Genomic DNA, 226,898 nt, shown 5'->3' on the forward strand with positions numbered 1-226,898 from the left:
GTGCACGGCCACCCGCGCACCGGAGGCCACCACCTCGACGATCTTGTAGCGCAGGTCCGGGAAGGACGCCCGGCGGTCCCGGTGCCAGGCCAGGGCGGCCGCCGGCCCGGTCCCGCCCAGCCCCGGGCAGTCCTCGGCGACCAACTCGTACGCGGTCTCCTCGCGGGTCGCGTTCCACACGTCGGCGATGAAGCGCCGGGCCACGGCCTCCACATCGGTCACCGCGGCAGCCTAGCCCCCGCGTCCGGCGGCGGGCCTGCCGCACGGGGCGGGAACGACCATGATGGGACAAAGAGACAGCGACAGGAGGCGGCGTGACTCAGAGCGGCGACGAGATCCTGAACCGGACCGGCGGGAAGTACGTCGAGCCGGGCGGCGAGTTCACCCGGGACCAGCGTTACATCGCCACCCGGATCACCGCGGACGGGCGGGACGGCTGGCCGGTGGAGTCCGGCCGTTACCGGCTCGCGGTGAGCCGGGCCTGCCCGTGGGCGAACCGGCTGATCATCGTCCGCCGGCTGCTCGGGCTGGAGGACGCGATCTCGATGGCGGTGGCCGGGCCGACCCACGACGCCCGGAGCTGGACCTTCGACCTGGACCCGGGCGGGGTGGACCCCGTGCTCGGCATTCCGCGGCTGGCCGAGGCGTACTTCAAGCGCTTCCCCGGCTACGAGCGGGGCATCACCGTGCCGGCGATCGTGGACGTGCCGACCGGGCAGGTGGTCACCAACGACTACGCCCAGATGAGCCTGGACCTGTCCACCGAGTGGACCGCCTACCACCGCGAGGGCGCGCCGGAGCTGTACCCGGAGCGGCTGCGGGACGAGATCGACGAGGTCAACGCTGTGGTGTTCAAGGACGTGAACAACGGCGTCTACCGGTGCGGCTTCGCCGGCAGCCAGGAGGCGTACGAGACCGCGTACCGCCGGCTCTTCGACCGGCTCGACTGGCTGAGCGAGCGGCTGAGCGGGCAGCGCTACCTCGTCGGCGACACCATCACCGAGGCGGACGTGCGGCTGTTCACGACCCTGGTCCGCTTCGACCCGGTCTACCACGGCCACTTCAAGTGCAACCGGCAGAAGCTGACCGAGATGCCGGTGCTCTGGGCATACACCCGGGACCTGTTCCAGACCCCCGGCTTCGGCGACACCGTCGACTTCGACCACATCAAGCGGCACTACTACGAGGTGCACCGGGACATCAACCCGACCGGGATCGTGCCGCTCGGCCCGGACCTGTCGGGCTGGCTCACCCCGCACGGCCGGGAGGCCCTGGGCGGTCGCCCCTTCGGCGACGGCACCCCGCCCCCGCCGCCGGCCGAGCCGGTCGACCCCGCCCACACCCCGCTGCGGGTCGGCTGACCGTCGAAGGGCCGTCCGTCACGCGGGGGCCCTTCCTCACATGACCAGCCGGACGGCCGCGGTCAGGACGAGCTGGGCGAGGGCCAGCGGGACGAGCACCAGCCAGCAGAGCCGCTGGAGCTGGTCCTCGCGCAGCCGCGGGTACGACACCCGGAGCCAGATGATCACGAACGCCACGGCGAAGACCTTGAGCAGGGTCCACAACCAGCCCAACTGGGCGTCCGCGAACGGGCCCTGCCAGCCGCCGAGGAAAAGCACGGTGGTCAGCGCGGCGATCACCACGATGCCGACGTACTCGGCGAGCAGGAAGAACGCGAAGCGCAGGCCCGTGTATTCGGTCATGTAGCCGAAGACCAGCTCGGAGTCGGCCACCGGCATGTCGAACGGCGGCCGCCGGATCTCCGCCAGCCCGGCGACGAAGAAGATCACCATCGCCGGCGCCTGCCAGAGCAGCCACCACGGCCGCCACGCCTCGACGATCCCGGGCAGGCTGAGCGTCCCCGCCGCCATCGCCACCGACGCGGCGGCCAGCACCAGCGGCAGCTCGTAGCCGAGCAGTTGGGCGGCGCCGCGCAGCCCGCCGAGCAGGCTGTACTTGTTGGCCGAGGCCCAGGCCGACATCAGCACCGCGAGCACGCCGATGCCGACCACGGCCAGCACGAAGAACAGGCCGATGTCCAGCGGCTGCCCGACCAGGTCGCCCGGGCCGAGCGGGATCACCAGCAGGGCGAGCAGGTACGGCACCAGGGCCACCGCCGGGGCCAGCCGGAACACCGGCCGGTCCGCGTCGCGCGGGGTGACGTCCTCCTTCTGCACGAACTTGATGCCGTCGGCGACGAGCTGCGCCCAGCCGTGGAAGCCGCCCGCGTACATCGGGCCGAGCCGGCCCTGCATGTGCGCCATGACCTTGTGCTCGGCCTGCCCGACGATCAGCGGCAGGGTGAGGAAGGCGACCAGCACGCCAGCCACCCGGATGACCAGCTCCAGCCAGGCGGGCATCAGGCGTCCCCCTCCTCGGGCGCGGGCTCGGCGGCCGGCTCCTGCCGGGCCGGGCCCGTCGGCCGCTCCCCGGGCGTCGGCCGGCCGGACGGCCCGGACTCGGCCGCTGGCAGGTCTGCCGGCTCCTGCCGGGCCGGGCCGGTCGGCCGCTCGCCTGGTGTCGGCCGGGCCGGACCCGCCGGTCGCTCCGCGGTGGTGGGCCGGGCCGGGCGCTCGCCCGGGGCGGGGCGGGGCGGGCGTTCCCGGGCCGGGCGGGCGGGCGTACCCCCGCGCGGGCCCTCGCCCATCCCGGCCGCGCCGGCGGGCGTGGGCGTCGTCCCCCACTCGCCCGGCGCCGGTACGCCCGGCGGGCGAATCGGCCGGCGACCGCCGCCCGCCTCCGACTCCCCCGGTTCCTTGGCGCCCGGCCAGGGCTTGGCGACCCGGGAGGCGAGCACGAACTCCTTGCGCAGCGGATGCCCCTCGAACTCCGGCGGCAGCAGCAGCGGCTTGAGGTCCGGATGCCCGTCGAACCGGATGCCGAACATCTCGTGCGTCTCCCGCTCGTGCCAGGAGGCGCCGGGGAAGATGCCCACGACCGAGGCGAGCCGCGGCTCCGCTCGCGGCACCCGCGTCCGCAGCAGCACGCCGTGCCGGCGGCTCGTCGACCACAGGTGGGCGACCACGTCGAAGCCGTCGGCCAGCTCGTCCACAGCCGAGAGCCAGTCGAAGTAGTCACAGGCCAACTCGGCGTCGTCGCGGACGGCCCGCACCGCGTCCTGCCAGGCGTCCGGCGGTACGTCGACCGTCGCACGGGCGTGCGCCTCGCCACCCGAGCGCCCCACGGTCACCGCGTCCTCGGCCAATCCGGCCGCCCGCAGGAGCACGCTGCGCGCCCGGTCACCGACCTCTTCCGGCGTCATGCCCGCGATCCTACGGGCCACCGGCGTGGACGGACCGCCTCAGGCCGGGCAGCTGACAGGCTGCACTGCCGCTCCCCGCCGCCCGATCCCGGCGTGGCCGGGTCCCCGCCCGCCACCAACCACGCGCCCGAGCACCCGGCGGCTCGTCCGGCCGCACCGGGCCGGGCTTGGCGGTTTCGACACCGGGGCCACGCCCGCAGGAAAGAATTGAGCGGTGCGTGCTGTGACTGTGACTCCCGGCGTCCCGAACTCGCTGCAGCTGACCGAGGACTGGCCCGAGCCCGCCCCCGAGGAGGGCGCGATCCTGGTCGAGGCGCTGGCCGTGGGCATCTGCGGCACCGACCACGAGATCATCTCCGGCGCATACGGGGAGGCGCCGCCCGGACAGGAGCGGCTGGTGCTCGGCCACGAGGCGCTGGGTCGGGTCCTGGAGGATCCCACCGGCACCCTCCAGCCCGGCGACCTGGTGGCCGGCATCGTCCGGCGCCCCGACCCGGTGCCCTGCCCGAACTGCGCGGTGGACGAGTGGGACATGTGCCGCAACGGGCAGTACACCGAGCACGGCATCAAGGGACTCTCCGGGTACGCCCGGGACCGGTGGCGGGTGCAGCCGAAGTTCGCCGTCGGCCTGGACCCCTGCCTCGCCTCAGTGGGGATGCTGCTGGAACCGACCAGCGTGGTGGCGAAGGCCTGGGACCACATCGAGCGGATCGGCCGCCGCGCCGAGTGGAAGCCGCAGACCGTGCTGGTGACCGGGGCCGGGCCGATCGGTCTGCTGGCCGCGCTGCTCGCCACCCAGCGCGAGCTGTCGGTGCACGTGCTGGACCGGGCCACCACCGGGCCGAAGCCGGACCTGGTCCGCTCGCTCGGCGCGACCTACCACACCTCCAAGGTGACCGAGCTGGACTTCGAGCCGGACGTGGTGGTGGAGTGCACCGGCGCGCCGGTGGTGGTGCTGGACGCGATGTTCCAGGCCGGGCCGACCGGCATCGTCTGCCTGACCGGGGTGTCCAGCGGCGGCCGGACCATCGACCTCGACGCGGGAGCCCTCAACCGCGACCTGGTGCTGGAGAACAACGTGGTCTTCGGCTCGGTGAACGCCAACCGGCGGCACTGGGAACTGGCCGCCGAGGCCCTCACCCGGGCCGACCAGGGCTGGCTGAACTCGCTGATCAGCCGCCGGGTGCCGGTGGAGGCGTACGCCGACGCGTACACCTCCGGACCGGACGACATCAAGGTGGTGGTGGACTTCACGACCTGAGCCGGCGGCCGGCGGGCGGGTCAGCTGCCGGGCAGCCGGCCGTTGCGGAACAGGTCCACGAAGAGCTGGTGGTCCTCGCGGGCTCGGATCCCGTACGCCTGCGCGAAGTCGACCAGGTATTGGACGAAGCCCGGCGCGTCGGCGTCGACCGCGGCGACGATCGCCTCCTCGGTGGAGTAGTCGACCAGATCGTGGCTGGACTCGTCGTCGGCGACCGAGTGCATCCGGGCCACCGCCCGGCCGAGGTCGGTGAGCACCCCGGCGAGTTCCTCAGGCTCGTTGACGTCGGCCCAGTCCAGGTCGGCCGCGTACGGGGAGACCTCGGCGACGAGCTGGCCGACCCCGTCCAGCTCGGTGAACCCCACCCAGGGGTCGGCGTACGCCTGGAGCGCCCGCTGCGACTCGGCGGTCCGGTGCCCCTGGTGTCGGAAGTAGGACCGGACCCGCTCGTCGTCGATGTGCCGCGCCACCGCAGGCACCTGGGCCTGCTTCAGATAGATGACGACGTCGTTCTCCAGCGCCTGGGTGTGCCCCTCCAGCAACAGGTTGTAGGAGGGCAGCCCGGCCGAGCCGATGCCGACGCCCTTGCGCAGCACCACGTCCTTGATGTTGGCGGCGACCGGGCGGAGCCGGGCGGTCGCCGCCGGCAGGGTGGCCAGGTAGTCGTGGAACGCGGCACAGACCTTCTCCCGGGTCGCGGCGTCGACCTCGAAGACGCCGTCGCCGAGGGAGAACCGGCGGTCGTAGTTGTCGATGGTGGTCTGCTCGGCGAGCAGGTCCACCCGGGTGTTCAGTCGGGCCTGCTGGAGCACCCGGCGCAGCACGCCGTCGGCGTTCTCCAGGGTGATCGAGCCGATCGCGTCGTCCCCGCCGGCCGCGATGGCCCGCAGCTCGGTCAGGTACGACCGGGCGAAGCCGGTGACCAGGTCGCCGATCACCCGGTCGGAGAGCGCCTTCGCGTAGCCGAGCAGGGCCACACTGGCCGCGAAGCGCTTCAGGTCCCAGGAGAACGGCCCGACGTACGCCTCGTCGAAGTCGTTGACGTTGAACACCAGCTGCCCGGAGGCGTTCATGTAGGTGCCGAAGTTCTCGGCGTGCAGGTCGCCGTGGATCCACACCCGGCTGGTCCGGTCGTCGAGGTAGCGGTCGCTGGCGAAGTCGCCGCGCTGGTCGGCGTAGAAGAGTGAGGCACTGCCCCGGTAGAAGGCGAACGGCGAGGCGGCCATCTTGCGGAACTTGCGGCGGAACGCGGCCGGGTCGAGCGCTATCGACGCGCCGAACTCCTCGGTCAGCACGTCGACGATGAAGGCGGAGCGCTGGTCCGCGGACTGGGTCATGGCCCGCAGGCTAGACCGACCCCGCCACCTCAGCCGGCTGGCGGGCGGACCGGCGGCGCGGTGAGGGACTCCACCGGGCGCGGCGTGCTCTCCGCGGGCCGCGGGTCGACCGGCGGGGCGAGCCGGTCGGGGCGGGCCACCCCGCCGACGCCGGACTCCTCGGCGGCGATCTTCTCCTGCAGCCGGAGGATGCCGTGCAGCAGCGCCTCCGGACGCGGCGGGCAGCCGGGCACGTAGACGTCGACCGGGATGAGCTGGTCGACCCCCTTGGTCACCGAGTAGGAGTCCCAGTACGGCCCGCCGCAGTTGGAGCAGGCACCGAACGAGATGACGTACTTCGGCTCGGGCATCTGGTCGTAGAGCCGCTTCACCGCCGGGGCCATCTTGTCGGTGACCGTGCCGGAGACCACCATGAGGTCGGCCTGCCGGGGGCCGTGGGCGAACGGGATGACGCCGAGCCGCATGAAGTCGTGCCGGCCCATGCTGGTGGCGATGAACTCGATGGCGCAGCAGGCCAGCCCGAAGTTGAACACCCAGAGCGAGTAGCGGCGGCCCCAGTTCAGCACGAACCGGATCGGCTCGCCGAGCACCGCGGGAACCTGCACCTCGAGCCTCCCTCACCTGTCCTTGATGTGACAGTCAACCACAGGGCCGGAGGTGGAAACCTGTGCAACCAGTGCCCCGTCCGCGGCGTGTGACCGACGTGGAACGCACGGACGGTGATGCCGCACGGGGAGGATCAGATGACGGTGACGCGGGAGCCACGGCTGGGCGAGCCGCCACCCGACGGGACAGCGGACCGACCGGAGCGCCCGGCCCGGCCCGAGCGGATCGACTTCGACGGGTTCTACCACGCGCACTTCCGACCGCTGACGCTGCAGCTCGCCGCGTACTGCGGCGACCTGTCGCAGGCGCAGGACCTGGTCCAGGAGGCATTCTGCCGGGCGTTCGCCCGCTGGTCGCGGGTGTCCCGGTACGACGACCCGGTGGCCTGGGTACGCCGGGTCGCCTGGAACCTCGCCACCAGCCGCTGGCGACGGCTACGGACCGCCCAGTCCTGGCTGCGGCGGCAGCGGGAGGAGCACGCGCCCGGCCCGGATCCGGATCGCGTCGCGTTGACCGTGGCCCTGGCACAGCTGCCGGCCAACCAGCGCCGCGCGGTGGTGCTGCACTACCTGGCGGATCTCCCCGTCACGCAGATCGCGCAGCAGGAGGGCGTGCCGGACGGCACGGTCAAGTCCTGGCTGCACCGGGGCCGAGCGGCGCTGGCGGTCCAGCTGGCGGGTACGAGGGAGGTGACCAACCATGACTGAGTTCGAGGACATTCTGGTCGGCGGCGAGTTCGCCGCGTTCCGCGAGGCGTACGCCCCGGCGGTGCGACCGGCGGGAACGGATGCCGTACGGGAGACGGTGCGGCGTCGCCGCCGCCGTACCGCGGTCGCCGCCGCCACGGCCGTGGTGCTCGCTGTGGTGATCCCGGTGGGCGCGAATGCGGCCCTGGTCCGGCGTTCCGACCCCCCACCCGCACCGGCCCAGACCGGCGAGCCGACGCCGACGGAAACGCCGTCGCCCGCGCCGACCCCGAGTGTGGCCAGCAGCTCGCCGACCCCACCGGACGGCCGGATCAGCCGCAGCGACCTGCTTGCCGCCCGGGTCGACCTGCCGTCCTGGCCGTCCTACGTGCCGGAGACCTGCACCACCTCGGGCGTGACGCTGCGCCCGGGACCGATCGGGGAGTACCGGCCGGTACTCCTCGGGGACCCGGAGTACGGCGACCTGGACGGTGACGGCGCGGCCGACACCGTCGCCCTGCTGGGCTGCCGGATCGGCGAGGCGCAGGTGAAGCAGGTGGTGGCCTTCGACCGGGACACGGACGGGCGGATCACCACGATGGGCCAGATCGTCGGCACCCACGACGAGCTGGGCGACATCACCGACCTCACCATCGAGGACGCCGGGGCGGTCCGGGTGCGGGTGGCCGATCGGCAACCCTGCTGCGGCGAGTCGCCTGACCAGGTCCGGACCCAGTGGCGGACCTACGCCTGGGCCGGGGGGCGGTTCCGGCAGACCGCGGGGCCGGTCACCTTTCCGAGCAACGCTCCGACCAGCCCCGGGCCCGCCACCAGCAAGCCCGTCACAATCACGTTCACGATCACCGCCACCGAGTTGGTGTACGGGCCGCCGGACGCCGACGGCATGCGCCGCGGCACCAACACCGTGACGATCGTCAACACCGGCAACGGCACGGCCGAGTACCCGTTGATCATCTTCCCGCGGAACGGACGGGACGACCCGGTACACGGCGAGTGGGGGAAGGAGTGCCCCCGCGCGGAGGGCACGTCGAAGGGGGTCGCCTGCGTCAGCACCCCGCTGCGCGCCGGCGAGCGGCGCACCATCACCTTCCCGTTCCTCACCACGTCGAGCGGGCCCCCGGGGGAAGCCACCGTCCAGGTGGCGGCCGGCACGGGTCTGGGTGTGACGCTGCTGCCCGGCACCACCCCGACGACGGCGACCTTCTCCGTCTCGTTCAGCTGAAACAAAAGGACGCACGCGCCCTCCGGCCTGGCCCGACCCACCATCGACCGTCCGTCGGTCCACGGTGGAACGGCAGGGCCGGGCGGGCGCGTGCACGCACATCGTCCGGCGGCGGTTCCGGGGACCCTACGGGGCGAAAAGTCGCCGAAAAACCCGCTGCGGGCGCCGCAACCGGGTGGCGACCGAGCGCGTGTGACCGTTGCCAGGCCCACGGGGGCACGGGGAACAGGGAGGAACCTGATGACAAACGTACGGACGACCCGAGTCGCGCTGGCGCTCGGCGCCGCCTTCAGCCTGCTCGGCGCTGCGGGGGCGGTCGCGGCTGCGCCCGCATCGGCATCGGCGAAGACCACAGTGGTCACCCAGGGCACGGCGACCGCCACGGTCGGACCGCTGGTGCTGGAGCCGACCGAGCGCGGCTACCTCGGCCAGCAGGCCGTCACCGTGCGCAACACCGGCACCGCCGCCGGATACTTCCGGCTGCTGTTCCGCGAGCCGGTCGCCGGCTCCTTCGAGGTCTCCGACCCCGACCAGTTCTGCCAGTTCAACCGGGCTCACACCGCCGGACTCCAGGCCACCTACGAGTGCCAGCTCAACAGGATCGAGCCCGGTGCCGAGCTGACCTTCCAGCTGCGCTTCCGGGCGCTCACCGGCACCCGGCCGTACGCCATGCGGACGGAGGCCGGCCGCGTCGCCATCTCGGACGACTTCCGGTACGACGCGCCGTTCAGCGGCTACGGCCGCTTCGACGCCCTGTTCCGCTCGGCCAACGGGTCACTCCTGGGTGCCCGGCCGTACGCGCAGAACACGACGACGGACACGTCGGTCCGCCTGCACGGCGACGAGGTGGTGCTGACCCGCCAACCGGACGGCTGGTACCGGGGCCGGTTGACCGCGACCGTGCGATACGGCACGGACGCCCCGCTCAACTGGCTGACGGTGGAGACCGCCGTGCCGGACGACCTGGCGATCCTCACGGCAACGGACCCGACGGGTGGGCCGTGCTGGCGCTCCTGTGAGGTGCCCGGCGACGGGTTCATGCCAGGCGAGGAACGGACGTTCGACCTCCTCTTCGAGGCGGCGCCGGACAGCCGGCCGGGCGCGGTCGCGCAGGCGACCGGCATGCTCACCGCGAGCTGGTACCAGGCCCTGCCGGAGACCGACCCGGCGGACAACGCGGTGGCCTTCGGGGTGCACATCTCCGACGCCGGCTAGCCGACTCCGGACACCGCGGCCGCGTGTTCCGGGATGAGGTCCGCGACCACGGCACCGACAGCGAGCGGGGATGGCCCGGCCGGCACACCGGCCGGGCCATCCCCTGTGGCACCACCGGCGATGGGGCCTACCAGGTCGGACGTTGCAGCAGGCCGACGAACTCCAGCAGCAGCCGCTCCCGCAGCCCGGCCGGCGCGGCGTCGAGCAGGGTGTGTATCGCGGCCATCCGGTCCGGCGCGGCCCCGCCGCCCCGCTCCGCCGTACCCGGCCCACCGGCCGCCGCACCAGCGGGGGCGAGGCCCATTCCGGCGGCGAGGCCGGCGACCAGCTCCGGGGTGAGCGCCTCCGGCGCCAGGCTCCCGACGAGCGCGCGCAGCTCCGGCGGCAGCGCGACCGGACCGGCCGCCCGTGCGGCCGTCGCCGCGTCGGCCAGCGCCGGGCCGAACTCGACCACCCGCGGGGCCACCGCCGCGGTCACCGTGAGGTGGACGCTGGCCGGCAGGCCGGCGTACGCGAGTTGGGGCTGGGTGTGCCAGCCGCGCGCGGTCAGCTCGTCGACCAGCACGAACAGGTCGAGTCCCGGGTCGTCGCTGGTGAAGCAGACCACGGTGGACTCCGGCTCGGCCAGCAGCCGGAGCCCGTCGACCACGCGTACCGCGTCGGCCAGCCCGGACACCGCCGCCCGGGTCAGCGCCGCCAGCCGCAGGTAGCCGGCCTCGCCCAGGTGGCGCAGGGTGGCGTAGGCGGCGGCGATCGGGCCGCCCGACCGGGTCGAGGCGATCACCGGGTTGACCATCGTGTACCCGGGCCAGTCCGCGTACCCGAAGTACTGCGGCGCCCGCAGCGCGGCATCCCGATGCAGCAGCACCGACACCCCCTTCGGGGCGTACGCGTACTTGTGCAGGTCGACGGAGATCGAGGTGACCCCGTCGACGGCGAAGTCGAACGCCGGCACCGGCTCGCCGAGCCGCCGTAGCCAGGGCAGCGTCCAGCCGCCGAAGCAGGCGTCCACGTGGCAGCGCACCCCGGCGGCCGCCGCCACCGCCGCGATCTCCGCGACCGGGTCGACCACGCCGTGCGCGTACGCGGGAGCGGAGCAGGCGACCAGCACGGTCTCCGGCCGGATCGCGGCGGCCACGTCGGCCACCGCCGGCCGCAGCGTGACCGGGTCCACGGGCACGGTGTCGAGGGCCACCCGCAGGTAGTGGGCCGCCTTGGCGAACGCGGCGTGCCCGCTGGCCGGCACCACGAGCCGTGGCTCGGCGAGATCCGGCCGGGCGTCCCGGGCCGCCTTGACGGCCAGGATCAGTGACTCGGTACCGCCGCCGGTGACGCTGCCGACCACGTCCGGGGCGCTCGTGCCCGGCCCGCCGCCGAGCAGCCGGGCGGCCGCCCCGACCAGGGCGTTCTCCATCGCCAGCAGGGACGGGAAGGCGGTCGGGTCAAGCCCGTTGACGTGGGCACTCTCCGCGTATGCGGCTCGGGCCAGCTCGTCCAGCCCGGCCACCCCGGGGTCGTAGACGTACGCGAACAGCCGCCCGCCGTGGGTCGGCCGGTCGGCCGCGCGCAGGGCCCGGATCTCCGCCAGCACCCGCTCTGCGGGCACCCCCTCGACGGGCAGCGCGCCCGCCCCTTCCTCGGTCATCGATGGCCCCCTTCCTCGTGAGCGGTTCGGCGGCTCATGCGCCCGCGGTCGCGGCAGGCTGCCGTCGCGGGCCGGCGGCGAGCTGGGCGGGGGTCAGCGTGTAGGCGCGCAGCAGCAGCACCGGGACGGCGACCAGCAGGGCCGGGAGGATGGTGAAACCGAGCAGCACGCCGAGGCGGGCGCCGGCGGGCTGGTCGGCGGCGACCCCGGTCGACGACGACACGTACCCGGAGAGCTGGAGGACCAGGCCGTAGATGCCCGGGCCGAGGGCCAGACCGAACGTCTCCCCGGCCGTCCACAGCCCGGTGAACACGCCGGCCTGCCGCCGGCCGGTGCGCGCGGTGTCGTAGGCGATGCAGTCCGGCAGCATGGCGAGGGCGAAGACCTGCTGGCCCGCGTACCCGACGCCGATCACCGCGACCACGGCGTAGACCCCGGTGGCCGGCAGCGCGGGCGCGGCGACGAGGGCCAGCGCGCCGGCCGCGAAGAGCAGCGACGCGACAACCAGCGCGGCCCGCTTGCCGACCCGCGCGCCCACCCGGGTCCAGAGCGGCATGACCAGCAGCGCCGGCCCGACGAAGCAGGCGAAGAGCAGGGTCGGCCCGGTCTCCGGGGCGCGGAGCACCTGGCCGGCGAAGTAGCTCACCGCGGCCAGCACGGTCGCCACCCCGGCGGACTGCATCACGAAGCAGACCAGCAGGGCCCGGAACGGCCGGTTCCGGCCGGCGACCGCGAGCTGGGCGCGCAGGCTCGGTTCGCTCTCCCCCACCGTGCCGGTGGGCGTGGACCGGGTGCCGAGGAACGCGCCGACCGCGCCGGCCACGATCAGCGCGGCGACGAACAGGCCCATCCAGCGGTGTCCCGGCACCCCGTCGCCGCCGGCGGTCACCACGGCCGGGGCCACCGCGCCGGCGACCAGGATGGCCAGCGCCAGCACGGCGATCCGCCAGCTCATCAGCCGGGTACGCTCCGCCGGGTCGCCGGTCAGCTCGGCCGGCATCGCCACGTACGGCACCTGGAAGAAGGCGAAGGCGGTCGCGGTGGCCAGGAACGCCACCGCCACGTACGCCCCGGCGGCCGGGCCGGCCCCGAACGGCGCGGCGAAGATCGCGGCGAAGAGGACGGCCAGCGCCAGCCCGCCGCCGAGCAGGTACGGCCGGCGGGCACCCCAGCGGGACCGGGTGCGGTCGGAGATCCGCCCGGCCACCGGGTTGACCAGCACGTCCCACGCCTTGGGCAGGAGCACCAGCAGGGCGGCCGCCCCGGCCGCGACGCCCAGCGTGTCGGTGAGGTACGGCAGCAGGAGCAGCCCGGGCACGGTCCCGAACGCCCCGGTGACCAGCGAGCCCAGCGCGTACCCGAGGTGCACCCGGCGGGGCAGCCGATCGCTCGGCTGCGACCCCGTCCCGTCCATGGTCCCGAATGCTACTCATGTTATGGCGTGGATCACATCCCCTCCTCCGGCGACCAGGCCGCCGCCATGTCCACCCCCGACGGGCGCAGCGGACAGCCCTCGGCCCGCAGCCGGGCCCGCGCCTCCACCTCGTGCCCGGGTGGCAGCCGCCCGGCCGAGTTCACCACCCGGTGCCACGGCACTCCGCCCCCGTGCCGGGCCATGATCGAGCCGACCAGCCGGGCCGAGGCCCGCCCCGAGCGCTCGGCGAGCGCGTCGGCCACCGCCCCGTACGACATCACCCGGCCCGGCGGGATCCGCTCGACCAGGTCGAGCACCGCCTCGACGTATTCCTCAGGCGTCATGACCGGCCACGATATGGGAACGCGTCCGGGCCCGGGGGACCCGGACGCGCAGAATGGTCGGGTGCGCGAAGCAGTCACCTCGGCCCGCCGGATCGTCGTCAAGATCGGATCGTCCTCGCTGACCACGGCGGCGGGCGGCCTGGACGACACCCAGGTCGACGCCCTGGTCGACACCCTCGGCGCACTGGCCGGCGCCGGCCGCGAGGTGGTGCTGGTCTCCTCCGGCGCGATCGCCGCCGGTCTCGCCCCGCTCGGCCTGCCCCGACGCCCGCGCGACCTGGCCACCCAGCAGGCCGCCGCCAGCGTCGGGCAGGGCCTGCTCATCGGCCGGTACGCGGCCAGCTTCGCGCGGCACGGGCGCACCGTCGGCCAGGTGCTGCTCACCGTGGACGACGTGACCCGGCGGGCGCACTACCGCAACGCGTACCGGACCCTGCGCAAGCTGCTCGACCTGCGGGCGGTGCCGATCGTCAACGAGAACGACACGGTGGCCACCGAGGAGATCCGGTTCGGCGACAACGACCGGCTGGCCGCCCTGGTCGCCGCCCTGGTCGACGCCGACCTGCTGGTGCTGCTCTCGGACGTGGACGCGCTCTGGACCGGCGACCCGACCCGACCCGGCAGCACCCGGATCACCGAGGTGCACGGCGAGGGCGACCTGGCCGGCATCGACGTCGGGGGCGCCGGCCGGGCCGGGGTCGGCACCGGGGGCATGGTGACCAAGGTCGAGGCGGCCCGGATCGCCACCGGCTTCGGCATCCCGGTGGTGCTCACCGCCGCGCCGCTGGCCACCGCGGCGCTCGCCGGCGAGCCGGTCGGCACGTTCTTCCACCCGAGCAGCCGCCGCCCGGCCGCCCGGCTGTTCTGGCTGGCGCACGCCACCGCGCCCCGGGGCCGGCTGCACCTCGACCCGGGTGCGGTGCAGGCGGTGGTCGGCCGGCGCAAGTCCCTCCTGCCGGCCGGGATCACCGCCGTGGACGGCGCGTTCACCGCCGGCGACCCGGTCGACCTGGTGGACGCCGCGGGCGCGCCGGTGGCCCGGGGGCTGGTCAACTACGACGCGGTGGAGCTGCCCGGGCTGCTGGGCCGCTCGACCTCGGAACTCGCCGCGGCCCTCGGCCCGGCGTACGAACGGGAGGTCGTCCACCGCGACGACCTGGTGCTGCTGTGAATCCGGGACGGGTGGTCGTCCCACTGACGCCTGAGGAGTGCAGGATGAGCGTCGTCGAGCAGGCCCGGCGGGCCCGGGACGCGGCGGAGGCCCTCGCGGTCGCCACGCGTACGGTCAAGGACGCCGCGCTTCACGCGATGGCCGACGCGCTGGTGGCGCGTACCCCGGAGCTCCTGGCCGCGAACGCGACGGACCTGGCGGCCGGGCGCGAGGCCGGGCTGACCACGGCGGTGCTGGACCGGCTGGCGCTCGACGCCGACCGGGTGGCCGGCATCGCCGACGCGCTGCGCCAGATGGCCGCGCTGCCCGACCCGGTCGGCGAGGTGGTCCGCGGCTCGACCCTGCCGAACGGGCTGGAGCTGCGACAGGTCCGGGTGCCGTTCGGGGTGGTCGGCATCATCTACGAGGCCCGGCCGAACGTGACCGTGGACGCGGCCGGGATCTGCCTGAAGTCCGGCAACGCGGCGCTGCTGCGCGGCTCCTCCTCGGCGGCCCACTCCAACGCCGCACTGGTCGCCGTGCTCCGGGACGCGATCGCGGCGGCCGGCCTGCCGGCGGACGCGGTGCAGCTCCTCGACGCCACCTCGCGGGACTCGGTGAAGGAGCTGATGCGCGCGCGGGGCCTGGTCGACGTGCTGATCCCGCGCGGCGGGGCGTCGCTGATCCGGACCGTGGTCGAGGAGTCGACCGTGCCGGTGATCGAGACCGGGGTGGGCAACTGCCACGTCTACGTGGACGCCGCCGCCGACATCGCCAAGGCCGTGGCGGTCGCCCTCAACGCCAAGACCCAGCGCCTCTCCACCTGCAACACCGCCGAGTCGCTGCTGGTCCACGCGAAGGTCGCGGACGCCTTCCTGCCGGCGATGCTGGCCGCCTTCGCCGACGCCGGGGTCACCGTGCACGGCGACGCCCGGGTCGCCGCCCACTCCGCCGCGGTGCTCCCGGCCACCGAGGAGGACTTCGCCACCGAGTACCTCTCTGCCGACATCTCGGTCGCCGTCGTCGACTCGCTCGACGCGGCGGTCCGGCACATCCGGCGGTACGGCACCGGCCACACCGAGGCGATCGTCACCGACTCCCAGTCCGCAGCCCGGGAGTTCGTGGCCCGGGTGGACGCGGCGGCGGTGATGGTGAACGCGTCCACCCGGTTCACCGACGGCGGCGAGTTCGGCTTCGGCGCCGAGATCGGCATCTCCACACAGAAGCTGCACGCCCGGGGCCCGATGGGGCTGCCCGAGCTGACCAGCACCAAGTACGTGGTCACCGGGGACGGCCACCTGCGCTGACCCGCCTGGGCGCCGACCCGCTCAGACAGTCGGTGCGGCCGGCTCGGGCGGCGCGGGCGGCCCCGCCGGCTCCGGCCCGGACAGCGGCACGACGGGCGGCGGCACCAGCGCGCCGGCGGCCGGCGACGGGTCGGCGGACCACGGCGGCGTGCCGGGCGGCGGTACGAACGGCCGGGCCAGCGGGGCGGACGGCGCCACGACGTCCGAGGGCAGCTCGATGACCGGCGCGACCGGCGGCCGGGGAGCCGGCGACAGCACGGCGTCCGCCGGGGGCGCCGGGCGCGGTGCCGGCATCGCGGGCGGGCTCGGCAGCGCGGCCGGCTGCGGCGGCACGAACGGACTGCCGGACAACCGGGCCTCGGGGGCGCTCGGCCGGCAGGCCCGGATCGCGCGCAGCGTGGTGTGCACGTCGAACTGGTGGCCGTCGTCGCTGTCCCAGCCGCCGTCACTGCGCTGGGTCTCGGCGAGCCGCTGGCGCGCCGCCACCATCAGCCACTGCTCCTCGCCCACCTCGACCCGGCGCAGCGTGGCGGCCAGCCAGGCCACGTCGGCCGGGGACAGCTGCGGGATCCGCTCGGCCAGCACCGCCTGAATCCGCGCCGACTCGTAGTACATCTGCTGGCGGTGCAGCACGGCCGCGGCCAGCCAGCCGGCGGAAAGGAAGGACGGCCAGCTCCCGTCGGGGGCGAGCTGCGCGGCGAGCGCCTGCGCCGCCGCCTGCACCACCCCGGCGTACGCCCCACCGACCCGGTGGTCGAGCGGGCCGGCGGCGCGGGCGTCCAGCCCGGCGACGGTCAGCCAGAACCCGGCGTTGGCGGTCAGGTACAGCTGCGCCTCCGGGTCACCCGGGGTGGCCCACTCGGGGGCGAACCCGGCCAGTGACGGGTCCTCGTCCCAGCCGCCGTCCGGCAGCTGCCGGGCGGCCAGCCAGTCCAGGGCGTGCCGGGAGGCGGGGCGGCTCAGCCCCCCGAGGTCGTCCAGCTCGGACAGCCGGAAGCAGGTCGCGTCGACCGAGGCGACCTCGCCGTCGAGCAGGGCGGGCCAACCACCGCCGGGTGCCTGCCCGGCCTCGGCCGCGTCGAGCAGTTCGGCCGGCACCGGGGCACCGGTGCGCAGCCGCGAGAGGCGGGCGCGGTCCACCGCGTCCCCATGCGCCACGACGAAGCCGATGGCGGCGTCCAGATCGACCACGACGGAGACGCTACCTGCGGGAACGTGCTCCCGCCTCGGTTTCTCGGCTGAGGAGGGCCCGGCTCACCGGCGGGTACGAGCGGGCCCTACCGGCATCGCGGAAGGGCCCGCTCGGTCCGACTCAGTAGGTGGGCAGCGACGGGTCGATCTGCTTGATCCAGGAGAGCACGCCACCCTGGACGTGCACGGCGTCCTTGAAGCCGGCGGCCTTCAGCGCGGCGAGCGCCTCGGCGGAGCGGACGCCGGACTTGCAGTGCAGCACGATCTGCCGGTCCTGCGGGAGCTTGGCGAGCGCCTCGCCGGAGATGATCTCGCCCTTGGGGATGAGGGTCGCGCCGGGGATCCGGACGATCTCGTACTCGGCGGGCTCCCGGACGTCGACCAGGAAGACGTCCTTGCCCGCGTCCTGCCACTCCTTCAGCTCCAGCGCGGTGATGGTCGAGTCGACCACCGCCTCCTGCGCCTCGACGGAGACCGCGCCGCAGAAGTCCTCGTAGTCCTCCAGCAGGTCGGTGACCGTGGGGTTCTCGCCGCAGAGCACGCAGTTGGGGTCCTTGCGGACCTTGATCTTGCGGTAGCTCATCTCCAGGGCGTCGTAGACCATCAGCCGGCCGACCAGCGGCTCGCCGATGCCGGCGAGCAGCTTGATCGCCTCGTTGACCTGGATCGACCCGATGGACGCGCAGAGCACGCCCAGCACACCGCCCTCGGCGCAGGACGGGACCATGCCGGGCGGCGGCGGCTCCGGGTAGAGGCAGCGGTAGCAGGGGCCGTGCTCGGCCCAGAACACCGACGCCTGGCCGTCGAACCGGTAGATCGAACCCCAGACGTACGGCTTGCCGAGCAGCACCGCCGCATCGTTGACCATGTAGCGGGTGGCGAAGTTGTCGGTGCCGTCGACGATCAGATCGTACTGGGAGAAGATCTCCCTGACGTTGTCCCGGTCCAGCGCGGTGTTGTGGATCTCCACGGTGACCAGCGGGTTGATCTCGCGGATCGACGCGGCGGCGGACTCGGCCTTCGACCGGCCGACGTCGGAGACGCCGTGGATGACCTGCCGCTGGAGGTTCGACTCGTCGACGGTGTCGAAGTCGATGATGCCGAGGGTGCCGACGCCGGCGGCGGCGAGGTACAGCAGGGCCGGCGAGCCGAGACCGCCGGCACCGACGCAGAGCACCCGGGCGTTCTTCAGCCGCTTCTGCCCCTCGACCCCGACGTCCGGGATGATCAGGTGGCGCGAGTAGCGACGGATCTCGTCTACGGTCAGCTCGGCGGCGGGTTCGACGAGCGGGGGCAGCGACACGGTGGACTCCCCGGGATCGGCGGCGGGACCGGGTAATTGTCACTCGCCGCGGTAGGGATCGGCCATGATGAGCGACACGTAGCCCGACATGCGGGAGCGGGAATAGTTCAGACCCCCTCGGTCAACTCCCCCTCGTAGCGAACCCCGTCGACGTACGGCCAGGCGTTGGGCAGGCAGCCGTCCAGTCCGTACGTCTGCTGCTGCATCACCGGGGCCGGCTCGCCCGGCCTCGGGCAGGCCTGGTGCAGCTCGCCGAACTCGTGCCCGACCTCATGGTTGATCACGTACGTCCGGTAGACCTCGAGCGGCGCACCGTAGTCCGGCACCGCCTCCATCCAGCGCGCCAGGTTGATGACGACCCGGCCGGGCAGCCGGCAGGAGGTGTACCGCTGGGTGCTCAGGCCTCCGTCGGCGCACATCCGCTCCGAGGTGGCCGGGGTGGCCAGGTAGATGGTGAAGTCGGCGGCGGACGCCTCGGCCACCCGCTGCACCCGCAGTTCCCGGGAGGCGATCCAGCTCCGGGAGTCGCCGAGCACCGCGTCCACCGTGGCGGCGAACTCGTCCGCGTCCTGCCCGGTGTCCTGCTCCACCTCGACCCGGTAGCGGCGCAGCGGCCCCGCGTACCCCCGCACCGGTGAGCGGCCGTCGGCCGCGGCGAAGCTGCCGGGGCCGACGGTCGGGTAGCCGCTCGGCGCCACCCGCGGTTCGTCGCGCCCGCCGTTCGCCGACCGCTGGTTCGAGGTGGCCACCGGGGGCCGGTCGGCGGACCGGTGGACCAGGACCGGCAGACCGGCCACGCTGCCGCCCGCCGCCAACACGGCGATCAGGAGCAGGGCGGTACGACGGCGCCGCCACCACAGCCGGCGCGGCCCGGGCGGGACCGGGGCGATGGTCCCCGGATGGGCCGACGGGCGGTCGAAGTCGAGCCGGGCCGGACCGCCGGGCGGCGGTTGACCGGGCTCGGCATTCGGGCCGGAAGGGGACAGCAAGGTCATACGGCCAGCGTGTCATGCGATTCGGGTGATCGGCCGCCTTTGTCGCAAGGTAACGCGAATGGTTCTCATCATGCCGTCGGGGCGCGTCAGAGCGCCGGGCCGGTGTACCGCTTGCCGTTCAGGTAGGGCCACGGGTTCGGCCGGCAGCCGTTGAGGAAGAGGGTCTGCTGCTGCATCACCGGTGCCGCCTTCCCCGCCCCCGGGCACCCCTCGTGATGGTGCCCCAACTGGTGGCCGACCTCGTGGTTGATCACGTAGAGCCGGTACGTGTCCAGCGGCACCGTCGCCGCGACCAGATGCGGCGCCGAGGTACGCCAGCGGTCCAGGTTGATGACCACCTTGCCGGGCACCCGGCACGACGTGTACGGGCGCCCGCCCACCCGGATGTCGATTCCGCCGGCGAGACACAGCCGGCCGGCGGTGTCCCGGGTGGCCAGGTAGACGGTGAAGTCGTACCGCTCGCCGGGGGCCACCCGCTGCAACCGGAGCCGGCCACTGTCCACCCAGCTCCCGGGCCCGGCCAGGGCTCGCTGCACGGCGTCGCCGAAGGCGGGCACCTCCTCGCCGGAGCCGTCCTCCACCGCCACCCGGAAGCGCCGCAGCACTCCTGCCCGGCCCAGCACCTCGCCCGACCGGTCGTCGTACGCGAAGCTGCCCCGCCCGTGCGCGGGCACCGGACCGGGCAGGCTCAGCACCGGCTCCGGGTTGGCCGGGCTCGGCGTCGACGACGGGCTCACCGGCGCGGACGGCGTGTGCACCGGACTCGTCGGGGCGGACGGCGCCGACCCGGTGCTCGACGGCGCCGGCGGCTGGATCAGCCCCTCGTCGCCGACCAGCACCTCGGCCCAGGCCGACGGCCGTTGGACCGTGGCGGCCACGGCGATCCCGGCCGCGCTCAGGAACGCGAGCAGTACGATCGCGGACCGCCAGCGGGCTGCCGGGCGACGGGCGGCAACCGGCGCGGCGGCGCGGCGCGGACGGGGGGCGGAGGACATCGCGCTCAGCCTGCCATGTCCCGGCGGAGGGCGCTGTCCTCCGTTCCGGCGAGCAGGCCGTCCCGGGGGTCGGCGGGCGCCACGCCACCCCGGGCCTCGGCGGGCCCTCCGCTGCCCCGCGGCTCGGCGGGCACCGCTCCGGCCCGCGACCCGGCCGCCGCCGCGTCGGCCCGGGTCTCGGCGAGCAGCGCCAGGACGGCCCGCGCCACGGTCCGGGGCACCTCCAACTGAGCCACGTGCCCGACCCCGTCCAGCATCAGCAGGCGGCTGTCCGGGATCACCCGGGCGGCCTGCGGCGCCACCCGGACGTCCACCAGCCGGTCCTGCCGTCCCCCGACCACCAGGGTGGGCGCGCGCACCGCCGCCGCCAGCCGCCACAGCGAACCGGTGCCCGGCAGGTAAGACCGCAGGAAGCTGGCGACCAGGCCCCGGAACGTCCGGACGTAAACGGCGGCGTAGTGGTCCGCCTCGTAGCGGATCCGGATCTCCTCGATCGCCTCCTGCCGGCGCTGGTCACAGATCCGCGTCAGGTCGGCGATGCACGCCTCCATCACCTCCTGGGCCAGCATCTCGGGGGCGAGCCGGGTCAGCCGCCAGGCGGCCACCCGTTCCCCTCGGGGGATCGCCAGCAGCGGCAGCATCCGCCCCTGCAACGAGCGGCGGAAGTCCAGGAACGGCAGCGCCGGGGAGACCAGGGTCAGCGTCCGGACCAGGTCCGGCCGCAGCGCCGCCACCCGTACCGAGACGGCCCCGCCGAGCGAGTTGCCGAACAGGTGCACCGGGCCCCGGCCGCTGTGCTCGATCCAGCGGATCACCCGGTCCGCGAAGGCCGGCACGGTGTATCGCCGGCCGGGCTCGCTGCGGCCGAAGCCGGGCAGGTCGATCGCCTGCCCGTCGAGCCGGTCGGCGAGCAGACCGGCCAGGTCCGTCCAGTTCTGTGACGAGCCGCCCAGGCCGTGCACGTAGAGCGCCGGCTCGGCGCCCGGGCCGCTGGCCGGGGTCTCCCGGACGTACGTCACCGTGCCGTCGAGGCGTACGCCCCGGCCCGGCCAGGGCGGCGGGACATGGTGCGCGGGCAGGAGATGATCCGGCCAGAGGGCGGCGCGTTTCATGGCTCCAGTGTTCCCGCGCCCCGGCCGCCCGACTCCGGCCTTCGGCTCAGGCGAGCAGCGCTTCCAGCCGGCGGTTCACCGCCGCCAGGGTCGCCCGGACCGCCGCCTGCCGGGGATCGCCGGCCACCAGCGCCGAACCGGCCAACTGCTCCACCCAGCCGGCGCAGACCAGCAGCACCACCACGGTCGCCACCTCGCAGTTGCCGAACGGCACCACCGCCGCGTGCTCGACGAAGCAGCGTCCCCGCTCCCCGGTCGAGGCCGCGCGGCCGAGCAGCTCGTCCACCGCCGCCGCGGCGGCCACCGCGCAGAGCCGCAGCACGTAGCCGTCGACGGCCGGCCCGGTGGCGTGCCCCTCCGCCGTCCGGTCCCCGGCGATCAGGCGTACCTCCACGGTGGCGTCGAGGCCGAAGGTGCTCATCTGGACGTGGTCGATCAGCACCCGGGGCCCCGGCGCGCCGCCGGTGTCCAGCGGTCGGGAGGGTGCGGTCTCCGTCGTGGTCATCTGTCCGCCCGAGTACGACGTACCGAGCGTGACCGGGCTTCCGGTGGCCGCGCCGGCCGGGGCGGCGGCGAGCGACGACTCCTCCACCGCGGCCCGGCCCCGGTGGGTCGCGGCCTGCCGGCGCCGGCGGGGCGGCTCGGCTGCCGACTCGGCGCCCTCGGCCGGCAGCTCCGCGGGCCGGCCGGCCCGCGCCTCAGGCGCGCCGAACCGGCCCTCCGCCGACCGACTCGGGACCGGTCGGGGCGCGCCCGGTCGGTCCTCGGCCACCCGCGGCTCGCCGGTGGCCCGCTCCGGGCGGGTATGCGCCGACCGGCGACGGACCGGGGGCGGTGCGGCGGCAGGAGCGCCGGGCAGGTTCTGCGGGGCCGCGGCCAGCCCCATCCGCTCCTGGAGCAGGCGGGCCACCATCCGGCTCACCTCCGCCGGGTCGGCGCCGTCGGCGAGGTCGAGCCGGAGGCTGTGCGCCCCGGCCGGGGTACGGCGCAGCGCCGCGTCCCGGACGCCGGCCACCTCCCGGACGGCGTCGAGGATGGCGTTGACGTCGAAGCCCTCGGGCCGCTCGCGCAGCGGCGCGGGCTCGTCGTCACGGCGCAGGTGGGTGGCGATGCGGGCGAGTTCCGGGGTTTCGGCGGACGGTTCCACAGCTGGCGGCTCCGGCACGACGGGCACGTCCGGTTCGGCGGGGACGCGCTGCGGCAGCACCGCCGCAGCCGGGTCCGCCGGCCGGGTCTCGGCGGCCGGCTCGGCCGTCGGCACCGGTTCGGGGGCGGACCGGCGGGCCGCGTAGGGGGGCGCGCTCGTCGGGGCGGGCGCGGGGGTGCGGTCGACGCGGGACCCACCGCTGGCGACGGGGCCCGGCGTCTCGTCGGTGCGTGGCCGGTACGACGCGCCCTCGCGCTCCTCCGCACCGGCCGGCGGGCCGTACCCGGCGGGCGGGGCGCTGGCCGGGGCCTCGCGGGGCACCGGCGGGGCGCTGGTCGGAGCGGCGTGCGGCGGCGCGCTGAACGGCGTCACCGGCACCGGCGGCCCGGCCCAGGAGGGCCGTTCGCGGCTCTCCCGCGCCGCCGGCTCGTACGCCGGGCGGGACTCGGGGTCGCTCCGGGACACCTCGTACGGCCGGGCCGGCTCGGGGCGCGGTGGGCCGTATCCGGACGACGGCTCGGCCCGGACCGGCTCGTGCGGGCGGGTCGGCTCGCCGCGCGGCGGCTCGTAGGGCGTGGGCGGCTCGGCCGGCTCGGGTGCCCACTCGGCGGCGCGCTCGTCGCGGGCGCGGCGGCCGACCGGCTCCTCCTCGCGGGCGCGGCGGCCCGTTGTCTCGTCCTCCCAGGCCCGGCGGCCGGCCGGTTCCGCCTCGCGCGACCACGCCGGCGCCCAGCCGCCGCCCCAGCCGGGCTCGGACCACTCCGGCTCCTCGGCCGGCGACGGCCGGTGTTCGTCGGCCGGCGCGCGCGGGTCGTCGGCCGCCGGGGTGCGCGGCTCCTCGGGCGGGTCCGCGGCCGGTCCGGCCGGCGGCGCCGACGAGGGGCGCTCGGCCCAGCCCCGGGAGAGCGACGGCGGCTCGGCCGGCGAGTCGGCCGGGGCCCAGCCGCGCGACAGCGACGGCGGCTCGCCCGGCCCCCGGTCGGCCCAGCCCCGGGACCCGGCCGGTGACTCCGGCGGGCGCTGGTCGGCCCAGTCCCCGGACGCGGTCGGCGGCTCGGCCGACGATTCGGGCGGGCGCGGGTCGGCCCAGCCCCGGGAGAGTGACGGGGGCGGCTCGGCGGCGGCCCGCTCGGCGGCCGGGGCGTGGAAGCCGGGCGGGACCTCGAAGCCGGAGGCGGCCGCGCCGACCGGCGGCACCTGGAGGGCCGGCGGCGCGGAGGTGGGGCCCCTGCCCTCCGCCCGGCGCGACACACGGCCGGGCAGCGCTTCGTCCGATGAATGCCGGGCCGGCGGCGGCTCCGCCTCGGCGGACGGCTGCTCCACCGCGGGGGCGGGCCGCTGGGCCGGGACGACCAGGCGGTCGGCGTCGGTCTCCCGGCGTGGCCCGTCGACGGGCGGGGCACTCACCGGCGCCTGGCGGGTCACGGGCGACTCCTCCCCGGCGTGGTCCACGCCGTTGACGTGGCGGCCGTTGACCCGGCCCGACGGTTCCTCGGCGGGCAGCCCCGGCAGCGGGGCGGGGAGGTCGCCGTGGCGGGGCGACGAGGCGCCCCAACCGGTGAGATCGGCGCGGGGCCAGGCGGCCGGCGACTCCGCGCCCCGGGCCCAGCCGGACGCCGGGGGCGCCCACCCGCCGCCGGTGCGGGCCAGGTCGTCGTGCTGACCCGTCCCGTCGCCGTGCTCTCCCGGGGTGGCGGCTCCGGGTTGCCCTGAATCACTCACCGCGCGCTCCTTGGTCGCCCCCGCTGAGGCTACCGTGTGGCGACAGTGGCGATAAGTTACAGCGGCGGGCCAATTCCGCGACGGGTTCACGAGCCCCGACCGGTTCGGGTGATAAGTGCCGGCTCGTACGATGAAACTCGGAGGTTCCCATGACCGCTGTGGGGAACGGTGCACAGACCGCCGGCCGGCCCACCCGCCTGCCCCGCTCGGCGCGCCGCAAGCAACTGCTCGCCGCCGCCCAGGAGGTGTTCGTCGCGCAGGGCTACCACGCTGCCGCGATGGACGACATCGCCGAGCGGGCGGGAGTCTCCAAGCCCGTGCTCTACCAGCACTTCCCGGGCAAGATGGAGCTCTACCTCGCGCTGCTGGACACGCACTGCGACGCCATCGTGGCGAAGGTGCGCGACGCGATGCGCGGCACCAACGACAACAAGGAGCGGGTCAGCGCGTCGGTGCGCGCCTACTTCGACTTCGTCGATCACGAGAGCGAGGCGTTCCGCCTGGTTTTCGAGTCGGACCTGCGCAACGACCCGGCCGTCCGGCAGCGGGTGGAACGGGTCGAGCAGGGCTGCATCGCCGCGATAACCGACACCATCATCTCGGACACCGGCGTGAGCCGGGCGCACGCCGAACTGCTCGCCTCCGGCCTGGTCGGCGCCGCCGAGACGGCCGCCCAGTTCTGGCTGGCCAGCGGCCGGCAGGTGCCCAAGGCGGAGGCCGAGGCGCTGGTCGCCGCCCTCTCCTGGCGGGGCATCGCCAGCTTCCCGCTGCAAGGCGAGTCAGCCTGAACATCGGTACGCCAGATCGGATAGCCTTCTCACGGCGGCTTTTTCGCCCCAGTTGAGGAGGCACCGTGGAGGTCAAGATCGGCGTGCAGTACGCGCCGCGTGAGCTGGTCCTGGAGAGCGGGCAGTCGCCGGCCGAGGTCGAGCAGATCGTGACCGACGCGATCGCCAAGGGGGAGGGCACGCTCTCCCTGACCGACGAGAAGGGCCGGCGGGTCATCGTGCCGGTCGGCAAGGTCGCCTACGTCGAGATCGCCGAGGCCGCACCCCGCGCGGTCGGGTTCACCGTCCGCTGATTTCCTGCCGGAGTCGCCGCGGCGGGCACCCCGCCACGGCGGCTCCGGGCGTCAGTTGTTCAACCCCGCGGCGGTCATCCGCGCGGTGTGCGCGTCGGTCAGCCGGCGGAACAGCGCCGACACGTCCACCCCCGCCCGGCGCGCGATCAACGCGGTGAGCGCGCCCCGGTCCGCGGCGGCGACCCGGCCGGCCTGGGACAACGCCTCCCCGACCAGCCGCCGCGCCCACATGGAGAGCCGGTTGGCCACCCGGGGGTCGGCCTCGATGGCCGCCCGGATCTCGGTGGCGGCGAACTCGGCGTACCGCGAGTCGTGCAGCACGTCGAGGATGAGCTGCCGGTCCGGTGCGTCGAGCCCGTCGGCGATCTCCCGCAGGAAGTCGTCGCTGACGGCGTCCCCGACGTACGCCTTGGTCACCGCCTCCAGCCAGTCCCTCGGCTCGGTCGAGTCGTGGTACGCCTGCAACGCCTCGACGTACGGGGCCATCGCCTCGTCGGGCCGTACGCCCAGCGCCGTGATCCGGTCGGCGATCCACCGGTAGTGCGCGATCTCGGCGGCGGCCATCTCGCTGAGCGCGGCCCGCCGGGGCAGGTCGGGGGCGAGGCGGGCGTCGGCGGCCAGCCGGTCGAAGGCGAGCAGTTCGCCGTACGCCACGAGGCCGAGCAGGTCGACCAGGGCCGGATCGGAGGCGGACACGAGCGCAGGCTACCGCCCGGGTGGCATCGCCGCTGACCCCGTCGATCTGTGGCCCAGGTCACGCCCGCTGCCAGGGAACAGCAGCCCAGCAGCGGAATCAGGACGACCCAGGGGCTGTTCAGGTAGTATGGAACAGTTGCCGTGGGCACCGACCGATCAGCAGAGGACATCAACCGAGCTGATCACTGTCCGGCCCCCGGCGCGCGTGCGGCCCGGTCCGGCTCGGCGTACCGCCCCCGACCGTGTGGCCCGCGCCAAACCGACCGCGCCCTGAGGACATGAGGGGCGCACCACGAGAGGGCACCCCCAAATCCATATGAGCGAGCAGATTCAAGGCCAGGAACTGGCCCCCACCGCTCCGGTTCGTCCGGAAGCTCCCACTTTCGCCGAGCTCGGCGCCCGCCAGGAGACCGTCGAGGCCCTCGCGGCCGCCGGCATCACCCGCGCGTTCGCCATCCAGGAGTACGCGCTGCCGATCGCGCTGCGCGGCGTTGACCTGATCGGCCAGGCGCCGACCGGCACCGGCAAGACCCTCGGCTTCGGCATCCCGCTGCTGGAGCGGGTGTTCGCCCCATCCGAGGGCAGCGACGGCCTGCCGCAGGCGCTGGTCGTCGTACCCACCCGCGAGCTGGGCATCCAGGTCGCCAGGGACCTCGACGCCGCCGGCCGCACCCGGGGCGTCCGGGTGCTGCCGATCTACGGCGGCGTGGCCTACGAGCCCCAGATCGAGGCGCTGCGCAAGGGCGTCGAGATCCTGGTCGGCACCCCGGGCCGGCTGCTGGACCTGGCCAAGCAGAAGCACCTGCGGCTCGACCGAGTGCACGCGCTGGTGCTCGACGAGGCCGACCGGATGCTCGACCTGGGCTTCCTCGACGACGTCGAGAAGATCCTCGCGATGCTGCCGGAGGACCGGCAGACCATGCTCTTCTCGGCCACCATGCCGGACCCGATCGTCGCCCTGTCCCGGCGCTTCCTGCGCCGGCCGGTCACGATCCACGCCGGGCACACCGCCGAGACCGGTCCGTCGCCGCAGACCCAGCAGCTGGCCTACCGCACCCACTCGATGAACAAGGTCGAGATCGTCGCCCGCATCCTCCAGGCCGAGGGCCGAGGCCTGACCATGATCTTCACCCGCACCAAGCGGGCCGCCGACCGGGTCGCCGAGGACCTGGACTTCCGCGGCTTCGCGGTGGCCGCCGTGCACGGCGACCTGGGCCAGGGCGCCCGGGAACGGGCGCTGCGGGCGTTCCGCGCCGGCAAGATCGACACGCTGGTCGCCACCGACGTGGCGGCCCGGGGCATCGACGTCACCGGCGTCACCCACGTGATCAACTACGACTGCCCCGAGGACCAGGACACCTACACCCACCGGATCGGCCGTACCGGCCGGGCCGGGGCGACCGGCGTCGCGGTGACCTTCGTCGACTGGGACGACATGCCGCGCTGGCGGATCATCGACAAGACCCTCGGGCTCGACATGCCCGAGCCGCCGGAGACGTACCACACCTCCGCGCACCTCTACACCGACCTGGACATCTCCCGCGAGATCACCGGCACGCTGCCGACCGCCGAGCGCACCCGCGCCGGGCTGTCGGCGGAGGTCGAGGAGGACCTGGGCGGTGGCCGGTCGCGGCGCGGCGAGCGCGGTGCGCGGCGCGGCGAGGGCCGGGGCCGGGAACGTCGACGGGGTCGGGGCGGCGACGCCGCCGCGATGCCCGCCGAGGGTGACAGCGGCGCCGAGTCGGCCGCCGAGGAGGGCACCCGCACGCCGCGCCGCCGCCGGCGCCGCCGGGCCGGTGAGACGGTCGCCGGCGAGCCCACCGCGGCGGTCACCGCCGAGGGCGGGGCCGAGCCGGCTGTGGCCGCAGCCGCCGAGGGCGAGACGCCGACCAAGCCGCGCCGCCGCCGGCGCCGCCGCAGTGGTGGTGCGGGCAGCGGTACGCCGGCCGAGGCGACCGCCGACTGACAGCGACGGGCGACGGCCCTCGGACCGGTCCCGGTCCGAGGGCCGTCCCCGCTTACGAGGAAAATGAGGCCATGCCGGAACCGCTGGACGCCGCCCTGACCGAGGTACGGGCGCTGCTGCTCGACCCTGCCCTGACCCGGGCGGTCGCCGCCGGGCGGCGCCGCGGCGAGCGTCCCTCGGTGGTTCGCGCCGAGCTGCGCCCGGTCACCCTGAAGGCCGGCCTGCGGCTGCAGATCGCCACCTCGGACGGCGCCCGGCCGTACACCCGCAACGTGGCGCCGGGCGCGGAGGCCGGCGCGGCGGTCGACGCGCTGCTCGCCGAGCCCTTCGGCAACTGGCACGTGGAGACGGCCGACACCACGCTCCAGCTCCGGGTGACCAAGTCGGGCGAGGCGCAGGTGCACCGGGCGGCGGCGAGCCGACCGGCACCGGAGCCGGGCAGCCACGACCGGGCCAAGGACTACCTGCTCGACCCGGGCGACCCGATCTTCGCCGAGATCGGCGGCTCGGCGGCCAAGCGCCGCCAGGTGGACGCGTTCCTGCGCGCGCTGGCGGCCACCCTGCCCGACGACCTGACCGGGCCGTTGCGCGTGGTCGACCTCGGCTGCGGCAACGCGTACCTGACGTTCGCGGCATACCGCTATCTGATCCGGCGCGGGCTGAACGTGACGCTGGTCGGGGTGGACGTCCGCGAGGACCAGCGCCGCCGCAACACCGAGCTGGCCGAGCGGCTGGGCTGGGCCGACCGGGTGAGCTTCGTGGCCGGCACCATCGCCGAGGCGGTGGTCGAGCCGGCACCCGACCTGGTGCTGGCGCTGCACGCCTGCGACACCGCCACCGACGAGGCGCTGGCCCGCGCCGTCCGGTGGAATGCCCGGTGGGTGCTCGCCGCCCCCTGCTGCCACCACGACGTGGCGGCCCAGCTCCGCGCCCGTCCGACCCCGGGGCCGTACGAGCTGCTCACCCGGCAGGGCATCCTGCGCGAGCGGTTCGCGGACGTGCTGACCGACGCGCTGCGGGCCGGCCTGCTCCGGCTGCACGGCTACCGGGCCGACGTGGTGGAGTTCGTCGACTCCCGGCACACCCCGCGCAACCTGCTGATCCGGGCCCGGCACACCGGGCACACGCCGACCGCCGACCAGCGGGCGGAGTATCGGGAGCTGGTCGACCAGTGGGCCGTGGCACCCCGGCTGGAGACCCTGCTGGCCGGATCGCCGACCTGACGGCGACCGGTCGCGGTAGTTGATTCCGGACAACCGATCTGCCGTCCCGGCCGTCCCGCCACCCGACCGATCAGTCAGTTACTTCGACCCTCGTTCGTACTACCCTGTCGGAGGCCGCACCGTCCGGTGCTCGCGCCGGAGAGGGAAGACCCGGAGGGATGGGTTCCGCAGAGGTTTCGCCGCAGATGGCGTTCGCCCGCTTCGTGCGGCGCGCCATCGACGATGCCCGCGAGGAGCGCGGCTGGACGGTGACCGAGCTGGCCACGCACACGGGTGTGGGGCGGTCCACGGTGTTCCGCTGGCTGGCCGGTGACTGGCAGGACTACCCGGAGCTGGCCAAGGTGCGCGGCTTCTGTGCCGCACTCGACCTGCCGGTGGCGGCCGCCTTCCGCGCTCTCGGCCTGCCCGACGCCGGCCAGCTTCCCCGCCGCCGCGCCGAGGACGCCCCGGTGGAGGCGGACGTCCGGGTGATCCTGGCGCGGCTGGCCGATCCCAACGTCCCGGCCGAGGAGAAGCACCACATCCGGGACCTGCTCCGCTACCTGGCGCGCCGCCCGGTCCGCCGGGCCGGCTGACGCCTCAACCGACCGTCACGGTGAACGCGGCGGTACGCACCACGCCGCCGACCTGGAAGTCGAAGAACATCCGGTAGCGGCCCGGCCCGGGCGCGCTGAGCGAGAACGTGACCGGGTCGCCGTCCCGCCGGGTCTCCGGGTGCACGTGCACGTAGCCGAGGTCGCCCTCGCGGAGCGCGACCAGGTGGCCGTACGCGCCGAGGTAGGGCTCCAGCGCCGCGGCCGGGCCGCCGGGGGTGAGCACCTGGAACCGCAGCGGGGTCGCCGCCCCCGCCGTCGGGGTGCCCTCGTATCCGACGGTGAACCCGTCGACCGTGGTCGAGGTGGCCGGGGCCGGCAGCGGCCGGGGCGCGTACCCGCCGGGCGCGGCCAGGTCGGTGCCGAGGGTCACGGCGGTCTGCCGGCCGTCGTCGGCGACCGCGGTGAAGTCGGCGTACGCCCGCCAGACCCCCGCCTCGGGCAGGGTCAGCGGCACCGACCAGGTGCCGTCCGCCGCCATCGTCGGGTGCAGGTGCTGATAGCCGGTGAGGTCGCGGCGCACCACGATGAGGTGCATCGGCTTGTCGTGCACGACGGCGAACCGGGTGACCGGTCGCCGCCGCTCGTCCCGGATCTGGAACCGCAGCTCACCGGCCCGGCCGGGGATGAACTCCACCGTCAGGGGGGTGAGCGTGTAGCCGGCCGAGCTGAGCGAGAGCCCGACCGCGTCCGCGCCGTCGCCCTGGGTGACCGTGGCCCCGCCGTGCGAGTGCGCGCCGGTGCCCGGCGCGTGGCTGTGCGCCGCGGTCGCCGGGGCGGCGCCGGACGCGGTGGTCGGCGGCGGGTTCAGCCGTCCGAGGCCGAAGCCGAGCAGCACGGCGAGCACCAGCCCGCCCACCGTCAGGGCGAGCCGCAACGTGGCCCGGTCCACCATGCCGGGGCCCGCCCCGACCGGCAGGTCGCGGTCGAGCACGGCCGGCGACGCGTCGGGACCGGCCGCGGCCGGTGCCTCGGGACGGGTGACGGACGGCGACTCAGGCAACGCCGCCGGCCAGTTCGTAGCCCGCCTCGTCGACGGCGGCCCGGACGGTCTCGACCGGCAGCGCATCGCTGCTGGTGACGGTGGCCGTACCCGCGGCGAGATCGACCCGGACCTCCTCGACGCCGGGCAGGGCGGACAGCTCCTCGGCCACCGCCCGCACGCAGTGCTCGCAGGTCATCCCGCTGACGGCGTACGTCTGGGTGACGGGTCGCTGCTCGGTCATGCGCCCACGGTACCGCCAACCGGGGTGCCGCCCGGGGCACCGTCGCTGACGGTGGCGACGCTCGCAATCCGGCCGGCCCGGGAACTTACCCCGGCCGTTGGACGACTACCTCAGATCGAGGGCGCGACCGGAAGCCGTCGACGGATCAGCCGGCGATCGCGAGGGCCAGCGGGAGCACCTCCGGGGCGCCGGCCCGGCGCAGCAGCCGAGCCACCATGGTCATGGTCCAGCCGGAGTCCACCAGGTCGTCGACGAGCAGCACCGGCCCGTCCAGCCCGGCCAGGGCGTCGGCCAGCTCGTCGGGCAGCGCGAAGGCGTCGTGCAGGGCGCGTACCCGCTGGGCGCTGTTGCCGCGCGGCCCGCCGGCCCCCGACGGGCCGGTCCGGGCGACCCGGCCGAGCAGCGGCAGCCGGCCCACGGTGGCGATCCGCTCGGCGAGCGAGCCGACCAGCGCCGGACGGGTGCGGGAGCCGACCGCCACCACGCCGACCGGCCGGCGCGGCCACGGGTCGTCGCCGTGCGCCCACGCCTTCAGCACCTCGACCACGGCCGCCGCGACGTCGTCGGGGACCGCGCCGTCCGCCGCGTCCGGCCCCACCAGGCCGCGCAGCCGCCCACCCCAGCCCAGGTCGGAGAGGCGACCCACGGCTCGGCCGGGCAGCGCCTGCTCCGCCGGGGGGATGCGCCCCTTCAGGGGTACGCCCACCGCGTCGAGGCCGGTCGGCCAGAGCTTCTTCGGCGGGATCGCCACGCCGGGGCGGCCGAGGAAGGTCTGCGCGGCGGTGAGCGCGGCGTCGCTGACCTCGGCGCCGACCACCGGGCCCGCGCAGTTGTCGCAGCGGGCGCAGTCGGCCGCCCCGTCGTCGTCCAGGCATTCCCGCAGGTGGCGCATCCGGCAGCCGGTCGTGCTCGCGTACCGGAGCATGGCCTGCTGCTCGGCGGCGCGCGCCTGGGCGACGCGCCGCAACCGGGGCTCGTCATAGACCCAGGGCTCGCCGGTGGCGAGCCAGCCGCCGCGCACCCGGCGGACCGCGCCGTCCACGTCGAGCACCTTGAGCATCAGCTCCAGCCGGGCCCGGCGCAGGTCGACGATCGGTTCGAGGGCCTGGGTGGAGCTGGGCCGGTCCGGGTGCAGCGCGGCGAGCACCGCGCGCACCTGCTGCTCGGGCGGGAAGGCGAGGGAGGCGAAGTACCGCCAGATCGCCGCGTCCTCGGCGCCGGGGAGGAGCAGCACCTCCGCGTGCTCCACGGCCCGGCCGGCGCGGCCGACCTGCTGGTAGTAGGCGATGGGCGACGGCGGCGCGCCGAGGTGCACGACGAAGCCGAGGTCCGGCTTGTCGAAGCCCATGCCGAGCGCGCTGGTGGCCACCAACGCCTTGATCTTGTTGTCCAGCAGGTCCTGCTCGGCGGCGCGGCGGTCGGCGTCGTCGGCCTGGCCGGTGTACGCGGCCACCTGCCAGCCCCGGGCGCGAAGGAACTCCGCCGTCTCGCCGGCCGCCGCGACGGTGAGCGTGTAGATGATCCCGGAACCGGGAAGCCCGTCGAGGTGGTCGGCGAGCCAGGCCAGCCGGTGGGCCGGGCTCGGCAGGTCGACCACGCCCAGCCGCAACGACTCCCGGTCGAGGGTGCCGCGCAGCACCAGGACGTCCGGTCGCTGCGCGGCCGGAGCGGTCAGCTCGGTACCGAGCTGCTCGGCGACGTCCTCGGTGACCCGGGCGTTGGCGGTGGCGGTGGTGGCGAGCACCGGGGTCCGCTCGGGCAGGTTGCCGAGGAAGGTCCGCAGCCGGCGGTAGTCCGGCCGGAAGTCGTGCCCCCAGTCGGAGACGCAGTGCGCCTCGTCCACCACCAGCAGCCCGGTGGTGGCGGCCAGCTTCGGCAGCACCCCGTCCCGGAAGTCCGGGTTGTTGAGGCGTTCCGGGCTGATCAGCAGCACGTCCACCGTCCCGGCGTGGATCTCGGCGGTGATCTCGTCCCACTCGTCGAGGTTGGCCGAGTTGATGGTGCGGGCCCGGATGCCGGCCCGGGCCGCCGAATCGACCTGGTTGCGCATCAGCGCCAGCAGCGGCGAGACGATCACGGTCGGGCCGGCTGCCTCGCCTCCCACGCCGGCGGCGGGCCCGGCGGCGCCGGCCTGGCGGAGCAGCGCGGTGGCCACGAAGTAGACCGCCGACTTGCCCCAGCCGGTGCGCTGCACGCAGAGCACCCGCCGGCGGTCCACCACCAGCGCCTCGATGGCCCGCCACTGGTCCTCACGGAGCCGGGCGTGCTCCCCCGCCAACCGCCGCAGCACCGCCTCGGCCCGCTCCCGTACGGCCACCCGATCCTGGCTCATCCGGCATTTCTACCAGGCACCCGGGCGGCGTCCGGGATCACGAGGGCAAGTTGGCCGGCGGGGGCGGTAGGAAGAGCAGCACCTCACGGAGCGGGTCGCTCACGGCGGGCGGCAGGAGGCACCGCGCGGCCAACTCCTCCATCGAGGCGTACGCGCCGCGCACGCGCCGGTCCAGCACCAGGTGCTGCGCCTGCGCCGGGCTCAGCCCGGGCAGCCCGATGATCACCTGGTCCGCCACCGCGTTGATGTCGACGAGACCACCGTCGTCGTACGCCCGGGGCAGGTCGGGGCGGCCGATGCGCAGTTCCCCACGCGCCGTCGGATAGTGGTAGAGCAGGTAGCGGGCATGCTCTCGGCGCAGCCGGCGGTCGTCCGCCGACGGCCGGCGGCCCCAGTGGGCGCGGAACCAGCCGAGCAGCCGACCGTTGAGCAGCACGACGTGCACCGCGCCCGCCAGCCCGGTGATCAGCCAGATAGTGATCAGGAAGCCCTCGAAGTCGGTGACCTCGTCGGTCTCGCTGCCGCCGACGCCGGCCAGGAAGGACACGGCCACTGCCAGGTAGTAGGCCGCTGCGAGCCCGTTGCGCCAGCTCCGTCGCCAGATCGCGTACAGGAGCACCACCAGCCAGGTGAGGAGGCCGAAGGAGGCCAGGGCGGTGAGCGCGGACACGATGGTGGCGCCGATGCTCAGCCAGCGTGGCACGGCGCGGCGCGCGACCGCGGGCATCGGCACCGGCGGCGGGCCGCCGGCGGGCCAGCCGGCGGTGTCGGGCGGTAGCCAGCCGACGGGCGGCGGAGGGACTGGTCCGGCAGCCGGGACCGACGGCGGCGCCGATGCGGGCGGTGCGGCCGGGTGCTCAGGTGCGACCGGTGCGACAGGCGCGGCCGGGTGCTCGGGTGCGGCGGGCGCGGCCGGTTGCTCGGATGCGGCCGGCGCGGCCGGCGCGGCGGGTGCGGCCGGCGCGGCGGGTGCGGCCGGCGCGGCGGGTGCGGCGGGTGCGGCGGGTGCGGCGGTGAGCCTCTCGGCCGGGCGCGCCGACTGGGCCGGCACGGCCGGGGTCGGGGCCGGTGCGGTGAGCGCGCGCTGCGGAGGCGTGAGCAGCAGCGTGCCGTCCGAGCGCAGCATCCGTCCGTGCAGCTCCTGTAGCACCTCGCCGGGCTCGATGCCGTACTCCTCGCGGAGCAGGACGGCGAACTCCCGGTACGCGGCGAGCGCCTCCGCCTGCCGGCCGCTGCGGTACAGCGCCAGCATGAGCTGGTACCGCAGCCGTTCCCGGACCGGGAACTCGGCCACCAGCTCCACCAGTTCGCCGACCAGCTCGCGGTGCCGCCCGCTGTCCAGTTCCAGCTCGGCGCGGGTCTCCAGGGCGACGGCCCGCAGCTCCACGAGGCGGTGCCGCGCGGTGTCGAAGTACAGCCCCGGGAACCCGGTGAACGGGTCACCCTGCCACAGGTCCAGGGCGGCGGTCAGCTCCGCCAGCGCCTCGGCGGTACACCCGGCCGCGTGCTGCTGCCGGGCGCGGTGCACACCGCGCTCGAAACGGACCGCGTCGACCGACTCCGGCGGAACCCGCAGCAAGTAGCCGGCGTCGGTGAGGGTCAGCACCCGCCCCGGCGTACGCGGGGACCGGTCCGGTTCCAGCACCCGGCGCAGCCCGGCGACATACTTCTGCACGACGTTGGGGCCGTTCGCGGGCGGGTCCTCCGGCCAGACCGCCTCGACGACCTGCCCGGTGGAGACCGGGCGGCCGGCGGAGAGCAGCAGCACGGCGAGTACCGCCCGCTGCTTGCCGGCGCCGAGATCGAGTGGGCGGTCCGCGTACCAGGCCCGCTGCGACCCGAGGATCTCGAAGCGCAAGACCTGTGACATGCGAGTTTTCGCTCCTACACCCCGCCCCGTACGCCGACGGCGGCCCGCGGCAGTCGGACCGCAGCATATCGGCAGCGGAACGGCCGTGCTGACCTGCCAAGATCTCCCGGCAACAGCCCCTTGGGAAAGTGAGTCAACGAAATGACGCAGCGTATCGGCACCGCCGCGACGATCCGGCGGGTCGCGGGCATCGCGACGGCCGTGCTGGCCGCCACCGCCCTGTCCGCTGGGTGCGGCACGATCAAGGACGGCGCCTCCACCGGCGCCGGATCCACCCCTGCGGCGTCCCCGTCCGTCGACCCGAAGCAGGCGCTCCTCGCAACAGTCCCGGACGAGGCCACGAGCGCGTTCCGGTTCACCGGCAAGGACGCCTCCACCAGTCTGAGCGGGCGGATCGACCCGGCGTCGAAGGCGCTGGAGATGAACATGGTGATGCCACCCGAGGACGGGATCACCGTGAAGATGTCCTTCCTGGTCATCGAGGACAAGGTCTGGATGAAGGCGAAGTTCAGCGGTAAGCCGGGCCTGCCGAAGCTCCCGGAGAAGTGGATGGCGCTGGACAAGGCCAAGCTGACCGACGCCAGCGGCGTGCCGAGCTACGACGGCGCGGACCAGGGCAACGCCGGCCCGCTGCTCGACGCGGCGACCTCCGTCGAGCAGCAGGGCGCCGGGAAGTACGCCGGGTTCATCGACGTGACCGGCGGCGAGGCGGCCAAGGCGCTGGACGACGGCGAGGCGGCGGCGCTCGGCGAGGCCGGCAAGCACGTGCCGTTCACCGCGCAGGTGGGGCCGGACGGGCACCTCACCTCGCTGGTGCTGGAGATGCCCGCGGCCGGTAAGCAGAAGGCGTACCAGTACGTCGTCGCCTACACCGACTTCGACAGCACGGAGAAGATCACCGCGCCGACCGGGAGCGCGGTGACGAAGGCACCTTCGCTGGCGTACGAGCTGTTGAACGGCTGACCCACGACGGGAGGGGGCGGCGGCCACACGGGGGGCCGCCGCCCCCGCGTCGTTGCCGGGTCAGCGGCGGCGGAGGGCGGCCAGCACGGGGGTTAGGCGGGATCGGAGGCTGGCCAGGCCGCCGGGGAAGAAGTAGACGGCCAGGATGAAGACGGTGCCGAGGACGAAGAGCGGCTGGGACAGCGGGTGGCTGAGGAACGCCGGGAGGCTGTTCACCGCGTCGCTGGTGCCGAAGGCGGTCAGCCGGTGGTCCAGGTACATGTAGAGGATGCCGCCCAGCACCGGACCCCACCGGGTGCCCGGACCGCCGAGCACCACCATGACCAGCAGCGACAGGGTCAGCTCGGACGACGTGACGTGCGGGCTCGCACCGCCCACGATCAGGCAGTAGACCACCCCGCCCGCCGTCGCCAGCCCGCCGGCCAGGGTGAACGCGACCAGCTTGAAGCGGTACGGGTCGAGCCCCAGCACCCCGATCCGGCGCTCGTCGTCGCGCAGCCCGGCCAGCACCCGGCCGGTGGGCGAGCCGCTCACCCGGTGCACCACGAAGACCACGAGGGTCAGGTACGCCAGCGCCAGCCAGTAGAGGTTCACCGTGTTGGCGACCCCGACCAGGGCGGACGGCAGCCCGGACACGTCCAGCGGCAGCCCCTCCTCGCCGCCGGTGAGGCCACCGAAGTCGCGAGCCACCAGGATCGCCCCGACCTGGGCGAAGGCCAGCGTCACCATGGCGAACGCGATCCCCACGGTGCGCAGCGCGACGGCGCCGAGCAGCGCGGCGAGGATCGCCCCGCCGACGACGGTGAACAGCGCGGCCTGCCACAGCGGCAGCCCGAACCGGGTGATCAGGATGTCGGTGCCGTACACGCCGGCGGCGAAGTAGAGGGCGTGCCCGAAGGAGAGCATGCCGGTCCGCCCGAAGAGCAGGTCGTAGCCGGCCGCGAGGCCGCCGAACACCAGGCAGATGGCGAGCAGTTGCAGGGCGCCCGGCGAGTTCAACGGCCCCTCGAAGATGCCCGGCAGGTTCAGCGTCGAGTACGGCAGGATCGCCGCCACCACCAGGGCGGCCACCGGCGCGTACGGGCGCAGCCCGAGCCAGCGGGAGTGCCCGGGGGTCAGCTCGTCGGGCACCGCCGCGGGCGGCGCCGCGACCTCGGGACTCTTCACCTCGGTCATGCGTGTGCCACCTTCCCGGCCAGGCCCTGCGGACGCAGCAGCAGCACCACGGCGAGCAGCCCGACGACACAGAGGTCACCCAGCCCCGACGTGCCGTAGTAGTTGACGAACTGTTGCAGCAGCCCGACCGCGACCGCCGCGTACGCGGACCCGACCACCGAGCCCATCCCGCCGATGACCACCACGATGAACGCGAAGATCAGCAGCGAGCCGCCCTGCCCGGGCGAGACGGTGCCGAAGTAGACCCCGCCGAGCGCGCCGGCCAGCGCGGCGGCCGCCCCGCCGATCGCGAAGACCAGGGTGAACGCCTTGCGTACGTCGATGCCGAGCGCGGTCACCATCTCCCGGTTCTCCACGCCGGCCCGGATGATCAGGCCGTACCTGGTGAACCGGAGGAAGGCGAGCAGCCCGCCGAGCACCAGCACCGCGGCGATGATCAGCAGCAGCCCGGCGTTCGGCACGTTCGCGCCGAGGATCGAGGTCACCTCGCGGGTCCACGCGGGGCGCGGGAACGGCCGCGGGTCGGCGCCCCAGGTGGCCTGGAGCAGTGCCACCCCGGCCAGCGACAGGCCGACGGTGACCAGCACCTGCTCGATGGTGCGGGAGTAGAGCGGCCGGATCAGCACCAGCTCGACCAGCACCGCCACCAGCGCCCCGGCGAGCACGCCGAAGGCGACCGCCACCACGAACCCGAAGCCGCCCGGCCCGGCGCCGGGCAGGTTGCCCGCCGCCCACCAGGTCGCGTACGCCCCGACGCCGAGGAACAGGCCGTGCGCGAAGTTGAGCACGTCGGCCAGGCCGAAGACCAGGGAAAGGCCGGAGGCCACCAGGAAGTAGAGCGCCGCCAGGCCGAGCCCGGTCAGCGCCAGCAGGATCACCGTGCTCACGCGATGCCATCCTTCGTTCGCGACTGCGCGGCTCGCGGACCCGGCTCGCTCCTCGTGCTCACCGTCACCTCCGAGCCGACGCCCAGCAGCGACTTGGTCAGCGCGGTCTCCAGCAGCAGTTCCTGCGCGTCGCCGGTCCAGGCCACCTTGCCGGTGGAGAGCACCACCGCGTCCCTGGCAAGCCGCCGGACCACCGCCAGGTTCTGCTCGACCAGCAGCACCGGCACGGATTCCGCCACCCGTTCCAGCACCTCGGCCACCTCGGTCACCACCTTCGGCGCCAACCCCTTGGTCGGCTCGTCGATCAGCAGCAGCCGGTTGTCGTTGAGCAGCACCCGACCGATGGCGAGCATCTGCTGCTGCCCGCCGGAGAGCGAGCCGGCCCGTTGCCGTCCGCGCCGGTCCAGCTCGGGGAAGAGCGCGAAGACCTTGTCGTACGCCGGGGTGGTGCCCCGCCGTTCGGCGAGCCGCAGGTTCTCCGCGACGGTGAGGCCGGCGAAGACGCAGCGGTCCTCCGGCACGTAGCCGAGGCCGTCCCGGACCAGCCGGTGGGTGGGGCGGGCGAGCAGGCTGCGCGCCCCCATCCGGATCGTGCCGCGCACCTCGCCGGTGCGGGGCGTCAGCCCGACGATCGCGCGCAACGTGGTCGTCTTGCCGACCCCGTTGCGGCCGAGCAGCACGGTCACCCCGGTCGGCGCGACCTCGAACGACACCCCCTGGAGGATGTGCAGCCCGGCGATCCGCACCGACAGGTTCTCGACGCTGAGGACGGATTCACTCATAGCGATTCCCCCAGGTACGCCTCCTGCACGGTGGCGTTGGCCATCACCGTGTCCGGGGTGTCGCAGGCCAGCAGCGCCCCGTGGTGCATCACGGCGATCCGGTCGGCCAGTTCCAGGATCACGTCCATGTGGTGCTCCACCATGAGCACCGACCGCCCGCTGTCGCCGGTCAACGACTTGATGACGGCGACCAGTTCGGGCACGTCCTCGGCGCTGACCCCGGCCATCGGCTCGTCGAGCAGCATCACCCGGGGCTCCCCGGCGAGCAGCAGGGCGATCTCCAGCTTGCGCTTCTCGCCGTGGGCCAGGGCGCCGGCGAGCGCCGTACCCCGGTGGGCGAGGCCGACCCGGTCGAGCGCCGCGTCGGCGGCGGCGGCCACCTCCCGGTCGGCCGCCGCCCGCCGCCACAGCTTCATCGAGCCACCCCGGTGCGCCTGTACGGCGAGCCGGACGTTCTCCCGCACCGTAAGCGAGCCGAACACCGAGGACGCCTGGAAGGTGCGCCCCAGCCCGAGGCGCGCCCGCCGGTGCGGCGGGAGGGCGGTGACGTCCTCCCCGTCCAGCAGGATCCGCCCCTCGGTGGGTCGGCGCAGGCCGGTGATCAGGTTGAACAGGGAGGTCTTGCCGGCGCCGTTCGGCCCGATCACGCCGAGGAACTCGCCGGGCGCGAGGTCGAGGTGGACGCTGTCGACAATGGCGACCTCACCGATCCGCCAGGTCAGACCGCGGGTGGCGAGCACGGATCAGCCCTTCATCTGAGTGACCGGCGGCGCGGTCTCGTCACCGGTCAGGGTCTTCTGCGCGGTCGCCGTGTAGGCGGTGCCGCTGCCCGACAGCTTGGCCTGGTACATCGGCTGGAGCAGCGCGTGGTCCTCGGGCCGGATGGTCATCTGGCCCTTGACGCTGTCGAACTGCCAGCCCTCCAGCGCCTTGATCATCTTGTCGACGTCGTCGCCACCCTCCTGCGCGGCGCGGACCACCATCTGGGCGGCGGCGAAGCCGTCCGGGTGGAACAGGTCGAGGGTGCCGCCCGGGATCTTGGCCTTGGCCGCCTTGGCCGCCTCGGTGTCGCTGGCCCCGTCGAAGTAGTGCGACAGGAAGGAGATCTTGCTGCCGGCCGCGCCGAAGGTCGGCCAGGAGGCGCGGATGTCCAGGCCGGTGACGACCGTGGTGGCGGCGAGTACGCCCTGCTGGTCGAGCGTCTGCCACATGGCGGGGGCGGTCGTGCCGGCCCACGCGACGAAGAGCAGGTCCGGCTTGGCGGCCTTGATCTGGCTGGCGAACGGGGTGAACTCGGTGGCGCTCGCCGGGGCCCGGACGCTGCTCACGGTCGCGCCGGCACCGCCGATCACCGCCTTGACGGCGGCCTCGTTCGCGTCACCGAAGGCGCCGTCCTGGGCGAACACGACCACCTTCTTGCCGGTGGCGTCGCCGATGAAGGACTTGGCGGTCACCACGTCCTGGTAGGACTGCCGGCCCGACCGGAACGTGTACTTGTTCGCCCCGGTCACCGCGTCGGTGGCGGCCGGCCCGGAGATGAAGAGCACCTTGTTCTGCGCGGCGATCGGGGCGACCTGGAGGGCCACGCCGGAGGAGGTGGAGCCAGCGATGATCTTCGCACCCTTGCCGATCAGGTCCTTGGCCGCGGAGACCGCCTTCGCCGGGTCGCCCGCGTCGTCGACCTCGGTGAGTTCGATCTTCCGGTCGCCGACCTTGCCGGTGCCCTTGGTGGCGAAGTCGAGGCCGGCCTTGAAACCCTCGATGTACTGCTTGCCGTAGCTGGCGAGCGGCCCGGACTGGGAATACACCAGCCCGACCTTGACCGGGGCGGTTTCGCCGCCGCCGGAGGCGGTGTCCTGCGGGCTGCCACACGCCGTGACGGCCACCGCGGCCGCCATCATCGTGGCGGCGGAAAGGAACACCCGTCGCGTGTGCCGGATCGTCATTGCGACTCCAGGTGAGGACAGGGGGGAACGTCAGTTGTCGGCTCACGCTAGAAGTGACGTCACCCACGAGCTATGTGGTCGAAACACACAAGTGATCGGGGTGGGATGGCCCCGCGTAACAACCCCCGACATCCTCACGTAACCCCGTCGACTCCGGATGGCCGCCGCCGCCATCGATGCGCCGGCCGGTGTGTCGCACCCCGCCATCGCGGAGCCGTACCCGAGAGCGGCCGCCCGCCCCCTATCCGGGCACGCCCGACCCGCACTCGCCGTCGTGGTCGGCCGGGCGCGGGCAGCGCCGGCCGCCGTCGAGCAACCGGTCGCAGTAGACCCAGTGGCGTACGGACTGCGCGTCCTCCGTCGACACGGTCGCCCCGGCCCGGTCCACGTCGGCGAGGAAGCCCAGGGCGCGGCAGATGGATCGGGCGAACCGCCGCGCGCCGTCGAGGTCGGTCGCCAGCACCGGCAGGTGCACCACGAAGCGCTCCCGGTTCACCGGAGCACTCCCGGGCTGAAGCGGGACTGCCAGCTCCGGAGCGCCCGCTTGATCCGGACGTTCTCCTCCTGGATCAGGGCCAGTTCCCGCCGGGCGGCGGCCAGGTCGCCAGCGACCCGGTGCAGAAACGCGTGCACCTCGGCCGGGTCGAGCCCACGCCGGACGTTGCGGAACTGCCGCGCGCGGATCTGCCCCACGGTCAGCGGCCGACACGTTTCGGAGCGGTACCAGCCGCCGTTCGGCGGCCGGCTCGGACGCTTCCTCGCTGGCCGGAACAGGTTCAGCACGTTTCGCATGACCACCCTCCTCGCCTGGTCGCGCGGTGGAGGCGGGCCGGCCCACGGACAGGGGACGGGGCCGACCCGCCGGCCCCGCGACCGCAGCCCAGTCGGCGGTACGACCCCGGAGCCCACTTCTGGTCCGAACCCCAGGGTTTGCCGAACCAACCGGAGCCGGACACGGATGAGGCTACACAAGATGCTTGTGTAGGTCGACCCCTCACCGTGACGGCACGACAGCTTGTTGCAGTTACTGGTGTAGGCCGGGCATGATCGAGGACGCCGAACCAACCGGAGTCCTCACCATGCCCACAGCCGAACCGCCATACCGCACAATCGCGAACGACCTCACCGCAAAGATCAAGAGCGGCGAGCTGAAGCCGGGCGACAAGCTGCCGTCCACCCGGGAACTGGCCGAGGCTTACGGCGTCCACATGAACACCGCCTCGCGGGCCCTCTCGCTGCTGCACGATCGGGAGCTGATCATCGGCCAACCGGGCCGTGGCACCTACGTCGCCGAGCGCCCGGGGCAGTAGGGTCCGCACTCCCTACAGACCTGATGTCGTAAAGGATTCAGACATGCCCGGCGGAGCTTGAATCGTTTGCGCCATCAGCTCCAAAGGCGCCAACAAGGACATCCGCCACCCAGGCAGGGCGATCCATTCACGTCATCAAGTTCGCAGCGGCACGATGGAGTCCTCTGGACCGCAGCCGACGTCCCGCACGGCCGGGCCTTCCTCGTCTAGATCCACTCCAAATACGCGACGTTGCGGTGTCAGCGCAATCCCGACACCGCCACATCGCCGACACGGAGGCGAGCCAGAACGTCACGTGGGGTGCCCGGACACCGCCGAGCACCCCACGTCGCCGGAGTGCCGCGCCGGGGCCCCGAGCGCCCGGCGCGGACACCGTCTACCGGCCGGCTCGGGCCGCCACGGCGGTGTCCGGCTGGTCGGCGAAGGCGCCGTCCAGGCCGAGGCCGAAGAACAGCTCGTACTCGGACGTGATGTCGCCGCGGGCGTTCGGGTCGGTGCCGATCCGGTAGTCGACCGGGAGGAACTGGTTCTCCGCGCGGAACGTCCAGGCGTGCACCAGCAGCTTCACCCGGTGCGCGTCCCGGATCACCGTGGTCGGGGCGAGCAGCTTGCCGGCGCCGTCCCGGGGCACGATCAGGTTCTTGTGCAGGCCGACGCCGTCGGCATACCGGGCCACCCACGCCAGGCCCGAAGCCGAGGCCAGGTCGGCGTAGCTGCGCGGGTCGCCGGCGACGGTGAAGTCGTACGGGCGGCCGGCCGCGTCCATCAGCTGGACCAGCCGTACGTCGATCATGCGGTCCAGCTTGCGCAGGTTGGCCGTCTCGAAGCTCTGGATGAAGACCGGATCGTTGCGGTTGGTCAGCTTGTTGGCTTCGAGCACCGCGACCAGCGGCTCCTCCAGCGGAAGCCCGATCGAGGTGAAGTAGCTGGGGTGCTTGGTCTCCGGGTAGACGCCGACGGTCCGGCCCCGGGCCTTCGACTCGGCCCGGGCCAGGTCGATGACCTCCTGGAAGGTCGGCACCTCGAACTTCCCGTCGAACGCCGTGTTGGCCACCCGCACCTGGGGCAGCCGCTCCTTGGCCCGCAGCGTCTTCAGCTCGGCGAGGGTGAAGTCCTCGGTGAACCAGCCGGTGACCTGCACCCCGTCGATGGTCTTCGTCGCCCTGCGGGCGGCGAACTCGGGGTGGGCGGCCACGTCGGTCGTACCGGAGATCTCGTTCTCGTGCCGGGCGACCAGCACGCCGTCCTTCGTCGAGACCAGATCGGGCTCGATGTAGTCGGCGCCCATCCGGATGGCCAGCCGGTAGGCCTCCAGGGTGTGCTCGGGCCGGTAGCCGCTCGCGCCGCGGTGGGCGATCACGATGGGGCGGTGGGCCGTGCGGGACTGGTCGGCGGCGGCCTCGGGCCGGGCCTGGGCGGCCACGGCCGGCACCGCCACGACCGCCGCGAGCAGCGCGCCGGCCACGCCGAGGGCGGAAAGGGTACGTCGCAACACCGTCTCCTGTCGTCGATGGGTACGCACAGCAGACCGGTCGCGGTTGGCCGGCAGTTGGTCGTTTCCTGACCTGCCGGTGAATGTCCGGACGGAAGATGACCTGGTGCGCCGTCTGCTCCGTAACCCCGTGCGGCTGGTGCCGTTCGGGTTCCTGGCGGCGATCCTGTTCGGCACCGGCCTGCTCATGCTGCCCTGGGCCACCAGCCAGCACCGGTACACCCCGTTCGTCACCGCGCTGTTCACCGCCACCTCGGCCGTCTCGGTCACCGGCATGGCCGTCACCGACACCCCGAACTACTGGAACCCCTTCGGACTGGCGATCATCACCTTGCTCACCCAGCTCGGCGGCCTGGGCATCCTGACCGGCGCGGCGCTGGTGATCCTCGCGGTTTCCCGGCAGCTCGGCCTGCGCAACCGGCTGCTGGTGCAGGCCGAGACCGCCGAGTTCGGCATAGGCGACGTCCGCTGGCTGCTGGTGCGGATCGTCGCGACGGTCTTCGCCACCGAGGCGGTGATGACGGCGGTGATCACCGGCCGGCTCTGGCTGACCTACGGCTACCCCCCGTGGCGGGCCCTCTGGTTCGCCGCCTTCGACTCGATCCAGGCGTTCAACAACGGCGGCTTCACCCTCTACTCCGACGGCCTGGTCGCCTTCTCCCGCGACCCCTGGGTGGCGCTGCCGCTGGGCCTGGGCGCGATCATCGGCGGGCTGGGCTTCCCGGCGCTCTTCGAGGCGGTACGGGAGTGGCGGCGGCCGCGGGGCTGGGCGATCGCCACCAAGCTGACGATCTGGGGCAGCATCGTCCTGATCGTGCTCGGCTTCGGCGCCCTGCTGTTCGCCGAGTGGTCCAACCCCGCCACCATCGGCACCTACGACGCCCCGGGGAAGGTGCTGGGCGCGTTCACCCAGATCGCGCTGAGCCGCACCGGCGGCTTCGACGTGATCAACATCGACAAGCTCACCGAGGAGAGCTACCCGCTGCTGATCGTCCTCATGTTCATCGGCGGCGGCAGCGCCAGCACCGCCGGCGGGATCAAGGTGTCCACCTTCTTCCTGCTCGCCTTCGTCATCTGGGCCGAGCTGCGCGGCGAACCGGACGTGGCGGTGGGCGGCCGGCGGGTCGCCACGGTCAGCCAGCGGCAGGCGTTGACCGTGGCGCTGCTCAGCGTGGCGGTGGTCGTCGCCGGCACCGTCACGGTGATCGTGCTGACCAGGCACGTCCGCTACTACACCGCGCTCTTCGAGGTCACGTCCGCGTTCAGCACCACCGGCCTGAGCACCGGGCTCGCCGCGGAGCTGAAGGCACCCGGCCAGTACCTGCTGACCGCGCTCATGTACATCGGCCGGGTCGGCCCGCTCACCCTCGGGTCCGCGATCGCGTTGAACACCCGGCGACGCCTGTACCGCTATCCGGAGGAGCAACCCATTGTCGGCTAGGAGGACGGACGACAGCGGCATCGTGGTGATCGGCCTCGGCCGGTTCGGCTCGCGGCTGGCCGGCTCGCTGGCGCACCTCGATCACGACGTGCTGGCCATCGACCGCAACCCCGACCGGGTACAGCACTGGTCGGCGCGGCTGGACCGGGTGGTGCAGGCGGACTCCACCGAGGAGAACGTGCTGCGCCAGATCGGCGTGGCGGACTTCCGGCGGGTGGTGGTCGCCATCGGCGCCTCGGTGGAGGCGAGCGTGCTGACCGTGCTGGCCCTGGCCGAGCTGGGCATCCCGCAGATCTGGGGCCGGGCCACCTCCGAGAAGCACGCGAAGATCCTCAGCTCGGTGGGAGCGCATCACGTGATCTTTCCGGAGGCGGAGACCGGCGAGCGGGTCGCGCACCTGATCGTCAGCAAGATGCTGGACTTCGTCGAGTTCGGCGACGACTTCGCGATCGCCAAGGTACGCGTACCGCGGACGATGGTGGGGCGACGGCTGCGGGAGTTGACCCCGGCGGACCGGTACGGGGTGATGGTGGTCGGCGCGAAACTGCCCGGCGAGCCGTTCCGCTACGCCGGCCCGGACACGGTGCTGCAAGCGGACAGCGTGCTCGTCGTGGAGGGCAGCATCAGTCAGGTGCAGCGCTTCGCCGCGCTCGGCTGAGCATCACTACTGCTTGGCCTTGACCTTGCCCCGGTCCTTGTCCTTGCCGCCGTGGTCCCCCTTTCCCTCGGTCAGTCGCCTTTTCCCTTGCCGTCCCCCTTGCCCTTGCCATGCTTCTCGGGATTGGTCCGGCTGCCGCTACTCTTCGCCGTACTCGCTTTCGGGGGCGGTTTCGGGGCCGTCGTGCGGGCCGGGGCGGTGGTCGGCACCGAGCCGGCCACCCCGGAGACCTGCACGCCGCAGGTGCTGTCGCCGACCTTGAACTCCACCGGCAGCAGGTTGCCGCCCGTGTAGCGACCGGTCAGCGAGATCTTCCGGGACGCGCCCGGCGCCAGCGCCGGGTCGGTGGCCGGCGCCTGGAGCTGCACGGTCCGCCCCTGCTGGTGGACCGCCGGCTGGGCGCTCGTCACGGTCTGCCGGCCCGGGAAGGTGAAGCTCATCGTCCAGCCGCGCAGTTCCCGGTTACCGGTGTTGGTCAGGGTCAGCTCCGCGGTGAAGTCCTTTCCGGAGTCCCGCCGCAGCGTGTAGTCGACCGCGCAGGGGATCGGCTGCGGCAGGTCCATCCGGGCCTGGGCCGGCTCGACGCCGCCGCTGGCCGAGCTCTTCGAGGTAATCCCCCACATGGTGGCGGTGACCGCGACCAGGCCGGCGGCGACCACCCCGGCCTCCACCCTGCGCCTGCGCGTGGCGGCCCGGGTACGGGTGCGGACGGCGGAGAAGGGCAGCGCGTCGGTCTCCGCCGACCAGGGCAGGATGGTGGTCCCGGCGTTCTCCACCAGCGTCGGATCGACCTGGCCGACCGCCGGGGAGACCGGCACGATCGCCGCGACGCCGGCCGCCTCGGCGAGCGTACGGGCCACCTCGGCGGTCGCCGGCCGATCCGCGCAGCGCTTGGCGAGGCACTGCCGGACCAGCTGCGCCACCTCGTCGGGGAGTCCCAGCACCGGCGGCATCGGCTCCGGATCGTGGTACATGTGCGCCCGGAGCATCTGGGTGGTGGTGCTGGCCTGCCAGGGCAGCCGGCCGGTGAGCATCCGGTACAGCAGCAGGCCGACCGCGTACACATCGGTGGCCGGGGAGACCTGGCCGTTGTTCAGCCGCTCGGGAGCCAGATAGGCGGGCGTGCCGAGCAGGGCGCCGTCCGGGCCCTGCTCGCTCTCCCCGGCCAGCGCCGAGATGCCGAAGTCGACGACCTTCACCCCGGTCGAGGTGAGCATGACGTTGCCGGGGGTCACGTCCCGGTGGACCACGCCCCGGGCGTGCGCGGTGGCCAGCGCCGACGCCACCTCCGCGCCGATGGTCACCGCCTCCCGCCAGGGCAGCTGCCCGCCGCGGCCGAGCCGGGCGCTGAGCGAGCCGCCGTCGACCAGTTCCATCACCACGTACGGCACGGTCAGCCCGGCCTGATCCGACTCGCCGTAGTCGTACACGTTGGTGATGTTGGGGTGGCAGAGCCGGGCGGCGGCCTGCGCCTCGATCCGGATCCGGTGCCGGAACGCCTTGTCGCTGGCGAGCCGGGAGGCGAGCACCTTGACCGCGACCTGACGACCGAGCACCTCGTCGTAGCCGCGCCAGACCACCGACATGCCTCCCGCACCGAGCTGCTCGACCAGCCGGTACCGCTCACCCAGCAGCTGCGCGCCGCCCCTCACCGCTGCACCCATGGTCGGTCCTGTTGCCCGGAGCGGACCGCCGTACACCTGAAGGGTCGGAATCGGTCAGGAAAGTCACCCGTTCAGGCGGTCGCCAGGAGCTGGTCCACCGGGGCGTAGTCGTCGGTCAGCACCAGCGCGTCGCCGACGTACCCGGTCAGCTCGTCCCCGGACAGCAGGCTGGCCGGCTCGGGCAGCATGCCCAGCCGGGACAGGGCGCCGGCCAGCGGCAGCGGCCCGTCCGAGGCGACGATGAGGAAGTTCGCACCGGACCGCCCCTCGATGCCCCAGGGCGGGGCGATCAGCGCGACGTGCCGGAACTCGGCCCGGACGGTGGCCAGCTCGGCCCGGATGAACCGGCCCGGCGGCATGTCGATGACGTTCTGCACGTAGATCCCGCCGGGTCGGAGCACCCGGCGGACCTCCGCGGCCATCTCCCGGGTGGCCAGGTGCCAGGGCACGACCAGGTGCCCGAAGGCATCGCCCACGATGAAGTCGCGGCTGTCGGTGCGCTCGGCGCCGAGCAGCACCCGGGCGTCCCCGACCCGGGCCTGCAATTGCGGTCCGGTGCGCACGCCCAGCTCCCGCCGGTCCAGGTCGACCAGCCCGCCGTCGATCTCGAAGACCAGGTTGTCGGTGCCCGGCCGGGTCGCGGCGAGGTAACGCGGCATGGTGAAGCCGCCGCCGCCGAGGTGCAGGGCGTCGAGCCGCTGCCCGGCCGGCCCGGCCAGGTCGGCAACCAGGCCGATCCACTGGGTGTACGCGTACTTCAGGTGGGTCGGGTCGGCCAGGTCCACGTACGAGTGCTCGGCCGAGTTGAGGTAGAGGGTGCGCCCCTGCGTCCACTGCGAGTCGGTCTCCACCTTCGCGCAGTGGTATGCCGTCTCCACGTCGCACGGGTTCGGGGCGACCGCGGAGAGGCCCGCCGCGGCCAGGCCGAGCACCGCCAGGGTGGCCTTGACCCGGGTCGGGGCGGGCAGCCCGGTCCCGGCCCGCCGGCGCAGGTACGCCCCGAGCGCCAGCCCGGTCGCCCCCAGCACCGCCGCCAGCCCGAGCACGATCACCGTGCTGGACAGCGCCGCCACCAGCACGAAGCCGGTGACCAGGGTGGCGGTGATCCCGCCCAGCGTGCCGATGCCGGAGAGCCGGCCGACCACCTGCCCGGTCCGTCGCAGGTCGGCGAGCTGGAGCTTGACCACCAGCGGGGTCACCCCGGCCAGCAGCGCGGCCGGCACCAGCACCGCCAGCGCGGTCAGCAGGAGCACCCCGCTCGCCGCGCCACCGCGCAGCGCCTCGCCGGCGTAGCGGACGACGGGGAGGGTGACCGCGGTGGCGATGCCCGCCAGCACCAGCGCCGGAGCGAGCAGGGTGCGCGGGTCCCGCCGGTCGGCCAGCCACCCGCCCATCCACGCCCCGTACGCGATGGCGCCCAGCGCCATGCCGATGACCGAGCTGGTCACCTGGAGGGTCACCCCGACGTACGGGCCGACCAGGCGCAGCGAGACGGTCTCCAGGACCAGCACGGCCCCGCTGGAGAGGAAGACGAGGAACGCGGCGAGCCCGTTCGGCAGGGCCCGGGGCGGGACCGGCGCGCTCGGGGCCGGCTCCGCCTCGACGTCGGACGATGTGCTGCTCACCGTGGCGATGCTACGCAGCGTTCCGGGCAACCAGGGTCAGTACATCGAGACATGAACATGGTTTGTGTGGTCGGCGGCCGGACTGCCCCCGCCGCTGTACGACCGCCAACCGGTGTTCGGCATCCAGATCTGCCGGTACCAGATCACGTACATGACGCCGAGCTTGCTCGCGTTGTTCTTGAGGTAGCTGGCGAGGCTGTCCCCGTACGCCTTGTCGCCGCCGGTGGCCGAGACGTTCTCGAAGCCGCCGCTGGCGGCGGAGAAGTCGCACGCCCGCCCCTTCGGGTGCTCGCCCCCGCCACCACTGCGGTGGCAGGAGACGTACCGCTTGTAGCCGGCCGCCTTGGCCTGCTGGAGCATGTGCAACGTGCGTGGGGTGATGCAGCCGTCGGCCGGCGTCGGGTCGTTCACCGAGCAGGACTCTGCCGGCCACGAGCCGTCGGGGTTGCGCGGGGCGGGCTTGGCCGACCCGGAGCCGCCGCTGAACCCGCGGCTGCCGCCGGAGCTGACCTTGGCCAGCGCGATCTCGGCGTCCCGCTTCTTCTTCGCCAGGATCGCCAGCTGCTTCTGCTGCTCGCGGACCTCGGCGTCGAGGGCCAGCTTGGCCCGGGTGGCCTCGGCCTGCGCCTCGTGCAGGTCCCGCAGCCGCCGGCTGTCCCGCTGGGCCATCACGTCCAGCTCGGCGGCGCGCTGCAGGAACGAGTCCGGATCGGTGCTGGCCAGCAGCGCCGACACCGGGGTCAGCCGGCCCACCCGGTACGAATGCGCGGCCACCTCACCCACCTGCGCCTTCAACTCGACCAGGCGTAGCTCGATCTGCTTGAGCTGCCCATTCAGCGCGACCTGCCGGCGCTTGGAGTTGTCGAGGCGGGCCTGGGCCTCGATGTGACCCTTCGCCGCCGCCTCCAGGGCTGCCCGGAGCTGCTTGCTGCCGCCCTCGTCGGGCGCGCTCGGGCTGGGCGCGGCAGCGGCGGGCCCAGCCGGGGCGAGGCCGGCGCCGAGCAGCAGGGCCGCCGCGGCGAGCAGGGCGAGCAACGCCCGGCGGGCGCGCCGCCGGATGAGCCTGGTCCTGGGCACGAGAGCGTCCTTCCGTCGGCCGCCGGTTGACCGCTGCGCGGCGGCGGCTCCGCCGGCCACGGACGGCGGCCTGCTGGCGGAGGCCGCCGGTCACGATACCGGACCGCGCGCGCCACGCCAGGCCCCCGACCTCGGGCGACACGGATCGTCGACGCATGGTGCCGACCCTGTCGCGGACCGCGACAGAACGGGGGTCAGCCACCCAGCAGCGCCACCCGGACCTCGTCCCAGATCTCCTCGCTGGCCGCGACCAGCAGGCCCCGGCCGCCGTCCGCCGGGTGGTAGTCGGTCCCGTCGAAGCGGCGGGCCACCCCGCCGGCCTCGCGTACCAGCAGGGTGCCGGGCGCGTGGTCCCAGGGCAGGGTGCGCCAGAAGAGGACGAAGTGCTGCGCGCCGGTGAGCATGTCGAGGTATTCCCGCCCGGCGCAGTGCTGCCCGGGCAGCAGCTCACCCAACCGCTCGCCGCCCGCCTCCACGGTCCGCCGGGCCTTTGGCGGCAGGAAGCGGGTCATGGCGGTGCCCCGCAGGGCACCGACCTCCGGTGCCGACCGGCTGATCCGGACCGGCGTGCCGTCCAGCCGGGTGCCCGCGCCGGCCCGGCCGGCCGCCAGCGTGCCGGCCAGCGGGTCGTACACCCAGGACGCCGCCGGCAGGCCGTCGGTCAGCAGCGCCACCATCAGGGCGAACGGGCGCCGGCCGGCGGCGAAGTTGGCGGTGCCGTCGATCGGGTCGACCACCCAGACATCGTCGGCGCCGCGCAGGTGCCGCAGCAGGTCCGGGTCCTCAGCGACGGCCTCCTCGCCGACCACCACCGAGCCGGGGCGCAGCCGCCGCAGCCCGGCGGAGATCAGCTCCTCCGCCTGGCGGTCGGCGACGGTGACCACCTCGCCCGGCGCCTTCTCGGAGATGTCGGCGTCGTCGAGCCGGCGGAACATCGGCACCACGACCTCGGCCGCGGCCTTCCGCAGCAGGTCGCCGACGTCCTCCAGCAGCGGCTCACCCACGCGGCGGCAGCTTGACCACGGTGACGAAGAACTCGTCGATCTGGCGGACCACCGAGATGAAGCGCTCGAAGTCCACCGGCTTGGTCACGTAGGCGTTGGCATGCAGCTGGTAGCTGCGCAGGATGTCCTCGTCGGCCTGAGAGGTGGTGAGCACCACGACCGGGATCCGGCAGAGCTGCTCGTCCTTCTTGATCTCCGCCAGCACCTCCCGGCCGTCCCGGCGGGGCAGGTTGAGGTCGAGCAGGATCAGATCGGGGGTCACCGCGTCCGCGTACTGGCCCTCGCGGCGCAGGTAGGCGAGCGCCTCGGCGCCGTCCGAGACCACGGTGAGGCGGTTGCGGAGCTTGTGCTCCTCGAACGCCTCCTGGGTCATCAGCACGTCACCCGGGTCGTCCTCGACCAGCAGGACCTCGACCGGGCTCCTGCCGTCTGCCGGCGCCGTCATCCCACCGTCTCCTTCATGCCACCCGTTGTACCCTCCCGAACCTCGCCCTGGGTCGTCTCCCCCGGTCCCGCGTCCGGCTGCCGGCCGACGGCCGCCTCCGCACCGTCCCCGGTCACCGCCGGGTCCCCGGTCGACTCCTCACCGGCCGCCGGCTCGTCCCCGTCCGTCGCCGGCGCCGCCTCGACGTCGGCCGGCGGCGCGGGCAGGGTGAACCGGATCGCGGTGCCCTCCTCGGCGCCGGTGTCCACCCAGACCCGGCCGCCGTGGTACTCCGCGATCTTCTTGACGATGGCCAGGCCGATGCCGGTGCCCGGGTACGCGTCCTTGGAGTGCAGCCGCTGGAAGATGACGAAGATCTTGTCGGCGAACTCCGGCTCGATCCCGATGCCGTTGTCCTGGCAGTTGATCTCCCACTCGTCGCCGACCAGCCGGGCCGACACGTGCACCTTCGGCGGCGCATCCGGGCGGCGGAACTTGATCGAGTTGCTGACCAGGTTGGCCAGCAGGTTGGTCAGCAACGGCTCCTCGCCGCGGATCACCGGCAGCTCGTCCCAGGTCAGCTCGGCGTCGGCGAACTGGCGGGCGGCCTCGGTCTGGGCGGCCACGTCGCCCATCACCTTGTTCAGGTCGACCTCGGTGAAGCCGGTGGTGAGGCGGCCGATCCGGGAGAACGCGAGCAGGTCGTTGATCAGCCGCTGCATCCGCTGCGCGCCGTCGACGGCGAACGCGATGTACTGGTCGGCGCGCTCGTCGAGCTGGCCCGCGTAGCGCCGCTGGAGGAGCTGGCAGAAGCTGGCCACCTTGCGCAGCGGCTCCTGCAGGTCGTGCGAGGCGACGTACGCGAACTGCTCCAGGTCACGGTTGGACCGGGTCAGCTCCTCGGCCTGCTTCTGGAGCTGGCTGTTGACCCACTCGATACGCTCCCGGGCCTCGCGTACCTCGTCCAGCTCCCGGGCGATCTTCTGCCGCATGCCGTCGACGTCCTCGGCGAGGCGGCGGAACTCCGGCGGCCCGGACCCCTCGATGTGATGCCGGTAGTCGCCGGCGGCGACCTCGCGTACCTGGCCCGCCAGGGCGGCCAGTGGCCGGATCAGGATCCGGTCGAGCGAGAGCAGCAGCAGTGCACCGGCCACCGCCACCACCAGGGCCGCGGCGATCAGCAGCACGACCAGCAAGTTGCTGGTGCTGCTGACCCGCTCGGCGGTCTGCTGCCGGACCAGGCCGATCTCGGCCTGGAGCTGGTCGACCGCGGCCCGGACGCCGTCGAACTGCTGCCGGGTCTGGTCGGTGACCAGCGCCTGCCCGGCCTCCGGGCCGCTGCGCTCGATCGTGCTGATCACCGGCTCGGCGACGTCCGCCCGCCACCGCGCCGCCCGCTGCTCGACCACCGCCAGCTCGCGCCGCACGTCCGGGTAGTCGGTGGCCAACCGCTCCATCGAGGCGACGGTGTCGCGTTCCCGCTTCCGGCCCGAGTCGTACGGGGCGAGGTCCTTGCGGTCGCCGTTCACCGCGTATCCGCGGACAGCTGCCTCCTGGTCGAGCAGGGCGCTCATCAGCTCCTGACTCTGCAACTGGAGCGGAGCGGTCTTGACCAGGACGGCGTCGATGTTCTGCCGGTTCTTCTCGGCGACCAGCGCCTCCGCCGCGGCCAGTCCGAGCAGCAACAGCAGGACCACGCCGAGCAGCGCGACCACCCGGCGCCGCAGGGTCCAGCCCTCCCGGTACGCCGTCACCGGCCATCGCCCCGGGTGACCAGCAGCATGGCGACGTCGTCGGCGAGGGGACCGCCGTTGAGCTGCTCGGCCCGGCCGACCAGCCATCCGGGCAACTCGGGCAGGGACACCGCCTGGTTGGCGGGGTCGGCGAGCAGGTCGGTGAGGCCGGGCACGTCGAGTCGATCGTCGCCGGCGCCCACCCGGCCCTCGATGAGGCCGTCGGTGTACATCAGCAGGGACCAGTCTTCGGTGTCGAACTCCAGGTCGAAGGCCACGGGCGGGCGCGGTCGTACCCCGAGCAGCAGGCCGCCCCGGGCCGGCACGGGAGCGACCTTGCCCCCGCTGAGCAGCAGCGGCGGCGGATGTCCGGCGAGCCGCACGGTGGCCAGGTCGGCCGCCAGGTCGAGCCGGGTGGTCGCCACCGTGGCGAAGATCTCCTGGAGCCGGCGCTCGCTCATCAACACCTGCTCCAGGGCGGGCAGCACCTCGTCGTCCGGCACCCCGGCCAGCACGAGGGCCCGCCAGGCCACCCGGAGCTCGACGCCGAGGGCGGCCTCGTCCACGCCGTGGCCGCAGACGTCGCCGACGATCAGGTCGATCCGGTCCGGCCGGGTCTGCACCACGTCGTAGAAGTCGCCGCCGATCAGCGCGGCGTGCCGGCCGGGACGGTAGAAGGTGTGCACCGACACCTGGTCGGTGGTCATCAGCGGCTGCGGCAGCAGACCCCGCTCCAGGCGGGCGGACTCGGCCTGGCGCAGCTCCACCTCGCGCAGCCGGCGGGCGTTCTCGTCGGCCCGCTTGCGTTCCACCGCGTAGCGCAGGGCGCGGGCCAGCAGCACCCCGTCCACCTGGCCCTTGACCAGATAGTCCTGGGCGCCCTCGGCGACCGCCACGATCCCCAGGTGCTCGTCGGAGCGGCCGGTGAGCACGCAGACCGCCGCTCCGCTGGCCATCTCCACCACCCGGCGCAGCCCGTCCAGGCCCTGCGCGTCGGGGAGGCCGAGGTCGAGCAGCACGCAGTCCACCCCGGTCATCCGCTGCCGGGCCTCGCTGAGGCTGGCGGCGACCAGCAGGTCGATGTTTGCGTTGGTCTCGGCGAGCAGCTCGCCGACCAGGAACGCGTCGCCCTCGTCGTCCTCGACCAGCAACACCCGCAGCCGCTCGCCGGGCGGCACGTTGGCGTGATGCCCGAAACCACCCTGCGGCACGGCCCGGGGCGCGACGGAGGCCCCGGGCAGGCCGGGCCCCCGGTGCGGCCGGGTCACCGCCGCGAGACGCGGAAGTTCGCTGGTGATGTCGGACTCCTTCCGAGTGCCCTGCTGATCCTGTCTCAGACCACGGTCGCACACAACACGACCGGAGCGCCCACCGGCGGCGGCCCAGGTGGGGAGTGTCGCCACGGTCCGCCGGGGGGCAGGATGATCCCACCCCGACCACCCCGAGGAGTTCCCGTGGGCGTACCCCCCACCCGGGCGGCCGACCGGGCGCTGGCCCGGCCGCGCCGCCGGCTGCTCGCCGCCGCCGCGGCGCTCGCGGCATTGCTGACCGTCGGCGCGGGCGTCCTCGTCGACCTGGCCACCCCGGCGCCCCGCCCCGCCACCGCACCGGCGGACCAGTTCAGCGCCGACCGGGCGTACGAGCACGTCAAGGTCGTCGCGGCCCGGCCGCACGTGGCCGGGAGCCCGGCCAACGACCAGGTCCGCGAGCACCTGGTGGGGGTCCTGCGCGGCCTCGGCCTGGAGACCACGGTGCAGGACACCGTCGCCCCGGAGGCCGGGCAGCTCAGCGGCGCCGCCGGCGGGGCGACCGTGGCCCGGGTGCGCAACGTGGTGGCCCGGCTGCCCGGCACCGCCGCCACCGGGCGGGTGTTCCTGGTGGCCCACTACGACTCGGTGCAGTCCGGCCCGGGCGGCAACGACGACGCCGCCGGCACCGCCAGCATCCTGGAGGTGGCCCGGGCGCTGACCGCCGGCCCGCGCCCACGCAACGACATCGTGTTCGTGCTCACCGACGCGGAGGAGGCGTGCCTCTGCGGCGCCTCCGCGTTCGCCGGCAGCCATCCGCTGGCCGCCGACGGCGGGGTGGTGCTCAACCTGGAGGCGCGCGGCTCCACCGGTCCGGTGATCATGTTCGAGACGTCCCGGGACAACGCGAAGCTGGTGGACGTCTTCGGCCGGGCCGCCCCGCACCCGGTGGGCACCTCCTTCGCCGTGGAGATCTACCGGGCGCTGCCGAACGACACCGACTTCACCGCCTTCCTCGACCACGACTTCGTCGGGCTGAACTCGGCGTACATCGACGGCGGCGCGATCTACCACACGCCGCTGGACGTCCCAGCGGTGCTGGACCGGGGCAGCCTCCAGCAGCACGGCGACAACGCGCTCGGGCTGGCCCGCGAGTTCGGCCGGACCGACCTGACGAAACTGGGCTCCGACCACGACGCCACCTACTTCCCGGTGCCGGGCGGCCTGGTCCGCTACCCCGGCTGGCTCACCCTGCCACTGGCGCTGCTCGCCCTGGTCGCGGTCGGCCTGCTCGGCTGGCTGCTGCGCCGGCGCGGCCGGGCCACCACCGGCCGGCTCGCCGCCGGCGTCGGGCTGGCCCTCGTGCCCGTCGTCGTGGCCCCGCTGGGCGCGTGGCTGCTCTGGGCCGCGATCACCAAGATCCGCCCCGGTTACCTCGAACTGCTCGACCCGTACCGGCCGGTCTGGTACCGGCTCGCCGTGGTGGCGCTCGCCGCGGCGGTCCTGCTCACCTGGTACGCGCTGACCCGCCGGTGGGCCGGTCCGGCCGCCCTCGCGTTCGGCGGGCTGACCTGGCTGGCCCTGTTCGGGGTGCTGCTCGCCGTGCTGGTTCCGGGTGGCGCGTACCTCGCCACCCTGCCCGCGCTGGCCGGCGCGCTCGCCGGGCTGGCGGCGCTGGCCACCCGGCTGGACGGTCCCGGGCCGGTGGTCGCGGTGACCCTGGCCGGCGCGGTGGCCGTGGTGATCCTGCTCCCCACCGTGGTGCTGCTCTTCCCGGCGCTCGGCATGGCGATGGGCGGGGTGGCGGCGCTGTTCGCGGTGCTGCTCGGCCTGGCCGCGCTGCCGGTGGTCGACCTGCTGCACCCGCATGCCGGCGGCCAGCGCGGCCTGCTGGCGCTGCGGGCCCGCCGGCTCGCCCCGCTGCCGGCGGCCGCCGCCGGGCTCGCCGCCGTCGTGCTCGCCGGGGTCGGCCTGGCCGTGGACCGCTTCGACGCCGCCCACCCCGTGCCCACCCACCTGATGTACGCCCTGGACGCCGGTACCGGCGAGGCCCGGTGGCTCAGCCGCGAGGACGAGCCGCAGCCCTGGACCGCCGGGTACCTCGACGGGACGGCTTCCGCGGCCGACGACTTCCCCGCGCTGGGCGACGCCAGGCTCCGCAGCGGCCCGGCGCAGGCGGCGGATCTGCCCGCGCCCAAGCTGGAGGTGCTCGCCGACGCCGCGCTCATCGGGCAGCGCACCCTGCGGGTCCGGGTGACCCCCCAGCGGCCGGTCCGCCTGCTCTCGCTGCACGTGGACGGCTTGACCGTGGTGGAGTCGTCGACCGTCAACGGGGTCGCGACGGGCGGCGGCCGGGTCACCGACGGCCGGCCGTGGGGCTTCGGCATCGTCTTCCATGCGCCGCCACCGGAGGGCGTGGAGATCACCCTGGTGGTGGCGCCCGGGCACCGGCCGCTGCTGCGGGTCATGGACGCCAGCGACGGCCTGGCCGCTGTCCCCGGCTTCCGCCCCCGCCCGCCCGACGTGGGCGTGGTCGGCTCGCACAGCTCCGAGATGCTGGCGGTGGCCCGCACGTATCCCCCTGTGACCCGGGCCGGGCGGCCGGGACCCGGACGCGCGCCGCCCGGGCTCCGGCCGTCCGCCGACGAACGGCGGGTACGGGCCGCCTCGGCTGGCCCCGATCCGATCAGGAATCAAGAAGCGCCAGGCTGTCGTCGTGCCTAGCCTTCCTTATGGCCGGCATCGCGCCGAGCCTTGAGCGTCGAAAGGCAGCCCGAAAATGCCCACGAAGAACTCCCAGACCGAGCCCGCCGGCTTCAGCGCCGAGGAGCGCGCCGCGATGAAGGAGCGCGCCGCCGAGCTGCGCGCCGAGGGCAAGAAGGGCGCCAAGAAGGCCGACGATCTCCAGGCCGCCCTCGACAGCATCGCGAAGATGGCGCCGGAGGATCGTGAGCTCGCCGAGCGCGTGCACATGGCGGTGACCACCGCCGCCCCGGAGCTGTCGCCAAAGACCTGGTACGGGATGCCCGCCTACGCGAACGCGGACGGCAAGGTCGTCGTCGCCTTCAAGAACTCGGGCAAGTTCAACACTCGGTACTCGACCCTGGAATTCCAGGACGCGGCCAACCTTGACGACGGGGACATGTGGCCGGTGTCGTACGCGCTCCAGAAGTGGAGCCCCGTGGTGGAGCAGAAGATCGTCGAGCTGATGAAGGCCGCGGTCTCCTGACTGTCACAGCCCGACCTGACCCGCAGCTCCCTCGACCCACGCGTCGCTCCCTCTCGGCACCCGGACCCGACGGGCGTGGCAACTGGCGTCGGACGGAGACACCTGACAATGTGAACCGATGCTGAATCAGGTGGCCGACGGCGTCTGGGTCCGGCAGAGCGAGTGGGTCTGGAGCAACGCCATCGTGGTGCGCGGCGAGGATGGTTTGGTCCTGGTCGATCCCGGCATCGACGGTTCCGATCTGAATGAGCTCGCCGATGACGTGGACCGGCTCGGCATTCCGGTGGTCGCCGGGTTCTCCACCCATCCCCACTGGGACCACCTGCTCTGGCATCCCCGGTTCGGCGACGTGCCGCGCTACGCCACCCCCGCCGGCGCCCAGGCTGCCAGTGAAGCCCGAGAGCGGGCGCAGAAGATGGCGGCGGAGAGCGCATCGGGCATCCCGCTCGAGGTGATCGGGCTCCTCACCCCGCTGCCCGCGGACGGGGGACCCGTGCCGGGCGAGATCGTCGAGCATCAGGCGCACGCTGTCGGCCACGCCGCGATCCTCCTCGCGGACCGTGGCGTCCTGATCGCCGGCGACATGCTCTCTGACGTCCTGATCCCGCTCCTCGACCCGCGCCGCCCCGATCAGGTGGACGCCTACGAGACGGCACTCGACCGGCTGGGTGAGGCGGCCAGCCACATCGAAGTCCTGATCCCCGGCCACGGGGCCGTTGCCGAGGGTCCCGAGGTCGCGGCCCGCCTCGCCGCCGATCATGCCTACATCGACGCGCTGCGGCGAGGCAAGGAACCGGTCGACGCGCGTCTGGGTCAAGACTGGCTGTCCGGCCCCCACCAGTCGAACCTGGAGCAGGCCCGCCGCTCATCCGGATGAACTTCGGCGTCATCGCGCTCATGGTCACCACCCGATGAGCCGCCGATCGGCGGCCACACGGCACAGAGCGCATGTCGTCGTTACTTCCAGCGGAAGTGCACGAAGAGGCGGCCGAAGTTCTTCGAATCCTTCTCGACCCGGTGGTAGAGCTGCTTGACGTCCTTCTGGTCGAGGAAGCGCAGCACCCGCTTCTTGAGCTGGCCGGAGCCCTTGCCGGGGATGATCTCCACCAGGGTGGCCTTCTTCGCCACCGCCTCGTCCATGATCCCGCGCAGCGCGCGGTCGATGTCGTGCCCCTTGTTGAAGATGTCGTGGAGATCGAGCTTGAGCTTCACCAGCCCATCGTAGGCACGCCGGGCCGCCGGGCCCGACGACGGCGAAGGGCAGCCCGCCCGGGCTGCCCTTCGCCGTCTCGTACTGGTGGCGGTCAGCGACCGCCGCTGACCCGGCTCTCCACCCGGCGCAGCGCCTCGGCGTAGTCGGCGTTGGTCGAATGCATGGCCGCCGCGATGCGCAGGTGCCGCAGGGCGTCGACGGGCCGGTTCAGCCGTTCCAGGGTCCGGCCCAGCACGTGGTGGGCGTAGTGGTCGCTCGGGTCCCGGTCGACCAGCTCCCGGAGCTGCTCCTCGGCCCGGTTGAGCTGGGCCGACTGGAAGTACGCCCGGGCCAGCAGCTGCCGCACCGAGGAGTTGCCGGGCTCCGCCTCGACGATCGGCTCGAGTAGCCGGGCCGCTCCGGTCGGGTCACCCGCTTCGAAGAACATGGTCGCCCGCCGGTACTCCGCCAGAAGATCCACTCGACCCACCTCCTCGTGTCGCACCGCCCTTTGTCCGACGCTGGCACAACATCAGCCGGACCGCGAGTGTTCCCCCGGTCGAAGTTGCGCCTCAGGCCGTCGGGTCGTACCGGTCGCCGACCAGTTCCCAGGCCCGGACACCACCGACGATCCCGGCTGTGTTCGGGACGACCACCACGTCGTCGCCCATCCGGGTGAGTTGTTCCGGCCGGATCAGCCGCGAGTTGCCCCCGCCGAGATAGAGCCGGTCCCAGCGGAAGACCGGCCGCAGCCCCTCCACCACCTGCCGGATCCGCCGCGACCAGAACGCGTCGCCCAGGCGCCGGCGTTCCGGCTCCCCGATGTACGTGTCGTAGGTGGTGTTCCAGCGCACCGGGGCGTGCGACAGCTCCAGGTGCGGGGCGAGCACCCCGCCGTCGAAGAGCGCGCTGCCCAGCCCGGTGCCGAGGGTCAGCACCAGCTCGCAGCCGGTCCCGGCGACCACGCCCGCGCCGTGCACCTCGGCGTCGTTGAGCACCAGCGCCGGGATGCCGAACGCCTCGGCCAGTGCGCTGCGCGCGTCGTATCCGGACCAGTCGGCCACCAGCGCCGGGTCGATCTTGCTGCGCGGCCCGGACCGGGTGACGTAGTGCGGGGTGGCCACCACCACGCCGTGCCGGATCATGCCGGGCATCCCGACCGTGAGCCGGTCCGCCGCCGGCAGGCTGCCGGCCAGGTCCAGCAGCGTCTTGACGAAGAGCGACGGCGGCAACGGGTACGGCGTCGGCACCCGTACCGGGCGGGCCCGCATGGTCCCGGCGGCGTCCAGCACGGACGCCTTGATGCCGCCACCGCCACAGTCGATCGCCAGAGTGGTCACCACGGCAGTGAGTCTCCCTCAGCTCGGTCACGTTCCGAGCCCCGGTCATCCTGATCGGCCGCGGAGTGCCGCGCCGGTAGGCTCGATCTCCTCATGAGCGCCACGTTGATCGCCAAGGACCTCACCGCCGGGCACGGTGACCGCCTGCTCTTCGCCGACCTGGACCTGGTCGTCGCCCCCGGCGACGTGGTCGGGCTGGTCGGGGTGAACGGCGCCGGCAAGTCCACGCTGTTGCGTACCCTCGCCGGGCTCCAGCCACGCGAGCACGGCTCGGTGGCGTTGAACCCGCCCACCGCCACGGTCGGCTATCTGCCCCAGGAGCCGGAGCGTCGGCCGGGCGAAACGGTCCGGCACTTCCTGGCCCGGCGTACCGGGGTGGCGGCGGCACAGGCCGCGCTGGACGCGGCCACCGAGGCGCTCACCGCCGGGGCCGAGGGCGCCGACAACACGTACGCCGAGGCGCTGGAGCGCTGGCTCGACCTCGGCGGCGCGGACCTGGACGAGCGGGCCGAGCAGGTGGCCGCCGAGCTGGGCCTGGCGGTCGACCTGGACCATCCGATGACCGCCCTCTCCGGCGGCCAGGCGGCCCGGGCCGGGCTGGCCTCCCTGCTGCTCAGCCGGTACGACGTCTTCCTGCTCGACGAGCCCACCAACGACCTGGACCTGGCCGGGCTGGAGCGGCTGGAGCGGTTCGTCACCGGGCTGCGGGCCGGGACCGTGCTGGTCAGCCACGACCGGGAGTTCCTCACCCGGACGGTGACCCGGGTGGTGGAGCTGGACCTGCACCAGCGGCAGGTCCGGCACTACGGGGGCGGCTACGCAGCCTACCTGGAGGAGCGGGAGGTGGCCCGCCGGCACGCCCGGGAGGAGTACGAGGAGTACGCCGATACCCGAGCCGATCTGGAGGCACGGGCCCGGATGCAACGCGCCTGGATGGAGAAGGGCGTGAAGAACGCCCGGCGCAAGGCCACCGACAACGACAAGATCGGCCGCAAGTTCCGCACCGAGTCCACCGAGAAGCAGGCGGCGAAGGCCAAGCAGACGGCGCGGCTGATCGAGCGGCTGGAGGTGATCGAGGAGCCGCGCAAGGAGTGGGAGCTGCGGATGGAGATCGCCGCCGCGCCCCGCGCCGGTGCCGTGGTGGCCTCGCTCCGGGGCGCCGTCGTACGCCGGGGCGGCTTCGCGCTGGGCCCGGTGAACCTCCAGATCGACTGGGCCGACCGGGTGGCGATCACCGGGGCGAACGGCTCTGGCAAGAGCACCCTGCTCGCCGCGCTGCTGGGCCGGCTGCCGCTCGACGAGGGCCACGCCGCGCTCGGCCCCGGGGTGGTGGTGGGCGAGGTCGACCAGGCCCGGGGGCTGTTCCTCGGCGACCAGCCCCTGGTGGACGCCTTCGGCGCCGCCGTACCGGAGTTGAACCCGGCGGACGTGCGGACCCTGCTGGCGAAGTTCGGCCTGCGCGCGGACCATGTGCTGCGGTCGGCGGCGACTCTCTCCCCCGGCGAGCGGACCCGGGCCGCGCTGGCCCTGCTTCAGGGGCGCGGGGTGAACCTGCTGGTGCTGGACGAGCCGACCAACCATCTCGACCTGCCGGCGATCGAGCAGCTCGAGTCGGCCCTGGCCACGTACCCGGGGACGCTGCTGCTGGTGACCCACGACCGGCGGATGCTGGACGCGGTGAGCGTCAACCGGCGGCTGCGGGTCGACGCCGGACGGATCGCCGAGGACTGATCCGTGCCGACCCGGTCGCGCCGGGTGACAATGACCCCATGCTCAAGTGGGAGTACGCGCTACTGGTCCGCCGCCGCCAGGCGGCCACCAGCGACGCCGGCTGGGAGATCGTGTTCGTCTGGTACGGCCCGGACGGCTCGATGGTCGACGTCACCCCGTACGGTGACACCGCGCTGGCCCACCTCAACCGGGCCGGTGACCAGGGCTGGGAACTGGTCGCGATGAGCGAGGACCCCTCGCTGCCGGGCAACAACGAGCTGCACCGCTACCACCTCAAGCGGCCCAAGCCGGCCGTGGCGCCGCCCCGCCAGCGGATCCGGGGCGCCAACCGGGGCCGCCGCAGCCTCTCCGGCTGACCCGGCGCCCGGCCGTCGCCGGCTCGCTCGGCGGTTGCCGGCCGGCGGTCGCCGCTGTTTGGGCCGCTCCCGCGGGTGTCGGCCGGCGATCCGAGGCATACCGGGCGGCGATGCGGGTATCGCGCGCCCGGAGGTGGCGCATGGTCACGATGGCGCAGTCCCCACCCTCGGCCCAGCGGCTGCGGATGATCGACGGGTTCCTCGTCGAGGCGTGGGCCGATCTGACACGCCACGATGAGCGGCTGCGCCCGCTCACCGTGGAGGTGCGCTTCGACCGGGGCGTCGCGCACCTGAGCGGCGAGGTGGCCGACCCGGCCGAGCTGCGCCTGGTCCGGGACATGGTGGGCCGCCTCGCCGGGGTGCTCGGCGTCTGGTGCCGGGTGGCCGTCGCCGGCCGGGCGCCGGTGGTGGTGGACCTGGGCTGCGGCGCGACCAAGCAGTGGCCGGGCAACCTGGGGCTGGACATCTACCCGGCGCCGGGGGTGGACGCGGTGGCCGACCTCGGCGGCTCGCTGCCGCTCGCCGACGACTCGGTGGACGTGTTCTTCGCGGTGCACATCATGGAGCATCTGATCGACTTCCTGCCGCTGTTCGACGAGTGCCACCGGGCGCTGCGGCCGGGAGGCGTGCTGCACGTGATGAGCCCCTGGTGGCGGCACGTGAACGCGGTCGCCGACCCGACCCACGTACGACTGCTGGACGTGCAGACCTTCAAGGGCATCTGCGGTCAGCGCCCGCCCGGCACCCCGCGCTGGTACCCGCTGCACGTCGGCTGCGACGGCGCCTCCATCTTCGCCGACCTCACCCCCCTCGCCCCCGACGACCCACCCCCACCCCCCTACCACCTGGCCCGCTTCTTCGACTGACCCACCCGCTCCCACCCCACCCGTCTCACGGGTTGATCATGAGGTTGACGGCGGACCGATCCAGAACGCCGCCAACCTCATGATCAACGCAGGAAGTGCGGGCGGCGGGAGCGGCCGGGGCAGGCGTCAGGGGGCGCTTTCGCGGAGGGCCAGGCGGTGGGGAGCCACCAGCTCCCGGGGCGGCGCGCCGCGGTCGGCGGCGAGGCGGTCGGCGAGCAGGTCGACGGCGAGGCGGGCGATCCGCTCCTTGTCCGGGGCGACGGTGCTGAGGGTGGGGATCGAGAAGCGCCCGTCCTCGATGTCGTCGAACCCGGCCACCGCCACGTCCTCGGGCACCCGCAGCCCGGCCTCGTGCAGCGCGCGCAGGGCGCCGAGGGCGAGGGTGTCGTTGAAGCAGAAGACCCCGTCGGGGCGTACGCCGGAATCCAGCAGGGCGCGCATGGCGGCCGCGCCGTCGGCCCGGTGCCAGGCGGCCGCGGGGGCCACCAGGCGCTCGTCGTACCCGAGGCCGGCGTCGGCCAGCGCGGCAGCGTAGCCGGCCAGGCGGAGCCGGGCGCTGGCACCCTCGGGGGTGCGTTGGGCGCCGATCGCGGCGATCCGGCGGCGGCCGAGGCCGACCAGATGCGCGGTGATCTGCCGGGCGGCGGTCACGTTGTCGATCACCACGTGGTCGGCCGGGCCGTGGTCCACCCGCTCGCCGAGCAGCACCATGGGCAGGCCGTCGAGGCCGGCGAGGTCGGCGGCGGTGAGTGCGAGCGGGCTGAAGATCAGCCCGTCGATCAGATGGTCGCCGATCCCGCGGGCCGCCTTCCGTTCCTGCTCGGGGCCGCCGCCGGTCTGGTCGATCAGCACCGTCCAGCCGTGCTCGGCGGCGGCGGTGACCACGTGCCGGGCCAGCTCGGCGAAGTAGGGGATGTCCAGCTCCGGCACGGCCAGGGCGATCACCCCGGTCCGCCCCTTCCGCAGGCTGCGGGCCGACAGGTTGGGGCGGTAGTTGAGCTCGGCGATAGCCTGCTCGACCCGGGCCCGGGTGTCCGGCCGTACGTGCTGGTAGCCGTTCACCACGTTGGACACCGTCTTCACCGACACGCCGGCCCGTTCGGCGACGTCCTTGAGCCTGTGTCGCACTGGCCCGTCCTCCCCTTCGGCTCTGCCGGCACTGTATCGCGCCGAGACCTCTTTACAACGTTGATTACAACGTTGTAGAAAGCTGAGGTACGGGGTGACCGAGGTCACCCCGACCGGTACGAGGAAAGGTGGCACCCGTGCGGAGCGCCCAGCTGACGATCGACCCGTCGTTCACCATCGGAGCGGCCGACCGCCGTCTCTTCGGTTCCTTCGTCGAGCACATGGGGCGCTGCGTCTACGGCGGTGTCTACGAGCCGGGCCACGCCACCGCCGACGCCGGCGGCTTCCGCCGGGACGTCCTGGACCTCACCCGGGAACTGGGCGTCTCCGTGGTGCGCTACCCCGGCGGCAACTTCGTCTCCGGCTACCGTTGGGAGGACGGCGTCGGCCCGGTCGGCGACCGGCCGCGCCGGCTCGACCTGGCCTGGAAGACCATCGAGACCAACGCGTTCGGGCTGGGCGAGTTCATGGCCTGGGCGGCGGAGGCCCGCGTCGAGCCGATGATGGCGGTCAACCTCGGCACCCGGGGTGTGCAAGAGGCCTGCGACCTACTCGAATACGCCAACCACCCGGGCGGCACCCAGCTGTCGGACCTGCGCCGCAAGCACGGCGCCGAGGAGCCGTACGGGGTGCGGCTCTGGTGCCTCGGCAACGAGCTCGACGGGCCCTGGCAGGTGGGCCACAAGACCGCCGACGAGTACGGCCGGCTCGCGGCCGAGACCGCCCGTGCCATGAAGAAGATCGACCCGTCGATCAGTCTGGTCGCCTGCGGCAGCTCCAACCGGCGGATGCCCACCTTCGCCTCCTGGGAGGCGACCGTCCTGGAGCACACCTACGAGCACGTCGACTACATCTCCGCCCACACCTACTACGACCCGTCCGACGGCGACCGGGCCAGCCTGCTGGCCTCCGCGGTGGACATGGACAACTTCATCCGCGACGTGGTGGCCACCGCCGACCATGTGGCCGCCCGGCTGCGCCAGCGGCGGAAGCTGAAGATCTCCTTCGACGAGTGGAACGTCTGGTACGAGTCCCGCCTGCAGGCCGACCTGGACCGGCGCGGCTGGGTCGAGGCGCCGGCGCTGATCGAGGACGACTTCACCGCGGTCGACGCGGTGGTGGTGGGAGACCTGCTCATCACCCTGCTCCGGCACGCCGACCGCGTCGGGGTGGCCTGCCAGGCACAGCTGGCCAACGTCATCGCCCCGATCCGTACCCGCACCGGCGGGCCGGCCTGGCGGCAGAGCATCTTCCACCCGTTCGCCCTCACCGCCCGCCACGCCCGCGGCACGGTGCTGCGTACCGAGCCGGTCTCCCCCACCTACCCCACCGGGAAGTACGGCGACGTGCCGGTGCTGGACACCGTCGCGGTGCACGACGAGGAGACCGGCGAGCTGGCCGTCTTCGCGGTCAACCGCGACCAGGACGACCTCGTCGTCGACCTGGACCTGCGCGCGCTGCCCGGCCTGCGCGCCCGGGAACACCGCGCGCTCGCCGCCGGGATCGACCCGACGGCCACCAACACCGAGACCGAGCCCGAGCGGGTGACGACCCGCGGGCTCCCCACCCCCACCCTCGACGGCGGCCGGTGCTCCGTGGTGCTGCCCGCCTGCTCCTGGAACCTGCTGCGCTTCGCACCCCAGCCGTGACCAGGAAATACCGCATCCCGTCCCCCAAGGAGTACCCATGATCCAGAACGAGATGAGCCGGCGGCGCCTGCTCAGCCTCGGCGTCGGGCTCGGCGCCGCGGCCACCCTGACCCTGGCCGGCTGCGGCGGCAGCAGCATCTCCGACAAGCCGAGTGCCGCCGGCAACGGCGGCAAGGACTACACCGGTCCCAAGGTCGACCTGAAGCTGTGGAACGGTTTCACCGGCGGCGACGGCGAGATCTTCAAGCAGTTGGTCACCCAGTTCAACGGCGAACACCAGAACATCGCGGTCAGCGTGGTCACCTACGAGTGGCAGGACTACTACAGCAAGCTGCCCGGTGCCGTCTCGAGCGGCAACGGCCCCGACATCGCCGTCATGCACATGGACCAGCTCGCCACCTTCGCCGCCCGCGGGGTGATCATGGAGCTGGACGACGTGGCGAAAACGCTGGAACTCAGCGAGGGGGATTTCGCACCGACGGTCTGGAAGGGCGGTCTCTACCACGACAAGCGGTACGGCATCCCGCTCGACATGCACCCGCTGGGCCTCTACTACAACAAGGCGGCCATGCAGCGGGCCGGCCTCGACCCGAACAAGCCGCCGACCACCAAGGACGAGTACACGGCGGCGCTGACCGAGCTGAAGAAGGCGGGGATCCAGGGTTTCTGGGTCAGCCCGTTCCAGTTCACCGGCGGAATGACCTACTACTCGCTGCTGCACCAGTGGGGCGGCACCCTGTTCGACGGGGACGTCGCCAAGGCCACCTTCAACTCCGATCCCGCGGTCGAGGCGTGCACCTGGCTGGTGGACATGATCAAGCAAGGGTTCTCGCCGGCCAACGTGGGCCAGGACGCCGACTACCTGGCACTCAAGAGCGGCAAGAACGCCTTCAACTGGAACGGCATCTGGCAGATCAACGACCTGAAGAAGAGCCCGGACGTGCAGTGGGGCGTCGCGCCGCTGCCGCAGATCGGCAGCCAGCAGGCGGCCTGGGCCAACTCGCACAACTTCACCATCGTCAAGCAGCGCAGCGCCGACAACAACAAGGTCGCCGGCGCGAAGGTCTTCATCAACTGGCTCAGCCAGCACTCGCTGGACTGGGCCAAGGGCGGCCAGGTGCCCGCCCGCAAGGCGGTCCGGGAGAGCGCCGAGTTCAAGGCGCTGCCGGAGATCAGCTCGCTCGCGCCGGAGCTGGCGTACGCCGCGTTCCCGCCGGCCGCTCCCGGCCTGGGTGAGGTGATGACCACCTTCTACAACGCCTTCAACGAGGCCGCGCTGGGCAAGAAGTCTCCGAAGCAGGCGCTGGACGACGGCGTGGCCAAGGCGAACAAGCAGCTCGAGGATAACCGCAAGAAGTACGGGAGCTGATCCGCCGTGGCGGACGTGATCGAGGTCGGGGCGGCGCGCGGAGACGCGCCGCCTCCGGCGGGCGGAACGCGCCGTCCGGGCGGCGTCACCGCGCGGGGGCACCGGGCCACCCCCTACCTCTTCCTCGCGCCGTACCTGGTCCTGTTCCTGGTGTTCGGGCTGCTGCCGATCCTCTTCGGGGTCTGGATCAGCCTGCACCAGTGGGACCTTCAGCTGCCCCACCGGCCCTTCATCGGGCTGGACAACTACCGGGACCTCTTCTCCAGCGACTCGGCGATCTACGGCGACTGGTGGTCCAGCCTCCGGGCCACCGCGATCTTCACCGTGCTGTCGGTACCGCTGCTGGTGGTCGTACCCCTGGGGCTGGCCCTGCTGCTCAACCGTTCCTTCCCCGGGCGGACCTTCTTCCGGGCCGCCTTCTTCGCCCCGTACGTCCTCGGCGTCGCGGTGATCGGCCTGCTCTGGCGCTTCCTGCTCGACGCCAACCTGGGTCTGGTCAACCGGCTGCTCGGGGTGCTCGGCCTGCCCTCCGACACGCCCTGGGTGACCGACGTGCCGTGGGCCTGGGTGTCGCTGGTCGGAGTGACGGTGTGGTGGACCTGCGGCTTCAACGCGGTGATCTACCTGGCCGGGCTGCAGGACATTCCGGCGGAGCTGTACGAGGCGGCCCGGGTGGACGGGGCGAACGTCTGGGACCGGTTCCGGCACGTCACGCTTCCCGGCCTGCGCCCGGTGCTGCTCTTCGTGCTGACCACCACGATCCTCGCCTCGGCGAACGTCTTCGGGCAGTCCTTCCTGATCACCCAGGGTGCGCCGGGCGAGGAGACCCGGACGGTGGTCTGGCGGATCGTGGACGAGGGGCTGCGGGACTACGACGCCGGCCGTGCGGCCGCGATGAGCGTGCTCTTCGCGCTGATGCTCGCCGTGGTCAGCGTCCTGAACTTCCGGCTGTTCCGCTACCGGGAAGACTGAGGGGGCGACGATGACGAGTCTGCGTGGGGCCGTGCGCTACGCCGTCCTGTTGCTGATCACCGCGGTCTTCGTGACCCCGCTGGTCTGGATGGCCCTCACGTCGGTGAAGACCTACGCCGACGCGCAGCAGGACCCACCGAGCTGGCTGCCGAACCCGTTCTCCACCTACGGGTACGACCAGATCATCAACAACACCGCCAACCCGGTGCTGCGCTGGTTCGTCAACAGCATGCTGGCGGCCAGCCTGCACACCCTGCTGGTGCTGGCCACCGCCACCATGGCCGCGTACGCCCTGGCGCGGATGCGGTTCCGCGGCCGGGCGCTGAGCTTCGCGCTGATCGTGGGGACGCTCTTCCTCCCGCCGACCTCGCTGATCATCCCGAACTTCGTGATCGCCGATCGGCTGGGCTGGCTCGACACGCTGACCGTGGTGGTGGTTCCGGGCGCGGCCAGCGCGTTCGGGGTCTTCTTCCTCCGGCAGTTCTTCCTCTCGATCCCCCGCGAGCTGGAGGAGGCCGCCGTGCTGGACGGGGCGAACCACTGGCAGGTCTTCACCCGGGTGCTGCTGCCGCTGTCGAAGCCGGCGCTGGCCACCCTGGCGGTGCTGTCGTTCCTCACCAACTGGAACGACTTCCTCTGGCCGGTCTACGTGCTGTTCAGCCCGGAGCGGCTCACCCTCCCCGCGGGCCTCGGCCTGCTCCAGGGCGCCTACGTCACCGACTACCCGGTGATCATGGCGGGGGCGGTGCTGGCCAGCGTGCCGGTGCTGATCCTCTTCGTCACCGCCCAACGACACATCATCCAGGGTGTCTCGCGCAGCGGCCTGAAGGGATGATCGGCCGGCGGACCCGACGCAGCGGCGCGGCCCTGGCCGCCGCGCTGCTCGTCGCCGGTTGCGGCAGCGAACCAATGTCGAGCACGCCGGAGGAGGCGCGTGTGTTCACCAACCCGGTCGTCCGGACCGACGCCCCCGACCCGCAGGCGATCCGGGTCGGCGAGACCTGGTACCTGTTCCACACCAACAGCGGCGGCCGGAACGTCCCGGTGCTCACCTCCCCGGACCTGGTCGACTGGATCCCCGCCGGGGACGCCCTGCCCGAGCTGCCCGACTGGGCCCAGGCCGGGAAGACCTGGGCGCCGGAGGCGATCCAGCTCGGCCCCGACCGGTTCGTCCTCTACTACACCGTCGCGGACCGGGCCTCCGGGCGGCAGTGCGTGGGCCGCGCGGTGGCGGCCACGCCCCTCGGGCCGTACCGGGACGACTCGTCCGGGCCGCTGATCTGCCAGGCCGACCTGGGCGGCTCGATCGACGCCAGCCCCTACCGGGACGCCGACGGCAGCCTCTGGCTGCTGTGGAAGAACGACGGCAACGCGATCGGCGTGGACACCTGGCTCTGGTCGCAGCGCCTCTCCCCGGACGGGCTGCGGCTGACGGGCAGGCCGACCAGGTTGCTGAAGCAGACCGAGGCGTGGGAGGGCGCGCTGGTGGAAGGGCCGTTCCTGCACCGGCACGACGGCCGGCTCTACCTCTTCTTCGCCGCCAACGCCTACGACCGGGACACGTACGCCGAGGGCTACGCGGTCTGCGAGAGCCCAGCCGGGCCGTGCGTAAAGGCCCCGGAGAACCCGATCCTGAAGTCCAACGCGGTCGCCTCCGGCCCCGGGCACGCCTCGTTGGTGGCGCAGGACGGCCGCACCTGGCTGCTCTATCACGCCTGGCCGCCGGGGCAGGAGGGCAGCGTCGACCCCGGCCGCCAGGTCTGGCTGGACGAACTCGTCTGGCAGGACGGCAGACCGGTTCTCCATGGCCCCACCGCCGAGCCCCAGCCGAGGCCCTGACCGCGCGACCCTGAGCCTCGCGGGGCGCGGCTCAGCGGAGGGCGGGGACGCTCCACCCCGGCACCGGGAGCGGTAACCCGACACCAGCCGTGTCGGAGAGGCCACGATCCGCAGTGTGCGGCGGGTCACCCTCGGGCGTTCGGTCCCACCTGGGCATCGATCCGCCGGGAAGTCTTGCGCCGCCTGGCGATTGATGAAATTTTCCTACCGGCGGCGAATGCTCTGCGGCGAATCTTTCCGGATGCGCCCCGGTGCCCGTCGCCACCCGACACCTCCCGGAGCCCAACGAAGGGAACCGCACCGCATGAAGGCAACTCGGCTCAGCGCCGCCGGGCTGGCCGTGGCGCTGCTCGGCGCACTCGTCGCCGGCACCCCCGCGCGCGCCGCGGACACCGACGCCACGACCACCTCCTCGACCACCTGCACCACCGACCCGGCCACCCCGAAGCGGCAGTTCCGCGCCATGTGGATCGCCTCGGTGACCAACATCGACTGGCCCAGCAAGGCCTCCTGGACCGCGCCGGACCAGGTCGCCAAGCAGAAGGCGGAGTACCTGGGCTGGCTCGACCTGGCCCAGCAGCTCAACCACAACGCCGTCGTCGTCCAGGTCCGCCCGACGGCGGACGCGTTCTGGCCGTCGCCGGTGGAGCCCTGGTCGGAGTACCTGACCGGGGTACGCGGCCAGGACCCGGGCTGGGACCCGCTGGCCTTCCTCGTCGAGGAGTCGCACAAGCGGAACCTGGAGTTCCACGCCTGGTTCAACCCGTACCGGGTCTCCATGCCGGCCCCGGGCGGCGCCGGCGCCGACCTGTCGAAGCTCGCCCCGAACTCGCCGGCCCGGCAGCACCCCGACTGGGTGTTCGCCTACCCGCCGGCCGGGGTCGCCGGCAGCCGGCTCTACTACAACCCCGGCATCCCCGAGGTCCGCGAGTTCGTCCAGACCGCGATGATGGACGCGGTCAACCGGTACGACATCGACGGCGTGCACTTCGACGACTACTTCTACCCGTACCCGAGCGGCACGTACCAGTACCCGGACGACGCCACCTTCGCGCAGTACAACCGGGGCTTCACCAACCAGGCCGACTGGCGGCGGGACAACATCAACCTGCTGATCCAGGAGATGAACGCCAAGATCAAGGCGGTCAAGCCGTGGGTGAAGTTCGGCGTCAGCCCGTTCGGCATCTGGCGCAACAAGTCGGCCGACCCGAACGGCTCGGACACCACCGGCTCGCAGTCGTACGACATCATCTCCGCCGACACCCGTAAGTGGATCAAGGAGGAGTGGATCGACTACGTGGTGCCGCAGCTCTACTGGTACATCGGCCAGTACCCGGCCGCCGACTACGCCCGGCTGGTGCCGTGGTGGGCCGAGCAGGTGCGCGGCACCAAGGTGCAGCTCTACATCGGCCAGGCCGACTACAAGAGCGGTGAACCCGCGTACGGGTCGTTCTGGATGAACCCGAACGAGCTGTCGAACCACCTGACGCTCAACCGGTCGTACCCGGAGGTGCTCGGCAACGTGCACTTCTCGGCGGTGCAGGTGAAGGCCAACCGGCTCGGCGCCACCGACAACTACGCCGCCGAGCACTACTCCCGTCCGGCGCTGGTGCCGGCGATGGCGCACCTGCCGGCCAAGCCGCTGCTCTTCCCGGTGATCACCGGGGCCGACCGGCAGGCCGACGGGGTGCACCTGACCTGGCGGCAGCCGGCGGACGGCAACGGCCCGTTCGGCACCGCCACCTCGTACGCCGTCTACCGGTTCGACGGCACCGGGAAGGCCGAGGCGTGCGCCTTCGCCGACGCGTCCCACCTGGTGGCGACCGTCCGGGGCACCGACGGTGACGTGCAGTCCTGGGTGGACGCCGACGCGGCGGCCGGCCAGAGCTACACGTACTACGTGACCGCGCTCGACCGGGTCTGGAACGAGGGCCCGGCCAGCCCGGCGCGCGTCGTGCGCTGACCCACCTCGAATGCCCCCGGCCGCCCCGGCGACCGGGGGCATTCGTCTGTTTCGACGTATGTCACCAAACCGTAGCCTGGCCGCCGTTGCCCATCCATCGATGAAAGTCGACACTTGGTGATCACCCGTGCTCCTTGTCCCGAGCCCCGACCCGCGGAGGATCCCGTGTCCCGACGCCTCGCCACCGTCCTCACTTCCGGCGCGTTCGCGCTGCTCACCGCCCTCGGTGTCGCCTCGCCCGCGCAGGCCGCCGTGAGCCGTGAGCAGAAGCTCAGCGTGCTGTCGAGCTGGACCCAGACCAGCGCCACCAGCTACAACGCCTGGAACGCCGGCCGGCTGAACAAGGCCGCCTGGTCCGAGTACGCCTTCGACTGGTCGACCGACTACTGCTCGTCCAGCCCGGACAACCCGCTCGGCTTCAACTTCGAGCTTTCCTGCTACCGGCACGACTTCGGCTACCGCAACCACAAGGCGATGGGCATCTTCTCGGCCAACAAGGCGCGCCTCGACAGCGCCTTCTACGAGGACCTGAAGCGGGTCTGCGCCACCTACAACTCGGTGGTCCGCCCGGCCTGCACCAGCCTCGCCTGGACGTACTACCAGGCGGTCAAGAACTTCGGCTCCGTCGCCGCAGTCAAGCAGGCCGACCTCGACCGCGCCGCCCGCATCAAGGCCGACGCCGAGCGCCGCGCCGCCCTCCGCTCCTGACCGCCTGGCCCCGCCCCGACCCGGCTGATCAAGAAGTTCGCGTCGCCGCCCGCCGGGCATCCCGACACGAACTTCTTGATCAACCCGCGGTGGAGCGGCGCGGCGACGGGGCGGATGAGCGGGTGCGGGCGATGAAGCGGGGGGAGTCGGGGGCGAGGTCGGGGTGGTCGACGCCGAGGGCCAGGGCGGCCGCCTCCTCCAGGGCCAGCTCGCCGCCCGCGCCGTACGCGGTGTCGAACGCCGCGTCGCCGAGCGCCCGGCGCAGCTCCGCCTGCCGGGCCAGCCAGTACGGCCCGTAGATGCCGGGGGTGGCCCGCAGGTTCGCCCGGGTGGCCTGGGCCGCGCCGAAAAGCCGGGCCGCGGTCACCGGGTCCCCGCCCAGCGCGCAGCGCACCGCGATCGCGTTCACCGTGTCGCAGGCCCGGCCCAGGTAGCCGTGGTTCATCCGGGAACGGAGCGCCACCAGCAGGTGCTCGTGCGCGGCGACCAGGTCGCCCCGGGCCAGCGCCACCATGCCGAGGAGCATGTCCACCGAGCGGCGCCCCCGCTCGACCGGGCGGGCCGCCTCGACCGGGCGGGCCGCGCCGAGCAACTCGGCCGCCTCGTCCAGCGCGCCCCGGCACCAGAGTAGTTCGGCGAGGTTGTAGATGGCGTGCAGCGCGTCGGAGACCACGTCCTGCGCGTACGCCCAGTCGATCACCTCGCGGCAGACCCGTTCCGCCTCCACGAACTGTCCCATGTCGACCAGCGGCGCGGCCCGGCCCGCCAGCACCCGGGCGAGCAGCCCCAGGTCACCGGCCTGCCGGGCGGCCGCCTCGGCCCGCTGCGAGTAGCGCAGCTCCTCGGCGAACTCACCGTCCGCGCCGGCGTGCAGCGAGTGCATGTGGTAGGCCGCGGCCAGCTCCGCCTCCGGGATCACCTCGCCGGTCTCGGCGATCCGGCCGTACAGCCGGAACAGCCAGAGCCGCCCCTCCCGGGCCAGCCCCCGCTCCCGCCACCACTGGTCCAGCATGCCGGCGAGCCGCAGCCCGGTGCGGGCGCTGCCGCCGGTGGCGCACCAGCGCAGCGCGGCCCGCAGCTCTGCGGCGAGCGGGTCTAGCGCGTACAGGGAGAGGGTGACCGGGTGGCCGTCCGAACCCAGGTGGGCGCGTTGCAGGGTGTGGCTGCACCAGGCGACGTGCCGTTCTCGGGCGGTCTGCTCCTCGCCGGCCTCCACCAGCCGCCGGGCCGCGTACGCCCGGATCGGGTCGAGCATCCGGTAGGTGCTGCCCGAGGCGTGCGGTTCGGCCAGCACCATGGATTTGTCCACCAGCACCGAGAGCGGGTCGAGCGGATCCTCGTCGAGCAGCCACTGCACGGTCGGCAGGTCCACCCGGCCGGCGAAGACCGCCAGCCAGCGCAGCAACCGGGCCGAGCGCGCCCCGAGCGTCCGGTACGACCAGGTGACCGTGGCCTGCATCGTCAGGTGCCGTTCGGCGGCCGAGCGGTGCACCGCGCCGGTCGCCGGGGCGGGCGGACCGCCCCCGGCCGCCACCGGGTCGACCGGGTCCTGGTTGCCGCTCCAGCCGGGCTCCCCCGCCGGGGGCGGCTCCGGCTTCTCCCGCCCGGCGTCCAACGTGGCCAGCATGTCGTCGAGACGCTCGGCGAGCTGCCCGGCGGAGAGCACCCGCAGCCGCGCCGCCGCCAGCTCGATGGCGAGCGGCAGCCCGTCCAGCCGGCGTACCACCCGGCGCAGGTCGACCTGCTCGGTGGGATCCGGCGCACGGCCGCCCCGGGCCGCCGCCGTCCGATCCAGCAACAGGGCCACCCCGTCGCTCTCCCCGCCGTCCGGGCGGGGCTCCACCGAGAGCGGCGGGATCCGCCACACCGCCTCACCGGGGAGGCCGAACGACTCCCGGCTGGTGGCGAGCACCCGGACGTCCCGGGCGCCGGCCAGCAGTCGGGAGATCACCGCGGCCGAGGCCGCCGGCTGGGCGTCGCAGGTGTCCAGCACGACCAGCATCCGGCGAGCGGCCGCGTACTCCACCAGGGTGTCCACCATCGGGCGGCCGGGCTCCGGGCGGAGCCCGAGCACCGCGGCGATCTCGAACGCGACGAGGCCCGGGTCGGTCACCGCGGCGATGTCGACGAACCACACCCCGTCCGGGTAGGCCTCGACGACCCCGCCGGCCAACTCCACCGCCAGCCGCGTCTTGCCGGCACCGCCCGCGCCCAGCACGGTCACCAGGCGGTACGTCTCGACCAGCCGCTTCAGCTCGCCCCGTTCCACCTCCCGCCCGACGAACGAGGTGACCTGGGTGGGCAGGTTGTGCGCCACCGCGTCGGCGGTACGCGGCCGGGGGAAACTCCGTTCCAGGCCGGGCGCGACCAGCTGAAACAGCCGCTCCCGGTCGTCGAAGCCGCGCAGCCGGTGCAGCCCGAGGTCCAACAGGGACGCTCCGGCCGGCAGCGGATCGGCGTGCCGGGCGGTCACCCCCGAGCAGAGGACCTGTCCACCGTGGGCGGCGGCGGCCACCCGGGCGGCCCGGTGCACCTCCGGGCTGGCGTACTCGCCGTCGCGGGGTTCCACGTATCCGGTGTGCAGGCCCATCCGGACCCGGGGCGCGGCCTCCGGGGTGGGCCAGTCGTGGCCGGCCAGGGCCAGTTGCGCGGCCAGGCAGGCGGTGACCGCCGCGGCCGCGTCCGGGAAGGCGAGGAAGAACGAGTCCCCCTCGGTCAGCAGCTCCGCCCCGTCGGCCAGCGTGTGGCGCAGCAGCCGGCGGTGTTCCCGCAGCACCGCGGGGTAGCCCGGACCGAGCAGCTGGGCCAGCCGGGTGGAGCCCTCGATGTCGGTGAACACGAAGGTCACCCATCCGCTCGGGAGGTCGATCCGTGGCGACATGCGTGGAACCTCCGCCCCGTGACGTCGGGCTCCATGCTGCCCTATGATCGGGCGATCACGCATCGTGAGAACGGCCGGGCAGCACCCGACCAAGGTCCCACCGGGCGGCCCCGGCAGCACGAACGGATCGACCGGCGAGACGAGGTCGCCGGAGGTCAGCAGCCGCAGGCGCCGCCGCAGCAGCCTCCACCGGCCGGGGCGGACGCCCCGCCGACCGGGCCGGCGCCACCGCGGCCGGTGACCGCGACGGTCGACAGCAGCTTCACGGTGTCGGCGTGTCCCTGCGGGCAGGATGCCGGCTGGCCGGCCTCGGCCATCGGCCGGTTGACCTCGAAGGTGTCGCCGCAGGCGCGGCAGCGGAACTCGTACCGGGGCATGCCACCAGCGTACGACCGGGTCTGACGTCACGGCGGGCATGGGTGATACTCGACGGGTGGTGGACGGCGAGGAGCGATCGAAGGTCCGACCCCTGCGACCGGCCGTACCGCCCGACGGGGCGGCCGGGCCGGTTCCCGTGCCCCGCCCCCGGCCGGCCACGGAGCCGGTTTCCACCGGCACCGCCGCCGGGAGCACCCGCCAGCCGGAGTCGCCCCCGGCCGACGCCCCGGACACGAAGCCACAGTCGACGGCCGACACCGCGGCCGGCACGAAGGTCGGGCCCACCCCGGCGGACGCCTCCGACGTCAAGCCGCAGCCGACCCCGACGGGCGAGAAGACGGAGCCGGCCCCGGCCGATACCCCCGCCACGAAGGCGGAGGCAACCTCGCCCGACGCCAGCGCCACGAAGGCGGAGGCGACCTCGCCCGACGCCACCGCTACGAAGGCGGAGCCGGCTCCGGCCGACGCCACCACCGCGGGCGGTCCCGAATCGAAGACCGGCGGTCGGCGGCGGCGGATGCCGTTCGCGCACGCGGTCCGGATGCCGCCCCGGCGAATCGCCGTCGGCGCGGCCCGGGCCACCCGGGACTGGTTGCGCCGCCCCGGCGGGCGCACCACGGTGCTCGGTGTCTTCCTGCTCGTCCTGGTCGCGGGCACCGCGGCGGCCGGCGCGCTGCTGGTGCCCGCGGCCGTACGCAAACCGCAGCCGGTCGCCGTCGATGCCACCGCGACCGCGCCGGCCGGCGGCGTACCCCAGGGCGGCGTGGCGCCCGGCGGGGTCGGTCTGCCCTCGGGGCTGCCCGGCGCGACCGGCCAGCCGACCGGCGTCGGGCAGCCGACCGGGCCGGCACTGACCGGCCGCCCGGCCGACGCGCTGGCTGCCTGGGCCCAGCGGGTGAGCCGGACGACCGGCATCCCGGTGGTCGCGTTGCAGGCGTACGGCTACGCCCAGCTGGTGCTCGAACAGACCCACCGGAGCTGCCAGCTCAGCTGGACCACGCTGGCCGCGATCGGATACGTCGAGTCCCGGCACGGTGCGGCCAACGGCGCCACTCTGCAGCCGGACGGGGTCGCCTCGCCCAACATCCTCGGCGACCTGCTCGACGGGCAGGGCGGGCGGTCCCGGATCACCGACACCGACCGGGGCGTCCTCGACGGCAACACCGTCTACGACCGGGCGCTCGGCCCGATGCAGTTCATCCCGAGCACCTGGCAGGAGGTCGGCGCGGACGCCGACAACGACGGCGTCAAGAACCCGCACGACATCGATGACGCCGCCCTGGCCGCCGGCCAGTACCTGTGCAAGGGCGGCCGGAACATGACCATCCCGGGCGACTGGTGGAACGCCATCCTCTCCTACAACGACGTGCGCCGTTACGCCCAGGACGTCTTCGACAAGGCGAACGAGTACGGACGGCTGAGCGGTACGTGACGTAACCGGTTGCGTACATTTCGAGAACTGGACCCTTCCCCCGAGCAGCCGTTCCCGGCAAGCTAGACGGGTGATGGTGCGCGAGTGGGACCCTCGAACCGCGTCGTCCGCCGAGATCGCGTCGCTGCTGGACACGCTGAACGCGGTCCTGGCGGCCGACCTGCCGCAGGATCCGCCCTGGCGGGAGAGCTCCCTGCGGGAATACCTCTCCGAGGTCATGCCCGGTGAGCGGCGGATCTCCTGGGTCGCTCAGGCCGAACCGGCCCCGGACGGCACCCCGAGCCCGATGCTGGGGCACGTCAACGTGCTGCTGCTCGGTGGTATCGGGGTGCTGGAGGTGCTGGTGCACCCGGTCGTCCGGCGCACCGGGCTGGGCCGCGAGCTGGTGCGGGTGGCCGGCCGCCGGGTCTGGGATGAGGGCTTCCAGTCGATTGGCGTGGAGGTGGTCGGCGACACCCCGGCCCTGGGGTTCTACGAGTCGCTCGGCTTCACCCGCGAATACGTCGAGACCCGCAGCGTGCTCGACCTGCGCACGGTGGACTGGCCGGCGCTGGCCGAGATGGCCACCGGCGTCGGCGCCGGCTACCACCTCGAGTTCTGCCCGGGCGGCCCGCCGGACGACCTGATCGAGGCGTACGCCCGGGCCAAGGCCGAGGTGCGCGATGTGGACGACGGTGAGCTCCGGCCCAGCTCGTACGACCCGCAGCGGCTGCGGGACAGCCTGGACACGCTGCACCGGCGGGGCATGAAGCCGTACATCGTGCTCGCCCTGCACGAGCAGACCGGCGAGGTGGCCGGGCTGACCGAGGTGGTGGTGCCGGCGCAGCACCCGACCCGGGCCGACCAGTACGACACCATCGTCGTCCGGGACCACCGCGGCTACGGCATCGACCGGGCCATCAAGGCGCGGATGCTGCTGGAGCTGCGCTCGGCCGAGCCGGAGCTGGCCGAGGTGCAGACCTGGAACGCGCAGGCCAACGAGGCGATGTTGAAGGTCAACGCGGAGCTGGGCTACCGCCCGGATCGCGAGTGGTGTGAATACAGCGTGGACGTCGCCGAGCTGGTGCACCGGCTCGACAGCCAGCGCTGACGGAAGTTCACCAACAGGCCACCCGGGGGATGGACGTCGGACCGGGTCGACTCTTAACGTTCGTTAGTTCCCGCCCACTCACGTGGAGGCCCCATGCGCCCGCGCCGCATCTTCGCCGCGCTCGCGACGACCGCCGCCGTCACCGCGACGGCCATCGGCGTCGCGCCCCCAGCGGCCAGCGCCGCGCCCACCGACCTGTTCATCTCCGAGTACGTCGAGGGCCTGTCCAACAACAAGGCCATCGAGCTCTACAACGGCACCGGCGCCCCGGTCGACCTGGCCGCCGGCGGCTACCAGCTCCAGTTCTTCTTCAACGGCGCCAGCACGTCGACGAACGTCGCGCTGAGCGGCACCGTCGCCCCCGGCGACGTCTTCGTCTTCGCCGCCGCCACGGCCGCGCCCGCGATCCTCGCCCAGGCCGACCAGACGTACGGCGGTTCGCTCTACAACGGCGACGACGCGATCGTGCTGCGCAAGGGCGGCACCGTGCTCGACTCGATCGGGCAGGTCGGCGTCGACCCGGGCACCGAGTGGGGCACCGGGCTCATCAGCACGGCCGACAACACCCTGCGCCGGCTGCCGTCGGTCACCTCCGGCGACACCGACCCGTCGGACCCGTTCGACCCGGCTGTGCAGTGGGCCGGCTTCCCCACCGACACCTTCGACGGGCTGGGCAGCCACACCATCGACGACGGTGGCCCGGTCGACCAGCCGGCCACGCTGAGCTGCGGCGGCACGCTGACCGTCGAGTTGGGCGCCACGGCGACCCGCCAGGTCACCGCCAGCGACGTCGACGACACCGTCACCGATCTGGCGGTCACCGGGGTCAGCCCTGCGCCGGCGAGCGGCTCGATCAGCCGTACCGCCTTCAGCCCGGCCAACGGGGTCGGCGGCACGGCCACCGCGACGGTGACCGCGACCGGCCTCCCGGCCGGCTCGTACGCGGTCACCGTGACCTCGACCGACGCCGACGGCGGCACCGCCACCTGCACCCTCACCGTGCAGGCCACCGCCCTGCTGTCGGTCGGCGAGGTGCAGGGCCAGACCCGCGACGACGAGGATGGCAGCGCCGACCGGTCACCGCTCGCCCCGGCCAGCGGCAACGGCACCAGCTCCGCTCTCCACGACGTGCGCGGCGTGATCACCCAGAAGTCGCTCACCCGCAGCTCCGCCGGGGCCGACCAGTACGGCTTCTACCTGCAGAGCCGCACGGGCACCGAGGACGGCGACCCGCTCACCTCGGACGGCGTCTTCGTCTTCATGGGCTCGTTCACCACGTTGATCGGCGGCTACGCGCCGACCGTCGGCGACGAGGTGGTGCTGCGCGCCCGGGTCTCGGAGTTCTTCAACCAGACCCAGCTCTCCAGCGCCTCGCTGGTCCGCAAGCTCGACTCAGGGCTGGACGTGGACAGCGTCGTGCAGGTCGATGACGCCCAGCCGCCGGCCGACGCGGCCGCCGCCGCCCGGTACTGGGAGCGGCACGAGGGCACCCGGATGCGGGTCCGCTCCGGCAGCGGCGTGTCCGCGCCGCGGCACATCTTCGCCTCCACCGCGGACTCGGAGATCTACGTGGTGGACCGCGAGGACCCGATCATGCAGCGGACCGATCCGTACGCCCGCCGGGTGTTCCGGGACGCGCACCCGCTGGACGACATCCCGGGCACGCTCTTCGACAACGGCAACAACCAGCGCATCCTGCTGGGCGCCGGCGGCGTGAAGGCGACCGCCGGGGACTCCACCGCGCTGCTGCCCGAGGCCCGCACGTACGACACGCTCACCGAGGACGCCTACGGGGCCATCTCGTACGCGTTCAGCAAGTACAGCGTGCAGCCGGAGCAGCTGACGCTGACCGGTGGGGCGGATCCGGCGAAGAACAACCCGCCGCAGCCGGCGGACCGGCACGCCGAGGTCGCGGTCGCCACCTACAACCTGGAGAACCTGTACGACTACCGGGACGACCCGTTCGACGGCTGCGACTTCGCCGGCAACGCGGGCTGCACCGGGGTCAACCCGCCGTTCGACTACGTGCCGGCCAGCGAGGCGGAGTACGCCGCCCGGCTGAACGTGGAGGCCCGGCAGATCGTCAACGCGCTGCACAGCCCGGATCTGGTCATGGTGCAGGAGGCGGAGGACCAGGACATCTGCGCGGTGGCCGACGGCAAGCTGGTCTGCGGCGACACGAACAACGCCGACGGCGCGCCGGACACCGTCCAGGAGCTGGCGCTGGCCATCGCGGCCAACGGTGGTCCCGCCTACGCGGCGGCGTACGACCGGACCGGCTCGGACGCCCGGGGCATCACCTCGGCGTTCCTCTACCGCACGGACCGGCTGACCCTGGCCTCGGCGTCCGCGACCGACCCGCTGCTGGGCACCGCCCCGACGGTGCAGTACCGCTCGGCGGGGCTGCCGTCCAACGCGGACGTGCAGAACCCGAAGGCGTTCAACGCGGTGCTGCCGGCCGACGTGGACCGCTCCACCGGCGTGGACGGCGCCAACGTCTACACCCGGGCGGCGCAGCTGGCCAAGTTCACCGTGGCGGCGGCGCCGGGCTCGGCCGAGCACTACCCGCTCTACGCGATCAGCAACCACTACTCGTCCGGGCCGGACACCCGGGTCGGGCAGCGGCGGGAGCAGGCCGCGTACGGGGCCGCGCTGGTGCGGGCCATCGAGGCCAGCGACCCGGACGCCCGGGTCATCTACGGCGGTGACCTGAACGTCTTCCCGCGGCCGGACGACCCGATCGCGACCGGGGAGAACCCGACCCCGTCGGACCAGCTCGCCCCGCTCTACCAGGCCGGGATGCACAACCTCTGGGACGACCTGGCGGCGGACGTGCCGGCGGCGGCCTACTCGTACACCTTCAACGGGCAGGCGCAGACACTGGACAACCTGTTCGCCAACGGCAAGCTCCACGACGACCTGGTGCAGATCCGCGCGGCGCACATCAACGCCGACTACCCGACCGACGCCGAGGGCCTCGGTGACCGGGGCGCCAGCGACCACGACCCGCAGGTGGCCCGGTTCCGCTCCCGGGCGTCGCTGAGCGTGGCCGACGCCTCGGTGGTCGAGGGCAACAAGGGCACCAGCACCCTGGCGTTCACGGTGACCGTGTCCCGGCCGCTGTCCGAGCCGGTCCTGATCTGCGCCGCCACCTACGGCACCACCGCGCAGGCCGGGTCGGACTACGACCCGTACGTGGGCTGCCTGACGCTGGCCGCCGGCCAGACCTCGCTCGCCTTCCCGGTGACCGTCCGCGGTGACAAGAAGCGCGAGGCGGACGAGCAGCTCACCCTGTACGTGGCGGGCGTGCCGGGGCTCCGGCTCGCCGACCCGGTCGCCGTCGGCACCATCCTGAACGACGACTGACGGTCCGTTCCGCGTAGCGGCCCGCCGTCCGGCTCACCAGCCGGACGGCGGGCCGATCTCGTGGGTGCCCCGTCGCGGCCGGGGCGGGGCGGTACGCCCCGGTACTTGGCCACCCGCACCTCCCACTGGCTGCGCCGGCGCAGGGCGTCCCGGACCGCCCGGTCGCGATAGAAGGTCTCCGGTGGCCGGGCGAGGCCGTACCGGTCGGCCCACCACTCCCCCGGCTCGGGATCGGTGACGACGTCGAGGTGGGACGGATACCTTCGCTCCGCCCCGTCCCGCAGGTCGGCGCGGTCGCGCATGGGCTTGAGCACCCGACCCGAGTCGTCGACCACGGCGAGGCGGAACCCCGCCACGCTGATGATCCGGCGCAGCATGGCGATGCTCGGCGTAAGAGAGCCCGCCTCGACCCGGCCGATGGTCGTCGGATGCACCCCGGCGAATCGGGCCAGCTCCCGCTGGCTGGCGTCGGCCCGGCGGCGGACCGCCCGGACGATCCCGGCCGCGGGCCATGGGGCGTCGAAAGGCTCGGTGAGCATCGTGGGCGGTTCCCCGGCCTCCTCGGTCAGGCCGGGTTGTTCGGGAGTGTCGGGCTCGGTCACACCGCCACGCTCCCGCCGTGGGCGGCACCGCGACAACCCCGACCCGCTCGGCTGTGGACAACCAAGGTGCCTGTGGACAACCCCGCGACCGCGTCGGTGGCTTGTGCTGATGCGCCGGCCGAGCCGGCCCGACGGGCCGATGGGCCAATGGGCCAATGGGTGACGGGCCGACGGGCCGACTAGTCGTCACTCCACGTGAACATGACGCTGGGTGACACCACCAAGGCCGCCAGAGGCCTGAACCACCTCAGCCGATGCCCGCAGAAACCCCCAATCGGACAAATAGCCCCGCCGGGGCGCCCGACCCGAGCCACCCCCATCCCCCTTTGCTCTGCAGCCACATACGCATCGGACACGGTGCGTTGCTGCTGCGTGGATGGCTGCAGAGCAAAGTGAGCGAGTAGGGGGTCAGGTAGCACGGAGGCCAGCACTGAGGGTGACGAGCCGCTCAGCCGCAGCACCCGTCCACTTTCCAGGCCGATTCGCCGAGCCGACCGTGCTCGTGCCACAGACGCGCTGGCCCCGGAGACGCCGCCTCGGGGCCCCAGTGACGCCGCCAGAGCGGCGGCGCAGGCACCACCCGGAGCGGCGGCGCAGGCACCGCGCCCGGCCGCCCGGTTGTACCGCCTCGTAACAGCCTGGGAACGAACCCGGTCGCCGTTCAGTAGCGCTCGCGGAGCAGCTTGGCCGCCTCGACGGCCCAGTAGGTGAGGATGATCTGCGCGCCGGCCCGACGGATCGAGGTGAGCGTCTCCAGCATCACCCGCTCCCGGTCGACCCAGCCGTTCACGGCGGCCGCCTCGACCATCGCGTACTCGCCGGAGACCTGGTAGGCGGCGACCGGGACGTCCACCGCGGCCCGGACCGCCGACACCACGTCGAGGTACGGCAGGGCCGGCTTGACCATCACCAGATCGGCGCCCTCGGCCACGTCCAGCTCGACCTCGCGCAGGGACTCCCGCAGGTTCGCGGGATCCTGCTGGTAGGCGCGCCGGTCGCCCTCCAGCGCCGACTCGACGGCGTCCCGGAACGGGCCGAAGAACGCGGAGGCGTACTTGACCGCGTACGCGAGCACCGCCACGTCCTGGTGTCCGGCGGCGTCCAGGGCCCGACGGACCACGCCGACCTGGCCGTCCATCATCCCGGACGGGCCGACCATGTGGACCCCGGCATCGGCCTGGGCGACCGCCATCCGGGCGTACGCCTCCAGCGTGGCGTCGTTGTCCACGGCGCCGTCCGGAGCGAGCAGGCCGCAGTGCCCGTGCGAGGTGAACTCGTCCAGGCAGAGGTCGCTCATCACCACGGTGGCGTCGCCGACCTCGGCGACGACGTCCCGGATGGCGACGTTGAGGATGCCGTCCGGGTCGAGGCCGCCCGAGCCGGTGGCGTCCCGCTCGGCGGGCACCCCGAAGAGCATCAGCCCGCCCACACCGGCCTGAACCGCCTCGACGGCGGCCTTGCGCAGCGAGTCCCGGGAGTGCTGGAGCACCCCCGGGAGGGACGCGACCGCTCGTGGCTCGGTCAGCCCCTCCCGGACGAACATCGGCAGCACCAGCTCGGCCGGGTCGAGGCGGGTCTCGGAGACCAGCCGCCGCACGGCTGCGTTACGGCGCAGCCGGCGGGGCCGGATCTCGGGGTACGGCACGGGAGCCTCCTGTCAGCGGAACCTCAGGGCGGTCGGCCCCTGCACCTTCGAGCCCCGGCGCTGCTTGGCCGGCATGGCGGCGAGCTTCTCGCGTAGCTCGACGGCGTAGGCGGCGAGCGCCTCCACCAGATCGGGCACCGAGGCGTGCGCAGGCTGCACGTCGACCCGCAGGCCGAACTCCGTCGCCGTCTCCGCCGTCTTGGGCCCGATGACAGCAACCACGGTACGCGCATGCGGCTTTCCGGCGATGCCGACCAGGTTCCGGACCGTGGACGACGAGGTGAAGAGCACCGCGTCGAACCCGCCCGACTTGATCGCGTCGCGGATCTCGGCCGGCGGCGGCGCCGCCCGGACAGTCCGGTACGCGGTCACGTCGTCGACCTCCCAGCCGCGCTCGGTGAGCCCGGCGGCGAGGGTCTCGGTGGCGATGTCGGCGCGCGGCAGCAGCACCCGCCCGACCGGGTCGAGGATCTCGTCGTGCGGCGAGAACTCGGCCAGCAGGCCCTCCGAGGACTGCTCGCCCGAGGGCACCAGCTCCGGCTGGATGCCGAACGCCCGTACCGCGTCCGCGGTGGCCTCGCCGATGCAGGCGATCTTGACGCCGCCGAAGTGCCGGGCGTCCAGGCCGTGCTCGGCGAACTTCTCCCAGACCGCCCGGACCGCGTTCACCGAGGTGAAGATCACCCAGGCGTACCGGCCGTCGACCAGGCCCTTGACCGCCCGCTCCATCTGGGCGGGGGTACGCGGCGGCTCGACCGCGATGGTCGGCACCTCGCACGGGATCGCCCCGTACGCGCGCAGCCGCGCGCTCATCACGCCGGCCTGCTCCTTGGTCCGGGGGACGAGCACCTTCCAGCCGTACAGCGGCCGGTTCTCCCACCAGCTCAGCTTGTCCCGCTGGCTGACGCTCTCCCCGACGGTGAGCACGACCCGCCCGGTGAAACCGAGCGCCGCCGCGACGAACGAGTCCACGGTCGACGTGGTGGTGTACTGCGTCTCGCCGGTGCCGTCGCCGGTCACCCCGACGGCGGTGGTGCCGGCCACTCCGGCGGCCAGCAGGCCGTCGCGGATGGCGGCCAGGTCACCGGCGTCCACGGCCAGGGCCAGCGAGCCCCGGCTGACAGCCGCGGCCAGCGCGTCGAAGTCCAGCGCGGTGACGTCCTCGACGTCCGCCACGGTCCGCACCCCCGGCAGCGGCACACCCGCGTAGGTGGCCACCCCCTCGGCCTGGCCGACGCCCGGGACCACCTCGAAGTGCGCGGCGGTACGCGCCACCGCCTGCACCTCCTTGACCACCGAGTCGTGACCGAACGGGTCGCCGGCGACCAGGTGCACCGCGTTCTGCCCGGAGCGGGCCGCGGAGATCAGCACCTTCGCCACATCCCCCGGTACGCCCTCGGCCGGGCTGAACTGGGCGTCGGACTTGGCCTGGGCGCGGACGTGGTCGAGCAGCGACTCGGGGATTCCCCGGTCGTACACCACCTGATCGGCGTCGACCAGGGCGTCGTGCGCCCGGCGGGTCAGCAGGCCCGGGTCGCCGGGTCCGGCCCCGACGAACGCGATACGGCCTGCGGGCTTACGGGTGCGGGTCATTCTGTGCTCCCAATTTGCTGGGTCCCCGGACCGGCGTGTCCTTCTTGGCCGAGGATCGTGTCGGCGCCGAGTTCGAGGAGTTCGGCGGCGAGTGCCTTGCCGATCTCCGCCGCGTCGGCGGGCGTTCCGGTGCGGGACAGCCGGATGTCACGGGAACCGTCCGGGCTGATCACCGCCCCGCGCAGGTAGATCTCCTGGACAACATCGCCCTCGGCGGTTGAGCCGGTTGGCTCGCCTTCGGCGAGGACGCCGTAGGCGGCGACGGGCGCGCTGCACCCGGCCTCCAGGGTGGCCAGCAGTGCCCGCTCCGCGACGACCGCGGCGCGGGACGGTGCGTGATCGAGCAGTGCGAGCAGCTCGATCAGGTCCTGGTCGTCGGCCCGGCACTCCACCGCCAGCGCGCCCTGGGCGGGCGCGGGCAGCATCAGCATCGGGTCGAGCGTCTCGGTGATGACGTCGGTCCGGTCCAGCCGGGCGAGCCCGGCCCGGGCCAGGACGACGGCGTCCAGGTCGGCGTCCGGGCCGAGCACCCGGCCGAGCCGGGTGTCCACGTTGCCCCGGATCGGGGTGACCTCGAGTTGCATCCCCAGCGCGTGCAGCTGGGCGATGCGGCGCAGCGCGCCGGTGCCGACCCGCGCGCCGGGCGGCAGCTCGGCGAGCGTACGGCCGTCCCGGGCGACCAGCGCGTCGCGCGGGTCCTGCCGGGGCGGCACCGCCGCGATGTGCAGGCCGGGGGCCTCCGCCGTGGGCAGGTCCTTGTACGAGTGGACGGCGAAGTCGATGACGCCGGCGGTCAACGCGTCCCGCAGCGCGGAGACGAAGACCCCGACGCCGAGCCGGTGCACCGGCGCGGCGGAGCGGTCGCCGGCGGTCACCACCTCGACCAGCTCGACCTCGCGGCCGGTGGCCGCGGTGAGGGCCGCGGCGACATGGCCCGACTGGGCCATCGCCAGGGCGCTGCCCCGGGTGCCGAGGCGCAGGGGAGCGGTCATCGCGCACCTCCGGTGGGCGGGAAGTCCAGGGCGTCGAACGACGAGCGGCCGTCGGTGTCGGTCGCCACCACGTCGGGCACCGTGTCGACCGGGGAGGTCTGCGGCACCTCCAGGTCGAACAGCTCGCGCAGCAGGGCGGCGTACTGGTCACCGCCCGGCTCGGCGGCGAGCTGGCGCACCCGTACGGTCGGCTGGTGCAGCAGCCGCTGCACCACCCGGTGCACGGTGCGGGCGACCTCGGCGCGCTGGTCGTCGGTGAAGTCGGGGCGGCGCTGGGCGAGCCGGCGCAGCTCAGCGGTGACCACGTCGTCGGCGCGTCCGCGCAGCGCGGCCACGGTGGGTGCCACGTCCGCGCCGCGCAGCCAGCTGAGGAACGCCTCGACCTCGCCGCCGACGATCCGGGCCACCTCGGCGGCGTCGGCGGCGGCGGGACCGTCGGCGAGGATGGCCGCCATCCGGTCGATGTCGATCACCTCGACACCGGGCAGCGCGGCGACGCCCTCCTCGACGTCGCGCGGGACGGCCAGGTCGAGCAGGACCAGCGGGCACCGGCCGGCGTCCCGCCGGGCCGTCGCCCGGGCCACCACGTCGCGGGTGAGGACCGGTTCGGTGGCCGCCGTGGCGGCCACTACGATGTCCACTGTGGAAAGCGCGTCGACCAGCTCGGCCATCGGCACGGCGTTCGCACCGTACGATTCGGCCAGCCGGACGGCCCGGTCGGCGCCCCGGTTGGTCACGGTCAGCGGCCCGGCGCCCAGCCGGGACAGGGTGGCCACGCCGAGCGAGCCCATCGCACCCGCGCCGACCACCATGGCGGGCCGGCCGGCCAGGTCGCCGTCGAGCAGGTCGGCGGCCAGGTCCAGGGCGGCGGTGACGACGCTCTGACCGGCCCGGTCGATGTTGGTCTCGGCGTGCGCGCGCTTGCCCACCCGCAGCGCCTGCTGCATCAGCTCGTGCAGCAGCCGGCCGGCCGAGTCGGTGTCGCTGGCCGAGTGGTAGGCGTCCCGGAGCTGGCCGAGGATCTGCGCCTCACCGACCACCATCGAGTCCAGCCCGGCGGCGACCCGGAAGACATGGTCGACGGCGGCGACGTCGTAGTGCACGTAGAGGTGGTTGGCGAGCGCCGCCGGCGGGCAGCCGGCCTGCTCGGCCAGGACCGCACAGATGTCGCCGAGGCCGCCGTGGAAGCCGGAGACGGCTGCGTACACCTCCACCCGGTTGCAGGTGGAGACGAGCACGGCCTCGGCGACGTACGGCTGGGCGACCAGGCGGTCCAGGGTGCGGGTGAGATCGGCGGGCGGGACCGCCAGCTGCTCCAGCGTGGCAACCGGGGCGGTGCGGTAGGACGCGCCGACGACGAGCAGTTTCACGTGCCGATCGCCTCCTGGGTGTCGGTGGCCGCGAGCCCGCCGGGCAGGGCGGTGAGGGCGGACCCGCCGGTGGCGGGGAGCGCGGTCAGCGACGCCTTGCGGTGCTCATGGAAGGACAGGATCTGCAGCTCGATCGCGAGGTCGACCTTGCGCACGTCGACCCCCTCCGGAACTGAGAGTACGCACGGCGCGAAGTTGAGGATGCTCGTCACGCCGACAGCGACGAGCTGGTCGGCCACCGCCTGCGCGGCGGACGCCGGGGTGGCGATCACGCCGATCGAGATCGACTCCTCGGCCGCGACTCGGGGCAGCTCGTCGACGTGCCGGACGGTCAGGCCGCTGATCTCCTCGCCGACCCGGGACGGGTCCGCGTCGAAGAGCGCGGCGATCCGGAAGCCGCGGCTCGCGAAGCCGTCGTAGCCGGCCAGGGCGTGACCGAGATTACCCACGCCGACCAGGGCGACCGCCCGGCGCTGGGTGAGCCCGAGCACGAACTCGATCTGATCGACCAGCAGCCCGACGTCGTAGCCGACCCCGCGGGTGCCGTACGAGCCGAGGTGGGAGAGGTCCTTGCGCAGCTTCGCCGAATTCACCCCGGCGGCGTTGGCCAGCCCTTCGCTGGACACCGTCTCGTGGCCGGTTTCGGCGAGATTGTGCAGGGCACGGAGGTATTCCGGGAGCCGAGCGACGGTCGCCTCGGGCAGGTCCGGGAGCGCCGGTACGGCACCAGCGCGACCGGGCGCGCCAGGGTGACGGTGCTGACTCATGAGACTCCGTGCGGTGCGATCCTCGACCAGCGTCGGCGGCCGGTCGTTTCGGGACTCCCGCTGGCGACCGATGGTGCCGGCTGTGCTAGCAGGGCGCGTCGGAACTACAGAGTAGGCGCTTGTGAAGGGGTGCACAAATCGCGATCTTGCTGGCCCGCGACGTGCCTCCACCTGCCCCTCCAGTTCACAAGATCGATTGACCGCGCTCGGTAGGCGCCGCTCGGCGATTATTGCTCAATCCCGACTTCTCTGACCAATCGCACGCGCCTGGTTGCGCTGTGTCGCGGACGACGCGGCGATTTCCCCACCCGGGGTAGGGAGAACCTCACCCCGGAGAGGCCGGTGCACAGGATGGGTGCTGCGGGCGCCGGCCCATAGCCTCGATGCATGACCGCCGTACCGCTGGCCACCGCACCCACTCCCACCACACCCGCCCCCGGCCTCGGCCGGCGGCTCCTGCGCGACTCCGGCTATGTGCTGGCCGGCCTGCCGCTGGCGCTGGTCGGCTTCGTCCTGGCCGTGGTGGGAATCTCCCTCACCGCCGGGTTGCTGGTGACCACCCTCGGCCTGCCCGTGCTCGCCGGCACCCTGTACGCGGCCCGCGCGCTGGCCGACCTCGAGCGGCTCCGGCTGCCCGCCGTGCTCCGCCAACCCCGGGTCCGCCCCGTCTACCTGACTCCCGCGCCCGGGGCGGGCTACTGGCGGCGGCTCCTGGTGCCGATGCGCGACGCCCAGTCCTGGCTCGACCTGCTGCACGCCTTCGTCAAGCTGCTGGTGACGCTGCCCACCTTCGTGATCGTGCTGGTCTGGTGGGCGGTGGCCGTCGGCGGCACGCTCTACTTCACGTACGACTGGGCGATCCCGCACGGCCCCGGCCAGCAGGACCTCAGCGAACTGCTCGGAATGGGCGTCGGGCCCGTCCCGCGGATCGCGTTGAACACCTCGTTCGGGCTGTTCTGCCTGCTCACCCTGCCGCTGGTGGCCCGGGGCTGCGCCCGGCTCCAGGCCGGCCTGGCCCGCTCCCTGCTCACCGGGGTGGCCGAGATGCGACACCGGATCACCACGCTGGAGGAGCAGAAGCGGGCCGCCGCCTCCGCCGAGGCGTCCGCGCTGCGCCGGCTGGAACGGGACATCCACGACGGCCCGCAGCAGCGGCTGGTCCGCCTCGCCATGGACCTCAGCCGGGCCCGCCAGCAGCTCGCCGTCGACCCGGAGGCGGCCGGCCGGACCCTGGACGAGGCGGTCACCCAGACCCGGGAGACCCTCGACGAGCTGCGCGCCCTCTCCCGGGGGATCGCCCCGCCGATCCTGGTCGACCGGGGCCTGCCGAGCGCCCTGGCCGCCCTCGCCGCCCGCGCCCTGGTCCCCACCGAGCTGCTGGTCGACGACGACCTGGGTAAGCCCGGCGGCCGGCTCGACCCGGCGGTGGAGAGCACCGCGTACTTCGTGGTGGCCGAGGCGCTGACCAACGTCGCCAAGCACAGCCGGGCCACGGCCTGCCGGGTGGAGGTGGCCAGCCGGGTCGGCCGGCTGGAGATCGGCGTGGCGGACGACGGGGTGGGCGGCGCCCACCTGGCCAAGGGGCACGGCCTGAGCGGCATCGCCGACCGGGTACGGGCGGCCGGCGGCGTGCTCGACGTGTCCAGCCCGGCCGGCGGTCCCACCCTCGTCCATGCCGAACTGCCCCGCTGACGGGGACCCGGAGGGCGGACCGGTGACCGAGGACGTGATAGACAGCGGACCCATGCGGGTGGTGATCGCGGACGACGCCGTACTGCTCCGGGAGGGGCTGGTCCGGCTGCTGACCGAGTCGGGACACGAGGTGGTGGCGGCTGTCGGCGACGGCGACGCCCTGGTCGAGGCGGTGGTGACGCACCAACCGGACATCTCGGTGGTGGACGTGCGGATGCCGCCCTCGCACACGGACGAGGGGCTCCGGGCGGCCGTGGAGGCGCGCCGCCGGGTGCCCCGTACGCCGGTCCTGGTGCTCTCCCAGTACGTCGAGGTGTCGTACGCCGACGACCTGCTCGCCACGACCGGCGGCGCCGGTGGTGGCGGGATCGGCTACCTGCTCAAGGACCGGGTGGCCGCGATCGACGAGTTCCTGGAGGCGCTGGGCCGGGTGGCCGCCGGCGGCACGGTGCTCGACCCCGAGGTGATCAGCCAACTGCTGGTCCGGCGGCGGCGCGACGACCCGCTGGCCGCGCTGACGCCGCGCGAGCGCGAGGTGCTCGCCCTGATGGCCGAGGGCCGCTCCAACACCGCGATCGCCCGAACGCTGGTGGTGAGCGACGGCGCGGTGGAGAAGCACGTCCGCAACATCTTCACCAAACTCGACCTCCCCCAGGACGCCACGAACCACCACCGCCGCGTCCTAGCCGTCCTAACCCACCTCCGCGCCTAACCCCCTGCCCCCGCCCTCCCCCTGCCCCCCGGACCCCCGCCCGATGCGTTGATCATGAGGTTAGCGGCGGCCACACCGCGGTGTCGCGCCGCTAACCTCATGATCAACGGGGTCGGCCGTCCGGGAGGTGGGCGGGGAGAGTGGGGGTTAGGGGAGGGTGCGGGCGAGGGTTACGGCCTGGGTGAGGGTGTCGGCCACGGGGTGGCCGGAGGCGCGGAGGCGGGCGGGATCGGAGAGGCCGCCGGTGTAGAGGACGCAGCGGGCGCCGACCGAGAGCGCCGCGTCGGCGTCGTCCAGCGAGTCGCCGATCAGCACCACCTCGCGGCCGGCGAGCCCGAGCTCGGCCAGGTGCTTCTCCAGCCACTCGGCCTTGCGGCCCCCGCCCACCGCGGACCGCAGCCCGTCCACCCGGGTGAAGTGCGGGGTCAGCCCGTAGGTGTGCACCGTCGGGACCAGCTCGTCGTGGAACCACATGGACAGCAGGGACTGGCTGCCCGGCCAGGCGGCGATCGCGGTGGTGGCGTCGGCGGCCAGCGCGCAGCTGGTCAGCCCGGCCCGGTACGCGTCGTGGAAGATCCGGTCGAGCCGGCCGAACGCGTCGTCGTCGATCGCCTGCCCCAGCATCTCGGCGTAGTAGTCGGCGATCGGCCGGCGGAACCGCACCCGGTGCTCGTCGGCGGTGACCGCCGGACCGCCGGCGCTGGCGAAGGCGATGTTGGTGGCCTGGACCACCAGGTCGAGGTCGTCGAGGAGGGTGCCGTTCCAGTCCCACACCAGGTGGCCGCGTGTCGAGGTCATCGCTGCACGATAAGCGGCCGGTCAGAGCTGCGGGGTGGTCAGGTCCCGCAGCAGGCGATCCTCCTCGACCCGCCAGTAGCCGTGCTCCCTGCCGTCGAGCAGCACCACCGGCAGCCTGTCGCCGTACTCGCGTTCCAGCTCGATCTCGTCGGTGACGTCCCGCTCGATCCAGCGGTCGCCGGTGACGGCCACCACCCGGTCGAGCGCCGCCTTCGCGTCCTCGCAGAGGTGGCAGCCGGGCCGGGTGATCAGGGTGAGCCGGGCGTCACGGCTGGACATCGGGTACCTCCGTGCGGATCTCGGTCGGCGGGGCCGGTGACGGCACCGGGGGCGCCGCCGGGCGGAGCTCGGTCTTGCGTACCTTGCCGATCGCCGAGTAAGGCAGGCTGTCGGCGAACTCGACGGCGGTCGGGCACTTGAACCGGGCCAGGTTACGCGCGCAGTGGCCGAGCAACTCCTCCGCCGTCGCCGTCGAGCCGGCCGCCCGCACCACGTACGCCTGGACAGTCTCGCCGGTCCGCGGGTGCGGCACCCCGAGGACGGCCGACTCGGCCACCCCGGGATGCGCCTGGAGCACCGACTCCACCTCGTGCGGGTAGACGTTGAAGCCGTTGACCAGGATCAACTCGCCGAGCCGGTCGACCAGGAACAGGTCCCCGTCGGCGTCGGCGTACGCCACGTCGCCGGTGGCCCACCAGCCGTCCGCGTCCGGCCCGCCCCGCCCGTCCGGCCAGTAGCCGGCGAACAGGTTGTCGCCCCGGACCACGATCTGCCCCGGGTCGGTGCCCTCCGCGTCGTCGGCGAGGTCCAGCTCGTCGGCGTCCTCCTCGACGGCGGGCACGCCGTCCCGCCACAGGTCCACGCCGTCCGGCCCGACCAGGCGCAGCCCCACGCCGGGCAGCGGGCGGCCGATGGACCCGGCCTTGGGCTGGCCGCCGACCAGCGTGGAGGTGAGCACCGGGGCGGTCTCGGTGAGGCCGTACCCGACGTGCACCCGGTGCCCGGTGGTCTCGGTGAAGCGCGCCGCGACCGCCGGCGGCAGCGGGGCCGCCCCGCACACCGCCACCCGCACCGAGGCCAGCGCCGCCGCCCCCGCCGCGCCCGCCTCGGCCCAGGTCAGGAACATCGACGGTACGCCGACCAGCACGCTGACCCGGTGCCGGGCGAGGTCGGCGAGCGCCCCGTCCGGGCCCAGCTCGTCGACCAGCACCCCGGTCGCCCCGTGGTGCAGCACGGCCCCGAGCCCGGAGTTCAGGCCGTACGCGTGGAACAGCGGCAGGGCGAGCAGCACGGTGTCGTCGGGGCCGACCACCGGCGGGTCGATCCGGCCGACCTGCCCGTGGTTGGCGGCCAGGGCGCGGTGCGACAGCATGGCGCCCTTGGGCCGGCCCTCGGTGCCGGAGGTGTAGAGCAGGACGGCGAGGTCGTCCCCGCCCCGGGTGGGGAGGTCGACCGGGCCGTCACCGCCGGTGACCGGCGGGGCGGTGTACACGGCGGCCAGCGCGGGCAGGTCGGCCCGGTTCACCCGGTCGCGGACCTCGGCCGCGCAGACCAGCACGGCGGCCCCGGAGTCGGCGAGCACGTGCCGCAGTTCCCGGGCGGTGAAGCCCGGGTTGACCGGCACCGCCACCAGGCCGGCCCGGAGCGCGGCGAGGTAGGCGACCACGAAGTCCGGGGTGTTGCCGAAGGCGATCGCGACCCGGGGCGGGTGCTCGTCGCCGACCGCCGGCCGCGCCGCTCCGGCCAGTGCCCGGGCGGTGGCGGTGACCGCCGCGTCCAGTTGAGACCAGGTCAGGGTCCGGTCGCGCCAGTGCAACGCGGGGCGGTCACCGTGAGCGACGGCCGCCCGGCTGAGCCGGTCGGCGAGGTTCGGCGCGGAACTGTCGACTGCGTCCTGCACGGTGGCTGAGTCTGGCACAGCCACGTCCACCCGGCCACGCCCCGAACGCCGGCCGCGCCGGCCCGCCCACCCCGGTCCTGCGGACGGGACCGCGCGGTGGCCCGTCCGGCCCGCTGTCCGGGCACGCGGGGCCGTCCCCTCCGGACAGCCGCCGCGACACGCCGAGGGCGATACGAAAACCGCTCCGACCAGGACTTTCCACCCAGAACCAGGTTCCGATGCGAAAGTCAACCGCACACGACGGACAACGGGTCCGCCATCGGTGCGACACGAGCGGAAATACTTCCGCCCTGTGTAACGGACTTGCCACGTGCGGGTGACGTTGGCCCTATCATCACTCGGGTCGGCTCACCCGATTTGCCGTGAGTCGACACCCCTCAGCCCGAGGAGGCCCCCGTGCCTGTGAGCGCATTGGACCAGCACCTCAAGGGGATCTGCCGCCCGTCGGCACGTCCCGGGACGACCCTGCCCGGCCGGGGCGTACCCGGTCCCGCCGCGACGCCGCGGCGGCCGGTGCGGCCGTGCCCCGTCTGGATCGGGGAGGCGCGGTGACCACCTTCGGCTACGCGGAACGGCCGACCGGGGTGACCGGCCCGACCCAGCGGATCCCCGTCAACGAGCGGCTGGAGCCCGACGGCGCCCGGTCGCCGCGCGGCGCGCGGCGCGCCGATCTGGAGTTGTCGCAGGCCCCGCGCACCGCCTCCGACGGATGGGGCCTCGCGGTGCGGGGCGAGGGGGCCCGGCGGGTCCGCAACCGCTCCCACCACAACGAGGCGCCGCCGCGCCCGGCGGTGCCCGGCGGCAACGCGAAGCCGGCCGCCGGCCGGCTCGGCGCCCCGTCGCGGCCGACCATGCCGGCGCAGGGCCGGCGCCCGGGCGACGGCCCGACCACCGCCGACCCGTCGGCCGGGGAGACCGCCATCCTGCCGGCGGTGCCGGCCGCCGACACCGCGGTGCTGCCCGCGGTGCCCGCCACCGCGGCCCCGGCCACCGGCTACCCGAGCCGCCCCGACCCGTCCGACCCGGCCACCGAGGTCTGGGCCCTGGTCGAGCGGGCGCAGGCCGGCGAGACCGAGGCGTTCGGCCTGATCTACGACCGGTACGTCGACACGGTCTTCCGCTTCGTCTACTTCCGCGTCGGCAACCGCCAGCTCGCCGAGGACCTCACCTCGGACACGTTCCTCCGCGCGCTCAAGCGGATCGGCAGCTTCACCTGGCAGGGGCGTGACCTCGGCGCCTGGCTGGTCACCATCGCCCGCAACCTGGTCGCCGACCACTTCAAGTCCGGCCGCTACCGGCTGGAGGTCACCACCGGGGACGTGCTCGACGCCGACCGGGAGGACCGGGGGCCGGAGGGCAGCCCGGAGGCCGCGGTCGTCGAGCACATCACCAACGTCGCGCTGCTCACCGCGGTGAAGCAGCTCAACCCGGAGCAGCAGGAGTGCATCGTGCTCCGCTTCCTCCAGGGCTTCTCGGTGGCCGAGACCGCCCGTGCCATGGGCAAGAACGAGGGCGCCATCAAGGCGTTGCAGTACCGGGCGGTGCGGGCCCTGGCCCGGCTGCTGCCCGACGGCTTCCAGCCCTGATCCACACTGCTCCCCGGACATCGCGCTGCGGGCTCCGCTGCCCGTGACGACGATCACGCTTTGTGATTTCGCCACCGGCCGCCCCGTAACCGCCGACCGGCGCGGTCCGTTTCTCCGGGTGCGACCAGTGGTTGTCCGGCGTCCCCGGGCCACCCGGTCCGGTGCGCACGGTCGGCCGTCTGGGGCCAGCCGTCGGCGTTCGCTGCCACCGGTCGCTGGTGACGACGACGGCCGTCCGGCCGTGACCAGTGAGAGGGGGTGCCTGCGGTGGACAGCAACCTCTTCTCCCGTCGGCGGGCCGAGCGTTTCGCGCAACTCCTCGACGAGGCCAACGGCGGCCGGCGGCACCACGTCCGTTCCCGGGCCGACGACGAACTCGCCCCGCTCGTAGCGGTGGGCCAGCGGCTCGCCACCGACCGGCCGGCCCTTGAGGTCGACCCGGACTTCCGCGCCGGGCTGCGCGCGATGCTGGTCGCCACCGCCGAGCGGGAGGGCGTGGGCACCCCGGCGCAGGCCGGGACCGCCCCGGCGAGCACCGGGGCCCGCGGCTCCCTGCTGCCGGCGGCGACCGGCCGGCGGGTCCGCGCCCGCGGGGCCATCCTGGTCGGCGTGGCCGCCGGGGCGGTCGCCCTCTCCGGCATCTCCTTCGCTAGCGAGAACGCGCTGCCCGGCGACGCCCTCTACGGCATGAAGCGCTCGACCGAGCGCGCTCAGCTCGCCCTGACCAGCTCGGACATCAGCCGGGGACAGCTCTTCCTCGACTTCGCCCGGACCCGGCTCGACGAGGCGGCCAACGTCCACGGTGACCGGTTCGGCTTCAGCACTGTCCTGGACGACATGGACGCGGACACCCGGCAGGGCATCCGCCTGCTGACCACGGTGGCCGCGCAACGCTCCGACCCGGCCCCGCTGGACGCGATCGACGCGTTCCTCACCGGCCAGCGGCACGCGGTCAGTGGTCTGCTCGACCGGGTGGATCACACCTACGAGGACCGCACCCGCCGGTCGCTCGCCCTGCTCGACGTGGTGGGCCGGCGCGCTGACGGGCTCCGCGCGGCGATCGCCTGCGGTCTACCGGCACCGGCCGCCAGCGACGCGCTGGGCCCCGCCCCGGTCAGCTGCCCCGGCGACCGCTGACCGCCGGTCCAGCGCGGCGGCAACCGTGCGCCACCGCACGGAGCCGTTCGCTCCTCCGCGGCGCCGTCTCGCGCCACCGCGCCGAGCCGTCTCGCGCCTACCGCACCGAGCCGGCCGCGCCACCGCGCTGAGCCGTAAGCGCACACGCCTGGTGGCCGGAGCCGCTCGCGCCACACTTCGCCAAGCGGACACCCGGCCGTCACAGCGCGCCGGATAGGCTCGTCGGGGAACACGTTCGCGGTCGCCGACGGGAGGGAGGTCGCCATGGCCCGGGCCCGGAAGGTGACGATCAGCACCGACGTCCACGGCCACACCGCCGGCTGGTCGGAGACCCTGGGGGCGCCCCCGGCCACCCCGACGCCCGACCCCACCGCCGCCGCCTTCTTCGACGTGGACAACACGATGATGCAGGGCGCGTCGATCTACTGGTTCGCCCGGGGGCTGGCCGCCCGGAAGTACTTCACCACCGGTGACCTGGCCCGGTTCGCCTGGCAGCAGGCGAAGTTCCGGCTGCTCGCCACCGAGCACGCCGGGGACATGTCCCAGGCGAAGGAGGCGGCGCTCGCCTTCGTCCAGGGCTGGCGGGTCGACGACGTGGAACGGCTCGCCGAGGAGATCTTCGACGAGCTGATGGCCCCGCGGATCTGGGCCGGCACCCGCCGGCTGGCCCAGCGGCACCTCGACGCCGGTGAGCGGGTGTGGCTGGTCAGTGCCGCCCCGGTGGAGATCGGCCGGGTGATCGCGGCCCGGCTCGGGCTGACCGGGGCGATCGGCACGGTCGCCGAGGTGGTCGACGGGGCGTACACGGGCCGCCTGGCCGGCGACCTCATGCACGGTCCGGCCAAGGCCGAGGCGATCACGCAGCTCGCCGGGGTCGAGGGGCTGGACCTGGGCCGCTGCACCGCCTACAGCGACTCCGCCAACGACCTGCCGATGCTGTCCATCGTGGGGCACCCGGTGGCGGTCAACCCGGATCCGGCGCTGCTGCGGCAGGCCCGCCAGCATGGTTGGGCCGTCCGCGACTTCCGCACCGGGCGCCGGGCAGTCAAGATCGCCGTACCGTCGACGGCCGCCGCCGGGCTGGTCGCCGGCGCGGTCACCGCCGGCCTGGCGCTGCACCGCCGGCGCCACCGCGCCGGCTGAACCCGCCGGGTCAGGGGCCGAACGGATCGGGGCGGCGTTCGAGCAGCTTGTGCAGGGTCTGCTGGATGGTCTCCCGCACCTGGTCGGCGAGGTTGAACACGACCAGCGGGTCGTCGGCCGACTCGCGCAGGTGCGCGGTGGGGATGGGCGGGCAGAACTCGATCAGCCACTTGCTCGGCAGCGGCACCATGCCCAGCGGACCCAGCCAGGGGAAGGTCGGGGTCACCGGGAAGTACGGCAGCTTGAGCAGCCGGGCGAGCGGCTTGATGTCGGCGAGCATCGGGTAGATCTCCTCGCCGCCGACGATCGCCACCGGCACGATCGGCGTGCCGGTACGCAGCGCCGCCGAGACGAAGCCGCCCCGGCCGAACCGCTGCAGCTTGTAGCGGTCGGCGTAGAGCTTGCCGACACCCTTGAAGCCCTCCGGAAAGACGCCGACCAGTTCGCCATTGCCGAGCAGCCGTTCGGCGTCCGGGTTGCACGCCACCGTGCCGCCGGTCTTGCGGGCGATCTCGGAAACCAGCGGCATCCGGAAGACCAGGTCGGCCCCGAGCAGCCGCAGGTAGCGGTGCGCCGGGTGCCGGTCGTGCAGCGCGGCGGACAGCACCAGCGCGTCCAGTGCCACCGTGCCGGAGTGGTTGCCGACCACCAGGCCGGCGCCGGCTTCCGGCACGTGCTCGACGCCGCTGACCTCGGTGCGGAACCAGTCCCGGTAGAGCACCCGCAGCAGCGGGTGGAAGACCGCGTCGGTCAGGTGCGGGTCGAAGCCGAACTCGTCCACCTCGTAGTCGCCGGAGAGCCGCCGCCGCAGGAAGGCGAGCCCCTTGGCGACCTTCCCGTCCCAGTGGTCCCCGGGCCGATCCGCCACGGCCGGCCCCGGCCTCGCGACCGCCCCGGCCCCCTCGCCCGGCGCGGCGGCGGCCGGCTCGTCGGCGGAGGTGTCCGGCTCGTCCAGCGACGCCGGGTCGGTGGCGGCCGCCGTCGAGCGCCGGTGCCCGTTGCGCCGCGCGGGCTCCCCGTCCGGCCTCGGCACGGTCAGCGGTACGTCGTAGCGGGACTCGCCCCGCTCCTCGGCGCCGCTCACGCCGCCGCCTCGCTCTGCTCCACGGCGGCGCGAGGCGCCGCGCTACTGAGCCTGATGGCTCGCTCGCTCCGCTCGCTCACGGCCGCTCCCGGACGGCGGACCGGACCTGCCGGATGCTCTCCAGCACCAACTCCTCGGCTGCGGCGAGCTGGTCCCGGGTCACCACGACGCCGCCGTGGTGCGCGCGGATGAAGTCGTCGAAGGCGGCGGCGGTCGAGCGGGGCGTGAAGCCGTACTCGCGCTCCAGTCGGCTGGTGTCCACCACCCGACCGTGCACGAAGAGGTCGACCTGGTCCAACCCGTACCGGCCGAAGCCCAGGCTGCGGGCGATCGCGGCAGCCCCGGAGAGGCCCGGCTCCAGCACCGGTACGGCCACCCGGCCGGCCCGCCGGATGGCCTGGGTGAGGGAGAGTACCCCCGGCCCGGCGACGTTGTAGGTCCCCGGGTGCTCCTCGGCGACCGACCGGTGCAGCACCTCCAGCGCGTCGTCGATGTGGACGAACTGGAGCCGGGGGTCCCGGCCGAAGACCGTGGGCACGACCGGCTGCGCGAAGTAACGGGTGAGGGTGGTGTCCGCGGTGGAGCCGATGAACGGCGCGAACCGCAGCACGGTCGCGGTGACGTCGGGCCGGCGGCGGCGGAACCCGCGGACGTACCCCTCGATGTCGAGGATGTCGCGGCCGAACCCGCCGCGCGGCACCTCACGCGGCTCGGTCTCCTCGGTGAAGACCGCCGGGTCGCGGAACGACGCGCCGTACGCGGCGGTCGACGACCGGACCACCAGCTTGCGCAGCCGGGGCGCCCGCTGGCAGGCGGCGAGCAGCTGCATGGTGCCGATGACGTTCTGTTCCTTCATCGCCGCCCGGCCGCCGTGCTGCGGGTCGGGGGCGGTGACCAGCGCCAGGTGCACGACCGCGTCCACGTCGAGGTCGGCGAGGAGACCGCCGAGGGAGTCGAGGTCGAGACGGATCCGTTCGACGCCGTCGAGCAGGTCGGCGAACTCGGGGTTGGGGGTTGGGTCGACCCCGATGACGCGGTCGATGCGGGGGTCGGCGGCGAGGCGGGCGGCCACGTGCGCGCCGAGGTAGCGGCCGACCCCGGTCACGACGACGACCCCCGGAGCACCCGAGGTGCCACCGGGGGTCATGTCGTGCGCCTTGCGCGGCAGGCGGGATCGAGCCGGGACATCCACGGCCTGATCACCTGAGCCTCCGAGGGTCGACAGTTGGCAAGTGCCGAGCGCCGGGCCGGGGCCCGGCCCCGGTCACTTGCCGAGACGGCGACGCTGGACGCGGGTCTTGCGCAGCAGCTTGCGGTGCTTCTTCTTAGCCATGCGCTTGCGGCGCTTCTTGACCACCGAGCCCATACGACAGCCTTTCGATGCAACGTGCGGGGCGGACCGGATGACACCACCGCGGGTGGCGTCGGTGACCGCTTGCGGACAATGGACCGGACCAGCGTGGTGGGCAGGGCACACCAGGGTGCGGTCACGGTCGGGGTCCAGGGTAGCCGGAGTGCGTCAGCAGGACCAACGCGCCCCCGTCGATGCCCGTTACGTCGCACTCGGCGGCGCGGCCGGCGCCGCGGTCAGGCGCTCTCCTGGAACGCGCCGCGGAGGTACTCGTGCACCGCGTGCTCAGGCACCCGGAACGAGCGGCCGACCCGGACCGCGGTCAGCTCACCGCTGTGCACGAGGCGATAGACCGTCATCTTGGACACCCGCATCACCGTCGCCACCTCGGCGACGGTCAGGAACCTGACATCCGACAGCCGACCGTCGGACTGCGACCCGGCCATGGCTCACCGACCAATCCCATGCCCGGCGCGTGCCGCCGGGCCGGTTGATCCGGCCGGGCGAGCGACGCGCGTGTTACCAGTACGGTAGCGGGACGGCTGTGACCGGCGCGATCCCTTCCTCCGTTTGATCATGGGCCGCTCGCCGTTTTACCGCCGTTGACCTGCCGTTTTCCGCCCGTACGGGTGCCACGTCCGGTTCCTGGCAGCCAGCCCGCGGCCGGGACGCCGCACGCGTCACTCGGCTCGCAGCGCCACCACCGGATCGAGCCGGCCGGCCCGCTGGGCCGGGACCACGCCGAAGACGATGCCGACCGACGCCGAGACCCCGAAGGCGAGCGCCAGCGACCACCAGGTGATCGCGGCCGGGATCGGCGAGACGGCGTCGACCAGGAGCGCGGTGCCGACGCCGAGCGCCATCCCGGTCAACCCACCGATCGAGGTGAGCAGCACCGCCTCCAGCAGGAACTGCACCCCGATGTCCCGGGGCCGGGCGCCGACCGCCTTGCGCAGGCCGATCTCGCGGGTCCGCTCGCGTACCGAGACGAGCATGATGTTGGAGACCCCGACGCCGCCGACGAGCAGCGAGATGCCGGCGATGGCGGCCAGTACGCCGGTCAGCACACCGAGGATGTCGCCGAGCACGCCGAGGATCTGCTGCTGGGTCACGGCGCTGAACTCGGTGTCCGGGTGCCGGCGGGACAGCTCGGCGACGATCCGGTCGCCGAGTTGGTCGATCCGCTCCCGGTCGGGGGCCTTGACCGCGATGCCGTCGACCCGCTGCGTGCCCCAGAGCCGCTGCGCGGCGGTCACCGGGATGTGCACCTCGCCGTCCCGGTCCACCCCGAGGCTCTGGCCGAGCGGGGTGAAGACGCCGATCACCCGGAACCGGACCCCGGCCAGGGCGATCTGCTGGCCGAGCGGGTCCCGGTCGGGGAAGAGCGCGCGGGCCACCGACGCCCCGAGCACCGCGACCCGGCGGCTGGTGTCCACGTCGGCGCCGGTGAGGTAGCGGCCCCGGGCCAGCGAGCGGGTGAAGACGGTCGGGGTGGTCTCCAGCACGCCCTGCACGGTGGTGAAGTCGGAGCGGGCGCCGGCTCGGGCGGTCGCGCCGGAGGCGATGGTGACGGCCACCCGTCCGGGGTCGCCCACCACCCGGGAGACCGCGTCCACGTCCTTGAGGGTCAGCGGCGAGACCACCGGGGCGGTGCCGACGTCGAGCTTGCCGGGGACCACCAGGAGCAGGTTCGAGCCGAGCCCCTCCACCTGCTGTTCGACCTTCTGCTTGGTGCCGGTGCCGATGGCCACGAGCAGCACCACCGACGCGACGCCGATGATCACCCCGAGCATGGTCAGCGCGCTGCGCATCCGGTTGGCCCGCAGCGCGTCCAGCGCCACCCGCCACGCCTCGGCGAGCCTCACGATCCGCCCCCAGCCTGGGGTTCGTCGCCGCCGGCGCCCTCGGCGAGCCGGCCCGAGGACGGGCGGGAAAGGCGTCCGGTGGCTCCGGCGGCGCCGCCGGAGCCACCGGACGGGTGCCCCGGGCCGCTTCCGGACACGGACCGGGGCTCCGCGCTGGGAGCGCCGTCCAGTGTCGCAGGTCGACCGACGGCACCGGACAGCGGTCGATCATGAACGACGTCCGACCGCACCCGGCCGTCGCGCACGGCGATCTGCCGGCGGGCCCGGGCGGCCACCTCCTGGTCGTGGGTCACCATCACCAGGGCCACCCCGGACTCGGCGTTCAACCGTTCGAGCAGCTCCAGCACCGCCTCCCCGGTGGCGCTGTCCAGGTTGCCGGTGGGCTCGTCGGCGAGCAGCACCGCCGGGTCGGTGACCAGGGCGCGGGCGATCGCCACCCGCTGCTGCTCACCGCCGGAGAGCTGGTTGGGCCGGTGGTGCAGCCGGTGCCCGAGCCCGACCCGGCCGAGCGTCGCCGCCGCGCGGTCGCGCCGTTGCCGCGCCCCGATCCCCCGGTAGACCAGGGGCAGCGCCACGTTGTCCACCGCGGACGTCCGGGGCAGCAGGTGGAACGCCTGGAAGACGAAGCCGATGGTCTCGTTGCGCAGCGTGGCCAGCTCGGGCGCGGAGAGCGTGGCGACGTCCCGGCCGCCGATCACCAGCCGGCCGTCGGTGGGCCGGTCCAGCCCGCCGAGCAGGTGCATCAGCGTCGACTTGCCCGAGCCGGACGGCCCGACCACCGCCACGTACTCGCCGGGGTCGATGGTGAGCGACACGCCGCGCAGCGCGGGCACGGACACCCCGTCGAGCTGGTACGTCCGGGACACGTCGACCGCCTCGATGGCCGGCACCCCGACGGGCAGGGTCATTTCAGTTCCTGGCCGTCGCGGACCTGGTCGGTCCCGCGGACCACGATCCGGTCGCCGGCCTGCACTCCGCTGACGATCTGCACCAGATCCGGCCCCTGCACGCCGACGGTCACCGGCACCCGGTCGGCCCGGCCGTCCCGCAGCACCCAGACCGCGTCCCGGCCGTCGGCGGAGAAGATCGCCGAGGCGGGTACGGCCACCGCGTCGGCGGCCTCGCGGACCCGGAGATGCACCACGGCGTTCATGCCGGGGCGGGGCGTGGGCGCCGACTCGCCCTCGCCGAGCCGCCCGGCGCCGAGGCCGAGCCGGACCCGATAGGTGACGCCGCCGCGGGCCGAGCTGGTGGGGAGCACGTCGACCGAGCGGACGGTGGCGTCGTACGTCGCCCCGGTGACCGCGTCCAGCTCCACGGCGGCGGTGAGACCAGCCCGGACCAGCAGCACGTCGGTCTCGTCGACCTCGGCGAGCAGGCCGAGCTGCCCGGTGTCCACGATGGTGAGGACGGGCGTGCCGGCGGTGACCCGGCCGCCCGCCGGCACCGCGTCGTCCACGCCCGCCGGCGGGCCGCCCTGCCCGGTGGACCCGAACGCCGACGGGTCGATCCCCGCCGCGCCGCCACCGGCCGACCCGAGCAGGCCGGTGAGGTCGGTTGGCGCCGCGGCCCGGGTGCCGCCCGGCTGCACCACGCCGGCGATCGGGGCCCGCAGCGTCAACGCGTCGACGGTCGCCTTCGCCAGGTCGTACGCCTGCTGGGCCTGGAGGCGCTGCGCGGTCGACAGGGCGCCGACGGCGCTGTTCAGCCCGGCCATCCCGCGCTGCACAGCGGCGACCGCCCGGTCGGCGGCGCGGGCGGCCGACTCGTACTGCCGCTGGGCGGACTCGACCTGGAGCAGCAGCGCGGACCGCAGCTGCGGATCGCCGATCTTCCCGGCCGCCCGGCGCGCGGCGTCGAACGCCTCGGCGGCGGCGCGGTCGGTGCCGCGCCGGCTGCCGCCCAGGTCGCCGACGCCGACGCCCCGGCCGGCCTGCTTCGCCGCGCGCAGCGCCGCGCGGGCCTGCCGGAGCCGGTCCTGCGCGGACGGCGAGTCGATCACGGCGAGCACCTGGCCGCGGCTGACCCGCTGCCCGGGTTGGACGCGCAGGCTGGCCAGGGTGCCGTCGGCGGGCGCGGTGAGCGTGGCGGCGGCCCGGGCGGTCACGGTGGCCGGCGCGTCGATCACCTCGGCGACCGGGGACCGACCCACCTGGGCCACCGCGATCGGGGAGTTGTCGTCGCCGCACGAGGCGGCGGTGGTGCCGGTCAGGACGACGACGGCGAGCAGGGCGGTGACGAGGCGGGGGCGGGTGGCCGCGGGCAGCCGCGGCGGGTCGGGGCGGGCCACCGGCCCATGCTACGAGCCGACGTCGACCGCCGACCCGCCACTCAACCCGCCACGGCGCGGACGTAGGCGACGCAGTCGTCGTGCAGGGCGGACCACCGCTCACCGAACACCTGGTCCGCCGCGTCGTCCAGGGCGCGGTGCTCGTGCACCACCGTCCGGAAGAAGTCGAGCACCCGCTGCTCCCCGTACCGGTCGACCAGGTGGCGTACGGCCAGGTAGCCGACGCCGTAGCTGCCGCCGACCCGGTCGTCGGCCGCGTCGTCGGCGGGGGCCAGCGAATCGAGCCGGCCGGTCCACCCGCCGTGGACGAGCGTGCGCACCTCGGCCAGGCCCTCGTAGCGGCCCACCGGCTGGCCGTCCGTACCCGCGTACTCGGCCAGCCCCTCCACGAGCCACCAGTTGGACCGGTCGGAGTAGCCGTGGTCCGGCAGGGACGCGGCGTGGGTCAGCTCGTGCCGGAGCAGCTCGCCGACCCCGGCCGAGGTGAGGCTCTGCGCGTTCAGCACGACGTCGTGGTGTCCGCCGCCGACGCCGACCGCGTACCCGGCGGTCCACTTCGGTCGGCCACCGCCGTACCAGCGCTGCCACTCCGCCCGGCCGGCGTAGAAGACCAGGTAGGGGTCCGGTGGGGTGCCGGTGACCGCGTAGCGGTCGGCGACCGCGGCGGCGGCCTCGGCCTGGGCGAGCAGCCCGGGAAGCTTGGCCCGCAGCGCCGGCGTGGTGGCGACGACGGCCCGCTTCCCGACCGCCACGGCCAGGTCACTCACCTCCCAGGGCCGGGCACCGGCGGGCTTCGCCCGGGACTCCTCGACGGCGAGCAGTCGGGGTTCCTCTCCGACCACGTGCCACCGGGTGCCGATCTTCACCGTGCTCGGGGTGCAGCCGGGCACCACGAAGCAGTAGCGGACCGTCACCGCCAGCCGCCACTCCCCCGGTCGCCCGTCGACCGCCGCCGGCACCCCGTCCGCCGCCGGCTGCCACACGGTGACCCGCAGCGCGTGCAGCGCGGCGTACCGGCGGATGAGGTCGGGGCGGCCGGCCGGCTCGGCGACGGCGAGGAAGCCGGCCCGGTCGCCGCCGAGCAGCGCGCTCGCCTGACGGTCGAGCTGCGCCGTCATCCGCACGCCGAGTCGCCGCGCCGCCGCCGCGGCCGGATCGTCGTCCCGGCCCGCCGCTGGCCGCCCGGCCGCATCCCCCACCAGACCCAGCAGGAGTACGCCCGGAACACCGCACGCCACCAGGGCGAGCACCAGCGCCAGCGCGGTCCAGAGCGGCCAGCCCCGACGACGACGCAGCGCTCCGCCGCTCGCCGCGACGGCCGGATCGGGCTGCTCGCCGTCGCTCACCGCCGGGCCCGGGGCCTGCTCGTCACCGTCGGTCACCGGCGAAGGGTACGACCAATCGGGCGATCCGGCCAGAGGCCCGCGCGTCGGCAAGGTGCCGCCCACTCCCGTCCGCCCGAACGAGTGTTCCCGGCACCTACGAACTTGATGTCGCAGACGACTCACCGGCGGCGGGGGGTGGCCGCGCCCGACGGACCCGCGCGTGAGTCGTTTTCGACATCAACTCTGTAGGCACCCGAAGGTGTCGTCCCGCTCCGCCGGGCATCCGCCGGCCCGGTCACGCCCGGCTCGGCGCGAGCCAGGCCACCACGCGGGACCGCGGAGTGGGGCGATGGTGCTGCCGGGCGCAGGGCCCGCCCGCGAGGCGCGCCGGCAGCGGGCAGCGTGCGGGCCGGCTCAGACCGGGTCGCCGGAGAGCGCGAGCAGCGCCTTGTCCGCCGTCCAGAGGGCGACCAGCAGGACTCCGGGTACCGGCTGCCCGGCCGACGCGAGCAGCAGGCCCCCGGTGACGAAGCAGGCGGCCTGCACGGTGAGCTTGGCCGCCGCAGGCAGCGACACGGTGGCCTTCGGCGAGCAGAACAGGCCCCACACCACGGCGATCAGCAGCGGCGCGCCGAGGCCGGCGAGCAGCCGGACCGACCAACTGGCGTCGCGGGTGAAGCCCCACCAGCCGGCGGCGACGAGCAGCGCCAGTTCCAGCAGGAAGATGAGCCCCAGCAGCGGTGCCTTCATCAGGACCGCCAGCCCCGGAACGCGGTGTCCAGCGCGGCCACCATCTGGTCGAAGGAGCGGTCGATGTCCCGGGGCAGGCCAAACCCACCGGCCGCCTCGAGGGTGCTGAAGCCGTGCACCGCGGCCCGGAACATCCTGGTGGCGTCGACGGCCGCATCGCCGGTGAGGTCGTACCCGCGCAGGATCGCGTAGATCGCGCCGACGGCCCGCTCGGCGGCGGCGACATGCTCGGGGTCGGCGGGATCCGGCGCCCGCTGTATGGCCGGGTAGCGGCCGGGGTGCCGGCGGGCGTACCCCCGGTACGCCGCGGCCACCGCGCGGAGCGCGTCGTCGCCGGCCCGGCCCGCGGCGGCGGCGGTCAGCTCGGTGGCGATCTCTGCGGTCGCCAGCACGGCCAGCTTCCGGTGCAGGTCGTCCACGCCCTTGACGTGCTTGTAGAGGCTCGGCAGCGCGACCCCGAGCCGGCCGGCGAGCGCGGCCAGGGTGAGCCGGTCGTAGCCGACCTCGTCGGCGAGCACGGCCGCCTCCCGGACCACGGCCGCCGGGGTGAGGCCGGCCCTAGGCACCGAACGTCACCGCCAGGAACTCGACCAGGTCGGCGGCGGTGGCGTCGGGCTGGTCGGCGTGCGGGTAGTGACCGGAGTCGGCGATCATGCGCGCCTCGGCGGTGGCGAACAGCCGCCGGGCGGCCCGCGCCTCGGCGCCTGGGTCCGGGAAGTCCGGGTCCTTCGTACCCATCAGCACCAGCACCGGCTGCCGCACGTCCCGGGCCCGCGCGGTCCAGTGCGGCTCGACCGGCGCGATCACGCCGCGCACCGCGGCCATCCGGCCGCGCAGCTTGGCGACCAGTTCCTTCCGGTACGCGGCGTCGTCGTCCGGCCGCCCGCAGGGGAAGAGCGTGCGGTGAAACATCCCGAACAGTCGGGGGCTGCGCAGGACGACCGCCTGCGCCAGGCGCATGACCGGGTTAGGGTTCGGCGGGGCGACGAACGGGCTGACCTGGACGATGCCGTTGACCAGCTCGGGCGCGTCGGCGGCGGCGAAGACCACGGCCGCCGCGCTGGACGAGCTGCCGACCAGGGTGGCCGGGCCGCCGAGCGCCCGGACCACGGCGAGCAGGTCGGCGCCCACCTCCGCCGGGGCGTACGTGGGCCAGTGGGCGCTGGAGTCGCCGTGCCCGCGGACGTCGACCGAGGCCACCCGGTAGCCGGCCGCCACCAGCCGGGGCACCAGGTGCCGGAAGGTTGCCCGGTTCTCCCCCATACCGTGCGAGAGGACCACCAGCGGGCCCGCCCCGTGCACCTCGTACGCGATGGCTCCGCCGTCCCGCGACACCCGGCTAACAGTCATAGCCAAAAGGCTAATGCCATTAGCTTCAACCGTCAAGGGTGCCCAGGAACGAGGAACGGGCCGGCGGGACAGGGTCCCACCGGCCCGTTCCGCCGCCGGTCAGCTCACTTCTTCGAGATCAGCGCGCGCCCGAAGAACATCAGGTTGGCCGGGCGCTCGGCCAGCCGCCGCATCAGGTAGCCGTACCACTCGTCGCCGTAGGGCACGTAGGTGCGCACCGTGTAGCCCTCACCGACCAGGCGGGCCTGCTCCTCGGGGCGGATGCCGAACAGCATCTGGAACTCGAAGCGCTCCGGCTCGCGGTCGAACCAGCGGGCCCGGTCCGCGCCGATGGCGATCAGCCGCGGATCGTGGGTGGCCAGCATCGGGTAGCCGTCCCCGGACATCAGCACGTTCAGGCACCGCACGTACGACTTGTCCACCTCGCGGGCGGACTGGTAGGCCACCGACTCCGGCTCCTTGTACGCGCCCTTGCAGAGCCGCACCCGCGACCCCGCGCCGGCCAGCTCCCGGCAGTCCGACTCGGTACGCCGCAGGTACGCCTGGAGCACCGCGCCGGTCGACGGGTAGTCCTTGCGCAGCTTGGCGAGGATGTCCAGGGTCGAGTCGGTGGTGGTGTGGTCCTCCATGTCCAGGGTGACCGTGGTGCCCGCCGCGTCGGCCGCCGCGCAGATCGCCCGCGCGTTGTCGTACGCGAGCTGCTCGTCGAACTTCTGCCCGAGGGCGGACAGCTTCACGCTCACCTCGGCCGCCGGGGTGAGCTCGGCGGCGGCGAGCAGCCGCAGCAGCTTGAGGTATTCGTCCCGGGTGGCGTTCGCCTGCTCGGGGGTGACGGTGTCCTCGCCGAGGTAGTCGAGGGTGACCGCTTGGCCGTCGGTGACGAGTACGCGGGTCGCGCGCAACGCGTCGTCGGTGCCGGCACCGGCGACGAACCGGCGGACGACGTCCCGGGTGAACGGGGCCGTCGCAACGAGCCGCTCGACCTGGGATGACCGGGAGGCGGCGAGGATGACGGAACGGAGCATGAGCTGAGCGTAACGCCCGCTCGCCGACCCCCGCCCGGGGCCGGCCACCAACGTCACGCTCCGTCCCGGCCAGGGGAAACGAGGGCTCCCGGTCGCCGCGCGGCGACCGGGAGCCCTCCGGGCAGGCGGGCTGGCGCGGATCGGCTACAAGGATCTTGTGGAACGACACCCCCGACGCCGCCTCCGGTCGGCCACCGTGCAGCTCGGCGCGCTGACCGCTCTGGCGCTCGCCCTCTCCGGCTGCAACCTGACCGACGACGATGACGACTGCGCCCTCGGCCCGGCCGATGGCGGCGGGGACAACGTCGCGCTGGCACTGCGGGCCCCGGCACCCGCCGCCGCGCGGGACGCGTCCCCGCCGGTCGCCGCGGCGCTGCCCGCGCGCGGTGGCTTCGGCACCCACCTCGCCTCCTGCGGCGGCTGAGGTGCGGCGCGAGGCCAGCCTCCCGCGCCCCGGCTGGGACGCCACCATCCGCTCCCAAGGTCTGGTGTACGTCGACACCGAACTGCCCGACGGCGGCGTGATGTCGTACTGGGACGAGACCGCGGCGTACGCCTTCGAACTGGACGAGGTGCTCCGGCTGGAGGAGGCGACCGAGGAGCTGCACCGGATGTCGGTGGCCGCCGCCGAGCACGTGGTGGCCCGCAACCGGTACGCGGAGTTCGGCATCCCGGCCTGGGCCGCCGAGGCGGTCGCCCGGTCGCTGCGCGAGGCACCGCCGACCCTCTACGGCCGCTTCGACCTCTGGTACGACGGGTCCTGGCCGCCGAAGCTGCTGGAGTACAACGCCGACACGCCGACCGCGCTGGTCGAGGCGAGCATCGTCCAGTGGTACTGGCTGGAGCACATCCGGCCCGCGGCGGACCAGTGGAACAGCCTGCACGAGCGGCTGGTCGGGGCGTGGGCGAAGATCGGTGCCGGCCTGCACGACCGGCGGGTGCACGTGGTCTGGTCCGCGGCAGAGGAGTCGGGCGAGGACCAGATCACCGCCGGCTACCTCGCCGAGACGGCCCGCCAGGCCGGGCTGGACGTCACGCTCATGCCGATCCAGGAGATCGGCTGGGACGGGCGACGCTTCGTGGACGCCGCCGACCGACCGATCACCACCTGCTTCAAGCTCTACCCGTGGGAGTGGATGCTGGCCGAGCCGTACGGGCCGCCGGCGCTGGCACCGGGCACCCCGACCACCTGGATCGAGCCGGCCTGGAAGCTGCTGCTGTCGAACAAGGCGCTGCTGGCGGTGCTCTGGGAGCTGTACCCGGACCACGAGTACCTGCTGCCGGCATACCTGGACTCGCCGCGCGGGATGACCGAGTACGTGGCGAAGCCGCTGCTCGGCCGGGAGGGCGCGGCCGTCCGCATCGTGACCCGAGGCACCGAGATCACCAATCCCGGGAGCTACGGCGACGAGGGCTTCTGCTACCAGGAGTTCCGCGCGTTGCCCGATTTCGCCGGCAATCACACGGTGCTGGGGAGCTGGATCGTCGACGGCGAGTCGGCCGGCGCCGGGGTGCGCGAGAGCGCGAGCCTCATCACCGACAGTTACGCCCGGTTCCTCCCCCACTACATCGACGCGCCGCGAACGCCGTGAGTCGTCTACCGTTGGTCTCGTGAACTTCGACGCGTACGCCCGGACCGGAGTTGATCTCGTCAACACCCGTCTGGACGACCTCGACGACCTGCGGGCCCTGTTTCCGGACGAGAACGCGTGGATGCGCGACGAGGTCACGGAGCGGGACCTGGCGATCCTCCGGCGGGCGCAGAAGCGCCTGCGCGACGTCTTCGAGTACGGCACCTCGGGCCGGGACGGCGAGGCGGTGGCGGAGCTGAACACGCTGCTGGAGGCGTTCCCGGTGCAGCCGCGCATCTCCGGCCACGACTCCAGCGACTGGCACATGCACGTGACCAGCCGGGGTGCCTCGGTCTCGTCGGAATACCTGGCCGGCGCGGTCTGGGGCCTGTCGGTCTGGCTCTGCGAGTACGGCAGCGCCCGGTTCGGCGTCTGCGCCGACGAGCGCTGCGGCAACGTCTACCTGGACACCTCGTCGAACTGCTGCCGGCGGTTCTGCTCGGAACGCTGCGCCACCCGCTCGCACGTGGCCGCCCACCGGGCCCGGAAGCGGGCCGCCGTCGGCGACCAACTGCCGGTGCCGGCCCAGTCGGAACCGCTCACCCCGGTCAGCTGACCCGCACCAGGGTCAGGCGTCGACCGGGGACGGGGCGGTGAGGTTGGCGCGGGCGAACTCGAGCGCCGCGCGGAGGTCGGCCTCACGCACCGCGCGGCTCTTCGCGCCCCGGGTGGTGACCTCCACCGCCACCGAACCGGTGAAGCCACGGCCGGCCAGCGAGCGGAGCAGCTCCGCGCAGGGCTGGCCGCCACGACCGGGCACCAGGTGCTCGTCGCGCCCCTCGCCGGTGCCGTCGCCCAGGTGCACGTGGGCCAGGCCCGACCCCATCCGGTCGGCCATCGCCAGGGCGTCGGTGTGCGAGGCGGCGCAGTGCGAGAGATCCAGGGTGTACGCGGCGTAGCCGGTGTCGGTCGGGTCCCAGCCCGGGACGTACGGGACGAACTGCCGGCCGGCCATCCGCACCGGATACATGTTCTCCACCGCGAAGCGCAGCCCGCCGAACTGCCCGGCGATCGTGTCAAGGCCGTCGGCGAAGTTGCGGGCGTAGTCCCGCTGCCAGGTGAACGGCGGGTGCACCACGACCGTGGGTGCCTCCAGCGTCTCGGCCAGCTCGGCGGCCTTGCGCAGCCGCTCCCACGGATCGGGGCTCCACACCCGCTGGGTGACCAGCAGGCACGGGGCGTGCACCGAGAGGACCGGGACGCCGTAGTGGTCGGCCAGGCCGCGCAGCGCGCCCGGGTCCTGACTCACCACGTCGGTCCAGACCATCACCTCGACGCCGTCGTACCCGAGCGCCGAGGCCAGCTGGAACGCCGCCGCGGTCCGCTCAGGGAAGACCGAGGAACTGGAGAGGAGCACCGGCACGCGGGTAGTCACACCCTTCAGGGTAACCGCCTCCGCCGCAGCCCATCAGGACGAGCCTCCCCAAACCGCCCAGACCGACCCCGGTCACATCGGCGCCAGCTGATCGAGCCGGCGGAGGATGACTCCCTCCCGCAGCGCCCACGGGCAGATGTCCAACCGGTCCACGTCGAGCCGGCGCAGCACCGCCTCGGCCACCACGGCGCCGGCCAGCAGCTGGTGGGCCCGCCCCGCGCTCACCCCCTCCAGCTCGGACAGCTGCGCCGGCGGGATGTGCCGGATGAAGCCGAGCACCTGCCGCAGCCCGGTCCGGGTCAGGCTGCGCGGGGCCCACAGCCCGGCGCCCGACGGGGCGGCCCCGGCCAGCCGGGCCAGCGTCCGGAACGTCTTCGAGGTGGCGACCGGCCGCTCCCAGCCCACCTCGGCCAACTGCTTCACCACCGGGTCGAGCAGCGTGTGGACGTGCTCCCGCAGCTCCTCCACCGCCTCGGCGGACGGCGGCACGGCCCCGGCCGGGTCCACCCGCAGCCGTTCCCGGCTCAGCCGCCCGGCGCCGAGCGGCAGCGACACCGCCACGTCCGGCTCCTCGTCGATGCCGGCCGCCAGCTCCAGCGAGCCGCCACCGATGTCCAGCACCAGCAGCCGCCCGGCCGACCAGCCGAACCACCGCCGGACCGCGAGGAAGGTCATCCGCGCCTCGTCCGCGCCGGAGAGCACCTCCAGCCGTACGTCGGTCTCGTCGCGGACCCGGGCCAGCACCTCGCCGGCGTTGGTGGCCTCCCGGACCGCGGAGGTGGCGAAGGCGAGCAGGTCGTCCACCGCCAGCCCGGCCGCCGCCGCGCGAGCCATGCCGACGGCCTTGACCAGCCCGTCCGCGCCCGCCTCGGTCAGCGCGCCGTCCGGGCCGATCTGCTCGGCCAGCCGGAGCACCACCTTCTCGGAGTGCGCCGGCCAGGGATGCGCCCCGTGGTGGGCGTCGACCACCAGCAGATGCACCGTGTTCGAACCGACGTCGAGGACACCCAGTCGCATGCTGACGACCCTAGGGCCAACACGTTTCTGCGGCTCGCCGGCCGGCCGGGCCGACCACGCGTACGCTGGTCCGGGTGACAGGCCAGATCGAGCTGCAGGTGCTGGTGGACGACCCCGACGACCCGCGCAGCCGGGAGGTGGAGCTGGACTTCCCCCGGGAGTGGATCGAGTTCGTCGACCCGGCGGACGAGAAGCACGTGGTCCGCGCCGACCTGACCTGGCTGCTCTCCCGCTGGACGTGCATCTTCGGCAAGGGCTGCCACGGCATCATCGCCGGCCGGGGCGCGGACGGCTGCTGCTCGCACGGCGCGTTCTTCACCGACTCGGACGACGAGAAGCGGGTCCGCGCCGCGGTCAAGCGGCTCACCCCGGAGACCTGGCAGCACTTCCGCAAGGGCTTCAAGAACTGGACCGAGAACGACACCATCGACGGGAAGAACCCGGCCCGGCGTACCGCCACCCGGGACGCCGACTCGCCGTGCGTGTTCCTCAACGACGCCGACTTCCCGGGCGGGGGCGGCTGCGCGCTGCACGCCCAGGCACTGCGCGACGGGGCGCACCCGCTGGAATACAAGCCGGACGTCTGCTGGCAGCTGCCCATCCGCCGGGACCAGGACTGGCACAAGCGGCCGGACAACACCAAGGTGCTGATCTCCACGCTCGCCGAGTTCGACCGGCGGGGCTGGGGCGCCGGCGGGCACGACCTGGACTGGTGGTGCACGTCCTCCACCGACGCGCACGTCGGCGCCGAGCCGATGTACGTCTCGTACGGCCCGGAGCTGACCGCGCTGATCGGCGCAGCCGCGTACGCGAAGCTGGCGGAGCTGTGCGCGGCCCGGCTGCGCCAGGGCCAGGTCGCCCCCCACCCGGCCAGCGAGGGCTGACCCCGGCTACGCCGACGCGTCGACGGGCAGGACGACCACCCCGTCGTCGTCGCTGTAGACGTGCGCGCCCGGCGCGAAGACGCAGTTGCCGAAGAACACCGGCACGTCCCGCTCGCCCGCGCCGGTCTTGGCGCTCTTGCGCGGGTTCGTGCCGAGCGCCTTGATGCCGATCGGGAGGGTACGCAGCGCGGCCACGTCCCGGACCGCGCCGTTGATCACCACGCCGGCCCAACCGTTCTCCGCCGCCGTGCCGGCGATGAGGTCACCCATCAGGGCGGTGTGCACGGAGCCGCCACCGTCCACCACCAGGACGCGACCCTCCCCCGGTTCGGCGACGATCGACTTCACCAGGGCGTTGTCCTCGAAGCAGCGCACCGTCACGGCCGGTCCGCCGAAGGCCGGCACCCCGCCGAACTGGCGCAACTGGGTGTCGCACGAGCCGAGGGTCTCGCCGTACCGGTCGTAGAGGTCGGCGGTGGTGGGCGTCTCCATGGTGGTCCTTTCGCTCAGTTCGGGTTCGGATCCGTACGGTGCAGGCCGGTGGCGGCGACGGCCGCGCCGGCCAGGCCCGCGGCGGTGCAGGCGAGCACGCCGGCCGCCCCGGCGCCGGCCGCCAGCACGCCGGCGGCGCTGGGGATGAGCACCTGGCCGAGCCGGTTGCCGGTGAGTCGGAGCGACATCGCCCGGCCGCGCAGCCCGGGCGGCGCCGACTCGGCCAGGAACGACATGGTGAGCGGCTGCCCGGCGCCGAGCCCGAGGCCGGCGACGGTGACGACCACGGCCATCGCCCAGAACGGCAGCGGCGGCAGCAGCAGCGCCAGCCCGGCGGCGGAGAGGGCGACCGTGCCGATCAGCAGCCAGCGCCGGCCGATCGCGGCGACCAGCCGGCCGAGCCCCAGCCGCGAGACCATCGACGCGACCGCGCGCAGCCCGAGCAGTACGCCGATCTCGCCGGCCGCGATGCTCCGCTCGGCGCCGAGGGCGGGCAGGTAGACCAGGGTGATGTCGACCGCCGCCAGGACCACGCAGCTGACCGTGAGGGCACGCACCAGCCCGGGCTGGCGGAGCAGGTCCCGCATGCCCCCGGCGTCCGGCCCGGCCGCCGCCTGATGGTGCGCGGACGGGCGGAGGAACGCGGCGGCGGCCAGGAGCGGCACGGCCAGCGCGGTGGCGCCGAGGAAGATGGCCCGGGTGTCCGGGATCGGCCGGTCCCCGCCGAAGACCACGATCAGGCCGGGCCCGAGCGCCTGCCCCAGGGAGGCGGCGAAGGTGTAGTAGCCGAAGGCCGCGTCGTACCGGTCGGCCGGGGTGCGGTTGGCGACCAGCGCCTGCTGGGCCACCACCGCGCAGAGATGCGCGGTGCCGAGCAGCATGCTGGCCAGCACCAGGCCGGCCACCGAGCCGGCGAACAGCACGAAGGCGAGTCCGGCGGCGGCGAGCAGGGCCGACCCGGCGAGCGCCACCCGGCGCTCGCCGAACCGGTCGACCGCGTGGCCGCTGGGCACGGCCAGCACCAGCGGTACGACAGCGAAGCTGGCCCCGAGCACGCCCAGCCAGGCCCCCGGCACGTCCAGTTCCAGCGCCCGGTACGCGGACGCGGGCCGGAGCATGAAGGTGACCGCCTGCAGCACGACGGTGTGCGCGAGCAGCAGGGCGGTCTGGGCGCGCCCGGGAGCGGTCAGGCTCCCGGGCGCCACTCAGCCGGCCTTCACGGCGAGAACCGGGCAGGGCACCCGGAGCAGGATCTCCTGCGCGGTCGACCCCATGATCAGCTTGCCCACCGGGGTGCGGTGCCGGATGCCGATCACCACCAGCGACACGTCCTCCGCCTCGACGATCTCCTCGATCTCCTCGGCCGCGTCCCGTCCCCGCACGAGTTGCCGCACACTGTGCGGCACCCCGGCGGCGGTCAGCTCGCGCGTGACCCGCTCCAGATCGGGCTCCTGCGCGAGGCGCGGGTCGGCGTACGCGTCGCCGCGGGAGGTGTTCACCACGAGGATCGGCTCCTCGCGGAACCTCGCCTGCTCGATCGCCGCCCGCAGGGCCGCCTCGCCCAGCGGCGACGGCACATAGCCCACCAGCACGGTCATCCGGTCACCAACCTTCCCCGCAGCGGGCGGACCACGAACCGCCCGACCAGCGGCCAGAGGAGCACCACGGCGATCGCGGCGTAGATCAGCCAGGACACCCAACCGCCGAGCAGCCCGTGCAGCTCACCGCCGGAGAGCTGCAACGCCCGCCGGCCCTGCAGCTCGGCACGCGGGCCGAGGATGATGCCGACGATCAGCGGCAGGATCGGCAGCCCGAACCGCCGCATGCCGAAGCCGAGCAGACCGAGCGCGAGCAGCAGGAACAGGTCGAACGGCTGGGCGTTGACCGCGTACGCGCCCATCGAGGCGAAGAAGAGGATCCCCGCGTAGAGGTAGGGGCGCGGGATCCGGAGCAGGCGCGCCCAGGCCGGGGCGAGCGGCAGGTTGAGCACCAGCAGCAGCAGGTTGCCGATGAAGAGGCTGGCGATCAGGGTCCAGACCAGGCTGGACTCCCGGGTGAAGAGCAGCGGGCCGGGCTGGATGCCGTACCCCTGGAAGGCGGCCAGCATCACCGCGGCGGTGGCGTTGGTCGGCAGGCCGATGGCCAGCATCGGCACCAGGGTGCCGGCGGCCGAGGCGTTGTTGGCCGCCTCCGGCCCGGCGACGCCCTCGATCGCGCCCCGGCCGAACTCCTCCTTGTGCTTCGAGAGCTTCTTCTCGGTGACGTACGACAGGAACGTGGGGATCTCCGCCCCGCCGGCCGGCACCGCGCCGAACGGGAACCCGAACGCCGTGCCGCGCAGCCACGGCTTCCAGGACCGTTTCCAGTCCTGCTTGCCCATCCACGGCTGGCCCACCGGGATCACCTCGCCGGCCTTGCGGCGCAGGTGCGCGGCGATCCAGAGCGCCTCGCCCACGGCGAAGATGCCGACCGCCACCACGACCACGTCGATGCCGTCGGCGAGCTGCGGGATCCCGAAGGTGAGCCGCTGCTGACCGGACTGGTCGATGCCGATCACACCGATCATCAGGCCGAGCACCAGCGACGCGAAGCCGCGTACCCGGGACGCGCCGAGCACCGCCGTGACGGACACGAAGGCCAGCAGCATCAGCGCGAAGTAGTCGGGCGCGCCGAGGCTGATCGCGAACTGCACCACCGGCGGGGTGACCACCACCAACAGCACGGTGGCGATGGTGCCGGCGACGAACGAGCCGATCGCGGCGGTGGCCAGGGCCTGGGCCGCCCGGCCCGCCTTGGCCATCTTGTTGCCCTCGATCGCGGTCACCACCGACGAGGACTCGCCGGGGGTGTTCAGCAGGATCGAGGTGGTCGATCCGCCGTACATGCCGCCGTAGAAGATGCCGGCGAACATGATGAAGGCCTGAGCCGGCTCCATCCCGTAGGTGACAGGCAGCAGCAGCGCCACGGTCATCGCCGGACCGATGCCAGGCAGCACGCCCACGGCGGTGCCGACGGTCACGCCGAGCAGCGCGAACAGCAGGTTCATCGGGGTCAGCACATTGGCGAACCCGTCGAGCAGGTTGGCGAGGTTGTCCATCTAGAGGATCCCTTGCAGCACGCCGGCGGGCAGGTCGACGCCGAGCCCGATGGCGAAGGTGTAGAACGTGATCAGCGACAGCGCGACGGCGATCAGCAGGTTCCGGACGTAGTGGCGGTTGCCGAGCGCGAACGCCGAGCCCCAGAAGAGGACCGTCCCGCTGATCACCCAGCCGAGCCGGTCGATGAGCACGGCGTTGACCAGGAACGCGCCGATCAGCAGCAGCACCGTGCGCCAGTCGATCGGAGTGCTCAGGTCGACGTCCTCGCCCGCCTCCGGCTCGCCGGCGCCGCCGCGGGCCACGTCCACCCCGTAGATGGCCGCGATGATCAGCAGCAGCACGCCGAGCAGGATCGGCACCGCCTTGGGGCCGATGGGGTCGGCCGTGTTGATCGCGTTCCCGATCCTGGTCGTCGCGTCGAAGATGACCAGCCCGCCGACCAGGGCCAGGAAGGCGCACACGCCGTACTGCGCCCGGTCCCGCTTAGGCGCTGGGCTCTCCGCCGCCGTCCCGTCGGCGTCCGGCCCGGTGTCCGCAGGTGGTGCCGCCGACCCGGCGGGCTGCCCCGCCGGGTCGGCGGCCGGCGGGTCCGCGACCGGGACGGGCGCGGGGGGCAGCGCGCCCGTCTCCCGGTCCGGCGGCGCCGCCTGGTCCGGCACGATGGGTACGGCCGGCCGGGACGGCGGATCGCCGCCCCGGTCCGGTCGGGTCGTCATGCCGGTCATGCCAGCCCGAGCTGCTTGAGCACGTCGGCCACGGCCTTGTCCTGCTCGGTCAGGAAGGTGCCGAACTCGTCACCGGTGATGAACGCGTCGGTCCAGCCACGCTTCTTCAGCTCGGCCTTCCACTCCTCGGAGTCGTGCATCTTGGTCAGCACGTCGATCCAGACCTTCTTGTCGGCGTCGCTGATGCCGGGCGGCGCGACGATGCCCCGCCAGTTGGTGAAGACCAGGTCGATGCCGGAGGACTTCAGGGTCGGCACGTCCTTGAGCGCCTCGATCGGCGCCTCGCTGGTCACCGCGAGGACCCGGATCTGGCCGGCCTCGACCTGGTCGAGGAACTCGCCGAAGCCGCTGGCGCCGAAGGCCACCTTGCCGCCGAGCACGGCCGGCAGCAGCTCGCCGCCGCCGTCGTACGAGACGAAGTTGACCTGGCGGGGGTCGATGCCGACGGTCTTGGCGAGCTGCATGGGCAGCAGGTGGTCCGGGCCACCGGGCGAGGAGCCGCCGCCGACGGCGATGCCCTTGGGGTTGGCCTTCCACGCCGCGACCAGGTCGTTGATGGTCTTGTACGGGGAGTCCTTCGGCACCACGATGGCGCCGGCCTCCTCGATCATCTTCGCCAGCGGCGTGGTCTGGGTCAGCGTCGCCGCCGACTTGGAGGTGTACGAGGCACCGACCACGCCCAGCCCCATCTGCATGGCGAGCTTGCCGTTGCCCTTCTCGTTCACGGTCCGCTGGAGGCCGACCGTGCCGCCCGCGCCGGGCAGGTTGAACACCTGCACGCCGGTGGCGATCTTGGCGTCCTCCATCACCTTCGCGGCGGTACGGGCCGTGGTGTCGTATCCGCCACCGGGGGTGTTCGGGACCATGATCCGCAGCCCGCTGACCGGCTTGCCGTCGTCGGCGGCACCGGCCCCACCCTTGTCGGCGGTGGCACCGCAGGCCCCCAGGGCGAGCGCCGTAGCGGCGGCCACGCCCATGACCAGCACGTTTCTCCTAGTTGCCATCATGTTTCTCTTCCGTTTCGAATGAGTCCGGCGGCAAGATGGTGGCCTCTGAGCAGGCAAGCTGTCTGCGTTGTGTCACCAGCGGAAGTTGAGGTCTTTGTGGTCGCGGTCACGTCCCGGCGCCGTACGCTCGCCGGGCAACTGCTCGTCCTCCAGCTCGCGATCATCGTCGTGGTGCTGGTGGCGGTGGCTGCTGTCTCGCTGGCCCAGTCCGCAGCCACCTTCAACCGGGTCGAGGGACGCCGGGTCGCCGCGCTCGGCGAGGAGCTCGCCGGCAGCCCGCTGCTGCGCGACCAGCTCACCCAGCCGGCGCCCGGCGAGGCGATCGCACCGCTGCTGCAGAACACGCTGATCCGGTCCGGGGTGACCCACGTGACCGTGGCCAACGAGCGGGGCCGGGTGGTCAGCTCGACGGACCCGACGTTGGTCGGCAGCCGCGTGGTGCTCGGCGACCCCCGGGTCGCGCAGGGCCGGAGCTGGTTCGGGGAGCTGGCGGTCGACGGGCCGCAGGAGCTGGTGGCGCAGGTGCCGGTACTCGGCGACGACCCGGTGACGAAGAAGAACCTCGGCCGGTACCTGGGCGTGGTGGTCGTCGGTGAGAAGTCGCCGAGCTGGTCGGAACGACTGGTCGGGGCCTCCTCGTACCTGCTCACCTACCTGGGCATCGCCTGCGGGCTCGGGGTGATCGGATCGTGGCTGCTGGCCCGGCGGATCAAGCGGCAGACCCTCGGCCTGGAGCCCCGGGAGATCGCCGGGCTGGCCGAGCACCGGGAGGCGCTGCTGCACGGCATCGCCGAGGGGGTGATCGCGCTGGACCCGCAGCAGCGCGTCACCCTGGTGAACGCGGTGGGCCGGCGGCTGCTCGACCTGCCCGAGGAGTGCCTCGGCCGCAGCCTCCGCGAGCTGCGCATCAACGGCCGGCTGCGGGACGTGCTGGCCGGGCCCGGCAGCGGCCCGGACGCCCGGGACCAGGTGGTGGTCCGGCGCGGCCGGGTGCTGGTGATGAACCGGATGACGGTCCGCAAGGACGGCCGCCGGCTGGGCTCGGTCACCACGCTGCGGGACCGTACCGAGCTGGCCCGGCTGGAGCAGGAGCTCGGCTCGTTCCGCAGCACCACCGAGCTGCTGCGGGCGCAGACCCACGAGTTCGCCAACCAGTTGCACACCATTTCCGGGCTGATCCAGATCGGCGAGCACGACGAGGTGGTCCGGTACGTGGACGCGCTGAGCCGGCACCGGGCGTCACTCGACCTGACGGTCACCAGCCGGATCCACGACACGGCGATCGCGGCGCTGCTCATGGCGAAGTCGGCGGTGGCCGCGGAACGCCGGGTGGAGCTGCGGATCTCCGAGCAGACCGGGCTGGACCGGCTGCCGGCGGAACTGTCGGCGGACGTCGCCACGGTGCTCGGCAACCTGGTGGACAACGCGGTCGAGGCGGTGGCAGGCGGCCGGGAGGCGGCCGGCGACCCGGCGGAACAGCCCGCCTGGGTGGAGGTCGAGCTGCGGCAGGACGCCTCCTCGGTGGAGATCGTCGTCCGCGACTCCGGCCCCGGCGTCGCGCCGGAACTGGCGCAGGAGGTCTTCACCCACGGCTTCACCACCAAGGCGGCCCACAGCGGCGAGCGGGGCATCGGCCTGGCGCTCACCCGCCTGGTGTGCCACCGCCGCGGCGGCGAGGTGGCGGTGACCAACACCGCCGAGGGCGCCATGTTCACCGCGCGGATGTCGGTGCTGGCCAGCATGTTGGAGGAGGCGCGATGATCGACGTGCTCGTCGTCGACGACGACTTCATGGTGGCCCGGATCCACCGCGGGTTCGTCGAACGGATCGACGGCTTCCGGGTGGTCGGCACCGCCAGCACCGGCGAGCAGGCGGTGGCGGCGGTCGAGGAACTCCGACCCGACCTGGTCCTGCTCGACCTCTACCTGCCCGACATGTTCGGCCTCGACGTGGTGACCCGGATCCGGGCCGCCCGGCACGACTGCGACATCCTGGTGATCAGCGCCGCCCGCGAGGCCGAGGCGGTACGCCGGGCCGTCCGCTATGGCGCGGTCAACTACCTGCTCAAGCCGTTCGGCTTCGACGAGCTGCGCACCCGGCTGGCGCAGTACGCCGCCCGCCGCGCCGCCCTGCGTACGGCGGTGGTCGCCGACCAGGCCGACGTCGACCGGGTACTCTCCCGCAGCGGCTCGACGGCCACCACTCCGGCGCTGCCGCGCGGACTCAGCCCGGAAACCGCCGAGCTGGTGGAACGCGCCCTCCGCGGGCACACCGGGACCCTCTCCGCCAGCGAGTGCGCCGACCGGGTCGGCATCTCCCGGGTCAGCGCCCGTCGCTACCTGGAGCACTTCTCGGGGACCGGGCGGGCCGAGGTGACCCTGAAGTACGGCGCAGCCGGCCGGCCTGAACGCCGCTACGCCTGGGTGGCCTGAGCCGGCCGCTGCGGGCTGCGGTTGACGGCTGGGGGCGGGCGTGCCCGGCTCCGGTCAGGCTTGATCCCTGCCTTCCGCTTGGGGGCTGGGGGCGACCGGCTCCGGTCAGCCTTGATCCCTGCTTTCCGGTTGGGGGCTGGGGGCGACCGTGCCCGGCTCCGGTCAGCCTTGTTCCCTGCTTTCCGGTTGGGGGCTGGGGGCGACCGTGCCCGGCTCCGGGCGGTCAGGCTTGATCCCTGCGCCGGGCACGGTCGCCCCCAGCCCCGTCGTGCGCCTTGCCCGCCCGTGCGTTGCGGTCTTCCTTTGGTACGCCCCGGCGTGCGGCTGATCTTGGACAGTTTCCGTTCCCCGCTGACAGGACGTGCCCAAGATCTGAAGACGTCAGCATCCAGAGACACTGCTGGCCGGCACCCGTGTTGGGGTGCCGGCCAGCGGCGTTGTGTGCTTGTTCGGTTGTCAGCTGTGGTGCTCGGCTGTGGTGCTCGGCTGTGGTGCTCGGCTGTTTGGGTCAGCTGTTCCAGTGCTGGGCGACGAGGTCGGCGGCCTGCTGTTCCCACTGGGCGTAGGCATCCGGGTAGGCCGACACCTGCACCGTCTGCGCGGCCTTGGTCAGCGGCATGTCCTGCCAGCCGTCGATCTGCTTCAGGCCCTTCTCGAACGCCAGAGTCGCGTACTCGGGGTTCGTGATCTGCTCCGGCGTACCCCAACCGCTGGAGGGGCGCTGCTGGAACAGGCCCAGCGAGTCGTGGTCATTCTTGTCGCCGAGGTGGCCCAGGTTCTCCAGCTTCGACTCCTGCAGGCTGGTGGCGATCGAGATCACCGCGGCCCGCTCCGGCAGGCCGGCCTTCTTGGTGGCGGCGATGATCGCCTTCGCGTTGGCGGTCTGCTCGTCGTTCAGGGTGATCTTCGACTGGGCGCCCTGCACGCCATGCGGCACCAGCTTGCCCATGTCCGGCTTGTCGGCCTGCACCGCCGTCACCGGCTTGGCCGCGGTGGCCGGGGCATCGGCGTGGGCGGCGATGGGGCCGGCGAACACGCCACCGGTGAAAGCCAGACCAGCAACACCAAGAATGCTCTTACGCAGGATCGTGTTCATGATCAAAGCTCCATTCGGGGGTTGGCGCACACACCGATGGGGGCCGGCTACATGTGCGCAAGCACCGTCAAGCGCTCAAAAAAGGGGGAAAGTCTTCAACCGGCTGGCTCGCGGGGCGAGGGGGGTTCGCCTCCTGCGCGGCGCCGGGACCATATCCAACGACCGGCGGGCCACCATCATTCCGGGCCCGAGCACCCCGCCACACGGGGGCGGCTTCCTCGATCGCGAGTCATCTGCAACGACCGGCGGCCCACCAACATTCCGGGCCTGGCGACCCCGGCCTGCGGGGCGCCTTCCTCGGCCGTGCACCCGTGTTCAACGCCCGCGAGCCGGCCGCCATTCCGGGCCGGGGATGCCCACCGGCCGGCCGTAAATCGGACATCGCGCACCGCGATACGGGACGTGCGGGAGTAGACGTGCTCGACGCCGCGGAAACGGCGGTATCGGACACCCGCCGGCACCGCCACATCCCCGACCCGGAGTCGATCACGACCCCTGCGCGACAACCGAGGCCGATACTTTCGGGGAAAGTGGTCCTTCGGACACCTTCGGGGAAAGTGGCCCTTCGGAGCGCCGGAAGACCCCACTTTCGGCGAAAGTGCACACCTGGGCGGAACGAGGACAGGCCAACCAGGACGGGCCTCCAGCCCCGTACCCGAGGCACGAGCCACGCAGGTCGCACAATCCGGACGGTGCAGTACCACGACGCGGGTGTGGCCCGCCGTGACCGGCGCAGGGATCAAGCCTGACCGCCCGGAGCCGGGCACGGCGGGCCACACCCGAAAACCGCGACCAAAGACGACACGCATGCCCGGAGACCGTCACCGACGGCGGACGATCACGGCTCGAACTTGTAGCCCAGGCCCCGGACGGTGACGATGTAGCGCGGCGCCGAGGGCTCCGGCTCGATCTTCGAGCGCAGCCGCTTGACGTGCACGTCCAGCGTCTTGGTGTCGCCCACGTAGTCGGCGCCCCAGACCCGGTCGATCAGCTGCCCCCGGGTGAGCACCCGGCCCGCGTTGCGCAGCAGCAGCTCCAGCAGCTCGAACTCCTTGAGCGGCAGCTGCACGGGGCCGCCGTCGACGGTCACCACGTGCCGCTCGATGTCCATCCGGACCGGGCCGGCGGCCAGCGTCGGCGCACCCGACTCGGTCGCCTCCGCGCTCTGCCGGCGCAGCACCGCCCGGATCCGGGCCACCAGCTCGCGCGGCGAGTACGGCTTGGTCACGTAGTCGTCGGCCCCGATCTCCAGGCCGACCACCTTGTCGATCTCACTGTCCCGGGCGGTGACCATGATGATCGGGACGTGCGAGCGCTGACGGAGCTGCCGGCAGACCTCGGTGCCCGACATCTCCGGCAGCATCAGGTCGAGCAGCACGATGTCGGCACCGGTCCGGTCGAACTCGGTGAGGGCGGAGGTGCCGGTCGCGGCGACGGACACCTCGAAGCCCTCCTTGCGCAGCATGTAGGACAGGGCGTCGGAGAACGATTCCTCGTCCTCGACCACCAGTACGCGGCTCAACGGGGTGTTTCCTTTCCTGTCGGTCAGGCCTACCGGAGCTCGGCCGGGCCGGCCTCGATCCCAGCGGACGAGAGTGTCGCCTCCAGGTCGTCCGGGGGGCGCGCGGGCAGCCGGAGGGTGAACGTCGACCCTCCACCAAGAGTGCTCGACACGTCCACCCGACCGCCATGGTTGCTGGCGATGTGTTTGACGATGGCCAGGCCCAGGCCGGTGCCACCGGTGGCCCGGGAGCGCGCCTGGTCGGCCCGGTAGAACCGCTCGAAGATCCGGTCGACCTCGTTCGGGGCGATGCCGATGCCCTGGTCGGCCACGGCGATCTCGACGTACTCGTCGGTGGCTCGCGCGGTCACCCGGACCGTGGTGTCCTCGCCCGAGTAGTTGATCGCGTTCTCCACCAGGTTCGCCAACGCGGTGGCGAGCTGGCTGTCGCTACCGTACACGGTCAGGCCGCGCTGCCCATCGACGACGATCTCCACGTGGCGGGCCGTGGCACCGGTCCGGGTCCGGTCGATCACCTCGGCGATCACCCAGTCCACGGAGACCGGCTCCGGCGCGGGTTGCGGCTCGGCGCCCTGGAGCCGGGTCAGCTCCAGCAGTTCCTGGACGAGCCGGCCCAGCCGGGTCGACTCGTGCTGGATCCGCTCGGCGAACCGCCGGGCGGCGATCATGTCCTCGGAGAGGTCCGCCGCGCCCTCACCGGCCGGCTCGGTGGCGTCGACCAGCGCCTCGGCGAGGAGTTGGAGGGCCCCGATCGGGGTCTTCAGCTCGTGGCTCACGTTGGCCACGAAGTCCCGCCGGACCCGGGCCAGCCGGTGCGACTCGGTGACGTCGGCCGCCTCGACGGAGATGTAGCCGGCGCCGAGCCCCATCGCGCGCAGGTGCACGCCGAGCGGGTTGTCGCCCGCGCTGTCGCGACCACGCGGCAGGTCCAGCTCGATCTCGCGGCGCACGCCGGTGCGGCGGACCTGCCCGGCGAGGGTACGGATCAGCGGGTGCGCCACCATGGTGCCGGGCGTCCCGCCGGTGCGGAGCAGGCCCATCGCCCGCGCGGCCGGGTTCACCAGCACCGGCTGGTCGTCCGGGTCGAGCACCACCACGCCGGCGCGGAGCGAGTCGATCGTCTTCCGGCCGAGCCCGGAGAGCCCACCCTGCTGCTCGTCGGGAATCGCGGGCCTCCCTGCCTGCCAACGGGAGCGCTCGCTCCCCGATGACGCCGATCGGCGCCGCCACTGCCGGACGCGTCCGGACAGCAGCAGCCCGGCGACCAGTCCGGCCACCAGAGCCACGGCCACCACGGCCGCCACCGCCCAATCCACCCGGCGATCGTAGGGTCAATGTTCACCTGGTGATCGGGCGGAATGGGACGAACCACTCTCACTTCCGGGAAAGTTCACTCACGGGCCCCGCGTCGTTCACCCGGGTTCACCTTGGCGCCGGCACCCCCGGCCTACCGTGGGTCGCGCACCTGCTCACGCCGTACGCGGCCAGTCCCGGCCGCCTGCGGCCACCGACCTCAGGAAGTGACGATGCGCGACGAGTTCCGGGCCGACCTGCAGATTGTCAGCCAACTGCTGGTGGACATGGCGGAGGGGGTGCGCGCCGCTCTGCGCCAGGCCACCAGGGGCCTGCTCACCGCCGACCGCGCGGCGTCCGAGACGGTGGTCGTGCGGGACGCCGAGATCGACGAGCTCTACCGGCACGTGGAGGAGCGGGTCTGCGACCTGCTGGCCCGGCAGGCACCGGTCGCCTCCGACCTGCGGGCGATGATCACGGCCCTGCACGTGGCGGCCGACCTGGAGCGGATGGGCGACCTGGCCGACCACGTGGCCAAGACGGCGCTGCGCCGGCACCCCTCCCCGGCGGTGCCGGCCGAGCTGCGTCCGGTCTTCACCGACATGGCCGCCATCGCCGACCGGATGGCCGAGAAGATCGCCACGCTGCTGGCCCGGCCCGACGCCGCGCTCGCGGCCGAGCTGGACAGCGACGACGACGCCATGGACGACCTGCACAAGAGCCTCTTCGGCGTGCTGCTCGGCGACGACTGGCCGTACGGGGTGGAGACCGCGATCGACGCCACTCTGCTGGGCCGCTTCTACGAGCGTTTCGCCGACCACGCGGTGAACGTCGGCGAGCACGTGATCTACCTGATCACCGGCGAGGCCGCCGCCTCGGCGAGCTGAGCCCGGACGCGACGAAGGGGCCCGGTCACCCGGAGCCCCTTCGTCGTCCGGTCAGCGGCCCTGGTTGGCGACCGCGGCGGCGGCCTCCTTGGCCGCCGTCGGGTCCAGGTACGTCCCGCCCAGCGTCTGCGGGCGCAGCTGCGGGTCGAGGTCGTAGCGCAGCGGGATGCCGGTCGGGATGTTCAGCTTGGCGATCGCCTCGTCGGAGATCTGGTCGAGGTGCTTGACCAGGGCGCGCAGCGAGTTGCCGTGCGCCGCGACCAGCACCGTACGGCCGGCCAGGATGTCCGGCACGATCGAGTCGTACCAGTAGGGCAGCATCCGCTCGACGACGTCCTTCAGGCACTCCGTCCGCGGCATCAGCTCGGTCGGCAGCAGCGCGTACCGGGGGTCGCCGACCTGGGACCACTGGTCGTTGTCGTCGATCGGCGGCGGCGGCGTGTCGTACGACCGGCGCCAGAGCATGAACTGCCCCTCGCCGTACTCGTCCAGGGTCTGCTTCTTGTTCTTGCCCTGCAGGGCGCCGTAGTGCCGCTCGTTGAGCCGCCACGACCGGCGCGCCGCGATCCAGTGCCGGTCGGCCGCGTCCAGCGCCAGCTCGGCGGTGCGGATCGCGCGGCGCAGCACGCTCGTGTGCACCACGTCCGGCAGCAGGCTGTGCTCGCGGAGCAGCTCGCCGCCGCGCCGCGCCTCACTCTCGCCCTTGGCCGTCAGGTCGACGTCGACCCAGCCGGTGAAGAGGTTCTTGGCGTTCCAGTCGCTCTCGCCGTGCCGCAGCAGGACCAGCGTCCCGACGGTGGGCCCCTCGCTCGCAGTCATGCGGATCATCCTGCCGTACCTCGTCGGCGGACACGCGGGGACCGGTCGTGACGACCACCACGTGGAAAAGCTGATGACCGGCGTTCCGGCCCGAGACTAGGTTGTAAGGCGCTGATGATTCGTCAGTCATTACCAAAACGGGGGCGTCGGAATGCGGACGGTGCAGGGCTGGTTCCGGGACACCACGGGCGGGCTGCCGAGGTCCTTCTGGTACCTCTGGACCGGCACGCTGATCAATCGGCTCGGCTCGTTCGTCCTGGTCTTCCTGGCCATCTACCTCACCCGCGAGCGCGGCTTCTCGGCCTCCCAGGCCGGCCTCGTGATCGGCCTGTGGGGCGTCGGCGGCGCGGTCGGCACCACGATCGGCGGCACCCTCACCGACCGGTGGGGCCGCCGCCCCACCCTGCTCACCGCGCACCTCGGCGCGGCCGTCATGATGGTCGGGCTCGGCCTGGCCCGGCCGCTCTGGGCGGTGGCCCTGGGCGCGCTGCTGCTGGGCCTGTTCGCCGAGGCGGCCCGCCCGGCGTTCGGCGCCATGATGGTCGACGTGGTACCGGAGAAGGACCGGCTGCGCGCCTTCTCGCTGAACTACTGGGCGATCAACCTCGGCTTCGCCTGCGCGGCGGTGCTCGCCGGCGTCGCCGCCCAGGCCGGCTACCTGCTGCTCTTCCTGATCGACGCGGCGACCACAGTGGTCACCGCCCTGATCATCTTCATCCGGGTCGGGGAGACCCGGACGACCCCGACCGGCCCGGTCGCCAAGGGACCCGCGGTCCCCGCCGGTGCCCTGCGGACCATCCTCACCGACCGGGTCTTCCTCGGGTTCGTGGCGCTCAACCTGTTCGCCGCGCTGGTCTTCCTCCAGCACATCTCGATGCTGCCGATCGCCATGGGCGACTCGGGCCTGAGCCCCGCCACGTACGGCTCGGTGATCGCGCTCAACGGGGTGCTGATCGTGGTCGGCCAACTCTTCGTACCCCGACTGATCAAGGGTCGGAGCCGCTCGCACGTGCTGGCACTCGCCTCGGTGGTGACGGGTGTCGGCTTCGGCCTCACCGCGTTCGCCGACGCCGTCTGGTTCTACGGGCTCACCGTGCTGATCTGGACCGTCGGCGAGATGCTCAACTCGCCGTCCAACGCCACCCTCATCGCCGAGCTCTCCCCCGCCGCGCTGCGCGGCCGCTACCAGGGCGTCTTCTCGCTCTCCTGGCAGTTGGCCGGGGCGACGGCCCCGATCCTCGGCGGCCTCGTCCGGGAGCACGCCGGCAACACCACGCTCTGGGTCGGCTGCGCCGCGATCGGCGGCGTGACGGCGGTGGCCCACCTCATCTCCGGCCCCGCCCGGGAACGGCGCGCGGTCCAGCTCCGGACCTCCGCCGCGCCGGTCCGGCCGGTCACCGTGGTCCGGTCGCCGGCCCCGGAGGTGGCCGAGGCCGCGGCCGTCGCTCCCACCGAGCCGGTCCGGGCCGGTTCCTGAGGTACGCCCGTCCGGGTGGTGATCAGGGCCACCCTGGCGCGGCCCGGACCGGCTCCCTACGGTCTGAGGCGGACCGGTTAACAAACCTTCATGGAGGACGCGTGCGCGGCCTGCGGCGCTGGTGGGACGAGACGGCCGGCGGGCTCCCCGCCACCTTCTGGTACCTCTGGTCCGGCCTGCTGATCAACCGGGCCGGGGCCTTCGCGATGCTCTTCCTGTCGCTCTACCTGACCGCCGCGCGAGGCGCCTCCGAGTCCCTCGCCGGGCTCGTGGTCGGGGCGTACGGGGCCGGCGGGGCGGTCGGCACGCTGCTCGGCGGAGTGCTGGCCGACCGGTGGGGTCGGCGGGCCACCCTGCTCGCCGGCCACCTGGGCGCCGCCGGGCTAATGCTGGCCCTGGCGTTCAGCCGGGAGTTGGCGGTGATCGGGGTGCTCGCCGCGCTGGTCGGGGTGGCGCACTCGATGCCCGGCCCGGCCTTCGTGGCGGCCATCGTCGACGTGGTGCCCGAGGAACGCCGCTCGCGGGCGTTCAACCTCCAGTTCTGGGCGTTCAACCTCGGCATGGCGGTGGCCTCGCTGCTGGCCGGCGTGCTCGCCGAGGCGAGCTTCCTCGCGCTCTTCCTGGTCGACGCCGCCGCGACGCTGGCCGCCGCGGCCGTCGTCGCCCTGAAGGTCCCCGAGACGCTGGCCCGCCGGGCGGCGGCCCCCCGCGTCGTGGCGGGCCGGTCGCGGCGGCCGGGGCTGCACACCGCGCTGACCGACCGGACCTTCCTCGTCTTCGTCGGGCTGACCTTCCTGCTGGCCGTGCTCACCATGCAGACCTCGACGATCATGCCGCTGGCCATGCGGGCCGACGGGCTGGGCCCCTCGGCCTACGGCGTGGTGGTGGCGGTCGGCGGCGCACTCATCGTGGTGGGCCAACTCTTCGTGCCCCGGCTGATCGAGCCGTTCCGGAAGTCCACCGTGCTCGCGGTCTCCACCGGGCTGATGGCGCTCGGCTTCGGTTGGCTCGCCGTCGCCGACCACCTGCCGTTCTATCTCGGTGCGGCGGTGGTGTGGACGGTCGGGCAGATGCTCGCCGCACCCCCGAACGCGCAGATCAACGCGGATCTCGCGCCTCCGGAACTGCGCGCCCGCTACCAGTCGGTGTTCTACCTGACCTTCCCGGCGGCGTCCTTCGTGGCGCCGGCGCTGGGCGGGCTCAGTCTGCAGCACCTCGGCGAGCGGCACTGGCTCGTGGTGGGCGGGCTGGGCCTGGTGGCGGCGGTCGGTCACCTGCTCGCCGGCCCGCCCCGGGAACGCCGGGTCGCCGCGCTGCGGACGGCGCCGGCGGACCGGGCCGAAGCGTTGGCCGGCGGCCGCTGAGGCGGTCCGGCTCCGGACGGCGTCGAGCGCCCACCACGACCCCCGTCGTAGTGGGCGCTCGCACCGTACGCCCGGCGGCGGCGGGCGACACTCACCCCCGTAAGCGTCGCCCGCTCGCGCCGCCGGTTCCCCGAGTGGCACCGTCCCCCAACGGTGTGCTCCACCCGATCCCTCGCGCCTCGCCTGCGCGGATCTGTTCGATCCGCCGCTCCCCCGAACGATTACAAGCGTGGCGCGGTGCAATAAAGTTAGTTCGCCCGGATTCCGGATTCAACTCAGATCGCTGTCTTGCCCGTCACAGCACCCGTGTCGGAAATCCGGCTGTCCTTGCTCCGGGCCATGTGTTGGCCAACAGCGGTTTCCCGTCAGCCATTCCCGCAAACCTCAGGCGTCCTCCCGGTTGGGATTCTCCGTGCGGAAGAAGTTGCTCTGCCGACCGTCCCGCATCTGCTCCTGGTAGATCAGGTTCAGGCCGCGCAGGTCGAAGGTCCGGAACCAGTCGTCCCAGGTGATCTCCCGGATCCGGCTGCTCTCCCGGTACCCCGGGATGTTGAACGTCAGCACGCCCGGCCGGCCCTCCCGCTCGGTGCCGGCGATGGTGGCCGGCTTGGCGCCACGGTCCCGCGCCCAGCGCTGGATCACCTCGTGGTTGGCGGTAACCAGGCTCCGGCCGGGACGCTCCGGACGATCCTGCAGTGAGGTGATCTGCTGGGACGACCGCACCGAACGGGCTGACGACCGGCCGGTCCGGACCGGCGTCGCCGCCGTACCACCGGTGGAGACCGCCGTCGGCCGACCCGCACCGGCGGCCGTCGTCGCGCCGCGCGCCCGGGACGCCGCCGCCTTCTTCGCGGGAGCCGCCCGCTTCGCAGCAGGTGCCTTCTTCGCTGCCGTCTTCTTCGCGGGAGCCGCCCGCTTGGCGGCGGGTGCCTTCTTCGCCGCGGCCCGCTTGGCGGGGACGGCCTTCTTCGCCGCGGCCCGCTTGGCGGGGGCCGCCTTCTTCGCCCGCGCACCGGTGACCTTCGCGGCCGGCGCCGCCTTGGCCGCGGCGGTCCGCTTCGCCGGTGCCTTCTTGGCGGCCGCCTTCTTCGTGGCGGCGGCGCGCCCGGCCGGCCCGGTCGGCCGGCGTGCCGCGCCACCGCCCCGGCTCTCCGCCCGCAGGGTCTTTGCCAGCGTCTTCACCAGTTCCGGCTTGCGTAGCGCGGAGATCCCGGAGACCCCGCGCCGGCGGAGCTGGTTACGCAGGTCGTCGACCCGCATCCGGGAAATCTCGGATTCGGAGATCCGTGGCGTGTTCGGAGTCTGGTTACCGGGTTGCCGGTTGGTCCTGGTCGCAGTCGTGCCGCGACCTGAGCTGATGCGCTGAGCCATGGGACACGCTCCTCGACAGTTCCGTCCTCGGCCCGCGGTGGGTCCCAAGTGCCGCACCGCGCGGTGCCGCATACCCGTCAGGACGGGTCCGAACCTCCGGCGGCCGAGCCGGTACTGGTCGACGGCGCGAAAAGGTGGGCGAACGCGGCCAGATTGGCCGTCGACTCGCCCCGCTTGACCCGCCACTCCCACTCCCGGCGGATCGCGGTGCCGAAGCCGATCTCCAGCATGCTGTCGAAGGATTCGTCGGCGTACGTCAGGACGGCCCCGAGCAGCCGGTCCAGCTCGTCGTCGTCCAGCCCGGCCAGGTTGACCCGGCCGGTCAGGTAGATGTCGCCGACCGCGTCGATGGAGAAGGCCACCCCGTACATCCGGGCGTTGCGCTGGAGCAGCCAGGACCAGAGCTCCTCGCGGCGCTCGTCCGGCTGGCGCATCACGAACACCTCGATCCGCAGCGCGTGCTCGCCGACGATCAGGTTGCAGATCGTCTTGAGCTTGTGCGTCCCCGGCAGGGTGACCGCGTACGACGCCTCGCCGGTGGACTCCCACTCCAGCTCGCGCTCGGCGCAGACGGACTCGATCAGCGCGGCGACGTCACTCCGGCGGCTCACCGCTCCCACTGTACGGGCGCGCCACGGACCCCGCCGGGCGGCGGCCGGACGGGGCCGGTCACCAGGAGCAGGAGAGGGCGGGGTCGCCGGAGAGCTGGCCGGCGAGCCGCGCACGGTGCTCGGTGATCGCCTCGCCGTACACGGCGAGCAGGCCGGATACCGTGCGATGCCAGGAGAAGTTGCGGGCGTGCTGCTGTGCGCCCCGGCCCAGGGTGGCCCGGCGCAGCCGGTCCGGCAGCAGCCGGGCCAGCGCACGGGCCCAGTCGACCGGGTGGTGACCGTCGATGAGGACCCCGCTGACCCCGTCGCGGACGGCGGTGACCAGGCCGCCCACGGCGGCGGCCAGGACGGGTGTGCCGCACGCCTGGGCCTCCAGCGCGACCAGCCCGAACGACTCGTTGTACGACGGCACCGCGACCAGGTCGGCGGCCCGGTAGAGGGCGGGCAGGTCGTCACCGGTCTGCGGCGGCAGGAAACGCACCCGGTCGGCCACGCCGAGCGCGCCGGCCAACTCGATCAGCGCGGTGGGCCGGTCGAGACCGCTGCCGCTGGGGCCGCCGCAGATCACCACGGTCAGCTCGTCGACCAGCGCGGGCTCCCGTTCGCGCAGCGCGGCGACCGCCCGGATCAGCACGTCCGGGGCCTTGAGCGGCTGGATCCGGCCGACGAAGGCCACCACGTACCCGGTGGTGGGCAGGCCGAGGCGGCGGCGGGCGGCGTGCACGGCGGCCTCCCGGTCCCCGGCGACGGGGCGGAACCGGTCCAGGTCGACGCCGGGCTCCACCACGGCCACCCGGTCCGGCTCGGCGTCGTACCGGGCGATCAGGTCGCGCGCCTCCACCCGGGTGTTCGCGACCAGCCGGTCGGCCTCGGCGACCACCTGCTCCTCGCCGATTACCCGTGCCTTCGGCTCCGGCCGGTCGCCGGCGGCGAGCTGCGCGTTCTTGACCTTGGCCAGGGTGTGCGCGGTGTGCACCAGCGGCACGCCCCAGCGCTCCTTGGCCAGCCAGCCGACCTGCCCGGAGAGCCAGTAGTGCGAGTGGATCAGGTCGTAGTGGCCCGGCGGGCGGGCCGCCTCGGCGCGGAGCACGCCGGCGGTAAAGGCGCAGAGCTGCCCGGGCAGCTCCTCCTTGGTCAGCCCTTCGAGCGGGCCGGCGGTGACGTGCCGGACGTGCACGCCGGGCGCCATCTCCACCACCGGTGGCAGGTCGCCGGAGGTGGCCCGGGTGAAGATCTCCACCTCGACGTCGGCCTCGGCCAGCCGTCGGGCGACCTCCAGGATGTAGACGTTCATGCCGCCCGCGTCGCCCGTGCCGGGCTGGTGCAGCGGCGAGGTGTGTACGGAGACGGTGGCGATGCGGCGCGGCCGCGGCCACGGCAGGGCACCTCGCTGACGACCGACACCGGTGTGCAAATCCGCCACGTCCGCTCCCTCTGTCACGGTTGATGCCGTCCCGCACGACCGGCGCTTCTTCGGTCAACCTCCGCGCCGGATGTCATCTTCCCCATCGGGCATCGGAAATGCCTGCCGGTGGTCCGCGGCGTGACGGACCTCATCACGCCATGACAGCGGGGGCGGGGAGACAATGATCGGATGACCTCTGTCGCCATCGTCACCGGGGCATCCAGCGGGATCGGCGCGGCCACCGCCCGCCGGCTGGCCGCCGAGGGCTTCCACGTGCTCGCCGCCGCGCGGCGTACCGACCGGCTGGCCGGCCTGGTCGCCGAGATCGAGGCGGCCGGCGGCGCGGCCACCGCGGTGGCGTGCGACGTCACCTCGGACGCGTCGGTGGCCGCCCTGGCCGCGGCGGCCGCCGCCGCGCCCGGCCCGGTGACCCTGCTGGTCAACAACGCCGGCGGGGCACGCGGCCTGGACCCGGTGGAGTCCAGCTCGATTGACGACTGGCAGTGGATGTACGACGTGAACGTGCTGGGCACGCTCCGGGTCACCCAGGCGCTGCTGCCCGCGCTGGAGGCGTCCGGCGCCGGCACCATCGTGGTCGTCAGCTCCACCGCGGGACACGTCGTCTACGAGGGCGGCGGCGGTTACACCGCCGCCAAGCACGCACAGACGGCGATCGCCGGTACGCTCCGGCTGGAGCTGTGCGGCCGGCCGGTGCGGGTGATCGAGATCGACCCGGGCATGGTGCAGACCGAGGAGTTCGGCCTGGTCCGATTCGGTGGCGACGCCGAGCGGGCCGCCGCCGTCTACGCCGGGGTGGCGGAGCCGCTGGTCGCCGAGGACGTGGCCGACTGCGTCGCCTGGTGCGCCACCCGCCCGCAGCACGTGAACATCGACCAGCTGGTGGTCCGTCCGCTGGCCCAGGCCGCCCAGCACAAGGTGCACCGGGTCGCGGTGAAGCGCGAGGAGTGAGCCGGGTTGCGAGTCCCACAGTCGCGAACGGAGGGTGCGCTGATGCGGCAGCGCCCGCTCGGCGTGGTGACCCGGGGGACAACCAACCCGAACCGGCTCCGGCGGGTCGACAACTGGCTCGTGGAGACCTGCGGCGACGCGCTGCGCGCCGCCGCCGACCCACTGGTGGTCGACCTGGGCTACGGCGCCACCCCGGTCACCGCCGTCGAGTTGCGGGCCCGGCTCGCGACCGGGGTACGCGCCGACGTCCGGGTGGTCGGGCTCGAGATCGATCCGGTACGCGTGGCCGCCGCCCAGCCCGCCGCCGACCCGCCCGGGCTGGCCTTTGCCCGGGGCGGATTCGAGCTGGCCGGGCTCCGGCCCGCCCTGGTCCGGGCGTTCAACGTGCTGCGCCAGTACGACGAGAGCGAGGTGGCCGACGCCTGGCGTACGGTCACCGAGCGGCTGGCCCCGGGCGGGCTCCTGGTCGAGGGGACCTGCGACGAGCTGGGCCGGCTGGGCAGCTGGGTGCTGCTCGACGCGACCGGCCCCCGCACCCTGACCCTGGCCGCGAAGCTGACCACCCTGGACAGCCCGGCCCAGCTCGCCGAGCGGCTGCCCAAGGCGCTGATCCACCGCAACGTCCCCGGCGAGCGGATTCACGATCTGATCCGGGCCCTGGACGATGCCTGGCACGCTGCCGCCGGCTACGCCCCCTTCGGCCCGCGCCAGCGCTGGCTGAGGACAGTCACCGCGGTCAGACAGGCGGGCTGGCCGGTCCTCGACCGCCCCCGCCGCTGGCGCCACGGCGAGCTCACCCTCCCCTGGCCCACCATCTCCCCCACCTGACGCCGCTTTCCTCCCCCTTCCCTCCCTCCGCCGTGTTGATCATGACGTTGACGGCGCCTGGTGTCCGATTTGTCGCCGCTAACCACATGATCACCGAGGGCCGGCGGGGAGGGGGGTGGGGTGGGGTAGGTGGGGTGGGGTAGGTGGGGTGGGGTCAGATGGTGCAGTTGATTAGGACGGGTTCGGGGTGGAGGGTCACGCCGAAGCGGTCGTGGACGCCGTCGCGGATCTCCCGGGCCAGGGCCACCAGGGCCGAGGTGCTGGCCGTGCCGCTGCGGTTGGTGAGCGCGAGGGTGTGCTTGCTGGAGATGGCCACCCCCTCCGGGCCGGGATACCCCTTGCCGAAGCCGGCCTTGTCGATCAGCCAGGCGGCGCTGACCTTGACCACGTCCCCCGCGCCCGGCCAGGACGGCGGCTCGCCGAGATCCGCGGCGCGCTCCCGGAACAGCTCGTACGCCTCGCGCTCGAGGACCGGGTTGGTGAAGAACGAGCCCACCGACCAGGTGTCCGGATCGTCCGCGTCCAGCACCATGCCCTTGCCGGCGCGCAGCCGCAGCACGGCGGTCCGGGCGTCGGCCAGCGGCACCCGGTCGCCCACCTCGACGCCGAGTGCCCGGGCCAGCTCGGCGTAGCGCACCGGGCCGGAGAGCGGGGAGCGGGTCAGCCGGAAGTCGACCGACAGCACCACCCAGCGGTCGCTGTACTTGAAGATGCTGCCCCGGTACACGAACCCGCAGTCGCCCGCCTCGATCCGTACCACCTCGTGGTGGGTGCGGTCGTACGCCTGGACGCCGGTGATGGTCTCGGCCACCTCCTGGCCGTACGCGCCGACGTTCTGGATCGGGGTGGCGCCGGCCGAGCCGGGGATGCCGGAGAGGCACTCCAGCCCCGACCAGCCCTGCGCCACGGTGGCGGCGACCAGATCGTCCCAGGGCTCACCGGCCTCGACCCGTACGGTGACCGTGTCGGCGTCCTCGGCGACCACCCGGAACCCCCGGGCCCGGACCAGCACCACCGTGCCGGGGAAGCCCTGGTCGCCGATCACCACGTTGCTGCCGCCGGCCAGGATGAGGACCGGCTCGTCCCGCACCTCCGCGTCCTGCACCTTTTGTACGATTTCTTCGGCGCTGCCGGCGGTCTCCAGCCGCCTGGCCGCGCCGCCGAGGCGAAGCGTGGTGTATCTCGCCAGGGTGGCCGGGTCGGTCGGGTCGGCTCCGGTCGTCGGTTCGGCGTAGACGTCTGACACGCCTTTCACCCTAGGCTGAGGGGTAGCCGCGGCACCCACTGGTGGCCGGGTCACCCCCGGGAGGATTGCGATGGGCAGACTGCACGGCACGAAGGACTTCTGGATCGGCGCGTTGCGGACGGAGGGTCCCGCCTTCGCCGCTGCCGTCGCGGAGGCGCCGCTGGAGACTCCGGTGCTCTCCTGCCCCGGCTGGACGGTCTCCGACCTCGCCCACCACCTCTGTGGGGTCTACCGCTGGGCCCGCACGGTGCTGAGCGCCGGGACCACCACCAGGCCGGTACGCGAACCGGTGACCCCGCCGGCGGACCTCACCCCGGCGCAGTGGTACCGACAGGAGTACGACCAGCTCATGCGGCTGTTCGAGGGGCTGGACCCGGAGGCGCCGGCGTGGAACTTCGCGCCGCAGCCGAAGAAGGCGGGCTTCTGGCCGCGCCGGATGGCGCACGAGACCGCGGTGCACCGCTGGGACGCCCAGGTCGCCGTCGCCGCCGGTGAGCCGATCGAGGCGAAGCTCGCGGCCGACGGGGTGAGCGAGGTGCTGGACACCTGGCTGCCGGCGGGCCGGCGGATCCAGCCCGGCCAGTGGCACGGCGTGGTGCAGCTGACCGCGACCGACGCCGCCCAGGAGTGGTACCTGCGGCTACGCGGCGAGGGGGTGGCCCTGCTGGACACCACCACCATCCTCGACCACGACGAGCACCACGCCCGGGCACAGGTCACCGGAACGGCGAGCGACCTGCTGCTGGCCCTGATGGGCCGGATCAGCCTCGACGCCCTCGGGGTGGCCGGCGACCGCCGGCTGCTCGACGGGCTGCGGGTGGGCTGACCCGCCCCGGGCGGCACCCGGGCTCGCGCAAGGTGCCCGCACCGGGGCATCGCCCGCGGGGTCGACCTGCGCGGCCATCTCGTATGGTCGCTCTCAGCTCGACCGGCACCGGGTGGTAGCCGGCCGCCTTGAGCGCTGTGACGAGGTGGGGGTGACGGGGATGACGACGGCCCAGCGTCCGACCCTGGAGGCGGTGGCCCGCCGGGCCGGCGTGTCCCGGGCCACGGTCTCCCGGGTGGTCAACGGCTCCACCACGGTCGCCGAGTCGATCCAGCGGGCGGTCCGCCAGGCGGTCGAGGAGCTCGGGTACGTCCCGAACCTCGCCGCCCGCAGCCTGGTCACCCAGCGCACCGACTCGATCGCGCTGGTGCTGCCCGAGGCGGCCACCCGGGTCTTCTCCGACGACCAGGTCTTCCCGGGGATCATCCGGGGAGCCGCGCAGGAGCTGGAGGCGGCGGACAAGCAGCTCGTGCTCATGCTGGCCGGCTCGCCCGCCGGCCACGAACGGGTCGAGCGCTACACCACCGGCCGGCACGTGGACGGCGTGCTCTTCGCCTCGCTGCACGGCGAGGATCCGCTGCCCGGCAAGCTGGCCCGACTCGGCATCCCGGTGGTGTGCAGCGGCCGGCCGCTGGACGGCGCCGAGGTGCCCTATGTCGACGTCGATCACGTCGGCGGCGTCGCCCGGGCGGTGCGGCACCTGATCGAGGGCGGCCGGCGGCGGATCGCCACCATCGCCGGCCCACAGGACATGGTCGCCGGCATCGAGCGGCTGGTCGGCTACCGGGAGACCGTCGCCGCCGCCGGCCTGCCGGAGCTGGTCGCGTACGGCGACTTCACCCGGGAGTCCGGTGCCGCGGCGACGCGACAACTGCTCGCCGCACAACCGGATCTGGACGCGCTGTTCGCCGCGTCGGACCTGATGGCGCACGCCGCCCTGCGGACCCTGCGGGAGGCGGGGCGGCGGGTGCCGGACGACGTGGCGGTGGTCGGGTTCGACGACATCGAGACGGCGGCGTACACGGAGCCGCCGCTCACCACGATCCGGCAGCCGATAGTGGAGCTGGGCCGGGCGATGACCCGGCAACTGCTGCGCATCGCGGCCGGCGAGCGCGTGGCGCAGGCGCTGCTGCTCCCCACCGAACTGGTGGTGCGCGAGTCGGCGTAGCCGGGACGCACCGGACCGGGGCCGGGGGTGTGACACCCCCGGCCCCGGCCGTCTCGGCTCGTCGACCTACTTCCCGGACAACCGCTCGATCATCACGTCCGCGTCGCGGACCAGGACTGCGCGCACCTCGGCGTTCGGCACGACCTTCGGATCACCCGCCAGGTCCCGGAACGGCCGGAGCTCCCGCACCGCCTGCTTGTTGAGCCCCTTGGCCGCGAACTTGCCGGCCTGGTCCAACGGTTTGTGCAGCTGGGTGGCGCTCTCGGCAGTGAGCCAGCCGGTGGCCCGGAACCGGTCCACCAGGTTGCCCATGTCCTCGATCGAGGTCGTCACGGTGAACGTGATCGACCGGGTCGACCGGTTGCCCGCCGCGTCGGTCGCCACCACGGCCAGCGTGTGCTCGCCGAGCGACAGCCCGTAGAGCGGCAGCAGGGTGTCGTCGAGGATCGGCTTCCCGTCGAGCGTGCCGACCAGCGAGGTGACCCCCGACGTGCCGTCGGTCGCCGAGTAGGTGATCCGCACGTCCTGGCTGTCGCCGTACGTCGCGCCGGCCGCCACCCCGGAGAGCAGGACCGCCGGGGCCGTGCCGTCGATCTTCAGTACGGCGGACTTCACGTCCTCCACGTTCCCCGCCCGGTCCGTGGCGCGGTACCGGAGGGTGTGGTTGCCATCGCCGCGCACCTCGACCGAGTCGGCGTACGGTGTCCAGGCCCCGCCGTCGAGCGAGTACTCGATCCTCGCCGCCCCGGACGTCTGGTCGGTGGCCGTGATGGTGACCGGCACCGCACCGTTGTGCCACCCCGAGTCGCCCGGCGGGGCGAACGTCGCGGCGGAGACGGGCGCGGTCCCGTCGAGCTTGAGCACCAGTTTCCGCGGCGCCTCGGTGTTGCCCGCGAGGTCCACCGAGCGGTACTCGACGGTGTGCTCGCCGTCGCCGGTCACCGGGATCGGCCCGCTGTAGCGGGTCCATCCGCCGTCGGTCCGGTACTCGGTCCGCGCCACGCCGCTGTCGTCGTCGGTGGCCTGCAGGGTCACCATGGCGTCGGAGCGGAACCAGCCGGCGTCACCGTCCGGCTCGGCCGGCGAGGTGGTCGCCCGGGTGGTGGGCGCGACGGTGTCCGACGGCAGTTGCTTGAGCCGGATGTTGCGGAAGTAGACGTCGTCACCGTTGCCGTGGTTCTGGATGCCGACGTAGCTGGGCTGCCCCATCCGGGCCGGGTCGGTGTTGACGTACTCGTTGATCTTCACGCCGTTCAGGTGGACCACGATGCTCTGGCCCCGGACGACGATCTCGTACGAGTTCCACTGCCCCGGCGGCTTGAGCGCGGCGTCCCGGGCGGCCAGGTCAGCCGACTGGAAGTTGTAGATCGCCCCGGTCGTCTTCTCCGGCACGTCCGTGGCGTCGATCTGGATCTCGTGACCCTGGTTGACCGCCAGCCACGGGTCGTTGCCCGGGTTCGGGAACCCGACGAAGATCCCGGAGTTGTCGTCCCCGGCCATCTTCCAGTCCAGCTTCAGGCTGTAGTCGCGGAAGCTCTGGTCATACCAGTGCAGGCCCAGCCCGCCGTACGACAGCAGGGTGCAGTCGGCGGCGTGCAGGAACCCGCCCGGCCCGGCCTGCTTCCACTTGGCCAGGCTCGCCGAGGTGCCGTCGAACAGGCTGGTGTAGCCGGCCTCCAAAGCGGTCGGCGTGCAGGCGTTCTGCGGCGCGTCGTCGAGCCGGAAGAAGTCGAACGACGCCGGGTTGCCGGTGCCGTTGAAGGCGGCGACGCCCACCTTCGGGTTCGGCACGGCGGACAGGTCCCGCGGCCGGCCGACGGTCGTCCACTGCTCACCGTCGGTCGAGTACGCCGCCGTCAGCGCCCGCCCGTCGCTGGTGATCTTCATCCACACCGCGTGCGGGAAGTCCACGGCCAGGTTGGGCGAACGGTCGACGGCGCCGCCGTCGATCGGCGACCCGCCCTGCTGCTGGATGAACTCGAAGTTGCGCACCCCGCTGTCGGTCCTGATGAACGAGAACTTGACGAAGTTCGGGTCGTCGCCGTGGACGATGAGGCCCGCCTGCTCCCATGCGTCCGTGTGGTCGATGGTCACCTTCGTCACGGCCTGCCACGCCCCGGCCGGGGCGTCCTGGAGCAGGATGTTCTTCGCGTCGGTGGTGCCGCCGTACATGTCACCCGGAAGGGCGTCGATCTGCAGCGACCCGCCGACGAGCCGGTAGCGCGCGGGGTCTTCGCGCAGCACCGACCACCGGCACCGGTCGATGACCTCGCCGGTGAACTCGTCGTCCGGGTTCACCTCGGCGGACGGGTCTGCGCACGGCGGTGCCACCCGATAAGTGTTCACCGTGACGGTGGCCGACGCGGCCAGCCCGGACGGATCACGCGCGGTGACCTTGGCCGTGTGGATGCCGGCCTTGGTGTAGGTGTGCGTCGGGTTCTGCTCCGTCGACGTCGCTCCGTCACCGAACTCCCAGGCGTAGCTGAGCGGGTCCCCGTCCCGGTCGGTGCCGGCGGCGGTGAACCTGACGGTCGCCGGGATCTGCGCCTGGGCGACGTCGGCCGACGCGGTCACCTCCGGGCGGGTGCTCGACGCCACGCCCTTGCCGTGGAAGGTGAACTCGTCGACGTCGAAGAGCCCGCCGCCGGAACCCTTGAACACCAGGTAGAGCCGGTGCGTGCCACCGGGGTCGGTGACCGGGACGACCGGGCTGTTGACGTAGTTGTCCCAGCCGCCGGTGTTCGCCACGGCCATGCTGGCGACCAGGGGCCCGTCCGGCCGGTCCGTCCGGAACTCGAGGGTGCCGCCCCCGCCGCCGGAGGAGAGCCGGGCCTGGACGCCGGTGATGCCGGTCAGGTTGTACGTGTCGAACGCGATCCAGTCGCCGTTGTCGATGTATCCGACGCGCTTCCCGCCGTGCGCGCCACCCGCGTCGACGACCTGGATGCCGTTGGCCTCGGTGAAGTGCTCACTCTGCCGGACCCGCGGCTGGAGGACCAGCCGGGTCTGCCCGGTGAGCGGCGGCACGCCCGCTGCGCCCCGGTCGGTGTAGGTCGCGGCGAGCACGCCGTAGAGGTTGGCGTCGGCGCTGTGGCCGTCCTCGGCGACGGTGTCGAGCACCCCCTCGCAGGCGTGCGTCTGGACCAGCCCGTGGCTGTGTGTGTCGTGGCCCAGGGCGTAGTCGATCTGCACGGTCCCGCAGTCGATCTCGCCGTCCTCCGGGTCGGTGACCCGCGCGGTGAACGGCACCCGGTCACCGAACTGGAACACGCCACCGGCGGGCGGGGCGGCGAACTCGACCCGCGGCGCGGTGTTGCCGACCGTGATCTGCACGGTCGCCGTTCCGGTCGTACCGGCCTGGTCGGTCAGGGTGAGCCGGGCGGTGAACTGCCCGTTCGTGGTGTAGGTGAAGGTGGGGTCCGGCTCGGTCGAGTCGACGGTGCCGTCGTCGGTGAAGTCCCAGGCGTAGGTGAACGAGTCGCCCGGATCGGGATCGCGGGACCCGGCGGAGGAGAAGGCCACGGTGAGCGGGGCCGGCCCGGACGTCGGGTTGGCGCTCACCGCCGGGATCGGGGCGCGCTTGCCCTTGACGTAGTCGATCCGGTAGACGGCCGAGTCCGGCGCGCCACCGAAGTAGCCGCTGCCGTAGTCGAGGACGTAGAGGGAGCCGTCCGGGCCGAACTCGATGTCCATCGGCCGCACGACCTGCTCCGGGAACGGGTTGATGCTGAGCGGCTGGCCGGCGTCGTCCAGGAGGACGTTCTTGATCCAGCCGCGTCCCCAGTCGGCCGCGAAGAACGTGCCGTCGAAGTACTCGGGGAACTTGGTGTCCGACCTCAGGTCGGGGTCGTACCGGTAGACCGGGCCGCCCATCGGCGACTCGCTGCCGTCGCCGAACTCCGGCACCGAGGCGCCGTCGTACGTGATCCACGCCGGCTGCGCGGCGGGCAGGTCCTGCTTGCCGGTGTTGCGGGGCGAGGTGTTCCGCGGGGCGGCGCAGTCGAACTTCGGCCCGGAGGTCCCGGTGGCGAAGTCATAGTCGTTGTACGCGACGTTCGGGCCGACGCAGTACGGCCACCCGAAGTTGCCGGGGCCGCGGATCTGGTTGAACTCCACCATCCCGGCCGGGCCGCGGTTCGGGTCGGCGGCGCCGGCGTCCGGGCCGTACTCGCCGAGGTAGAGCCAGCCGGTCTCCGGGTCGACGGTGAACCGGAACGGGTTGCGGAAGCCCATCGCGTAGATCTCGGGCCGGGTGCCGGCGGTGCCGGCCGGGAAGAGGTTGCCCGCCGGCGACTGGTAGCTGCCGTCGGCGGCCACCTTGATGCGCAGCACCTTGCCGCGCAGGTCGTTCGGGTTGGCCGACGAGCGCTGGGCGTCGTACGCCGGGTTGCGGCCGGCCCGCTCGTCGATCGGGATGTAGCCGTTGGAGGCGAACGGGTTGGAGTCGTCGCCGGTGGAGAGGTAGAGGTTGCCCGCCGCGTCGAAGGCGATGTCGCCGCCGGCGTGGCAGCAGATGCCCCGGTTGGCCGGCACCTCGAGGATCTTCTGCTCACTGGCCAGGTCGAGGATGCCGCCGGTGAGTTTGAACCGGGACAGCCGGTTCACCCCGTCGAAGCGGGCGAAGTCCGCGCTGGTGCCGTCGTTCGGCGCGTCCCCCTCCGGGGTGTCCAGCGGGGGCGCGAAGTAGAGGTAGATCCAGCCGTTGCCGGCGAAGCCGGGGTCCACCCCGATGCCCTGCAACCCGTCCTCGTCGTGGTTGTAGACCGGGAGCCGGCCGGCGAGGCTGGTCACGCCCTGCGGCGTGGTGAGGAAGACGCGGCCGTCGCGGGAGGTGTGCAGCACCCGCCGATCGGGCAGCACGGCGAGGTTCATCGGTTCGCCCGTGGTGTCCGCGCCCTTGGCGAGGGTCACCTGCGCGAAGTTGCCGTCGACGGTCGCCCCGCAGTCCGCCGGCACGGCCCCGGCGGCCGTTTTGATCCCGCCGAGCAGGTGCCGCAGGAACTCCGGCTCGCGGTACGAGGCGTCGGTGTGGCCGCCGCCGGTGTACCAGGACCGCCCGCCGTCGTACTGCTGGCACCAGGCGATCGGGTGGCTCGTGCCCATCGCGCCCGCCCCGGCGCCGTACGTCCGCTCGTCGAGGGCCGCGAGCACGTGCACCTCGCCGCGCGGGTCGGCGCGGTAGTTGTACCACTCGTCGGTGCGGACCCACCGGTCCGGCAGCGACTCGGTGGACGGGTGCACGTGGTCGTCCACCTTGACCGTGGCCTGCTGGATGGCCGGGTGGCTGTTGAAGTACGCGCCGACGAGCTTGCCGTACCACGGCCACTCGTACTCGGTGTCCGAGGCGGCGTGCACGCCGGCGTACCCGCCGCCCTGGCGGATGTACCGCTCGAAGGCCGCCTGCTGGTCGGCGTTGAGCACGTCGCCGGTGGTCGAGAGCCAGACCACCACGTCGTACTGGGCCAGGTTCGCGTCGGTGAACGCCCCGGCATCCTCGGTCGCGTCGACGGCGAAGTTGTTCTCCTGCCCGAGCTTCTGGATCGCCGCGATCCCGGCGGGGATCGAGTCATGCCGGAATCCCGCGGTCTTCGAGAAAACCAGGGCCCGGAAGCCCGGTTCGGCCGCCGAGGCCGGCGTCGAGAGGCTCCCGGCTATCGGCAGCGCCAGCAGCGCACCGAGCGCTGCCGACAACAGACGGCGTAACGGCTTGCGGGACACGGCGCCTCCTCACCCGATCGACCAGCTTCTACGCGGGACCTTAACGGCCGCGAAACACAAAGGACAGATGCAGGAGACGAAAGTTTTGCTGGACCGTGCGCGACTTTTTCCATCTACAGGCGAAAGTGGCCGCCATTAACCCGTCGCGCGTTCCGGAGGCCGCGGCTACCGTCGGCCCGTGCCTGTGATCCGTCCCGCCCGCCCCGACGACGCGCCGGGCGTCGTGGCCCTCCGCGCGGTCGTGCACCCGTACCTGGTACGCGGCGTCGAGTCGACCCGGCGCATGATCGCCCAGCCGCCGCCCGAGGAGGACTGGACCGCCTGGGTGGCCGAGGCGGACGGGCAGGTGGTCGGCTGGGCGTCGGCCTACCGGAACAGCCAGACCTCGGAGCCGGACGTCGGGGAGATCTCCACCCTGCACGTACACCCGGCGCACCGGAGTCGCGGAGTCGGCACCGCGCTCCTGGCGGCCGCGCTCGGTCACCTGCGCGTCATCGGCGCACGGCGGGTGCTCACCTGGTCCCAGCCCGAGTCCCTGCCGTTCGCCCGCCGGCACGGCTTCACGCCCAGCCGGGAGCTGCGCTACTCCGCGCTCGACCTGCAGCCGGCCCCGCCGATGCCCGAGCCGCCGCCAGGCGTACGGCTGCTCCCGGCCGCCGAACTGGACCCGCGCCGGATCCACCAGGTGGACGCCGAGTCGTCGCTGGACGAACCGGGCGACGTCCCGACAGACGCCATGGGCTACGACATCTGGCACCACGAGGTCTGGGACAACCCAGGGCTGGACCGGGCCGCCAGCACGGTGGCCGAGGTGGACGGCACGCTGGCCGCGGTCAGCCTGGTCAAGCGGGACGGCGACCGGATGTGGTCGGCATTCACCGGCACGGTGCCCGGACACCGGGGCCGTGGCCTGGCCGGGCTGGTCAAGCGGGCCGCGCTGCACCGGGCCGCGCTCGGGGGCGTCCGCGTCGCGTACACCTCGAACGACGGGGCGAACGCGCCGATGCTGGCGGTCAACGCTCGGCTCGGCTACCGGCCGGTGGCCACCCAGTGGTCCTGCCTACGCGAACTCACCTGAGGCCGGCGGCGACCCGACGCCCCCTGGCACGGCGCGGGGAGAGCTACTCGACGGACTGTCCGAGCGACCGCCGGGCGAGCAGAGTGGCCCCGGCGACGGCGGCCGGCATGATCAGCACCGCGCCGAGCGGGATCAGGAAGCACACGAAGACGGCCACCCCGAAGCCCAGGGTGGTCGGCCGATCGGCCTTGAGCAGCGACCGGCGCTCCGACAGTCCCATCCCCCGGCGGTAGAAAGCCGCGCCGACCAACTCCAGGGCGAGGAACCAGCCACCCACCGCCGCGCCGACCACGGGGACGACCGTCTGCCCCACCACCGGGATGAAACCGGCCGCGAAGAGGGGTATGCCGACCAGCACGGAGACCGCCACCAGGCGCAGCGAGTCGAGGATGCTGCGGCGCAACGATCCCCAGAATGACACCTCCACCGCGCCCGGAGTGCCGCCGAGCCGGTCCTCGACCCGCTCGGAGATCTTCTCGTAGAACGGGTCGCCGACGGCCAGGGTCACCGCGGTGAAGGTGAGCACCCCGAGCAGGCCGGCCAGGCCCACGATCGCCAGCCCGGCGATCACCCGGACCAGGCCCCGCCAGGCCCCCGACCAGTCGTCCGCGAACGGAGTGACCAGCGCGGCGAGGTCGTCCACGAAATACAGCAGGCTGGCGAAGGCGGCGACGAAGAGCACGCCGGAGATGAGCGCCGGGACGACGCCGAGCAGCATGAGCCCGGGGCTGCGGACGTAGAGGCCGATGCCGCGCAGCAGCAGGCCGGCGCCGGCGAGGAAGCGGGTGGCGGCGCCGGTCACCGGCGCGGCGAGGCGGGGTACGTCCACGACCGGACAGCGTAGTCGTCGCCTGCGGCAACCTGGATGCGCGAACTCGGGCAGGATGGTCGGATGCGTGCCTCCCGGCTGATCTCCCTCGTGCTGCTGCTGCAGTCGCGGGAGACGATGACCGCGGCCGAGTTGGCCCGCGAGCTGGAGGTCTCCGAGCGCACCGTCTACCGGGACGTGCTGGCGCTCTCCGCCGCCGGGGTGCCGGTCTACGCGGACCGGGGCCGGGCCGGCGGGTACCGCCTGCTCGGCGGCTACCGGACCCGGCTGACCGGCCTGACCAGGGACGAGGCGGAGGTGCTCTTCCTGGCCGGGCTGCCCGGACCGGCCGGCGACATGGGGCTGGCCGACGCGGTCGCCGCCGCCGAGCTGAAGGTGCTCGCCGCGCTCCCGCCGAGCCTCCGTGACGCGCCGGCCCGGACCGGGCAGCGATTCCACCTCGACGTGCCGGGCTGGTTCCGGCAGAGCGAGCCACCCGCATGGTTGACCGAGCTGGCCCGGGCGGTCTGGCGGGACCGGGTGGTCGAGCTGCGCTACCGCCGGGGCGAGCGGGAGGTGACCCGCACCGTCCAGCCGTACGGGCTGGTGCTGAAGAGCGGAATCTGGTATCTGGTCGGCCGGGTCGGCGACGGGTACCGGACGTACCGGGTGGACCGGGTGGTCGGCGTCGAGGTGGGCGGGGGGACCTTCGACCGGGACGAGGGCTTCGACCTGGGGGCGTACTGGCGGGAGCAGGCCGAGGCGTTCCTGCGGGACATGCTCCGGGCCGAGGTCAGCGTCCGGCTCAGCCCCGCCGGCCTGCTCGCGCTCCGGCACCTCGCCGACGCCCCCTTCGTGTACGACGAGGCGGTCGGCGCCGCCGAGGGGCCCGACGGGCAGGGCCGGATGGTGCTCCGGCTGCCCGTCGAGTCCGTCGAGGTGGCGTACGCCCAACTGCTCTCGCTCGGCCCGGAGGTGGAGGTGCTCGACCCGCCGGAGCTGCGCGAGCGGTTCGCCGAGGCGGCCCGTCGCGCGGCCGCGCTCTACCTCGAGCCGGACCTGGCGGCGCCGTCCGGGCTCGGCACCGCCGCGCCGGCAGTCAGCGGTAACCGGTGACGTCGGCCGGCTTCCCCGGGTCCTGCACCTCGACCAGATAGCGCCAGGCATCGGGACGGCTGCCGTCGAGGTCGGTGAAGCCGTACACCTGGGCCAGCTCGCCGCTGGAGACGGACCTTCCGTTCCACCGGGCCCGGTCCGGGTCGGCGGCGAGGGCCGCAACCGCGCGTCCGACGAACGCGGGCGTCTCCGAGATGGCGAAGTGCGGCTGCTTCTCCAGGGCGTCCTGCCAGTTCTCCTCGGTGACGCCGAACAACTCCAGCATGTTCTCGGAACGCAGCCATCCGGGGGTGAGCGCGACCGCGGTTGCGCCGTGCTGGCGCAGCTCATGGGCCTGGGCGAACGCCAGCCGGTTCACCGCGGTCTTCGCCAGGTCGTAGAAGAACGAGACCCGGTAGTTCGACGCGTTGTACTCGGTGGTGCCGTCGCCGACCTCCACGACCAGGCCGCCGGGGTTGCGCACCAGCAGCTTCAGCGCGAAGTGACTGGTGATGATGTGCGTGTCGATGGCGAGCCGGAGCGCGTGCAGACCGTCATCGAGCGGCTGCTCCCAGAGCGGCGTCTCCCAGGCGATGAACGGCTCGGCGCCCCAGATGTCGTTGACCAGCACGTCGAGCCGGCCCTGCTCGGCGTCGATCCGGTCGACCAGGCGGCGTACCTGATCGGGGTCGAGGTGGTCGACGGGGACCGCGATGCCGGTGCCGCCGGCGGCCGTGACCAGCTCGGCCGTCTCCTCGATGGTCTCCGGCCGGTCCATCTCGGAGCGGCGCTCCCGGGTGCTGCGGCCGGTGGCGTAGACGGTCGCCCCGGCGGCACCGAGCTGGACGGCGATCTGCCGGCCGGCACCCCGGGTCGCCCCGGCGACGAGTGCGATCTTCCCTGTCAGCGGTTGGCTCATGCGGACGACGATGGCAGCGATACCTGACAACGGAAGTCCGGTTTCCGGTGCGATCCGCTGGCTGCTCGACGTCCGGGCCGTCCACCTGCCGCCCGACCTGCTCCGGCGTTGAGGCCCGATATCCAGGTGCCGTCCCGGCACCCGGCCGGTAGGCTCGCCCGGACGTCCTCGACGACCGGAGGGAGGTGAGCACCGTGTCCGTCACGACATTGCTGTGCTCCCACCCGGTCACGAGGACGCGGGCATCCTGACGGGAGCACGCGCATCCCGGAAGGAAACCATGACCGACCTGGTCATCCGCCCGATCAACGCGGGCGAGGAGAAGCTCTTCGATTCCCTGTCCGACCCCGGTCTCGTCGGGCGCGCCGCGTTCGGCGAGCGTTACCTCGACATGGTCGCCGACGGCCAGTACCGCCCCGAGTGGAGCTGGATCGCGCTACGCGACGACGTCGTCGTGGCGCGCGCCGCCTGGTGGGGCGGGCCGGACGACGACCAACCCCTGGCGCTCGACTGGTTCGACTTCACCGACGCCGACGCGGCGGTCCGGCTGCTCCGGACCGTGCCGCTGCGGGCCGAGTACACGATCTCGCTGCCGGTCGGCTGGCGCACGGATCCGGCGGTCCGGGCCCAGGCCGAGGCGCGGATCGCGGCCGCCACCGAGGCCGGCATGGCGGTGCTGGTGTGGCGGTACCGGTACCGCTGGAGCCTGGACGGTGGGCTGCCCGACCGGCCCGGCCGGCTGGAGTTCCGCCCGGAGCCGGACGACGGGGTCGTGCTGGACGTGCTCCGCCGCATCGTCGAGGGCAGCCTGGACGCGCACGCCCGGCACACCGCCGCGGCGTCCGGACCGGACGCCGCGGCGCAGGAGGAGCTGGACCTGTTGCGCTGGCTGCCCAGCCCGCGCGACTGGTGGCGGCTCGCCTGGACGCCGGACGGTGAGCTGGTCGGCCTGACCGTGCCGGCCCGCAACCACAGCACCGCGATCGTCGGCTTCGTCGGCGTGGTGCCCGAGCAGCGGGGGCACGGCTACGCGTACGACCTGCTGGTCGAGGCGACCCACCTGCTGGTCGAGGCCGGTGAGACGGCGGTGGTCGCGGCCACCGACCAGACCAACCACCCGATGGCCGCCGCCTTCGCCCGGGCCGGCTACCCGGTCGAACGCGAGCGCGTCGACCTGGTCTGATTCCGCGGCTCCCGGCGCGCGGTTCGCGCGCCGGGAGTCCGCGTCAGTCCACCAGGCGGACGCGGACCCGGCGGTTGGCCCGGCCCTTGCTCTCCACCTTGACCACCTGGACCTTGCCGATCTGGGCGGTGGAGGCGACGTGAGTGCCCCCGTCGGCCTGCACGTCCAGCCCGACGATGTCGACGATCCGGACCTCCTGCTCGTCCGCCGGGATCAGATTGGACTGGGTACGGATGATGTCCGGCAGGGCCAACGCCTCCGCCCGGGGCAGCACCCGCACGGCGACCGACCGGTCGGCGGCCACCTCGGCGTTGACCAGCTCCTCGATCCGCGACTTGAAGTCCGGCGGCACCTCGGGGAGGTTGAAGTCCATCCGGGCCTCGCCGGGTTCCATGTTGCCGCCGGTGACCAGCGCGCCAAAGTCCCGGAACACCACCCCGCAGAGCACGTGCAGGCCGGAGTGGGTACGCATCAGCATGGTCCGCCGGACGTCCTCGACCGCGCCGGTGACGGCGGTGCCGACCGGCGGCAGCGGGTCACCCTCGGCCGGGATGAGCCAGAGGTCGTCGCCCTTGCGGGTGCTCACGATCCGGGTCTGCACCCCCTGCCAGAGCAGCACCCCGTGGTCCGGCGGCTGCCCGCCGCCGCCCGGATAGAAGGCCGACCGGTCCAGCACGATGCCCTGCTCGGGATCGGCCGCCAGCACCGTGCACGTCCACTCCCGCAGGGTGGGGTCGGCAAGGTCGAGGCGATGCGTACGGCCGTGGTGTGTGACGCCCATGCCGGGCAGGTTACCCGTTGAGGAACGTCGAGATCCGGTCCCGCAGGTCGGCGCGTTCCGACCAGAGGACGCCCGGCCGGTCGTACACGTGCAGGGTGGCCTGCGGGAGCGCGGCGGCCACCTGCTCGGCGACCGGCACGGGGTGCAGGTCGTCGCCGGCGCAGCCGATCACCAGCGCCGGAGCGGTGACCCCGGCGAGCGCGTCGGCGGTCCGCAGCGGGGCCTGGTCCGGCAGGCTGGCCAGCCCGGGCGCGAGCCCGTCCCGGAGCAGTTGGTCCAGCCGTTGCCGCAGGTACGCCCAGCCGGCCGGGCTGTTGCGGACGGCCGGCGGCAGTTCCAGCGACACCACGTCGGCCAGGGCGGAGGCGTCCCCCTCCGCCACCGCGTCGAGCAGGTCGGTCAGCCGGGCCCGGGCCACCTCGCCGCGTGGGCTGTCGAGCACGGCCGGGAGGAAGAAGACCAGCTTCTCGAAGCGTTCGGGGCTCTCGGCGAGCAGCCGGCACAGCGCGCCGGCGCCCAGGCTCGCCCCGAAGGCCCGGGCGGCGCCGCCGAGGTCGGCGATCGCCCGCAGGTCGCGGGCCAGGTCGAGGTAGTTCCACGGCCCGGGCGGCGAGTCGGAGCGGCCGTGCCCGCGGAACTGGAAGAAGATCTTGCGGCCGATGACCCCGCTGCCGAACGGGCGGGTGGTGGCGATCCCGTTGCCGAGCCCGTGGGCGAACACGGTCACCGGGTCACCGGTGCCGGTGACCAGCCGCTCCAGCCGTACGCCGTGCGGGGTGGCGACCAGCTCGGTCTCCGGTTCGGGCAGCGCCGGCCGGCCGGTGCGGGGCGCGCCGGGCCCCGGCCCCCAGGTGCGGGGACCGCCGTCCGGCGGCGGGGGCCAGCGGAAACTCCTCACCAGGAACCTCGGCCGTCGTGCAGGTCACGCAAGCCGACCCGGACGTCCAGCAGATAGATCAGACCCGCCGCGATGCCGATCAGGGTGAAGATGCTCAGCACCCCGCCCCCGACCCCGAGCAGGGTGAGCACCAGGCAGACCGCCAGGATGGCGATCCAGCCGCCCTTGGGCAGGGTGCCGATCGCGGCGAACGCGTCGGAGCGCTGGGTGATCGCATGGACCAGGGCGACAGCCTCGATGACCAGGGCGAAGACGAGCAGGATCAGCTCGATCACGTAGCGGACTTCGAACGCGAAGATCGGCGCGGCATAGGCCATGCCGGCAAGCTTATGCCGAGACCCCGGAAAACGTCCTACAGGACGCTGTCCGGGGTCTCGGTCCAGGTTCGACTCACTCGGCCGCGGGGCGGGTCCGCTTCGTGGTCTTCGGCAGCTTCGCCGACGGGGTCGCCGGCTTCGCCGCGGTGGCCCTGGTGGCGGTGGCCTTGGTGGCCCGGGTGCGCTTCACGGCGGCCGGCTTGGCCTCGGCGGCCTCGGCCACCTCGGTCGGGGTCGGCACCTCGGCCGGCTTGGCGGCCGGCGTGGTGGCGGCTCCGGTCGCCTCGATGTCGGCGTTCACCGTGTCCGCGGCCTCCAGCACGCCCGCGCCGACGACCCGCTCACCGCGGGCGACCAGCTCGGCGTACGCGGCCACGGCCCGGGCCGACGCGGCCTGGGCCCGCTCCTGGGCGCCGGCCAGGACGGCGGCGGCGTTGCGGCCGGCGGCCTCGCGGAGCTTGTCCAGGTCGAGGTCGGTCGGGACGGCCTTCTCCCGCAGCCCGGTCGCGGTTGCGGTCTTCAGCGTCTCGTTGGCGCTCTTCAGCGTCTCGGTGGCCTTCTGGCGCAGCTCGACGCCGGTCACGACAGCCTTGCCGCCGAATTCGGCGACGACCCGGGTGCCGAGGTCGCTGACCACGGTGGGCAGCTTGCGGAGCTGCTCAAGGGCCAGCTCGCCGGCGCCGGCGGCGGCGTAGAGCGGGGCCGGAATGCGGTTGGTCTTCGGCTGGGTCATGACTTCTCCTCCTCGGCCGCACCGGCGGCCTTCCGGACCACCCGGTGGGCGGTCTTCCTCTCGGGATCGGCGGCGGTCGGGGCGGGCGCGGGACCCGCCTCGGTGACGGCGACCGACTCGAGGACGCCCTCGGTCGGCGTGCCGTCCGGCGTCGCGGGGCCAGCGGTGGCCGGCGTGACGGTGGCCGCGGTCGGCGGTGCCTCGCCCGGCGCGCCGGCCGACGGGGTCGGCTCGGTGGCCGGGGCCGGCTCGGCGGCGCCCTGCGCCGCGGCGGTCGCCTCGGCGAGCCGGGCGTTCTCCCGGCGGAACGTCTCGTAGATCTGGGTGAGGGACTGTTTCTGGGCCATGGTCAGCTCGGGGTCGACGGCGATCGCCGCGAGCACGCCCTGCCCTTCCTTGGCGTCCAGCAGCCCGGCGCGCAAATACATCGCCGGGGTCGAGACGCGCAGCGCGCTGGCGAGCTGCTGGAGCACCTCGGCGCTCGGCTTGCGCAGTCCGCGCTCGATCTGGCTGAGGTACGGATTGCTGACGCCGGCCTGCTCGGCGAGCTGCCGCAGGGAGATCTTCGCGTTGCGTCGCAGATCGCGAATGAACCCGCCGACGTCGGGTAGGTCCTTACCGGTGGCCATGACTCCACGCTAGCGCGGGGTGCTAGCTACTGCAAGCAGAACGCTTGCCAGAGTTAGCAGGGTCTCAGATAGCCGGTTGCGTCCCGGCTGTCGGGTCCGTACGGTTCCCCCGTGTCCAAGATCGACGTGAATGGTGCGATGCTCGCATACGACGAGGCCGGCAGCGGCAGCCCGGTGGTGCTGATCCACGCCGGCATCGCCGACCGGCGGATGTGGCGGAGCCAAGTGTCCGCGCTCGCCACCCGGCACCGGGTGATCGTCCCCGACCTGCGCGGCTACGGCGAATCCGAGCTGCCCCCGACCCCGTTCGCGCACCACGACGACGTGATCGGGCTGCTGGACGCCCTGGGCGTCGCGCGCGCCGCCCTGGTGGGCTGCTCGTTCGGCGGCAAGGTGGCGGTGGACACCGCGCTGGCCTATCCGGACCGGGTCTCCGCGCTGGCCCTGTTCGGCGCCCCGGTCTCCGGCAACGAGTGGTCCGAGGAGACCGAACAGCTCTGGGACGAGCTGGTCGGCGAGGCGGACCCGGAGGACTTCGCCGCGACCGCGGCCGGCGAGGTGCGGTTCTGGGTAGTCGGCCCGACCCGCCGCCCGGAGGACGTCGATCCGGAGCTGATCCGGTTCGCCGACGAGATGGACCGGCGGGCACTCGCCGCCGAGCTGGCCCTCAGCGCCGTCGAGGTGAGCGAACTCGACCCGCCGGCGATCGACCGGCTGGGTGAGCTGGCCATGCCGGTGCTGGTCGGCACCGGCGCGGACGACCTGGCGGACCTCCGCCGGCTCGCCGACCGGATCGCCGCCGAGGCCCCGCACGGGGCGCGCCTACCGGACGTCCCGGACGCCGCCCACCTGCTGCCGCTCGAACGCCCCGAACCGGTCAACGCCGCCCTGCTCGACTTCCTGCCCTGAGCCGCCGCCGCGTGCGTCACCAGACGGCGCGGACCCCACCGACTGGCAGGCCGCCGCCGAGCAGCGGCAGCTCGGCGTACTCGGCCAGCACCGGGGCCTCGACGCCGAGCCGGCGCAGCGCGCTCACCAGCACCGGCATCCGGGCTCGCCCGGCGCCATCGTCGATCTTGAGAGCCACCGCGCCGACCCCCGGGACCGCCGCCGCGATGACGCCCTCCGCGCCGACCTTCGCCAGCAGCCCGGGTACGCCGCGCATCAGCCGGGTGTCGTCCGCCTGGGTGCCGCCCACCAGCTCCGGGTACGTCCGCATGGCGTCGGCCACGGTCCGCTCGACGGTGCCGGGCTCGGCGGAGACCAGCCGCAGGTACGCCCGGGCCAGCCCGGTCAGCGAGACGGCGAGCACCGGCGCGCCGCAGCCGTCCACCCCGACGGCCGCCACCCGCTCCCCGGTGCACTCCTCGACGGCGGCCGTCAGCCGCTGTTGGAGCGGGTGCTCGGGCCGCCAGTAGCCGTCCAGCGGCCAGCCGGCGGCGAGGCAGGTCAGCAGCATCCCGGTGTGCTTGCCGGAGCAGTTCATCCGGGTCCGCGTCGGCCCGCCCCCGGCCCGCAGCACCGCCTCCCGGGCGGCCTCGCCGACCGGCAGGTCCGGCGGGCAGTGCAGCGCCTCTTCGGTCAGGCCGGCGCCGCGCAGCAGCGCGCTGACCCGCTCCACATGGAACTCCTCGCCGGCGTGGCTGGCCGAGACCAGCGCCACGTCGGCCGGTTCGGTCAGCGGCAGGCCGGCCCGGAGCATCCCGATCGCCTGCATCGGCTTGTTGGACGAGCGGGGGAAGATCGGCGAGGTCGGGTCCCCCGCCCCGGCCGCCGGCGCGCCGGCGGCGTCGAGCACCGCCACGGAACCACGGTGGACGCCCTCCACGAACCCGGACCGGACCACCTCGGCGAGCGGCACGCCGCCCTCGTACGTCTTTCCCACGACGTGGACGGTACCGACGGGTCCGGCGGGTCCGTCACCGGGGTGACCAGCGGCGTCGACCGCGGGCGTACAGGGGTGCGGGGCTTGCCGTGGCTTACATGCCGAGCAGCTGCCGGGCCTCGGTGGTGGTCAGCGGCGGGCGCTGGGCGAGCTGGGCGAAGCCGACCGCCCGGGCGACCAGTTGCATGTTGGACTCGACCGGCCGGCCCTTGGCGTAGGTGACCGTGTCCTCCATGCCGACCCGCAGGTGACCGCCGGCCGAGAGGGAGGCGAGCAGCACCGGGATGGTGCTGCGGCCGATCCCGGTGGCCGAGAAGGTGGTGCCCTCCGGCAGGTCGCGCAGCATCTGCTCGGCCGCGACCAGGGTCGCGGTGGTGCCCGGCATGCCGCCCGGCACGCCCATCACGAAGTCGACGTGCACGTGCCCGCCGTGCGGCAGGCCGTACTTGCCGATCAGGCGCTGGAGGGCGGTGAGGTGGCCGAGGTCGAAGATCTCGTACTCGGGGACGATGCCCTTCTCCTGCATCCGGGTGTGCAGGGCGACGATGAACTCCCAGCGGTTGAGGAAGACGTCATCACCGAAGTTGACCGTGCCCATGGTGCAGGAGGCCATGTCCGGGCCGGCGTCCAGCACGGCCAGCCGGTCGGCCTCCGGGTCGGTCACCGCACCCCCGGAGGAGAGCTGCACGATCAGGTCGGTGGTCTCGCGCAGCGCCGCCACGGTCTCACGCAGCCGCCCCTGGTCGAGGGTGGGCTTCGCCTCGTCGTCGCGGATGTGGACATGGATCACGGCGGCGCCGAGGGCCTCGCACTCCTTGGCGGTCAACAGCAGCTCGTCGAGAGTCACCGGCAGCGCCGGCACGTCCGCCTTGGCCGACTCCGCACCGGTGGGGGCAACCGTGATCAACGTCCCAGTGGTCATGCTGGCGATCCTAGACGGCCCACCTGCCTCCGGTCGATGGCCGGGAGGCGGCCAGGCGGAAGAATCGTGCCTGTTGACCCATAGAACCGAAAGATTTCCGGCTTGCGACGCGCAGTAAGGCAGGCTTACGACGCCTCGATGGCGGCGGCGGTCTCGCCAACCAGCAGTCGGGCGTCGTCGGCGACGTTGCGCTTCACCACGGCGAGGGCGATCTGGCCCAGCTCGTAATGCTGCACCGCGGTGCCGACGAAACCGACCGTCCGGCCGTCCAGGGTCACCGGAGTGCCGGCGGCCGGCAGCTGGTCCGTGGTCACCCCGTCCAGGTGCAGCAGGACGGGCCGGCGCGGCGGCCTACCCAGGTTGTGCACCCGGGCCACCGTCTCCTGCCCCCGGTAGCAGCCCTTGTCGAGGTGTACGGCCGGCGCGATCAGGTCGACCTCGGCCGGGATGGTGCGGTGGTCGGTGTCCACCCCGGCCCGGGGCTGCCGGGCGGCCACCCGGATCGCCTCGTACGCCCACAGCCCGGCCACCGGCACGCCGGCGCCCCGCAGCTCGTCCACCACCTGGGTCATCGCGTCGCGGGGCACCAGCAGGTCCACGCCGAGCGGCACCCGCCGGGCCCACCCGCCGATCGGCAGCGGCCGGACGTCGTACACCACGGAGGGCCGCGCTGGCAGATCACCGGAGCGGAACTTCGGACCCGGCACCGCGACCACGTCCGGCGCGGCCAGCCCGGTGACGCCGAGGGTCTCGAGCGCGCCGGTGGCCTCCGGCCCGACCAGCGACAGCAGCGCGTGGTCGGCGGTGGCGTCGCGCGGCTCGACCTTGCTGAAGAACCGCATCTTCTCCAGGTATGACAGCAGCCCGCTGGTCATCCCCGGTTCGGTGTCCAGCCAGGTGGTCTCGCCGTCCTCGGCGACCATGGCGTGCTGCTCGATGTGCCCGTGCGGGGAGAGGACGAGCAGTTCGGTGCCCTGCCAGGCGCCCAGCCCGGCGAGGTGCTGGCTGGTCAGGGTGTGCAGCCAGCCGATCCGCTCCTCGCCCGGCACCGCCACGACGCCCCGGTGCGACCGGTCGACCAGGCCGACGCCGGTGGCCAGGGTGCGCTGCTCGCGCAGCGGGTCGCCGTAGTGGGCGGCCACCGGGCCGACCCCGGCCGCCCGGTGCACCGGCTCCGGCTGCTCCCGGGTCTCCTCGTCGATCGCCTCGGCGGCCACCGCTCCCGCGATGTCGATCATTTGCGTCCCCCGTCCTCGCACTGGCCGCAGACGCCGAAGAGCGCCACGTGCCCGATGTCCACCTGAAATCCCCGCTGCGTGGCCAACTGGTCGGCGAGCGGGCGCAGCAGCTCCGGCTCGATCTCGTCGATCGCGCCGCACTCCCGGCAGACCAGGTGGACGTGCTGGTGCTCGCCCGCCGCGTGGTAGGTCGGCGAGCCGTGGGACAGGTGGGTGTGTGTCACCAGCCCGAGCCGCTCCAGCAGCTCGAGCGTCCGATAGATGGTGGTGATGTTGACCCCGGCGGCCACCTCGCGGACCGCCGTGTGGACCTGCTCCGGCGTGGCGTGCCCCAGGTCCATGACCGCTTGCAGGACGAGCTGCCGCTGCGCCGTCAGCCGCAGCCCACGGGAGCGGAGCAGTTCCGCGAGGGAGGATTCGGACACCGTCCGATCATAGTTCGGCCGCCGCGCCGGTCCGGCCGCCGCGGTGGTACGCGGCTACCCTCGGCGCTCGTGGGAGCATCGCGGCTGGCCGTGCTGGGTCGGGGCGTCGTACCGGCCGGGGAGGCGGTGCTGCGCGGCGACGACCGGGGCGTGCTGCACGGAGACGGCCTCTTCGAGACCATGCACCTGCGCGGCGGGGAGCCCTGGCTGCGCGACGCCCACCTGGCCCGGCTGCGGGCCGGCGCGGCGGCGATCGCGCTGGCGCTCCCGCCCGCCGACGCGCTGGTCGCGTTGCTCGACGAGATCCGGGCCGGCTGGCCGGCCGAGGTGGAGGGGGCGCTGCGGCTGGTCTGCACCCGGGGACCGGAGGGCGATGGCCCGCCGACCGTGTACGCCACGCTGGGCGAGGTGCCGGCCGAGGCCGGGCGAGCCCGGCGGGACGGGGTGACCGTGGCCACCCTGCCGCTCGGGGTGGCCGCCCGGTCCCGTCCCGAGCTGGGCTGGCTGCCGGTCGGTGTGAAGTCCACCTCGTACGCCGTGAGCACCGCGGCGCGCCGCTGGGCGGCCCGGGCCGGCGTGGACGACGTGCTCTGGGTCTCCACCGACGGCTACGTGCTGGAGGGGCCGAGCGCGAACGTGGTCTGGCTGGCCGGTACGACGCTGTGCACCGTGCCGGCGGTGGCCACCGGGGTGCTCCCCGGCGTGACCGCCCGCTGGCTCCTCGACCACGCCACCGAGCTGGGCCTGACCGCCGAGGAACGCCTGGTCACCCCGGCCGAGCTGGCGACCTCCGACGGCGTCTGGCTGACCTCGTCCCTCCGCGGCCTGGCCGAGATCCGCACCCTCGACGAAACCCCCCTCCCCCACGCCCCCATAACCCCCACCCTCCAAACCCTCCTGGGCTTCCCCCTCCCCGCCGACCCACAGCGTTGATCATGAGGTTGGCGGCAGCATCGGAGAGATCGAGACCGCCGCCAACCTCATGATCGACGGGGAAACGGGACCGGAGCGGTGGGTCAGCCGGCTACGCGGAGGAGGCGGGCGGAGAGGTGGGGGCTCAGGGGCTGGCCCACGGCGGCCATTTCCTGGGCGTACAGCAGGGCACCCTCGACGATGCCGAAGAGGCGGGCACCGGCGGTGACCTCCTTGGCGGTGGCCGTCCGGACCACCGCGTCGGTGACGAACTCGATCTGGGTGCCCTTGCGCTTGCCGATGTGCAGCTCCATCACGCCGGTGGGCGTGGTTATCAGGGCTTCCAGCTCGTCGGTGACCCGGTCGCCGTCCATCACCGGGCGCCACCAGCCGACCTCACGGCCGGCCGGGCGGACCGGGCGGCTCTGCTCGTCCAGGAGCCAGGCGCGGGACTCGTAGAACAGGAACGGCCGGCCGTCGTGGCTGATCCGGACCTCCTGCGCGAAGTCGAAGTCCTCGATGGTCGGGAACCCGCCCCGGCCGCGCCCCCGCCACACCCCGATGTACGGCAGCAGGCCGTCCAGGCTCCGGTGCAGCTTCGGGCCGACGCGCAGGTCGTGGCTCTCCTCGTACGGGTACGAGTCGACCGGCGGCGCGTTCAGCCACGGCGGCGGCGCAAGCGGGTTGTCGTCCGACGTGTTCGCGCTCACCATTTTCCTCTCGAAATCTTCACGGCCAGATAGACCAGGCCCCCGGCGAGCGCGCCCAGGCCGGCGACCAGCAGGCTGACGAACCCGATCTCGGTAACCATCCGGGCCATCCTATGCTGGGCGCCATGGCCCGTACTCTCGTCGTCAAGGCCACCGCCGGGGCGGACGCTCCCGAGCGCTGCGCCCAGGCCTTCACCGTCGCCGCCACGGCGGCGGCCGCCGGGGTCGACGTGTCGCTCTGGCTCACCGGGGAGTCGACCTGGTTCGCGCTGCCTGGGCGGGCGCAGGAGTTCGAGCTCCCGCACTCCGCGCCGCTGGCCGAGCTGCTGCACGTGATCCTGGCCACCGGCAAGGTCACCGCCTGCACGCAGTGCGCCGCCCGGCGGGACATCGGCCAGGGCGATGTCATCCCCGGCGTACGCATCGCCGGCGCGGCCGTCTTCGTCGAGGAGACGATGGCCGAGGGTGCGCAGGCGCTGGTCTACTGACGGTCTCCCGGCCGACCCGGGAGAATGTCCGTCTTGGGTGGAGAGCTGATACTGGCCCGACATGTCCGGCTGCTGCCTACGATTCGGATGTGGGCCAGGCGACCGAGCAGTTCTTCGCGGCGCTGCCGAGGCGTGCCCCGGCGGTGCTGCGCGGCCCCACCGCCGGCACTCTCCAGATCGACCTGACCACCGGCAACCGCACCGAGCACTGGTACGTGCAGCTGGCGCCCGGATCGGCCCAGGTGAGCCGGGAGCAGCGGCCGGCCGAGGCCACCTTCACAGTCGGCGCCGACCTGTTCGAGGAACTGGCCGACGGACGCGAGTCGGCCCTCGCAGCGGTGTTCCGCAACGAGGCCACGCTCAGCGGCAACGTGCTGCTGTTCCTCCTCTTCCGCCGGTTCTTCCCCGACCCGCCCGGCACCCGGGACCCCCGCGAGGTGGCCCGCGAGGTCGTCCGCGAACAGGCCGGACGGTCGGAATGACGCGGGTCAGCATCCTGGACGGCAACACCTTCATGGTCAGCGACGAGCGCGGCGACATCGAGCCGTCCTTCGACTTCCCCACCGGGCTGTTCTCCTTCGACACCCGGTTCGTCTCGACCTGGATACTCACCCTCGACGGCCAACGGCTGCATCCGCTCTCCATCGACGACTCCCAGTCGTACGGGACCCGGTTCTTCCTGGTCCCCGGCGAGCCGACGCACTACCTCGACGCCAAGGTCTCGGTGCTCCGCAGCCGGTCGATCGGCGGCAGCTTCGGGGAGGAGCTGACCGTGCTCAACCACGCCGGGCAGGAGCAGGAGTTCAACCTCCGGCTCGACGTCGGCGCCGACTTCGCCGACGTTTTCGAGATCAAGCACCAGCGGCAGAAGAAGGGCCGCACCACCCCGGGCACCGGGACGAACGAGCTCCGGCTCGTCTACCGGCGGGAGAATCTCCACCGGGAGACCGTGATCAGCACGAGCGCGCCGGGCGACATCGACGAGGGCGGCATGACCTTCCGGATCCGGGTCGGTCCGCACGGCGAGTGGACCACCCGGCTGCAGGTCACCACGATCATCTACGGCGCCCGGGGGGAGGACATCCGGACCACCCTGCCGCTGGGCGGGCACCGCACCGCCGCGGCGATCCAAGCCGAGCAGAACGAGCTGATCGAGCGGGCCCCGAAACTCGGCTGCGACTGCCAGCCGCTGGCCGGGGCGTACCGGCGCAGCCTCAACGACCTGGCCGCCCTCCGGTACGAGTCGATCGCGCTGGGGGTACGGCTGCTCGCCGCCGGCCTGCCCTGGTTCATGACCCTGTTCGGCCGGGACAGCATCTTCACCTCGCTGCAGGTGCTGCCCTTCCTGCCCGAGCTGGTCCCACCGACCATCCTCATGCTGGCCGGCCTGCAGGGCAGCCGGGTGGACGACTTCCGGGACGAGGAGCCCGGCAAGATCCTGCACGAGCTGCGGTACGGGGAGACCGCCGGCTTCCTCGAGCAGCCGCACTCTCCGTACTACGGCTCGGCCGACTCCACCGCGCTCTTCGTGATCCTGCTCGACGAGTACGAGCGGTGGACCGGGGACACCACGCTGATCCGGCAACTGGAGCACGAGACCCGGGCGGCGCTGAGCTGGATCGACACGTACGGCGACCTGCTCGGCACCGGATACGTCTGGTACATGACCCGCAACCCGGAGACCGGCTTGCAGAACCAGTGCTGGAAGGACTCCTGGAACTCCGTCTCCTACGCCGACGGCCGGCTGCCCGCGTTTCCCCGGGCCACCTGCGAACTCCAGGGGTACGCGTACGACGCCAAGCTGCGCGGCGCCCGACTGGCCCGGACGTTCTGGAACGACCCCACGTACGCCGACCAGCTGGAACGCGAGGCGGCGGCGCTCAAGGAGCGGTTCAACCGGGACTTCTGGATCCCCGAGAAGGAGTACTACGCGCTGGCCCTGGACCCGGAGGGGCGGCACGTCGACGCCCTCTCCTCCAACATCGGCCACCTGCTGTGGAGCGGCATCGTGGACGAGTCACGGGCAGCCGCCGTGGCCCAGCACCTGCTCGGGCCGCGCCTCTTCTCCGGGTGGGGGGTGCGTACCCTCGCGGACGACCAGGGCCGGTACAACCCGATCGGGTACCACGTCGGCACGGTCTGGCCGTTCGACAACTCGTTCATCGCGTGGGGCCTGATGAGGTACGGCTTCCGGGAGGAGGCCGGCCGGATCTGCGACGCGATGCTCAGCGCGTCCCGCTACTTCGACGGGCGGCTCCCCGAGGCGTTCGCCGGCTACGAGCGGGACCTCACCGACTACCCGGTGCAGTACCCCACCGCGTGCAGCCCGCAGGCCTGGTCGTCCGGGACTCCGCTGCTGCTGCTCCGGGTGATGCTCGGCCTGGAGCCGCAGGGTGAGCACCTGATCATCGACCCCGCCCTCCCCGAGGGGATGGGCCGGGTGGAGGTGCTCGACATCCCCGGCCGGTGGGGCCGGGTGGACGCCCTGGGCCGCAGCCGCAGCCCGCACGACGAGAGCCGCGGCCACTGACGGCCACGCGGTCAGGGCGGCCCGCTCCGGCCGGGGCGGCCCGCAACAGGACGGGTCAGCCGGCGCAGCCGGTCGAGGCGGCCAGCCGGAGCCGGTCACCGGTGGCGTCGGCCAGCACGACGACCCGCCCGGTCCGGTACGCGTACCCGTCGGGACGGTCGACCACGGCGGCGCCGAGCGGGCGCAGTGGCGCCAGCGACGCCGGCGTGGCCCCGGCCACCACGCTGATCGTCTGGGCGGCCTTGCCCGCGGGGCAGGGCACCATGACCACCTCGGGGACCGGCGGCTCGGCGCGCCCCAGCGCCCGCAGCGCCGCCGTCAGCTCCGGCCCGACGGCCTGTCCAGGCAGCAGTTCGGCGTACTCGGTGTCGGCTGGCCGGCAGCCGGTCGCGGCGGAGAGCCGGACCCGCCCGTCGGCCACCACCCGCCCGTCGACCGCCACGAACTCCCCCGCGTCGGCGCGCAACCGGGGGCGGCCCGATTCGACGTGGACCCCGGCCCGCCAGTCGGCCGGCAGCCGCTGCGCCACCCGCTCCAGCAGGGCCCGCTCGCCGCCGGTGGCGACCAGCACGTCCAGACCCCGGGTCAGTGCCGTCCCGTCGGCCAGCGGGGTGACCCGGCAACCCCGGCGCACCTGGGCCGGGGTCAACTCCCAGGCCTCGCCGTCCACGGCGGCCACCAGGCGCCCCACCGCGCCGGCCACCACCGGGATCGCCTGGCCCAGGCTGCGCTGCTCCTTCACGGTCGGCGGGTCATGGCGCACCGACCACCAGGTCAGCCCCGCGAGCAGCACCGCCCACGCCACCGCCGCGGCCACCAGCCAACGCAGCCGACGCCGGCCGGGGGCCGGCTGGTCGGGACGGGTCGGCGGGGCGTAGCCCGCCTGGACAGCACCACTCACCGGGCCATCGTGTCATGCGGCGGCGACCGCACCGCCACCCGCGTGCGCTCTCCCACGTGCCCAGCACGGCCGGGTTGGCGGTGCCAGATCGCCGAGCTGGTGGTGTCCCACGGCCGCCCCACCACAGCGCCGACCCGCAGTCGATCGGTCCCGACCCGACCCGACCCGACCGGGCCGGGCCGGGCCGGGCGGGAGCGCGCCGGAACGACCCGTGGCCCGCCGCCCTGGGGGGTAGGGCGACGGGCCACGGGCCGGTCAGAGCGTGGGTCAGGCGGCGACCGTGACGGTCACCTCGTTGATCCCGCGGGCGGCGGCGACGGCGGTGTCGCCGTTGCCGTGTCGGGAGAGCGCCCGCAGGGTCCAGGTGCCCGGCGCGGCGAAGAACCGGAACTGGCCGGCCGGGGAGGTCACCACCTCGGCGGTGAACTCGCCGGTCGAGTCGAGCAGCCGGACGTACGCGCCCGGCACGACCTCACCGGACTCGGCCTTCACCAGGCCGGTGATGACGGTCTCCTTCTCCAGGTCCAGGCTGGCCGGCAACGGCGCGGCCTGGTCCGGAGCGGCGCAACCGGCGGCACTGGGAGCCGTTGCTGCGGTGGGAACAGTCATCTCGATCACGCCTCCCCCGGCTCGTCGCCGAGCGCGACCGGCACGCCGACCAGCGAGCCGTACTCGGTCCACGAACCGTCGTAGTTCTTCACGCTCCGGTGGCCGAGCAGCTCCTGCAGGACGAACCAGGTGTGCGAGGAGCGCTCGCCGATCCGGCAGTACGCGATGGTCTCCCGGCTGTCGTCCAGCCCGGCGTCCGCGTAGATCCTGCGCAGTTCGTCGTCGGACTTGAAGGTGCCGTCCTCGTTGGCCGCCTTGGACCACGGGACGCTGATCGCGGTCGGCACGTGGCCGGCCCGCTGGGCCTGCTCCTGCGGCAGGTGGGCGGGGGCGAGCAGCCGGCCGGCGTACTCGTCGGGGCTGCGCACGTCGACCAGGTTCTTGGTGCCGATCGCGTCGACCACCTCGTCCCGGAAGGCGCGGATCGAGGTGTCCGGCGCGCTTGCGACGTACTGCGTCTTCGGGCGCTCCACCCGGTCGGTGACCAGCGGGCGGGCGTCTAGCTCCCACTTCTTGCGACCGCCGTCGAGCAGCTTGACGTCGCGGTGGCCGTAGAGCTTGAAGTACCAGTACGCGTACGCGGCGAACCAGTTGTTGTTGCCGCCGTAGAGGATGACGGCGTCGTCGTTGGCGATGCCCCGCTCGGAGAGCAGCGCCTCGAACTGAGCCTTGTTGACGAAGTCCCGGCGCACCGGGTCCTGGAGGTCGGTCCTCCAGTCGAGCTTGATCGCCCCGGCGATGTGGCCGGTGTCGTACGCCGACGTGTCCTCGTCGACCTCGACGAAGACGACGCCCGGGGCGTCGATGTTCTTCTCGGCCCACTCGGCCGAGACGAGTGCGGTGTCGCGACTCATCAGATCACTCCCTGGTGAGGACGGATGGTGAGCCTGCGCGCGGAGATCGAAGTCGGTAGTTGTCGCACCACGCGCGGGACCCAGAGCTAGGAACGGATCACGGGTACGTGCGACGGCGCCGCTGCCGGGCGATCAAGGGAACACCGGAGGATACGCGGACCCTGCGTGCCGGTGGCCGCTAGGCGGCCGAGGACAGCCCCGCCGTCAGATGACGGGGCGACACAGGCAGGTGGCCACGCGGCACAGGTCGACCGCGCGCCGTTTGGTGAGGAGCGTCCCCATGAGGAGGGAGACTACCAGCCGCTCCGGCCGACGCCACCGGTCCGACCAGCATCCGGGACGCGGCACGAGCCCGCAGAACGCCCACGGCCCGACTGATGGTCGGGCCGTGAGCAGGGATTCGTCGGTTGACTGAGGCGCTGCCCAGCCGTCAGCCGGCGGAGTTGATCGGCACGTGCTGCGCGTTGGCGGTGACCACCAGGCCCTCCGGCCTCGGTTCCACCTTGCGGACGCTGAGCTGGAACGGCAGCGCCGGCAGGGGCACCTTGACCGAGATGCTCCTGGCGTAGTTGGCCAGCAACGTCTTCGCCAGCGGCAGGTTCGGCAGGCCGTCGGCGGTCAGTTGATTGAACCGCAGCGCCACCTTGCCGTCGGCGACCGTCAGGTCGGCGGTGCCGTGGACGGTGAGCTTCACACCGAGGATGTCCGCCGGAGCGGTGACCGTGAGCTTGCCGTCCCGCTCGCCGAGGGTGAGCCCCGGCCGGTCGAGCATCTTCGCCAGGCTGTCGTACGCGACGGTGGCGCGACCGTCGACGCTCTCGGCGATCACGTCGCCCCGCCCCGAGCGGAGGGTGTCCAGCGACGCCGTCACGTTGCGGGCGTCCACGTCGAGCCGCGGCACGCTGACCGCGTCGCCCTGCACGGAGCCCTGCACGTCGGTCAGCACGATCGAGATGTGTTGGTACCTGCCGGCGGCCACCTGGGTGAGGAACGGGAAGCCGCCCACGTCGACCTTCGGCGGCGCGGACCGCACGTCCTGCTTGGCGACCTCCTGCCGCACCTGGTCGGCGATGGCGCGCTCGGCCACCCCGACGGCCACCCGGTCGGCGACCACCAGCAGCCCGGCCAGGACCAGCAGCAGGACGACGAAACCGATCAGCACCTTGCGGCCCCGTCGCCGGGGCCGGTCCTCGTACGCCGGGTACGTCTCTGCCACGCCGCCTCCTGTCCTCGCCGGTTCGCCGCCTGGCGGCGCGGGACCCTCGCGGCCGCGCGCCGTCTCGCGGCGCAACGGTACTTACCCGAGGCGTGGAATCCCCAATCGCACGCTCAGAGGAAGAGCACGCACATGGCGTACGCGGCCGGCGCGGCGAGCGCGAAGCCGCCCAGCGGCCCCTGCATGTGGCGGGCGATCCACATGGTGGGCGGCTCGCCGGCCATCAGCCGGCCCGCCTCGGCGTATCCGACGGCGAGGTCGGCCAGCACGGCGGTGGCCGCCGTGACCAGCCCGACCAGGGCGGCGCTGGTCGGGGTGAAGCCGACCAGGTAGCTGCCGAACACCGCGCTGGTCAGGGTGCCGAGCATGGCGCCCGCGACCACGCCGGCGGCGCCCCGGGGCACCTGGGGGGCGAGCCGGGGCCAGGGCGCCACCGCGTCGGTCAGCCGGGCCACCAGGAGCGCGACGCCGGTGGCGGTGAGGCAGACCGTCATCGCCTGGGTGCCCTTCGGGATCCGGCTGAGCACGATCAGGCTGGCGAACGCCACCACGCCCACCACGATCAGCAGGGTGCTGCCGAGCGAGTCGGTCACCCGGACCCGGTCCACCCGGCGGACGAGCTGGCCGAGCACGCCGAGCACGAAGCCACCGGCGGCGGCGTACCCGAGCGGGGCCAGGCCGGCGATCTCCGTCTGCACCGCCGCGGCGTCGGCGACCGCGGCCATCCCGGCGCTGACCAGCGCGACCACCAGCAGCGCGGGCGGGCGCATGGCCATCGTCCAGGCGAGCACGAAGAGCAGTTGGACGCCGAAGATGATGAACGCGAAGGGCATTCGGTGCCCCGGGCCGGCGGTCTGCGCGCCGAGCACCAGGCCGACGCCGAGCAGCGCGGCGAAGCCCGCGACGGTCAGCGCCAGCGGCCGGCGTACCGGGACCGCGGGCACCTCCTCCGCGGCCTCGTCGGCGGACTCGGGGTCCGGGCGCCGCCCCGGGCCACCCTTGCGGAGCCGGCGTGGGCCCGTCCGCTCGCCCCGCTCCCCGCCGTCGCCCGGACCGGTGCGCGGACCCGGCGGGTAGCCACGGGAGGGGCCGGCCGGCCCCGGACGCGTGTCGTCGGCCCACGGGTCACGGCCCGTTTCCGGCGAGGTCGAGGGAAACACGCCCCGATCGTGCCAGACCCGGCGGCTCCGGCGGAGGTCACGGTTTCGGCAACGTTAAAACCTGAGCCGCGATCGAGGGCAAATCAGGCAAACGGGAAATCTTGCGGAAGCGCGGACCGGTCGATCCGTTACGCTCAAGCCGTTAGTCGCCCGTCAGCGACGCCGGGACCCACGCAAATTCGCAGCGCCACCCGCAACCGGGAGTGTCGCTGGTCGCGCGCGGCCGAGGCCGCCGGGACGGAGGTGATCGTGTGGAGATCCTGCTGCTGGTGACCGCGCGCGCAGGGGAACCATCGGCGGTGCTGCCGGCGCTCGACCTGCTGCCGCACTCGGTCCGGACCGCGCCCCGCGACGTCCGTACGCTGGTGTCCGGTCCGACCCCGGACGCCGTCCTGGTGGACGCCCGTTCCGAGTTGAGCGAGGCCCGCGCGACCTGCCGGATGCTGCACGCCACCGGGCTGGGGGTGCCGCTGGTCGCCGTGGTCACCGAGGCCGGGCTGATCGCGCTCAACGCCGACTGGGGCGTGGACGACGTCATCCTGGCCGGGGCGGGACCGGCCGAGGTGGAGGCCCGGCTGCGGCTCGCGGTCGGCCGACTCAGCAACGCGACGGCCGGCGCCGGCGGCTCGATCCGGGCCGGCGAGCTCACCATCGACCCGGACACCTACGCGGCCAAGCTCAAGGGTCGCCCGCTCGACCTCACCTACAAGGAGTTCGAGCTGCTGAAGTTCCTCGCCCAGCACCCGGGCCGGGTGTTCACCCGCGACCAGCTGCTCCGCGAGGTCTGGGGGTACGACTACTTCGGCGGCACCCGGACGGTCGACGTGCACGTCCGACGGCTGCGCGCCAAGCTGGGCTCGGAGTACGAGTCGATGATCGGCACCGTACGCCAGGTGGGCTACAAGTTCGTCGTGCCGCCGTCGCGCTCACTGCCGGAGTCGGAGCCCGCTCCGCTGCCCGTCTGATCGGAAACGTCTCCATTTTCCCCCTTCCGTGAGACTTCCTCCCTTCTGACCCTTTTGCCCCCTTGGCCGGATTTAGTCTGAGACAAATTCGGGCAAAGGGGGGCACAGTGCGTACGGGGATCAGGGAGAAGACGACAGGCCGACACAGCGAGCCCGACGGGCGGTGCCGCTGATGTCGCCCAAGGCAATCCGCCGGGTCACGACCGTGGCCGTGGTGCTGGCCGCGCTGCTCGGCTCGGCGTTCGCGATCGGCCACAGTCTGATGGCCCAACTGGAACCCCCGCCCACCGGGGCGACCGCCAACGTCAACGCCACGCACTACGCCGATCAGCCACCCGTCACCACCCGGCCCTCCCCCTCGCCGTCCGCCAGCCCGAGCCCGTCCAAGCGGGACCGCCAGCCGGGTGCCGGCGACGGGCCGTACGGCGCCATGGTCACCACCGGGTCGTCGCGGGTCGCGCTGACCTTCGACGACGGACCCGACCCGCAGTACACCCCGCAGGTGCTCGCCCTGCTCAGGGAGTACCGGGTGAAGGCCACCTTCTGCGTGGTGGGAGAGAACGTGGACAGCCACCCGGACCTGGTCCAGGCGATCGTGTCGGAGGGGCACACCCTCTGCAACCACTCCTGGAACCACGACGTGAGCCTGGGCGACCGGTCGCCGGAGACGATCCGGGACGACCTGCTCCGGACCGACGCGGCGATCCGGGCGGCCGCACCGAAAGCGCGGGTCGACTACTACCGGCAGCCCGGGGGCGCCTGGACGTCCGGGGTGGTGTCGGTCGCCGAGGACCTGGGCATGGTCCCGCTGCACTGGGCGGTGGACCCGGTGGACTGGCAGATGCCCGGCGCGGCGCAGATCACCGAGACGGTGCTGACCCAGACCGAGCCCGGCTCGATCGTGCTGATGCACGACGCCGGCGGCGACCGGTCGGGCACCGTCGAGGCGCTGCAGTACCTGCTGCCCGAGCTGCTGCGCCGGTTCCAACTGGAGGCCCTGCCCACCGGGACCACGTGAGGACCACCACGGGCCGGTGCCCGCGTCGGGGATGATCGGCGGCCCGCCGCCCGCTACCGTGACGGCATGAGCAGCACCGAGCCGACCGCTGACCGGGTCGTCCGCGCCGACCGGCTGGCGCCGGTCGAGGTGGCCGAGGTGCTGGCACTGGCCCGCGTCGCCGGGGACGCGGACGGCGCCGACCCGCTCGACGAGCACGTGCTGCTCCGGCTGCGGGAGCCGGCGGCGCCCGCCGTGCACCTCACCGCCCGGGCCACCGACAACACCCTGACCGGGTACGCCCACCTCGACACGACCGATCCGGCCAACGGCATCGGGGTGGAGATGGTGGTGCATCCGACGTACCGGCGGCGCGGCACCGGGCGGGCGCTGGCCCGGGGCGTGCTGGCCGCGGCCTCCGGGCCGCTGCGCGCCTGGGCCCACGGCGATCACCCGTCGGCCGCGGCGATCGCGGTCGACCTGGGCTTCACCCGCGCCCGGGTGCTCTGGCAGCTGCGCCGCCCGCTGGCCGCCGCCCTGCCCGAGCCGGTGCTGCCGGACGGGGTCGAGCTGCGCGCCTTCCGCCCCGGCGAGGACGACGAGGCGTGGCTGGCGGTCAACAACGCCGCCTTCGCCGAGCACCCCGAGCAGGGTCGGTGGACCGCGGCGGACCTGCGGGTACGCCTCGCCGAGCCGTGGTTCGACCCGGCTGGTTTCCTGCTCGCCGTGGAGTCGTCCACGGGCCGGCTGCTCGGCTTCCACTGGACCAAGGTGCACGAGCGGCCCGGCTCGGCCCCGATCGGCGAGGTCTACGTGCTCGGGGTGTCCCCGGCCGCGCACCGGGGCGGGCTCGGCCGGGCGCTCACCACCGCCGGCCTGGCCTACCTCCGCGACCGGCGCGGGCTGGACCGGGTCATGCTCTATGTGGACGATTCGAACACCAGCGCGGTCGCCCTCTACGAGCGGCTCGGCTTCGCCCGCTGGTCCGCGCACGTCAACTACCAGCTCGGCTGACCGCGTCGCGGCCCACGCCGGCGGCCGGCACCATGCCCCTCGCCGGCCGGCCTTCAGGACCGGACGAGACGTATCACGGGACCGTCACGGGGAGGTTCCGGGGCGATCACGCCCCGCCCGACGTATGGCGATAAAGGGGACACCTCCCCGCCAGTTCATGTAATGGACAACACGTACTCAGCGGGCCGTCGTTTCACGGAGCGGGCCTGTTCATCTTCCGTTCACTTCTGACCGGCGAACCGTCTACCTGGCACTTCTAGCTTCATCTTCAGCCGGTCAGCGCCGGCACCCGGCCTCCCGGACCGGGCGACCTGACAAAGACGTGAAGGGAAACCCCTCAGGTGAAGCTCCAGCGCCACGGCGCCATCGCCTGCCTCGCACTTACCGCGGTGCTCGGCCTCAGCGCCTGCGGCTCGGACAACAACGCGCCGAGCGGCACCGCCGCCTCCGGCTCCGCCGCTGCCGCCGACTGCGCCACGGGCACCCTGAACGCGCAGGGCTCCTCCGCGCAGAAGAACGCGATGGCCGAGTGGATCAAGGCGTACCAGCAGAAGTGCGCGGGCACCACGATCAACTACGAGCCCAGCGGTTCGGGCGCCGGCATCCAGGCCTTCATCGCCGGCACCGCCGACTTCGCCGGTTCCGACTCCGCCCTCAAGCCGGAGGAGCAGCCGCAGGCCGACGCCAAGTGCGTCGGCGGCCAGGCCCTCAACCTGCCGATGGTGATCGGCCCGGTGGCCATCGTCTACAACGTCGGCGGCGTGGACAACCTCCAGCTCAAGCCGGCCACCCTGGCGCAGATCTTCGCCGGCAAGGTGACCAAGTGGGACGACCCGGCGATCAAGGCCGACAACCCGGACGCCAAGCTGCCGTCGACCGCGATCCAGGCGGTGCACCGCTCCGACGAGTCGGGCACCACCGACAACTTCACCAAGTACCTCTCCAAGACCGCTGAGGCGGACTGGACCTTCGGCAACGCCAAGGCCTGGAAGGCCCCGGGCGGCGTCGGCGCGGCCAAGTCCGACGGTGTGGCCAGCAAGGTCAAGAGCACCGAGGGCACCATCAGCTACGTCGAGTGGTCGTACGCCGAGAACTCCGGCCTGAAGAAGGCCAAGGTCCAGAACGGCGCCGGCGAGTGGGCCGAGCTCACCGCCGACTCGGCCGGCAAGGCCATCGCCGGGGCCAAGATCGAGGGCCAGGGCAACGACCTCAAGATGTCGATCGACTACAACACCAAGGAGGCCGGGGCGTACCCGATCGTCCTGGTGACCTACGAGATCGTCTGCAGCAAGGGCCTCGCCGCCGACAAGCTGCCGCTGGTCAAGGGCCTGCTGACCCACGCGGCCAGCGCCGAGGGCCAGCAGGACCTGGTCGAGCTGGGCTACGCCCCGCTGCCGGACTCGGTCCGGGCCAAGGTCGAGACCGCGGTCAAGAGCCTCGCCTGACCCGCTGACCGACACCACCTTCTCGATACGAAGCGAGCGAGCAGATGGGTGATACCCCTCACCGCTCGGCGCACGCCGGCACCGGCGGGACCCGCGTGGCCACGAGCCACGAGGGGCCTGCCGGTGCCTCGGCGCGTGTGGCCGAGACCTCCGGCATCCCCGGTAACAGCGAACCCGGCCTGGGCGGCGGCGGGGCGCTGCCCCGGGCCCGGGCCTTCGGCGCGGAACGGGCGTTCCGTGGCCTGACCCTGGCCGCCGGCACCGCCGTCCTGGTCGTCATCGCGGCGATCGCGATCTTCCTGATCGCCAAGGCCGTGCCGGCATTGCGGGCGAACACCGAGTCCTTCTGGACCTTCGAGGGCTGGTTCCCGAACGACAACCCGCCGAAGTTCGGCATCGGCGCGCTCGCCTTCGGCACCGTGCTCAGTTCGGCGCTGGCGCTGCTCATGGCGGTGCCGGTCGCGCTGGGCATCGCCCTCTACCTCTCGCACTATGCCCCCCGCCGGCTCGGCAACGGCCTCGGCTTCCTGATCGACCTGCTGGCCGCCGTGCCCAGCGTGGTCTTCGGGCTCTGGGGCCGGGAGTACTTCGCCCAGCCGGTCGCCGACCTGTCGGCCTGGCTCAACCGCTACTTCGGCTGGATCCCGATCTTCGGTGACGGCCCGTACGGGAGCTCGATCCTGCTCGGCTCGATGGTGCTGGCGATCATGGTGCTGCCGATCATCACCTCGCTCTCCCGCGAGGTCTTCCGGCAGACCCCGACGGCCAACGAGGAGGCCGCCCTCGCCCTGGGCGCCACCCGCTGGGAGATGGTCCGGACCGCTGTCCTCCCGTACGGTCGGCCGGGCGTGATCGCCGCCGTGATGCTCGGCCTGGGCCGCGCGCTCGGCGAGACCATCGCCCTGGCGCTGACCCTCGGCTCGACGTACGCCATCTCGTTCAACATCCTGCAGAGCGGCGGCAACTCCATCGCCGCGAACATCGCGAACCGGTTCGCCGAGGCGAACGACACCGGTCGAGGCGCCCTGATCGCCTCCGGCCTGGTGCTCTTCGCGATCACGCTGATCGTCAACATCACTGCCCGCGCGATCATCTACCGCCGCCGCGAGTTCACGGAGTCGGCCGCATGACCACCACCGTCACCTCCCACCGCCCGCAGCCCCCGGCCCAGCCGGTCACGCTGCGGGCAAAGCGGCTCCCGCGGTACGCCGCGCCCGCCATCGCCGTCGTGGCCCTGCTGGTCGCCGCCGGGATCGTGTACGGCGCCGGCATCGGCGGCCCGGTCCTGGTGGTGGTCGTCGGCGCGCTGCTCTACCTGGCCGGCCTCTACCTCGCCACGAACGCGGTGGAGGGCCGCCGGTCCGCCCGCAACCGGACCTGGAGCGCGCTGATCCACTCCGCCTTCGTGCTGGCGGTGCTGCCGCTGGCCTCGGTGGTCTGGACCCTGGTCAGCAAGGGCGCCGAGCGGCTGGACGCCAACTTCTTCCTCACCTCGATGAACAACATCGGGGCCCGGGACGCGAACGGCGGCGCCTACCACGCCATCGTCGGGACGCTGGAGCAGGTCGGCATCGCCACCTTGATCACCGTCCCGCTCGGCGTGCTCTGCGCGATCTACGTGGTCGAGTACGGCCGGGGCCGGTTCGCCTTCACCATCCGCTTCTTCGTGGACGTGATGACCGGCATCCCGTCGATCGTCACCGGCCTGTTCGTGCTGGCCTTCTGGGTGCTGATCGTCTCGCCGTGGTTCAACGACGGCCGGCCGACCTTCTCCGGCTTCGCCGCCGCGCTGGCGCTGAGCGTGCTCATGCTGCCCACCGTGGTCCGCTCCAGCGAGGAGATGCTCCGCCTCGTCCCGGCTCCGCTGCGCGAGGGCGCGTACGCGCTCGGCGTGCCGAAGTGGAAGACCATCCTGCGGGTTGTTCTGCCGACGGCACTGCCGGGCATCGTCACCGGTGTGATGCTCGCCATCGCGCGGGCCGCCGGTGAGACCGCCCCGGTGCTGCTCGTCGCCGGTGGCGGCGCGGCGATCAACTTCAACCCGTTCGAGAACAACCAGTCGTCGCTGGCTCTCTTCGTCTACCAGCAGGCCGGCGAGGCCTCGAAGTACTCGCCGGCGCGGGCGTGGACCGCAGCGCTGACCCTGGTCGCCCTCGTCCTCATCCTGACCGTCGCGGCGAAGTTGCTGGCCCGCCGCAACCGGCTCGGCCGATGAATCCCGGAGGTACCACCACCATGGCCAAGCGCATCGAAGCCACCAACGTCACCGCCTACTACGGCGCCTTCAAGGCGATCGAGAACATCAACCTGACTGTCGAACCGAAGACGGTGACGGCCCTGATCGGCCCCTCCGGCTGCGGCAAGTCCACCTTCCTCCGGTCGATCAACCGGATGCACGAGGTGCTGCCGGGTGCCCGGGTCGAGGGCAGCCTGACCATCGACAACCAGGACATCTACGACCGGGACGTCGACGTCACCGCGGTCCGCCGGATGATCGGCATGGTCTTCCAGCGGCCCAACCCGTTCCCCACCATGAGCATCTTCGAGAACGTGGTGGCCGGGCTGCGGCTCAACGGGGTGAAGCGGAAGTCGATCCTGGAGGAGGCGGCCGAGAGGGCGCTCCGGTCGGCGAACCTGTGGGACGAGGTGAAGGACCGGCTCGGCAAGCCGGGCGCCGGCCTCTCCGGCGGTCAGCAGCAGCGGCTCTGCATCGCCCGCACGATCGCCGTCGAGCCGCAGGTGGTGCTGATGGACGAGCCCTGCTCGGCGCTCGACCCGATCTCCACGCTGGCCATCGAGGACCTGATGTTCCAGCTCAAGGACAAGTTCACCATCATCATCGTCACGCACAACATGCAGCAGGCCGCCCGGGTGTCGGACCGGACCGCCTTCTTCTCCATCGAGAAGACCGGTGACCCGGGCCGGCTGATCGAGTACGACAACACCCAGAAGATCTTCAGCAACCCGAGCGTGAAGAAGACCGAGGACTACATCACCGGCCGCTTCGGCTGAGCCGCTGATCCCGGCCCGCGAGGGGCGTCGGTCGACCTCGACCGGCGCCCCTCGGCGTACCCGGGTCAGTCGAGGAGGAAGCGGGGCTCGCCGGTCTCGGGGAGGTCGAGGCGGGGGGTCACCGGCGTGGCTGGGTCGCGGGTCGCCGCGGCCCGGACCACGCCGGCCAGGTCTCCGGCGGCGGCGACCTGGGCCAGGGTGACCAGGGTGGGCGGAAGCATGGTCAGCTCGCCGGCCTCCGCCCGGGCCAGGGCCTCCGCCGGGCGGATCCACATGGTGTGGTCGGCCTCGCCGGAGACGTCCCGGGTCCGCTGCCCCGCCGGCAGCAGGGCCACGAAGAAGTACGTGTCGAAGCGGCGCGGCTCGAACTCCGGCGTGACCCAGCGGCTCCACGGCAGCAGCAGGTCGGAGCGGAGGGTGAGCCGGCGGCCGGCCAGCAGGTCGGCGAAGCCGGTCCGGCGGGACACCAGGTCCTGCCGGGCGGCCTCCCAGTCGTCCCCGCTCACGTCGCCCACCACGGTCGCCGCGTCCGGACCGGCCAGCAGCACGCCGGCCTCCTCGAAGACCTCCCGAGCGGCGGCGCAGACGACCGCCTGGGCGGCGTCCGGGGCGAGGCCGAGCCGGCCACCCCACTCGGCCGGCTCGGGGCCGGCCCAGTCCAGGTGCGCCTGCGAGTCGGAGCGGTCCACCCCGCCGCCGGGAAACGCGTACACCCCGCCGAAGGCCATCGCGGCGACCCGGCGGATGACGTACACCTCGAAGTCGGGGCCGGCCGGGCGGAGCAGCAGCACGGTGGCCGCGACCCGGGGCACGGCCGGCACGCCGCCCTCGGCGCGGAACCGGCGGGCGTGCTCCACCAGGGCGGGAGGTGCGGCGAAACCGTGGCTGGTCATCCTGCGAGCCTAGTTCCCGATCAGTGGATCGATTCTCCGGCGGCGCGGGAGAGCGGGATAGCGTGCCGCCATGACGCGTTGGGGAATCCTGGCCACCGGACAGATCGCCGGTCGCTTCGCCGAGGACCTGCGGCTGGTGCCGGGGGCGGAGCTGGTGGCGGTCGGCTCGCGTACCCGGGAGAGCGCGGAACTGTTCGCGGCCCGGCACGGCGTGCCCCGGGCGTACGCCTCCTGGGCGGACCTGGCTGCGGACCCGGACCTGGACGTCATCTACGTGGCCACCCCGCACGCCGCTCACCACGAGGCGGCCATGACCTGCCTGGCCGGCGACAAGGCCGTGCTGGTGGAGAAGCCGTGCACCCTCGACCTGGCGACCAGCACCGAGCTGGTCGAGACGGCCCGCGGCCGCGGCCGCTTCCTCATGGAGGCCATGTGGATGCGGACCAACCCCCTGATCCTGCGGGTGGTCAGCTGGTCGCGGAGGGGGCGATCGGCGAGGTGACCCACGTACGGGCGGACTTCGGCCTGGCCGGGCCGTTCCCGCCGGAGCACCGGATGCGGGCCCGGACGCTGGGCGGCGGCGCCCTGCTCGACCTGGGGGTCTATCCGGTGAGCCTGGCCCACCTGCTGCTCGGCGTGCCGCAGCACGTGCACGCCTGGGCGAAGCTGAGCCCCGAGGGGGTGGACGAGAACACCGGCCTGGTGCTCGGCTGGGACAGCGGCGCCGTGGCGATGCTGAGCTGCGGGATGATCGGCGCCACCGCGATCACCGCGTCGATCACCGGCACCACCGGCCGGATCGATCTGCCCGAGCCGTTCTACCGGCCGAGCGCGGCGGTGCTGCACCGGCCCGGCGCCGAGCCGGAGTCCGTCCCGGCGGACCTGACCGGCGGCGGCTACCAGCACGAGGCCGTCGAGGTGCAGCGCTGCCTGGCCGCCGGGCTGATCGAGAGCCCGCTGGTGCCGCACGCCGCCACCCTGGAGGTGATGGCCCTGCTGGACGACCTCCGGGCCCGGATCGGCGTCGCCTACGCGTGAGGGCCCCCGGCCCGGTGGCCGGGAGCCCTCCCCACGTCAGCCTCAGAACAGCGGGCGGACCAGCAGGTACGCCAGGCAGGCGATGGCCGCCGACGCCGGGAACGTGATGATCCAGGCGATCACGATGTTGCCGGCCACGTTCCAGCGGACCGCGGAGAGCCGCTTGGTCGCGCCCACGCCCATGATCGCCGAGGTGATCGTGTGAGTGGTGGAGATCGGGGCCTTCAGCACCAGGGCGTTGAAGTAGAGCACGGCGCTGGCCACCGTCTCGGCGGCGAAGCCCTCCGGCGGGCCCAGGTCGATGATCTTGCGGCCGAGGGTACGGATGATCCGCCAGCCACCCGCGTAGGTGCCGGCCGCCAGCATGGCCGCCGAGGTCCAGAACACCCACTGCGGGATGTGGGTCTTGTCGGACTGGTAGCCCCCCGTGTAGAGGGCCAGCACGATGATGCCCATGGTCTTGGCGGCGTCCTGCATGCCGTGACCGACCGACATGGCGGCGGCCGAGGCGGTCTGCGCCCAGCGGAAGCCCCGGTTGAGCTTGGCCGGCTGGCCCTTCCGGAAGAGCCAGAGGATCGCCAGCATCACCAGGAAGCCGAGGATCAGGCCGACCACCGGCGACAGCACCATCGGGATGAGGACCTTGTCGATGATGTTGCCCCACTGCACGACGCCGTCGGCGGCGAACAGGGTGGCGCCGACCAGGCCGCCGAAGAGGGCGTGCGAGGAGGACGACGGCAGGCCGAAGTACCAGGTGATCAGGTTCCAGGCGATCGCACCGAGCACGCCGGCGAAGACCACCCCGAGGCTGGTCACCCCGGTGGGCAGGGTGACCAGGCCGTCGCCAACCGTCTTGGCCACCCCGGCGCCGAAGTGCGCACCGACGAAGTTGCCGACGGCAGCCAGGGCGAGGGCGACCCGGGGGGTCAGCGCCCGGGTGGAGACGCTGGTGGCGATCGCGTTGGCCGCGTCGTGGAAGCCGTTCGTGTAGTCGAACGCCATGGCGACCACGATCACCGCCAGCACGGCGATGAGTTCGGGAGTCACGGGATCAGGACTCCTTGACCGCGATGGTCTCGACGGTGTTGGCCACGTGCTCGAAGGCGTCGCAGGCGGCCTCCAGCTCGTCGGCCACCTCCTTCATCTTCAGCACGGTCAGCGCGTCGTACTCGCCGGAGAAGAGGCGGACGAGCAGCATCCGGTACGCCTGGTCACCGTCGTTCTCGAGGCGGTTGCACTCGATCCAGTAGTCCTCGAGGTTCTTCATCGACCGCAGCTGCGGCATGGCGTCGGCGGTCAGCTTCGCCTGCTGGTCCAGCACGTTCACCAGCTCGTGCAGCTCGCGCGGAAGGGCGGGGAGCTTGGTCAGGCCGTACAGGTAGAGCAGGTTGCCGACCGCCTCCAGGTGGTCCATCACGTCGTCGAGCAGCGAGCCCAGACGGTAGATGTCCTCCCGGTCGAACGGGGTGATGAAGGTGGAGTTGATCTTCTTGAACAGCTCGTGGGTGATCTGGTCGCTGTCGTGCTCGACCTCGGTCAGCCGCTCGCTGACCGACTGCACGTCAACGCCGGGCAGCGCCAACTCGTTCAGGAGCTCGGTACCCCGCACCAGGTTCTGCGCGGCCCTGGTGAAGAGCTCGTAGAAGGCGCCCTCGGTGGGACGGAAGGAAAACTTCACAGCACGGACCTCGTCGTGTCGGTGGAAGGGTGGCCGTCGCCCCGAAAGGGCGTCCGCTCTGCGCATGCTAAGTACCCGGAGTAACGGGGCATCCTTCGGCCCACCCCTGGTCAGGGGTGATTTACCGCTCGTTCACCTTCCGTTCATCTTGACCTTCTCGGGCCCTCACCCCGCAACCGGTCGCGCTCCCGCTCGACGTCGAAATCGGCGGGCGGATACCCCAGATCCAGCGCGTCGAACGTCTCCCGGAGCAGGTGGGCCACCGCCCAGTCGCGGTACCACTTCCGGTCCGCCGGCACCACGAACCAGGGCGCGGCGTCTGTGCCGCACCGCTGCAGCGCCTCGGCGTACGCGGCCTGGTAGTCGTCCCAGCAGGCCCGGGTGTCGAGATCGCTCGGGTTGTACTTCCAGTACTTCGTCGGGTCGGTGAGCCGCTCCATCAGCCGCTCGCCCTGCTCGGCGTACGAGATGTGCAGCATCACCTTCACCAGGGTGACCGAGTCGTCGGTCAGCTCCCGCTCGAAGGCGTTGATCGCGTCGTAGCGCCCCCGCCAGGTGGCCTCGTCGACCAGCGACTCGACCCGGGCGATCAGCACGTCCTCGTAGTGCGAACGGTTGAAGATCCCGACGTACCCGGGCGGCGGCAGGGCCCGCCGGATCCGCCACAGGAAGTCGTGCCGCGACTCCTCAGCGGTGGGCGGGCCGAACGAGCGGATGTGCAGGCCGAGCGGGTTCATCGCGCCGGCCACCCGCTTGATCGTGCCGTCCTTGCCGCCGCAGTCCATGGCCTGAAGCACCAGCAGCACCCGGCGCGGGCGGCGCCCGCCCAGGTGGGCGCCGGCCTGGGTCGGGGCGCTGGTCGGCGCCTCCGGACCGGCGGCGCCCTTCGCCTCGGCGTACAGCATCTCCTGCTGGCGGCCGAGCGCCACACCGAGCAACTCGACCTGCCTACGGGCCCACTCCTTGGGCCCGCGCCCGCTCCCGGCCGCCGAAGGCAGCCCCGGCGTCGACCGGGGATCGATGCCCGCGAGGTCCACGGCCCGGCCACCCGGCGCCACCCGTAGCAGCTCCCGCATCGGGCCGCCCGCGGGCCGCACCACCTCATCGACTCCGCTCATCCCTCGATCTTCACCCACCTCACCCATCCCCGCCTCCCGAGCGCCCCGCGGCCCCGCGCCCGCATCAAGATCCAGACAGCGTCCAGGGGCAACAGCGCTGCCGAGGGCCCGTGAAGTTGCGGATCTTGGCCGAGGACAGGGCGGGCGGGACGCGGCGGGACAGCGAACCTGTCACGTTTCGGGGCGGTGGGTCGTCCAGAGGTATGGGGAGAATGTGGTCTCCGACGGGAGGGAGCGGCCGTGACGGACCTGGCGGCGGAGTTCGAGGCGGAGCGCGGCCATCTCATGGCGGTCGCCCACCGGATGCTGGGCAGCCGGAGCGAGGCCGAGGACGCCGTCCAGGAGACCTGGCTGCGCTACGCGGGCGCGTTCGCCGATCCGGCCGCCCGCGCCCAGATCCGCGAGCTGCGCGGCTGGCTGACCACCACCTGCTCGCGGATCTGCCTGGACGTGCTCCGTTCCGCCCGGGTACGCAGGGAGGCGTACCCCGGTCAGTGGCTGCCGGAGCCGGTGGTGACCGACGTGCCCGCGGCGGACGGGTTCGCCCCCGACCCGGCCGAGCGGGCGGTCCGCGCCGACCAGCTCGGCACCGCCCTGCTGGTGGTGCTGGAGCGGCTGAGCCCGGAGCAGCGGGTGGCGTTCGTGCTGCACGACGTCTTCGCCGTGCCGTTCGCCACGGTCGCGGACGTGCTCGGCACCACGACCGTCGCGGCTCGGCAGCTCGCCTCCCGGGCCCGCCGGGCGGTGGCCGCGCCGGATGTTCCCCGGCACACCGCCGACCTCGCCGAGCAGCAGCGGGTACTCGCCGCGTTCATCGCCGCGGCGGAGTCCGGCGAGCTGGAGCGGCTGGTCCAGGTGCTCGCCCCGGACGTGGTGTTGATCGGCGACAGCGGCGGGCACTTCCCGGCGGCCCGCCGGCCGGTGGTCGGCCCCGAGGCGGTGGCCCGGTTCGTCCTCGGGCTCTTCGGTCAGGCGAGCCGGTACGGCGACCGCGTCCTCGCCCGACCCGTGCTGGTCGACGGCGCGCTCGGCTGGCAGGCGGAGACGGTGTTCCGGGACGGGCGGCCGATCCGCGTGGTCACCTCGTTCGCGGTGCACGACGGCCGGATCACGGGCGTATTCAACCAGCTCAATCCGGAGAAGGTGGCCCAGCTGCCGGCGGTGGGGGCGCAGACCGGCTGGCCGCCGCACTCGTGAGCCGGCTCAGACCACCAGGGCCAGCCACTTCCGGTACGACGTGGCGAACGGCTCGGTGCCGTCCCCGAGCGCGCCGAAGAGCCAGCGGGCGGCCGCCTCGGCCTCGACGACCAGGTCGTCCGGATAGCCGAACCGCTCCCGGTGCTCGGCGAACTCGTCCTCGTCGCGCAGCTCGACCACGCCGGTTTCGCGACGGCGCACCACATCCAGGTCGAGGTCGATCAGGTGGACCGTCTCGTCTCCCTGCCAGCGGGCCGGGGTGGCGATGTCGCAGTAGACCTCGCTGGTCCGCGGCGGCGGGTTGAACATCCCGGTCCACCAGGCGTGCCGGGGCACCAGCAGGACGAACGGGATCTGCTCGACCGAGGGCCGGCCGTGGTAGACCGATCCGGTGCCGGCCGGTACGCCGAGCCAGACGCCGAGGTCGTCCTCGGCGAGCCGGCGGGCGGGGTAGTCGCGGTGGGCGCTGCCGTCGTACTTGCGGTAGATCACGCGGACCACGTCGCTCGGCATGACTGGCACCCTAACCGATTCCGGCCACGCGACGCGATCGGCAGGTAACCGGACGCGACCCGGCCGGATCGCGCCACGCGCCGGATGGGCGGGACCGCTGTCGGCGGCGGCGGGTACGGTCGCACGGTGACCCCGCCCCCTGCCGCCACCGGTCCCGCCGTCAGAAAGCAACGTCGGGGCACCCGGCCCGGCGGCGGCGAACTGCTGGCCGCCGCGGTCGGCGCGGTCCCCGGGGGCGCGACCCGGCCCGGTCAGCAGCAGATGACCGAGGCGATCGAGCGGAGCATCGCCTCCGGCGAGCACCTGCTGGTGCAGGCCGGCACGGGCACCGGCAAGTCGCTGGCGTACCTGGCCCCGGCGCTGGCCGTGGACGGCCCGGTGGTGGTCTCCACCGCCACCCTGGCGTTGCAGTCCCAGCTGGTCGACCACGACCTGCCCCGGCTGGCCGACGCGGTGGAGCCGCTGCTCGGCCGCCGCCCCACCTTCGCGGTGCTGAAGGGCCGGCACCACTATCTCTGCCTGGCCCGGCTAGACAACTCGGTCGAGGAGGAGCCGGAAGACACCCTCTTCGACACGCCCCGGCCCGGCGGGGGCACGAAGTGGCTCGGCGAGGCGGGCCGGCTCGGCAAGCAGATGCAGCGGTTGCGCGACTGGGCGGAGGAGACCGCCACCGGCGACCGGGACGAGCTCGACCCGGGGGTCGACGACCAGGTGTGGCGGTCGGTCTCGATGCCGGCCCGGGAGTGCGTGGGCGCCACCCGCTGCCCGTTCGGCCAGGAGTGCTTCGCCGAGGCCTCGCGGGCTCGGGCCCGCGAGGCGGACATCGTGGTGACCAACCACAGCCTGCTCGCCGTCGACATGCTGGCCGGCCGGCACATCGTGCCGCCGCACAAGCTGCTGGTCGTCGACGAGGCGCACGAGCTGGCCGACCGGGTGTCGTCCGCCGCCCAGGCGGAGCTGGTCCCGGAGCTGATCGACCGGTCCGCCCGCCGGGCCCGGCCACTGCTCCGCCCGGAGGTCGCCGAGCGGCTCACCGAGGCGGGCGACGCCCTCGCGGTGGGGTTGGCCGAGGCGCCGGCCGGGCGGCTCACCGCCGGCCTGCCGCCGCCCCTCAGGGAGGCGTGCACGCTGCTCGACGCGGCGACCCGGGCCGCGCTGGAGGCGATCGGCGAGATCAAGTCGGACGACCCGGACCCGGTCCGCAAGCAGCAGGCCAAGGCGGTGCTGGACGAGCTCTCCACCACCGCGCAGCGGCTGCTGGAGGAGGCCGACCACGACGTCGCCTGGGTGGAGAAGCCGGAGAACGGCAGCCGGCGGGCCCTGGTGGTCGCGCCGCTCTCGGTCGCCGGCACGCTCGCCACCCACCTGTACGACGAGCGCACCGTGGTCGCCACCTCGGCGACGCTGGCGCTGGGCGGCCGGTTCGACACGGTGGCCCGGGCGCTGGGGCTGGAGGCGCCGCCGCCCGCCCCGCCCTCCCCGGCCGCCGCCGCGCTGGCCAGCGCGGCCGCTGCCGGCCGCACCGGGGCCGCCACCGCGCCGGTGGCGAGCACTCCGGGGAGCCGGGCCGCGGTCGGGACGGTGCCGGCCACCGAGGGGCCCGGCTGGCGCTCGCTCGACGTCGGCTCGCCGTTCGACTACGCCCGGCAGGGCATCCTGTACGTCGCCGCGCACCTGCCCCGGCCCAGCGTCTCCGGGCTGCCCGAGGCGGCCGGCGAGGAACTGCTGGCGCTGGTCGGCGCGCTCGGTGGGCGTACCCTCGGGCTCTTCTCCTCGCGGCGGGCCGCGCAGCAGGCGGCGGAGCTGCTCCGCGCGCGGACCGACCTGCCCGTGCTGCTCCAGGGCGAGGAGGCGCTGCCGCTGCTGGTCCGACGGTTCCGGGAGGAGCGGGAGAGCTGCCTGTTCGGGGTGATGTCGCTCTGGCAGGGGGTGGACGTGCCGGGTGACGCCTGCCAGCTGGTGGTGATCGACCGGCTGCCCTTCCCCCGGCCGGACGAGCCGCTCGCCGCCGCCCGCGCGGCGGCGGTGGACGCCGGCGGCGGCTCCGGCTTCGCGGCGGTCAGCGTGCCGATCGCGGCGATCCGGCTGGCCCAGGGCGTCGGCCGGCTGATCCGGGCGACCGGCGACCGCGGGGTGGTGGCGGTGCTCGACTCCCGGCTGGAGACGGCCCGCGGCTACGGCCCGTTCCTGCGACGCTCGCTGCCGCCGTTCTGGTACACCACCCGCCCGGACGTGGCCCGGGGCGCGCTGGAACGCCTCGGCAAGTCCTGACCCCGTCCGGCCTTGACGCCACTCCGGGTGCGGCCGGCGCGGTTCCGACGGTCCGCGCGCTGGCCGCACCGGGAGTGGATCGAGCCGGGGGACGCGCGTCAGGGGGCCTGGGAGGCGACCACCACGGCGTCCGGTGGGGTGTCCGGGACGGTCCGGGCGGCGAGCCGGCGGATCGCGGTGTTGAGCACCGCGATCAGCGGCACCGCGACGAGCGCGCCGGCGATGCCGGCGAGGACCACCCCGGCGGCGATCCCGATGATCACCGCGAGCGGGTGGATGGCCACCGCCCGACCCATGATCAGCGGCTGGAGCACGTGCCCCTCCAGTTGCTGCACGCCGATGACCGCGCCCAGGATGATCAGCGCGGTGACCGGGCCGCTGTCGACCAGCGCCACCAGCACGGCCACCCCGCCGGAGAGCGCGGCTCCGACTATCGGGATGAACGCCCCCAGGAAGACCAGCGCGGCCAGCGGGAACGCGAACGGGATGTTGAAGATCACCAGGAAGATCCCGATGCCGACCGCGTCGATGAAGGCGACCAGCACGGTGGCCCGGACGTACGCGCCCAGCGTCGCCCAGGAGGCCCGGCCGGCGTCGTCGACCTTCCACCGGGCGGCCACCGGCAGCAGCCGGACCAGGAACCGCCAGATCTTGTTGCCGTCGCGGAGGAAGAAGAAGGTCGCGAAGAGCACCAGGATGGTGCCGGTGAGCACCTCGGCCAGGGTGGCGGCCGTGGAGAGGGCGCTAGTGGTGAACGTCTTGGAGTTGCCGCTGATCCACTTCTGCGCCTCGTCGATGTAGTGGTTGATCTGGCTGTCGGACACGTGCAGCGGGCCGGTCTTGAGCCAGCTCTGGATCTGCCGGACGCCCTGCGACGACTTGTCGCTCAGCTCCGGCACGCCCGCGATGAACTCGTTCACCACCAGGGTCAGCGTGCCGACCACCGCGGCCAGGCCGCCGACGAGCACCACCCCGGTCGCCAGCGAACGTGGGAAGCGGACCTTGAGCAGCCAGCCGACCGCCGGGGCGAGCAGCGCGGAGAGCAGCAGCGCGATCGCCAGCGGGATGATCACGATGCGGATCGTGCCGACGATCTTGAGGAGTGCCCAGGCCACGAGGCCGATCACGATCAACCGCCAGGACCAGGCCGCGGCGATCCGCAGGGCGTGCGGCACGTCCGCGTCGTCCCGACTGGTGGTCGAGTTGTGCAGGGCCGCCGGAGGGGCCACCCCGGCCGTCGGGGCGGGGGCAGGGGCGGCCGGGCCCGGCGAGGCCACCGCCGACTCCCCCGGCGCGTCGTCGGGGTCGATCCGGTCGGCCCGCGCCGACTGGCGGCCGGACTCGTACGCACGGCGGAGCCGTCTGCGCATCCGCTCGAAGCGGCTCAAGCGCACCTCCCGCAAGTCTGGTCCGCCCACGACACAGGGCGGACAGGATACGTCCGTCCGCCCCACCCTAGGGCGAGTTCGCCACACATTGCCCCTGTCCCGCGCCGATCAACCACGCCGACGGTCGCCCAGGGGGCACGCGGTAGCGTCTTCGCGTGACCGTCGACCAGAACCTCGACTCCGGCCTGCCGATCCGTCTGCTGCACGACCGCGTGCTGGTGCGTACCGAGGGCGGCGAGGGTGAACGCCGGTCCACCGCCGGCATCGTGATCCCGGCCACCGCGGCCGTGGGCAAGCGGCTGGCCTGGGCTGTCGCCGTGGGGGTGGGCCCGAACGTGCGCTCCATCGTCGCCGGCGACCGGGTGCTCTTCGACCCCGACGACCGCTCCGAGGTGGAGTTGCACGGGCGGGCGTACGTGCTGATGCGCGAGCGGGACGTGCACGCCGTCGCCGCCGAGCGGGTGGAGAACGAGTCGACCGGTTCGACCGGCCTCTACCTGTAGCCGCCCGCTCCGGAGCGCCGTTTGCACCGCTTCCTCCTGGGAAGCCAGGCAAGCACCAGCGCCCTGGGGAGGGACCATGCCGGTATTCGTGAAGAAGCTGCTGATCGTGGGAGCGGTCGGCTTCCTGATCTTCTTCATGGCGTTCCGGCCGGACGGCGCGGCGCAGCTGTTCAGGTCGATCGGCGCCCTCCTGATGGCCATCGCCCAGGGCCTCGGCGACTTCCTCACCGGCCTGATGACCTGACCCTCCCCGCCGTGCCGCCACCGTCAGGCGCCGGGGCCAGGACGGGGCGGCACCGGAGATCGGGTGCCGGACCAGCCGGGCCGACCGTCAGGCGCCGGGGCCAGGGCGCGGCCGGCAGCGGAGACCGGGTGCCGGACCAGCCGGGCGGGCCGTCAGGCCCCGGGGGGCCAGGGCGCGGCCGGTCGGTGGCCGTACCAGCCGGGCGGGCCGTAGGGGGGCGGCTGGGCCGGGGGCGGGGCCAGCACCACCGGGATCGGCACCACCGGCTCGTCCGGAGCCGCCACCGGGCGCTGCGAGCCGTCCGGGAACCGCAGGTGGTAGTGCTGCCCGTCCCAGACGCCGACCGGGGCCTGCGGATCCCGCCCCACGAAGAACGACCGGTACGCGGCGATCGCGTCCAGCAACTCCCGTTCCTCCCGCCGGGTCCGCTCCCGTTCGGCCGGCTTCCGGTCCAGCCCGCGACGCATCCCGTCACGCAGCAGCGCCAGCCGGGTGGCGGCGAATTGGTAGCCCCGCATCGCCTTCAGCCCACCGTCGCCGGCCACCCGCCGGGCCCAGGTACGCGCGGCGTGCCGCCGCCCGAGGCTGCCCAGCGCCGCCACCTCGGGCGGGGTGAGCCAGCCGGCCCGGACGTAGTCCGGCAGGGTCCGCTCGGTGAGCCGCCCCTCCCAGGCGCGCAGCCAGACCGCCAACCCGACCATGCCGAAGAAGATCGGCACCATCACGCCGATGTAGCCGTACAGCACGATGATCGGCTGGCCGGTGGCGACGGCCAGCGAGGGCAGCAGGTTCCAGGTGCCGTGCAGCATCATCGCCAGCAGCAGGCCGGCGATCGGGGCGAGGACGCGGATCCGCCGGTCGGCGGTGCGGGCGGCGACGCCCAGCCCCACCCCGGTCATCGAGGTGAACAGCGGGTGGGCGAAGCCGAAGAGCAGGATCCGCACGATGAAGATGGCGATGACCTGCTGCGCGCCGGTGGCCGGTCCGTACTCCTCGACGCCGGTGCGGTAGCCGTATCCGCCCAGGTAGAGGATGTTCTCCACCATGGCGAAGCCGATCGCGGAGAGCCCGCAGTAGACCAGCGCGTCGGTGATCCCGGAGAACTCCCGGCGGCGGAAGATCAGCAGCAGGATCGGCCCGGCCGCCTTGGTCAACTCCTCGATGAACGGGGCGACCAGCACCGCGGTCAGCGCCTCGGGCAGTCCCCAGTCCTTGAACAGCCGGGCGCCGGTCTCGTTGACCAGCAGCGAGATGGCGGTGGAGACGAACGCGCCCCAGGCGAAGCAGAAGATCAGATACTTCAGCGGCTCCGGCTCGTACCGGTCCAGCCAGAGGAAGCAGGAGACCAGCACCGGCACCGGCAGGATCGCCGCGACGACGCCGACCAGCAGGGCCTCGGCGCCCAGGCTCTCGCCGAGGGTGAAGACCATGAACACCGCGCCGGCGGCGATCAGCAGCACCACCGCGGCGAGCGCCAGGATCCGCCGCCAGCCGAGCCGGCGCAGCGGCATCCGGGGGGTCGACGACCCTGGCGGCGGGAGGGCGGGCGCGGACGGCGGCGGCGGCAGGGCGCCGCCGGGCGGGGTGTCGGCCATGCGGTCAGCGTAGTCACCCGTGGACCTCTGGTCCGGCCGCATCGGGCCCGGTATGCTGCCGGGCAGGTCACGAGCGCCAGCGTCAAGCCCCGGCTTGCTGGCCGGCAACCCTCGTCGAGTTCGCGGTGGGGTGCCCCGGGTGATGACCGGGCCCAGCCCGAACCGCGTGCTGGGCAAGCGCGGACCCCGTCCCGGTAGCCCACCCCGGGGTCCCCTGGACCCGGGAGGTTCCGGCATGACCGTCACCGTCGTACCCACGCTGCCCACACTGCCCACGCTGCCGGCGTCGAGCCGGCCGGATCCGCTGGGCGTGCTCGGCGTACCCGGGGAGATCAACCTGGACTACGCCGCCAGCGCGCCGTGCGCGCGGGCCGCGGCCGACGCGGTGGCCGAGCTGCTGCCCTGGTACGCGAGCGTGCATCGCGGCGCCGGCGCGCTGTCGCGGCGCTGCACCCTGGCCTACGAGCGGGCCCGGCAGACGGTCGCCGACTTCCTCGGTGCCCGCCCGTACGACCACGTGATCTTCACCCGGAACACCACCGACGCGGTCAACCTGCTGGCCCGGGCGCTGCCGGCCGGCACCACCGTGGTCACCTTCGCCGGTGAGCACCACGCCAATCTGCTCCCCTGGCCGCGCGGCTCGGTCCGGCTGCCGGTGCCGGCCAGCCCCGCCGAGGCGGTCCGCGCCCTCGACGCCGCCCTCACCGAGCTGCGGCGGGGCAGCGCGGGAACGGCTGTGCAGGCCGGGCAGCCCCGGGTCGGCGCCGGAACCCGGCCGGGCCTGCCGGTGCTGGTCGCGGTGACCGGCGCGAGCAACGTGACCGGGGAGCGCTGGCCGGTGGCCGAGCTCGCCCGGGTGGCCCACCGGCACGACGCCCGGATCCTGGTGGACGCGGCCCAACTCGCCCCGCACGTCCCGGTGGACCTGGCCGCGCTGGACGTCGACTACCTGGCCCTCTCCGGGCACAAGCTGTACGCCCCGTTCGGCGCGGGCGTCCTCGTCGGGCGCGCTGGCTGGCTGGACGCGGCCCCGCCGTACCTCGTCGGCGGTGGGGCCACCAGCCACGTCGGCGCGGCCACCCACGAGGTGCGCTGGGCCGACGGGCCGGCCCGGCACGAGGCGGGCACCCCGAACCTGCTGGGCGCGGTGGCCCTCGCGGCGGTCTGCGCCGCGCTGACCGAGGCGGACCGGGACGAGCTGCACGCCCGGGAGCAGGCGCTGCTGACCCGGCTGCGGACCGGGATCGCAGCCCTGCCGCACGTGGTGGAGCTGCGTACCTTCGGGCCGGACGCGCCCCGGGTGGGCATCGTCTCCTTCGTGGTCGCCGGACGGGACTCGGCCGAGGTGGCCGCCCACCTGGCCGACCAGCACCGGATCGGGGTGCGGGACGGGCTCTTCTGTGCTCACCCGCTGGCCCGGCGGCTGCTCGCCGAGGCGGCGGCGCGCAGCGGCCGGCGGGATCTGCCGCCGACCGCGCTGCGGGCCAGCCTCGGCCTCGGCACCACCCCCGCCGACGTCGACGCCCTCCTCACCGCCCTCGCCACCCTCCCCTGACCGCCACCCGCCACCGGAGCGGTGCTCACTAACGGGGAAAGCCTGGCTATTCGCTACCGGATGGCCACTCTTTCGGTGCAGCTGCGCTCAAACGGGACGCGCGGGGCGGGGGTCAGCCGACGGGGGGTGCGGTGGGGGGCTTGGGGGATTCGCCCTGTTCGGGTGGGCCGCCGGTCCGCTGCTCCCGCTCGCCGAACGCCTGCCGGATCAGCCGGTTCGCCTCCTCCTGGTCGATGCCGGAAGCCACCATGAGGTCGCTCGCCGCGGTGCGGATCTGGGCGATCACCACGCTGCCGGAGAAGCCCACCCCCTCGGCGTACGCCCGGCTGGCCTCGCTGACCGCGCGCAGGGACCGTTCCCGGGCCTTCTGCGGCTCCTCCCCCGCGGCGAACTCCTGCCGGAGCAGGTGGACCGACTGGGCGAGGTGGCTGATCGCGTCGGGCATCGGCCCGGGGATCGGCTCCTCGTCCTCGATCAGGGTGACCGAGCGACGGATCAGGGTGCCGCTGTTGCGCATCGCCCGGTCGATCGGGTCGGCCGCCTCGGCGTAGTGGGTCAGCTCGCTGCGCCGGTGCCAGCGGGCCGGCGAGATGGTGGCGGTCTCCTTGGCGCCCTCGATCGCCTCGGAGAGCGCGGCCAGTTCCGCCTTGTTCTCCCGAAGCCGGAGCAACGCCTGCTGCGCCGCGTGCCGGTCCCGATTGCGCAGCGCCTCCGCGCAGGCCTGGAGCTGGTCGGAGAGGAGGTTCAACGCCGGCCGGGCGGCCCGGTTGATCACGCGTAACGGGTTCAGCGGCAGCAGGACCGCGGTGACCAGCAGCGCGATGCCGCCACCCACCGCCGCGTCGATGAAGCGGGGCACCTCCAGATTCTTGGTGGACGGGCTGAGCGTCACGATCAGCACGGCGGTGGCCGCCGCCTGGATCACCACCGCCACGCTCGCCCCGGCGAAGATGCTCAGCAGGATCGCCGCGGTCACCACCAGACCGAGCTGCCAGGCACCGGTCCCGAGGACGTAGACCAGGCCGTCGCCGAGCAACACCCCGATCGCCACCCCGACGATCAGCTCCACGGTCCGGCGGAACCGCTGGCCGACGGAGGCGGCCAGGGTGCCCACCGCGGAGATCGGGGCGAACACCGGCTGCGGGTTCTTGAGCAGCCGGTGGGAGACCAGGTAGGCCAGGGCAGCGGCGAGGCCGGCCTGGACGGCGAGGCCGGCGGAGGTACGCACCCGGTGCAGCCGGTCGTGCCAGGTGGCCCGGCTCCGGTGGCGGAGCTCGTCCATCGCCTCGGCGATCCGGGCCCCGTCGACGTCGACCAGTCCCTCGCGCAGCCGTTTACGCCGCAGGAACGGCAGTCGTCGGTCCCGGGCCACGGCCATGGCCGGGACTACCCGTCCTTCACGGCGTGAATCCTCGTCCCGAGCGGTGGGGCAGACTGCACCGGGTGGACGAACTGATGCAGCGGTGGCGGGACGCGGCCCGGGCGGCAGGCGCGGTGGACCCGGCCGCCGTGGCGGGAGCCGGGGTGCGGCTGCTGGCCGGGTGGCGGGAGCCGCACCGGCACTACCACACGGTGGCGCACCTGCGGGCGGTGCTCGACGTGGTCGACGCGTACGCCGGGCAGGCCCGGCGGCCGGAGCTGGTCCGGCTGGCGGCCTGGTGCCACGACGCCGTCTACGACCCGCGGGCCGGCGGGGACGCCAACGAACGGGCCAGCGCGGAGCTGGCCGGCGAACTGCTCGCCGACCTCGGGCTGCCGGCGGACGCGGTGGCCGAGGTACGCCGGCTGGTGCTGCTCACCGCCGGGCACGCGGTGCGGGCGGACGACCCGGACGGGGAACTGCTGTGCGACGCCGACCTGGCGATCCTGGCCGCCCCGGCCGACCGCTACGACCGCTACGCGGCGGCCGTCCGGCGCGAGTACGCCCACGTCCCCGAACCGGACTTCCGCGCCGGCCGGGCGGCGGTGCTGACCGGCCTGCTGGCCCTGCCCGCCCTCTACCGCCTCGCCGAGCCGCACGCCCGCTGGGAGGAACCGGCCCGGGCCAACCTCACCCGGGAACTCGCTGCCCTGGGAGGCGGGTGAGGTGCTTGGGGCGGCGGAGCCCGGCGTCCCGCAGCAGCCGCACGAGTTCCCGGGAGGGGACCACCCGGGCGCCGAGCCAGACGGCCATCGGGAACCGCTCGGCCGGCAGGTCGTAGTGGTCCCGGTCGAAGCCGCGGCGGGGTGCGCCCAACGCCTCGGCGAAGGCGTGCAGCTCGGCGTACGAGACGTCGCTGATCAGGTGCGACCAGAGCCGTCCCCGCGAGGGCACCACCGGCCGGTCCAGGTACAGCATGGCGACCAACGGTACGCCCGGTTGATGATCACGACCGGCACGACCTAGCCTTCCCGGCATGGCCGCTACCCCCCTCCTCGACGACCTGCGGGCCGCGCTCGGCGACGCCGCGGTGCTGACCGACCCGGACCTGCTCCGCACCCACGAGCGGGACGAGGCCGACCTCTGCGCGGCGGGTACGCCGCTGGTGGTGGTCCGCCCGCGCACCACCGAGGAGGTCGTGGCGGTGGTCCGGGCGGCGGCCCGGCACGGCGTACCGGTGGTGCCGCAGGGGGCGCGGACCGGGCTGGCCGGCGCGGCGAACGCGGTCGACGGCGCGCTGCTGCTGAGCACGGTGGCGATGGACCGGATCCTGGAGATCGACCCGGTGAGCCGGATCGCCGTGGTGCAGCCCGGCGTGGTCAACGCGGCGCTGGCCGGCGCGGTGGCGAAGCAGGGATTGTGGTATCCGCCGGACCCGGGCTCGTGGGAGTCGTCCACCATCGGCGGCAACGTGGCCACCAACGCGGGCGGCATGTGCTGCGTCAAGTACGGCGTGACGACGGAGTACGTGCTCGGCCTGGAGGTGGTGCTCGCCTCCGGCGAGGTGCTGCGCACCGGCCGGCGGACCGCCAAGGGCGTCGCCGGGTACGACCTCACCCGGCTCTTCGTCGGCTCGGAGGGCACCCTCGGCGTGATCACCGAGGTGACCGTCTCGCTGCGGCCGGCACCCGAGGAGTCGCTCACCCTGGTCGCGGTCTTCCCCACCACGGCGGCGGCCGGCACCGCGGTCGCCGGCATCGCCGAGCGCGGGCTCACTCCGAGCCTGCTGGAGTTGCTCGACCGGACCCATCTGCGGGCCATCGAGGCGTACCGGCCGATGGGGTTGCGGACCGACGCGCAGGCGCTGCTGCTGGCGGCGGTGGACACCGGCGGGCGGGCGGCCGACGACCTGGCCCGGCTCGCCGAGGTGTGCACGGCGGCCGGCGCCGACGAGGTCTACGCGGCCACCGACGCGGCGGAGGCGGCGGCGCTGCTCCAGGCCCGGCGGCTGGCCCATCCGGCGATGGAGAAGTTCGCCGCCGACACCTTCCCCGACGGCAACGGCGGCCTGGTCATCGACGACGTGGCGGTGCCGCGCGGCGCGCTCGCGGCCCTGCTCGACGGGGTGGCCCGGATCGCCGGGGAGTGCGGCGTGCCGATCGGCGTGGTGGGGCACGCCGGCGACGGCAACATGCACCCGAACATCGTGGTCGACCGGGCCGATCCGGCCAGCGTGGCGCGCGGCCGGCGGGCCTTCGACGAGATCATGCGGCTCGGGTTGGACCTCGGCGGCACCTGCACCGGCGAGCACGGCGTGGGGCTGCTCAAGCGGGACTGGCTGGCCCGGGAGATCGGCCCGGTCGGCATCCGGGTGCACCAGGCGATCAGGCAGGCGCTGGACCCGGCCGGCCTGTTCAACCCGGGCAAGGTGTGCTGACGCTCAGCCCTTGTCCTCGGCCGGGGTGGTCTGGGTGAGCAGCAGCAGGATCTCATTGGCCACCGGCGGCTTCTCCTCGCCCGGGCAGTCCTGCGAGGTGATGGTCAGCTCCGGCGAGATCAGCAGGGTGGAGGTCAACGCGTCGATGCAGGTCTGCTTGTAGTGGCGGGCCTGGTCGGTCTCCTGCGCCAGGGCCGGGTCGGCGAGCATCCGCTGCAACCGCTGCGTCTGTTCCGGGTTGAGCGACCCGGTGGAGTCGACCCCGTCGCCGGCGCAGTCCCGGCACTGCCACCGCCCGCTCGGGTCCACCTCGAGCGTGCGGACCGGGCCGTCGGTGCCGAGCTTCTGGATCAGCGAGACCCGCCGGGACTCGCCGGCGATTGTCGTCGCGTTGCCCGTCCCCGGGTTGGTGGCGCCCTCGGCCCGGCCGAACAGCGAGCAACCGGTCAGGGCGGTCGCCAGCAGGACGCCGGCGGACATGAGCGGAACGCGCGACCATGATGGGCGGAGCACGGAGGGAACCTACACTTCCGTAGGTAGCGCCCGATACCCTCCGAACGACGTTACCCGCTGGTCACCGCGAGGACGACGGCAACTCGGCGGCGTCGCCCTCGCCACCCCGGTCCGCCGCGAAGCCGCGGACGTCCGGAGCGCCCAGCCGCGCCGCGTCGGCGGCCACGTCGTCCGGCATCAGCTGCGACCGCCGCTCGGCCTCCACCCGGGCCCGGTATACCGCTACCTCGCGGGCCCGGGTCGCCGCGTCCCAGCCGAGGACCGCACCCATCAGCTCCGCGGCGTGCTCCGCCGACTCCAGGCCGCGGTGGCTGGTCTCGATGGAGATCCGGGTACGCCGGGTCAGCACGTCCTCCAGGTGCAGCGCCCCCTCGGCGCGGGCCGCGTAGGTCACCTCGGCGGCCAGGTACTCGGGGGCACCGGCGATCGGCGAGCCGAGCAGCGGGTCGGCACCGACCAGGGCCAGCACGTCGAGGGTGAGCGTGCCGTACCGCTCCAGCAGGTGCTCGACCACACCGACCGGCACCCCGTGCCGGCGGGCCAGGTCGGCCCGGTCCCGCCACATCGCCGCGTACCCGTCGGCGCCGAGCAGCGGCAGGTCGGCCGTACGCGACGGGCGCGTCCCGCCCAGCCGGTGCACCGCCCGGTCGACCACGTCCGACGCCATCACCCGGTACGTCGTGTACTTGCCGCCGGCCACCAGCAGCAGCCCGAGCATCGGCTCGACCACCGCGTGCTCGCGCGAGAGCTTCGAGGTGGAGTCCGCCTCGCCGGCCAGCAGCGGGCGCAGCCCGGCGTACACGCCCTCGATGTCGTCGGTGGTGAGCGGGCGGTCCAGCACGGTGTTGACCTGCTCCAGCAGGTAGTCGATGTCCCGGGCGGTGGCCGCCGGGTGGGACCGGTCCAGCCGCCAGTCGGTGTCCGTGGTGCCGATGATCCAGTGGCCGCCCCACGGGATGACGAAGAGCACGCTGGTGGCGGTCCGCAGGATCAGCCCGGCCTCGCCGGTGATCGCCGAGCGGGGCACCACCAGGTGCACGCCCTTCGAGGCCCGGACCCGCAGGCCGGGGCGTAGCCCGACGTCGTCGAGCATCCGCGACATGTCGTCGCTCCACACCCCGGTCGCGGCGATCACCGTGCGGGCGCGTACCTCGAACTCGACGTCGGGCGAGCCGGCGGGCGCCTCCAGGTCGCGGACCCGGACCCCGGTGACCTCGCGGGCCTGCCGGAGCAGCCCGACGGCTTGGGCGCTGGTCACCACGGTCGCCCCGAGGCTGGCCGCCGTCCGGGCCAGCGTCACCACCAGGCGGGCGTCGTCGACCTGCCCGTCGTAGTAGCGGATCGCCCCGGCCAGCGTGTCGGCGCGCAGGCTCGGGAAGACCCGGCGGGCGCCCTCGCGGGTCAGGTGCCGGTGCAGCGGCATGCCGCGACCACCGCCGAACACCCCGGCGAACGCGTCGTAGGTGGCGACCCCGGCGCCGTAGTACGACCGGCGGAAGAAGCGCCTCGGCAGGTCGCGCAGCCCACCCTCGGCGGGGAGCGGGACCAGGAACGGCACCGGGCGCACCAGGTGCGGGGCGAGCCGGGTGGCGAGCAGCCCGCGCTCGGTCAGCGCCTCGTGGACCAGGTGGAACTCCAACTGTTCCAGGTAGCGCAGGCCGCCGTGGATGAGCTTGCTGGACCGGCTGGAGGTGCCGGCGGCGAAGTCCCGCGCCTCCACCAGGGCCACCTTGAGCCCGCGGGACGCCGCGTCGAGGGCGGCCCCCGCCCCGGTCACCCCACCGCCGATGACCAGCACGTCGAAGCGCTCGGCCCGGAGGCGGCGCAGGTCGTCGGCGCGGCGCTCGGCGGAGAGTTGACCGGCCGCGGATCGGGACACGTTCGGGTCGCGCACCCGTCCACGGTAACCGTCCGCACGCCACGGCGGCACGCGCCGCCCGGGCCGTACGGTGATGGTCATGGTCGTCGGTCCCCCCGCAGCGCCGGTCCCGCCACCGGTTCCCGCTCCCCGTCGGTCCGGGCCCTGGCCGGTGGTCGCCGCCGTGCTCACCGGCGCCTGGGCCGTCTTCGTGACCGTGCCGGGCCAGGTCGCCGGCTGGGCGGTCGACCAGGTGGTGCTCGCCTCGGGCCTCCACCGGGCGGTGCTGGCCTGGCCCGTGGTCGTGCTGGTCACCGTGCTGCTGGTGGGCGCGCCCACCCTCGCGCTCGCGCTGCTGCCCCGCTCCCCGGCGGTCCGGGCCACCGGCCGCGCCTGGCTCGCCGGGGCGCTGGCGCTCGGCGCGCTGACCCTGCTGCGGACGGTACCGCCGGTGCACGAGGAGGCGTACCTGGCCGCGCTGGCCGCCACCGGGGCCCTGCTCGCGCTGGTGCTCGGCCGGCTGGCGCGCCGCCGCGTGGACGCCACGCCCCCCGACGTGGTGACCGGCCCGGAGCACACCCCGGCCGGCCTGCCGCCGGGCTCGGCTCCCGCGCCACCTCGTGGCGGTGGGCCGGCGGGCGGCCGGCGGGCGGACCCGGTGACCCTGCTGGCGGTCGCCGCCGGGCTGGCCACGCTGCTGCCCTGGGCGTGGGTGGGGGCGCTGGGCGGGGTGCTGGAGACGGTGCTCGCCGGCCTCGCCGCCGCCGCGCTCGGCGCACTCGCCGCGGCCCTGCTCGACGCCGCCTTCTGGGCCCGGTTCGCCGTCGGCGCACCGCCCCGGCCGGCCCGGCTGGTGCTGGTCGGCGGGCTGGTCGCCGGGGTCACCCTGGTGCTGCTGGCCGCCGGGGCCGGGCAGTCCGGGGCGCAACTGCCGGCGCTGGTCGTGCTGCCGCCGCTCGGCGTCGTGCTGGGCGCGCTGGAGGTCGCGGCCCGGCGGGCCGGCTCGCCGGCCGGCCGCCGCCCGGTCCGCTGGCTGGTGGGCCTCGCGCTGCTCGGGCCGCTGGCGTTCACCGACCCGGAGGAGATCACCGTCCTGCTGGCCACCAGCCGCGACGTCCCGTTCTGGGTGGCGGTCGCGACCGGCGCCGCGTTCGCCGTCGCGGTCCTGCTCGCCATCGGGTACGGGGTGCTGCTGGCCCGGCCCCGCGCCCGCGCCCCGCGCCGCGGCGCGGCCGGGCTGACCGCCGCGGCCCTGCTCGCCGCCGTGGCCGTGGTCTACGTCGTGCCCGGCCAACCCGGCCTGTACGGCGAGCGGCTGCTCGTGGTGCTGCGCGAACAGGCCGACCTGACCGGCGTCCCGGCCGGGGCGCCCGGGCGGGCCGGCCGGGACGCGCGGGCGGCCGAGGTGTACCGGCGGCTGGCGGCCACCGCCGACCGGACCCAGGGTGACCTGCGCCGCGAACTCACCCGGCTGCGCCTGCACCCCACGCCGTACTACCTGGTCAACGCCATCGAGACGGACGGCGGGCCGGCGGTACGGGCCTGGCTGTCCGGGCGCCCCGAGGTGGGCCGGGTGCTGATCAGCCAGCGGCTGCGCCCGTTACCGGCGGCGGCGCCCCCGGCCCGGGGCAACCAGCCGGCACCCGCCGGTCCGGTCTGGAACGTGTCCCTGATCGGCGCCGACCGGGTCTGGTCGGAGCTGAAGGTGACCGGGACGGGCGTGGTGGTCGGCAGTTCCGACTCCGGGGTGGACGGTCGGCACCCCGCCCTGGCCGCCGGCTTCCGGGGCGGCGACGACTCCTGGTACGACCCGTGGGAGCACCGTCGCACGCCGGGCGACCGGGGTGGTCACGGCACCCACACGATCGGCAGCGCGGTGGGCCGGGGCGGGATCGGCGTGGCCCCCGGGGCGGACTGGGTCGGCTGCGTCAACCTGGACCGCAACCTGGGCAGCCCGGCGCACTACCTCGACTGCCTCCAGTTCATGCTGGCGCCGTTCCCGCCCGGCGGGGACCCGTTCACCGACGGTCGGCCGCAACGCGCACCCGACGTGCTGACCAACTCGTGGGGCTGCCCACCGATCGAGGGTTGCGACCCGGGGGCGCTGCGGCCGGCGACCGCCGCGCTGGCCGCGGCCGGCATCCTGGTGGTGGCCGCGGCCGGCAACTCCGGCCCGTACTGCGGCTCGGTGTCCGACCCGCCGGCGCCGTACCCGGACGTGCTGACGGTCGGCGCGGTGGACCGGGCCCGGCAGCTCACCCGCTTCTCCAGCCGGAGACCGGCCGGAGGGGGCATCGCCAAGCCGGATCTGGTCGCGCCCGGCGCGGGGGTGCTGTCGGCGTACCCCGGCGGCGGCTACACCACCCTGGACGGCACCTCGATGGCGACGCCGCAGGTGGCCGGGGTGGTGGCGCTGATGTGGTCGGCGAACCCGGCGCTCGTCGGCGATCTGGCCCGGACCCGGCGGATCCTCCTCGACACCGCCGCTCCGGCCGGGGTACCGCCGGACGCGGCGCGCTGCGGCGGCCCCGCCGACGAGGTCGGCGCCGGCGTGGTCGACGCGTACGCGGCGGTCCGCGCCGCGCAGCACGCCGGATCTCCGTCCTGACACCCGGGTCGCCGCCGGTTGGCACCCCGACCGGTCGGGCGGTGCCGGACGGCGGACGGATGACCTAGGGTCGGCGACCATGGACGCGGAGATCATCGAACTCGGCCCGGACCGCCTGCCCGCTATCGTCGACCTCTGCCGGCGGGCCCTCGACCTGCCCGAGGACGCGGCCGAGGCGCCGGCCATCGTGGACACCCTCGCCACCCGCGCGGCGGCCGACCGGCCGGTGCTACGGCTCGGCGCGGTACGCGGCACCGAGCTGATCGGCGTGCTGGTCGGATCGCGGTCCCAACGGGACCCCGAGCTCGGCCACGTGGACCTGCTGGCGGTGGCGCCGGCGCAACGGCGCCGGGGCGTCGGGCGGGCCCTGCTGGCCGAGGCGGAACGGCGGCTCGCCGGGCTGGGCGCGACCGAACTGCTGCTCGCCGGGAACCCGCCGTACTACGCCTGGCCAGGGATCGACGTGCGGTACACCCCGGCGGTCTGCCTCGCGCTACGACTCGGCTACCGGCCGGACCGGACGGCCTGGAACATGACCGCGGACCTGGCCGAGGGCGCACCGGCGGTGCGTACGACGGAGCCCGCCGAGCGCCGGCTGGCCGACCAGGGCGTCACGGTACGCCGGGCCGAGCCGGCGGACCTGCCCGCGCTGGCCGCGTTCGCCCGGTCCACCTTCGGCGGGACGTGGGACGGCGAGCTGGCCGGTTCGCTCGGGCGGCCGGGCGCCGGCGCGCACCTGGCGGAGCGGGACGGCGAGGTTCTCGGGTTCGCGGCGTACGGCTCATCCCGGCCGAGCTGGTTCGGGCCGATGGGTACGGCCCCGGCGGCCGAGGGCTCGGGCATCGGTGGGGTGCTGCTCCGGCGTTGCCTGCGCGACCAGGCGGCAGCGGGAACCAGCACGGCGCAGATCGGCTGGGTGGGGCCGGTGCCGTTCTACGCGGGTGCGGCGGGGGCCAGGATCGAGCGGGTTTTCTTTCTGTACCGGAAAGCGCTGGACGGACAGGAATGACTAGTGGGGCGAAAAGTGCATAGACGCCAATAATGCCATTCCGGCCCGTGGCCATTGACCGCCCCCTACGGTCGAGTCATAAGGAGGCAGCCATGACCACGGACGACGAACGGACCGACGACCAGCCGACGAGCTGGCACCCGGTCGGCGAGGTCTCCGGCCAACTGCCGTTCGACCGGCTCGACTACGGCGACGCCGAGCAACTGGTGGAGATGGCCGGCATCGACGAGCCGTCCAGCGACGAACCGCTGCAACTGGTGGACGAGCCGATCCGCATCCCACCGCCGTACGAGCGGGTGCACAAGCGGCGAAACCAGCGGCGGCTGCCGACGTGAGACACAAAACGGGGGCGGACCGCTGACGCGGCCCGCCCCCGTTCGGGCGTGCTGGTGGAGCTGGACTCAGAAGTCCATCTCCCCGCCACCCGGACCAGCCGGGGCGGCCGGGGTCTTCTCCGGCTTGTCCGCCACGACGGCCTCGGTGGTGAGGAACAGCGCGGCGATCGACGACGCGTTCTGCAGCGCGGAACGGGTCACCTTGGCCGGGTCGATGATGCCCGACGCGAGCAGGTCGACGTACTCACCGGTCGCGGCGTTGAGGCCGTGGCCCGGGTTGAGGTTGCGGACGTGCTCGACGACGACGCCACCCTCCAGGCCGGCGTTGACGGCGATCTGCCGCAGCGGGGCGTCCAGCGCGATCTTGACGATCTGGGCGCCGGTCGCCTCGTCGCCGGCCAGGTCCAGCTTGTCGAAGGCGGTCTTGCCGGCCTGCACCAGCGCGACACCACCACCCGGGACGATGCCCTCCTCGACGGCGGCCTTCGCGTTGCGGACGGCGTCCTCGATGCGGTGCTTGCGCTCCTTCAGCTCGACCTCGGTGGCCGCGCCGACCTTGATCACCGCAACACCGCCGGCCAGCTTGGCCAGGCGCTCCTGCAGCTTCTCCCGGTCGTAGTCGGAGTCGCTCTTCTCGATCTCGGCCCGGATCTGGTTGACCCGGCCCTGGATCTGCTCGGCGTCGCCGGCGCCGTCGACGATGGTGGTCTCGTCCTTGGTCACCACGACCTTGCGGGCGCGGCCCAGCATGTCGAGGCCGACGGCGTCGAGCTTGAGGCCGACCTCCTCGCTGATGACCTGACCACCGGTGAGGATGGCGATGTCGGCGAGCATGGCCTTGCGGCGGTCACCGAAGCCCGGCGCCTTGACGGCGACCGACTTGAAGGTGCCCCGGACCTTGTTGACCACCAGGGTGGCCAGGGCCTCGCCCTCGATGTCCTCGGCGATGATCAGCAGCGGCTTGCCCGACTGCATGACCTTCTCCAGGATCGGGAGCAGGTCCTTCACCGACGAGATCTTGCTGTTGACGATCAGGAGGTACGGGTCGTCGAAGACGGCCTCCATACGCTCCGGGTCGGTCATGAAGTACGCGGAGATGTAGCCCTTGTCGAAGCGCATACCCTCGGTGAGCTCCAGCTCCAGGCCGAAGGTGTTGCTCTCCTCGACGGTGATGACGCCTTCCTTGCCCACCTTGTCCATCGCCTCGGCGATGATCTCGCCGACGCTGGTGTCACCGGCGGAGATGGAGGCGGTGGAGGCGATCTGCTCCTTGGTCTCCACGTCCTTGGCGAGCTTGAGCAGCTCCTCCGAGACGCTGGCCACGGCCGCCTCGATGCCCCGCTTCAGGGCCATCGGGTTGGCGCCGGCGGCCACGTTGCGCAGGCCCTCGCGAACCAGGGCCTGGGCCAGGACGGTCGCCGTCGTCGTGCCGTCACCGGCGACGTCGTCGGTCTTCTTCGCGACCTCCTTGACCAGCTCGGCGCCGATCTTCTCGTACGGGTCCTCGAGCTCGATCTCCTTGGCGATGCTCACACCATCGTTGGTGATGGTGGGGGCACCCCACTTCTTCTCGAGCACGACGTTGCGGCCCTTGGGGCCGAGGGTCACCTTCACGGCGTCGGCGAGCTGGTTCATGCCCCGCTCAAGGCCGCGGCGCGCCTCTTCGTCGAACGCGATCATCTTGGCCATACGGCGTTGTCCTCCTGGACACTCACGGGCCACCCGAGTGTGTGCCCCCGGATGGGCCGCCTGGTGTACGCACCTTGGGACGTCGCCACCTGGCGACGGCGACGTCCGCAGGCCGGGCCGGATAGCCCGCGACGACCGGCCTCGTGCCACTCCGGCGCCATCGAGACGCCGGCGTGGCCGTGGCCCTACCGCCCCGACCATTGGCACTCAACGTACGCGAGTGCCAATGACCTGTTTAGCACTCTCCCTAGCCGAGTGCAAGCACGATGCCCCCGCTCAGCCGAGTTCCGCGGCCAGTCGGGCGGCGTTCACCGGCCCTTCCTGGGCCCGCTGCTCGGCGTACGTGACGACCAGTCCGACCAGCTGCGCCAGGTACACCGGGGTGACCAGCACGGCGGCGACCAGCGACACCGCGACGGCTCCGGCCGCCGTGCCCGGGGTGGCCATCGGCTCCGCCCCGAAGGGGAGCTGGCCCACACCCTCGATCACGGCGCCGGCCAGCGACCCGACGACGACCGCCGCGGCGACCAGCGCGACCCGGCCCAGCACCATCCCGAACCGCTGATGGAACAACCGGAAGGCGCGGCCGATCGGCTCCTGCCGCTCGAACAGGTAGATCGGACCGAACAGGGCGACCGCGAAGGCCGCGTAGATCCCGGGCAGCACGCAGAGGCAGAAACCGACCGAGATCAGCAGGGTGGCGACGATGGTCCAGCCCCAGACGCCGAGGGCCCGACGCCACCCGTACCGGAAGGCGGCCCCGACACCGGCCGGCTCGCCGGCCGCCTGGCGGGCCACCACCCAGGTGCCCGCGGCCCAGCCCGCGCTCTGCACCGGGCCGAAGATCAGGGCGGCGAGGAGCACCAGGCCGTAGAGGGCGAACACGTCCTGGAAGTAACCGTCCGGCAGGACCGGGGCGCCGTCCGGCGCGGTGGTGGGCTGCGCCGCCGGGAGGAGGACGAGCGTGAGGATCGAGATCACCGCCGCCGGGACCGTCTGGGTGAGCAGCATGATCGGCAGCAACTGGCGCCAGCCGCGCTGCACGGCGCCGGTGCATCGGGCGAACCAGCCACCGATGCCGGCGTATGGCGGCGTGACCAGGGGGTCACCCGGGTCCGCGCCCGGATACCAGCCGTACGGCTGGCCGGGCATCGGGGCGCCCGGCCAGGCGCCGGCCGGCACGGGACCGCCCGCGGCCGGCCACACCCAGCCCTGCGGCTGTGCGGCCGGATCCGTCGGGTACGCCCCCCAGGGCTGCCCGCCGGGCACCTCGTACCCCGGCTGACCGGGCCCGATCGGCGGTGCGGGCGGCGGAAACTGGCCCGGCACGACGGGCTGCCCGGGCTGGCCGAACTGGCCGGGCAGGACCGGCTGGCCGGATGCCGCCGGATATCCAGGCTGGCCGGGTTGCGTCGGCACCGCCGGATATCCGGGCTGGCCGGGTTGCGCCGGCGCTGCGGGGTCACCGGCGCTGGGCTGGGCGGGCACACCCGGAGCTGTCGGGGTGGACTGTCCGGGTGTGGCCGGTTCGCCCGTATGCCCCGGCGCCGAGCCCGGCTCGAAGGCTGGCGACGTCGACCGGGTCGGGTCGGCCGGGGGACCGGACGACGCCGGGGGCACTGGCTCGCTGGAACCCGACGGGGGCTGGTCGGACATGAACCCTCCTCAGCGTGACGGCTGGAATGGCTCATGATCTTTCACGGTGCGCGCCGGCACCGCAGCCCCTGATCGGGTGGAAAGCCGCCGGTCGGGCGGCGACGGGTCAGGCGATGAGGCGGACCCGCTCCGCCTGCGGACCCTTCTGGCCCTGCGCGATCTCGAACTCGACCCGCTGGCCGTCGTCCAGCGCCTTGTAGCCGTCCATCTCGATCGCGGAGAAGTGGACGAAGACGTCCTGCCCGCCGTCGACGGCGATGAAGCCGTAGCCCTTTTCGGCGTTGAACCACTTGACGGTGCCCTGTGCCACGGTGCACTTCCTCACTCTGCGCGGCGTTCCACAACCCGGAGACCGGCGGACCGGCACCGGCGGACCACCGGTTCGGCGATCGGCGACGACCGCTGAATCAGTGACCGAAATCGCACGCTACACGAGGCGTGACGACCGCGCACGACCACAAATCGGGCATATTCGGGCCAGCATCCGACCCGGACGGGCAGAGCCGGCATCCCGGGGTGCGGGCGGCGGGCCTGGTCGGCAGGAGTCCAATTTCGCCCCGCCCTAAACTGCAAGGTCTCCTCGAAGGAGCTCTGATGATCAGCGCGCCGACCACTCCCGTGGCCCGCCCCGCGACCGTCCGCCGGGTCCGGCCCGAGGACGCCGCGCGAATGCGGGCGCTCCGGCTGGAGATGCTCGCCGATTCGCCGCTGGCGTTCCTGGAGACCGTCGCCGAGGCCGCCGCCCGCCCACACGCCGACTACGCGGCGCGGATCGCCTCGGTCGCCGACGGCACGGTGACCGCCCAGTTCGTGGCCGATCCGGGCGGCCGGCTGGTCGGCCACGCCGGGGGCACGGTCGTCCCGGGAGAGCCCGAGCTGACCGTGATCTACGCCGTCTACGTCACGCCGACGTGGCGTGGCAACGGGCTGCTGGGCGCGCTGGTGGACGAGGTGGCCGCCTGGTCCCGCGCCTGTGGCCGGCCCGAGCTGATGCTGGAGGTGGTGGTCGGCAACGACCGCGCCTACCGGGCGTACCGGAAGCTCGGCTTCGTCGACACCGGCGTACGCGTCCCGCACCCCAAGATCCCGGCTCTCAACGAACTCCAGATGCGCCGCCCCGCCTGACCCCGCCCCGCTGGCCGAGGGCCCATCCCACGGCGGTCACCTCGGAGATCACCCGCTGACCGCGGAGCTGACCCAAGGCAGCGCCCCTGAGATCAACACCCCTGGCCGAAGCGGTGCGATCAGGGTGACACGGAGGGTTTCCGGGGCAGGCCGCCTCGCGGAGGGATCAAGCCTGACCGCCCCGAGCGAGGTGGCCTGCCCCGGAAACCCCAACAAGGCCCACCCCGGAAACCCAACAAGGCCCACCCCGGAAACCCAACAAGGCCCACCCCGGAAACCCCAACAGCAACAGACGATTAGACGTGCCGACGCGACTGCACGATGCGGAACCGGTTCGACACGTAGGCACCATCAGTAAGAGCAGAGTTGGCAGCCGGGTTCGCCCCCGACCCGTGGAAGTCGGAGAACGCCGCCGACTGGTTGACGAAGACCCCGCCGGTCAGGTTGCAGGACAGGTGCACGCCCGCGTCGACCGCCGCCGCCTCGGCCGCGTCCAGCACCGCCTCGTCGGTGGAGTAGACACCGGCGGTGAGCGCACCCTTCTCCCCCACTGTGGTCCGCAGGATCGCCAGGCTGTGCGCCGTCGAGTCGGTCGCGATGGCGAACGAGATCGGCCCGAACCACTCCCGCGAGTAGGTCGCCGTGTCCGCCGCGTCCAGCTTGACGATGGCCGGCGTACGCACCACCGCGCCGGGGAAGGACGGGTGCTCGACGGTCCGCGACTCCAGCACCGGCTCGCCGACCTTGGTGACCTCCTCCAGCCGCTCCAGCACGCCGTCGTTGACGATCGCGCCGGTCAGCTCGACGCCCCGGGCCGGGTCGGCGGTGAGCTTGCCGACCGCCCCGGCGATCCCGGCGGCCACCTCGTCGAAGCTCTTGTGCCCCTGGTCGGTCTCGATGCCGCCCCGGGGGATCAGCAGGTTCTGGGAGGTGGTGCACATCTGGCCGCTGTAGAGGGTCAGCGTGAAGCCCAGGTTGCGGCACAACCCGGCGAAGTCGTCGGTGGAGTCGATGACCACCGTGTTCAGGCCGGCCTTCTCGGTGTAGACGGCCGCCTGCCGGGCGTTGACCTCCAGCCAGTCGCCGTACTCGGTGGAACCGGTGAAGTCGACGATCTTCACGGCCGGGTGCAGCGCCAGGGTGGAGGCGAGCTTCTCGCCCAGCCCCTCCGGCGCGAGCTGCACCAGATTGGGGTCGAACCCGGCCTCGGCGAGCACCTGGCGGGCGTACTTCACGGTGATCGCGAGCGGCAGCACCGCGCGCGGGTGCGGCTTGATGATCACCGGGTTGCCGGTGGCCAGCGAGGCGAAGAGCCCCGGGTACGAGTTCCAGGTCGGGAAGGTGTTGCAGCCGATCACCAGCGCCACGCCGCGCGGCACCACGTGGAAGGTCTTGGTCATCCGCAGCGGGTCGCCCTTGCCGGCGGCCTTCTCCCAGCCGGCCGTGGCCGGGTGGCGGGTCATCTCGGCGTACGCGTAGGCGATCGCCTCCAGCGCCCGGTCCAGCGCGTGCGCGCCGCCGGCCTGGAAGGCCATCACGAACGCCTGGCCGCTGGTGAACTGCACCGCGTTGGCCAGCTCGAAGACGTTCCGGTGCAGCCGGTCGAGGATCTCCAGGCAGACGCCCGCCCGGGCCTGCGGGCCGGCGTCGCGCCAGGCCGGCAGGGCGGCGGAGGCGGCGGCCACGAGCTGGTCGGCGGTGGCGTGCGGGTAGCGCACGTCCAGCTCCAGGCCGAACGGGCTGACCTCGGTGGCGACGGTCTGCCCGTCACCCGCCTGGTCGAGGGGGAAGTCGGCCTTCAGGTACGCCTCGAAGGCCGCCTTGCCGTCCGCGGCGGCGGTCTCGCCGTACACCCGGGGGCTGGGCGACTCGGGGTAGGCGGACCAGTACCCGCGCTCCGTGATGGCGGTCAGCGCTCGGTTGAGGGTGTCGGCGTGCCTGTCGTACAGGGGGTGCGGGGTCTCCGTCATGCCCGCCATCATGCAACAGCAAGCCACCAGATCAGTAGGGGCCTGTCACAAGTCAGATCGTCAGCTGCCAGTCGGTCGAGCCGGCCGCGGGCTGGTAGCCGAGTTGCTCGTTGATCGCGATCATGTGGGTGTTCGTCGCCGCGTTGAAGGTGTCGATCACGCGCAGCTCCGGTTCGTGCGCCAGCGCGTGGTCGAGGTTCTCGATCTTTGTGAGCAGCCCGAGCCGGTGGCCCCGGTGGTCCGGGTCGACGATGGTGATCTGCTGCCAGGCGTGCCAGGTGGTGTTGGCGGCCAGGCTGACCATGCTCCAGGCGACCAGCCGGCCGGACGCCTCGTGCACCGCTCCGACGCTGTACCGGCGGACCCCGCGCGCGTCGAGCGCCCGCTCCGTGCCGCGGATCCGCTCGGCGTCGACCTTCTGCTGCTCCCATTCGAGGTCACCGAGGGGCGCGTCCACCAGGAGCCGCCCCTCCAGGTAGGCGATGTCGGCGACGTACTCCTCGGGGCTGTGGTTCGACCAGCGGACGGTGCGGTAGCCGGCGGCGGACGTGCGGGCCCCGGCGAGCAGGCCGGCCAGGCGCGGCCGGTCGAGGGTGGTGACGTCCAGCCGGCGCCGGACGTCGGCGAGCGCCGGCTTCGCGCCGACGGTGGCGGCGAAGGCAGCCCCGGGCAGCTCCCGGGCCTCCTCGCCGGGCAGGGCGGCGACGGTCGAACCGACCAGCCGCTTGCCACCGCGTTCCCGCAGCAGCCGCAGCCCGTGCTCGTGCAGCGCCCGCCCCACCCCGCGCCGCCGGTACGCCGGGTCCACCATTAGCTCGACGCTGGCGTTGTCGGTGTTGTCGAGGGTGTGCAGGTACAGCCGGAGCCAGCCGGCGGGCACCCCGTCGAGGCGCGCGACCCACCAGCGGGTGTCCACGCCTGGCATCGGGTGCCGCAGCGGCGCCTCGAACCGTCGCCGGCACAGCGGCGGGAGGTCCGGCTCGTCCACGGCCTGGGCCGCGGCCGCCGTCCGGTACACCGCGTCGAGGGTCGCCTGGTCGGCGGGATCGAGGGGGGAGACGGAGATGCCCATGCCCCCGAGCGTGGCCCACCGCACAGCGAAGGGGCCAGCGGTTTTCCGCTGGCCCCTTCGGACGTTGGTCGGGAGGGACGTCCGCACAACGCCTCCGGCGTTGGGTCGCAAGAACTTGAAAAGTCTCCGGCGGATGCCCTCCCGCACCGAGCATCTTGCGCCGTCCAATTCCTGCCGTCAAGTCCTTGTCGGCGGGTTTTCCACACTCACAGCGAAAAGCCAGTTACCCGGCGGATCGACCCGATCCCCCGTCCGGGCGATCCGCCCTCCCCCGCATCGTCGCGTTGATCAAGGGGTTTGCGTCAGCGCGCGTCGTTCTGGATCCAAGCCCCTTGATTAACAAGAGCTGGCGGCGCGGTCAGCTGAGGAGGCCGGCGTCGCGGGCGGCGCGGAGGGAGGGCTTGATCCGGTGGGTGGGGCCGACCTGGTCGGCCACCGCGTCGAGGGTCTTGAGGCCCTCGCCGGTGTTGAAGACGACGGTCTCGGCCGCCGGGTCGAGGCGCCCGGACTCCACCAGCTTGCGCAACACCGCCACGGTGACGCCGCCGGCGGTCTCCGCGAAGACCCCGGTGGTGCGCGCCAGCAGCCGGATGGCCGCGCGGATCTCGTCGTCGTCGGCGTACTCCATCCAGCCGCCGGTGCGGCGGACCGCCTCCAGCGCGTAGAGCCCGGCGGCGGGGTCGCCGATGTTCAGCGACTTGGCGATGCCGGTCGGCTTGACCGGGACGATGGTGTCGCTGCCGGCGTGCAGCGCCGTGGCGATCGGGTTGCAGCCGGCGGATTGGGCGCCGAACACCTTCCAGCCCCCGGCCGGCGCCTCGACCAGCCCGACCTCGACCAGCTCGGAGAACGCCTTGTCGATCTTCGTGAGCAGCTCGCCGCTGGCCATCGGGATGACCACCTGGGCGGGGATCCGCCAGCCGAGCTGCTCGGCCACCTCGTACCCGAGGGTCTTGGAGCCCTCGGCGTAGTACGGCCGTACGTTGACGTTGACGAACGCGGTGTCCTCGAACTCGTCGGTCTCCACCAGCTCGCCGCAGAGCCGGTTCACGTCGTCGTACGAGCCGTCGATGGCGACCAGCTCGCCGCCGTAGACGGCGGTGGTCACCACCTTGCCCTGTTCCAGGTCGCCGGGGATGAAGACCACCGAGGGCGCCCCGGCCCGGGCCGCGTGGGCGGCCACCGAGTTGGCCAGGTTGCCGGTGGAGGCGCAGGCGTACCGGGTGAAGCCGAGCGCCCGGGCGGCGGTCAGCGCCACCGAGACCACCCGGTCCTTGAACGAGTGCGTCGGGTTGGCGCTGTCGTCCTTGATCCAGAGCGGGGCGGTGAGGCCCAGCTCGGCGGCGAGGTGCGGGGCGGCGACCAGCGGGGTCAGCCCCGGGTTCAGGGTCACCCGCGTGGCCGGGTCCTGGCCGGCGGGGAGCAGGCCCGCGTACCGCCAGAGGTTCTTCGGGCCGGCCTCGATCTGTTCGCGGGTGACCGTGGCGAGGGCGGCGGTGTCGTAGTCGACCTCCAGCGGCCCGAAGCACTCGTAGCAGGCGTGCTGGGCGGCGAGCGGGTAGCGCGCGGAACAGCCGCGACAGACCAGGGCGCGGGCCGGGCTGAGGGTGGTGTCGATGCCGGAGCTGGCGGGAAGCGTCGACGTCATGTCGAGGTCCTCTCATCTTCCCCCGCATCGCCTTGTGCGGCGGGGACGGAATTGGCACCTGCCCGCGACGCTCGTCGTCGAGCGCGCGGGTGGTTGCCGGGGCGTCATCGGGCCGTATCCCTCAGCCCCTCTGGATGAGGTATGCAGTTGTGGCCCCGAGTCTATGCAGGTCCACCGCCCGCACCAACGGGGGTTCCCATTTTGTGAGCTACCGGCGCGCGGGATCAGCGGGCGAGGACGGCGACGGGGTCGACGACGGCCTGGCGGTCGGTCACGGCGGAGACCGGCGTGGCCGGGGCGGGAGTCGCGGCGCGGGTACGGGTGGCGAAGTTGGCGGCGACCAGGGCGGCGATGGTCACGGCCGCGCCGGCCAGTTCCACGGCGCCGGGCCGGTAGCCGCGGAGGGTCTGCACCGCGAACGTGGTCACCGGGACCAGGTTCATGAACAGCGCGGCGTCGGCGGCGCCGAGCCGGCGTACCCCGGTGTTCCAGGCGAGCACCGCGAGGACGGCGGCGACCACCACGGCGTACGCGAGCTGCGGGGCGACCGCGACGAGGTCGGCGGCGGCCGGTGCGTGCTGGAGCCCGGTGAGGTCGGCGACGGCGCTGGCGGCCAGCATGGCGAGCGTGCCGGCGACGGCGGTCAGGGTGGTGTAGCGCAGCGCGGAGTACTCGGGGAACCGGCCGGCGCCGTGGGTGTAGATCGCCCAGGCGAGCACCGCACCGATCATGAGCAGCCCGCCGACCCCGAACTGGCCAAGCCCGTCGAGCCGGCCGCGGGTGATCACCAGACCGACGCCGACCAGGGCGACCAGCGAGAGGCCGAGCAGCGCCGGCCGGGGGCGTACGCCGTCCCGGGCCCAGCGGACGAGCTGGGTGACCAGGGGCGTGGTGGCGGCGAACAGGGCGATCTGCTGCGGGGCGGCGTGCCCGAGGGCGAGGTTGGTGAGCACGTTGAAGCCGGCGAAGCCGATGACGCCGAGCAGCAGCACCTCGGCCCCGCGCCGGCCCGCGCGCAGGGCGGTCCACCCCTCCCGGACCAGCAGCAGGGCGACGAGCACGGCGGCGGCGAGGACGTACCGGGCGGCCGTCAGGTTGAGTGCGTCCACCCGGGTGAGCGCGCTGGCCAGGACGGGGAACATGACGCCCCAGCTGAGCACGGCGAAGAGCGGGAAGGCGGCGTGACGAGAGCGCATGACAGCTCCGATGTTCGAGTATCGTCGAACCAGCATCGCCGACTCTAGGAGCTTGTTCGATGAAAGTCGAACATGGGTTACCCTGGTCACATGGAGCTGCACGAACCCGAGCTGCGCGAGGTGCCGGTCACCGCCGTGCTGGCGGCCCTGGCCGACGACGTCCGGCTGCAGATCGTGCGCGCCCTCGCCGAGGGCGGTGAATACGCCTGCGGCACCTTCGAGTTCGGCGTCGCCAAGGCGACCCGCAGCCACCACCTCAAGGTGCTGCGCGAGGCCGGCCTGACCCGGACCCGGGTCGCCGGCACCAGCCGCTACGTCCGGCTGCGCCGGGAGGAACTGGACCGCCTCTACCCGGGCCTGCTCGACGCGGTCCTCGTCCGGGCCACCACGCCCGCCGAGCCGTCCTGACGCGGCCCGCCGACTCGCGCCGGACCCCTCGGCCGGCGCCTGGCAAGTCGAGCAGGTAACACCACCCCGACCCCGGAAAGCCGACTCTGACGGGGCCGGTTCCTCGCCGTCTGGGCACAAGCGCGCAGGGCGCCGGAGATCAGCTCGTGACGTCCTTGCGGGTGAACCGCCAGAAGGCCAGGCTCCAGAAGATCGTGGCGTAGCCGATCGCCGAGATGGCACCGCGTACCACGTCGTCGGTCTGCACCGGCGTGGAGAGCAGGCCCAGCCAGGCGCTGCTGTAGTGGGTCGGCAGCAGGGCACGCAGGCTGCCCAACGCGGTGATCTGGTCCAGGATGCTGGAGAGGATCCAGAGCAGCACCGCCCCGCCGACCGCGCCGAGCGCGGCGTCCGTGCTCACCGAGAGCAGGAACGCCAGCCCGGCCACCACCAGCAGGACGACCGCCAGGTAGCCGAGGATCGCGAGCAGGCGGACCAGCCCGTCCGCCGGGGCCAGCTCGGCGGCGACCTGGCTGCGCAGCGGGGACCAGCCGTACCGGAGGGTGCCGGCGAGCAGCGCGGTGGCGGCGAGCAGCAGCAGGGCCAGCCCCGAGTACGCGAGCGCGACCAGCAGCTTCACCGTGAGCAGCCGGGCGCGGGGCACCGGGACGGCCAGCAGGTAGCGCAGGCTGCCCCAGCTCGCCTCGCTGGCCACCGTGTCCCCGCAGAACAGGGCCACCACCACGACCAGGAGGAACGACGCCGAGACCAGGATCGTGAACAGGGTGAAGTTCAGCCCGCCGGAGGTGGCCAGGTCGGCCAGGCTGGAGAACTCCCCCCGGCCGCCGCGGTCGTCCTCACCCGAGTTGAACTGGAACGCGACCAGGATGATCAACGGCAGCAGCACCATGAACCCCAGCGCGAGCTGGGTACGCCGCCGGGACGCCTGTCGGCGGAACTCGGCCAGGAACGGCAGGGTCGCCGAGGGCCGGTAACCCGACGCGGCCCCGCGGCGCTCCACCGTGGCCACGGATGACGACTGTCCCATCACCGGTCCCCGCTTCCCCGAGAGTTCTCGCCGACCAGGGCGAGGAACGCGTCCTCCAGGCGACGTCGGGGCACCACCCGGTCCACCCCGATGCCGGCCCGGACCAGCTCGGCCACCACCTCGCTGCGGGCCGTGCCGTTGGTGTCCACCACCAGCCCGCCGTCGCCGTCGGGCAGCACCCGTACGCCGTGCAGCCGATCGAGCACGCCGCGCGCCGCGTCCGGGTCGCTGACCTCGAACAGCACGCTCGGCGACTCGCCGACGATCTCCTCGACCGGCCCGGAGGCGACGATCCGCCCCTTGTTCACCACCACCGCGTGGGTGCAGGTCTGCTCCACCTCGGCCAGCAGGTGGCTGGAGACCAGCACCGCCCGGCCGTCGGTGGCGTAGCGCTGGAGCACCCGGCGCATCTCGGCGATCTGCGGCGGGTCGAGGCCGTCCGTCGGCTCGTCGAGCACCAGCAGCTCGGGCAGGCCCAGCATGGCCTGCGCGATGGCCAGCCGCTGCCGCATGCCGTGGCTGTACTTGCGGGTCTTGCGGTGCACCGAGTCACCCAGGCCGGCGATCTCCAGCGCCTGGTCGAAGTGCGCGTCCGACCAGGGCCGCCCGGTCGCCCGCCAGTACGCCTTCAGGTTCTCCAGGCCGGACAGGTGCGGCAGGAAGCCCGGCCCCTCGACCAGCGCCCCGATCCGGGAGAGCACCGGCGAGCCGGGCACCAGCCGGTGACCGAAGACGTAGATCTCGCCGGCGGTGGGCTGGGTCAGCCCCATCAGCACCCGCAGCGTGGTGGTCTTGCCGGCGCCGTTCGGGCCGAGCAGGCCGACCACCTGACCGGGGTGCACCTCGAAGTCCACGTTGGAGACGGCGACGAAGCCGTCCGCGTACTCCTTGCGGAGCTGGCGGACGGCGAGGGGGACGCCCGCGTACGCCGGGTGGATCGAACTGTCCTGGCGGCGGTGCCGGCGCCGGGCCACCAGGACGACCACGGCGAGCCCGACCGCGATCGCGGCGAGCAGGCCGACCAGCACCCAGCGCCAGATCGTGGCCGTGGTGGGGATCGGCTGGGCGTCGACCGTGGGCAGCACCAGCGAGCCGCCGCCGAGGGCGACGGTGTGCACCACCGGCTCGGCCGGGGTGGCGTACGCCTGGTCGGAGGTGGCCACGACGACCCGCAGCCGGTGCCCGGCCTCGATCCGGCGGACGATCGCCGGCAGGGTGACGGTCACCGGCTGCGCGGCGTCGAGCGCCCTCGGCAGGCCGGTCAGGCGGACCGGGGCGACCAGGCCGTCGGGGAGGGTGGCGGCGCCCTGCGGGTCGACGTCGTAGAGCTTGACGAAGAGCACCGCCTCGCCGGTGGGCGAGGCGGCCCTGATCTGCACGGTGGGCGCGCCGACCACGTCGACCGCGTCGGTCAGCGGGGCGGACTCGAACCGGGCGTGCTGGCCGGGGATGTCGCCGGCCACCCCGTCCAGCAGCGAGCCGATCGCCCCGGCGAACGGCACCGAGGAGATCGCCGCCGGGTTGCCGTTGGGCGGGTTGGCGACCGACTGGGCGGGGCCGGCGAGCGTGATGTCGTGCCGGGTCTGCCCGGCCACGCCGGGGTAGTCGGTGGTGCGGTAGCCGGTGGCCACCAGGCCCCGGTCGAGCGCGTCGAAGCCGGCGATCCGGGAGAAGGTGAAGGACTCACCCGGTGCCGCGCCCTCGCCCTTGACGTGGTGGTCGAGCCACTGTGCGGTCAGGAACTTCACCCGGTCCGAGTCGGAGGTCGGACCCGTGCCGCCGTCGTGGCCGCCGGTGAACCAGGCGACCCGGACCGGGGTGCCGCCGGCGGCGATGCCGCGCGCGTTGGCGTCCGCCTCGGTGAGCGGGAAGAGGGTGTCCGCCTCCCCCTGCACGAGCAGGGTCGGCGCCTTGATCCGGTCGAGCACCCCGGCCGGGGAGGAGCGGCGCAGCAGGTCGACCGCCTGGGCGTCGGCCCGCCCGGTGGTGGCGATCCGCAGATACGCGGCGCAGACGTCGGCGGCGAACCGGCCGCAGGACGGGTCGGCGGCGGCGCCGGGGGCGCGCCCGGTACCGGGGCCTGCGCCGGGCTGCGGGCTGGGCGCGCCGGCCGACGCCGGGGCGCCCTCGGGCTGGCCGGCGGTGGTGCCGGAGAGGCCGGCCGGTCCGGAGCCGGCGTTGCCGCCGCCACCGAAGAACAGGCCGGCCCAGCCCTTCTTGAACACGCCCTCGGTGGGTGCCTTGCCGGTGCTCTCGGGCAGGAAGGCCCGGGACAGGTCGTTCCAGGTGATCATGGGAACGATCGCGTCGACCCGGCGGTCCTGCGCGGCCAGCAGCAGCGCCAGGCCGCCGCCGTACGAGCCGCCGACCACGCCGACCCGCGGGTCCCCGGCGGCGTCGAGCCGGATGTCCGGGCGGGCGGCGAGCCGGTCGAGCAGCCGCTGGGCGTCCCGCACCTCGTAGTCCGGGCTGTCCAGGTGGATCTCGCCGCCGCTGCGGCCGAAGCCCCGGGCGGTCCAGGTGAGCACCGCGTACCCCCGGTCGGCCAGGTCCTCCGCGTCGGAGCGGACCGACTCCTTGGTGCCGCCGAAGCCGTGCGCCAGCAGCACGGCCGGCACCCGGTGCCCGGCCGACGCGTCCCGGGGCAGGTAGAGCGTGGTGTCCAGGTCGACCGGCTGGTCGCCGGCCGGTCCGGAGCGGACGGTCACCAGCCCCGACTCGGTCCGGAAGCCGGGCCGCTGCGGCCGGGCCGCCCAGGTCACCGCGACGGCGACCAGGCCGACCACCACCACCGCGGCGACGACCCGGCGACGGCGGGTGGCCAGGGCACGCCGGATCCGCGCGGCAGTGAGCGGTGATCTCATGCGGCACACGGTACGGCCCGGACGCTGAGCGTTCCCTGAGATCCGCCGTACGTTCGTCCGGCTGCGCCGTTCGGTGCGCGAGATCCGTCGACCGTGGTCCGGCCAGGCCGGCTGAGCGGGACGAATTCGGATCGCGGGAAATCACATCTACGCTCGCAAACCGCCGCCGATCCCGCCATCCTGGCGACTGTCCGGGGACGCAGCGTGCCCGACCGGTCGACGACCCGTCACCGGGTCCGAAGTGACACCAAGCCGACTCCGCGACGGCGATCACGCCGGACCGGCCTGGGCTACGTCCCGGTCCGAAATCGCCCGTGTTCTGCGCGAAGTCAGTCCGGACCGCCGCTACGAAGAGGACTCATCACGGTGACCAGCCCCGCTGCGCACGGCAACGTCGTCCGCCCGAACCCCGCCGGGGGCCGCCGGCCCGAGGTCTGCACCTTCAACTGGTTACTCGACTCGTTCACCTCCAGCACCACCGGGGTACTGGAGGCCGTCGCGGTCTCCGCCGACGGCCTGCTGCTGGCGGCGTCCGCCAGCGAGGACCGGTCCACCGCGGAGCGGCTCGCCGCCGTGGTCTCCGGCCTGGCCAGCCTCGCCGGGGGCGCCGCGAACTCGTACGCCCTGGGCGGCCTCAACCGGGTGGTCGTGGACCTGACCGAGGGCTATCTGCTGATCGCCCCGATCAGCAGTGGCGCGCTGCTCGGCGTGGTCGCCGACCGCTCGGCCAACCTGGGCACCGTGGCGTACGAGATGCGGCTCTTCGCCGACCGGGCCGGCGGGACGCTCAGCCCGCGATTGATCGCCGAGTTGAAGAACTCCGTACATCAGTGATGCTGGAGGTGGCCGGCGCGGAACCGGCTACCCGGATCCGCGGCTGCCTGCCCGACCCGTGCTCGACGAAAGGGGTGGACTCGATGAGGGGTGATCTGGACGAGACACTGGCCCGGCTGGCGCGCCGCGAGGAGGCGTTGCGCCGCCGGGGAACCGGCGACGAGGCCGACCGGGACGCGGCGCCGCCGGCGGTGGCGCGGCGGGACGGGCACGGCGCGTACCGGCTGCGCGGCGGGGCCCGGCCCGAACAGGTGGACCCGGTCGAGGAGGTGGCCGAGGCGGTGCGCCAGGTGGTGGCGGAGCACCCCGGGCTGGCGGTCACCCTGCGGGTGGAGCACGGCGGGCAGGCGTACCCGCTGCGGGTCGCCTGGACCGGCCGGGAGGTGACGGTCGGCCCCGTGCCCGCGCCGCCCCCGCCCCCGCCGGCCTGGCCGATGCCGCCGACCCCCGTGCCGGCCCCCGGCCAGGACCGGGAGGGCCCGGACCCGGCGGCCCGGCTGGCCGAGATGGTCCGGCGCGATCCCTCGCTGCTGGAGGATCCGGGCCAGCGCTGACCGGGCGGGACGCGCTGCGGGCACCGGGTGGTGCCGGCGGCTACTGTCGGGCGGGTGGCGGAACCCGAGCTGACCCTGACCGCGAGCCTGCGCCCGGCGGCGCTGGACGCCCGGCGCGGCGTCGTCCGCCTGCACCCCGAGGTGCTGACCGCCCTGGCGCTACGCCCCGGCGACCCGGTACGCCTGGCCGGTCGGCGGGTGACCGCCGGCATCGTGGCCGCAGCCGAACCGACCGCGAGCACCGCCCTGCTCTACGCCGACGACCTGCTGCTGGGCAACCTCGGCCTGCGGGACGGCGGGCAGGTGACGGTGGGCCGGCTGCCGGTGGCCCCAGCCCGCCGGGTGACCCTGTCCGGGCCGGTCGCGGTCGTGGCCGCGGTCTCCCCGGAGATGCTCCGCCTCGCCCTGCTCGGCAAGGTCGTCACCGCCGGGGACGACGTCTCGCTGCTGCCCCAGGACGTGCTGCCCGACGCCGCGGTCCGCGGCCTGGTCGAGGCCGCCCGGCGCAGCCTCGCCAACACCGTCGGGTACGCCTGGACCAGCACCCTGCTCACCGTGGTCACGGCGGAACCGGAGGCCGGCGCACTGGTCACCATGGACACGCTGGTCGGCTGGGAGCACGGCGCGGCCACCCACGGCCCCGGCGCGGCCGGCCCGTACCCGAACGGCCGGCCGGCCGGCGGCCGACCCCCGGTCAACCGGCCAGCCGGCGCCGGGAGCGAATGGGCCGCACCGGCCCCCGAGCCCGAGCTCGCTGAGCCGGCCGAGGCGCCGGACGTCGACGAGCTGCCGGGGCTGCGGGCCCAGGCCGAGGAGCTGACCGAGCTGCTCGACCTGGGCTTCCACCACCGGGAGGTGCTGCGGCGGCTGGGCACCACCGTCTCGCTGGGCGTGCTGGTCAGCGGACCGGCCGGCTCGGGCAAGTCGGCGCTGGTCCGCGCGGTCGCCGCCCGGGTACGCGCCCGGGTCTGCCCGCTCTGGGCGCCGGAGCTGGCCGCGCTGAGCAACGACGCGGCCGCCCGCCGGCTGCGCGAGGCCGCCGCGGCGGTACGCGCCGACAAAGCGGCCGTGCTGCTGGTCACCGACGTGGAGGCGATCGCCCCGGCGGACGAGCCCGGCCCGGTGGCCACGGTGTTCCGCCAGGTCGTCGCCGAGGCGGTCGGGTCCGGGGCGGCGGTGGTCTGCACCACGAGCCGGCCGGAGTCGGTGGACCCCGCCCTGCGCGCCCCGGACCTGCTCTCGGTGCGGATCACCGTGCCTTTGCCGGACCAGCCGCTGCGCCGGGAACAGTTGACCGTGCTCACCCGGCAGGTGCCGCTCGCCGAGGACGTCCGGCTGGACGAGGTGGCCGCCCGTACGCCCGGCTTCGTCGCCGCCGACCTGGCCGCACTGGTCCGCGAGGCCGGCGTACGGGCCGCCCTGCGGCAGAAGGCGGCCGAGACGCCGACCGTGGCGATGGCCGACTTCGCCGCCGCGCTGGAGGTGGTCCGGCCCACCACGATGGCCGCGTCCACCCTGGAACTGGCCTCGGTGACCCTGGACGACGTCGGGGGCCTGCACGAGGTCAAGGAGACGCTGACCGAGTCGGTGCTCTGGCCGCTGACCTACCCGGACACCTTCGCCCGGCTGGGCGTGACGCCGCCACGCGGGGTCCTGCTCTACGGGCCGCCCGGCTGCGGCAAGACCTACCTGGTCACCGCGCTGGCCGGCTCCGGGCGGGCCAACGTGCTGTCGGTGAAGGGCGCGGAGCTGCTCTCCAAGTGGGTGGGCGAGAGCGAGCGCGCGGTCCGGGAACTGTTCCGCCGGGCCCGCGAGGCCGCACCCACGCTGGTCTTCCTGGACGAGGTGGACGCGCTCGCCCCGGTCCGTGGCCAGGCCACCGACGGCGGCACCACGGACCGGGTGGTGGCCGCCCTGCTCACCGAACTGGACGGGGTGGAGGCGCTGCGCAACGTGGTGGTGGTCGGCGCGACCAACCGGCCGGACCGGGTCGACCCGGCGCTGCTGCGCCCCGGCCGGCTGGAGCGCCTGGTGTACGTGCCGCCGCCGGACGGTCCGGCCCGGGCGGAGATCCTCCGCGCGGCGTCCCGGAACGTGCCGCTCGCCCCGGACGTCGACCTGGCCGCGCTCGGCGCCGAGCTGGACGGCTTCTCGGCGGCCGACTGCGCCGCCCTGGTCCGCGAGGCGGCACTCGCCGCCATGCGTGAATCCCTGTCCGCCGCCACCGTCACCGCCGCCCACGTCGCAACGGCCCGCACCCGCATCCGCCCCTCCCTCGACCCCACCCAACTAGCCGCCCTGACCGCCTACGCCGCTACCCACCAGTGACGCGTCGATCATGAGGTTGGCGGCAGTCACGGAGATCCACACCGCCGCCAACCTCATGATCGACGGAATGTAGGGGTCGGGTCAGTCGGTGGGGAGGAGGGGGCCTAGGGGGCCGAGGTCGAGGTTGAGGTCTTGGGGGGAGAGGCCGAAGTGCTCGCGGAGGTGGGTCATCTGCTCCTCCAGGGCCATCAGCGTGGTGCCGATGCGTTCGACCTGCTCCTCGGTGAGGTCGCCCAGGTCGACCCGGCGCAGCGCCTGGCGTTCCATGAGCTGCCGCAGCAGCTCGACGATGGTGAGCACCAGGCTGGCCAGCCCGCGCTCGACGGAGTCCTGGTCGAATGCGAGCCGGCGGTCCAGCGGCCGGACCCGGGGCGCCTGCCACTGCGGCTCCCCCAGCGCCGCCGCCAGCTCGGCCGCCTCGTCCCGGCCGGTCGCCGCCGCGCCCCCGTCGGCCGCGTCGTCCCGGCCGGTCACCGCTCGACCTCCCCGAGCTCGGGCGGGGCGAGCGCGTGCCCTAGCTCGGGCGGGGCGAGTGCGCCGACCGAGGCGATCAGCGCGCGCAGCGAGATCCGGACCAGGTCGACGTCGGCGATGGCGAGCGTGATGTCCCCGGTGATCACCACGCCGGTGGCGAGCACCCGGTCGAGCAGGTCGACCAGGGCCACCGGCCGGTAGGTCAGCGGGTCGTCGGCGCTACTCGGAACGAGTGAGGTCACGCCCATGCCGCCTCCCCGACCGGTTGCGGCTCCGTCCCGGATTCCGCCACGAAGGAGTACGGCGGCCAGGGGCCGGTCAGCTCCAGCCTGATCTCCGGGTGCCGGTCCGCCAGTGCGCCGATCAGCGCGGAGAAGGCGGCCAGCCCGGCCCGGTCGATCAGGTACGCGCCGTTGAGCACCATCGCCGTGGCCGCGCCGGAGAGCCGCCGGTCCTGCGGGGCGTGCCGGCGGGCGGCGACCGCGTACCCGGCGAGTGCGGTGTGCACGGTTGCTGCCGCCTCGGCGGCCACCCGCTGCCCCTCCTCGCGGGCGCTGAGCTGGGCCCTGCGCCGCCGCAGGTACGCCGCCCCGGCCCCGCCCCCGCCGGCCGGTTCCTCGGCGCGCGGCGTCGCCCCGGGCACCACGTACCCCTTGACGCCCCACTCCTCGCGGCCGGTGAGCCGGGCCAGCGTGCTGGTCAGCTCGTCGCGCCGCTCGACCAGCGCCCGGGCCGCCCGCTGGTCGTCGTGGTAAACGGTGGCCAGTCGGGCCGGCACCACCGCGCCGGCCCGGGACAGCGCGTCGACCACGGCGTGATGGCTCCGGGCGGCCCGTTCCAGCCAGGCCAGGTCCTCCAGGTTGCGGCGCAGCGCCTCCTCGCCGTATTCGGCCAGCGGGGCGTCGCTCACCACGGCGACCAGACCGGCCGCGGCCACGGTCCGCACCGGCGCGCCGGCGATCCCGGTGAGCCCCGCCAGCGTGGCCGGGTCGGCCTCGGCCACCACGCCGTGCAGCCAGACTCCGGTGTGCCGCGCGGCGGCAGCCGGGTCAGCCGTCGTACTCATCCCACTCCTCCCTCGCGGCCCGCTCGGACCGGCCGGCGACCCGCGGCCGCCGGGCCGCCTCGACCTCCTCCGGGTCCCGCGGGCCCGGCTCGACCGGCGGGCGGGCCCGGGAGCTGAGCCACGGGTCGTGCTCCCACCAGTCGATGCCGATCTGCCGGGCCGTGTCCACGGAGGCGATGACCAGCCGCAGCTTGAGCGTCAGCAGCTCGATGTCGAGCAGGCTGACCCGGATGTCACCGGCGATGACGATGCCCCGGTCGAGGACCCGTTCGAGGATGTCCCCGAGGTTCGCCGGTTCGTGCCCGGCCGGCAGCACCTGACCGGAGTTCTGCACCACCGCGGGAGTCCGCCCAACCGTCATCTCAGTCCCCCTTGCCCCGCTGGTAGCGGCGCGTCCGCCGGTAGGCGAGCAGGCTGCCGGCCAGGTCCAGCTCGACCTCATAGAGGCCGAGCAGGTCGGTCGAGGCCGGGATGCGGTGGTCCTCGACCACCTCCACCCCGATCAGCCAGCCGTCGTCGGTGGGCTCGATCGAGGTGATCCCGAGCGGATCCCGGCCGGTCAGTCCGACGATCTGGCGCAGCCCTTCCCGGGCCGCCTCGGCGGCCGAGATCTCCTCGTACTCCTCCTCGTCCGCGTACCGGCCGGCGTCGCGGTCGTCCGGTTCGCGCCGGCGTTCGCGGTCGCCGTCGCCGCGGATCCGTCCTGCTGCCATGTCAGCTCCCTCGCCCGCCGTGCTCGCCCCGCCGGCCGCCGGTCCGCCGCCGGACAGGCGACCGGCGTCGGCCGGCGGTGGCGGCCCTCCGGGGCGGGGTACGACCCGGGTCGCCCGTTGGCGCGGTCAGCCGCTCCAGCACCCGCTGCTGGGCCAGGTCCCGCGTCTGCGGGGTGATCTCACCGGCCGCCGCCGCCCGGTCCAGTTCCTCCAGCTCCCGCCGGACGTTGACCGGGTTGTACTGCTGCGACTCCGCCTCCCGGGCGATCACCTTGACCACCGCGGTGACCCCGCGCACCGGGGCGTACGGCAGGGTGAGCAGCCCCCAGAGGATGTCCACGGCTCACTCCACCAACTGGTGCGCGCTGACGAAGTCGTACGGCGCGAGGGGGCCGAGCAGCCGCATCCGGATCAGCTCCCGCCGCCGGTCGGCGAAGTCCTCCACCGCCCCGATGAACGCGTCCTCGTCGTCCGTCGCGACCAGGAAGGCGACGTTCACCGCGTCCAGCTCGTGGCTGGGCGGGCGGGCGGCGTTCGCCGTCGCGTACCGGCCCACCGCGTCGATCAGGTCGCGGTTCTCCGCCTCCCGCCGCAGCTCGACGGCCTGGGCGATCATCTCGCCGAGCCGGATCCGCTCATCCCGGCACTCCACTTCGGGCCGGCCGCGCACCTGGTCGGCGAGCGCGGCGGCGGGCGGGTTCTGCGCCAGCAGCCCGCTGAGGAACTCCTCCTCGTCGAAGCGCCCCTGCACGGTGTACTGGACGTGGTCCGCCAGCTCCGCCAGCGCGCCGGCGAACCGGTCGTGGTGCGCGTCCAGCAGGTCGTCGACCGCGTCCTCGCCGGTGACCACCGTGCCGAACCGGACCGGCAGCACCGGCGCGATCGCCGCGGTCGAGTCCAGCAGCCGCTGGTACGCGGTCAGGTCGGCCGGCCGGCCGATCGGCTCCTCCAGCCCGACCTCGCTGACCAGCAGGGCGAGCTCACCCTGCCGAATCGCGGTCACCTCGCCCGGCGGGGAACCGACCCCCTCCGCATCAGGGGTCGGCTCCACGTCGGACGGCACGATGCCGTAGAGGAACAGTCCGGTCCCGCCGGTCTTCCGCTCGTCGGTCATGTCAACGCTCCTCGTCCCGGCGCCGGCGCGGTCGCGCGCGGTCGGAGTCGCCGTCACCCAGCGAGTCCACCACCGCGCCGCTGATCTCCTTTGCCGCCTTGCTCAGGCCGGACACCGCCTTGCCCTTGGTCGCCGCCCCGGCCGCGTCCCCCACCATGTCGGGCAGGCCCTTCGCGCCCTTGGGGGTGATGCTCAGCCGGTCCACCGCCTCGGCGAAGCGCAGGTACGTCTCCACGCTGGCGATGACGATCCGGGCGTTGATCTCCACCAGCTGGATGCCGACGATGGCGACCGACACCTGGGCGTCGATCACCACACCCTTGTCCAGCACCGTCTCCACGACGTCGGCGAGGGTGCCTCCGCCGGCACCGCTGCTGCGCTCCAGGGCGCTACCTGGCTGACTTCCGGTTGCCGTCGCCACCGTCATTCCTCACGCTCCTCTCGCCGGCGGCGTACCACCGGCCGTCGGGGGGATTCGGGGGTACGCCGGGCCGGTCGGGACCGCTGCGGCTCGGGGCGCGGCTCCCGCTCGCCGCGGGGCTGCGGGCGGCGGGCCCGCTCGGGCTGCCGGCGCCGCGACTGCTCCGCCGGCTCCTCGGCGTACTCGTCCTCGTCGTAGTCGTCGCCCTCGTCGTAGGCGTCGTACTCCTCGTCCTGCTCGGGGGGAACCCGACGCTGCGGGGTACGACCGCGGCCGCGCTCGGCGGGCCGGTGTTCCGCGCGTTCCTCCTCGCGGCCCACCCGGGCCTGCTGCTCCTCGCGGAGGGCGGTCTCGTGGTCCTTGACGACCCGGGAGTCCTCGATCTCACCGCGCCAGCCCTCGACCGCGTCGGGGTCGAGCACGGTCCGGGTCATCACGTGCCGGACGAAGTGCTTCAGCTCCAGCCGCACCCGGCGGCCCTGAGCGCGCCAGAGGTTGCCGGTGCGCTCGAAGAGGCCCTGCGGGTGGTACTCCAGGACGACCAGGATCCGGGTGAGTTCGGGGCCGACCTCGTGGAAGCTGACCGTCCCGTCGACGTAGCCCTTCTCGCCCTTGGACCGCCAGTGGATGAGCCGGTCGGGGACCTGCCGGAGGATGGTCGACTCCCAGGTCCGGTGCGACCAGAAGACCTGCGCCTTCCAGGTCATCTTCTCGTCCGACTCGCAGTCGGCCCGCGCCACCTTCTTCATGAAGCTCGGGAAGTCGCCGAAGGTCGTCCACTGGTTGTACGCCACCCGGACCGGCACGCCGACCTCGATCGTCTCGACGATGTTGGTGACCTTGACCTTCTTGCCGCCCTTGCCGCCGCCACCGCCGACCGCCGACATCAACTTCTCCTTACCGCCGGCCAGGCCGGCGTGGAACATGGCCTTCATCGGCGAGTGGCCCTCGGCGAGCTTCTGCACCCCGGTGGCGGCGGCGATCAGGCCGGGGCCGCCGCCCTGCCGGGCGTAGTCGCTGAGCCGGCCGGTGGCGGCGGTGATCCGCTCGGTGACCACCTGCACAGCCCGCTCGCCGATCGCCGCGGCGAGGTCGCGCAAGTCTGCACCGAGCTGGTCACGTGCCTTGTCGGCAACGTTGCTGGTCGCCATGCTCACCGCCTCCGCCGCCGGGCGCCGGTCTCGGCGCGGTCCTCGTCGTCCCACGTCTCGGGCTGCTCGTCGAGTTCCTGCTCCTCGTCCGGGGCCGAGCGCTCGCCGGTCGCCGCCTCCTCGTCCCGGCGGTCGCCGCCGGACCGGCGGCGCAACGCGTCGGCGCTGCCGCGCAGCTTGCCGCTCAGCGCGTCGATGCCGCTGCCGGCGGCGGCGGTCGCCGCGACCCGGCCGGCCGTGGCGAGCGGTCCGCCCAGCTTGCTGAGGTTGCTCAACTGGGGCGAGGAGTTCACCAGGTCGCTGCCATACCTCAGCAGGCCACCGGGGTCCTTGCTGGCCCGCCCGACGGCCACCGCGGCGGCCAGGGTGAGGGCGGTACGCAGCTTCCGGCGGCGGCCGAGGAGGTAGCCGAAACCCACCGCCAGCGCTACCCGTGCTCCGCTCTTCATACGTTCTCCTTCGCTCCCCGGCGGACGCGGACACCGTTTGTGTGGAGCAGGCCGGAAAACAGCTACCGGGGACCAGCGGAATTGGGCCTGCGACCGGGTGTCCCGTATCAGCGGACCCGGCGGGCAGTACCCGGGACCCCAATCCGCAAAACGTCTCCACGCAATTCCCGAGACGTGTGTCGCCGGTCAACCGGACAGACGCGCAGAGCCGAGCACCGATCGGGCCAAACCGGACAGACGGACCGCCGTGAACAGGGAGAAGGTGATATCGCGCAGAATGGAGAGGAAAAGCTCAGCTGGCGGGAAGTGCGGAATCGAGGCACATTTCCGCGTACAACTTACCGTCTTTCTCGCGCAATTCCGCGCCGCATTTCTTCAGCACGGATACGGCACCGTGATTGTCCGGGGTCGTCTCCGCGACCACGGTACGCATGCCGGCCGCCGCCGCGGCGTTCAGCAACTCCCGCAGGGCTGCCGCGCCGAGGCCCTGACCCCGGGCCGAGCGCCCCAGCCACATCCCGGTCTCCACCGTGCCGGGGTCGTCACGGCGGGTCATCCGCACCATGCCGACCACCTCGCCGCCGGCCACGATCGCGAACATCAGGGTGCGGGTGGGGCCGGCCAGGCCGCCGAAGCTGGCCCGGTGGAACTCCCGGAACGCGTCCCGACGGGCCAGCGACCAGCCGGCAGGGGCCTCCACCGGGGGCATGACGTCCTCCGGTTCCGCCTCGGCGGCTGCTACGGAGAGCAACGGCTCCAGGTTTCCCTCGTTCACCGGCTCCAGTCGTACGGCACGCGTCACGAGCCGCAGTCTGCCGGTCGTACCGGCCCAAGTCCACCCCTTTGACCCCGGACTGGCGGTCCGGCGGAGGGTACCGGCCGGTCGTACCCCCTCGGTGTTCCGCATCACGCTCCGTTGTCGGCCGACCGGACCTTCTTCAGTCCGCCGGCTTCAGTCCGGCGCGCCGAACTCGCAGAACACCACCGAGGCGTCATCGGTCCGCTTGTGCCGGCGCAGCCGGTCCGGATGGTCCCGCTCGGCCGCCCGTACCCGGCCGATCAACCCCTCCGGCCCTTCCGCGGCGGTCACGTCGAGCAGGCCGGCCCAGTCGAAGAGGCCGAACTGCTCGACCGCGCAGGATGCGCCGTCGCTGAGCAGGGCCGCGCGTCGCACCGCCCCCGGGCCACGCAGCGGCAGCGTCCCGGTCACCGCGTGGTACGCCGCGTCCGGGTCGGCGGCCGCGGCCCAGTAGCCGTGGGTCCGATTCATCCGAGCCCGCTGCACGGTCACCGACCGGCGGAACCGGGTCACCGGGTCGGCGTCCCCGTCGGGCAGCGCGGCGGCGGTGCCGCGCAGGTCCGCCAGCGCCGCGTCCAGCCGCTCGTCGGAGACCACGCTGACCTCGCCGCCGGCGTCCAGCACCAGCGGGCTGTCGCAGAGCACCAGGTAGTCCACCCGGTCGCCGCCCTCCCGGAGCAGACAGACCGTGGACGACGGGGTGCCCGGGTGGTCGAGGTCGCACTCCCCGCCGTGATCCGCCCGGACCGCCAGGATCGCCGCCGCGAGGCTGCTCATCAGCGTGGCCGCCGGCCGGGCCGCGATGGCCAGGCCGATCCGGGCGGCCAGGTGGCGGACGTACCAGGCCGGACCGTGCACGCAGCCGGTGTCGAAGCCCTCCGGCACGGTGGCCCCGTCGAGGACCCCGACCAGCGGCCCGAGCTGGAAGACGACGTCCTCGTTCTCCGCCCGGCCCGGCGCCGGATCGGAGGCGGACCGGGCCCGCATCATCGGCGCCGTCCCGACCGGCCGCGCCGGCCGGCTCCCCGTCAGGTACCGGCGATCTGGTGCCCCCATCCGTCAGCTCCCTCCGTACGCCCCAGCTCCGCGCCGCTGACGTCGCCGTCGCCTCCCCGGCCTACCCGGAGCGTCGGACGCCATGCGGGCGCTGACCGGGACGGCATCCCGCAACACATCCGATATGCCCCAGGCACCCCACCACGGGCCGCTGCCAGCCGGCAAGCGGCGACCGGCAAGGAGAAGTGGGCCGGTCAACGCCGCCGGTTGCGGGTCCGGGAGGAGCGCAACCGGCGCAGCCGGCCGATCAGCACCGGCTCGGCGGCCAGCGCGGCCGGGTGGTCGAGCAGCGCGTTGAGCAACTGGTAGTACCGGGTGGCGGAGAGCCCGAAGGTGTCCCGGATGGCCTGCTCCTTGGCACCGGCGTGCTTCCACCACTGCTGCTCGAAGGTGAGGATCCGCCGCTCCCGCTCGGTCAGGCCGGCCGCGACGTCGGCCGGCTGGTGGTCGGCGGCCTCGGCCGGCGGGGCGTCGACAGCGGCCGGCGGCGGGACGGCGGGCGGGGCCGGATCGGCCTCGACGGCCGGGGCGGAGCGGGGCGGGGGGACGGTGACGCCGGCCTCCCGGCGGGCGACGTCGGCGGGCCCGGACGGCTCGGGCCGGTCGGTGGCGGCCGCGGAGGCGTCGGCGGGCATGGCGCTCCTCGGGAGGCGGGCGGCCGGCACGGCGACCGCCGGCCGGGGGGACCCCAGCGTAACCAGGGCCCGCCCCGGCCGCATCGGACGCGGGGTCCGCGCCGGCCGGCGCCGCGGACACCGGCCGGCGGTCAGGAGATGTCCCGCCGGCGCATCATCCAGAACGCGCCGACCAGCACCACCGCGAAGCCCAGGCCGAACACCAGGGCCGAGTCCTGCCAGGTGATCAGCAGTTCGGCGGGTTTGCACTCGCCCTTGGTGAACTCGCACGCGTCGTAGTCGAGCAACTGCACCTGTTTCATGAACCACGCCTGCGCGTACGTGGAGAGGACGAACCGGTCGCCGAACGCAACCCCGAGTACGCCGACCGCGATGCGGATGGCGACCTCGCTGATCGCGAAGACCGCCACGGCGGCGCCGAGCGCCATCGCGGTGTGCCGGCCGAGCGAGGCCAGCGCGAAGGCGACCGCGCCGACCGCCAGGACGAGCCCGACCGCCCGCAGACCGTCGAGCCCGACCGAGCGCCAGACCCCGGCGGTCACCTTGGCGGTGGTCCCCTTGTAGGTGCCGATCAGCCAGAAGGCCAGCGTCCAGAACGCGCCGAGCACGACGCTCACCCCGAGCACCGTGGTGAGCAGCGCGGCCAGCTTGGTGCCCAGCACGGCGAGCCGTTTCGGCCGCCAGAGCAGCAGGTTCATCATCCCGCCGGTGCTCCACTCGGCCCCGACGAAGGAGGCGCCGACAATGAACGCGAAGAGCGCCACCGCGCCGGCGAACACGGCGATGAACATGGGGAACTCGGCCCGGAAGTCGAACTGGTAGGGCAGGTTCCACTTCGGGTCGAACATCTCCGGCTGCGGCTGCCACTGACGGCCGCAGTCCGGGCCGTAGCGATCCTCGGTCTTCTCGCCACGCGCGGCAGCGGCGTCGCACTCGGTGACGGACCGCTCCCAGTCCTTGACCGCCTGCCGGTAGTCGGCGTCCGCCTTCGCCTGCGCTTCGGCAACGACGGCCGGGGAAAGCTTGTGGCTGGAGAAGCTGAAGGCGGTGGCCACCCCGGCCAGCCCGAGCAGCAGCAGGACCAGCAGCAGCCGGGTGAGCCGGCGCTTGGAAAGCCGGCGCAGTTCCGTGACGTACAGGCTCATGCCGGCACCTCCCTTCGGTCGGCGCCGGCATGAGGCACCACGGAGCTGTACCGATGATTCGCTCGCTGACGCTCGCTCATGCGCCCCAACCTCCTCCGGCGCCGGCGGAGCCCGGCTCACCGACCTTCGTGGACTGGTCGACCTGCCGGTGCTGGCCGGGAACCGGCGCGGTGGCGGTCAGTTCGAGGAAGACGCTCTCCAGGTCGACCGCGACCGGCGTCAGCTCGCTGACGTACAGGCCCTGCTCGGCGAGGAGGCGGCTGACCGTGGCCGGCTTGTCGACGCCGGTGAGCAGCAGGTGGTCCGGTTCCGTGGCGCCCACCCGGATGCCGGCCCGGGTGAGCGTGTCGGCGGCCTGCGGCAGGTCGGTGACCACCTCCAGCCGGACCCGTACGGTGCCCTGCGAGTGGGCGGCGAGCACCTGCTCGACCGGCCCGAACGCGACCCGCCGGCCCAGCGAGATGATGGTGACCGAGTCGCAGATGAGCTGGATCTCGCCGAGGATGTGGCTGGAGAGCACCACGGTCATCCCCGCGGCGGCCAGGTCCCGCATCAGGCTGCGCATCTCCCGGATGCCGCCCGGGTCGAGGCCGTTGGCGGGCTCGTCCAGGATCAGCAGCTTCGGGTTCTTGAGCAGCGCCGAGGCGACCGCCAGCCGCTGCTTCATGCCCAGTGAGTAGGTCTTGACCCGCTCGCCGGCCCGGTCCCGGAGCCCGACCAGCTCCAGCACCTCGTCGACCCGCTGCCGCGGCAGCTCGCCCGCCTGGGCGAGCAGGCCGAGGGTGTCCCGGGCCGAGAAGTGCGGGAAGAACTGCGGACTCTCCACGATGGCCCCGACCTGGCCGGCCACGGCTGGCAGCGCCTGCGGCAGCTCGTGGCCGAGGATGGCCATCCGGCCGTCGTTGGGCCGGATGAGGCCGAGCAGCGTACGCAGGGTGGTGGTCTTGCCCGAACCGTTCGGGCCCAGGAAGCCGTGCACCTGCCCGGCCTCGACCCGCATGTCGAAGCCGTCGAGCGCGTGTCGCACTCCGCGTTTGCGGCTCCGGTACGTCTTGCGGAGACCCTCGATCTCCAGGACAGCCGACAAGCTGACCTCCCCCGATGTATAGGTGACAGCGCACACCATACTTGGTATGCAGCCGGCTGCAATACCGGGTATGCAGCGACTCGCTCAACCGAGTCGTCGAGGGGGGTTTTCCCGGCCGGTCAGGCGCAGATGACCTGCACCCCGGAGTCCCGGAACGCCTGCACCACGGCGGGAGCCGCGCCGGAGTCGGTGACCAGCGTCTCCACCCGGTCCACCGGGCAGATCCGGGCGAAGGCGTGCCCGCCCAGCTTGGACGAGTCGGCGATCACCACCACCCGCTTGGCCCGGGCCACCATCAGGCTGTTCATCGCCGCCTCACCCTCGTGATGGGCGGCGGCGCCGAGCTGCGGGTCGATCGCGTCCACGCCGAGCAGCGCGACGTCCAGGGTCACCTCGCGCAGCAGCGCCCCGCCCAGCGGGCCGACCAGCTCGAACGACTTCGGCCGGACCACGCCGCCCGCCACCACCACCTTCATCCGGGAGCGGACCAGCAGCTCGTTGG

205 protein-coding genes, 10 pseudogenes and 2 riboswitches (2 of these 217 cut by a window edge) are annotated in these 226,898 nt (G+C 73.6%); of the genes and pseudogenes, 81 read left to right on the plus strand and 134 right to left on the minus strand.

Annotated elements, in window-relative coordinates; translation table 11 throughout:
- Positions 1-222 carry the 5' portion of an ester cyclase gene (locus ACFYML_RS01145; RefSeq protein WP_387418683.1) on the minus strand. Its footprint begins 210 nt before the window's first position, so the window shows 222 of its 432 coding nt (coding positions 1-222); its start codon is at positions 220-222; its stop codon lies beyond the left edge, outside the window.
- A 92-nt stretch (positions 223-314) separates the two neighbouring features.
- Here ACFYML_RS01145 and ACFYML_RS01150 point away from each other — a divergent pair, with 92 nt between their 5' ends.
- The gene (locus tag ACFYML_RS01150; RefSeq protein ID WP_387418684.1) at positions 315-1,361 is read left to right on the plus strand and encodes a glutathione S-transferase family protein; all 1,047 of its coding nucleotides are present in this window, start codon (positions 315-317) and stop codon (positions 1,359-1,361) included.
- 36 nt (positions 1,362-1,397) lie between these two features.
- Here the strand turns inward: ACFYML_RS01150 and nuoH are convergent, their stop codons facing one another.
- Together nuoH and ACFYML_RS01160 are read right to left on the minus strand one after the other, a co-directional pair.
- Positions 1,398-2,360, minus strand: coding sequence for an NADH-quinone oxidoreductase subunit NuoH (gene nuoH, locus ACFYML_RS01155; protein ID WP_357438271.1), 963 nt, complete (start codon positions 2,358-2,360; stop codon positions 1,398-1,400).
- Positions 2,361-2,620: 260 nt separating this feature from the next.
- Positions 2,621-3,262, minus strand: a pseudogene (locus ACFYML_RS01160) (NADH-quinone oxidoreductase subunit C); the annotation flags it as partial.
- A 214-nt stretch (positions 3,263-3,476) separates the two neighbouring features.
- Between ACFYML_RS01160 and ACFYML_RS01165 the strand changes: the two are divergent.
- Positions 3,477-4,523 carry a glucose 1-dehydrogenase gene (locus ACFYML_RS01165; RefSeq protein WP_387418685.1) on the plus strand — a complete coding sequence of 349 codons (1,047 nt, stop codon included), beginning with the start codon at positions 3,477-3,479 and terminating at the stop codon, positions 4,521-4,523.
- 20 nt (positions 4,524-4,543) lie between these two features.
- Here ACFYML_RS01165 and ACFYML_RS01170 read toward each other — a convergent pair whose 3' ends face one another.
- On the minus strand, positions 4,544-5,860 hold the full coding sequence (locus ACFYML_RS01170; protein ID WP_387418686.1) for a DUF2252 domain-containing protein: 1,317 nt from the start codon (positions 5,858-5,860) through the stop codon (positions 4,544-4,546).
- A gap of 29 nt (positions 5,861-5,889) precedes the next feature.
- Entirely contained in the window at positions 5,890-6,465 is a 576-nt protein-coding gene (locus ACFYML_RS01175; RefSeq protein ID WP_073837313.1) for an NADH-quinone oxidoreductase subunit B, read from the minus strand.
- 138 nt (positions 6,466-6,603) lie between these two features.
- On the opposite strand from ACFYML_RS01175, the gene ACFYML_RS01180 reads away from it, so the two are divergent.
- The 3 genes from ACFYML_RS01180 to ACFYML_RS01190 all read left to right on the plus strand — a co-directional run bounded on the left by ACFYML_RS01180 (position 6,604) and on the right by ACFYML_RS01190 (position 9,610).
- The gene (locus ACFYML_RS01180; protein ID WP_387418687.1) at positions 6,604-7,173 is read left to right on the plus strand and encodes a SigE family RNA polymerase sigma factor; all 570 of its coding nucleotides are present in this window, start codon (positions 6,604-6,606) and stop codon (positions 7,171-7,173) included.
- Positions 7,166-8,395, plus strand: coding sequence for a hypothetical protein (locus ACFYML_RS01185; protein WP_387418688.1), 1,230 nt, complete (start codon positions 7,166-7,168; stop codon positions 8,393-8,395). The genes ACFYML_RS01180 and ACFYML_RS01185 overlap by 8 nt, the downstream gene beginning before the upstream one ends.
- Before the next feature lie 240 nt (positions 8,396-8,635).
- Entirely contained in the window at positions 8,636-9,610 is a 975-nt protein-coding gene (locus ACFYML_RS01190) for a hypothetical protein (RefSeq protein WP_387418689.1), read from the plus strand.
- A gap of 127 nt (positions 9,611-9,737) precedes the next feature.
- On the opposite strand, the gene ACFYML_RS01195 is transcribed toward ACFYML_RS01190, so the two are convergent.
- Genes ACFYML_RS01195 through ACFYML_RS01205 form a run of 3 tightly spaced genes read right to left on the minus strand, consistent with a single transcriptional unit; the run spans position 9,738 to position 13,013 of the window.
- Entirely contained in the window at positions 9,738-11,255 is a 1,518-nt protein-coding gene (locus ACFYML_RS01195) for a pyridoxal phosphate-dependent decarboxylase family protein (protein ID WP_387418690.1), read from the minus strand.
- A gap of 34 nt (positions 11,256-11,289) precedes the next feature.
- Positions 11,290-12,669, minus strand: a complete 1,380-nt coding sequence (locus ACFYML_RS01200) for an MFS transporter (RefSeq protein ID WP_387418691.1) — start codon at positions 12,667-12,669, stop codon at positions 11,290-11,292.
- Between the two features lie 32 nt (positions 12,670-12,701).
- Positions 12,702-13,013 carry an MGMT family protein gene (locus tag ACFYML_RS01205; protein ID WP_357438297.1) on the minus strand — a complete coding sequence of 104 codons (312 nt, stop codon included), beginning with the start codon at positions 13,011-13,013 and terminating at the stop codon, positions 12,702-12,704.
- Between the two features lie 13 nt (positions 13,014-13,026).
- Here ACFYML_RS01205 and proB point away from each other — a divergent pair, with 13 nt between their 5' ends.
- A complete protein-coding gene (proB, locus tag ACFYML_RS01210; RefSeq protein WP_387418692.1) occupies positions 13,027-14,184 on the plus strand; it encodes a glutamate 5-kinase in 1,158 nt (385 codons plus the stop codon).
- A gap of 44 nt (positions 14,185-14,228) precedes the next feature.
- Positions 14,229-15,470 carry a glutamate-5-semialdehyde dehydrogenase gene (locus ACFYML_RS01215; RefSeq protein ID WP_387418693.1) on the plus strand — a complete coding sequence of 414 codons (1,242 nt, stop codon included), beginning with the start codon at positions 14,229-14,231 and terminating at the stop codon, positions 15,468-15,470.
- Between the two features lie 372 nt (positions 15,471-15,842).
- On the opposite strand, the pseudogene ACFYML_RS01220 reads toward ACFYML_RS01215, so the two are convergent.
- From ACFYML_RS01220 to ACFYML_RS01245, 6 genes and pseudogenes are all read right to left on the minus strand, one after another.
- A pseudogene (locus ACFYML_RS01220) lies at positions 15,843-16,661 on the minus strand (hypothetical protein); the annotation flags it as partial.
- A 121-nt stretch (positions 16,662-16,782) separates the two neighbouring features.
- Positions 16,783-17,964 (minus strand): adenylyltransferase/sulfurtransferase MoeZ, encoded by a 1,182-nt coding sequence (moeZ, locus tag ACFYML_RS01225; protein ID WP_387418694.1) that lies wholly within the window; start codon positions 17,962-17,964, stop codon positions 16,783-16,785.
- A 107-nt stretch (positions 17,965-18,071) separates the two neighbouring features.
- Positions 18,072-18,959, minus strand: coding sequence for a DUF3152 domain-containing protein (locus ACFYML_RS01230; protein WP_387418695.1), 888 nt, complete (start codon positions 18,957-18,959; stop codon positions 18,072-18,074).
- 86 nt (positions 18,960-19,045) lie between these two features.
- Positions 19,046-19,954 (minus strand): DUF3152 domain-containing protein, encoded by a 909-nt coding sequence (locus ACFYML_RS01235; protein WP_387418696.1) that lies wholly within the window; start codon positions 19,952-19,954, stop codon positions 19,046-19,048.
- Between the two features lie 137 nt (positions 19,955-20,091).
- Positions 20,092-21,066: pseudogene (locus ACFYML_RS01240) on the minus strand (alpha/beta fold hydrolase); the annotation flags it as partial.
- Between the two features lie 46 nt (positions 21,067-21,112).
- The gene (locus ACFYML_RS01245) at positions 21,113-23,935 is read right to left on the minus strand and encodes a hypothetical protein (protein ID WP_387418697.1); all 2,823 of its coding nucleotides are present in this window, start codon (positions 23,933-23,935) and stop codon (positions 21,113-21,115) included.
- 149 nt (positions 23,936-24,084) lie between these two features.
- On the opposite strand from ACFYML_RS01245, the gene ACFYML_RS01250 reads away from it, so the two are divergent.
- On the plus strand, positions 24,085-24,723 hold the full coding sequence (locus ACFYML_RS01250; protein WP_073834371.1) for a TetR/AcrR family transcriptional regulator: 639 nt from the start codon (positions 24,085-24,087) through the stop codon (positions 24,721-24,723).
- Between the two features lie 65 nt (positions 24,724-24,788).
- Positions 24,789-25,016: a DUF3107 domain-containing protein gene (locus ACFYML_RS01255; RefSeq protein WP_073834372.1), complete on the plus strand. Its 228-nt coding sequence runs from the start codon at positions 24,789-24,791 to the stop codon at positions 25,014-25,016.
- A gap of 51 nt (positions 25,017-25,067) precedes the next feature.
- Here ACFYML_RS01255 and ACFYML_RS01260 read toward each other — a convergent pair whose 3' ends face one another.
- Positions 25,068-25,712, minus strand: a complete 645-nt coding sequence (locus ACFYML_RS01260) for a ferritin-like fold-containing protein (protein WP_387418698.1) — start codon at positions 25,710-25,712, stop codon at positions 25,068-25,070.
- 316 nt (positions 25,713-26,028) lie between these two features.
- Here ACFYML_RS01260 and ACFYML_RS01265 point away from each other — a divergent pair, with 316 nt between their 5' ends.
- The 3 genes from ACFYML_RS01265 (at position 26,029) to ACFYML_RS01275 (ending at position 29,476) form a co-directional block, all read left to right on the plus strand.
- Entirely contained in the window at positions 26,029-27,678 is a 1,650-nt protein-coding gene (locus ACFYML_RS01265; RefSeq protein ID WP_387418699.1) for a DEAD/DEAH box helicase, read from the plus strand.
- Between the two features lie 71 nt (positions 27,679-27,749).
- Positions 27,750-28,901 (plus strand): class I SAM-dependent methyltransferase, encoded by a 1,152-nt coding sequence (locus tag ACFYML_RS01270; protein ID WP_387418700.1) that lies wholly within the window; start codon positions 27,750-27,752, stop codon positions 28,899-28,901.
- A gap of 158 nt (positions 28,902-29,059) precedes the next feature.
- Entirely contained in the window at positions 29,060-29,476 is a 417-nt protein-coding gene (locus ACFYML_RS01275) for a helix-turn-helix domain-containing protein (RefSeq protein WP_387418701.1), read from the plus strand.
- Between the two features lie 4 nt (positions 29,477-29,480).
- On the opposite strand, the gene ACFYML_RS01280 is transcribed toward ACFYML_RS01275, so the two are convergent.
- The 4 genes from ACFYML_RS01280 to ACFYML_RS01295 form a co-directional block, all read right to left on the minus strand.
- Positions 29,481-30,497: a hypothetical protein gene (locus ACFYML_RS01280; RefSeq protein WP_387418702.1), complete on the minus strand. Its 1,017-nt coding sequence runs from the start codon at positions 30,495-30,497 to the stop codon at positions 29,481-29,483.
- Positions 30,490-30,720 (minus strand): heavy-metal-associated domain-containing protein, encoded by a 231-nt coding sequence (locus tag ACFYML_RS01285; protein WP_387418703.1) that lies wholly within the window; start codon positions 30,718-30,720, stop codon positions 30,490-30,492. The genes ACFYML_RS01280 and ACFYML_RS01285 overlap by 8 nt, the downstream gene beginning before the upstream one ends.
- 145 nt (positions 30,721-30,865) lie before the next feature.
- Positions 30,866-33,052, minus strand: coding sequence for a DEAD/DEAH box helicase (locus ACFYML_RS01290; protein WP_387418704.1), 2,187 nt, complete (start codon positions 33,050-33,052; stop codon positions 30,866-30,868).
- A gap of 37 nt (positions 33,053-33,089) precedes the next feature.
- A complete protein-coding gene (locus ACFYML_RS01295; RefSeq protein ID WP_387418705.1) occupies positions 33,090-34,922 on the minus strand; it encodes a BTAD domain-containing putative transcriptional regulator in 1,833 nt (610 codons plus the stop codon).
- A 141-nt stretch (positions 34,923-35,063) separates the two neighbouring features.
- Here ACFYML_RS01295 and ACFYML_RS01300 point away from each other — a divergent pair, with 141 nt between their 5' ends.
- Entirely contained in the window at positions 35,064-35,885 is an 822-nt protein-coding gene (locus ACFYML_RS01300) for a hypothetical protein (RefSeq protein WP_387418706.1), read from the plus strand.
- Positions 35,886-35,945: 60 nt separating this feature from the next.
- Here the strand turns inward: ACFYML_RS01300 and ACFYML_RS01305 are convergent, their stop codons facing one another.
- The 7 genes from ACFYML_RS01305 to ACFYML_RS01335 form a co-directional block, all read right to left on the minus strand.
- A complete protein-coding gene (locus tag ACFYML_RS01305; RefSeq protein WP_387418707.1) occupies positions 35,946-37,061 on the minus strand; it encodes a branched-chain amino acid ABC transporter permease in 1,116 nt (371 codons plus the stop codon).
- Positions 37,058-37,948 carry a branched-chain amino acid ABC transporter permease gene (locus tag ACFYML_RS01310; protein ID WP_073834382.1) on the minus strand — a complete coding sequence of 297 codons (891 nt, stop codon included), beginning with the start codon at positions 37,946-37,948 and terminating at the stop codon, positions 37,058-37,060. Before ACFYML_RS01310 ends, ACFYML_RS01305 begins: the two co-directional genes overlap by 4 nt.
- On the minus strand, positions 37,945-38,730 hold the full coding sequence (locus ACFYML_RS01315; protein WP_387418709.1) for an ABC transporter ATP-binding protein: 786 nt from the start codon (positions 38,728-38,730) through the stop codon (positions 37,945-37,947). Before ACFYML_RS01315 ends, ACFYML_RS01310 begins: the two co-directional genes overlap by 4 nt.
- Positions 38,727-39,470, minus strand: coding sequence for an ABC transporter ATP-binding protein (locus ACFYML_RS01320; protein ID WP_387418710.1), 744 nt, complete (start codon positions 39,468-39,470; stop codon positions 38,727-38,729). The genes ACFYML_RS01315 and ACFYML_RS01320 overlap by 4 nt, the downstream gene beginning before the upstream one ends.
- 3 nt (positions 39,471-39,473) lie before the next feature.
- Positions 39,474-40,676 (minus strand): substrate-binding domain-containing protein, encoded by a 1,203-nt coding sequence (locus ACFYML_RS01325; protein ID WP_357438347.1) that lies wholly within the window; start codon positions 40,674-40,676, stop codon positions 39,474-39,476.
- A gap of 241 nt (positions 40,677-40,917) precedes the next feature.
- Positions 40,918-41,172 carry a hypothetical protein gene (locus tag ACFYML_RS01330; RefSeq protein WP_387274957.1) on the minus strand — a complete coding sequence of 85 codons (255 nt, stop codon included), beginning with the start codon at positions 41,170-41,172 and terminating at the stop codon, positions 40,918-40,920.
- Positions 41,169-41,468, minus strand: coding sequence for a DivIVA domain-containing protein (locus tag ACFYML_RS01335; RefSeq protein WP_387418711.1), 300 nt, complete (start codon positions 41,466-41,468; stop codon positions 41,169-41,171). The genes ACFYML_RS01330 and ACFYML_RS01335 overlap by 4 nt, the downstream gene beginning before the upstream one ends.
- Before the next feature lie 287 nt (positions 41,469-41,755).
- Between ACFYML_RS01335 and ACFYML_RS01340 the strand changes: the two genes are divergently transcribed.
- Positions 41,756-41,986, plus strand: a complete 231-nt coding sequence (locus ACFYML_RS01340; protein ID WP_387419007.1) for a GntR family transcriptional regulator — start codon at positions 41,756-41,758, stop codon at positions 41,984-41,986.
- Positions 41,987-42,362: 376 nt separating this feature from the next.
- Here the strand turns inward: ACFYML_RS01340 and ACFYML_RS01345 are convergent, their stop codons facing one another.
- Positions 42,363-43,478: a glycerophosphodiester phosphodiesterase gene (locus tag ACFYML_RS01345; RefSeq protein ID WP_387418712.1), complete on the minus strand. Its 1,116-nt coding sequence runs from the start codon at positions 43,476-43,478 to the stop codon at positions 42,363-42,365.
- A 106-nt stretch (positions 43,479-43,584) separates the two neighbouring features.
- Between ACFYML_RS01345 and ACFYML_RS01350 the strand changes: the two genes are divergently transcribed.
- Positions 43,585-44,919 carry a TrkH family potassium uptake protein gene (locus ACFYML_RS01350; protein WP_387418713.1) on the plus strand — a complete coding sequence of 445 codons (1,335 nt, stop codon included), beginning with the start codon at positions 43,585-43,587 and terminating at the stop codon, positions 44,917-44,919.
- Positions 44,909-45,577 carry a potassium channel family protein gene (locus ACFYML_RS01355; protein ID WP_387418714.1) on the plus strand — a complete coding sequence of 223 codons (669 nt, stop codon included), beginning with the start codon at positions 44,909-44,911 and terminating at the stop codon, positions 45,575-45,577. Before ACFYML_RS01350 ends, ACFYML_RS01355 begins: the two co-directional genes overlap by 11 nt.
- Before the next feature lie 71 nt (positions 45,578-45,648).
- Here ACFYML_RS01355 and ACFYML_RS01360 read toward each other — a convergent pair whose 3' ends face one another.
- The 7 genes from ACFYML_RS01360 to ACFYML_RS01390 form a co-directional block, all read right to left on the minus strand.
- Entirely contained in the window at positions 45,649-47,241 is a 1,593-nt protein-coding gene (locus ACFYML_RS01360) for a serine/threonine-protein kinase (protein ID WP_387418715.1), read from the minus strand.
- Positions 47,242-47,312: 71 nt separating this feature from the next.
- Positions 47,313-48,866, minus strand: a complete 1,554-nt coding sequence (locus ACFYML_RS01365; RefSeq protein WP_387418716.1) for a fused MFS/spermidine synthase — start codon at positions 48,864-48,866, stop codon at positions 47,313-47,315.
- A 36-nt stretch (positions 48,867-48,902) separates the two neighbouring features.
- Positions 48,903-49,943 (minus strand): coiled-coil domain-containing protein, encoded by a 1,041-nt coding sequence (locus ACFYML_RS01370; RefSeq protein ID WP_387418717.1) that lies wholly within the window; start codon positions 49,941-49,943, stop codon positions 48,903-48,905.
- A gap of 194 nt (positions 49,944-50,137) precedes the next feature.
- On the minus strand, positions 50,138-50,947 hold the full coding sequence (locus ACFYML_RS01375) for an inositol monophosphatase family protein (protein ID WP_387418718.1): 810 nt from the start codon (positions 50,945-50,947) through the stop codon (positions 50,138-50,140).
- Entirely contained in the window at positions 50,940-51,392 is a 453-nt protein-coding gene (locus tag ACFYML_RS01380) for a response regulator (protein ID WP_387418719.1), read from the minus strand. Before ACFYML_RS01380 ends, ACFYML_RS01375 begins: the two co-directional genes overlap by 8 nt.
- On the minus strand, positions 51,389-53,125 hold the full coding sequence (locus ACFYML_RS01385; protein ID WP_387418720.1) for an ATP-binding protein: 1,737 nt from the start codon (positions 53,123-53,125) through the stop codon (positions 51,389-51,391). Before ACFYML_RS01385 ends, ACFYML_RS01380 begins: the two co-directional genes overlap by 4 nt.
- Entirely contained in the window at positions 53,122-54,372 is a 1,251-nt protein-coding gene (locus tag ACFYML_RS01390; protein ID WP_387418721.1) for a PP2C family protein-serine/threonine phosphatase, read from the minus strand. Before ACFYML_RS01390 ends, ACFYML_RS01385 begins: the two co-directional genes overlap by 4 nt.
- A gap of 186 nt (positions 54,373-54,558) precedes the next feature.
- Between ACFYML_RS01390 and ACFYML_RS01395 the strand changes: the two genes are divergently transcribed.
- The 3 genes from ACFYML_RS01395 to ACFYML_RS01405 all read left to right on the plus strand — a co-directional run bounded on the left by ACFYML_RS01395 (position 54,559) and on the right by ACFYML_RS01405 (position 58,457).
- Positions 54,559-57,075, plus strand: coding sequence for a M28 family peptidase (locus ACFYML_RS01395; RefSeq protein WP_387418722.1), 2,517 nt, complete (start codon positions 54,559-54,561; stop codon positions 57,073-57,075).
- Between the two features lie 55 nt (positions 57,076-57,130).
- The gene (locus ACFYML_RS01400; protein ID WP_387418723.1) at positions 57,131-57,580 is read left to right on the plus strand and encodes an iron chaperone; all 450 of its coding nucleotides are present in this window, start codon (positions 57,131-57,133) and stop codon (positions 57,578-57,580) included.
- Positions 57,581-57,698: 118 nt separating this feature from the next.
- Positions 57,699-58,457, plus strand: coding sequence for an MBL fold metallo-hydrolase (locus ACFYML_RS01405; protein WP_387418724.1), 759 nt, complete (start codon positions 57,699-57,701; stop codon positions 58,455-58,457).
- Between the two features lie 80 nt (positions 58,458-58,537).
- Here ACFYML_RS01405 and ACFYML_RS01410 read toward each other — a convergent pair whose 3' ends face one another.
- From ACFYML_RS01410 to ACFYML_RS01420, 3 genes are all read right to left on the minus strand, one after another.
- Positions 58,538-58,792, minus strand: a complete 255-nt coding sequence (locus ACFYML_RS01410; RefSeq protein WP_013736060.1) for a Smr/MutS family protein — start codon at positions 58,790-58,792, stop codon at positions 58,538-58,540.
- A 92-nt stretch (positions 58,793-58,884) separates the two neighbouring features.
- Positions 58,885-59,253: a M48 family metallopeptidase gene (locus ACFYML_RS01415; RefSeq protein ID WP_073834396.1), complete on the minus strand. Its 369-nt coding sequence runs from the start codon at positions 59,251-59,253 to the stop codon at positions 58,885-58,887.
- Between the two features lie 91 nt (positions 59,254-59,344).
- Positions 59,345-60,115 carry an ROK family protein gene (locus ACFYML_RS01420; RefSeq protein ID WP_073834397.1) on the minus strand — a complete coding sequence of 257 codons (771 nt, stop codon included), beginning with the start codon at positions 60,113-60,115 and terminating at the stop codon, positions 59,345-59,347.
- A gap of 90 nt (positions 60,116-60,205) precedes the next feature.
- Here ACFYML_RS01420 and ACFYML_RS01425 point away from each other — a divergent pair, with 90 nt between their 5' ends.
- The 3 genes from ACFYML_RS01425 to ACFYML_RS01435 all read left to right on the plus strand — a co-directional run bounded on the left by ACFYML_RS01425 (position 60,206) and on the right by ACFYML_RS01435 (position 63,065).
- A complete protein-coding gene (locus ACFYML_RS01425) occupies positions 60,206-61,843 on the plus strand; it encodes an ABC-F family ATP-binding cassette domain-containing protein (RefSeq protein WP_387418725.1) in 1,638 nt (545 codons plus the stop codon).
- A 38-nt stretch (positions 61,844-61,881) separates the two neighbouring features.
- Positions 61,882-62,199, plus strand: a complete 318-nt coding sequence (locus ACFYML_RS01430; protein ID WP_387418726.1) for a hypothetical protein — start codon at positions 61,882-61,884, stop codon at positions 62,197-62,199.
- Between the two features lie 140 nt (positions 62,200-62,339).
- A complete protein-coding gene (locus ACFYML_RS01435) occupies positions 62,340-63,065 on the plus strand; it encodes a methyltransferase domain-containing protein (RefSeq protein ID WP_357438391.1) in 726 nt (241 codons plus the stop codon).
- Between the two features lie 126 nt (positions 63,066-63,191).
- Here the strand turns inward: ACFYML_RS01435 and ACFYML_RS01440 are convergent, their stop codons facing one another.
- Positions 63,192-64,193 (minus strand): LacI family DNA-binding transcriptional regulator, encoded by a 1,002-nt coding sequence (locus tag ACFYML_RS01440; protein ID WP_387418727.1) that lies wholly within the window; start codon positions 64,191-64,193, stop codon positions 63,192-63,194.
- Between the two features lie 137 nt (positions 64,194-64,330).
- Between ACFYML_RS01440 and ACFYML_RS01445 the strand changes: the two genes are divergently transcribed.
- From ACFYML_RS01445 to ACFYML_RS01475, 7 genes are all read left to right on the plus strand, one after another.
- Positions 64,331-65,842: an alpha-N-arabinofuranosidase gene (locus ACFYML_RS01445; protein WP_387418728.1), complete on the plus strand. Its 1,512-nt coding sequence runs from the start codon at positions 64,331-64,333 to the stop codon at positions 65,840-65,842.
- 37 nt (positions 65,843-65,879) lie between these two features.
- Positions 65,880-67,211, plus strand: a complete 1,332-nt coding sequence (locus tag ACFYML_RS01450; protein ID WP_387418729.1) for an ABC transporter substrate-binding protein — start codon at positions 65,880-65,882, stop codon at positions 67,209-67,211.
- 6 nt (positions 67,212-67,217) lie between these two features.
- Positions 67,218-68,183 (plus strand): carbohydrate ABC transporter permease, encoded by a 966-nt coding sequence (locus ACFYML_RS01455; RefSeq protein WP_387418730.1) that lies wholly within the window; start codon positions 67,218-67,220, stop codon positions 68,181-68,183.
- Between the two features lie 10 nt (positions 68,184-68,193).
- Positions 68,194-69,018, plus strand: a complete 825-nt coding sequence (locus ACFYML_RS01460) for a carbohydrate ABC transporter permease (RefSeq protein WP_387418731.1) — start codon at positions 68,194-68,196, stop codon at positions 69,016-69,018.
- Positions 69,015-70,022, plus strand: coding sequence for a glycoside hydrolase family 43 protein (locus ACFYML_RS01465; protein WP_387418732.1), 1,008 nt, complete (start codon positions 69,015-69,017; stop codon positions 70,020-70,022). Before ACFYML_RS01460 ends, ACFYML_RS01465 begins: the two co-directional genes overlap by 4 nt.
- 304 nt (positions 70,023-70,326) lie before the next feature.
- Positions 70,327-71,985, plus strand: a complete 1,659-nt coding sequence (locus tag ACFYML_RS01470; RefSeq protein WP_387418733.1) for a glycoside hydrolase family 10 protein — start codon at positions 70,327-70,329, stop codon at positions 71,983-71,985.
- Between the two features lie 165 nt (positions 71,986-72,150).
- Positions 72,151-72,693, plus strand: a complete 543-nt coding sequence (locus tag ACFYML_RS01475; RefSeq protein WP_387418735.1) for a phospholipase — start codon at positions 72,151-72,153, stop codon at positions 72,691-72,693.
- A gap of 79 nt (positions 72,694-72,772) precedes the next feature.
- Here ACFYML_RS01475 and ACFYML_RS01480 read toward each other — a convergent pair whose 3' ends face one another.
- Together ACFYML_RS01480 and ACFYML_RS01485 are read right to left on the minus strand one after the other, a co-directional pair.
- On the minus strand, positions 72,773-75,574 hold the full coding sequence (locus tag ACFYML_RS01480; RefSeq protein WP_387418736.1) for an ATP-binding protein: 2,802 nt from the start codon (positions 75,572-75,574) through the stop codon (positions 72,773-72,775).
- Positions 75,575-75,729: 155 nt separating this feature from the next.
- Positions 75,730-75,951, minus strand: coding sequence for a zinc ribbon domain-containing protein (locus tag ACFYML_RS01485; RefSeq protein WP_073834410.1), 222 nt, complete (start codon positions 75,949-75,951; stop codon positions 75,730-75,732).
- A gap of 56 nt (positions 75,952-76,007) precedes the next feature.
- Between ACFYML_RS01485 and ACFYML_RS01490 the strand changes: the two genes are divergently transcribed.
- From ACFYML_RS01490 to ACFYML_RS01500, 3 genes are all read left to right on the plus strand, one after another.
- The gene (locus ACFYML_RS01490; RefSeq protein ID WP_387419008.1) at positions 76,008-77,384 is read left to right on the plus strand and encodes a lytic murein transglycosylase; all 1,377 of its coding nucleotides are present in this window, start codon (positions 76,008-76,010) and stop codon (positions 77,382-77,384) included.
- A gap of 73 nt (positions 77,385-77,457) precedes the next feature.
- On the plus strand, positions 77,458-78,474 hold the full coding sequence (locus ACFYML_RS01495; protein WP_387419009.1) for a GNAT family N-acetyltransferase: 1,017 nt from the start codon (positions 77,458-77,460) through the stop codon (positions 78,472-78,474).
- Positions 78,475-78,567: 93 nt separating this feature from the next.
- The gene (locus ACFYML_RS01500; protein ID WP_387418737.1) at positions 78,568-81,840 is read left to right on the plus strand and encodes a lamin tail domain-containing protein; all 3,273 of its coding nucleotides are present in this window, start codon (positions 78,568-78,570) and stop codon (positions 81,838-81,840) included.
- A gap of 398 nt (positions 81,841-82,238) precedes the next feature.
- Here ACFYML_RS01500 and ACFYML_RS01505 read toward each other — a convergent pair.
- The 6 genes and pseudogenes from ACFYML_RS01505 to ACFYML_RS01530 all read right to left on the minus strand — a co-directional run.
- Positions 82,239-82,379, minus strand: a pseudogene (locus tag ACFYML_RS01505) (helix-turn-helix domain-containing protein); the annotation flags it as partial.
- 724 nt (positions 82,380-83,103) lie between these two features.
- Positions 83,104-84,087 carry a porphobilinogen synthase gene (hemB, locus tag ACFYML_RS01510; protein ID WP_387418738.1) on the minus strand — a complete coding sequence of 328 codons (984 nt, stop codon included), beginning with the start codon at positions 84,085-84,087 and terminating at the stop codon, positions 83,104-83,106.
- Between the two features lie 12 nt (positions 84,088-84,099).
- Complete coding sequence (locus ACFYML_RS01515; protein ID WP_357438429.1) at positions 84,100-85,680, minus strand: uroporphyrinogen-III synthase; 1,581 nt, start codon at positions 85,678-85,680, stop codon at positions 84,100-84,102.
- On the minus strand, positions 85,677-86,672 hold the full coding sequence (gene hemC, locus ACFYML_RS01520) for a hydroxymethylbilane synthase (protein ID WP_387418739.1): 996 nt from the start codon (positions 86,670-86,672) through the stop codon (positions 85,677-85,679). The genes ACFYML_RS01515 and hemC overlap by 4 nt, the downstream gene beginning before the upstream one ends.
- Positions 86,669-88,042, minus strand: a complete 1,374-nt coding sequence (locus ACFYML_RS01525) for a glutamyl-tRNA reductase (protein WP_387418740.1) — start codon at positions 88,040-88,042, stop codon at positions 86,669-86,671. The genes hemC and ACFYML_RS01525 overlap by 4 nt, the downstream gene beginning before the upstream one ends.
- A complete protein-coding gene (locus ACFYML_RS01530; protein ID WP_387418741.1) occupies positions 88,039-88,809 on the minus strand; it encodes a redox-sensing transcriptional repressor Rex in 771 nt (256 codons plus the stop codon). Before ACFYML_RS01530 ends, ACFYML_RS01525 begins: the two co-directional genes overlap by 4 nt.
- Positions 88,810-89,196: 387 nt before the next feature.
- On the opposite strand from ACFYML_RS01530, the gene ACFYML_RS01535 reads away from it, so the two are divergent.
- Entirely contained in the window at positions 89,197-90,501 is a 1,305-nt protein-coding gene (locus ACFYML_RS01535) for a sensor histidine kinase (protein ID WP_387418742.1), read from the plus strand.
- A gap of 52 nt (positions 90,502-90,553) precedes the next feature.
- The gene (locus tag ACFYML_RS01540; RefSeq protein ID WP_357438536.1) at positions 90,554-91,213 is read left to right on the plus strand and encodes a response regulator transcription factor; all 660 of its coding nucleotides are present in this window, start codon (positions 90,554-90,556) and stop codon (positions 91,211-91,213) included.
- Positions 91,214-91,360: 147 nt separating this feature from the next.
- Here ACFYML_RS01540 and ACFYML_RS01545 read toward each other — a convergent pair whose 3' ends face one another.
- From ACFYML_RS01545 to ACFYML_RS01555, 3 genes are read right to left on the minus strand one after another with little or no spacing between them, the layout of a single operon-like run.
- Positions 91,361-92,011 (minus strand): HAD family hydrolase, encoded by a 651-nt coding sequence (locus tag ACFYML_RS01545; protein ID WP_387275030.1) that lies wholly within the window; start codon positions 92,009-92,011, stop codon positions 91,361-91,363.
- 21 nt (positions 92,012-92,032) lie between these two features.
- Positions 92,033-92,290: a glutaredoxin family protein gene (locus ACFYML_RS01550; protein WP_357438445.1), complete on the minus strand. Its 258-nt coding sequence runs from the start codon at positions 92,288-92,290 to the stop codon at positions 92,033-92,035.
- Positions 92,277-93,911: an AMP-binding protein gene (locus ACFYML_RS01555; RefSeq protein WP_387418743.1), complete on the minus strand. Its 1,635-nt coding sequence runs from the start codon at positions 93,909-93,911 to the stop codon at positions 92,277-92,279. The genes ACFYML_RS01550 and ACFYML_RS01555 overlap by 14 nt, the downstream gene beginning before the upstream one ends.
- Before the next feature lie 548 nt (positions 93,912-94,459).
- On the opposite strand from ACFYML_RS01555, the gene ACFYML_RS01560 reads away from it, so the two are divergent.
- From ACFYML_RS01560 to ACFYML_RS01570, 3 genes are all read left to right on the plus strand, one after another.
- Positions 94,460-95,497, plus strand: a complete 1,038-nt coding sequence (locus tag ACFYML_RS01560) for an ECF subfamily RNA polymerase sigma factor, BldN family (RefSeq protein ID WP_387418744.1) — start codon at positions 94,460-94,462, stop codon at positions 95,495-95,497.
- A 267-nt stretch (positions 95,498-95,764) separates the two neighbouring features.
- The gene (locus ACFYML_RS01565) at positions 95,765-96,634 is read left to right on the plus strand and encodes a DUF5667 domain-containing protein (RefSeq protein WP_387418745.1); all 870 of its coding nucleotides are present in this window, start codon (positions 95,765-95,767) and stop codon (positions 96,632-96,634) included.
- Positions 96,635-96,898: 264 nt separating this feature from the next.
- On the plus strand, positions 96,899-97,777 hold the full coding sequence (locus tag ACFYML_RS01570) for an HAD family hydrolase (protein ID WP_387418746.1): 879 nt from the start codon (positions 96,899-96,901) through the stop codon (positions 97,775-97,777).
- 10 nt (positions 97,778-97,787) lie between these two features.
- Here the strand turns inward: ACFYML_RS01570 and ACFYML_RS01575 are convergent, their stop codons facing one another.
- The 12 genes from ACFYML_RS01575 to ACFYML_RS01630 all read right to left on the minus strand — a co-directional run bounded on the left by ACFYML_RS01575 (position 97,788) and on the right by ACFYML_RS01630 (position 108,817).
- A complete protein-coding gene (locus tag ACFYML_RS01575) occupies positions 97,788-98,645 on the minus strand; it encodes a lysophospholipid acyltransferase family protein (protein ID WP_387419010.1) in 858 nt (285 codons plus the stop codon).
- A gap of 292 nt (positions 98,646-98,937) precedes the next feature.
- A complete protein-coding gene (locus ACFYML_RS01580; protein ID WP_387418747.1) occupies positions 98,938-100,008 on the minus strand; it encodes an NAD-dependent epimerase/dehydratase family protein in 1,071 nt (356 codons plus the stop codon).
- A 117-nt stretch (positions 100,009-100,125) separates the two neighbouring features.
- Positions 100,126-100,227, minus strand: a complete 102-nt coding sequence (locus ACFYML_RS01585) for a 30S ribosomal protein bS22 (protein ID WP_007465623.1) — start codon at positions 100,225-100,227, stop codon at positions 100,126-100,128.
- A gap of 221 nt (positions 100,228-100,448) precedes the next feature.
- A complete protein-coding gene (locus tag ACFYML_RS01590) occupies positions 100,449-100,658 on the minus strand; it encodes a helix-turn-helix domain-containing protein (RefSeq protein ID WP_073834429.1) in 210 nt (69 codons plus the stop codon).
- Positions 100,659-100,892: 234 nt separating this feature from the next.
- Positions 100,893-102,077 (minus strand): ABC transporter permease, encoded by a 1,185-nt coding sequence (locus ACFYML_RS01595; protein WP_387418748.1) that lies wholly within the window; start codon positions 102,075-102,077, stop codon positions 100,893-100,895.
- Positions 102,074-102,985, minus strand: a complete 912-nt coding sequence (locus ACFYML_RS01600; RefSeq protein WP_387418749.1) for an ABC transporter ATP-binding protein — start codon at positions 102,983-102,985, stop codon at positions 102,074-102,076. Before ACFYML_RS01600 ends, ACFYML_RS01595 begins: the two co-directional genes overlap by 4 nt.
- The gene (locus ACFYML_RS01605; protein ID WP_387418750.1) at positions 102,982-104,367 is read right to left on the minus strand and encodes an efflux RND transporter periplasmic adaptor subunit; all 1,386 of its coding nucleotides are present in this window, start codon (positions 104,365-104,367) and stop codon (positions 102,982-102,984) included. The genes ACFYML_RS01600 and ACFYML_RS01605 overlap by 4 nt, the downstream gene beginning before the upstream one ends.
- 41 nt (positions 104,368-104,408) lie before the next feature.
- Positions 104,409-105,749: a hypothetical protein gene (locus tag ACFYML_RS01610; RefSeq protein WP_387418751.1), complete on the minus strand. Its 1,341-nt coding sequence runs from the start codon at positions 105,747-105,749 to the stop codon at positions 104,409-104,411.
- 357 nt (positions 105,750-106,106) lie between these two features.
- Entirely contained in the window at positions 106,107-106,442 is a 336-nt protein-coding gene (locus ACFYML_RS01615; RefSeq protein WP_387418752.1) for a YrdB family protein, read from the minus strand.
- The gene (locus ACFYML_RS01620; protein ID WP_387418753.1) at positions 106,442-107,008 is read right to left on the minus strand and encodes a TetR/AcrR family transcriptional regulator; all 567 of its coding nucleotides are present in this window, start codon (positions 107,006-107,008) and stop codon (positions 106,442-106,444) included. The genes ACFYML_RS01615 and ACFYML_RS01620 overlap by 1 nt, the downstream gene beginning before the upstream one ends.
- Positions 107,001-107,792: an alpha/beta fold hydrolase gene (locus tag ACFYML_RS01625; protein ID WP_387418754.1), complete on the minus strand. Its 792-nt coding sequence runs from the start codon at positions 107,790-107,792 to the stop codon at positions 107,001-107,003. The genes ACFYML_RS01620 and ACFYML_RS01625 overlap by 8 nt, the downstream gene beginning before the upstream one ends.
- A gap of 104 nt (positions 107,793-107,896) precedes the next feature.
- A complete protein-coding gene (locus ACFYML_RS01630; RefSeq protein ID WP_357438479.1) occupies positions 107,897-108,817 on the minus strand; it encodes a proline dehydrogenase family protein in 921 nt (306 codons plus the stop codon).
- A 157-nt stretch (positions 108,818-108,974) separates the two neighbouring features.
- Between ACFYML_RS01630 and ACFYML_RS01635 the strand changes: the two genes are divergently transcribed.
- The 3 genes from ACFYML_RS01635 to ACFYML_RS01645 are packed head-to-tail and all read left to right on the plus strand — an operon-like array spanning position 108,975 to position 111,004.
- A complete protein-coding gene (locus tag ACFYML_RS01635) occupies positions 108,975-109,241 on the plus strand; it encodes a hypothetical protein (protein WP_387418755.1) in 267 nt (88 codons plus the stop codon).
- A gap of 1 nt (position 109,242) precedes the next feature.
- The gene (locus ACFYML_RS01640; protein WP_387418756.1) at positions 109,243-110,409 is read left to right on the plus strand and encodes a glutathionylspermidine synthase family protein; all 1,167 of its coding nucleotides are present in this window, start codon (positions 109,243-109,245) and stop codon (positions 110,407-110,409) included.
- Positions 110,410-110,428: 19 nt separating this feature from the next.
- Positions 110,429-111,004 (plus strand): CGNR zinc finger domain-containing protein, encoded by a 576-nt coding sequence (locus tag ACFYML_RS01645; protein WP_387418757.1) that lies wholly within the window; start codon positions 110,429-110,431, stop codon positions 111,002-111,004.
- Between the two features lie 12 nt (positions 111,005-111,016).
- Here the strand turns inward: ACFYML_RS01645 and ACFYML_RS01650 are convergent, their stop codons facing one another.
- Both ACFYML_RS01650 and ACFYML_RS01655 read right to left on the minus strand, forming a co-directional pair.
- Positions 111,017-111,823: a sugar phosphate isomerase/epimerase gene (locus ACFYML_RS01650; RefSeq protein ID WP_357438490.1), complete on the minus strand. Its 807-nt coding sequence runs from the start codon at positions 111,821-111,823 to the stop codon at positions 111,017-111,019.
- 72 nt (positions 111,824-111,895) lie between these two features.
- Entirely contained in the window at positions 111,896-112,840 is a 945-nt protein-coding gene (locus tag ACFYML_RS01655; protein ID WP_387418758.1) for a Ppx/GppA phosphatase family protein, read from the minus strand.
- Between the two features lie 74 nt (positions 112,841-112,914).
- Here ACFYML_RS01655 and ACFYML_RS01660 point away from each other — a divergent pair, with 74 nt between their 5' ends.
- Entirely contained in the window at positions 112,915-113,724 is an 810-nt protein-coding gene (locus tag ACFYML_RS01660; protein WP_073834441.1) for a hypothetical protein, read from the plus strand.
- A gap of 6 nt (positions 113,725-113,730) precedes the next feature.
- On the opposite strand, the gene rraA is transcribed toward ACFYML_RS01660, so the two are convergent.
- From rraA to ACFYML_RS01690, 6 genes are read right to left on the minus strand one after another with little or no spacing between them, the layout of a single operon-like run.
- A complete protein-coding gene (gene rraA, locus ACFYML_RS01665; RefSeq protein ID WP_387418759.1) occupies positions 113,731-114,216 on the minus strand; it encodes a ribonuclease E activity regulator RraA in 486 nt (161 codons plus the stop codon).
- Positions 114,217-114,230: 14 nt separating this feature from the next.
- Positions 114,231-115,421, minus strand: coding sequence for an MFS transporter (locus ACFYML_RS01670; RefSeq protein ID WP_387418760.1), 1,191 nt, complete (start codon positions 115,419-115,421; stop codon positions 114,231-114,233).
- Positions 115,422-115,814, minus strand: a complete 393-nt coding sequence (locus tag ACFYML_RS01675; protein WP_387418761.1) for a universal stress protein — start codon at positions 115,812-115,814, stop codon at positions 115,422-115,424.
- On the minus strand, positions 115,811-117,313 hold the full coding sequence (locus tag ACFYML_RS01680; protein ID WP_357438504.1) for a tripartite tricarboxylate transporter permease: 1,503 nt from the start codon (positions 117,311-117,313) through the stop codon (positions 115,811-115,813). Before ACFYML_RS01680 ends, ACFYML_RS01675 begins: the two co-directional genes overlap by 4 nt.
- Positions 117,314-118,030, minus strand: coding sequence for a tripartite tricarboxylate transporter TctB family protein (locus ACFYML_RS01685; RefSeq protein WP_387418762.1), 717 nt, complete (start codon positions 118,028-118,030; stop codon positions 117,314-117,316).
- 5 nt (positions 118,031-118,035) lie between these two features.
- On the minus strand, positions 118,036-119,043 hold the full coding sequence (locus ACFYML_RS01690) for a tripartite tricarboxylate transporter substrate binding protein (RefSeq protein ID WP_241825222.1): 1,008 nt from the start codon (positions 119,041-119,043) through the stop codon (positions 118,036-118,038).
- Positions 119,044-119,115: 72 nt separating this feature from the next.
- On the opposite strand from ACFYML_RS01690, the gene ACFYML_RS01695 reads away from it, so the two are divergent.
- Together ACFYML_RS01695 and ACFYML_RS01700 are read left to right on the plus strand one after the other, a co-directional pair.
- The gene (locus tag ACFYML_RS01695; RefSeq protein ID WP_387418763.1) at positions 119,116-120,807 is read left to right on the plus strand and encodes an ATP-binding protein; all 1,692 of its coding nucleotides are present in this window, start codon (positions 119,116-119,118) and stop codon (positions 120,805-120,807) included.
- The gene (locus tag ACFYML_RS01700) at positions 120,804-121,478 is read left to right on the plus strand and encodes a response regulator (protein WP_387418764.1); all 675 of its coding nucleotides are present in this window, start codon (positions 120,804-120,806) and stop codon (positions 121,476-121,478) included. Before ACFYML_RS01695 ends, ACFYML_RS01700 begins: the two co-directional genes overlap by 4 nt.
- 508 nt (positions 121,479-121,986) lie before the next feature.
- On the opposite strand, the gene ACFYML_RS01705 is transcribed toward ACFYML_RS01700, so the two are convergent.
- From ACFYML_RS01705 to ACFYML_RS01715, 3 genes are all read right to left on the minus strand, one after another.
- On the minus strand, positions 121,987-122,574 hold the full coding sequence (locus tag ACFYML_RS01705; protein ID WP_387418765.1) for a hypothetical protein: 588 nt from the start codon (positions 122,572-122,574) through the stop codon (positions 121,987-121,989).
- Between the two features lie 838 nt (positions 122,575-123,412).
- Entirely contained in the window at positions 123,413-124,096 is a 684-nt protein-coding gene (locus ACFYML_RS01710) for a response regulator transcription factor (RefSeq protein ID WP_073834450.1), read from the minus strand.
- A gap of 29 nt (positions 124,097-124,125) precedes the next feature.
- Positions 124,126-125,412, minus strand: a complete 1,287-nt coding sequence (locus ACFYML_RS01715; protein ID WP_357443518.1) for an ATP-binding protein — start codon at positions 125,410-125,412, stop codon at positions 124,126-124,128.
- 210 nt (positions 125,413-125,622) lie between these two features.
- On the opposite strand from ACFYML_RS01715, the gene phoU reads away from it, so the two are divergent.
- On the plus strand, positions 125,623-126,276 hold the full coding sequence (gene phoU / locus ACFYML_RS01720) for a phosphate signaling complex protein PhoU (protein WP_387418766.1): 654 nt from the start codon (positions 125,623-125,625) through the stop codon (positions 126,274-126,276).
- A gap of 51 nt (positions 126,277-126,327) precedes the next feature.
- Here the strand turns inward: phoU and ACFYML_RS01725 are convergent, their stop codons facing one another.
- Positions 126,328-127,095 (minus strand): phosphoglyceromutase, encoded by a 768-nt coding sequence (locus ACFYML_RS01725; protein WP_387418767.1) that lies wholly within the window; start codon positions 127,093-127,095, stop codon positions 126,328-126,330.
- A 151-nt stretch (positions 127,096-127,246) separates the two neighbouring features.
- On the opposite strand from ACFYML_RS01725, the gene ACFYML_RS01730 reads away from it, so the two are divergent.
- Both ACFYML_RS01730 and ACFYML_RS01735 read left to right on the plus strand, forming a co-directional pair.
- Positions 127,247-128,572: an MDR family MFS transporter gene (locus ACFYML_RS01730; protein WP_387418769.1), complete on the plus strand. Its 1,326-nt coding sequence runs from the start codon at positions 127,247-127,249 to the stop codon at positions 128,570-128,572.
- Positions 128,573-128,673: 101 nt separating this feature from the next.
- Complete coding sequence (locus tag ACFYML_RS01735) at positions 128,674-129,936, plus strand: MDR family MFS transporter (protein WP_387418770.1); 1,263 nt, start codon at positions 128,674-128,676, stop codon at positions 129,934-129,936.
- A gap of 384 nt (positions 129,937-130,320) precedes the next feature.
- Here the strand turns inward: ACFYML_RS01735 and ACFYML_RS01740 are convergent, their stop codons facing one another.
- The 3 genes from ACFYML_RS01740 to mshA form a co-directional block, all read right to left on the minus strand.
- Positions 130,321-131,307 (minus strand): SAP domain-containing protein, encoded by a 987-nt coding sequence (locus ACFYML_RS01740; RefSeq protein ID WP_387418771.1) that lies wholly within the window; start codon positions 131,305-131,307, stop codon positions 130,321-130,323.
- 77 nt (positions 131,308-131,384) lie between these two features.
- Positions 131,385-131,918 carry a YbjN domain-containing protein gene (locus tag ACFYML_RS01745; RefSeq protein WP_387418772.1) on the minus strand — a complete coding sequence of 178 codons (534 nt, stop codon included), beginning with the start codon at positions 131,916-131,918 and terminating at the stop codon, positions 131,385-131,387.
- A gap of 58 nt (positions 131,919-131,976) precedes the next feature.
- On the minus strand, positions 131,977-133,341 hold the full coding sequence (gene mshA, locus ACFYML_RS01750; RefSeq protein ID WP_387418773.1) for a D-inositol-3-phosphate glycosyltransferase: 1,365 nt from the start codon (positions 133,339-133,341) through the stop codon (positions 131,977-131,979).
- Positions 133,342-133,512: 171 nt separating this feature from the next.
- Between mshA and ACFYML_RS01755 the strand changes: the two genes are divergently transcribed.
- Both ACFYML_RS01755 and ACFYML_RS01760 read left to right on the plus strand, forming a co-directional pair.
- On the plus strand, positions 133,513-134,292 hold the full coding sequence (locus tag ACFYML_RS01755; protein ID WP_387418774.1) for an SDR family NAD(P)-dependent oxidoreductase: 780 nt from the start codon (positions 133,513-133,515) through the stop codon (positions 134,290-134,292).
- A 42-nt stretch (positions 134,293-134,334) separates the two neighbouring features.
- Positions 134,335-135,120: a class I SAM-dependent methyltransferase gene (locus ACFYML_RS01760; protein WP_387418775.1), complete on the plus strand. Its 786-nt coding sequence runs from the start codon at positions 134,335-134,337 to the stop codon at positions 135,118-135,120.
- Positions 135,121-135,274: 154 nt separating this feature from the next.
- Here the strand turns inward: ACFYML_RS01760 and ACFYML_RS01765 are convergent, their stop codons facing one another.
- Complete coding sequence (locus tag ACFYML_RS01765) at positions 135,275-136,366, minus strand: UDP-N-acetylmuramate dehydrogenase (protein ID WP_387418776.1); 1,092 nt, start codon at positions 136,364-136,366, stop codon at positions 135,275-135,277.
- Positions 136,367-136,436: 70 nt separating this feature from the next.
- On the opposite strand from ACFYML_RS01765, the gene ACFYML_RS01770 reads away from it, so the two are divergent.
- The gene (locus tag ACFYML_RS01770; RefSeq protein ID WP_387418777.1) at positions 136,437-137,192 is read left to right on the plus strand and encodes a maleylpyruvate isomerase family mycothiol-dependent enzyme; all 756 of its coding nucleotides are present in this window, start codon (positions 136,437-136,439) and stop codon (positions 137,190-137,192) included.
- Between the two features lie 160 nt (positions 137,193-137,352).
- The gene (locus ACFYML_RS01775) at positions 137,353-138,360 is read left to right on the plus strand and encodes a LacI family DNA-binding transcriptional regulator (RefSeq protein WP_387418778.1); all 1,008 of its coding nucleotides are present in this window, start codon (positions 137,353-137,355) and stop codon (positions 138,358-138,360) included.
- Positions 138,361-138,426: 66 nt separating this feature from the next.
- Here the strand turns inward: ACFYML_RS01775 and ACFYML_RS01780 are convergent, their stop codons facing one another.
- A complete protein-coding gene (locus ACFYML_RS01780) occupies positions 138,427-144,078 on the minus strand; it encodes a ThuA domain-containing protein (RefSeq protein WP_387418780.1) in 5,652 nt (1,883 codons plus the stop codon).
- A 178-nt stretch (positions 144,079-144,256) separates the two neighbouring features.
- Between ACFYML_RS01780 and ACFYML_RS01785 the strand changes: the two genes are divergently transcribed.
- Positions 144,257-145,156, plus strand: a complete 900-nt coding sequence (locus tag ACFYML_RS01785) for a GNAT family N-acetyltransferase (protein ID WP_387418781.1) — start codon at positions 144,257-144,259, stop codon at positions 145,154-145,156.
- 43 nt (positions 145,157-145,199) lie between these two features.
- On the opposite strand, the gene ACFYML_RS01790 is transcribed toward ACFYML_RS01785, so the two are convergent.
- Entirely contained in the window at positions 145,200-145,985 is a 786-nt protein-coding gene (locus ACFYML_RS01790) for an EI24 domain-containing protein (protein ID WP_387418782.1), read from the minus strand.
- Between the two features lie 63 nt (positions 145,986-146,048).
- Here ACFYML_RS01790 and ACFYML_RS01795 point away from each other — a divergent pair, with 63 nt between their 5' ends.
- Complete coding sequence (locus ACFYML_RS01795) at positions 146,049-147,080, plus strand: helix-turn-helix transcriptional regulator (RefSeq protein WP_387418783.1); 1,032 nt, start codon at positions 146,049-146,051, stop codon at positions 147,078-147,080.
- Here ACFYML_RS01795 and ACFYML_RS01800 read toward each other — a convergent pair.
- Positions 147,064-147,978 (minus strand): SDR family oxidoreductase, encoded by a 915-nt coding sequence (locus ACFYML_RS01800; protein WP_387418784.1) that lies wholly within the window; start codon positions 147,976-147,978, stop codon positions 147,064-147,066. The two genes, ACFYML_RS01795 and ACFYML_RS01800, sit on opposite strands and share 17 nt — an antisense overlap.
- Positions 147,979-148,258: 280 nt before the next feature.
- Here ACFYML_RS01800 and ACFYML_RS01805 point away from each other — a divergent pair, with 280 nt between their 5' ends.
- Positions 148,259-149,161: a GNAT family N-acetyltransferase gene (locus ACFYML_RS01805; protein WP_387418785.1), complete on the plus strand. Its 903-nt coding sequence runs from the start codon at positions 148,259-148,261 to the stop codon at positions 149,159-149,161.
- Positions 149,162-149,204: 43 nt separating this feature from the next.
- Here ACFYML_RS01805 and ACFYML_RS01810 read toward each other — a convergent pair whose 3' ends face one another.
- The 5 genes from ACFYML_RS01810 to ACFYML_RS01830 form a co-directional block, all read right to left on the minus strand.
- Entirely contained in the window at positions 149,205-149,942 is a 738-nt protein-coding gene (locus ACFYML_RS01810; RefSeq protein ID WP_387418786.1) for an alanyl-tRNA editing protein, read from the minus strand.
- Positions 149,943-149,952: 10 nt separating this feature from the next.
- The gene (locus ACFYML_RS01815) at positions 149,953-150,840 is read right to left on the minus strand and encodes an alpha/beta fold hydrolase (RefSeq protein ID WP_387418787.1); all 888 of its coding nucleotides are present in this window, start codon (positions 150,838-150,840) and stop codon (positions 149,953-149,955) included.
- The gene (locus tag ACFYML_RS01820) at positions 150,837-151,157 is read right to left on the minus strand and encodes a DUF2516 family protein (protein ID WP_073834475.1); all 321 of its coding nucleotides are present in this window, start codon (positions 151,155-151,157) and stop codon (positions 150,837-150,839) included. The genes ACFYML_RS01815 and ACFYML_RS01820 overlap by 4 nt, the downstream gene beginning before the upstream one ends.
- A 73-nt stretch (positions 151,158-151,230) precedes the next feature.
- The gene (locus ACFYML_RS01825; RefSeq protein ID WP_387418788.1) at positions 151,231-151,890 is read right to left on the minus strand and encodes a hypothetical protein; all 660 of its coding nucleotides are present in this window, start codon (positions 151,888-151,890) and stop codon (positions 151,231-151,233) included.
- On the minus strand, positions 151,887-152,519 hold the full coding sequence (locus tag ACFYML_RS01830) for a helix-turn-helix domain-containing protein (protein ID WP_387418789.1): 633 nt from the start codon (positions 152,517-152,519) through the stop codon (positions 151,887-151,889). The genes ACFYML_RS01825 and ACFYML_RS01830 overlap by 4 nt, the downstream gene beginning before the upstream one ends.
- A 111-nt stretch (positions 152,520-152,630) precedes the next feature.
- Between ACFYML_RS01830 and ACFYML_RS01835 the strand changes: the two genes are divergently transcribed.
- The gene (locus ACFYML_RS01835) at positions 152,631-153,428 is read left to right on the plus strand and encodes an alpha/beta fold hydrolase (protein WP_387418790.1); all 798 of its coding nucleotides are present in this window, start codon (positions 152,631-152,633) and stop codon (positions 153,426-153,428) included.
- Between the two features lie 16 nt (positions 153,429-153,444).
- Here ACFYML_RS01835 and ACFYML_RS01840 read toward each other — a convergent pair whose 3' ends face one another.
- From ACFYML_RS01840 to ACFYML_RS01855, 4 genes are all read right to left on the minus strand, one after another.
- Positions 153,445-154,404 carry an asparaginase gene (locus ACFYML_RS01840; protein ID WP_387418791.1) on the minus strand — a complete coding sequence of 320 codons (960 nt, stop codon included), beginning with the start codon at positions 154,402-154,404 and terminating at the stop codon, positions 153,445-153,447.
- Between the two features lie 94 nt (positions 154,405-154,498).
- Positions 154,499-155,326: a 3-keto-5-aminohexanoate cleavage protein gene (locus ACFYML_RS01845; protein ID WP_387418792.1), complete on the minus strand. Its 828-nt coding sequence runs from the start codon at positions 155,324-155,326 to the stop codon at positions 154,499-154,501.
- A gap of 125 nt (positions 155,327-155,451) precedes the next feature.
- Positions 155,452-156,564 (minus strand): YgfZ/GcvT domain-containing protein, encoded by a 1,113-nt coding sequence (locus ACFYML_RS01850; RefSeq protein ID WP_387418793.1) that lies wholly within the window; start codon positions 156,562-156,564, stop codon positions 155,452-155,454.
- Positions 156,561-156,989, minus strand: coding sequence for a Fur family transcriptional regulator (locus ACFYML_RS01855; RefSeq protein ID WP_387418794.1), 429 nt, complete (start codon positions 156,987-156,989; stop codon positions 156,561-156,563). Before ACFYML_RS01855 ends, ACFYML_RS01850 begins: the two co-directional genes overlap by 4 nt.
- Before the next feature lie 69 nt (positions 156,990-157,058).
- On the opposite strand from ACFYML_RS01855, the gene ACFYML_RS01860 reads away from it, so the two are divergent.
- Complete coding sequence (locus ACFYML_RS01860) at positions 157,059-157,922, plus strand: aminotransferase class IV (protein WP_387418795.1); 864 nt, start codon at positions 157,059-157,061, stop codon at positions 157,920-157,922.
- A gap of 83 nt (positions 157,923-158,005) precedes the next feature.
- Here ACFYML_RS01860 and ACFYML_RS01865 read toward each other — a convergent pair whose 3' ends face one another.
- Positions 158,006-158,614 (minus strand): FABP family protein, encoded by a 609-nt coding sequence (locus ACFYML_RS01865; RefSeq protein ID WP_387418796.1) that lies wholly within the window; start codon positions 158,612-158,614, stop codon positions 158,006-158,008.
- Positions 158,608-158,712: a small membrane protein MtfM gene (gene mtfM, locus ACFYML_RS01870; RefSeq protein WP_274534545.1), complete on the minus strand. Its 105-nt coding sequence runs from the start codon at positions 158,710-158,712 to the stop codon at positions 158,608-158,610. Before mtfM ends, ACFYML_RS01865 begins: the two co-directional genes overlap by 7 nt.
- A gap of 12 nt (positions 158,713-158,724) precedes the next feature.
- Here mtfM and ACFYML_RS01875 point away from each other — a divergent pair, with 12 nt between their 5' ends.
- From ACFYML_RS01875 to ACFYML_RS01885, 3 genes are all read left to right on the plus strand, one after another.
- On the plus strand, positions 158,725-159,099 hold the full coding sequence (locus tag ACFYML_RS01875) for a DsrE family protein (RefSeq protein ID WP_073834485.1): 375 nt from the start codon (positions 158,725-158,727) through the stop codon (positions 159,097-159,099).
- Between the two features lie 89 nt (positions 159,100-159,188).
- Complete coding sequence (locus tag ACFYML_RS01880; protein WP_387418797.1) at positions 159,189-159,581, plus strand: SCP2 sterol-binding domain-containing protein; 393 nt, start codon at positions 159,189-159,191, stop codon at positions 159,579-159,581.
- Positions 159,578-161,629, plus strand: coding sequence for a glycogen debranching N-terminal domain-containing protein (locus tag ACFYML_RS01885; RefSeq protein ID WP_387418798.1), 2,052 nt, complete (start codon positions 159,578-159,580; stop codon positions 161,627-161,629). Before ACFYML_RS01880 ends, ACFYML_RS01885 begins: the two co-directional genes overlap by 4 nt.
- A gap of 55 nt (positions 161,630-161,684) precedes the next feature.
- On the opposite strand, the gene ACFYML_RS01890 is transcribed toward ACFYML_RS01885, so the two are convergent.
- The 6 genes from ACFYML_RS01890 to ACFYML_RS01915 form a co-directional block, all read right to left on the minus strand.
- Positions 161,685-162,530: a hypothetical protein gene (locus tag ACFYML_RS01890; protein WP_387418799.1), complete on the minus strand. Its 846-nt coding sequence runs from the start codon at positions 162,528-162,530 to the stop codon at positions 161,685-161,687.
- A gap of 267 nt (positions 162,531-162,797) precedes the next feature.
- Complete coding sequence (locus ACFYML_RS01895) at positions 162,798-163,139, minus strand: DUF1416 domain-containing protein (RefSeq protein ID WP_387418800.1); 342 nt, start codon at positions 163,137-163,139, stop codon at positions 162,798-162,800.
- Positions 163,140-163,144: 5 nt separating this feature from the next.
- Complete coding sequence (locus ACFYML_RS01900; protein ID WP_387418801.1) at positions 163,145-163,993, minus strand: sulfurtransferase; 849 nt, start codon at positions 163,991-163,993, stop codon at positions 163,145-163,147.
- A gap of 204 nt (positions 163,994-164,197) precedes the next feature.
- Positions 164,198-164,275 carry an Ms5788A family Cys-rich leader peptide gene (locus ACFYML_RS01905; protein ID WP_311202345.1) on the minus strand — a complete coding sequence of 26 codons (78 nt, stop codon included), beginning with the start codon at positions 164,273-164,275 and terminating at the stop codon, positions 164,198-164,200.
- Between the two features lie 148 nt (positions 164,276-164,423).
- Positions 164,424-165,209, minus strand: coding sequence for a DUF2993 domain-containing protein (locus tag ACFYML_RS01910; RefSeq protein WP_387418802.1), 786 nt, complete (start codon positions 165,207-165,209; stop codon positions 164,424-164,426).
- Positions 165,210-165,322: 113 nt separating this feature from the next.
- Entirely contained in the window at positions 165,323-166,369 is a 1,047-nt protein-coding gene (locus ACFYML_RS01915) for a hypothetical protein (protein WP_387418804.1), read from the minus strand.
- 251 nt (positions 166,370-166,620) lie between these two features.
- On the opposite strand from ACFYML_RS01915, the gene ACFYML_RS01920 reads away from it, so the two are divergent.
- From ACFYML_RS01920 to pstB, 7 genes are all read left to right on the plus strand, one after another.
- Positions 166,621-167,334: a response regulator transcription factor gene (locus tag ACFYML_RS01920; RefSeq protein WP_357443449.1), complete on the plus strand. Its 714-nt coding sequence runs from the start codon at positions 166,621-166,623 to the stop codon at positions 167,332-167,334.
- A gap of 172 nt (positions 167,335-167,506) precedes the next feature.
- Complete coding sequence (locus tag ACFYML_RS01925; protein ID WP_387418805.1) at positions 167,507-168,352, plus strand: polysaccharide deacetylase family protein; 846 nt, start codon at positions 167,507-167,509, stop codon at positions 168,350-168,352.
- Between the two features lie 66 nt (positions 168,353-168,418).
- Complete coding sequence (mshD, locus tag ACFYML_RS01930) at positions 168,419-169,345, plus strand: mycothiol synthase (RefSeq protein ID WP_387418806.1); 927 nt, start codon at positions 168,419-168,421, stop codon at positions 169,343-169,345.
- Positions 169,346-169,686: 341 nt separating this feature from the next.
- On the plus strand, positions 169,687-170,790 hold the full coding sequence (gene pstS / locus ACFYML_RS01935; RefSeq protein ID WP_387418807.1) for a phosphate ABC transporter substrate-binding protein PstS: 1,104 nt from the start codon (positions 169,687-169,689) through the stop codon (positions 170,788-170,790).
- Positions 170,791-170,834: 44 nt separating this feature from the next.
- A complete protein-coding gene (gene pstC, locus ACFYML_RS01940; RefSeq protein WP_387418808.1) occupies positions 170,835-171,920 on the plus strand; it encodes a phosphate ABC transporter permease subunit PstC in 1,086 nt (361 codons plus the stop codon).
- Positions 171,917-173,005 carry a phosphate ABC transporter permease PstA gene (gene pstA / locus ACFYML_RS01945; RefSeq protein ID WP_387418809.1) on the plus strand — a complete coding sequence of 363 codons (1,089 nt, stop codon included), beginning with the start codon at positions 171,917-171,919 and terminating at the stop codon, positions 173,003-173,005. The genes pstC and pstA overlap by 4 nt, the downstream gene beginning before the upstream one ends.
- 20 nt (positions 173,006-173,025) lie before the next feature.
- On the plus strand, positions 173,026-173,802 hold the full coding sequence (pstB, locus tag ACFYML_RS01950) for a phosphate ABC transporter ATP-binding protein PstB (RefSeq protein ID WP_387418810.1): 777 nt from the start codon (positions 173,026-173,028) through the stop codon (positions 173,800-173,802).
- A 65-nt stretch (positions 173,803-173,867) separates the two neighbouring features.
- On the opposite strand, the gene ACFYML_RS01955 is transcribed toward pstB, so the two are convergent.
- Positions 173,868-174,695 carry an NUDIX hydrolase gene (locus ACFYML_RS01955; protein WP_387418811.1) on the minus strand — a complete coding sequence of 276 codons (828 nt, stop codon included), beginning with the start codon at positions 174,693-174,695 and terminating at the stop codon, positions 173,868-173,870.
- A 70-nt stretch (positions 174,696-174,765) separates the two neighbouring features.
- On the opposite strand from ACFYML_RS01955, the pseudogene ACFYML_RS01960 reads away from it, so the two are divergent.
- Positions 174,766-175,733, plus strand: a pseudogene (locus ACFYML_RS01960) (Gfo/Idh/MocA family protein).
- Between the two features lie 42 nt (positions 175,734-175,775).
- On the opposite strand, the gene ACFYML_RS01965 reads toward ACFYML_RS01960, so the two are convergent.
- The 3 genes from ACFYML_RS01965 to ACFYML_RS01975 all read right to left on the minus strand — a co-directional run bounded on the left by ACFYML_RS01965 (position 175,776) and on the right by ACFYML_RS01975 (position 178,529).
- Positions 175,776-176,780, minus strand: coding sequence for an inorganic phosphate transporter (locus ACFYML_RS01965; protein WP_073837885.1), 1,005 nt, complete (start codon positions 176,778-176,780; stop codon positions 175,776-175,778).
- Between the two features lie 4 nt (positions 176,781-176,784).
- Entirely contained in the window at positions 176,785-177,411 is a 627-nt protein-coding gene (locus tag ACFYML_RS01970) for a DUF47 domain-containing protein (RefSeq protein ID WP_073837884.1), read from the minus strand.
- 143 nt (positions 177,412-177,554) lie between these two features.
- Complete coding sequence (locus ACFYML_RS01975) at positions 177,555-178,529, minus strand: PPK2 family polyphosphate kinase (RefSeq protein ID WP_387418812.1); 975 nt, start codon at positions 178,527-178,529, stop codon at positions 177,555-177,557.
- Positions 178,530-178,769: 240 nt separating this feature from the next.
- Between ACFYML_RS01975 and sigJ the strand changes: the two genes are divergently transcribed.
- Positions 178,770-179,726: an RNA polymerase sigma factor SigJ gene (gene sigJ, locus ACFYML_RS01980; RefSeq protein WP_387418813.1), complete on the plus strand. Its 957-nt coding sequence runs from the start codon at positions 178,770-178,772 to the stop codon at positions 179,724-179,726.
- 6 nt (positions 179,727-179,732) lie between these two features.
- On the opposite strand, the gene ACFYML_RS01985 is transcribed toward sigJ, so the two are convergent.
- Complete coding sequence (locus ACFYML_RS01985) at positions 179,733-180,239, minus strand: DUF402 domain-containing protein (RefSeq protein WP_387418814.1); 507 nt, start codon at positions 180,237-180,239, stop codon at positions 179,733-179,735.
- 84 nt (positions 180,240-180,323) lie between these two features.
- Between ACFYML_RS01985 and ACFYML_RS01990 the strand changes: the two genes are divergently transcribed.
- On the plus strand, positions 180,324-182,510 hold the full coding sequence (locus ACFYML_RS01990; protein WP_387418815.1) for an ATP-dependent DNA helicase: 2,187 nt from the start codon (positions 180,324-180,326) through the stop codon (positions 182,508-182,510).
- 98 nt (positions 182,511-182,608) lie between these two features.
- Here ACFYML_RS01990 and ACFYML_RS01995 read toward each other — a convergent pair whose 3' ends face one another.
- A complete protein-coding gene (locus tag ACFYML_RS01995) occupies positions 182,609-183,880 on the minus strand; it encodes an AI-2E family transporter (RefSeq protein WP_387419011.1) in 1,272 nt (423 codons plus the stop codon).
- A gap of 173 nt (positions 183,881-184,053) precedes the next feature.
- Between ACFYML_RS01995 and ACFYML_RS02000 the strand changes: the two genes are divergently transcribed.
- Entirely contained in the window at positions 184,054-184,401 is a 348-nt protein-coding gene (locus tag ACFYML_RS02000) for a GroES family chaperonin (RefSeq protein ID WP_387418816.1), read from the plus strand.
- Positions 184,402-184,477: 76 nt separating this feature from the next.
- Complete coding sequence (locus ACFYML_RS02005) at positions 184,478-184,645, plus strand: hypothetical protein (RefSeq protein WP_387418817.1); 168 nt, start codon at positions 184,478-184,480, stop codon at positions 184,643-184,645.
- A 152-nt stretch (positions 184,646-184,797) separates the two neighbouring features.
- Here ACFYML_RS02005 and ACFYML_RS02010 read toward each other — a convergent pair whose 3' ends face one another.
- Positions 184,798-186,282, minus strand: a complete 1,485-nt coding sequence (locus ACFYML_RS02010) for a PrsW family intramembrane metalloprotease (protein WP_387418818.1) — start codon at positions 186,280-186,282, stop codon at positions 184,798-184,800.
- A 23-nt stretch (positions 186,283-186,305) separates the two neighbouring features.
- Positions 186,306-186,426, plus strand: a riboswitch (SAM riboswitch).
- Between the two features lie 49 nt (positions 186,427-186,475).
- Between ACFYML_RS02010 and ACFYML_RS02015 the strand changes: the two genes are divergently transcribed.
- Positions 186,476-187,795 (plus strand): aminotransferase class V-fold PLP-dependent enzyme, encoded by a 1,320-nt coding sequence (locus ACFYML_RS02015; RefSeq protein WP_387418819.1) that lies wholly within the window; start codon positions 186,476-186,478, stop codon positions 187,793-187,795.
- 112 nt (positions 187,796-187,907) lie between these two features.
- Here the strand turns inward: ACFYML_RS02015 and ACFYML_RS02020 are convergent, their stop codons facing one another.
- Positions 187,908-189,167, minus strand: a complete 1,260-nt coding sequence (locus tag ACFYML_RS02020; RefSeq protein WP_387419012.1) for an aromatic acid exporter family protein — start codon at positions 189,165-189,167, stop codon at positions 187,908-187,910.
- A gap of 71 nt (positions 189,168-189,238) precedes the next feature.
- On the opposite strand from ACFYML_RS02020, the gene ACFYML_RS02025 reads away from it, so the two are divergent.
- Complete coding sequence (locus ACFYML_RS02025) at positions 189,239-189,880, plus strand: metal-dependent phosphohydrolase (protein ID WP_387418820.1); 642 nt, start codon at positions 189,239-189,241, stop codon at positions 189,878-189,880.
- Here the strand turns inward: ACFYML_RS02025 and ACFYML_RS02030 are convergent.
- Positions 189,846-190,133, minus strand: coding sequence for a DUF4031 domain-containing protein (locus tag ACFYML_RS02030; protein WP_387418821.1), 288 nt, complete (start codon positions 190,131-190,133; stop codon positions 189,846-189,848). The two genes, ACFYML_RS02025 and ACFYML_RS02030, sit on opposite strands and share 35 nt — an antisense overlap.
- 58 nt (positions 190,134-190,191) lie before the next feature.
- Here ACFYML_RS02030 and ACFYML_RS02035 point away from each other — a divergent pair, with 58 nt between their 5' ends.
- Positions 190,192-191,592, plus strand: a complete 1,401-nt coding sequence (locus tag ACFYML_RS02035) for an FAD-binding oxidoreductase (RefSeq protein WP_387418822.1) — start codon at positions 190,192-190,194, stop codon at positions 191,590-191,592.
- A 3-nt stretch (positions 191,593-191,595) separates the two neighbouring features.
- On the opposite strand, the gene ACFYML_RS02040 is transcribed toward ACFYML_RS02035, so the two are convergent.
- Together ACFYML_RS02040 and ACFYML_RS02045 are read right to left on the minus strand one after the other, a co-directional pair.
- A complete protein-coding gene (locus ACFYML_RS02040) occupies positions 191,596-192,072 on the minus strand; it encodes a hypothetical protein (RefSeq protein ID WP_387418823.1) in 477 nt (158 codons plus the stop codon).
- Positions 192,073-192,166: 94 nt separating this feature from the next.
- Entirely contained in the window at positions 192,167-193,984 is a 1,818-nt protein-coding gene (locus ACFYML_RS02045; RefSeq protein WP_387419013.1) for a glycerol-3-phosphate dehydrogenase/oxidase, read from the minus strand.
- A 79-nt stretch (positions 193,985-194,063) separates the two neighbouring features.
- Here ACFYML_RS02045 and ACFYML_RS02050 point away from each other — a divergent pair, with 79 nt between their 5' ends.
- The 3 genes from ACFYML_RS02050 to ACFYML_RS02060 all read left to right on the plus strand — a co-directional run bounded on the left by ACFYML_RS02050 (position 194,064) and on the right by ACFYML_RS02060 (position 197,915).
- Complete coding sequence (locus tag ACFYML_RS02050) at positions 194,064-196,571, plus strand: S8 family serine peptidase (RefSeq protein ID WP_387418824.1); 2,508 nt, start codon at positions 194,064-194,066, stop codon at positions 196,569-196,571.
- A gap of 79 nt (positions 196,572-196,650) precedes the next feature.
- Positions 196,651-197,580, plus strand: coding sequence for a GNAT family N-acetyltransferase (locus tag ACFYML_RS02055; protein WP_387418825.1), 930 nt, complete (start codon positions 196,651-196,653; stop codon positions 197,578-197,580).
- Between the two features lie 92 nt (positions 197,581-197,672).
- On the plus strand, positions 197,673-197,915 hold the full coding sequence (locus ACFYML_RS02060; RefSeq protein ID WP_387275435.1) for a hypothetical protein: 243 nt from the start codon (positions 197,673-197,675) through the stop codon (positions 197,913-197,915).
- A gap of 66 nt (positions 197,916-197,981) precedes the next feature.
- Here ACFYML_RS02060 and groL read toward each other — a convergent pair whose 3' ends face one another.
- From groL to ACFYML_RS02075, 3 genes are all read right to left on the minus strand, one after another.
- Complete coding sequence (groL, locus tag ACFYML_RS02065; protein ID WP_357443403.1) at positions 197,982-199,604, minus strand: chaperonin GroEL; 1,623 nt, start codon at positions 199,602-199,604, stop codon at positions 197,982-197,984.
- A gap of 276 nt (positions 199,605-199,880) precedes the next feature.
- A complete protein-coding gene (locus tag ACFYML_RS02070) occupies positions 199,881-201,023 on the minus strand; it encodes a hypothetical protein (protein WP_387418826.1) in 1,143 nt (380 codons plus the stop codon).
- A gap of 343 nt (positions 201,024-201,366) precedes the next feature.
- Entirely contained in the window at positions 201,367-201,570 is a 204-nt protein-coding gene (locus ACFYML_RS02075; RefSeq protein WP_018787966.1) for a cold-shock protein, read from the minus strand.
- A gap of 284 nt (positions 201,571-201,854) precedes the next feature.
- Here ACFYML_RS02075 and ACFYML_RS02080 point away from each other — a divergent pair, with 284 nt between their 5' ends.
- On the plus strand, positions 201,855-202,385 hold the full coding sequence (locus ACFYML_RS02080) for a GNAT family N-acetyltransferase (RefSeq protein ID WP_387418827.1): 531 nt from the start codon (positions 201,855-201,857) through the stop codon (positions 202,383-202,385).
- Positions 202,386-202,681: 296 nt separating this feature from the next.
- Here ACFYML_RS02080 and paaN read toward each other — a convergent pair whose 3' ends face one another.
- The 4 genes from paaN to ACFYML_RS02100 all read right to left on the minus strand — a co-directional run bounded on the left by paaN (position 202,682) and on the right by ACFYML_RS02100 (position 208,271).
- Complete coding sequence (gene paaN / locus ACFYML_RS02085; RefSeq protein ID WP_387418828.1) at positions 202,682-204,355, minus strand: phenylacetic acid degradation protein PaaN; 1,674 nt, start codon at positions 204,353-204,355, stop codon at positions 202,682-202,684.
- Positions 204,356-204,407: 52 nt separating this feature from the next.
- On the minus strand, positions 204,408-205,427 hold the full coding sequence (locus ACFYML_RS02090) for a GNAT family N-acetyltransferase (protein WP_387418830.1): 1,020 nt from the start codon (positions 205,425-205,427) through the stop codon (positions 204,408-204,410).
- A 358-nt stretch (positions 205,428-205,785) separates the two neighbouring features.
- Positions 205,786-207,075: a threonine synthase gene (gene thrC, locus ACFYML_RS02095; RefSeq protein WP_357443392.1), complete on the minus strand. Its 1,290-nt coding sequence runs from the start codon at positions 207,073-207,075 to the stop codon at positions 205,786-205,788.
- 9 nt (positions 207,076-207,084) lie between these two features.
- A riboswitch (SAM riboswitch) is annotated at positions 207,085-207,216 on the minus strand.
- Between the two features lie 83 nt (positions 207,217-207,299).
- Positions 207,300-208,271, minus strand: coding sequence for a DMT family transporter (locus ACFYML_RS02100; protein ID WP_387418832.1), 972 nt, complete (start codon positions 208,269-208,271; stop codon positions 207,300-207,302).
- Positions 208,272-208,361: 90 nt separating this feature from the next.
- Here ACFYML_RS02100 and ACFYML_RS02105 point away from each other — a divergent pair, with 90 nt between their 5' ends.
- Positions 208,362-208,679: an ArsR/SmtB family transcription factor gene (locus ACFYML_RS02105; protein ID WP_387418833.1), complete on the plus strand. Its 318-nt coding sequence runs from the start codon at positions 208,362-208,364 to the stop codon at positions 208,677-208,679.
- A 139-nt stretch (positions 208,680-208,818) separates the two neighbouring features.
- On the opposite strand, the pseudogene ACFYML_RS02110 reads toward ACFYML_RS02105, so the two are convergent.
- The 3 pseudogenes from ACFYML_RS02110 to ACFYML_RS02120 all read right to left on the minus strand — a co-directional run.
- Positions 208,819-209,692: pseudogene (locus ACFYML_RS02110) on the minus strand (ABC transporter permease).
- A 13-nt stretch (positions 209,693-209,705) separates the two neighbouring features.
- Positions 209,706-211,754, minus strand: a pseudogene (locus tag ACFYML_RS02115) (ATP-binding cassette domain-containing protein); the annotation flags it as partial.
- 108 nt (positions 211,755-211,862) lie between these two features.
- A pseudogene (locus ACFYML_RS02120) lies at positions 211,863-212,570 on the minus strand (alpha/beta hydrolase); the annotation flags it as partial.
- A 366-nt stretch (positions 212,571-212,936) separates the two neighbouring features.
- Between ACFYML_RS02120 and ACFYML_RS02125 the strand changes: the two are divergent.
- The 3 genes from ACFYML_RS02125 (at position 212,937) to ACFYML_RS02135 (ending at position 216,286) form a co-directional block, all read left to right on the plus strand.
- Entirely contained in the window at positions 212,937-213,404 is a 468-nt protein-coding gene (locus ACFYML_RS02125) for a roadblock/LC7 domain-containing protein (RefSeq protein WP_387418834.1), read from the plus strand.
- A gap of 83 nt (positions 213,405-213,487) precedes the next feature.
- On the plus strand, positions 213,488-213,958 hold the full coding sequence (locus ACFYML_RS02130; RefSeq protein ID WP_387418836.1) for a hypothetical protein: 471 nt from the start codon (positions 213,488-213,490) through the stop codon (positions 213,956-213,958).
- A gap of 54 nt (positions 213,959-214,012) precedes the next feature.
- Entirely contained in the window at positions 214,013-216,286 is a 2,274-nt protein-coding gene (locus ACFYML_RS02135) for an AAA family ATPase (RefSeq protein WP_387418837.1), read from the plus strand.
- Between the two features lie 81 nt (positions 216,287-216,367).
- Here ACFYML_RS02135 and ACFYML_RS02140 read toward each other — a convergent pair whose 3' ends face one another.
- From ACFYML_RS02140 to ACFYML_RS02215, 16 genes and pseudogenes are all read right to left on the minus strand, one after another.
- On the minus strand, positions 216,368-216,760 hold the full coding sequence (locus ACFYML_RS02140; protein WP_387418838.1) for a gas vesicle protein K: 393 nt from the start codon (positions 216,758-216,760) through the stop codon (positions 216,368-216,370).
- On the minus strand, positions 216,757-217,008 hold the full coding sequence (locus ACFYML_RS02145) for a gas vesicle protein (protein ID WP_387418839.1): 252 nt from the start codon (positions 217,006-217,008) through the stop codon (positions 216,757-216,759). Before ACFYML_RS02145 ends, ACFYML_RS02140 begins: the two co-directional genes overlap by 4 nt.
- Positions 216,999-217,826, minus strand: a complete 828-nt coding sequence (locus ACFYML_RS02150) for a GvpL/GvpF family gas vesicle protein (RefSeq protein ID WP_387418840.1) — start codon at positions 217,824-217,826, stop codon at positions 216,999-217,001. The genes ACFYML_RS02145 and ACFYML_RS02150 overlap by 10 nt, the downstream gene beginning before the upstream one ends.
- Before the next feature lie 160 nt (positions 217,827-217,986).
- Positions 217,987-218,268: pseudogene (gvpJ, locus tag ACFYML_RS02155) on the minus strand (gas vesicle protein GvpJ); the annotation flags it as partial.
- Complete coding sequence (locus ACFYML_RS02160) at positions 218,189-218,539, minus strand: gas vesicle protein (protein ID WP_387418841.1); 351 nt, start codon at positions 218,537-218,539, stop codon at positions 218,189-218,191. The pseudogene gvpJ (ACFYML_RS02155) and the gene ACFYML_RS02160, both read right to left, overlap by 80 nt.
- A gap of 1 nt (position 218,540) precedes the next feature.
- Positions 218,541-218,879, minus strand: coding sequence for a gas vesicle protein GvpG (locus tag ACFYML_RS02165; RefSeq protein ID WP_387418842.1), 339 nt, complete (start codon positions 218,877-218,879; stop codon positions 218,541-218,543).
- 3 nt (positions 218,880-218,882) lie between these two features.
- Positions 218,883-219,653 (minus strand): GvpL/GvpF family gas vesicle protein, encoded by a 771-nt coding sequence (locus ACFYML_RS02170; protein WP_387418843.1) that lies wholly within the window; start codon positions 219,651-219,653, stop codon positions 218,883-218,885.
- Between the two features lie 202 nt (positions 219,654-219,855).
- A pseudogene (gene gvpJ, locus ACFYML_RS02175) lies at positions 219,856-220,038 on the minus strand (gas vesicle protein GvpJ); the annotation flags it as partial.
- A 38-nt stretch (positions 220,039-220,076) separates the two neighbouring features.
- Entirely contained in the window at positions 220,077-221,225 is a 1,149-nt protein-coding gene (locus tag ACFYML_RS02180) for an SRPBCC family protein (protein WP_387418844.1), read from the minus strand.
- Between the two features lie 2 nt (positions 221,226-221,227).
- Positions 221,228-221,674: a hypothetical protein gene (locus ACFYML_RS02185; RefSeq protein WP_387418845.1), complete on the minus strand. Its 447-nt coding sequence runs from the start codon at positions 221,672-221,674 to the stop codon at positions 221,228-221,230.
- 292 nt (positions 221,675-221,966) lie between these two features.
- Positions 221,967-222,476, minus strand: a complete 510-nt coding sequence (locus ACFYML_RS02190) for a GNAT family N-acetyltransferase (protein WP_387418846.1) — start codon at positions 222,474-222,476, stop codon at positions 221,967-221,969.
- A 150-nt stretch (positions 222,477-222,626) separates the two neighbouring features.
- Entirely contained in the window at positions 222,627-223,529 is a 903-nt protein-coding gene (locus ACFYML_RS02195) for a hypothetical protein (RefSeq protein WP_387418847.1), read from the minus strand.
- 194 nt (positions 223,530-223,723) lie between these two features.
- Complete coding sequence (locus ACFYML_RS02200; protein WP_387418848.1) at positions 223,724-224,164, minus strand: DUF3263 domain-containing protein; 441 nt, start codon at positions 224,162-224,164, stop codon at positions 223,724-223,726.
- A 131-nt stretch (positions 224,165-224,295) separates the two neighbouring features.
- Positions 224,296-225,309: an ABC transporter permease subunit gene (locus ACFYML_RS02205; protein WP_387418849.1), complete on the minus strand. Its 1,014-nt coding sequence runs from the start codon at positions 225,307-225,309 to the stop codon at positions 224,296-224,298.
- 76 nt (positions 225,310-225,385) lie between these two features.
- The gene (locus ACFYML_RS02210) at positions 225,386-226,336 is read right to left on the minus strand and encodes an ATP-binding cassette domain-containing protein (protein WP_387419015.1); all 951 of its coding nucleotides are present in this window, start codon (positions 226,334-226,336) and stop codon (positions 225,386-225,388) included.
- A 179-nt stretch (positions 226,337-226,515) separates the two neighbouring features.
- Positions 226,516-226,898: the 3' portion of a DeoR/GlpR family DNA-binding transcription regulator gene (locus ACFYML_RS02215; RefSeq protein WP_387418850.1), read on the minus strand. It continues 403 nt past the right edge of the window; the window shows 383 of its 786 coding nt (coding positions 404-786); its start codon lies off the right edge, out of view — the gene reads right to left on this strand; it ends in the stop codon at positions 226,516-226,518.

The sequence above is a fragment of the Micromonospora sp. NPDC007230 genome (assembly GCF_042869115.1).
GTDB lineage: Bacteria > Actinomycetota > Actinomycetes > Mycobacteriales > Micromonosporaceae > Micromonospora.

Bases quoted from the DNA above. Each gene is read 5' to 3' on its own strand.
- ACFYML_RS01340 (WP_387419007.1), top strand. From the start codon at position 41,756: ATGCCCACAGCCGAACCGCCATACCGCACAATCGCGAACGACCTCACC.
- ACFYML_RS01830 (WP_387418789.1), bottom strand. From the start codon at position 152,519: ATGGCCACCGGTAAGGACCTACCCGACGTCGGCGGGTTCATTCGCGAT.
- ACFYML_RS02130 (WP_387418836.1), top strand. From the start codon at position 213,488: ATGAGGGGTGATCTGGACGAGACACTGGCCCGGCTGGCGCGCCGCGAG.
- thrC (WP_357443392.1), bottom strand. From the start codon at position 207,075: ATGACGTCGACGCTTCCCGCCAGCTCCGGCATCGACACCACCCTCAGC.
- ACFYML_RS01275 (WP_387418701.1), top strand. From the start codon at position 29,060: ATGGGTTCCGCAGAGGTTTCGCCGCAGATGGCGTTCGCCCGCTTCGTG.
- ACFYML_RS01655 (WP_387418758.1), bottom strand. From the start codon at position 112,840: ATGCGACTGGGTGTCCTCGACGTCGGTTCGAACACGGTGCATCTGCTG.
- ACFYML_RS01305 (WP_387418707.1), bottom strand. From the start codon at position 37,061: ATGACCGAGGTGAAGAGTCCCGAGGTCGCGGCGCCGCCCGCGGCGGTG.
- ACFYML_RS02105 (WP_387418833.1), top strand. From the start codon at position 208,362: ATGGAGCTGCACGAACCCGAGCTGCGCGAGGTGCCGGTCACCGCCGTG.
- ACFYML_RS01530 (WP_387418741.1), bottom strand. From the start codon at position 88,809: ATGAGTCAGCACCGTCACCCTGGCGCGCCCGGTCGCGCTGGTGCCGTA.
- pstB (WP_387418810.1), top strand. From the start codon at position 173,026: ATGGCCAAGCGCATCGAAGCCACCAACGTCACCGCCTACTACGGCGCC.
- ACFYML_RS01975 (WP_387418812.1), bottom strand. From the start codon at position 178,529: ATGAGCGGAGTCGATGAGGTGGTGCGGCCCGCGGGCGGCCCGATGCGG.
- ACFYML_RS01480 (WP_387418736.1), bottom strand. From the start codon at position 75,574: ATGTCGCCACGGATCGACCTCCCGAGCGGATGGGTGACCTTCGTGTTC.
- ACFYML_RS01360 (WP_387418715.1), bottom strand. From the start codon at position 47,241: ATGGGTGCAGCGGTGAGGGGCGGCGCGCAGCTGCTGGGTGAGCGGTAC.
- ACFYML_RS02150 (WP_387418840.1), bottom strand. From the start codon at position 217,826: ATGAGTACGACGGCTGACCCGGCTGCCGCCGCGCGGCACACCGGAGTC.
- ACFYML_RS01325 (WP_357438347.1), bottom strand. From the start codon at position 40,676: ATGACGATCCGGCACACGCGACGGGTGTTCCTTTCCGCCGCCACGATG.
- pstC (WP_387418808.1), top strand. From the start codon at position 170,835: ATGGGTGATACCCCTCACCGCTCGGCGCACGCCGGCACCGGCGGGACC.
- ACFYML_RS01290 (WP_387418704.1), bottom strand. From the start codon at position 33,052: ATGAGCCAGGATCGGGTGGCCGTACGGGAGCGGGCCGAGGCGGTGCTG.
- ACFYML_RS01795 (WP_387418783.1), top strand. From the start codon at position 146,049: ATGCGTGCCTCCCGGCTGATCTCCCTCGTGCTGCTGCTGCAGTCGCGG.
- ACFYML_RS02090 (WP_387418830.1), bottom strand. From the start codon at position 205,427: ATGGGCATCTCCGTCTCCCCCCTCGATCCCGCCGACCAGGCGACCCTC.
- ACFYML_RS01270 (WP_387418700.1), top strand. From the start codon at position 27,750: ATGCCGGAACCGCTGGACGCCGCCCTGACCGAGGTACGGGCGCTGCTG.
- ACFYML_RS02060 (WP_387275435.1), top strand. From the start codon at position 197,673: ATGACCACGGACGACGAACGGACCGACGACCAGCCGACGAGCTGGCAC.
- ACFYML_RS01300 (WP_387418706.1), top strand. From the start codon at position 35,064: ATGACGCAGCGTATCGGCACCGCCGCGACGATCCGGCGGGTCGCGGGC.
- ACFYML_RS01315 (WP_387418709.1), bottom strand. From the start codon at position 38,730: ATGAGTGAATCCGTCCTCAGCGTCGAGAACCTGTCGGTGCGGATCGCC.
- ACFYML_RS01690 (WP_241825222.1), bottom strand. From the start codon at position 119,043: ATGGCAACTAGGAGAAACGTGCTGGTCATGGGCGTGGCCGCCGCTACG.
- ACFYML_RS01825 (WP_387418788.1), bottom strand. From the start codon at position 151,890: ATGACCCAGCCGAAGACCAACCGCATTCCGGCCCCGCTCTACGCCGCC.
- ACFYML_RS01335 (WP_387418711.1), bottom strand. From the start codon at position 41,468: ATGCGAAACGTGCTGAACCTGTTCCGGCCAGCGAGGAAGCGTCCGAGC.
- ACFYML_RS01470 (WP_387418733.1), top strand. From the start codon at position 70,327: ATGAAGGCAACTCGGCTCAGCGCCGCCGGGCTGGCCGTGGCGCTGCTC.
- groL (WP_357443403.1), bottom strand. From the start codon at position 199,604: ATGGCCAAGATGATCGCGTTCGACGAAGAGGCGCGCCGCGGCCTTGAG.
- ACFYML_RS01500 (WP_387418737.1), top strand. From the start codon at position 78,568: ATGCGCCCGCGCCGCATCTTCGCCGCGCTCGCGACGACCGCCGCCGTC.
- ACFYML_RS01820 (WP_073834475.1), bottom strand. From the start codon at position 151,157: ATGGCCTATGCCGCGCCGATCTTCGCGTTCGAAGTCCGCTACGTGATC.
- mshD (WP_387418806.1), top strand. From the start codon at position 168,419: ATGAGCAGCACCGAGCCGACCGCTGACCGGGTCGTCCGCGCCGACCGG.
- ACFYML_RS01170 (WP_387418686.1), bottom strand. From the start codon at position 5,860: ATGACCCAGTCCGCGGACCAGCGCTCCGCCTTCATCGTCGACGTGCTG.
- ACFYML_RS01805 (WP_387418785.1), top strand. From the start codon at position 148,259: ATGACCGACCTGGTCATCCGCCCGATCAACGCGGGCGAGGAGAAGCTC.
- ACFYML_RS01230 (WP_387418695.1), bottom strand. From the start codon at position 18,959: ATGACCTTGCTGTCCCCTTCCGGCCCGAATGCCGAGCCCGGTCAACCG.
- ACFYML_RS02005 (WP_387418817.1), top strand. From the start codon at position 184,478: ATGCCGGTATTCGTGAAGAAGCTGCTGATCGTGGGAGCGGTCGGCTTC.
- ACFYML_RS01460 (WP_387418731.1), top strand. From the start codon at position 68,194: ATGACGAGTCTGCGTGGGGCCGTGCGCTACGCCGTCCTGTTGCTGATC.
- ACFYML_RS01215 (WP_387418693.1), top strand. From the start codon at position 14,229: ATGAGCGTCGTCGAGCAGGCCCGGCGGGCCCGGGACGCGGCGGAGGCC.
- ACFYML_RS01770 (WP_387418777.1), top strand. From the start codon at position 136,437: ATGGGCAGACTGCACGGCACGAAGGACTTCTGGATCGGCGCGTTGCGG.
- ACFYML_RS01990 (WP_387418815.1), top strand. From the start codon at position 180,324: ATGGGCGGGACCGCTGTCGGCGGCGGCGGGTACGGTCGCACGGTGACC.
- ACFYML_RS01515 (WP_357438429.1), bottom strand. From the start codon at position 85,680: ATGACCCGCACCCGTAAGCCCGCAGGCCGTATCGCGTTCGTCGGGGCC.
- proB (WP_387418692.1), top strand. From the start codon at position 13,027: ATGGGAACGCGTCCGGGCCCGGGGGACCCGGACGCGCAGAATGGTCGG.
- ACFYML_RS02145 (WP_387418839.1), bottom strand. From the start codon at position 217,008: ATGGGCGTGACCTCACTCGTTCCGAGTAGCGCCGACGACCCGCTGACC.
- paaN (WP_387418828.1), bottom strand. From the start codon at position 204,355: ATGACGGAGACCCCGCACCCCCTGTACGACAGGCACGCCGACACCCTC.
- ACFYML_RS01800 (WP_387418784.1), bottom strand. From the start codon at position 147,978: ATGAGCCAACCGCTGACAGGGAAGATCGCACTCGTCGCCGGGGCGACC.
- ACFYML_RS01755 (WP_387418774.1), top strand. From the start codon at position 133,513: ATGACCTCTGTCGCCATCGTCACCGGGGCATCCAGCGGGATCGGCGCG.
- phoU (WP_387418766.1), top strand. From the start codon at position 125,623: ATGCGCGACGAGTTCCGGGCCGACCTGCAGATTGTCAGCCAACTGCTG.
- ACFYML_RS01845 (WP_387418792.1), bottom strand. From the start codon at position 155,326: ATGACCACTGGGACGTTGATCACGGTTGCCCCCACCGGTGCGGAGTCG.
- ACFYML_RS01625 (WP_387418754.1), bottom strand. From the start codon at position 107,792: ATGACTGTTAGCCGGGTGTCGCGGGACGGCGGAGCCATCGCGTACGAG.
- ACFYML_RS01985 (WP_387418814.1), bottom strand. From the start codon at position 180,239: ATGCCGAGCGACGTGGTCCGCGTGATCTACCGCAAGTACGACGGCAGC.
- ACFYML_RS01425 (WP_387418725.1), top strand. From the start codon at position 60,206: ATGAGCGCCACGTTGATCGCCAAGGACCTCACCGCCGGGCACGGTGAC.
- ACFYML_RS01250 (WP_073834371.1), top strand. From the start codon at position 24,085: ATGACCGCTGTGGGGAACGGTGCACAGACCGCCGGCCGGCCCACCCGC.
- ACFYML_RS01485 (WP_073834410.1), bottom strand. From the start codon at position 75,951: ATGCCCCGGTACGAGTTCCGCTGCCGCGCCTGCGGCGACACCTTCGAG.
- ACFYML_RS02205 (WP_387418849.1), bottom strand. From the start codon at position 225,309: ATGAGCCTGTACGTCACGGAACTGCGCCGGCTTTCCAAGCGCCGGCTC.
- ACFYML_RS01570 (WP_387418746.1), top strand. From the start codon at position 96,899: ATGGCCCGGGCCCGGAAGGTGACGATCAGCACCGACGTCCACGGCCAC.
- ACFYML_RS01675 (WP_387418761.1), bottom strand. From the start codon at position 115,814: ATGACCGTGCTGGTGGGCTATGTGCCGTCGCCGCTGGGCGAGGCGGCC.
- ACFYML_RS01875 (WP_073834485.1), top strand. From the start codon at position 158,725: ATGCTGGGCGCCATGGCCCGTACTCTCGTCGTCAAGGCCACCGCCGGG.
- ACFYML_RS01685 (WP_387418762.1), bottom strand. From the start codon at position 118,030: ATGACGACCCGACCGGACCGGGGCGGCGATCCGCCGTCCCGGCCGGCC.
- ACFYML_RS01185 (WP_387418688.1), top strand. From the start codon at position 7,166: ATGACTGAGTTCGAGGACATTCTGGTCGGCGGCGAGTTCGCCGCGTTC.
- ACFYML_RS01205 (WP_357438297.1), bottom strand. From the start codon at position 13,013: ATGACGCCTGAGGAATACGTCGAGGCGGTGCTCGACCTGGTCGAGCGG.
- ACFYML_RS01545 (WP_387275030.1), bottom strand. From the start codon at position 92,011: ATGACCTCGACACGCGGCCACCTGGTGTGGGACTGGAACGGCACCCTC.
- ACFYML_RS01630 (WP_357438479.1), bottom strand. From the start codon at position 108,817: ATGCTCCGTTCCGTCATCCTCGCCGCCTCCCGGTCATCCCAGGTCGAG.
- ACFYML_RS01955 (WP_387418811.1), bottom strand. From the start codon at position 174,695: ATGACCAGCCACGGTTTCGCCGCACCTCCCGCCCTGGTGGAGCACGCC.
- ACFYML_RS01705 (WP_387418765.1), bottom strand. From the start codon at position 122,574: ATGAACACGATCCTGCGTAAGAGCATTCTTGGTGTTGCTGGTCTGGCT.
- ACFYML_RS01760 (WP_387418775.1), top strand. From the start codon at position 134,335: ATGCGGCAGCGCCCGCTCGGCGTGGTGACCCGGGGGACAACCAACCCG.
- ACFYML_RS01435 (WP_357438391.1), top strand. From the start codon at position 62,340: ATGGTCACGATGGCGCAGTCCCCACCCTCGGCCCAGCGGCTGCGGATG.
- ACFYML_RS02180 (WP_387418844.1), bottom strand. From the start codon at position 221,225: ATGGCGACCAGCAACGTTGCCGACAAGGCACGTGACCAGCTCGGTGCA.
- ACFYML_RS01535 (WP_387418742.1), top strand. From the start codon at position 89,197: ATGACCGCCGTACCGCTGGCCACCGCACCCACTCCCACCACACCCGCC.
- mtfM (WP_274534545.1), bottom strand. From the start codon at position 158,712: ATGGTTACCGAGATCGGGTTCGTCAGCCTGCTGGTCGCCGGCCTGGGC.
- ACFYML_RS01895 (WP_387418800.1), bottom strand. From the start codon at position 163,139: ATGACTGTTCCCACCGCAGCAACGGCTCCCAGTGCCGCCGGTTGCGCC.
- ACFYML_RS01865 (WP_387418796.1), bottom strand. From the start codon at position 158,614: ATGGTGAGCGCGAACACGTCGGACGACAACCCGCTTGCGCCGCCGCCG.
- ACFYML_RS01615 (WP_387418752.1), bottom strand. From the start codon at position 106,442: ATGAAGGCACCGCTGCTGGGGCTCATCTTCCTGCTGGAACTGGCGCTG.
- nuoH (WP_357438271.1), bottom strand. From the start codon at position 2,360: ATGCCCGCCTGGCTGGAGCTGGTCATCCGGGTGGCTGGCGTGCTGGTC.
- pstA (WP_387418809.1), top strand. From the start codon at position 171,917: ATGACCACCACCGTCACCTCCCACCGCCCGCAGCCCCCGGCCCAGCCG.
- ACFYML_RS01580 (WP_387418747.1), bottom strand. From the start codon at position 100,008: ATGACCCCCGGTGGCACCTCGGGTGCTCCGGGGGTCGTCGTCGTGACC.
- ACFYML_RS01700 (WP_387418764.1), top strand. From the start codon at position 120,804: ATGATCGACGTGCTCGTCGTCGACGACGACTTCATGGTGGCCCGGATC.
- ACFYML_RS01540 (WP_357438536.1), top strand. From the start codon at position 90,554: ATGCGGGTGGTGATCGCGGACGACGCCGTACTGCTCCGGGAGGGGCTG.
- ACFYML_RS01430 (WP_387418726.1), top strand. From the start codon at position 61,882: ATGCTCAAGTGGGAGTACGCGCTACTGGTCCGCCGCCGCCAGGCGGCC.
- ACFYML_RS01775 (WP_387418778.1), top strand. From the start codon at position 137,353: ATGACGACGGCCCAGCGTCCGACCCTGGAGGCGGTGGCCCGCCGGGCC.
- ACFYML_RS01810 (WP_387418786.1), bottom strand. From the start codon at position 149,942: ATGGGCGTCACACACCACGGCCGTACGCATCGCCTCGACCTTGCCGAC.
- ACFYML_RS02030 (WP_387418821.1), bottom strand. From the start codon at position 190,133: ATGCTGTACCTGGACCGGCCGGTGGTGCCCTCGCGGGGACGGCTCTGG.
- ACFYML_RS02015 (WP_387418819.1), top strand. From the start codon at position 186,476: ATGACCGTCACCGTCGTACCCACGCTGCCCACACTGCCCACGCTGCCG.
- hemC (WP_387418739.1), bottom strand. From the start codon at position 86,672: ATGACCGCTCCCCTGCGCCTCGGCACCCGGGGCAGCGCCCTGGCGATG.
- ACFYML_RS01740 (WP_387418771.1), bottom strand. From the start codon at position 131,307: ATGGCTCAGCGCATCAGCTCAGGTCGCGGCACGACTGCGACCAGGACC.
- ACFYML_RS01600 (WP_387418749.1), bottom strand. From the start codon at position 102,985: ATGACCCTGCCCGTCGGGGTGCCGGCCATCGAGGCGGTCGACGTGTCC.
- ACFYML_RS02040 (WP_387418823.1), bottom strand. From the start codon at position 192,072: ATGTCCGCCGGCGTCCTGCTGGCGACCGCCCTGACCGGTTGCTCGCTG.
- ACFYML_RS01995 (WP_387419011.1), bottom strand. From the start codon at position 183,880: ATGCGCAGACGGCTCCGCCGTGCGTACGAGTCCGGCCGCCAGTCGGCG.
- ACFYML_RS02055 (WP_387418825.1), top strand. From the start codon at position 196,651: ATGGACGCGGAGATCATCGAACTCGGCCCGGACCGCCTGCCCGCTATC.
- ACFYML_RS02200 (WP_387418848.1), bottom strand. From the start codon at position 224,164: ATGCCCGCCGACGCCTCCGCGGCCGCCACCGACCGGCCCGAGCCGTCC.
- ACFYML_RS01725 (WP_387418767.1), bottom strand. From the start codon at position 127,095: ATGACTGCGAGCGAGGGGCCCACCGTCGGGACGCTGGTCCTGCTGCGG.
- ACFYML_RS02100 (WP_387418832.1), bottom strand. From the start codon at position 208,271: ATGCGCTCTCGTCACGCCGCCTTCCCGCTCTTCGCCGTGCTCAGCTGG.
- ACFYML_RS01850 (WP_387418793.1), bottom strand. From the start codon at position 156,564: ATGATCGACATCGCGGGAGCGGTGGCCGCCGAGGCGATCGACGAGGAG.
- ACFYML_RS02170 (WP_387418843.1), bottom strand. From the start codon at position 219,653: ATGACCGACGAGCGGAAGACCGGCGGGACCGGACTGTTCCTCTACGGC.
- ACFYML_RS01200 (WP_387418691.1), bottom strand. From the start codon at position 12,669: ATGGACGGGACGGGGTCGCAGCCGAGCGATCGGCTGCCCCGCCGGGTG.
- ACFYML_RS01400 (WP_387418723.1), top strand. From the start codon at position 57,131: ATGCCCACGAAGAACTCCCAGACCGAGCCCGCCGGCTTCAGCGCCGAG.
- ACFYML_RS02195 (WP_387418847.1), bottom strand. From the start codon at position 223,529: ATGGGGGCACCAGATCGCCGGTACCTGACGGGGAGCCGGCCGGCGCGG.
- ACFYML_RS02185 (WP_387418845.1), bottom strand. From the start codon at position 221,674: ATGAAGAGCGGAGCACGGGTAGCGCTGGCGGTGGGTTTCGGCTACCTC.
- ACFYML_RS02035 (WP_387418822.1), top strand. From the start codon at position 190,192: ATGGCCGCTACCCCCCTCCTCGACGACCTGCGGGCCGCGCTCGGCGAC.
- ACFYML_RS01900 (WP_387418801.1), bottom strand. From the start codon at position 163,993: ATGAGTCGCGACACCGCACTCGTCTCGGCCGAGTGGGCCGAGAAGAAC.
- ACFYML_RS01730 (WP_387418769.1), top strand. From the start codon at position 127,247: ATGCGGACGGTGCAGGGCTGGTTCCGGGACACCACGGGCGGGCTGCCG.
- ACFYML_RS01465 (WP_387418732.1), top strand. From the start codon at position 69,015: ATGATCGGCCGGCGGACCCGACGCAGCGGCGCGGCCCTGGCCGCCGCG.
- ACFYML_RS01380 (WP_387418719.1), bottom strand. From the start codon at position 51,392: ATGACGGCGCCGGCAGACGGCAGGAGCCCGGTCGAGGTCCTGCTGGTC.
- ACFYML_RS02160 (WP_387418841.1), bottom strand. From the start codon at position 218,539: ATGGCAGCAGGACGGATCCGCGGCGACGGCGACCGCGAACGCCGGCGC.
- ACFYML_RS01190 (WP_387418689.1), top strand. From the start codon at position 8,636: ATGACAAACGTACGGACGACCCGAGTCGCGCTGGCGCTCGGCGCCGCC.
- ACFYML_RS02010 (WP_387418818.1), bottom strand. From the start codon at position 186,282: ATGCGGCCGGACCAGAGGTCCACGGGTGACTACGCTGACCGCATGGCC.
- ACFYML_RS02050 (WP_387418824.1), top strand. From the start codon at position 194,064: ATGGTCGTCGGTCCCCCCGCAGCGCCGGTCCCGCCACCGGTTCCCGCT.
- ACFYML_RS02080 (WP_387418827.1), top strand. From the start codon at position 201,855: ATGATCAGCGCGCCGACCACTCCCGTGGCCCGCCCCGCGACCGTCCGC.
- ACFYML_RS01925 (WP_387418805.1), top strand. From the start codon at position 167,507: ATGTCGCCCAAGGCAATCCGCCGGGTCACGACCGTGGCCGTGGTGCTG.
- ACFYML_RS01590 (WP_073834429.1), bottom strand. From the start codon at position 100,658: ATGGCCGGGTCGCAGTCCGACGGTCGGCTGTCGGATGTCAGGTTCCTG.
- ACFYML_RS01235 (WP_387418696.1), bottom strand. From the start codon at position 19,954: ATGTCCTCCGCCCCCCGTCCGCGCCGCGCCGCCGCGCCGGTTGCCGCC.
- ACFYML_RS01550 (WP_357438445.1), bottom strand. From the start codon at position 92,290: ATGTCCAGCCGTGACGCCCGGCTCACCCTGATCACCCGGCCCGGCTGC.
- ACFYML_RS01905 (WP_311202345.1), bottom strand. From the start codon at position 164,275: ATGGGGACGCTCCTCACCAAACGGCGCGCGGTCGACCTGTGCCGCGTG.
- ACFYML_RS01885 (WP_387418798.1), top strand. From the start codon at position 159,578: ATGACGCGGGTCAGCATCCTGGACGGCAACACCTTCATGGTCAGCGAC.
- ACFYML_RS01450 (WP_387418729.1), top strand. From the start codon at position 65,880: ATGATCCAGAACGAGATGAGCCGGCGGCGCCTGCTCAGCCTCGGCGTC.
- ACFYML_RS01285 (WP_387418703.1), bottom strand. From the start codon at position 30,720: ATGACCGAGCAGCGACCCGTCACCCAGACGTACGCCGTCAGCGGGATG.
- ACFYML_RS01495 (WP_387419009.1), top strand. From the start codon at position 77,458: ATGGTGCGCGAGTGGGACCCTCGAACCGCGTCGTCCGCCGAGATCGCG.
- ACFYML_RS01405 (WP_387418724.1), top strand. From the start codon at position 57,699: ATGCTGAATCAGGTGGCCGACGGCGTCTGGGTCCGGCAGAGCGAGTGG.
- ACFYML_RS01180 (WP_387418687.1), top strand. From the start codon at position 6,604: ATGACGGTGACGCGGGAGCCACGGCTGGGCGAGCCGCCACCCGACGGG.
- rraA (WP_387418759.1), bottom strand. From the start codon at position 114,216: ATGGAGACGCCCACCACCGCCGACCTCTACGACCGGTACGGCGAGACC.
- ACFYML_RS01265 (WP_387418699.1), top strand. From the start codon at position 26,029: ATGAGCGAGCAGATTCAAGGCCAGGAACTGGCCCCCACCGCTCCGGTT.
- ACFYML_RS01680 (WP_357438504.1), bottom strand. From the start codon at position 117,313: ATGGACAACCTCGCCAACCTGCTCGACGGGTTCGCCAATGTGCTGACC.
- ACFYML_RS01195 (WP_387418690.1), bottom strand. From the start codon at position 11,255: ATGACCGAGGAAGGGGCGGGCGCGCTGCCCGTCGAGGGGGTGCCCGCA.
- ACFYML_RS01295 (WP_387418705.1), bottom strand. From the start codon at position 34,922: ATGTCACAGGTCTTGCGCTTCGAGATCCTCGGGTCGCAGCGGGCCTGG.
- ACFYML_RS01585 (WP_007465623.1), bottom strand. From the start codon at position 100,227: ATGGGCTCGGTGGTCAAGAAGCGCCGCAAGCGCATGGCTAAGAAGAAG.